Raw genomic sequence first — 230686 nt, 5'->3', positions numbered from 1 at the left:
TTGATTGTGTTAACTTTTTGGCACTTTGTAAATAATGACCTGGTTGCGTTACCAGGTCCGGGAATTCAGGTACTGTATAATACTATTACCTCAATACCAATATGTATGGTTTAAGAAAATTAACAAATATTGCTTTAAGGGTTTGTGCAATGATATTGAGGAAAGTCATTAGTCCAGGGTATTTTGTGATAGTATAGTCAATAACTAATATCTTATCATGTCGTGGCTTTGCCGGGTATTAGTTGAGCGTCCTTACAAAACTAGAAGAGCACAGTACCTTAAACTACCACTATTTTGATCTGTTTCGCTGCTATTTTGATAGCATTCCTTTGCTCACTTCCTGGCCCGCTTTATAAACCGCTGCAATTTTCCGTGTATTCCTGATATCCTTTGAAGGGTCATCATCCAGTAGCAACAGGTCGGCTACTTTTCCCTTTTCGATGGTGCCGGTATGCCGGGCGATATTCAGCGCGCTGGCCGCGTTCTTGGTGGCAGCCATGATGGCTTGCAGGGGCGTTAACCCCGCCTGTACCATCAGTTCCATTTCAAGGTGCTCTGAAAACCCTTGTGCACGCACCGGTTGTGCGCCGGAATCGGTGCCAAGCGCCACCGGTATACCTGCGTCTGCCACTTTTTTCACATTTTTCATAGCCGTTTCAAAGGCGTGCACATTGCGTTGATACGATGGGGATCTTTTTATATTATCCTGGTACTTGTCGGACGTGATCATTTCATAAACGCCCGGCTCCAGGGAGGCTTTAAAAAATGGATCATTGATCCATTCCGGTTTACGGGCATAGATATACGCATATTCATCGAGTGAGAGGGTAGGTATATATATGATGCCACGGCGTTTCATCTGTTGTAACGTAGGTGCGTCTATTTCTTTGTCGCGTACGCTATGGGCCATGATGTCGAGCCCGTTATAAACCAAACTTTGGGCATCTGCGAGATAGTAGAGATGGGAGGCTACCCGGATATGATGCTGATGAGCACGTGCGATGATGGTTTTGTAAACGCTGCTATCCATTTTAGGAGCGCTACCGCCGAAATCATCCACCCACATTTTGATAACTGTAGGTTTAATGGACGCCAGGCTGTCAATTTCCATGGCCGCCTGTTCCGCTGTTGCAGGATGATAAATAAATGGCATCGCGGGTCCGCCTTTGGGCGCGGCAAAGCCATACCCTGCTGAGTAGAGGCGGGCGCCGGGTAGCAAGCCGCCGACGGAAGAATCGCGGAAGCCCGATTGAAAGAGCATGGAGTGATCAGACCCCATGACGAGTATGCTGGTAACACCATAGTCCATATATTTTTTCAGCTGGGTTAAGATGTTTTCACGGGTATATGGATCTTTTACTGTGTTACCAATCATTCCCACATGCACGTGACTGCTAATGATACCGGGCATAGCGGTTTTCCCGGTACAATTGACAACCCTGGCGCCGGGGGCCTCCAGGTGAGCGCCAACACCGGTAATAACCCCGCCCCTGATGAGAATATCTGTGTGCGCTATGGGCGCACCGCCATTTCCGTCTATCAATGTAAGATCTTTCAGCAACAGGGCATCTGGCGAATGGAGGCCAGAGATGGGGGCCAACAGTAAAAGAAATAAGAGTACGTTTTTCATAGTTTTAGTATTGCGTGAAAAACAGATCGCTATCAGCGGGTTACTTCGTAAAGGTACTAATTCCTCACTGCTACTCACCAGGTGGAGCCTTTGTTACTTTTAAGCAACGAATTTTGAATATCCGGATGTGGTGGTGTTTAATAATTGTTCGGTATCCTATTAGTATAATTAAATGAAAATAGTGCCAGATGGCAGGTGCGCTGAATAAGATAAGATTGCCCGTTTTGTTAGAAATGCCCACTGAATTAATATTGCATGGGATTTTTGTAGAGAGGTGATTTTACTGATGTTTCCGGGACATCGTCCTATATTATGGGAAATTTAATTTTTTATTTTTTCTTGATAAGACTTTTTGCCGTTTCAAAATTATTCGTTTACTTTACTAACGAATACATTTCTATCACGAACTGAAAAGTATTTACAACAAACAAGAATGCGTTGTTTCCACCACAACTGTATTTCCTTTGAACCCTATTAATTGCTTATTTTTCAATCCCATGAACGTTTAAAAACTAATAGGAGATACAAGCACCAGGGTTTGTACGTTTGCGTATAAAAACTGTTGCCCGTAGGCCCTCAAAACCCGTTTAGAAAACCCGTAGTTAAGCTGCAAAAGCTTGACTTACATGCTATGTATGTCGGAAAGAGAGCGTTTCCACAAAGCATTTAAGAAAAGAAACTGTGCGTCTGGTTTCCTGACCGGTGTAGCTATTGTTGCACCCGATCAGGCATACATACTGTTTTATATTTGAGAAGCGGAACCGGAAATCGTGCTGCCATAGCTATCGCTACCCTACAATTGTCACACCAGGGAGTAAAAGCTGCATACCTATTATGCTGTAGAAAGCTGTTGAGATAAACATGCTTGCTATAGGCATATAGATGCCTTTTCTTCATCTGGATTTCCCTTTCATATGAACGAATGACTGTCGCACCTGCAAGGAGTTTTTTGCTTCCCTGCAGTGTAGAAGAAATATTGTGTCAGCCAACGTAGAATATGAATACAACAAAGAGTAAAATGAATAAAACAATAACGGATAGATGAATGGAAAACAGCTGTGTAAAATAGATTGATTTAGCCCGGACCTGTAGACACCAGAAGCATTATAGCCCTCTGTCATTAAGAGAAAACACAGATTTTATGTAGCCATGATTTTGTTATCCTGACGTACCATTTTAATAATTCATTCGAAAACCTAAGATGAGATGATGTTATCTTCCCTCCAAAAAATCAGCGCCCTGATCGGCAATACCCCTGTTGTAGAGCTTAATATGCCCGGTGTTTCCCTGTTTACCAAACTGGAATACAGAAACTATTCAGGCAGCATTAAAGACAGGGCCGCTTTTAGTATTCTCTCCAACGCTATCCGCAGCGGAAGAATAAACAGTGATACACTCATTGTTGAATCGAGCTCTGGTAATTTTGCTATCGCACTGGCACGCATTTGTAAAGACATCGGACTACGTTTTATCCCGGTAATTGATCCCAATATTAACCGCGAGAATGAAGCGATGTTACGGTTGTTCACCGACAGGGTAGTAAAAGTAGAAAAAGAAGACAGCACCGGGGGATATCTCCTCACCCGGATTGAAACGGTGAAGGAATTGTGTGCCCAATATCCTAACAGTTTCTGGACGAACCAGTACGATAACCCCGACAATTTCAAAGGATACTATAATACCCTTGGAAAGGAGATCTGTGACAGGTTTGAGCACCTCGACTATATGTTTATTGCGGTGAGTTCCTGCGGTACTATCAGTGGTATCTCCCAGAAAGTAAAGGAGAAATTTCCGGACATCACCATCGTTGCAGTGGACATAGAAGGTTCTGTTATCTTCAATGTTCCTCCGCAGAAAAGATATGTTTCCGGTCTCGGCTCCAGTAAAGTGCCTTCTATATTGGAACACGCCATCATTGATGAAATCATGATTGTATCCCACGAAGAACTGGTAGCCGGTTGCCACGAGCTGGTGAGAGACCAGAATATCTTCGCGGGCGCCTCCTCAGGAGCGGTATACGCTGCCATTAAGAACTATTTTGCTTCACATGCCATCCAGGGTACACCGGTGACGCTTTTCTGTTGCGCCGACCGGGGAGATTCCTATATCAACAATGTATACGACAAGAAATGGGTGAATAACATGATGGAAAAGCTATCTACCATAAAAGCATAATAAACATGTACTATTTAAGTAAATCCGATCTGTTGCACCTGGGGATTAACTGGGAAGAAGTGATCGAAAAGATCAAAGAAACCGTTTATACCCTGAAAGATGGCGATTTCGCCCAGCCCATCAAACCCTATCTGAGATACCGGGACGTCACTAACCGTATCATTGCCATGCCGGCATTTGTAGGAGGTAAAGTATCTTTTTCCGGCATAAAATGGATTGCCAGTTTCCCTGATAATATCAGGAAAAATATTCCACGCGCCAATTCTGTTACGATATTGAATGACGCCGATACTGGCGTACCAGCCTGCATTATCAATACCAGCCATGTCAGCGCTGTGCGCACCGCCGCGGTAACCGGCCTGGTAGTAAAGGAATATCTTCAGCGCAACCGCCAGGAGAAATTAACCGTAGGCATTATCGGCTTCGGACCTATTGGCCAGCAACACCTCGACATGATCAGCACCCTGCTGGGTAGCCGGTTAGACCAGGTGAATATCTACGACCTGAAGCAACCCGATAGATCGCTCATCCCCGCTGCTTTGCAGGAAAAGGTAAATATCGTGGATACCTGGGAAGAAGCATTTGAGCACGCCGATATACTGATGACCTGTACGGTATCCAAAAAGCCATACATCAATAAAGTTCCTAAAAAAGGTTCCCTGCAATTGAATATTTCCCTGAGAGATTATGTGCCGGAATTTATCAACTATGCAAACCATATTGTCGTGGACGACTGGGAAGAGGTATGCAGGGAAAATACAGATATCGAAGTAATGCATAAAACAAAGGGACTGACAAAGTCAGGCACACTGTCACTGGTAGACGTTATCTGCGGAGATAAGTTGCAAAACGCCGTGGAAGAAGTGGTCATGTTTAATCCAATGGGAATGGCCGTATTCGATATTGCTACTGCTGCCTACTTTTATGAGAAGGCAAAAGCAGCCGGCGTCGGTACGGTGCTCGCCGATTAAAATCAACGCCAGAACTTAGTTCTTTTTGTTAAAGAATCTGGATGCTTACCGGAAGATGCTTTTTGTCGCCGATAGCCACCGGTATGGGTGGAACTTACCTGGCTGCCGAAACAATATTATCTCGGGTAACATCTATGAAACACATGTGTTTCCGCCAGGGGAATGCTGGTACTTATGTCGTGATAAGCACAGCGGTACTTTGGAGGAAACACTTTTATGCCCAACATATTGTTCAAATGAAACTTAGCAGCCATGAGTGGTAATAAATTTTACTTAAAGCCTAACGTTGTAATAGAACCTTTATTTGACAGGTGGTATGCCTGGAGTCACCTGATATCGCCTGCCACCGCCGCCATGAATGTGGTAGGCAGACATCTTGATATCATGGATTCCTTTATCGTGGAACCGGCTATTCATGCGGAAGCAGTGCTGAACCCAAAAATGAAAGGCGGCCCTTTCATGGATATACCCGTTCACCGCGTTGAAGAAGTAAAGGAACTGTACGATAGAACCGTGAAGCAACAAGACAGGGCATTGAAGTTTTCCAAAGCGGTGAAAGAGCTGGACCGCATGCTGGAAGCGGAAGGGAAGGGAATGGGTATGGAAACGCTGTACGAAAAAGTTCCTCCCATTCTCAAAGGATATGTTGAGCTGTTTTACGACCGGAATAATCACGCAGATTTCCGCTTTTTTGAAGCGTTGTTATATAAAAGCCACTTCTATAATAAGTCTTCCCAAAGCATTGCTTTATGGGTAACAGAGAATGATCATCGTCCTTTTTGTTTGAGTACGCCAAGATTGGATGAACCGGGCGTGCTGCACCTCGACATTCCATTTGATCATACCGGTATTGATGAACTGGCAAAAATGAAACGCAATCCGCAGGACTTGGAGTATATCAAAACTTTATTGGGTATTTCCCCTGCCCAGGAAGCGCTCTTCCATACCTTTTTTACCACTACGCCGCCACCGGTTTACAAGAAATATACGGGCGACAAAATCCGCATGCGCTACTTCGGACACGCCTGCATTCTCGTGGAAACCAAAGATGTGAGCATCCTGGTAGACCCGCTGATCAGCTACTATGGCTATGATAGCGATATAGAACATTTTTCTGATGCAGATCTTCCGGATGTGATTGACTACGTGCTGATCACCCACAATCACCAGGATCATATCCTGTTTGAAACGTTGTTGCCACTCCGTCATAAGATTAAGCACCTGATTGTGCCCCGCACCAACAGCGGCCAGCTGGAGAACCCAGATCTGAGGCTGATGTTCAGCAATATCGGGTTCGACCAGGTAGAAGCTATCGAAGAGATGGAAACAGTTGAGTTTACCAATACCACGATTACCGGTTTGCCCTTTACCGGGGAACACAGCGATCTGAATATATTGTCGAAGGCCTGCTACCTGGTACAGATCAGCGGCTTTAAGCTGTTATTCCTGGCAGATTCCAGGATCAGTGAGCCTGCCCTCTACAAGCATATTCACAGCAGCATCGGCGATGTAGATGTGATGTTCCTGGGCATGGAATGCGATGGGGCGCCATTAACCTGGTTATACGGTCCGCTGATGACGAAAAAGATTACCCGGGAGCAAGACAGCAGCCGGAGGCTGGCAGGTTCCGATTGTATGAAAGGAATGTCGCTGGTGGAGATCTTTAACCCAGGAGAGGTATACGTATATGCAATGGGAATGGAGCCCTGGCTGGAATTTATCAGTAGTATTAAATACACTGATGCATCCAACCCAATCATCCAGTCCAATAAATTGGTCAAAAACTGCGAAGAGAAAGGAATGATTGCGGAGCGCCTGTTTGGAGAAAAGGAGTTACTGTATGAACGGAAATATGCTGCCACAGAATAAGCACTATTAGCCCCTGGCCACTATTAAAGTATAGAAGTAGAGAGATGGAGATCCCATCTCTCTACCCGGTAAACTATTGTTATTAGCGAACCAATAACTGCGAAAAAAATGAAAAATGAGCTGTCCCTGAAGACCCTATCTGAGCTGCTGATCCATCAAAAAGACCAACGTAATGTAGGTGTCAGCTTTATTGTAGCAGCCACCCGGACAATTTTTCTATCCTACCATCAATTGTATCAGGATGCTTTGTCGCTGCTCGGATACTTACAGCATAAAGGCCTGAAACCCGGCGATGAACTGGTGTTACAGATAGAAGATGGCCAGCGCTTTATCCAGTATTTCTGGGCATGCGTTTTAGGCGGGATTATACCGGTGCCGGTGTCTATTACGCACTATAGTGAAAACGCCAGGAAACTGTATAAAATAAGGGCATACCTGAAAAACCCTTATTTAATTACCACACCCGGGCATTACGAAAAGTTATGCAAGCAGGATTATAGCGATGGTGCTGCCGACAAAACTTTTTATGACCAGGTATTGTTCCTCGACGAAGATAAAGATGGCCTGCCAACTGGCATTATGGCCGATGTTACCCCGGATGATATTGCCTTCCTCCAGTTTTCCTCTGGTTCTACCGGTAATCCCAAAGGTGTAGAAATCAGGCACCGCAACCTGATTGCAAATACTTTCCCGACTTTGGATGCCTATCAGTGCACCAAAGACGATATCTTTTTTAGCTGGATGCCGCTTACGCACGATCTTGGGTTGATAGGCTTCCATCTTAACCCACTGGCTGCAGGCGTGCAGCAGTATATTATGCCTACAGACCTGTTTATCAGGCATCCGTTGTTATGGTTGCAAAAAGCATCCGACTACCGTATTACCATTACCTGCTCACCCAACTTCGGGTATAAATATTATTTAAATCATTTTGAAGAAGAGAAGGGAACAAAGTTGGACCTGTCTTCCGTAAGGATCATTTTGAATGGCGCTGAACCTATTTCAGCTAGCCTGGCCAGGGTTTTCAACGACCGGATGGCGAAATATCACCTCGATCCAATGGCCATGCGCGCGGTGTATGGCCTCGCGGAAGCTACGCTGGAAGTCACTTTTCCCAGGGCGCATGTTCCCTTCAAAAGTGTGTTTGTAAAAAGAGCGTCGCTAACGATCGGTAAAAGTATTACCGGCAAATCGTTGCAGGAGAAACCAGGAGCAGATACCCTGGAAGTTGTAGCCGTAGGCACCCTGGTAGATGGCCTTGAGTTGCGGATTGTAAATGAAAAAGGGACCACGCTGAAGCCCGGGCATGCCGGTATTATCTGGGTGAAAGGCGAATGCGTGGCCAGCCGCTATTACAATAACGAAGCCGCCAGCAAAAATACCTTCAAAGATGGATGGCTCAATACCGGCGATACCGGTTTTGTACTGGATGACGTTTTGTATATCATGGGCCGTGTAAAGGACATCATTTTTGTAAACGGCGGAAACGTATACCCACATGATATTGAACATACCCTGGAAACCCTCGATGAAATAGACACCGGCAAAGTAGTGGCCTGTGGTATACCGGATGAGGTAAGCGGATCAGAATCTATTGTTGTTTTTGTGGTGCATAAAACATCGGCAGAAAAATTCCTGCCCATGATATCACTCGTGAAGAGAACCGTGGCAGCGAGGCTGGGACTGGAAGTGACGCAGGTGATCCCCGTGAGGAAGATCTTCAAAACAACCAGCGGAAAAGTAAGAAGACATTTATTTGTAGAAGAATATATCAAAGGTGCTTATAATGAAGCAATCGCGGAAGTGGCTGCTGCAGAACAGGCGGCTGCACCGGATGAAATAGCGGTAGCTCCTGCAGTACCAACGGCAACTATCACCAACGCACATACGTTATCGCTGGTAAAGGAATGGCTGGAAGCCTGGCTGAAACAGCATTTACATATTACGCCGGCGGAATTGCTGGCCCAAAGAACTTTTGCGGAATATGGACTCACCTCCATATTGTCGGTACAGCTGGCGGCCGACCTGGAAACTTTCCTGCAAACGCCGGTGGAGAATACGGTTGTATTCAACTATCCAACCGTACAAAGCCTGGCCACCTATTTTGCAGGAATGACACTGTCGCCACAGGAAAAGAACGGCATCCCATCTAAAGCAGATCCGGCGGGCGACCAGCTGGCAGTGATTGGCATCGGCTGTCGTTTTCCGGGTAGCGTGAACTCGCCGGAAGCCATGTGGGCTTTGTTAAAATCAGCACAGGATGCAGTGGGCGTAGTGCCGGGTAACAGGTGGAACATTACTGAATATTTCGATCCACAGGAAGATGCTCCCGGAAAGATGTATACCCGTTATGGTGGTTTCATTGAACAGGTGGACCAGTTTGATCCGTTGTTTTTCGGCATTTCTCCCCGGGAAGCCGCGGCGATGGACCCGCAGCAACGGCTGTTGCTGGAAGTTTGCTGGGAGGCACTGGAGCATGCCGGCATTGCGCCGTCTTCATTAAGAGGCACCGACAGCGGCATTTTTGTAGGCATGAGCACAGATGATTACCAGCAGGTAATCCGCGATAACAGCGATGTTACTTACTATGAAGATGTATTTACCGGCTTAGGTATAGAAAGAAGTATTGCTGCCGGCAGGATTGCTTACCTGCTGGATTTTCATGGCCCGGCGTTGCAACTGGATACCGCCTGTTCGTCTTCTTTGCTGAGTGTTTACCAGGCTGCCCAGAGCCTGTTGCGCAAAGAGTGTTCCCTGGCGCTGGCAGGTGGCGTAAACCTGATGCTATCACCTGATACGACCGTTAAGCTATGTCGTATGAAAGCATTGTCGCCCACCGGGCAGTGCAAAACTTTTGATGATAGCGCAGATGGATATGTGAGGGGAGAAGGGGCCGGCATAGTGGTTTTAAAGCGACTGGAGGATGCCCTGGCTGCTGGTGACAATATTCTTGCCGTTATAAAGGGAGGCGCGGTGAATCATGATGGACAAAGTAATGGGCTGACAGCCCCCAATGGTATTGCCCAGCAGCAGCTGATAGAGAAGGCATTGAAAAACGCCGCGGTGGAGGCAGATAGCATACAATACGTAGAAACACATGGAACAGGTACCCGTCTCGGCGATCCGGTAGAAGTACTGGCGCTGAATGCTGTTTATGGCCGCTTCCGAAAAAGGGAACAGCCATTGCTGCTGGGTGCACTGAAATCAAATATAGGACACCTGGAGGCGGCAGCGGGTATTGCCGGTTTTATTAAAACCGTACTAAGCCTGCAACACCGTCAAATCCCTGCCAGTCTCCATTTTAACACCCCTAACCGGTTTATCTCCTGGAAAGATATGCCGGTAAAGGTAGCAGATACCCTTACGCCCTGGCCATCCGCTACATCGCCCAGGAGAGCCGCTGTCAGCGCTTTTGGTCTGAGTGGCACCAACGTACACCTGGTACTGGAAGAAGCGCCGGCAGTAGCGGCGCCGGAAGAAAAGCAGCTACCTGCCTATCCTTTACTGTTGTCGGCCAAAACACCGGCAGCGTTGCAGGCAATGGTATCCCGCTATATTTCATTCCTGCCGGAAAGCGGGGCATCGATCGGTGCTATTGCCCGGAGTATGGCGTTGAGCCGGGATACATATGCCTGCCGGCTTGCCTGGCAGGCGACGTCCAAAGAGGATGCTGCCCGGCAGTTACAGGGGTATGTAGATGGCAGGGGGCAACATAGTATATGCGTTGGCGATAGTTTAGCCGCTCCCGGAAAAATTGCCTGGTTGTTTACCGGGCAGGGCGCCCAATACTGGAATATGGGCAGAGAGCTGTATGATACCAACGAGGTGTTCAGGCGGGTGCTCGATGATTGCGACGTTTTCCTGAAAAAAAGCTGGCCTTTTTCATTAACAGACCTGCTCTACAGAAAGCCTAAAGAAGAAGCCAATACCTTATTGCGTCAAACCGTTTTCACGCAACCAGCCTTATTTGCCATAGAATGTGCGCTGGCAGAAGTGTGGCGGTCGTGGGGCATTGTGCCCGATATCGTTATGGGGCATAGTGCCGGTGAATATGCCGCCGCTTATGCCGCAGGCGTATTCAGCTTGTATGATGGCCTGGCGCTGATCACCGCAAGAGCGGCGTTAATGAACGCCGTTAAAGAAGAGGGCAGCATGGCAGTGGTATTAGCGGACGCTGTTAAAGTAGCCGCCGCTATTCAGTCCTATGGCAACGACTTATCGATTGCTGCGATCAACGGACCAGAACTGACCGTCATCTCCGGAAAAAAAGAAGCGGTACAGGCGGTAACACAATCCCTGAAGCAAGCCGGTGTTGGCAGCCGGGAAATGCAGGTATCACATGCTTTCCATTCCTCCCTGATGGAACCGGTACTGAAACCATTCCATAAAATTGCCGCCGGCGTGCATTATCATCTGCCGGTTATTCCGCTGGTATCGAACGTAACCGGCGCTATCGCAGGAAAAGAGATCACGGACGCCGCTTACTGGGGTAAGCATATCCTGGCGCCGGTGCTGTTTTCTCAAGGCATTCAAACGATAAAAGCCGCGGGTGAATATACCTTGATGGAGCTGGGACCTCAGCCCAGTCTTTTATCCATGGCGCAACTAACCTTGCAATATGAAGAAGATCGTTTGTTGCCGGTGATGAGGGAAGGGCGGTCATCCTGGACCACCATGCTCAATGCTTTGATGGCATTGCATGTAAAAGGAGCAGCTGTTAACTGGCAGGCATTCCATGCCGCCGGCACATCTCCTAAAGCAGTTTTACCAGCCTATCCTTTCCAACGTCAGCGCTACTGGATAGAAAAAAATACCCGCCGGCAGCAAGAAAGTTTGCCGGTCGCGAAGGAAGTAAACATCCTGTCTACCCCTAATAACACGCACATGAGTCACAATAACCATTTACTCCCCAACAGTGCCGGGTATATCGCCGGTTACCTCGCAGAAAATCTCAGCAGGCTATTGAAAATGTCTTCTCCGGAAGAACTGAACATCCACACGCCCTTCCTGTCGCAGGGAGCGGATTCATTGATCATGGCCAGCCTGGTAAGAAAAATAGAGAATGAGTACGGGCTGAGTTTTTCTATGCGCCTGATCTTTGAAGAACTCACTTCTATTCAACTGATGGCGGAGTATATTGCCGAACATGCAACGGTGTTTGTCAACGCAGGTAACGCGCCTGTAGTGGCAGCCCCGGTACAGGAAACTACAACGGTAGCGGCCCCGTTGCCATCCCCATCTCCCTTACCAGCTATTGCACCACAGGCGCCGGCGCCGGGAGTTTATCATGTGATCCAGGATACTTTCCAGCTGATGCAGCAACAACTCAACGTTATTGCGCAGCAATTTCAATGGATGTCGCAGGGCATGCAGCCGGTGATCAGCCATAGCAATGGTCATGCTGCAAACGGGCATCCTGGTGCGCCGTCGCCCGCAGTAAACGCCGGCAGCACGGCGCAACCTGCAGCGCCGGCAAATACTACTGCTGCCCCTAAGAAAGGGGTCTCTATTTTCCCGAAAATAGAAACTAAACCAGGACAAAAATATTCGCCCGAGCAACAGGCCTACCTGGATACTTTTATTGAGAAATATACCACCAAAACCAAAACCTCCAAGGCGCTCACAGAGAAGTATCGCCCGGTACTGGCGGATAACCGCGTATCGGCGGGCTTCCGCTTTGCCACCAAAGAAATGGTGTATCCCATTGTAGCTGCGTCTTCCCAGGGATCGAAAATGACTGATGTGGATGGCAATGAATACGTAGACCTCACCATGGGTTTTGGGGTTAATTTATTAGGCCATCGCCCGGAAATAGTAACAGCGGCTATTCATAAACAATTGGAAAAAGGATATCAGCTCGGGCCTCAGACCTATCTTGCCGGAGAGGTGGCCACCCGTATTGCGGCGCTCACCGGTATGGAGAGAGTAAGCTTTCATAACTCCGGTACGGAAGCGGTGATGTCGGCCATGCGGCTGGCCCGTACCACCACCGGCAAAAAGAAGATTGCCATCTTCCTGGGTTCCTATCATGGTTATTTTGATGGTACACTGGCCATGGTAGAGGATATTGAACATGATCATAACGGTATTCCTATTGCGCCGGGTGTTATTCCCAACATGGTAGCCGATGTGCTGGTATTTGATTACCTCAATCCCAATGTAGTAGAACAAATCCGTGCACATGCACATGAGCTGGCTGCCGTACTGGTAGAACCTATCCAGAGCAGGCGACCAGGCTATCAGCCAAAAGCGCTATTACAGGCGTTGCGTGCCATGACAGCGCAGGAAAAGATCATCCTGATCTTCGATGAAATGATTACCGGTTTCCGTATTCATCCGGGCGGCGTACAGGCGCATTTTGGTATCCGCGCCGACATGGCTACCTATGGTAAAATTGCCGGCGGTGGCATGCCGATAGGCATCATTGCCGGTAAAGACTGGTGCATGCAGGCTTTTGACGGCGGGCTATGGAACTATAAAGACGATTCATACCCCAAAGCAGAAACTACTTTCCTGGCCGGTACCTTCTGTAAACATCCGCTGAGCATGGTGGCTTCACTGGCCGTCTTAGGTGAACTGGAAAGACAGGGACCCGCGTTGCAGGAAAAGCTGAATGCCCGTACCAGCCGCCTGATCAGTAATATCACCCGGCTGTTCGACGAAAACCAGGTGCCTATCAAAGTGAACAACTTTGGCTCCTTGTTTTATTTCTCTATTTCCGGTAACATGGACCTGTTCTTTTATCACCTGCTGGAAAAAGGAGTATACATATGGGAAGGCAAAACCTGTTTTCTCTCAGCCGCGCATACCGATGAAGATGTTGACTTTATTGAAAAATGTTTCAGAGACAGTATCACGGAATTACAACAGGCAGGATTTTTACCGAAGGTAACCCCGGTAAAAAAAAATGCAGCGCCTGTGGCAGATGCGCTCTTAAATGTTTTACCGACGGTGATTGAAAAACAGGACCGGCCTGCCCACATCCCGTTATCCTTTAGCCAGGAACGCTTATGGTTTATCGATCAGCTGGAAGGCAGCGTACAATACAACCTGCCGGCGATTGTAAGATTGAAGGGGAGACTCGATAAAAATGCGCTTGCTTACGCATTACAAAGCATTATAGACCGCCATGAAATATTAAGGACCAACATTGACCAGGAAGAAGGGCATGCCTATCAACGGGTAAAGGAAGTGGTGAACTGGCAAATGGTGGAAGTGGAAGATCCGTTGTACCAGCATAATGCAGCTGCGTTACAAACCTATATTGCGGGTTTGGTGAACACACCTTTTAACTTGTCTGACGATCATATGCTGAGGGCGCACCTGATCCGTATTGCAGACAACGAAAATGTGCTGGTACTTACCATACATCATATTGTTTTTGACGATTCCTCCGCACATATCTTTTTCCAGGAACTGATAGAAATATACAATGCTTACCTGGCCGGCCGCCAGCCTGCGCTGCCCGCATTGAAAATTCAATATGCGGACTACGCCATATGGCAGCGTCGCTTTTTACAGGGACCACTGGTAGCACAAAAATTAGCGTACTGGAAAAAGAAGCTCGACGGCGTCACTTTATTACAGCTGCCCACAGATTTTGAACGCCCGGTGGTTAAAAGTACCCGGGGCGCGGTGATTACTATGCACCTGGACAAGGAATTATCTGCACAGGTAAAGCAACTGGGCCGGCAACAAGGGGTAACGCTGTTTACCACCTTGCTCACCGCCTTAAAAGTATTGATGTACCGTTACAGCGGGCAGGAAGATATTTGTATCGGCTGCGCTACTGCCGGCAGGGCGCAAATAGAGCTGGAACCATTGCTGGGCTTCTTTGTAAACACGCTGGCGCTTCGCAGCAATCTCAGTGGGAGCCCTTCTTTTGCTGCTGCGTTGAAAGAAGTACAAAACACCTTGTTTGATGCCCACGATAACCAGGAAGTGCCTTTTGAAAAAGTAGTAAAAGAAATAATGGGAGAGCGGGATATCAGGAAGAATCCTTTATTCCAGGTAATGTTTACCCTGCAGAATATTCCGCTGATGTCGGAACTGCGCCTGGGAGAAGCTACTATCACACCTGAGCCGGTGATCCGCAGTACCAGCCTGTTTGATATCTTCTGGACCGTGGAAGAAAGGCCGGAAGGCATTGCCCTGGAAGTAGAGTATTGCATCGACTTATTCCAGGAAGCCACCATTGAGCGAATGATGCATCATTACATGGTGTTGCTGCAGGCGGCGGTGCAAAATCCGGCGACAACCATCGGGAAACTGAACATGCTGAGCGAAGGAGAAACCCGTCAGCTGCTGGTGACCTTCAACGACACCGCGGTGCCTTACCCGGTTAATAAAACGATCACGGCATTGTTTGAAGAGCAGGTGATACAATCGCCCGATGCTATTGCCTTATCATTTGGCGAGCAACAGCTCACTTACCGGGAGCTGGACGAGCAATCGAACCGGGTAGCTCATTACCTCCGTAAACAGGGCGTTAAAGAAGGCGTAATGGTACCGTTGTGTATGGATCGTTCCATTCACCTGATCGTGAGTATCCTCGCCATCCTGAAAGCCGGCGGTGCATACGTGCCCGTTGACCCGTCTTACCCCAAAGACCGTATTGCGTATATGCTGCAGGATACCGCCAGTAAGCTGGTGGTGACTACTACCGACCAGCAGGCGATGCTGGCCGTGGAAGCGGAACACGCTACATTGATCCTGGTAGATAATATCCTCGATATACTCGCCACTATGCCGGCGCATCCTCTGGCGGTGAAAACCGATCCGGATTCACTGGCCTATGTTATTTATACCTCCGGATCTACCGGCAGGCCCAAAGGCGCCATGGTCATTCACCGCAACGTAACCAGCCTGGCCCGTGGCGGTAACTTTGTGGAGCTGAGTGCGGCAGATACGCTGCTATCTACCGGATCGCCTTCCTTCGACGCCACTACGATTGAGTACTGGGGAATGTTGCTGAATGGTGGCCAGTTGGTATTATGCCCCGAGAAGAAGCTGCTCGACAACCAGTTGCTCAAACAGGAAATACGCTACCGGGGCGTGACTAAAATGTGGTTTACCGCCAGTTGGTTTAACCAGCTGGTAGATGATGATATCACTATTTTCGAAGGATTAACCGCTGTGATGGCAGGAGGGGAGAAATTATCAGAAGAACATATCCGTAAGTTCCGGGCCGCCTATCCTGCTACGCAGATTATTAACGGTTACGGCCCTACGGAAAATACCACTTTTTCCCTCACCTGGAATATTGCGGCAGTGGTGCCCGGCAAAAGTATTCCTATTGGCCGCCCATTGGGAAACCGTACGGCCTATGTGCTGGACAGCACCATGCAACTGCTCCCCGTAGGTACGCCCGGAGAGCTGTATGTGGGTGGCGATGGCGTATCCCGCGGATACCTGAACCAGCCGGAGCTAACAGCAGAAAAATTTGTTGCCGATCCGTTCACAGATCTCAGGGGCGCCAGGCTGTATCGCACCGGCGACCGTGCCCGCTGGCTGCCAGATGGAACGGTGGAATACCTGGGCCGTATGGACGACCAGATCAAAATGCGTGGCTACAGGATAGAACCCGGCGAAATAGAAAGAGCGCTCAACAACCTGGATGAAGTGGCCGCCAGCTGTGTGGTGGTAAAAGAACAAACAGGTGCTGAAAAGCGGCTGGTGAGCTACTATGTGCCCGACCAGCAGGCCGTATTGCAAACAGAACAGGAATTGTACCTGCAACAGGTAGCTACCTGGAAGGAACTGTATGAAACGGCTTATAGTAAGGCAGAGGAAGTAAAAGATTTGGATGAAGAATTTAATATCACCGGCTGGAACGACAGTTTTACCGGCGAAGCCCTGCCTGCACAAAATATGCGCAGCTGGCTGGAAGATATTACCAGCGTAGTATTGGCCACCAACCCGCGCAACGTATTGGAAATAGGATGTGGTACCGGCTTGATCTATTTTCAACTGGCCGGTCATATCGAAAAATATATTGGTACCGATTTCTCGCAGGTATCTACCCATCAACTACAGCAACATATCAACAAAGGACTGCGCCGCTACCCGGAAACAACCCTGAAGATATGCGCCGCACATGAAGTTACCCTGGAAGAAGGCACCACCATAGATACCGTCATTTTAAACTCCATTGTACAATACTTCCCCGGGGCGCAATACATGTCAGATGTATTGGCCAACGCCATTTCCCTGCTGAAAGGAAAAGGGCATATCGTGATCGGGGATGTGAGAGACCTCCGTTTACTCCCTTCTTTCAAACGCAGGCTGCAACTGGATAAGCTGCAAAGCAAAACCAGTCTCCGCGAATTTGAGTGGAACGTAGACCAGGAAGTATGGAAAGAAGAAGAACTGTGTTTTTCGCCTGCCTGGTTCTTTCAGCTGCAATCCCTGTATCCTGAAATTACCCACGTAGACATTCAATGGAAACAGGGCGACTACATCAATGAGCTCACGCTCTATCGCTACACAGTGGTGTTGCATATCGATATTGAAAAACCGGTACTGCAACCACAATGGCAGTCATGGGACGACGTGGCAGATAAGAACAGTATATTATCCCATTTGGCTGCCGGCCATCCCCGGATGGCGTTGCACCGCGTGCCTAACCCGAGGTTATGGAAAGAAAGGTTACTGGAACAGGCGCTTACTGATAGAAACATCAACCAGGTGGGAGACCTGGCAGATTATATCCTCACGTCGGACAACGATACTAAAGTAGTGAATGAAATACTGGCCGCTGCTAAAGCTGCTGGTTATCATAGCCGCTTCCTGCTGAATGAAGATCCGTTTAAAATAAACCTGCTGCTGGAACAAGCGCCGTTCAATGGCTTTGTAGAACCGGCTTACAGTAAAGCTACCGGCTATACAGAGGGTGTGAAGACGAACATTCCTTTGTTCCCCGATATCTGCGAAGTGCTGGAAAAAGATATCCGGACGCAGTTACAGCAACGTTTACCGGAATACATGGTGCCTTCCGCATTTGTAGCCTTGCAGTTGTTGCCGCTAACCAGCAATGGCAAAGTAGACCGCCGGTTCTTAACAGAATGGGAATTTATACAACGTAAGCGCCTGCTGAATTACCAGGCGCCGGTAACCGCTACAGAACAGCAACTGGCCGACATCTGGCAACGCCTGCTGGGCATGGAACGGGTAGGTACCCAGGATAATTTCTTTGAGCTGGGCGGGCATTCCCTGCTGGCTACCCGCGCCGTATCAGCTATCCGTAAAGAGATGGAAGCAGAGCTGACGGTAAAAGATTTCTTCCTGCACCCCACTGTTGCCTCACTGGCTGCTTACCTGCAACTGCAGCATAAGGGGCTGCTGTTGCCGGCACTTTTTGCAGCAGAAAGACCGGCACAGATCCCGCTATCATTCAGCCAGGAACGACTATGGTTTATTGATCAGCTGGAAGGCAGTGTTTCTTATCATATGCCAGTGGTATTAAGACTGAAAGGTCTGCTGGACAATGCCTCGCTTGGCTACGCCATCGGGCAGATCATACAGCGTCACGAATCCCTGCGGACCATCATTAAACAGGAGCAGGGCATGCCTTATCAGCAGATACTGGACAGAGACCAGTGGCAGCTGACGGAAGTCACTTTTACAGAAGATGCTACTGCATTACAGGCCTATATTACCAGCCTGGTATATAAACCATTTAATCTTGCCAGTGACTTCATGCTGCGGGCACATCTGCTGCAGGTGTCGGCAGAAGAGCATGTGCTGGTACTGGTGATGCATCATATTGCTTCCGATGGCTGGTCGGTATCGATACTGGTCAACGAACTCATTGCCCTGTACCGGGCGCACAGCACCGGCAGCGCTACGCATTTGCCTGTCCCGGATATACAATATGCAGACTACGCGATCTGGCAACGCCGGCACCTGGAAGGCGCCGCGTTAAAGAAACGCCTGGTATACTGGCAGGAGAAACTGTCGGGTGTGGAAGTACTGCATTTGCCCACCGACTATTCGCGTCCGCCGGTGCAGAGCACCCGCGGCGCTATCAGCCGGTTCCGGTTAGATAAAGAACTGCGCGACCAGTTGCAGGTGCTGTCGCAGCAGCAGGGCGCCACCTTGTTTATGACCTTGCTCACGGCATTCAAAGTATTGCTGTACCGCTATAGTGGCCAGGACGACATTTGTGTAGGCACTTCCATTGCCGGCAGAACGCAACAGGAAGCAGAAGGGCTGATAGGGTTCTTTGTAAATACCCTGGCCCTGCGCAGTGACCTGGGCGGTGATCCTACTTTTATTACGCTGCTGCAACAGGTAAAGGAAACCACCCTCGACGCGTACGACCACCAGGATGCACCTTTTGAAAAAATAGTGGAGCTGGTGGAGAAAGAGCGGGATATGAGCAGAACAGCTTTATTCCAGGTAATGTTTGAACTGTTTAATATGCCCGATGCTCCTGACCTGAAGTTAGGAGAGCTGCATATTACGCAGGAAGAAATTACACATACCGTTACTTTGTTTGATCTCAGCTGCTGCCTCCAGGAAGATGCCGATGGACTAAGCGGCTATATAGAGTATTGTGTGGACCTGTTTACGGAAGACAGTATTCAGCGCCTGGTGAAACACTATGAGCAGTTGCTGCAATTCATCGTGCAGCTACCGGCAGCGCATATCGGCTCTCTGCCTATGTTACGGCCCGAAGAAGAGCAGCAGTTGCTGGTTGACTTTAATAACACCGCTGTGGCGTTTCCACAGGACAAAACATTTATAGACCTGTTTGTATTCCAGGCTGCGATTACACCCGCAGCGCCGGCTATTATCGCAGGTGATACGGTGGTGAGTTATAAAGCGCTGGATGAGCGCTCCAACCAGCTGGCGCATTACCTGAGAGGAGCCGGTATCACCGAAAATTCACTGGTGCCGGTTTGCCTGGAACGCTCTGCAGATATGATCGTAGCTATACTGGGTATTCTCAAAGCCGGCGCAGCTTATGTACCGGTCGACCCGGAATACCCTCTGGCCAGGATCGCTTTTATAATGGAGGATTGCAATGCACATCTCGTTATAAGCACTCACTACGGAGCGGAAAAGTTAAAAGATATCGGAGGGCTGAATGTTTTCTTAATAGACGGAGATGCCGCTACGCTGGATATACAGCCGGAAACGCCGCTATTCACAGCACCAGCGCCTAACGACCTCGCCTATATTATTTATACCTCCGGATCTACCGGCAGGCCCAAAGGCGTAATGGTAGAACATGCCGGTATGCTGAATCATTTATTTGCCAAGGTGAATGATTTGAAAATGGATGCCGCTACTATCATGGCGTATACGGCGTCTTATACCTTTGATATATCTGTGTGGCAGATGTTTGCGCCTTTACTGAGCGGTGGGCGTACCGTGGTATACACGGAAGCACAGATCCATCGTCCGGCATCCTTGCTGCGCAGCATCGGTAGCGACGGTATTACGGTGCTGGAACTGGTGCCCTCTTACCTGGCTGCTGTACTGATGGAAGACGGCCAGGTGCCGCTGGAAAGCCTGCAGTATCTCCTGGTGACCGGTGAGCCGGTAAGCCAGGTGTTGTTATCGAAATGGTTCCAGCATCCACTTTACGGCGGCATTCCGGTGGTAAACGCTTACGGCCCTACAGAGGCATCTGATGATATTACCCATCATTTCATGTACGCTACGCCTGCACGTAATAATGTGCCATTAGGCAAGCCCATACAAAACCTCCGCATTTATATACTGGATACTGCCCGGCAGCTTTGCCCTGTGGGTGTTGCCGGCGAAATATGTGTTTCCGGCATAGGAGTATCCCGGGGATACCTGAATGACCCGGAGAAAACAGCTGCCAAATTCATTAAAGATCCTTTCCATGCCGATGGGGCCATACGCATGTATTGTACCGGCGACCTCGGACGCTGGTTGCCCGATGGCAGCATTGAAATGCTGGGCCGCATAGATGAACAGGTGAAGATCCGCGGGTATAGAATTGAACTGGGAGAAATTGAAAATGTATTGCAACAGTTCCCCGGTGTGAAGTCGGCTGTAGTGCTGGCTAAAGGAGAGGATATCGCTGGTGGTGGCAACAGGCGCCTGACAGGTTACATCGTAACCCGCGATGGTTACAGCCGTGATGCACTGATGACCTATCTGAAAGAAAGATTACCGGAATATATGGTGCCTGAGCAGTTGATCACCCTGGATCAGCTCCCGCTCACCGCCAACGGAAAAGTAGATAAAAAGGCGTTACCGGAGGCCGATAGCCAGACATCGTTTACCCAGTATGAAGCGCCGGGCAACGACATAGAACAGGCGTTGGAAGATATCTGCAAAAAATTACTGGAAACAGACCGGATCGGGATCAACGACAATCTTTTTGTACTCGGGATGCACTCCCTGCTGGTAATGCGTTTGTCGGCCGCCCTGCAGGAAAAATTCGGATTGCATATAGCTGTCAGGACATTCTTCAAACTCACCACCATCAAAGCGCTGGCCGCCTACATAAAGATCAGCCAGGCAGCGGTGCTGGAAACGTCGGAAGGATTACAGGAAATGAGGTTGTAAAACGGCTTTTTTCTCTCATCATTTAACTCATTAAACATATGCCAGGTTTTAATTTGTCGGAGGTAGTCCTGATATTGGAACAAGCGCAGGATCTGGGAATAAGCCTCTCCCTGGATGGCGAAGAGCTATTACTGAAAACAGACCAGCAAAAACAATTTGCGCCCTCTTTCCTGCAAACCCTGAAGGAAAATAAAGCACAGCTGGTGGCTTACTTTAAAGCGTCGGCAGATACCACCGCCGTTACGGCTGTTACGGAAAAGATCCGGGCAACGGAACGGCGTGCCGGTGCGCGCATACCGCTTTCGTTTAGCCAGGAACGTTTGTGGTTTATTGACGCCATGCAGGGCTCTGTGCAGTACCATGTACCCGCTATATTGCGATTGGAAGGCACGCTCAACATTGCCGCGCTGGAACATGCGCTGCGCAACATTATACAGCGCCATGAAATATTGCGGACGGTCATTAAGGCAGACCAGGACGGCACCTGGCAGGAAGTCGCTACCAGCGACAACTGGAAGCTGGAAAGAATAAATGGCGCAGCTGATGTGGACAATGCCGCCGCTTTGCAGGCACGTATCGCTACACTGATCAACAAGCCATTTGACCTGGCATGGGATTATATGTTGCGGGCCCAGCTCATCACACTCACCAAAAAGGAATACATATTGGTGCTGACAATGCACCATATCGCCTCGGATGGTTGGTCTTCCGCTATCCTGATCCAGGAGCTGACGGAAGGCTACCGTGCCTTTACAGAAAAGCGCGACCCGGTTTATACCCCGCTGGATATACAATATGCCGACTACGCCGTATGGCAGCGTAACTACCTGGTTGGCGACGTGATGGAACAGAAGATCGCTCACTGGAAGAGTAAGCTCACAGGCGTTACGGTGGCTGAAATTCCGGCCGACTTTGAACGTCCGGCTGCCAGCAGCAACAAAGGCGCATTTTTGGTATTCAACATCGATAACACATTAGCGGCCTCGCTGCGGCAGCTCGCACAACAGGAAGGAGCAACGCTGTATATGGTATTGCTGGCAGCGTTTAAAGTACTGCTGCATCGCTACGGCGGACAGGCTGACATCTGTGTAGGTGGCGCCGTAGCCGGAAGAATGCGTACAGAACTGGAGCCGCTCATCGGCTTTTTTGTTAATACCCTGGCATTGCGCACCGACCTGGGGGGGCATCCTTCTTTTTTATCCTTATTGCAACGCGTTAAAAATACTTTGCTGGATGCATACGAATATGAAGATGCGCCCTTCGAAAAAGTAGTGGAAGCAGTAGTGAAAGAACGGGATATGAATAGAAACCCGTTGTTTCAGTCCATATTTGTATTGCAGAATGTACCGGCCACACCGGTACTGCGTATAGGCGACGTAGTTATCACTGAAGAACCTGCGATCCGCAACGCCAGCCTCTTTGATCTTACCTGGATTGCAGAAGAGCGCCCGGAAGGAATCAGTATTTACCTGGAATATAGTACAGACCTGTATCTCGAAAGTACCATCCGGCAAATGTTTTCGCATTATGAAACCCTGCTCACCTCCATTGTTAAAAATCCTACGCAGGCTATAGGCGCCCTGGGAATGCTGAGCAGTAGCGAAAAGGAGCAGTTACTCGTTAACTTCAATGCTACGGACTTTCCTTATCCGGCAGATAAAACGATCACTACATTGTTCAATGAACAGGTGGCACTGACGCCGGATGCTGTGGCCCTCGTTTTTTGCGAAGCCCAACTCACTTACCGGCAGCTGCAGGAGCAGTCGGACAAACTGGCCTGGTACCTGCGAAGCAAAGGCGTAAAAGAGGAGACGATGGTGCCCATCTGCATGGAACGTTCCGTACAGCTGATAGTTGGCATATTGGCGATACTAAAAGCCGGCGGCGCTTATGTACCCATTGATCCGGCCTATCCCAGCGATCGTATCCGGTATATGCTGGAAGATACCCGGTCTGCCCTGATATTGACCAACAGCGCGCAATTGTCGATGCTGCGTAAAGAAGTACCCGATATGGAAATGTTGTGCGTAGATGAAATGATGGAACTGCTCGCAGCTACACCTATACCGGCATTGGTAACATCCGCCAATCCCGGATCGCTTGCCTACATTATTTATACTTCCGGCTCTACCGGCCAGCCCAAAGGAGCGATGGTCACCCATCGCAATGTTACCAGCCTGGCCAGGGGAGGCAACTTCCTGGAATTTACTGCGGCAGATGTGTTATTATCTACCGGTTCTCCTTCTTTCGATGCTACTACCATTGAGTACTGGGGCATGCTGCTAAATGGGGGACAGCTGGTATTATGCCCCGAGAAGCAATTGCTGGATAACCGGTTGCTTAAACAGGAGATCTGTCAGCGGGGCGTTACCAAGATGTGGTTTACCGCCAGTTGGTTTAACCAGCTGGTAGATGATGATATCGCCCTGTTTGAGGGATTGAATGCCCTGATGGTAGGAGGGGAGAAATTATCGGAAGAACATATCCAGCGATTCCTGGCAGCGTATCCTGCTACGGCTGTCATTAACGGTTACGGCCCTACGGAAAACACTACCTTCTCGCTCACCTGGAATATAAAGGCCCTCGCACCCGGTAAGAGCATTCCTATTGGCCGGCCGCTGGGCAACCGCACGGCTTACATCCTCAGCGCCGAAGGACAATTGTTGCCGGCAGGCGTGCCCGGAGAGCTATATGTGGGCGGCGACGGTGTATCCCGCGGTTACCTGAACCAGCCGGCATTGACTGCCCAAAAATTTGTACTCGATCCTTTCAGCGATATACCTGATGCCAGGCTATATCGTACCGGCGACCTGGCCCGCTGGCTGCCAGATGGCACGGTGGCCTATCTGGGCCGGATAGATGACCAGGTGAAAATACATGGTCATCGCATTGAACCCGGCGAAATAGAAAGCGTACTACTGCAACATCCCGGTATAAAACAGGCGGTGGTATTAATGCAGGTAAAAACCACCGGTGATAAATACCTGGTGGCATATACGGTACCACAGGGAGACGTCGATAAAGCGGCACTGACCGATTACCTGAAAAGCAGGCTGCCGGCATACATGATACCGGCGCAGCTGGTATCCCTGGAAAGAATTCCGCTCACGTCCAACGGTAAAGCCGACCGGAAAGCACTGCGGGCACTGGAAGAAGATGGCCTGGAAACGGCGTTGTATGTGGCTCCTGCCAATGAAACAGAGCAACAACTGTTAAGTATATGGGAAAGATTTTTACAGAGAAAGGAAATCAGTACCAACGCTAATTTCTTTGAACTGGGAGGTCATTCTTTATTGGCATCGCGGGTGGTGACAGCTATCCGCAGTGCCCTGCAGATAGAATTAAGTGTTACCCGTTTCTTCCAGTATCCTACCATCGCTACCATGGCGGCTTACCTGGTTGGTAAAGATAAAGAGAATGGACTACCTGCAATTACTGCCGGTAAACGACCCTCTCGGATACCGCTGGCCTTTAGCCAGGAGCGTTTATGGTTTATCGACCAGATGAATGGCACTGTGGCCTATCACGTACCATTGGCCATCCGGTTAAAAGGAACGCTGGACGCAGCCGGTTTATCTCATGCGCTGCACACCATAGTGAACAGGCATGAGGCGCTGCGTACGGTGATACGGCAGGAACATGGCGTGCCTTACCAGGAATTGCTGGCGCCAGATGAATGGGAGCTTAGGCTGATCCATGGCGAAAAGTACAGCACGCCGGAACAGCTGCAAGCCCACTTGATTGAACTGGTAAATGCACCTTTTGACCTGGCTAAAGATTATATGTTGCGGGCTTATTTGATCCGCCTGTCGGCAGAGGAACATATACTGCTGATCACCTTGCATCATATTTCTTCCGATGGCTGGTCCGTTACCCTGCTGGTAAACGACATGGCAGAATTATACAATGCTTATATCGAAAAACGGCCGGCTATACTTGATACGCTTAATCTTCAGTTTGCAGATTATGCCGTTTGGCAACGCAGTATTGCCGACAGTGAACGGCTGCGTAAGCAGTTGTCTTACTGGGAGCAGCAACTGCAAGGCGTGGAAGTATTGCAGCTTCCGGCCGATTTTTCCAGGCCGGCCATTCAAAGTACCAGCGGCGCCGTACAGCGGTTTACCCTGGATCACACTTTGTTGCAGCAGCTGCAGCAGTTTTCCCTGCAGCAGGATGTTACGCTCTTCATGACCTTACTGGCGGCATTTAAAGTATTGCTTTACCGTTACAGTGGCCAGGAAGATATTTGCGTGGGTACTTCTATTGCCGGCAGAACACAGGAAGAAGTAGCCGGCGTGATTGGCTTCTTTGTCAATACGCTGGCGCTGCGCAGCGACCTGAGTCAGCACCCTTCTTTCCTTACTTTGTTACAACAGGTAAAGCAAACCACCCTGGCCGCGTACGATCACCAGGAGGTGCCTTTTGAAAAAGTAGTAGAAGCCGTGAATACGGAGCGCGATTTGAGCAGAACGCCACTGTTCCAGGTGTTGTTTGAATTACAGAATACGCCGGCAGTGGACCAGCTGGAATTGGGCGCGTTGACGGTTACCCGGGAAGAAGTAAAGTACAATACCGCCCAATTTGACCTGGTGGTTTCTATGGAAGAAGGCCCCGAAGGACTTACCGGCTACGTGGAGTATGTGACCGATGTTTTCACGGAGGCTACCATTACACAGCTAATGACGCATTTTGCTCAGCTGCTTACAACCGTTATCACCCAGCCGGATATACGAATTAACACGTTGCCATTGCTAACCGATGCTGAGCGGTATCAGCAGCTGGTGACCTTTAATAATACAACTGTAGACTTTCCTCATAATAGCACATTCATTGACCAGCTCGGCCTGCAGGCGCAGCGTACGCCTGCGGCGCCCGCGCTGGTAATGGGTGATCAGGTACTTACTTATGCTTCCCTGGATGAGCGCTCCAATCAACTGGCGCATTACCTGCAGGAAGCGGGCATAGGCGATACCTCGCTGGTGCCTGTTTGCCTGGACCGTTCACCGGACATGGTCATCGCGATCCTGGCTATCATGAAAGCCGGGGGCGCTTATTTGCCTGTGGATCCCGGCTATCCGGAAGAGCGGATGGCGTATATGCTGAATGATAGTAAAGCCCAATTGGTTATCGGCAGCAGCGCCAGCAAACAAAAGCTGGAGCATGCCGGCCCGGTGCGCATTATTTCCCTGGACGAGGAACAGGCGGTCATCAGCGGGTATCCCGTTACCGCTTTAACTGCGTTGCCGGTACCATCGCAACTAGCCTATGTGATTTATACTTCCGGCTCTACCGGGCTGCCTAAAGGCGCTATGATAGAACATGCCGGTATGCTGAATCACCTGTACGCCAAAGTAAATGACCTTAAGATGGATGCCACTTCCGTTGTGGCTTTCACCGCTGCCTTTACTTTTGATATTTCCGTATGGCAGATGTTTGCCGCCTTGTTATGCGGTGGTCATACCGTGATTTATCCAACTGATACCATTTTACAACCCACGGCGCTTATGCAGGCCGTGGAAGCGGATAAGATAACGATCCTGGAGGTAGTCCCTTCCTATCTCTCCGCGATATTGGCTACCGTAAAAGGGATATCTCTCCCAAAACTACAATACCTGTTGGTAACCGGCGAAACAGTACCCCGGCAGCTGCTGGCAGAATGGTTCCAACATAAAGACTATCGCACTATCCCGGTAGTGAATGCCTATGGTCCTACGGAGGCGTCGGATGATATTACTCATCATTTTATGTATGAAACGCCGGAGCATAGCAATGTGCCGTTGGGTAAGCCCATACAAAACCTGCATATACATATACTGGACGCCTCCCAACAGCTATGCCCCATCGGCGTTGCCGGGGAGATCCGTGTGTCCGGTATCGGCGTAGGTCGTGGTTATCTTAACCGGCCGGAATTAACGGCGGAAAAATTTGTGAAAGACCCCTTTAGTGAAAACGATACCGTACGGATGTACCGCACCGGGGACCTGGGTAAATGGCTGCCCGACGGCATCATCGTACACCTGGGGAGAATTGATAACCAGGTGAAGATCCGTGGCTATCGCATAGAACCGGGTGAAATTGAAAGAGTGATAGAAAAAAGCGGGATGATCAAACAGGTGGTCGTGATCACGAAAGCAGATCAGCACCAGCAACTGCAACTGGTAGCTTATGTTGTAGGAGCGGAGAATTTTGATAAAGACGAACTGTTGGGATACCTGAAAACAAAACTCCCGGAATATATGGTGCCGGCGCAGTGGGTAGTATTGGCGGAAATGCCGCTTTCCGCCAATGGAAAGATCGACAGGAAGGCGTTGCCGGAATCAACGATTGCTACCGTATCGGCAGATTTATATGTAGCCCCCACCAATAAGCTGGAGGAAAAACTGGCGGGTATCTGCGCCAGGCTGCTGGAAATAGAACGGGTAAGTATATACGACAACCTTTTTGAAATTGGCATGCATTCCCTGTTGATTATGCGCCTCGCGGCCACGGTTCACGAGGAATTTGGTATGCAGGTATCGGTACGGACTTTCTTCCAGCTGACAACGATTGCAGCCCTGGCCAAGTATATCGACATCAATAAAATGGTGGCTGTTACCCCCACTGCTAAACAGAAAAAAATTATTCTATAACCCTATTTTTTAAACTATTCATGATGTTAGATTTTAATCTGAACGAAATAATCGATCTGTTAAAAGAGGCCAATGATAGCGGAATAAAAATATCCTGTGATAATGATAACTTATTGGTGGAAACGGATGAAGACAAAGAGATTGACGCCTATTTCCTCGATAGATTAAGGGATAATAAGCATTCACTGATAGCATATTTTAAGAAACATACCTCCGGCACACCGGACAAACATTTTTCAGGTAGCATACAGGAGGCCCGGGGCAATGACTACGGTCGGGTGCCGTTGTCATTCAGCCAGGACCGTTTATGGTTTATTCACCAGCTGGAAGGCAGCGTGCAATATCATATACCCGCTGCATTAAGACTGAAAGGCAAACTGGATATAGGCGCGCTGAACTTTGCCTTACGCACCGTGGTCAACCGCCATGAAGTATTGCGTACGGTTATACAGCTGGAAGACGGGCAGGCCTGGCAGCATGTGCTGGAAAAAGACAAATGGGAGCTGGATATCATTGACGGCACATCCGGGTTTGAAGATGCTGCCGCCCTGCAAACGTTTATCGATGAGCTGGTGCAAAGGCCATTTGACCTGTTCCAGGATCATATGCTGCGTGCTCACCTCGTAAGACTGGCGCCAGCTGAATACCTGCTGGTGCTGGTGATGCACCATATCGCCTCCGATGGCTGGTCTACCGCCATCCTGGTAAATGAGTTGAATGAGGCATACACCGCCGCCGCCACACATCGCGAGCCGGTATTGGACCAGCTGGATATTCAGTTTGCCGACTACGCTGTATGGCAACGTAAATACCTGGCGGGCAATATGCTGGATAAACAGCTTTCCTATTGGAAGAAACAGCTGGATGGTGCTTCTTTATTAAATCTCCCTACCGACTATGAACGCCCGGCGGTAAAGAGTACCCGGGGGGCATTGGTGTCTTTCCATATCAATCAGCCGTTGACAGAGCGCCTGCAGGAATTGTCACAAACACATGGCGCCACCCTCTACATGACGCTGCTGGCCGCTTTCAAGGTATTGCTGTACCGCTACAGCGGGCAGGAAGATATCAGCATTGGCGGCGTGGTAGCCGGCAGGATGAGAACAGAAATGGAACGCCTGATCGGCTTTTTTGTGAATACACTGGTGTTACGTACCGACCTGGGCGGTAACCCGGTCTTCACCACGTTGTTGCAACAGGTAAAAAATACCTTGCTGGATGCATACGAGCACCAGGAAGTACCTTTTGAAAAAGTGGTGGAAGCGGTAATGGGAGAGCGGGATATCAGCAAGAATCCTTTATTCCAGGTAGTTTTTGTATTGCAGAATGTGCCCCCTACCAAGGAGTTGAAGATGGGAGAAGTGGTGATGCAGGACGAGAAGATTATGCGCACCACCAGCCTGTTTGATCTGTCCTGGTCTATGGAGCAAGGCCCCGATGGTATCGACGTGGAAGTAGAATATTATGTAGATATTTTTAGTGAAGCTACCGTTCAGCGGATGGTACAGCATTTCCAGGCATTGTTGCAGTCGGCGGTAGATAACCCGGCGAAGCCTATCGGCACGCTGAATATGCTCAGTGAAGCCGAAGTGAATCAGTTACTGGTATCATTCAATGATACGGCTACACTATATCCTTCCTCAGAAAGCGTGGTGTCTATTTTTGAGGGACAGGTAGCCCGTTCACCGGAAGCGCCGGCAGTTACTTTCGGTAAGCGGCAGCTTACCTATAAAGAGCTGGACGAGCAGGCCAACCAGGTAGCCAACTACCTGGCGGAGCAGGGAGTTCAGCCCGGGAATACGGTGGCTTTGTTGTCGCGACGCGGCATAGAAATGATCGTGGCTATCTTAGGTATTCTTAAAAGTGGCAATGCCTATGCGCCTTTTCACACGGCTTACCCGGCAGATCGCCTGCATGGCATGATGGAAGACGCGGGCATCACTACGCTGCTATATACCAGCAAGGAGTTGTTTAACGCCTCCGGAATGGACCAGTTTACGCCAGGTCTTGACATCAGCGCCGCGCGTAAAAGCGCACTAACGCCGCCGGGTATACGAACCGGCAGCGATGCCTGCATTAACGTGATGTATACCTCGGGCACCACCGGGACCCCCAAAGGTATTGCCATCACCAATAAGAATATTATTAACCTGGCCTTCGACCGTGGCGCCACCGCAGTACTGCCCGGCGACCGGCTGCTCCAATGCTCTAATTACGCATTTGATGGTACTACGTTCGATATTTACAGCGCGCTGCTCAACGGCGCCTGCTTATGTATGGTGGATGACGACGCAGCCATCGATGTATTTGAATTATCAAGGATCATCGCAGCAGAGAAAATAACCATCGCGCTTTTCCCTACGGCCTTATTCCACAACTTTATCGATAATCAGATCTCCGGTCTGAAACCGATGCGGAAAATTTTGTTCGGTGGCGAAAAAGCCTCCCTGCCGCACCTGGAAAAAGCCCTGGCCGTGCTGGGACCAGGTAAGCTCGTAAATATGTACGGCCCCACCGAAATAACCGTGGCCGCTACCTGTTACGAAGTAAATGAGTTAAACGGAAAATTATCTGTTCCCATTGGGGCGCCTATGGCCAATACCAGCATCCGTATACTGGATGAAAATAAACAGCTGGTGCCGATAGGGGTAAGTGGGGAGCTCTATATTGGTGGCGATGGCGTTTCACTGGGTTATATCAACAGAACAGATTTAACGGCAGAGAAATATGTAATGCTGGAAAATGCCCCCGGCCGCTGGTATCGCACCGGCGATAAAGCCCGCTGGCTGCCGGATGGCACCATTGCCTACGCAGGAAGAATCGACGACCAGGTGAAGATCCGCGGTTACCGTATTGAACCCGGAGAAATTGAACGGGCACTAAACAACCTGCCGGAAGTAGGCGACAGTTGCGTAGTCGTAAAACAACAGGCTACCGGTGAAAAAAGACTGGTAAGCTATTATATCCCGGAACAGGAAGCCGTACAGCAGAAAGAATACGAGCTGTCACAGTCGCAGATCGCCAGCTGGAGAGCTTTATACGATACCGCTTACAGTAAAACAGACGAGATAGAAGACCTCGATGAAGAGTTCAATATTACCGGCTGGAACGACAGCTTCACCGGCGGGCCCATTCCTGCTGAAAACATGCAGCAATGGGTAGATGATGTTACCCGCCTGATCATAGCGCTGCAACCCAAAAGGGTGCTGGAAATAGGGTCTGGTACCGGGTTGATCTATTACCCGATTGCCGACCATATCGACCGTTATATCGGGACCGACTTTTCCCGCGTGTCGGTAGAACAGATCTTGCGCCGCATCAGCAAAGGCGAACGCCGTTACCCGGATACAGAAATGAAATTATGTGCGGCACATGAAATTATCCTGGAAGAGAAAGAAGAGATCGACCTGGTGATACTCAACTCCATTGTGCAATATTTTCCAGGGGCCGCTTACATGACCGATGTACTCGCAAAAGCCATTTCCCTGCTGAAAGGCAAGGGCCGCATTGTAGTGGGCGACGTTCGTGACCTGCGCTTGCTGCCTGCTTTCAAACGCCGCCTGCAACTGGATAAATTACATGATAAAACCAGTGTGCGCGAGTTGGAATGGAGTGTAGAGCAGGAGGTATTAAGGGAAGAAGAATTGTGTTTTTCTCCCGCCTATTTTTATCAGCTGCAAACACGCTTCCCGGAAATCACCCACGTGGAAATTGTATGGAAGCAAGGTGATTACATCAATGAGTTGAGCCTTTACCGTTATACCGTGATCATGCATGTGGGCATTGAAAAGCCGGTATTGCAGCCCGACTGGCAGCCCTGGGACAGCATTGCCGATAAAAGCAGCATCATTGATCAGTTAACAAACCGTATCCCGGTTATTGCCTTACAGGATGTGCCGGGACATCGTGTATGGAGAGAACGCATGCTGGATCATGCACTGAAAAACAACCTGTTCAGCAATGTAGGCGACTTATCGGCCTATATCAGCGCGCCGGATGAAGTAACGCATACCGTTAATGAAATATTGGCGGAGGCAACAGCTGCCGGTTATAATTACCGCTTCCTGCTGGATGAAGATCCCCTGAAAGTAAACCTGCTGATAGAACGGGATCGCTTTAATGGTTTCGTAGAACAATCCTACAGCAACAGCATCAGTTTTACCGACCTGGTGAAAACAAACATCCCACTGTTTACCGATATCTGCGAATCATTGCAGAAAGGCATCAAACAGCAACTGCTGGATCGCCTGCCGGAATACATGGTGCCGGCAGATTTTGTAGCCTTGCAACAGTTGCCGTTAACCGGTAATGGTAAGGTAGACCGTAAGTTCCTGGCGGCATGGGAAGACATACAACGTAAACGACTGATTAACTACGTAGCCCCCACTAATGAAACAGAACAACAGTTGGCCGATATCTGGCAACACCTGCTGGGAGTGGATCGTGTGGGTATACAGGATAACTTCTTTGAATTAGGTGGTCACTCATTACTTGCTACACGCGTGGTGTCCGCAGTTCGTAAAGAACTGGATGTGGAGTTGACGGTAAAAGACTTCTTCATCTATCCCACCATTGCGTTGCTGGCAGCCTACCTGCAGCAACAGGAAAAAGGTTCGTCTTTGCCGCCGTTAGTTGCCGGCCCGCGGCCTGCCAGTATCCCACTGTCTTTCAGCCAGGAGCGGTTGTGGTTCATTGATCAGCTGGAGGGCACCGTACCTTACCATATGCCGGTAATACTGCGCTTGCATGGTAACCTCGACATAGCCGGCCTGGAATATGCGCTCCGTAACGTGGTGAACGGGCATGAAGTATTACGCACCGTCATCACGCCAAAAGATGGCATGGCCTGGCAGCATGTCATGGATAAGGATCAATGGCAACTTAACCTCGTACCGCAAGCCCCGGAGCTGGCGGATGAAGCCACCCTAAAACAGTTATTAAGCACGCTGGCAGATATGCCATTTGACCTGTGCCGCGATCATATGCTGAGAGCGCATCTGCTGCCGTTATCGGCCAACGAGCATTTGCTCTTGCTCACCATTCATCATATTGCCTGCGATGGTTGGTCTATATCCATACTGGTAAAAGAACTGGTGGAACTGTACCGGGCTTACGCAGAAAAACGGGCGCCGATACTGGAGAAGCCGGAAATTCAATATGCTGATTACGCCCTGTGGCAGCGCAATAGTTTTAACGGAGCCATCCTGGAGGAAAAAATGACCTACTGGAACCGGCAACTGCGCAATGTATTGCCGTTAGACCTGCCCACAGATTACCCACGGCCAGCAGTGCAGCAGTTTAACGGCGCCATTAGCTGGTTCCATATCGACCAGGAATTAACCCAACAGCTGCAACTGTTGTCGAAGGAACAGGGTGTTACCCTGTTTATGACATTGTTAACTGCCTTCCAGGTGTTGCTGCAGCGCTATAGTGGCCAGGAAGATATTTGCGTAGGCTCCCCCGTGTCCGGCAGAACACAACAGGAAACGGAAGGACTGATCGGCTTCTTCCTGAATACGGTGACATTGAGAGCAGACCTCAGCGATAATCCTTCTTTCAGCGTTCTGCTGCAACAGGTGAAAAATACGACACTCGACGCATATGAACATCAGCAGGTGCCTTTTGAAAAGATAGTAGAGCAGTTGGTGAAAGATCGGGATATGAGCCGTAGTCCGCTGTTCCAGGCCATGTTTGTATTGCAGAATACACCACCCGTGCCGGAGCTGTTATTAGGCGATCTGCACCTGGCCTATGAAGAAGTACCGCATAAAACAACTTTGTGCGACATCACCCTTTCTTTGGAAGAGCAGCACGATGGTATCCGCGGGTACGCTGAATATTGCACCGACTTGTTTAGCGCCGACAGGATTAAACAAATGATGAAGCATTTCGAGCAGTTATTGCGTTCTATCGTCCATGCACCCGCCGCGCAGATCAATACCCTGCGCATCACCACCCCGGCAGAAGAAGAGCAGCTACAGGCCGCATTCAACAGCCAGGTAGCAGACTACCCGAGGAACCAAACGATTATCGACCTTTTCGACCGGCAGGTGCTGCTTACACCAGATGCAGTAGCGGTAGTGTTTGAATCTACACAACTCACCTATCAGGAACTGAATAGCCGGGCCAACCAGCTGGCGCATTATTTAAGGAAACTAGGCGTTCGGGAAGATACGCTGGTACCGGTATTCCTGGAGCGCAGCGAACAAATGATCATCGCCATGCTGGGGATACTGAAGGCTGGCGGCGCCTATGTTCCCATCGATCCGGAATATCCGCAGGAAAGGGTCCGGTTTATGCTAACGGATACAGGCGCGCAATACATTGTGACTAATAGTGAAAGCGCGCATTTACTCGGGGAGGAAGCATCCGTTGCTGTAGTATCGTTAGATACCGATCAGCATATCCTGGAAGAATTCCCGGAAGATAACCCCGAAAGCTTTATCCATCCGCATCACCTGGCATATGTGATCTATACTTCCGGTTCTACCGGACAGCCGAAAGGCGTGTTGCTGGAGCATTACAACGTAGTGCGGTTGTTTGAAACCGATACGCCGCTGTATGATTTCGACAGCAACGATGTGTGGACCATGTTCCATTCCATGTGTTTCGACTTTTCCGTATGGGAAATGTATGGCGCTTTATTCTATGGCGGCCGCCTGGTAATTGTATCAAAACAGGTGGCCAGGGATGCCGCCTTATTCGGGCAGCTGTTGCTGTCGGAAGGAGTAACAGTGCTCAACCAAACACCCGCTGCCTTCTATATATTGCAGGAATACCTGGTGGACAATGCGCCAACGGTGCCTGTCAGGTACGTGATATTTGGAGGAGAGGCATTGAACCCGGTGATGATAAAGCCATGGAAGGAATTATATCCGTCTTGCAAGATGGTGAACATGTATGGTATTACAGAAACCACCGTGCATGTAACTTACCAGGAGATAGGTACCGCACATTTGCAAAGCAGCAGCAGTATTATAGGTAAAGCGATTCCTACGTTGGGCCTATACATCCTCGACGCCAACATGCAGGTATCTCCGGTAGGTGTGCCGGGCGAATTGTATGTATCCGGCGCCGGTTTGGCGCGTGGATACCTGAACCGCGAAGCATTAACCAAAGAACGTTTCCTGCCAAACCCATTCAGCAATAACGCAGATTACAACCGCTTGTATAAAACCGGGGACCAGGCCCGCTGGCTGGCAGACGGTAATATTGAATACCTGGGTCGTATAGATCAGCAGGTGAAGATCCGCGGCTACCGTATAGAACTGGGAGAAATTGAAAACGTATTGTTGCAGAGCGGCCTGGTAAAACAGGTAGTGGTAGTGGCTGCAAATGATAGCACCGGAAGTAAAATACTGGCCGCCTATATTGTTTCGGAAACACGCTTCGACCGCGAACAGGTGATCGGCGTGCTGAAGCAACGGTTACCGGACTATATGATACCGGCCCTGTTTATTACGTTAGATAAGATGCCTTTAACATCCAACGGAAAAGTAGACCGTAAGGCATTACCGGATATACACGCCGGCGCGCCGGCTACCCATGAATATGTAGCCCCACGCAATGAAATGGAACAGTTACTGGCCGGTGTTTGGCAGGAATTGCTGCTGCTGCCACGGGTAGGCATATACGATAATTTCTTTGAACTGGGAGGGCACTCGTTGCTGTCGATGCGCATGGTAGCGGTACTGCGGAAAAAAATAGCCGTGGAACTCACCGTCAGGTCTATATTCCTGTACCCGGAAATTCATCAGCTGGCAGCCTTTTTAGCCGGACAAGCCACGCAAACATTCCTGCCTGCGGTGAAAGCTGGCAAAAGGCCCGCACGTATTCCGCTGTCCTTCAGCCAGGAACGCCTCTGGTTTATTGACCAGCTGGAAGGAAGTGTGCAGTACCATGTACCAGCAGTACTGCGGCTTCGCGGATCATTGGATATCGATGCGCTGTCAACCTCCCTGCGTAGTGTGGTCAACCGCCATGAAATATTACGAACTGTCATCCGCCAAAATGATGGCCGCGGCTACCAATACATACTGGATGAGAACAAGTGGACATTGAACATCACCGATCTGCCCGCCTATAAAGAAGATGCTGTTGCGTTGCAAGGCTTTATAAAATCCATCATCGATGTGCCGTTTGATTTATCTGTAGATCATATGCTGCGGGCCGACCTGGTAGTGCTTGGAGCCGATGAACATATCCTGGTCATCACCACGCACCACATTGCCTCTGATGCCTGGTCTACCGGCATCCTGGTGAAAGAGCTGGTGGCATTTTATATGGCCGCTGCTGCCGGAGCGGAAGTACTCCTGGATAAAATGGCGCTTCAGTACGCAGATTATGCCATCTGGCAAAGAACTTATATCACCGGCGACGTACTGGATAAACAACTGGCTTACTGGAAAGAAAACCTGGCAGGCATCACCCCGTTGAACCTGCCGCTGGACTATCCAAGACCACCGGTGAAAAGCACCAGGGGAGGAGCCATCAGCTTCCAGTTGCCCGCTGAGCTAACCACAGCGTTGCATCAGTTGAGCCGGCAGGAAGGCGTGAGCCTGTTTATGACCCTGTTCACCGCCTTTAATGTAATGCTGTACCGCTACAGCGGCCAGGAAGATATCTGTGTAGGTAGCCCGATAGCCGGTAGAACACAACAGGAAATAGAAGGACTCATCGGCTTCTTCATCAATATGCTGGCGCTGCGGGTAGATCTGCGGGACAATCCTTCTTTCCGTGCACTGCTGCAACAGGTAAAACAAACAACATTGCAGGCTTTCGAACACCAGGAGGTACCATTTGAAAAAATAGTAGACCAGGTGGTAGTGGACAACGACCGGAGCCATCGGCCTGTATTCCAGGTGGTATTCGGCTTGCAGAATAACATCAATCAACCGGATCTTCAATTTGGAGATATTGTTTTATCGGAGGAAACGGTAGAACATACGTCCGCCAAATTTGACCTGGTGTTTAGCATGGACGAAGATGAAGATGGACTGAATGGAACAGTGGTGTATTGCGCCGACCTGTTTAAAGAAGCTACGGTGGCACGTATGATCGGGCATTTTCAGCAACTGCTGTATGCAGTGGTAGCATCGCCGGCACAACACGTTGCTTTATTGCCCATGCTGACTGCTGCTGAGGAACAACAACTGTTGTCTGTAAAAGGTACTTACGAACAGGAGTATACGAAACAAATCACTTTTGTGGACCTGTTTGAAGCGCAGGCCAACCGCTCGCCGGACGCTACAGCAGTGGTATTTGAAGAGGATACGCTGACATATCGCGAGCTGAATGAACGTGCTAATTGCCTGGCGCATTATTTAAGAAGCAGACGCGTAAAGGCAGGCACCCTGGTACCGGTTTGTATGGAACGGTCGCTCCATATGATGGTCAGCATCCTGGGCATCCTGAAAGCGGGAGGCGCCTATGTACCTGTGGAACCGGATTTTCCGGAAGACCGTATCCGGTTTATGCTGGAAGATACCGATGCTTCCAATATCATTACGCTGGGTAAGTATGCCGACCGGCTACAGGCAGATCCTGCAGACATCATACTACTGGACGATGACTGGAACGATATTAAAGTCAACGGCAAGGAAAATCTCCCCGGACTCACCCGGGCCGATCACCCGGTATATGTGATTTATACCTCTGGTAGTACCGGTCAGCCGAAGGGTGTAGTGGTTACGCACCACAACCTGGCAGACTATATTGCCGGTCTCACCAATGCTTTGCCTATAAAGGGATGCGGCTCTTTTGGACTCATGTCCAGTATGGCCACTGACTTGGGCAATACCGTGATCTTTGGCGCATTGGCCAATGGGGGCGCGTTACACATCTTCTCCAAAGAAATGGTACAGGATACCACTATTTTATATAACTATCTCGACAGGCACCCGATTGATTGTATCAAAATAGTGCCTTCGCACTGGAAGGCTTTATGTTTACCAGACCGGTTACTGGTGCCCGAAAAGCTGTTGATCTTTGGGGGAGAAGCCCTGGAAGCAGCCGTAGCAGCTTCGATCTATGCAACGGGCACTGATTGTACCGTAGTAAACCACTATGGGCCTACAGAAACCACGATCGGTAAATTGCTGCATATCGTAGACAGGAATGTTACTTATAGTGAGAGCATTCCGGTGGGTAAGCCATTCTCCGCTACGCAGGTGTATGTGCTCAGCAATGAGCTGCAGTTATGCCCGGTAGGCGTTCCTGGAGCACTGTATATCGGTGGTGAAGGGGTGGCCCAGGGATACCTGAACAATGAAGCGCTGACCGCCACTAAATTTATAGCAGATCCTTTTGGCAATGGCAGGTTATACAGCACCGGTGATATGGTAAAATATCTTCCGGATGGTAATATCCTCTTCATGGGCCGTGTGGATGACCAGGTGAAAATACGTGGTTACCGTATAGAGCTGGGAGAAATAGAAAGAGCGCTGAACAATTGTGCTACCGTAAAACAGGCGGTGGTAATTGTTAAAAATGATCATCTTGGTAATAAACGGCTGGTAGCCTATGTGGTGGCAGAAGAGGATGTTGACAAAGAGGAAATACTGGAGCAGCTTACTGCGCAGCTGCCAGACTATATGGTGCCTTCGCTGCTGATGGTACTGGATTATTTCCCATTGCTGGCAAATGGTAAGATCGACAAAAAATCCTTGCCAGACCCGGATGTACAAACCCTGCAAACAGATAGTTATGTAGCTCCCCGTAATGAGCTGGAACGTACCCTGGCAGGTATATGGGAAGCAGTGCTGGGCGTAGAAAGAGTAGGGATCAACGATAACTTTTTTGCGCTGGGTGGCGACTCTATTATCACCATACAGGTAGTGAGCCGGGTAAGAAGGAGTGGTTATGAATTACAGGTAGGCGATTTATTCGACTACCAGACCATTGCCATGTTATACGCGGTGATGTCGGCCCGTAAGAATGCCGCTACATCGCTGTCGGCCGACCAGGAAATACAAAGCGGTAGCTGTGGCTTATTACCGGTGCAGCAATGGTATTTTGAAAAAGAAGGTACTACGCCTTCTCACTTCAATCAGAGCATGTTACTGACCATAGACAAGCGTATTCCTTCTTCTACCTTGTCTGCTGCTATTATGCAACTGGTGCAGTACCATGATAGCCTGCGTTTCAAATACACCTATGGTCCAGGCGGATGGGAACAGGCGTACAGTACTACCGAGGGTATGCTGAATGTGGTGAACCTGCAAACGGAATCGCCGGACGAGTTACCCGGAATGCTGGAGACTTATGGTAACAGTTATCAACGCAGTATTGATGTAACAAAAGGTAATTGTATCAGTGCCGTATTATTTTTAACACCTGCCGGTGATACCCATAACCGCTTGCTGCTGGCCATTCATCACCTGGTAGTAGATGGCGTATCATGGCGTATTTTACTCGAAGACCTGGAACGTTTAATAGATGGCCTGTATCGCAATGAACCGGTGTCGTTGGGTAACAAGAGCAGTTCTTACAGGCAATGGCACGAGGCACTGGTAAAATACGGGCAAACAGATCGCCTGTTGAAACAGGCAGACTATTGGTCTGGCATCGTGCAGCAATACCGGCCTTTACCGGTAGATAATACCTACGATGGGGTGCTGTGGATAAAAGATATGGCACATTACCAGGTGAAACTGGGCCCCTTCTTTACGCAAAAATTACTGCAGGAAGTACCGGCTGCCTATCGTACAGAAATAAACGATGTATTGCTGAATGCATTTGCCCTGGCCCTGAATGGGTGGGTAAGTGGTGATGTGGTGATAGGATTGGAAGGGCATGGCCGGGAAGATATCAATAGAGGAACTGATGTAGGCAATACCGTGGGTTGGTTTACCAGCCTGTACCCGGTACTGTTACCAGGTAATACTGTGGGAGACAGCGGCACATTATTGCGTCACCTGAAAGAACAGCTGCGCCAGATCCCTGACAAAGGAATTGGCTTCGGCGTACTGAAATATATCAATAAGCTGGCAGCGTTGCAGGGCAACGATCCATGGGATATCACCTTCAACTATCTCGGGCAGTTTGATACTGTGACCAGTGGAGGCAAATGGTTTGCCGTTACCGACGAACCTGCCGGCGCAGAAGTGGGCGATGACTACACGGTGCGTCGTAAAATTGCTGTAAACGGTATGGTTACCGGCGGCGAGTTGGTACTGGACTGGAGCTATAGCAGCAAACATTACAACGACAGTACCATTATAGCGTTGGCGCAAAAGTATATCGATGAACTGGAAACGATTATCCTGCATAGCGTAGGGCAGGCGGCCAAACAGCCGTTGCTGACGCCATCCGATTACGGACTCGGTGGGGTAGTGAGCAATACGGAGCTGGACCGGTTCCTGGATACGCCGATGCCGGGTGATACAACACGCCGCCAGGAAATTACTGCCATGTACAGGCTGAGCGGACTACAGGAAGGTATGCTGTTCCATGGTTTGTACGATAACACGGTAGATGCTTATACGGAGCAGTTTACCTACCTGTTGTATCAAACCGATATCAACGCTTTTGTACAAAGCTGGCAGCACCTGTTGCAGCAGCATACCATTCTGCGCAGCGCGTTTTATCATGATGCTTTCCATGTACCGGTACAATGCGTGTACCGTAATGTACAACTGCCGGTAACGCTACTGGACTATCGTCACCTGGATGCGGCCGCCCAGGAAGCAGCCTGGATGGCGCATGAAGCGGAAGTGCTGCAGCAAGGTATTGATTTTACGGCGCCGCCATTAATGAAGATGAGCCTCCTGCAGCTGACCGATGATACCTGGCGCATGGTATGGACCTATCATCACCTGTTGGTAGATGGCTGGTCAATGCCCGTATTGCTGGAAGAGCTGCTGCGTACCTACGAAGCCCTGGCATCCGGAAAGCAACCGGAGGCAACTGCCATTGACCATTACGAAGAATATATCCGTTACCTGGAGCGCAGGGACAAAGAGGAAGAAGGCGCCTACTGGCGTGGATACCTGGCCGGTATCAGTAACAGCACCCTGCTTCCGTTTATCAGCAGCGCAGACCGGACAAAAGCCCAGGGACGTTATAAGACGACGCCGGTGGTACTGGATGCGAACAAAACACGCCTCATTACCGCTTATGCGCAGCAACAACGGCTAACTGTCAATACCCTGATGCAGGGCGTGTGGGCGTACCTGTTATACCGGTATACCGGTAATCAGCAGGTGGCCTACGGCGCTATCGTATCTGGTCGCCCGGATGATATGCCGGGCATAGAAAGAAAGGTGGGAATGTATATCAATACCCTGCCGGTGCATATCGCCATAACGCCCGAACAGCCTGTTACCGACTGGTTGCGCGACATACAGGCGGCACAGGTACAAAGCCGTAAGTATCAATATACACCGTTACGTGACAGCCAACGCTACACCGGTATTAGCGGCGACCTGTTCGATACCCTAATGGTATATGAGAACTACCCGGTTGATGAAGCTACACTGGCCTACCCCTGGAAACTGCAGATAGAGCAGCTGCATGTGGAAGAACATACGAACTATCCACTGAGCATCACCATCGGAGTAGGACAGGAAATTACGATCCTGTTACAGCACAATACCGCCTTGTTGTCGCCTGCTTATATCACGCAGATCAGCGAACATTTCCTGCAGGTGCTGGAATATATCGTGCAGCATCCCGTAGCAAAGACCGGCGACCTCGTATTGCTCACGGAAGAAGAACGCAAACGTATAGCCGTTACATTTAATACCGCCGCGTTGCCGCAAACCACTACAGGGAAATCTGCCATAGACCTGTTTAAAGAGCGGGTGGCCATAGCCCCTCGCCAAACCGCCCTGGTATTTGATGCGCAGGCGCTCACCTACGGGGAACTGGATCAACGCTCCGATCAGCTGGCATTGTACCTCGTGAGCAAAGGCGTACAGAAAGAAACCCTGGTGCCTGTTTGCCTGGAACGTTCATTGGACATGGTAGTGGCCATATTAGCAGTACTCAAGGCGGGCGGAGGCTATCTTCCGATCGATCCTTCCTACCCGGCCGTACGCATCAGCTACCTGCTGGAAGACAGCCGGGCTACGATGATGATCAGCAGCCGGGAGGTAGCTGGCTCATTGGATATACCCGCTCATATTCATCTCATTAGAACAGACGACGACTGGCAGGCTATTGCCCAACAGCCTGGGATTAGCCTTGGCACCACTCCTGCGCCGGATGATCTGGCCTATGTGATCTACACTTCCGGCAGTACCGGTCATCCGAAGGGAGTAATGATCGAGCACAAAGGATTGGTGAACCTGGCGCTGAATATGGAAGCGGTGCTGCCGTTAACACCTGGCATACGGGTGCTGCAATTCTCCGCTTTCGGTTTCGATGCATCCTGTTTCGAAATCTTCAGCACTTTGCTCAGTGGCGGCTGCCTGGTGATTCCGCATAAGGAAGACCTGTTGTCGGCAGAAAAGTTTGGAGAAATGGTGCGGCAACACCAGGTGGAATTACTATTGCTGCCGCCTTCTTATCAACATACGATCCGGGAGGAACTGGGTACCATCAAAACAATTATTTCCGGCGGCGAGGCGCTGAACCGGGAAGATACCAGGTATTTCCAGTCAAAAGGCATCCGCGTATTTAACGCCTATGGCCCTACGGAAAACAGCGTTATCACCAGTATCACGGATAGCCCGTTGCAGGGCGATACCGCGGTGATTGGCAAGCCGCTGGCGAATGTACAGGTGTATATCCTGGATCAGCAAAACGAACTATGCCCGGTAGGCGTAGCGGGCGAAATTTGCGCTGGCGGCGCCGGGGTAGCGCGCGGTTATTTATATCGCCCAACCCTCACGGCAGAGAAATTTATACCGGATCATTTCAGCGAACAACCAGGCGCCCGCCTGTACCGCACCGGCGATCTCGGTCGCTGGCTGCCGGATGGCAGCATCGAGTACCTGGGACGAATAGATGACCAGGTGAAGATCCGTGGCTATCGCATTGAGCCGGGAGAAATTGAAAATGCCCTGCTGCAAACCGGCTTCGTTTCCCAGGCCGTAGTGCTGGTGAAAACCGATGATAACGGGCATAAACGTTTAGTCGCTTACGTGGTATCGCAAGATACTTTCGACAAAGATCAGATCCTGTCCTCGCTGAAAGATAAGCTGCCGCCATATATGGTGCCGGCTGTGCTGGTGCCGCTGGAGAAAATACCAGTCACCGCCAACGGAAAAGTAGATAAGTCAGCGCTGCCAGAGCCTTACACAGCTACTTCCAATACCCGCGCTATCTTAAATGGCGAAGTGGAACAAACACTGGCCGGCATATGGCAGGAATTGCTGGGTATTCCACACATCGACAGGAACGACAACTTCTTCGAACTGGGTGGCGATTCCATTATCACGATCCAGGTAGTAGGCCGGGCCAAACGGTTTGGATATGACCTGAAGCCTAAAGACCTGTTTGTTCACCAGACCATCGCCGGGCTGGCAGCATCGTTGGCCACCCGGAAAGAGAAGGTCATCGACAGCGAACAGGGTATACTCACCGGGAACAGCGGGTTGACGCCTATCCAGCAATGGTACCTGGAAGAAGAAACCATTGCGAAACATTTTATTCAACAGTTATTCATCGGCATTGATAAACAAATCGACGCTGGCATCTTAACCATGGCGGTACAACAGCTAATGCTCCGTCATGATAGCCTCCGGTTTACGTATACCCGTGATGGTGATAGCTGGCAACAGCATTATGGCCACTATGCCGGTAACCTGGAAGTAGTGGACCTGCGCGAGATTAACCCGGCAGATTATGCTGCTACGCTGGCTACTTACTGCGATCAGTACCAGGCAAGTTTGGAGCCGGAGGCAGGCATACTATTCCGTGCCGTACTGTTCTTAACACCTGCCTATGAAACGGCCAACCGCCTGCTCATTATCGTTCATCACCTGGCGGTAGACGGCGTGTCGTGGCAGATTATCCAGGACGACCTGGAACTGGTGCTGGATCAGTTGCACCAGGGTGTACCGGTAACGCCGGCGCATAAAACCAGCTCTTACCGGGAATGGCAACAGGCACTGATGGCCTATGGCCAACGTAACCGCCTGTTGCAACAGCGCGAGTACTGGCAGCATATCGTGCAACAATACCAGCCGCTAAAAATCGATAAATCCTACCACGGTAAACTGACCGGTAATGATATGGACACGCATACCATACACCTGGATGCTACTTTCACCCAACATTTACTACAGGAAGTTCCGAAAGCCTATCATACAGAAATTAATGACGTGCTGCTGGCTGCATTGTCGGCAGCGCTTTACTCCTGGAATGGCGCCGGCGTTGTGGTGGGCCTGGAAGGGCACGGTCGTGAAGACATTGCCGCGAATATCGATATCAGTAACACCGTAGGTTGGTTTACCAGTCTCTATCCCGTATGGTTGAATAACAACAGCAATACGGCACCAGGCGCTTTGTTAAAAGAAACCAAAGAGCAACTGAGACAGTTACCCGATAAGGGGATCGGTTATGGTGTATTAAAACATATCAATAACGAGGCAGCGCTGCAGGGCAAAGATCCGTGGGACATCACCTTTAACTACCTGGGGCAGGTAGATGCCGCCAGAAGAAGTAGTAAATGGTTCTGCACTGCGCCGGAAGCGGCGGGTACAGGAAGCACCACGGATGTCAATATTCGCCATAAGATAGCTGTAAACGGAGGAATAGAAAATGGTGAGCTGGTATTGTACTGGAGTTTCAGTATTCACCACTATAACGGCAGTACCATACAGGAGCTGGCAGAAGATTACCTGTCCCGGTTACAGCAGTTGATTACCCATGCGGTGTCCCAGGCAAGTCTGCAACCGGTGTTTACGCCGTCGGACTATGGTTTGGGAGATATCGTCACCAACGCAGAACTGGATCACTTCCTGGATGCGCCGCTTACCAGTGGAGGCACCCGGAGAGATGAGATCACCGGCTTGTACAGGCTGAGCAGCTTGCAGGAAGGTATGTTGTTCCACGGATTGTATAACGGCAATAACGGCGTTTATATCCAACAGCTCTGCTGTACACTGGATGCGCCGGATATCCCGGTATTAAAGGAAAGCTGGCAACATTTGCTGCAACATCATAGTGTATTGCGCAGCAGTTTCTTCGCCAATGTATTCCGGATTCCGGTACAGTGTGTGCACGAGCAGGTGGCCATACCATTCGACGAACTGGATTACCGGCAGATGAGCGCATCCGCCCAGGAAGCAGCATGGACGGCATACGAAGCCGCCGACCTGGTGAAAGGATTCGATTTCAATACGCCGCCGCTGATGCGCATTGCATTGATACGGTTAACCGATGAGCGCTACCGCATGGTATGGACATTCCATCATCTTTTGCTGGATGGCTGGTCCGGCTCTGTGGCCATCGAAGAATTGCTGCAAACATACGATGGGCTGATAGCAGGTAAAAAGCCTGCGGCAGCAGAAGAAGAGAAATTCGAAGATTATATCCGTTACCTGGAGCGCCGGGATGAGGAAGAGGAGATATTGTACTGGAAAGGATACCTCGCATCGGCAGGCAGTGGCACGCTGTTACCTTTTATCAGCGCTACCGCGGAACGTACCAAGGGCGAGGGTGTTTACGAAGTGCAGGAAATGCAGTTGACAGGAGCGGGAGCGAAGCAACTGTTATCCTATGCGCAACAACACCGTATCACCGTCAATACCGTGATACAGGCCGTATGGGCGTACCTGTTATACCGCTACACCAGCCAGCAGCAGGTTACCTATGGGGTAACGGTTTCCGGTCGTCCTGATGATTTGCCCGGCGTGGAAAAAAGAGTAGGTATGTACATCAATACCTTGCCTTTCCATACTACCATTGACCGGGAACAGGGCATTGGGGCCTGGTTGCAGCAAATCCAGCAGCAACAGGTGCTGAGTCGCGAACATCAATATACCTCGCTCAATGATATCCAGCGCTGGGTGGAAATACCGGGCGACTTGTTTGATAACTTCCTGGTATTTGAAAACTACCCGGTGAGCGATCTGCTAAACACCCACCAGTGGCAGCTGCAAATGGATAATATTGAGATGCGCGATCATGCTAACTATCCTTTGGGTATAGCGGCAGTAGTGGGCGAATCGGTAGCCGTTCGGTTTAAGTACAATACCGCCTTGCTGGACCGCGCCTATGTGACCGCACTGCGCGGACATTTCCAACAGGTGCTGGAATTTATGGTCGGCCATCCGGCAGCTAAAATAAGTGACATTATTTTGCTGAATAAAGAAGAGCAGGCGCATATAGCGGTCGACTTTAACGCCACACCAGTAACTTATAATACCACAGGTAAAGCGATCACCGACCTGTTCAAAGAAAGGGTAGCAGCGGCGCCGGAAAGCATTGCGCTGTTATTTGAAGAAAAGATGCTTACCTACCAGGAGCTGGACATCCGCGCCAATCAGCTGGCCCATTACCTGGTGAGCAGAGGCGTACAACAGGAAACGCTGGTACCTGTTTGCCTGGAGCGTTCCCCGGAAATGATCATAGCCATATTAGGTATCCTGAAAGCAGGAGGCGCCTATCTTCCTATTGATCCGTCCTACCCGGCGGCAAGGATCAGTTACCTGCTGGAAGACAGCCGGGCTACGATGCTGATCAGCAGTCATTCGCTGGTAGCGGAACTGGATATTCCTGACCACATTAATATTACGAGGATAGATGCAGAACGCGGCCTGATTGGCAAGCAGCCTACCCAGGCGCCGGCGCTCGCACCTGAACCGCATCACCTCGCCTACGTTATCTATACATCCGGCAGTACAGGCAACCCCAAGGGCGTAATGATTGAACACAAAAGTGTAGTAAACCTGGCATTGAGCCAGGCAGTATCCCTGAGATTAATACCTGGTATGAGAACATTGCAGTTTGCAGCTTTCGGCTTTGATGCATCCTGTTACGAAATTTTCAATACCCTGTTAAGTGGTGGTAGCCTGGTACTCCCCCGGAAAGAAGATCTGCTGGCCGCCGATAAGTTCGGCGACCTGGTACGGAGGCAGCAGGTAGACCTGGTGGTATTGCCTCCTTCTTACCAGCACACCATCCGCGAAGAGCTGGGCACTATCAAAACCATTGTGTCCGCCGGGGAACCACTGAACCGGGAAGATGCGAAATACTTCCAGTCAAAAGGTATCCGCCTGATTAACGCTTACGGCCCTACGGAGAATACCGTTTGTACCAGTCTCACTGACAACCCGCTTCACGGCGACACGATTGTGATCGGCAACCCTGTTGCCAATGTGCAGGTATACATCCTCGATCAGCACAGGGAACTATGCCCCGCAGGCGTAACCGGCGAAATCTGCGTAGGTGGTGAAGGCGTGGCCCGTGGCTACCTGTATCGCCGGGAGCTGACAGCAGAGAAATTCATCCCGGACCACTTCTCCGGAAAAGCAGAAGCCCGCCTGTACTGTACCGGCGACCTCGGGCGTTGGTTGCCCGATGGCAGTATCGAATTCCAGGGAAGAATAGACGACCAGGTGAAAATACGCGGTTACCGGATAGAGCTGGGCGAAATTGAAAACGCACTGGAACAGCTGGAAGGCGTCAGCCAGGCCGTAGTGGTGGCAAAAGGCACCACTGATAATAAGTCGCTGGTAGCCTACATCTTACCGGATGGCGTCTTCGACCGGCAGGCAATCAGCACGCAGCTGGAAGGGAAGCTCCCGGATTATATGGTGCCGTCGGTGTATGTAAAAATCGAGAAGATACCGGTAACGCCTAATGGTAAAGTAGACCGGAAAGCATTGCCCGATCCGGACGCAGGTACACTGTCAGCAAATGCCTACATAGCGCCCCGCAATGAAACAGAAGCGGTACTGGCGGAGATCTGGCAGCAATTGCTGGAAGTAGACCAGGTAGGTATTCACGACGACTTCTTCGCCCTCGGTGGCCATTCGTTATTGTCGATCCGCCTGATCGCCGCTATCCGTAGGAAACTGGGCAAAGAAATAGCGTTGAACAATGTATTCGATGCGCCTACGATCGCCGGACTCGCCGCCACGCTGGATGCACCGGATGCCGGAGAGGAAACAATTACTGCTACCGGCGAGAACCATCTCATACCGTTAAATAAAAGCAATAGCCGCACTACCGTATTTATTGTGCCTGGTCAGGATGGCCTGAGCGACGGCTACGATGAACTGGCCAAAGCGCTCACCGCTACGGCCATGGTATATGGCATACAGATGCCGGGCGTATTTGAAGGAGAGCGGCCGCTCTACACCGTTGCCGCCATCGCCGCACAAAACATCCGCTGGATAAAAGCACTGCAGCCGCATGGTCCGTACCGTTTCATGGCCCATTCCTTTGGTGGATATGTGCTGTATGAGATGATCCGGCAGCTGGAGGCCGCCGGGGAAACCGTTGCCTTCGCCGCCATACTGGATGCAGATGCTCACCCCGGACACATCGATGTGCTGAACGGCGGTACCCACAGCTACCAGGATATCTTCTTCGAATCGGTAGTGGAAGTACTGGAAGAAAATAATATCATCACTACCACGCCACCAGACTGGGTTACGGCGTTGAAACAACTGGTACAGCCATTGGAGGTGAAGGCAGTAGTACCATTTATTTCGAACTACCTGAAAGGGAAGATCAGTGAAGATAAGCTGGCACATGTTGATTTTATTATGCGGTTAACGGATATCAAGGTGAGTAACATAGAGGTGCTGAACAGCTACCAGGTAGCAGGACAAACCAACACGGCCCTGCACATTGTGAAAGCTGCCGGCGCCCAATGGAAGGAGCTGCCAGACAGCCTCGGATGGGATACCCATGCAAAGGTAGTAACGGTATTTACGGCCCCGGGAGATCACTTCTCTATGTTAAAACAGGAAAATGCTGCGGTCCTGGCGAAATACCTCAGCGAACAATTATCAGCATAGTAGGCGGAAGAAGCTGCTCCGCGCCCCTGGCGCGGGCAGCATTCCTTTTTGATATGTATTATTCAATTAATTTTTAGAATCCCGGATTGTATGAGATTAATAAGCTTGCTTCAGAAAAAATCGAAGTTGTTTTATATCCTCTTGTTATTGCTTGGCCTCATCAACAGCATATGGTCGATGGGGCTGCTGCTGCTGATCAATAACAGGATTGCAGGCACTTCACTGCCGTTTGTACAGGGATACGACTGGCAGATATATGTAGTACTGATCCTGGTGTCGTTTTTTACCGCCAGGGCCTTTCAATCCTACACGATCCGGCTCACCTACGAATTGGGGAATGACCTGGGATTATCTGTGTTTGAAAAACTTCGGTTTGCTGATTATGAAGAATATATTAAACTGGGAGAAGAAAAAGTACGTACAGCCACTGCTGACGTAACTACCCTGCAACGTTTTCCCAATGTTTTTATAGAAACGTTCAACGCCATAGTAATGGTAACGATAGGGCTGGGCTATTTGTTCTACACCAATTTCTTCGGCGCCTTACTGATCCTGGGCGTACTTTCTACGCTCGCCGTGGTGTACTACATCCGCAATCTGTCTATCAGCAGGGATCTGAATACCGTGCGTGATCTGGCAAACGTATACCAGCAAAATGTTAATGATTTTCTGCGGGGATTTAAAGATGTGAAAATGAGCATCACCCGGAGCGATAATATTTTTATCAGGTATATCTCCCAAAACCGCCACCGGGTAAAGGAACTCACCATAAAAACATTGATCAAATTTATGGGAAATGAGCTCATGGGGAACTACTTATGGTACCTGTTGATCGGCATTATCATCTTCCTGCTGCCCGTTATCCTGCATATGACAAACGTAGTGAACAACCAGTTTGTGGTAACGCTGTTGTACCTCATGGGACCGGTAGGTATTGTGGTGGCGCGCATCAGCGAATTTACACAGATGCAGATAGCGGTAGACCGGCTGGAGCAATTTCATGATAAGATCAATGCCTCCAAAGCCATCGCTATCGGGCATGGCGACCTGGCGGTCACCGGCGGGAAATTCGAGAGTATCCGTTTCAAAGACGTGACATTTGAGTACTACGACGAGAGAAGGGCCGAAACCTTCCGTTTAAAACCGCTCACCCTGGATATTAAAAAAGGAGAAAGCATTTTCATCACCGGTGGCAATGGCAGTGGGAAGAGCACTTTCGTGAACCTGTTGACAGGTTTGTATGTGCCACATACCGGCACCATCGCCTTAAACGGACGGGTGATCACCGAAAGTACCTATCCTGGCTATCGCAACCGCATTGCCGCCATCTTTACCGACAGCATTCTTTTTAATGAAAACTACGACGGCCTCGACCTGGCACCGGATAATGAACGGTTAATGTTCTGGCTCCGCAAGATGGAGCTGGAGAACATCGTCACATTTGATAACGAAAAGAAATCGATCAAAGCAGATCTGTCGAAAGGGCAACAGAAACGGTTGGCCCTCATCTATATCATGCTGGAGGACAAAGATGTGATTGTACTGGATGAGTGGGCTGCCGAGCAGGACCCGGTATTCAGGGCCTATTTCTACAAGAAAATTATCCCTGAGTTGAAGCAGATGGGTAAAACTGTTATCGTGGTAACGCACGACGACACCTATTTCCATTGCGGGGAGCGATTGATAAAATTCGACTACGGCAATATTGTCAGTGATACGTCCATCAATGCAGCCAACGATCTGCATTATGCTTTATAAGGAAACCTTGTCAAAAATGTATTTGAGATGTTACAGAAAATTAAGCTGATATGTATTCCATATGCGGGGGGAAACAGTTACTCTTTTCGCGACCTGAAACCCTTTTTGGACAGGCATATGGAGATGACTACCCTGGAATTACCCGGCCGCGGGAAACGGATAGCGGAACCATTGTTGGCAGATATGCAGTTAATGGCGGATGATCTTTATGAGCAGCTGCTGCCGCATATAAAATCTCCCTATATCATTTATAGTCATTCTATGGGAGCTGTGCTGGGTAACCTGCTGATACACCGGCTGAAGCAGGAATGGAAACAACTGCCCTTACACTTCTTCGTTACCGGCTGTGCGGCACCCATGTTCAACGACCAGCGCCGGCAGTTGCACCTTTTGCGGGATGTGCAGTTAATAGCGGAGCTAAAACGGATGGGTGGAATGCCCGACGCTTTACTGGCCGATCCGGACCTGATGGAATTTTTTCTGCCGGTGATCCGGGAAGATATGAAAGCACTGGAATGCTACCAGTACCAGCCATTGGGAAATTATAGCACAGGTATCACGGTTATCACCGGCGCGGCGGAAGAAATCACCGCCAGCCAGGTAACCGGATGGGCCCGGGAAACAGAAAAGGAGCTTCGTATACTCCGCTACCCGGGAAATCATTTCTTCATTCTCCATCAATTTCAAAAAATAGCGATGCTCATCCAGGATGTGGCGTTAACCCCGCAGCATAGCTGAAAACTCTTTCCCCATGTACACGATGATAAAAAATACGACGATGATATTCCGCCTCCAGGTATGCCTGGTAAAACAATGGACGCTGCTGGCTTTGCTGATCTTATCGGTGGCCGCGAACGCACAAACAGGTAAGGTAACCGGGCAGGTACGCGATGACGCACAACAACCGGTTGTTGCCGCCACGGTATTACTCAAAAAGGCAACCGATTCTTCCTTGGTGAAAGTAGCCTTGTCGGATACCACCGGCGCCTGGCTACTGGAGAATATTCCTTTCAGCCGCTATTTTATTACCATTACCTATATGGGATATAAGGAATGGAATGGACCGGTTTTCAATGTAGACCAGTCCCAGGTGCCACTGGAAAGCGCCCTCCTGCAATCTGGCGCCAACAACCTGAAAGGAGTGACGGTAGCTGCTAAAAAGCCTTTTATTGAGCAACAGCTGGACCGTACTATCGTAAATGTGGAATCATCTATTATGGCCGCAGGGGGCAGCGCAATGGAAGTCATGGAGAAACTGCCCGGGGTGTTGGTAGATAAAAACGGTAACATCTCCATAAAAGGTAAACAAGGGGTAAAGGTAATGATAGATGACCGGCCGGCTTATCTTTCCGGTGGTGAACTGACCGCCTTCCTGCGGAATATGCCCGCGTCACAACTGGACCAGATCGAGATCATGTCTAACCCGCCGGCCAAATATGATGCCGCGGGCAATGGGGTCATTAATATCAAAAGAAAGAAGCTGAAGACCGGCGGTTTCAATGGGAATATCACCCTCACAGCCTTGCAGGGAAGATACCCGGGAGCTACGCAGAATCTTAATTTTAATTATAGTAACAAGCATATTAATTTTTACGGCAACGCCGGTTATAGTTACCGGAAGAGTTTTGAAGATTACTATATTGTACGTAACTTCCGGAATGCGGATCAAAAGGAAATTACCAGTATTTATGACCAGCATACTTACACTAAAACGACCGCACAAAGTGTTACAGCAAAATTAGGATTAGACTATTATGTTAACGCTAAAACCACGGTAGGCATAGCAGCTGGCGGTTTTCATAATCCTTCAGACGCGATTAGCACTAATAATACGCTATTGAAAACGGGTGAAGGAATGACCACCACCAGGGTAGATGCACCAGCTACCACCAAAGGAAAATGGGACAATATGGAAGCAAATGTTAGCCTGAAACATGTATTTGGTACTGCGCATGAACTGCTGGTAAATGCTGATTATTTGTCGTACAATAGCACCAGCAAACAGCATTTTGATAATCATTATTATAAACCCGACAGTAGTGAGGCCGCGCCCAACAAACTATTCCTGGCAGACCTGCCGGCAAAAATCAATATCTACAGCCTGAAAGCAGATTATACCCATCCGTTTTCTGAAGATACCCGCCTGGAAGCCGGGGCGAAAACCTCATTTGTCAATACCGATAACAATGCACAGTATTACGACGGCGTGAATGGTAGCTGGGTAAAGAATGATACCCTGAGTAATCATTTTCTCTATAAAGAAAATATCAATGCCGCCTATCTGAATCTCCGCCATAAACGTAACCAGTGGGAATTTCAGGCAGGTCTGCGCGCAGAACAAACCTGGCTGAAAGGAGAACAAAAGAATAACGGGCAAACATTTTCCCGCAATTACCTGCAATTTTTCCCCACTGCTTTCCTGGCCTACGATGTAGATAAGCAGAGTAAAGTGACGCTGTCGTACGGACGCAGGATAGAAAGACCGGATTACCGCAGCATGAACCCCTTCCGTTTTTACCTGGATCAGTACACCTACGATGAGGGGAATCCTTACCTAAAGCCACAATACAGCCACAGTGTGGAGTTGAGCTACAGCATTTGGGAAGGCGCACTAACGACCACGCTGCTGTACAATAAAACCACCGATATTATCCAGGAAGTAATATTGCAGGATGCCACAAAGAATGAAACCTATCAGCGCCCTGAAAACCTGAATACCCGCAAAGTGCTGGGGGCTAATATCAATGCCCAGATCCCGTTAAATGATAATATGACCACCATTATCTACATGGACTATAACCATTATGATTATTCCGGTACTATCAATAACGGGCCTTTCCAGTTGAAGGCCGGTGTTTTCACTGCACAGCTGATGCAGCAGGTGAAGCTGCAAGATGGCTGGGGCTTCCAGTTTATGGGTACCTGGTCGTCCCGGAGCATTGATGGCACCTTCCTGCAACAGCCGATAGGTACGCTGCACGCAGGCATACAAAAGGATATCCTCGGCAAACAGGGCACTATCCGCCTGAGTGCCTCCGATATCTTCGCCTGGAGCCGGTACAACGCTACCAGCCGCTATCAGAACATTGATATTCATATCCGCGGACAATGGCAGTCACAGGTATTGAAGCTGGCGTTTACTTATCGCTTTAATAAAAATGATAAGAAAGATGCTGCGGACAAACGGGAAAGTGGTGCGACGGAAGAGCAGAAAAGGGTGAAGACAGAGAAGAAGTAACAATTTTGAAAATCCTAATATTTTTATCATGACCAAAGCATTGAAATGTTTAGTGACGGTTGTAGTGATATTGCTGAGCGCCTTTTCTTTTTTAAAAGCACAAACCGCCAAAACGGCTCCAGGTAAGGAAGATGTGATACTGATGCTCAATGGGGAAGAAAAGCATGGCAAGATCACTGAAATGCGTGCCAGCACCATTAAATTTATTCATACCGGGGAAACGCTGGTATATGAACTGAACAAGGCGGATATCAATAAAATTACCTTTGCGAGCGGAAGAGTAGAAGTGATCAGCGCACCATCTGCTAACACAGGCAAGGAGCCTGTTGACAATGGTAGGCCCATCGAACCCGGTCTGGTGGCTATTCTGCCGTTTAAATATATCGCGATGAATGAACCCTTGCAACAGGTGGTAGAAAAAGGGGAGAAATTGCAGAATGATACTTACCTGTACCTGAGCAAACGAAACGGATCGTATAAGTTCCAGGACCCTGCCACCACCAATGCGTTATTGTACAGAAAAGGTATCGACGCCAATACGATTAAGGGATATACCTACGATGAACTTTGCAGGATATTAGGGGCGGAATTTGTATTGCAGGGTACTTTATCCCGCAGCGTAAAGGAAAGCGTGAACTCGTCCAGCAGCAGTACCACGAAGTATGAAGACAATAAAAAGCAGCACGATAACTCCAACAACACCACCACTGAAAACCAGTATGAGAATGAAGTGACCCTGGGAATTTTTAATAAGCAAAATGAGAAGATATTTGCCAACAGGCGTACGGCTTTTTTAAATAATGAAGGATCGTATCATGATGCCCTGTTTTATATGCTGAAGAGAAGTCCCGTGTATAATAAGTAGCAGACTGGTTTGGTGGGAGAATTTGCTTAACTTGCCCGGTCCAATCCACCATTCATGACAAGTGAGGAAAAGATCGCCTTTAAAGCCAATCTGAAACAGGCAGGGCTGCATATTATATCAGATCGTATTGCCGTTACCAAAGCGGCTATGGATAGCGCCCAGGAGGCCGCCAATAGCGACAGTAAAAGTTCAGCCGGCGATAAATACGAAACCGGGAGAGCCATGGGGCATCTCGAGAAAGATATGTATGCCCGGCAGCTGGCGGAAACGATGAAAGAACTGGCCAGGTTACAGGAAGTAAAAGCCGACGTCATTTACACCACTGTTCAAACCGGCGCCTTTGTACAATGTGAAGAACAATCGTTTTTTATCGCAGCGGGATTAGGCAAGCAGCTGGTTGATGGTCGCCCCGTATTTTTTCTATCTCCTTATACCCCCCTGGCTAAGTTGTTACTACACAAGAATGCCGGAGATAATTTTCCATTCAATAAAGTGAGTACGGTGATCCTTGACGTATTCTGAGAATTATCCGATCTTAGCAAGATGCTTAGAGAATTTCAGATTGTTCCCGCTCAGCAGGCGTTGAATCAGCACCAGGTACACATAAAAGTGCTCGAGAGTGAAGAAGCTTTCATGGATATGGTTGGAACGGATGGCTACTTTTATGTGCATAAGGGCGACCTTCACCTGGCGGGCGACTTAATACTCGACACCGATAAACTGGATAAGATGCCCGACGGCCGGCCACCATTGGGATTCGTGGTAATCGGCCATCTCACCGTCGACGGCGGTATACTCAATGAAGAAGGCGACTATGGCCCATTCTTGTATGTGGCTGGCAACCTCACCTGCCGTAATCTCTTAATTGGCGGTTCACCTGTTCGTGTGGAGGGAAATGTGAAGGTTGATGAAATGATCATGTTGCACTATAACCATGGCTGGATGCGATGCGATGGTGTGATTACCGCGCCCATCATGATCGTGGAGGATTATTACCTCATGCCTTTCAGGAAGGAGATCAGCCAGTTTTATTATAACGACCGCGATCCGGAAAGCCCCGAAGCCAATCAATGCGGAGAATCTGAAGATGGTGATCCGGTCATTTCCGATAATCTACGGGTGCTGCTCAGTAACCCCATGACCACCGACTTAGAAGAAATTCGCCGCGACCTGGCTGCCGGGGAAAGCGTAGTGCAGCCACTGGAAAGGACCCTCGAGTATTGGCGCACCAAAGTACGCCGTAACTGGCGCGACCTGAAACGGGTGCCCATGGAAATGCGTACCAACAACCTTTGCCACGAGGCCATGGCCTATTATATCGGGGCGTTGCAGTATTTCCCGCCAGGGGCCATCACTGCCGAACTGGCTACCGCCGCAGCTACACGGGATGGGAAAGCGTTGCGTTACCTGCCGCCTGAACTGATCACACGGGAACTCTGCTATATTGCCGCGGAACACGGCGCTATTCTGAAATATGATATACCAGAACGGCTATACGAACACGCGCTGTTATGCACCGTCATCAAAAATAATGACTGGCAGATGGAACACGTACCCCTTGTTTTTATTACAGAAGATATGCTGGTACTGTATGTAAAGAGTGGTCGCGGCGCATGGCTGGACCGGTACTGTCAACAAGCTGGCGTATCAAAGCAGAAAGTACTGGAGCGGGTAATGGCCGATGATATCAAGTACCTGGAGAATATATTCAATTGGCATTTGTCGCCCGCTACGTATGCTTATGCGCAGCAGCGGTATGACAAGCCCGAATATGCGGAAATGTGGGAGGCACTTCATCAGCGGTTTGCCCGGAAAATTGGGCGGTTAAGTACGCCGCCGCTGTAGTACGGCTGGAATGTGTCGCGCTGAAGTACCACTATCACCACCCTTCTTCCAACACCTGCTTCGCTACCTGCAATGCCGCCGGGAAATCCTCCACTACATAGCGTTTCCCAATCCTGAAAAGCAACCGGCTTTTCTTGAACGACTCCCTTACTTCAGGTTGCAGTCCCGATATGATGAGGCGGATATGGGCTCTGTCGCAGGTACGCAGTACATCTTTGATCGTATGCAGGCCGGTGGCGTCAATCACCGGTACATTGCGCATACGTACAATAAGCACGCTGGGCTTTTTCTCGATCAGTTGTATTGAATCCTTGAACTTATAGGCGGCGCCAAAGAATAAGGGACCGTTGAGTTCAAATACTTCAACACCTTTCGGGATATTGAATTTGTTGACCGCCAGTGGATCGTCTGTTTTGTCGTTTTCCTTTAAAAGGATATTTACGTCGCTGATCTGGATCATCCGGCGCATGAAGAGGAATGTAGCCAGTACCATGCCTACTTCGATGGCAATAGTGAGATCAAACAATACAGTCAGGAAAAACGTAGTCAGTAATACGGCGGCATCGCTCCGGGAGCCACGGGCAATGTCGAAGAAAGTTTCGTATTCACTCATATTGTAAGCTACGATCACCAGTATCCCTGACAGGCAGCTCATGGGGATAAAAGTGGCCCATTGGCCTACCAGCAGCAGGATGACCAGCAGGGTAATGGCATGAATGATACCGGCAACCGGCGTGCGGCCGCCACTTTTTACATTGGTGGCAGTGCGGGCAATGGCTCCCGTTGCAGGGATGCCGCCAAAGAGGGCAGACGCTATATTGGCTCCTCCCTGGGCTACCAGTTCCATATTGCTCTTGTGGTGACCGCCTATCATGCCATCCGCCACTACGGCCGATAACAGCGATTCTATCCCGCCCAGCAACGCAATGGCGATGGCCGGTTGAATGGCATCCCGGATCGTATGCATATTCAGGGGCGGGAGAACGGGTAGGGGCAGTGAGGACGGAATATGTCCAAACCGGCTGCCAATGGTTTCAACAGGTAAGTGTAACAGTTGTACGGTGAAGGTAGTTAAAATGATGGCCACCAATGACCCGGGTACCGCCCGGGTAATACGGGGAAAGAATATGGATATGAGGATGGTAACAACAGCAATGCCTGCCGCATACCAGTTAATGGTTTGCATATGTTGGAAATACGATTCCCATTTACCAATAAAATCGGCTGGTACGGCGCCCATTTGCAGGCCCAGGAAGTCTTTTATCTGGGAAGAAAAGATGATAACGGCGATCCCGGTCGTAAACCCGACTATCAATGGATGAGGAATATATTTGATTACGCTTCCCAGGCGGGCAAACCCCATCAGCATCAGCAATACGCCCGCAATAAAGGTGGCGATGATCAGCCCGTTTACACCATTTGTTTGTACAATTCCATACACAATAACGATGAAGGCACCGGTAGGTCCTCCTATCTGCACGCGGCTACCGCCAAAGGCAGAAATAATAAAGCCGGCTATGATGGCCGTGTAAATTCCTTTTTCCGGGGAAACACCCGAAGCAATGGCAAAGGCGATGGCCAGCGGCAGGGCCACAATGCCCACAATTACGCCGGCAAGCAGATCTTTCAGCAATTGTGCCCAGGTATATGTTCTTAAGGTTTGAAATAATTTCGGCGTAAACATGAGGTGTCGGAGGTTATTGCTGACCGTGGATCCGCGTTTGATTATTTCCGGGAGCACACAGGGATAGGGGAATAGTAAAGGGAACCACTGGGCGTGAAATAGTTGTAATATTCATACTGCAAAGGTACCTTTGTTGTAAGTTCGTTACATTGCAATTTCTCAATTCAAAAATTGATAAAAGTCAATTTTTCTTTACTGGTTTATTTATGAGTTTAGAGGGCCTTTTCCCTATTGATAAATGGAACTTTAAATCACAGTCCATATTACATGATCTTCCGGCCGAAGAACACGATCAGCTATTTGCCCATGCAACAGAACAGCGCATCCATAAGAACGAGGTATTGTTCAGAGAGGGTACTTTCCCCAAAGATATTTTTTTCATCAAACAGGGTAAAGTAAAAAAGTACCGGACAGACAGGGAAGGAAAAGAACAGATCATTTACGTAGCGAATAATGGGGAGTTAATCGGGTATCACGCGGTACTGGCGGAAGAGCGGTATCCTGATGCCGCCGCGGCGTTGGAGAATAGCGTTGTTGTATTCATACCCAAAGAAGATTTCCTGCTCACCCTGGAGCATTCAACCACCTTGTCGCAAAAGTTGCTCAAAACGTTAAGCCATGAATTTACGGTGCTGACCACCAGCATTTCGGTGTTTGCGCAAAAGTCAGTGAGAGAGCGGCTGGCCATTGCATTGATCGTATTGCGGGAAAAATTCAAGGAAGGCACTATCGCCGGGAACCCGGTAGAGATAGGCATGTCACGGAGCGATTTGGCAGGTATAGTAGGTACCGGGATCGAAAATGTAGTCCGGGCTTTAACAGAATTTAAAAAACTCGGTATATTGGATACGCAGGGACGAAAAATATTTATCTATGACGTGAAAAAGCTAATCGATCTTTCCGGTTACATGAATGCGTCTTCCTGATAAGTTTACTTCCTTAGAATCTTCTCCATGGCCTTTCCCTTAGCTAATTCATCCACCAGCTTATCTAAATAGCGCACCTGTTGCATGAGTTTATCTTCGATATCTTCTACCCGGTAACCACAAATGACACCGGTGATTTTTGAAACATTCGGATTCATCTGCGGCGCCTGGGCGAAGAAGGTTTCGAAATCGCTTTTATCGTCAATTTTTTGTTGTAATGTCTGCTGGTTATAGCCTGTCAGCCAATATATAATTTCATCTACTTCCGCTTTGGTACGCCCTTTTCTTTCCACTTTTTGTATATATAACGGATATACACTGGCAAAGATCATTTTGTAAACGCGCTCGTTGTGATTCATGATAATTTTTTTTACAGCAGTGATAGGTTGAAATAAATGGGCCAAAACCCCGGCACTGTTCTTCCTGGCAAAAATAGGCAATTTTGTTTCGAATAGAAATCATGCAGCTATCATAGAAATTCAATATCTTAAATTAAAAGAATTAAAATGCTTCCCTTTTTAAGATCGCTGACTGTACTCGTTATTGCCTTATCGGGTTCCTTAGCCGGTGCGGCGCAGGAAAAAGGCAAATACGCAACACTATTTTATAATGGGAAGGATTGCAACCAGTTAATAATTGACCGCTTCCCTCAGTATGGCATTGCCGGCAGGGATGGTTGTGTCGTTCAGAGAGAAATAAGGCTGACCCTGAAAGATATCGATGGACAAAAAGCAGCGGGTATTGTACAAGATGTAGAAACTAATGAGCTGCTTCGGGGCGCTCGGATTAAGTTGAAAAGGAAGAATGGTAGCGATGAAACCATTGACACAGACGCCCAGGGGCGGTTTGAGGTAAATACATCTTCCGCGCTGAAGGAACTCCAGGTATATTATGTGGGGTATCGTACCTTAAAAGTCAAAGGCTCTCCGGGGCAATTGTTCTAAAAGTGCATTACGGGAGATTTTGGTAAACTTTCTCCACCGATGAACTATTTTTCGTGAAATTCGTTTGTGTAGGTTACACCCATTATCGTAGTATCAACGTGCCTCAAGATACCGGATACCCTTTTTCAAAATAACCAATAAAAATTTTGCCATGAATGAGAAAATGCAACCCACTGCACCGCTACAGGCATTTAATGACCCTCAGTGTGCCGTAACGAATACCATTACAGGTGATATTCTGCATGCCGCAACGCCATCGTCAGATAATTTGAGCGACGCCGAAAATGCGATTACAAAACTGACATTCCCTGTTATATGGGAAGTGCCACCCTTCAGGATTACAGAAGGGACCATATTTTTGGAAGTATTTGGTGTTATTAGCGGCGGTGGCCGCAACTGGAAAATAACAACAAATAATGTGGCTGGTAATAACGTTATCGCAGATATTGACATGGAGGGTAACCTGGTAACAGCATCCACTGACGAGCGGCGGCAACATGTGGTGCAAATGGTGCAGCTTGCATTGAAGCAGAGCTTACAAACCGGGAAAACAGTGGTTGTTAATGGGCCATGCAAGTAACCCTCTTTGATGTATATACGCAAATAAGGGGGACGCTAATGTCCCCCTTGTTGATGTTACACTTAGTTATTCAACTGCAATGACGCAGGCCCAAATTCTTCAAAGTGAATCGACCCGGTATCCACGCCGTTTTCTACCAGGAAACCGTAGTGCCTGGCGATAAAAGGCGCAGGGCCGCAGATATAATAATCCGCATCGGCTTGCAATACGTCTTCTCTGATTGCAGCAAGATCTACCCAGCCGGTATGCTGTGCAGGTACTTCCGGCTGATCGTAGAAAATATGATGATTCAGCTGGGAGTAAGTATCAGCTAACTCATTTAGCTGGTTTTTGAATGCATGCACCGCTTCGTTGCGGCATCCATGTACCCAGGTGATCGGTGTATTGGCGGGTGCGCCGGTAAGTGCTTCCAGCATGGCCATCAGTGGGGTCTGACCTACGCCGCCGCTGATGAATACTTTCGGACGGGAAGTGTTTTCATTCAAAGTAAAAGTGCCGGCAGGCGCTGATAATTCTACCCGATCTCCTTCCTGGATATGATCGTGCAAGCGGTTAGAGATCAGGCCATCCGGGTGAACGGCTCCAGCTTCTCTTTTCACGGAAATACGATAGTATTTACCGTTGGGCGCGCAGGAAATACTGTACTGACGGGGCTGCAGGAGGTTCAGCTCCGGCAGGAACAACCGGAGGCTGATATATTGCCCCGGCAGGAAGTCCGCTACCGCGCCACCATCGGCAGGGTAGAGGTAGAAGGAAGTGATTTCGGACGATTCTTTTACTTTCTGTTGTACGATAAAAGGTTTCCAGCCGGTCCATCCCGCATTTTTACTTACCTGTTTTGCGTAAAGACCTTGCTCATGACCTGTCATGATAGCGGCCAGTTGCTGATAGGCCGCTGCCCAGGCATCCATCAGCTCCGGCGTGGCGGCATCTCCCAGTACTTCGGAGATAGAAGCCAGTAAATGATTCCCAACAATAGCGTAGTGCTCCGGGCGGATATCCAGGCTGGTATGTTTATGCCCGATGCTGTTTACCACCGGCATCAGTACTGCCGGGTTTTCAATGTGCTCGGCATAGGCGAGTACGGCCATTGCCAGGGCTGTCTGTTGTTTCCCGTTCTGCTGGTTGCCCATGTTGAACACATGCTTTAGCTCCGGGTTGTGCGTAAACATGCGGTTATAAAAATGAGTGGTCAATAATACTCCATGCTCCCTGAGCACTGGCACCGTAGCGGTTACGAGCTGTTTCTGTTCCTGTGTCATCTTATATCACTTTTATTAATAAAAGACATTTTTGTCCTTTATTTTTATAAAAAAAACTATTTGTTCAGCGTAAACTTTCCCTTAATCAGGCCCAGGTTGAATTTCCCTATAGTGGTTGTATGCAGCATGTGCGTGAGCTGGTTTCTCACTTTCTTAAACTCTTCATGTAGGGGGCAGGGATTGCTCTCGGAACAATAGGTGAGCCCCAGTCCGCATCCTGTAAATATCTCATCGCCGTCAACCGCCGTCACCACATCCGCCAGCGGCCGATTTAAGGAAGCAGCATCAAAGTAAAAGCCGCCGTTAGGGCCTTTGGTAGACAGGATCACCCCATCCCGGCTGAGTTGCTGAAGTATCTTAGCCAGGAAAGGCTCAGGAGAATTAATATGCCCGGCAATTTCTTTAATACCCACCTTGTAGCCTTCATGGGACCGCTGCGCTACGTAGAAAACCGCGCGCATGGCATATTCGCATGTTTTTGAAAAGATGGCCATATAACTGCCTGAAGATTTAATGACGGCACAAAGATAAGACGGGAATGATAAAAGACAAAAATATCTTTTATTCGGATGAGAGTCGATCCTGAATGGCAATAAAAAGGGCACTCCGGATTTAACGGAGCACCCTTTTACCAGGTATGGTTTATTTGTTATTTCCAGTATTGATTTTGCACCATGGCAGGATTGGCATTTAATTCCGCCTGTGGAACCGGGAAGTAGTCGTGTTTCGCAGGCACGAAAAACTGGCGCCCTACTTTATCACTGTTGGTGAACTCCTGCTGGAGTAGCCCCCATCTTTTAAGATCGTAGAACCGTTGGCCTTCACGGGCAAATTCAAGCATGCGTTGGTGCCGTATTTCCGCCATCATCGCGTCTTTGGAAAGACCGTTGGCCAATGGACCAAGTTTAGCTCTTGTTCTTACAGCCTGTAACCACGGATAGGCTTCAGTAGTTTTGCTTTGCATCACCAGGGCCTCCGCCAGCAACAGTTCAATATCCGCATACCTTAATGCCCGCTCATTATTGCTGGAAGCATAATCGGCAGCACCGCTGCTGCCCGACAGTTCATTGGCCTGCAGGTAATTCTGGTATTTTTTGAACATCGACTTATAACCAAACTGCAATGTAAATGCGCTGAACGGTTTCCGGTAGAAGACCGCACCGGGATAGTCCCAGATCAGTGTGGCGTACATGCGGGGATCCAGTTCCAGCGCCACGGTTTTTTCTTTCTGGAATTCGTTGAAAAGTTTATCGGTAGGACTTACCTCAAACCAACCGGCTACCTCCGACGGCGCAAACTCCTGCGCGGTAGTTACACCCAGCGCTTCATTGGCGTTTTCACCCGCCCATGGGTTCGTACCACCCACATCGGCCAGCTGTATTTCAAATACAGACTCGCTGTTATTCTTTTTGGCAGCGGTGAAGTTATCGCCATAGTCGGTAGTGAGACTATAGTTGAAAGGAGCAGTGGTAAGCTGTTTGAGTGCTGTTTCTGCATTGGCCCAGCTTTTCATATACACATACGATTTTCCCAGGAAGCCCAGCGCAGATCCTTTGGTAGCCCGGCCTGCTTCCGATGGGTCGCGCGTAGGCGGAAGGTCGGCAGCCGCTTCGGTGAAGTCTTTTACAATTTGCGCCCAAACATCAGCTTCAGGAGATTTAGCAACGAAGTAATCCTCTTTCTTGGCGGGCACACGGGTACGTATCGGCACATCTCCAAAGTTGCTAACCAGGATGAAATAATTCAACCCGCGGATAAATTTAGCCTCAGCGATGTAAACCTTCTTTTTCTGATCCGTGAGCCCGGCTTTATCAATGTTCTCCATAATCTGGTTAGCACGGAAAATAGCCCGGTACGAGATGTTAAACACATTGGTAGCCGCGGAGTTATCCGGCGTATTGGTGAAAGTAGATAACTGGTAGAGATAACTTACATCATTACGGATGAAGAAATCATCACCACGCCCATTGGATAGTTCTACGCCACGTACGCCCCAGTAACCGCCGTCTACATTTTTGAATAGCCCATAGGTGGCTGCCATGGCGCTTTTAACATCATCTTCATTTTTCCAGAAAGTTTCTGTCGTGATCTGGTTCGGGTTAGTAAGTTGCAACGTATCGCGCGAACAACCGGCGAACGCCAGTGTAGCTGCGACCGAAATCAATATCTTTTTCATACGTTTCATCATTTTAAAAAATTACAGTGTCAGTTGTAAACCGATAGAAAGCACTCTCGCAAGAGGATAGGCCACATGGCCGTAATCAACACCGCGCTCAAGGATGCTGCCTGTCCTGCCGATATCCGGGTTAGACCCGCTGTATTTTGTGATGGTAAAGAGGTTGTCGGCACTCAGGTAAGCCCTCAAACTGGTAATTCTCATGCGTTGTACCAGGTTTTCAGGAATGGTATACCCGAGTTGTAATGTTTTCATCCGGAAATACGAACCATCTTCCAGGAAGCGGGAGGAGGTCTGATCATTGAAATTCGGGTCGTTGATCACCGCTCTTGGAATATTGGTATGCGTGTTCTGCGGCGTCCAGGCATTGAGGGTAGCGCGACTGTAGTTGAACTCAAGGTTCATCCCTTCCAGGTCCTGGCGCAACCCGTTATAGATCTTATTCCCGTGTGTTCCCTGCATGAAGATGTTGAGATCGAAATTATAAGCCTTCAGATTTACGCCTACGCCGTACTCAAAATTCGGGAAAGGACTGCCGCAGTTAACACGGTCGGAATTGCTGATAATCCCATCGCCATTGGCATCCAGGAATTTGATATCCCCTGGCGCCGCATTAGGCTGAATTAACTTGCCATCTTTATCTTTATAGGCATCTATTTCAGCTTGCGATTGGAAGATACCCAATGATTTGATGAGATAGAAGCCGGCAATTTCGCCACCGGCCTGCGTGAGGGTAGTGGAGGCGCCATGGTGGGTGGGCTGTCCGCCAAAAATTTGCTGCGAACCAGTACCCAGTGCTATCACTTTATTCTTAATGGCAGAAAAAGTACCTGTTACGCTATAAGTTAGCACGCCTACCGTATTAGTATGATTCAATCCCAGTTCAAAACCTTTATTCTGGATGGTGCCTGCATTGATAACCGGGTTAGTAGAAGAGCCGGTAGAGCCGGGAATCGGCACATTCAACAATACATCGGTCGTGTTTTTCCGGAAGTAATCGGCGGTAACATTCAATTTGCCATTCAGGAAACTGATGTCTGTTCCGATGTTCACAGTCTCCGTATTTTCCCATTTGATATTGGGAGATGCAAAGGCGGTTTGAATAGCGCCAAACCACTTTTGTTGATCCGCCCCGGTAACGTAGTTGATATTGGAGGAAATCGCCGCGCTGTATTGATAGTCGCCGATTTCCTGGTTGCCGAGTATACCATAGCTACCCCGTAACTTCAAGGCAGATATAATGCGGGGAGACACCGTCCAGAACTTTTCATTGGAGATATTCCAACCTGCTGCAATGGAAGGGAAGTTACCATACCTGTTGCCCGCTCCAAACCGGGAGGAACCATCGCGGCGGAAACTGGCAGTGAGCAGGTAGCGGTTATCATAAGAGTAGATGACGCGGCCCAGTACAGACAACAGGGTGCTCACCGTACTGTTGCCGGCTACGTTGGCCGTACCGGAAGCGGCATCCAGTTCTTTTAAGCCATCCGGAAGATTTGTTTTGCTGGCCAGCCAGTAGTTGTACGTTGTTTTCTGGTAAGAGTAACCTGCCAGGGCCTGTATGCTGTGTTTGCCGAAATCTTTGGTGAAATTGAGCGTGTTTTCAGCTAACACCAGGAGATTGCGGTCTTTCGACTGGCTTAAATCATTTGTTGGATGTGAAAAGAGGGAGCCTACATTGTATCGTCTCGCATAGTCGTCGGTGTTACCGAAGGAGCTGGTATAACCGAGATTGAATTTATATTTCAGAGAAGGAAGGATAGATACTTCTGCAAACGCATTGGCAAGGATAGACGTCACTTCGTAGCTGATATCTTCCAGGTGCAGCTGTGCAACGGGGTTTGCTACATTCACTACCGGACCGGTAGCGCCGGCATATCCTCCAACCGCTGTGCTGTCGTAAATCTGGAATACCGGGATCATTTTAGCCGCGGAGCCTACTGCATTTCCTCCCTGTCCGCCCCAGCCACCGGGCATGCGTATCCATTTTTCACGGGAAAGCAATACCGTTTCACCTACTTTCAGGATGCCTTTGGTGGTTTCTGATTTTACGCGGGCGCCGTACCGGCTGTATCCTGTTACATCTACAATGCCATCCTGTTTGTTGTAGTTGCCCGATACGCTGAAGCGCGATGTTTCGCTGCCGCCGCTCATGGTGAGCTGGTACTGTTGAATCATCGCTGTTCTGTAAATGGCGTCCTGCCAGTTGGTGCCTGCTCCTAGTTGCGATGGATTAGCTGCGATGGCCAGCCGCGGCAGGTTGGCCGCGTCATGCGCTGCGTTGCTGACGGTGGCCCATTCCGACGCATTTAACACGTCCCAGGGATGGTCAATTTTCTGCCGGCCGAAGTTGGTGCTAAACTGGATGACCGCCTTGCCGGGCTTGCCGGTTTTAGTGGTTACCAATACGACGCCGTTGGCCGCCCGCGATCCGTAGATAGCTGCAGCAGAGGCATCTTTCAATACGTCCATCGATTCGATATCGCCCGGTGCAATGTTGTTGATACCTGCTACCGGTACGCCGTCAACCAGGTAAAGTGGCGTGGCATTGCCTAATGTGCCCACGCCCCGTATCAGGATGCGGGTGCCGGCTCCCGGATCGCCGCCGGCCGATTCTACGGTTACTCCCGGTAGTTTACCTTGCAGCGCTCTGCCCACATTGCTGACGCCTTCCGTTTTAAGGTCGGCCGCTTTCAGTGAGGCGATAGACCCGGTGAGATCTTTTTTCTTAACGGTACCATAACCGATAACAACTACCTCGTTGAGCCCGGCAGTGCTGCGCTTAAGCCGGATGTTCAGCGTACTTTCGGCGCCCACTGTAATTTCCGTAGACTCAAATTCCATGGAAGATACCAGCAGTTTATCGCCGTCTTTTACGGTAAGTGAAAACTGTCCTTTGTCGTCCGTCACCGTGCCCCGCGTGGTGCCCTTAATCTGGATAGACGCCATAATAACGGGTTGGGTAGTCGCTTCTTCGATCACCTTACCGGTCACTTTCTTTTGTGCATGGGCTGCAAAGCTGGATAAGATAAGAACAACAAGGAACGCATGCCTGTACCAGGCAGGTGGTGAAATGCTCACCCCAGTGTAATTTTTCATACGGGAATTTTTAAAATGTCAGACTTTAGTTGATGCTTTTATTAAGTGTCTAATATACATTTAAAGATTAATAATCAGATGGACAATTAAATTTTTTAGATGGACTATATGCTGGTTTTTTATAAGTGAGGGCCAGTGGTTTAACGGCTGTCTATAAACGTAAAGAAGCCGCCTCAGTGGGTGAAACGACTTCTTTATGCTTGCTTCAAATCCTGTTTAGAATTCAGCTTTTATAGTATCGGTGGACCAGTTGGGATTTATTTTTACCTGCACCCCACCACTAGCCGGAATGCTGTCGAATATGTAGCCCGAAAGGAGCGTGGTTTTGTTGTTCTCCATCATCACACTGTAAATAGCCTTGCTCGATATTACCTTGCCGGTGGAATCAGTTACAGAAATCTCTACATCTGTGCTCTGGGTACCTGAAGGATTCATCATGTAAGTATTGAGCGTAAGACCGTCATGGCCAATCAGTGAGTCTGGTATGGAGTAGTAATAAGGAGAATAATGGTAATGCTGACTAGCGAGATTACTGCCGGTGTAAAAATCCAGAAACGGGCTTATTCCATAAACATCATCCAGGTAATGAGGCCATATCGATATTTTTCTTGCATTATAAGGTATCCTGCCTTTGAATTGATACATCAACCTTGATACAACTCTGTCAAGCGCCATATTTTCATCAACACTGCCGCTTACACTGACAATCGTTCTTTTGTAAAAGAGATCGGTGCCCGGATAAACGATATACACGCCCAGCGGGTCAGTTGCAATTTCTGCGCCTGTGGTATCTTTGATGCCGGTTACGGTTACCACATACCGGCCGGTAGGTAACGAATCCCTGAATTCGCCAAAAGTGGTATCACCGGTAATCTTGTTTTGCCGGCTTACAACCTGCCCGGTATTGGCATTAAAGGCTACATAGATAAGCTTTTTTACATTTTGGAGCACACTGGTATCTGCACTCCGGGCATTGCCAACAATAACCTGCGAAAAGCCGGACACTTTAAAATTAACTGCAAATTTTTCGGAGCTTCCCGGTTTAACAGGATTTGGGTCGGAGGCCGGTTTCTGGCAGGCAAATACGGCTAACAGTACTGCCAACAACGGCAAATAGTGCTTTTTCATAAAAACGTGGTTTAAACAATAAAGAAATATGGTTATTATCAGCTATAGCTTATCGGGTTTTCTTTTTTTTGAGAGAGTGTTATTATAGCTGTACCTAAATATATTTCTTATTTTTATTGGCTATATCATATCTATATATGAAAAATAACGGGCAGGTCTTTTGCCTCCGCCCATATCTCCCCCGCATTTGTTTTATCTGGATTATATTTGTACATATGTGTAAGTATTACACTTATAATTTATTTTGTAGCACTGTAGTTATCTTGTAGTTGCTTTTTTTCGGGGAAGTAGTCGTTTTGTAGCAGGCCTAAAGAGGGCATTCATCTATTCTTTCCTCAAATTTGCAACAGGTATACTGATCTTGTTGTATTATATTATTGCTAACAAAGAGGATGAATAGGATGGTAGTTAGGTGATTAGTGATTATTTTGCAGCTACCCGGAAAAAAAAATTGGATGTTACCCCGGCACATTATCGGAAACCGCTTTTAAAATGCTCACCATATGGGATTACCATTTATTGAAGTCATTGAATCGTTAACACCTGATCCGAATGCACTGATGTGGAAGTTTGCAGACGCAGACAAAGAAATTAAGAATGGCGCGATGTTAACCGTCAGGGAAAGTCAGCATGCACTCTTATTAAACGAAGGGCAGCTGGCAGATATATTCCCTGCTGGAAGACATGTGCTCACCACAGAGAATATCCCTGTACTTACCCGGCTCAGGGGCTGGAAGTATGGTTTTGAAAGTCCCTTTAAGGCAGACATCTACTTCTTCAACACCCACCAGTTTGTGAACCTGAAGTGGGGTACACCAGCGCCGGTATTAATGACCGACGCGGCTTTCGGACAGGTACGCATCCGCGCATTTGGTACCTACAACGTCCGCATTACAGACGTGGGACGGTTTTTTAAAGAATATGCAGGCACCTGGCCACGGCTCGGCATCACGGAACTGGAGTTGCAGCTCCGGGATTTCATTGCGCCTAAATTCGGCGAAGTCTTGTCACTGGCGAAGATCCCCGTAGTAGAAGCTGCCGCCAATGTGCCGGCATTGAATGAAAAGATCCAGCCATTAATTCAACCTTATTTCACTGACTTAGGCCTGGAGGTAACCCGCTTTACCATCACCAGCATTACCTTACCGGAAGAAGTGCTGAAGCAATACGATAAGGTAACCGGCATGAACATGGTAACGGACATGAATAAATTCAGCCAATACAGCATTGCCAACGCTATGGACCAGGAACGTTCCGAGGTAGGCGACGGCGCCCGGCAGGCAGTGGTATTAGGCATGATCAGTAATATGGTGAACCAGGGACAGATGCAACAGAAACCCGCACCGGCAGACGATATTACAGAGAGACTTAAAAAATTAAAGACCCTCTTTGAAGCGCAGTTGATCACAGAAGCTGAGTACGCGGCAAAGAAAGAAGAACTGTTGAAGTTACTCTAACCAAGGTAAACAGCATGGCAGAAGAGAAAGATAACAAGCTATTGTCTTACCTGGAACGGCTCAAACAACAGGCCGCTACCCAGCAGCATTATGGCGGGGACATTACCCCGGAAAAGGCGAAGATGGACATGCGCGATTGTCCCAAATGCGGCGCCGGGCGCGCCTTTGAAAAGGGCCTCACCGCCTGCGCCTACTGCGGTTTTGTATTCATGGAAGTAAAGCTGACAGACGGGATTAATATCAAAAAGGAAAATAATTCATAAAGTATGTTCGGCTTTTTTAATAAGAAATATGATAACCCCGCACTCCTCGAAGAAATGAAAACAAGACAGGAACGTTGGTTTGCGTTCCTCGACAAACTGGAAGCCAGGATGTTGGAACTCACAACGGCTGCCATCCCCGGACTAAAGGAGATCTTCGACCAGGACACAGATCCGTATAAACGCGCGCATAGCAATATGCTGCAGGGATTACTCGGGCAAATCAATCATATGCGCCAAAAGGCCAACGATATCCAGGAAGAACAGATTATAGACTTTGTGTATCAGGCAGAGGCGACGGTGCCCGCTGTTACCTCCACGGTGGGCCGCGATTATCACAATCGCATTATGAACTTCAGGATGGCTTGCCTTAACCGGCATTATATTTTTGATGAAAAACTGAACAAGTGCATGCAGCGCCTGCAACAGGCGGCCGGGGAACGCAACCTGGAAGCGGCTTACCAGGAACAATTGCGGGCATTTGAAAGCATCCGTGATAAATTCAGCTGCCAGCAATGCGGCGGCAATATCACCATCGAAAAAATGTTTTTTATCGATACCTATGTGACCTGTCCGTTTTGTCATTCCCAGAATACATTCAGTCCCTCTACAGGAGCACGCATGGTGCTGCACGATGCCCGCGCCCTGGCGGAACAACGTACGGCCCATCTGCGCCGGGCCTATGAGGAAAGTAACCCCCGGGATCCTGAGCGCGAAAAAGTATACCTGCGTGCCATGATCGATGAGTGGAGTAAGATCATACCGGATATGGCAGAAGAGAATGAAAAATTTTATGAACGTTTATTAAGAGAACAATCTTTTCATCATTTTAAATAAACACATGTATGTCTGACAATCCATTATTAGAACCCATTCACGGCATTACTTTAGAAGATTACAGCGCCGCCTGCGCAAAAATGGGCAGCGGTTTAAGTGAAGCTGATATAGCAAAAGCATTGGGCGTGGAAGTACCCGTTTGGCAGGAAGCCAACCTGCTGTGGCCCGAGCGTATGAAACAGGACGAGACCTTTCATATCGTGACGCTGTTTGGTCAGTATTTCGGTCAGGCAGACCAGCACCCTAAGTTCAGCAATTTAAAAGCGGCGGTTTCTGCAGAAGGCGGCGCCAATACAGACCGTATAAAATCAGATAAGAGTTTCTACGAAGAGCTGGAAGTAGCCCGCCAGGTAGCCTACGAATATGGCCTCGACGGCGCCCAATGGATCGCCGATAAATATGGGATCACCCTGGGTGATTTCCAGATCGCGGCATCCAACTGGAATGCACAGATCCACCAGGATATAGCGGCCGACTTTGAAGGCTACAACGAAAGACAGGCAGCCTACAAGGCAAAGTATCAGCAACTGTTTGCTGATGCCCAGGGCGGCAATGTAGCCGACGATATCGAGTTTTAAACAACAGGAATATTCATAAGAGAAATGCCCCGTAACGACTTGTTTACGGGGCATTTTTATAATGGTCAGGATATGGAGATACGAACTATAAATGCAGATCCCTGGCGCCTTTTACCTCGGTAGAGATTTCTCCCATCATCGTGCCTCCGCTGCAGTTCTGCCCCGTATATACTTTCACAAAATCAATGGCATTCAATGTTACCGGCGTACCGCTGGCATTCACAGCCCAGGCGATGTCAAACGTATTATAGCCTAACGTGGGATATTCGCTGGAATAGCTGTCGGAATATCCCCACGCAAAGGCAAGGTTAGTAACAATGCCACCGGTTTGTAAGGTATTCACCAGCTTGGTGCCGGTAAACGTGATGGAGTCCTGGCTAGGCGCCATAGCAGGGTAGTAGTTGTTGGCCGTATGATAGGTGTTGGCAACTACATAACCACTCGCTCCCTGGTTATCTTTCCATAATACACTGGTACCTGCCGCATGCGGATTGTAATAGGTAATACGGTAATTTTTAATGGTGCTGGCAATGGAATACTGGCTGCCGGCTAATTCATACCAGGTATCATCGGGTAAACCATTACCATTGGTATCCTGGCTCACCATCACTACGCCTGGCTCCGACCATTGATAAGTAGGCCCGAGGGGATTGCCATAAATACCCAGGTCGTTGCCCGTACCATTCACCACCGAATGGTCAAACCCGAATACAATATACCCGCCAAAGCCACCCAGCGACACCATGTTGGTGGTGCTGCCCACCAGGCCCTGTGCGGCCGTAGTAGTACCCAAGGTGGTTTCATTGATAAACTGCCCGGCCGCCGGCATATAGGTAAACACCCGGCTGATCAGCGGACTGCTGGTCAGCAATGCTGGCCGGATAGTGACATTGCTGACAATAGCGGCAGACCGGGTAGAAACAGGCTGAAGACTCTCTGTCAGCGCTTCTTTCTGACAAGCAGCCAGCATCAGCAGGCTGCCAAGACCTAAGGAGGTCAAATAGGATTTTCGCATAGTAATTATAATTGAAGGTGTAAAAAACTACTGATAAAATACAGGTAGGGTAGGGAAGTAGTAGCCCGGATAACGAAGACTTTGTTTTAAAGCGCCACTGGCTGCATCGTAAAATAACCACCTGTTGTCATTGCTGCTGCCCCATTCGTCGGTCAACGTCAGCACCACCAACTCCTTCGTCCGCTCATTCAACCGTACGGCCGAACCATAAAAATATTGGCCATCAGGAATGGTGATGAAGGGTGTTGCAAAAGCGCTGCTATTACCCGGCGTGTACTTATAAATGCGGGTACCGCTATATTCCAGTGTGCCCCCAATGCCAGGGCCCTCTTTACGCTCGGCAATGTATACTTCGTTGCCGGAGGTACTGGCTACGAGGCCGCCGGAATGCCAGGCCCATAAGGCCCAGGGATTGGTGACCTTAAAGGGTACATGCGTTTCCGTTATAGTCAGGCCCGCCGGATCGATACGCATCAGCGCCGAGTCGCCCGCTGCCCAGACAGCCCCGTCTTTTGTGCGCGCAAATCCCATCGTGGCTTTGGGAAACTTCTTAACGATGCTGTAATCGGTGGTCTTCAACACAACAACCCCGTCATCTGCTGTCAGCACAAAAACATAATCGCCTGCAACGATCATATCGCCTGCGTTGGAGTTGATACCGTCTATTTTAGCGCCCAGGGCAGGACCGGCGAGGTTGAGCCTATAAACGCCGTCTACCGTGCTTAAAAGCCCCCTGGCATTGTCAATACCAAGGAAAGCATGGCCTTCATCCTGCGGCAGGTGATCTATCCGGCCGGTTTCCTTCATGGTATAAGCATCGGCTACTACTAAGGGGCCACCTACCTTTGCCGTCATATATACCTTGCCGTTATAAATAGTAGCAAATTGCAGGGTAGCAGTAGATGATCCAAAATCTTTATCCGGATTTTCTGTTTTAAAAACATTGTACGCTACTTTATTGCTATCATAGCTGTAGTAAAATAAGTCGCCGGTAGTAGTGCCATACTGGCCTTCCTGCACTACCAGGAAACCATTTTCATATTTGCTCCATACCTTCACCTGGTAAATCGCGGAATCAGCTGTGGCGCTGTTGGTGGCGGTAAACACGATATGGTAATCGCCACGGGTCGCAGCAGTGAAAGTAAATACGGAATCATTTCCCACTACCTGTCCATTCACTTTCCAGCTGAAGGTAGCGCCCAATGGATGGGCTATTATAGGACGATAGGTAACGGTAGCGCCTAAACGCAAAGTATCCGAACCGCCGCTGTGGTCAACACCGGGAGAAGGAACGGTGTTATCATTTTTCTTACAGGAGGTGGCCAGCATAAAAAGGGCCGATACGAAAAGCATACTTCCCGGTAATCGCATGTTTGATATATTTAGGTTGATGATAATGCAGTAATAACGGTGTGCTGCAAATGCCCGATGATAAAGGGCTTGCAGCCTATCCAGGATATACGGGAAACGGGGTTCCTTTTTTATCGGACATCATCTACAGTTATTAAACACCCGTCTGCGGGGAAGATATCAAATGATCTTCCACGACAACACGGCAATCAGAAACTACAGCATACGCAGGACACACATCGTCAGATGTGGTTCATCGTTACCAATTTTGTTACAAAAAAAACCGAAAATATAAGTACGCTCTTCACCCGAAAACGTCCTATATCGTTGCAAGAGGCAGGTCTTCTGGCTTTCCTGCTTTTCCGGTCGCCTTCCCGTTCCGTATAGCCGGAACAGTGGCAAAGTGGAGTTGATTCCGAAAAAACATACCTGTATAAAACAGGTGCAGGATTACAGCTACGGGGATAGCTCCGGTTTCACACCGGATTCCCTTTTAATATGCCAGCATATGTGCTGGAATAACCAGTTGCGGCGGCAAATTAATGAAAGGAGATGGGATCACCAAAATATTGTGAGCTGTATGGTGATATCAGCGCAACGGGATTGACTCCCGCTGCGCGTTTTGGGAGATGATGTATTACCGGAGTATTTACACCGTGAGCGAGCCACGGAAACCCCTCGCGGCATAATAAGAGGAAGCGCCATTATGATAAAGGAAAACTTTATCGTAACGGCGGTCGCAAAACAGGGCGCCTCCGAGCGCTCTTACGTCGGCAGGCGTTTGTACCCAGCTGGATGTTTTGAGATCAAACTTACCCAGCTGTTGTAATTCCCGGTAGGCAGTTTCTGTAAGGAGCGTGATGCCCATTGCTGCTGCCATTTCTACCGCACTTTCTTTAGGCGGATGATCCTTCCGGGAAGCCAGGGCCTCGTAATCATAGCAGGCATTCCGCCGTCCCTTGGGACTTTCAGCGGAGCAGTCACAAAAAGTATAGGCGCCCGTTTTTTTATCAAATGCAATCACATCCGGTTCGCCTTCTGTTTGTTCCATTTCGTACAATGACCACATTTTTTCAGGGTGGGCCGTGAGCCGCTCCTGCACATCACTCCAGTTAAGGCCTTTATGACGCTGCCCGTTTTTTTCAAAACGGGATTGCAATGTTTTGAGCAGCGTATCCTGTTGCGCTGCCGTTAACTTTTTTTTATTGGTGGGTGTTTCTTTCATGTGAATCTTTATGCTTTAAGGTAGCGGTTATCTTTCCAGTCACTATTGAGCCGCCCGGATAGATAATGCGTGATAGAATATATTCAAGGGGTCCCACTTGGCTTTTACCTGCTGCAGCCGGGGATAGTTCTCTTTGTAATAGAACGTAGACCAGGGAACACCTGATTGATTCCATGCTGCGGTGGCAAGGTCGGTATCAGGATGGTTAATCATAGCTCCATCTGTTTGATCATTTGGTACCGGTACGCCACCCGATCCGGGGAAGAGGTCTTTGTAAAAGTTACGTACCCATTCCAGGCTGGGAGCGGCGCCTTCGGGGCTGATCCACCCGGTATTGCAAGCCACGTCGAGTATGCTGTCCCGTTGTACGGAAGCCGTAGCGCCAGGAGCAATGGTATTTACTTTGCCGCCATAGGTAGCCATTCCAAGCCCGCCGCCTATGGGAGCCGCCAGGGTGAGGTATTTATACGCGGTAGCAATTTGGCTATCTGTGAATGGACGCCGGAAAAAGGCGTCTTTTACTTTGGCCTGCGCCTTGTCGAAACCAGGCTGGAAAAGTTCGGGGAAAGGGTTGAGTGCAAATTGCAGCCACGGAGTTTCCTCAATTTGTTTCGTATAGGCGATACCGATAGGTTCTGCAATATCGGCCAGGTGTTCTTCAATCAGGCGCGTAGCCTGAGGTCCGGTGGCAAGACCTTTAATATCCAGTTTGCCAATGTTACGGTGATTGAGAAACAAAATACTGAACAGTTGACGGAATGGCGAATCCGGACCACTATGCTGTGCCGCCCAGGCGCCAAAGTTATTGGTCGGTTGCGAAAAGGCACTTTCATTAAAGAGTGTCCAGTCCCACGACACGCGAAACGTAGTAATAGTTGCCGGTGCTGCAGGTAAAGTGGTATTTGGGTCTGTACCCGTAGCATCGTGGCTCCGCAGCCAATAGCGGGTAACGATGCCGAAGTTGCCGCCGCCGGCGCCGGTATGCGCCCACCACAAATCATAGTTAGGATCAGATACTTCCCGGGTGGCGATGATGGGAATAGCTTGTCCCGATGCATCTACAGTTACTACCTCTACGGCGTAAAGATAGTCTGCCGCCAGCCCATGTTCCCTGCATAGAAACCCGAAGGCGCCACCCAACACATGTCCGCCCATACCAATACCGGGATGCTCACCCGCCGGAAGTACTACGCCCCAGCCCAGGAACAGCCGTCGATAGGTTTCGCCTACCGTGGCGCCAGCTTCTACCACAAAGGCTCCCATATCGGCATCGTAAGAAACGTTTGTCATCAGGGAGGTGTCGATCAGTACCTGCGCGGTGGGATCAGATACAAAGCCCTCCAGGCAATGGCCACCACTGCGTACCACCGGCCGCCGTTTGTTGCTCACGGCTTCCTGTACCGCTATCACCACTTCGGTGGTAGTGGTAGGCAGTACAATATATTCCGGCTTCCCGCTAAAGCGTTTATTAAATCTTTTTCCTGCGAGATCCGCATAACGTATATCCCTGGCGGTAATCTTTTCCATATGATACTAAATTTAAAATTTGTTCCCGGCTTATACAAATTCATGGCCGGTCAAATGTAGAGAAATTAAAAAGTAGCCGTGGGTAGGGGTTACGACATTTATCAGGCAATTTACGACAAGGCATGTAGGTTTTAATGGTGGAAAACAACCACCACGGCAATTATTTTTATCCGGAATGAAAGAAAAATTTGTGTAGTTAAATGGCTACGCGTATATTTGTAGTCAAATAGCTACATAATGAATTTAAGACGAGATGTATTCCAGGCCATAGCAGACCCCACCAGGAGGGCTATACTGCTATTGGTGGCCTCCCAGGCGATGACGGCAGGAGCAATCGCCTCAAATTTTGACACAGCAAGACCTACCGTTTCCAAACACCTGCAAATACTAACGGAGTGTGAACTGCTGGAACAAACGCAAAACGGCAGAGAAATTTACTATCATATAAATGCTAAGAAAATGAAAGCCATCGCAGATTTTATTGAGCCATTCCGCAAAATGTGGGACGACCGTTTTAATAAACTGGAATCGATCATGAAAAACTACAAACCCAAAAAATAATAATTTATGGAACAAAAAACGAAAGTCAACGCCGAAGACGGTAAGCAGGAACTGTTTATTACCAGGGAGTTTGATTTACCGTTGGAACTGTTGTTCACTGCCTACACGGAACCTGAAATTGTAGAACAATGGATGGGAACAAAAGTATTGCAACTGGAAAGCCGGAAATATGGCAGCTACCAGTTTGAGACCTCCGACCCTAAAGGGAATAAGTACCGCTTCAGCGGCGTCGCACATGAATTTATCCCGAACCAAAAGATCGTGCGCACTTTCGAAATGGAAGGAACGCCGTTTGGCCTGCAGCTGGAGTTCTATGAATTTGAGGCGGTTACCGATAGTACCAGTAAGCTCAGGATGCATGTCATCTATGAATCTGTTGAAAAGCGGGATGCTGTCATTAAACAAGGCATGGTACGGGGGATTGACCTGGCACACAACCGGATAGAAAAAATCTTGCAAAAACAATTATAGAAACACCATGACAAAGAGAAATAAAATCATTTACTGGATCGCCACCCTTTGGCTGGCCCTGGGCATGACCTCCACCGCGATTGTTCAATTATCCAACATGAAAACTGAAAATGATTTCATGGCCGGCCTTGGTTACCCTCCCTATTTTCAGAAGATCATCGGCTGCTGGAAGATCCTGGGCGTGATCGCTGTCCTGGCGCCTAAATTCCCTTTGCTGAAAGAGTGGGCATACGCCGGTTTCTTTTTCGCGATGTCAGGCGCCTTACTCTCACATATCGCTGTTGGCGGCGTGATGAAGGATATGTTTCCTTCGTTATTATTACTTATCTTGACAGCCATTTCCTGGTATTTCAGGCCGGCCGATAGAAGAATCCTTTCCTTTAATTAAAAACAGCATAACATGAATCATAAGATCGATGCATTTATAGGCAGGGCGGAAAAGTGGCAGGAGGAATTTGAAAAGCTAAGAAACATCATATTGGAATCTCAACTCACAGAAGGCCTGAAATGGGGCGTTCCCTGCTACTCATTCCACGATAAGAACATCATCTTAATGCATGGATTCAAAGATTACTGCGCAGTGCTATTCTTCAAAGGTGCATTGATCAACGATGTGCACGGTGTGCTGATCCAGCAAACGGATAATGTACAGGCCGCGCGACAGATGCGGTTTACCAGTATGAAAGACATTAATAAGAGGAAGAATATATTGGTGAATTATATTCATGAAGCTATTGAACTGGAACAATCCGGGGCAAAAGTGCAGTATAAAAAGGTCACTGAGTACCCGGTACCGGAAGAATTCCAGCAAAAGCTGGATACCCTGCCGGCATTGAGAACAGCCTTTGAAGACTTGACACCGGGCCGTCAGCGGGGATACCTGCTCTATTTTGCTGCCGCTAAACAATCAAAGACGCGGGCCTCCCGGGTTGAAAAATATATGAAACATATCCTCGCAGGAAAAGGGCTGGATGATGAGTGAGGAGATACCTCAGACAAAGTTTACTTTCATCCTGAAACAGGCAGCATATGATGCGAACACTGATCATGCACAAAGATTATGAAGGGATCCGGCAAGCGCTTGCTCAAAACCCGTCATTAGCCAATGAAGGCATCCCTTTCGATGAAAACAACACCACCAAAGCGCATCCGTTACACCGGGTTTGCGATGGCGTTTTCGTTCATGCTTTCTCAGACCAGGAAGGCGTTGAAATAGCCAGCATCTTTTTAGCGCATGGTGCCAACGTTAACGGTTACACGTTAGCAGCAGGGCAGGATACTCCCCTGGTAGCGGCTGCCAGCCTGCACGCCGAACAGGTGGGTATTTTGTATATAGAAAATGGCGCCGACATCCATCATGCCGGTTGCCATGGCGGAACGGCCCTGCACTGGGCTGCCTGGGTGGGCAGGGATCAATTGGTAGCAAAACTGATCCGGGAGCATGCCAATATTCATCAGCTGTGCACCGAATTCCGCAGTACGCCGTTATTCTGGGCAGTACATGGCCTGAAATACGGCGGCATAGCCAACCAATATCACCAGGCCGAATGCGTGAGGCTACTCCTCAACGCCGGCGCCGACAAAACAGTGCCTAACCTGAACGGCACTACGCCGTTTGAATTGCTAGATGAAACGGATGCGGAACTGATAAACTTATTAAAATAGCAAAGAGGAGTCTTCACGAAGATTCCTCTTTGCTTTACTGTCATTGGTGAAAATTTACGCTTTCTTTAAGTCGAACCGGTCGAGGTTCATCACCTTATTCCAGGCAGCTACAAAGTCTTTCACAAATTTAGCCTGCGCATCAGCACTGCCATATACTTCGGCAATGGCCCGCAGTTCTGCATTGGAGCCAAATACCAGGTCGGCCCGGGTAGCGGTCCATTTTGCTTCACCGGTAGCGCGACTGGTGCCTTCATAAATTTCGCGGTCGTCACCGGCTGCTTTCCAGGCAGTATTCATGTCCAGCAGGTTCACGAAGAAGTCGTTGGTCAGTTGACCCGGCCGCTTCGTAAATACGCCATGTGCGGAGCCATCGTAGTTGGTGTTTAATACGCGCATACCACCTGTCAATACCGTTAATTCCGGCACTGTCAGCGTCAATAGCTGCGCCTTGTCAACCAGCAATTCTTCTGTAGAAACAGGCAGTTTTGCTTTCCGGTAGTTGCGGAAACCATCGGCTAAAGGTTCCAGGTGACCAACGGATTCCACGTCGGTTTGGTCCTGGGAGGCGTCCATACGGCCAGGTGTAAATGGTACTGTAACGGACTGTCCCGCGTCTTTAGCGGCTTTTTCGATACCAGCCACGCCCGCCAGCACGATCAGGTCGGCCAGCGACACTTTTTTGCCATCTGATTGGGCGCTGTTAAACGCCTGCTGGATACCTTCCAGTTTGTCCAGCACCTTTTGCAGCTGTGGTGGATTGTTGACCTGCCAGTATTTCTGTGGGGCCAGCCGGATGCGGGCGCCATTAGCGCCACCCCGTTTGTCGGAACCGCGGAAAGTAGCAGCAGATGCCCACGCAGTAGACACGAGCTCCGATACGCTCAGCCCGGAAGCCAGTACTTTAGCTTTCAGTGCAGCGATATCATTGTCATTGACTAACGGATGATTGACAGCAGGAATAGGATCCTGCCAGATCAGTATTTCTGATGGCACATCTGCTCCCAGGTAACGGGCACGCGGACCCATATCGCGGTGGGTGAGCTTGAACCAGGCCCGTGCAAATGCATCGGCAAGTGCGTCGGGGTTTTCCAGGAAGCGCCGGGATATTTTTTCGTAAACAGGATCAAATCGTAAAGAGAGGTCGGTGGTCAGCATGGTAGGCAAGTGCTTTTTGCCGCTATCATATGCATCAGGGATGATGGCCGTTGCATTTTTGGCTACCCACTGGTGTGCGCCTGCGGGACTTTTAGTCAGTTCCCATTCAAAGCCGAACAGGTTTTCAAAGAAGTTATTGCTCCATTGCGTGGGCGTTTTAGTCCAGATCACTTCCAATCCACTGGTAATGGTATCGGCGCCCTTACCGCTGCCGTAGCTATTGCTCCAGCCCAGGCCCTGCATGGCCAGGTCGGCGCCTTCCGGTTCTTTACCCACATGGCTGGCAGGGGCGGCACCATGGGTTTTACCAAAGCTGTGTCCACCCGCTATCAGGGCTACCGTTTCCTCATCATTCATGGCCATGCGGCCAAAAGTATCGCGGATATCTTTAGCAGCAGCAATCGGATCAGGATTACCGTCCGGTCCTTCGGGATTTACGTAAATCAATCCCATCTGAACAGCCGCTAAGGGGTTTTCCAGGTTGCGGGAGTGGATATCGCCGCCGGCTTTTTCATCGGCCGACAATACGGCATGTGATGCTGCCACGCCCTGGGAACCATGGGCGTAACGGATATCGCCACCCAGCCAGGTGGTTTCGGAGCCCCAGTACACCGCTTCATCGGCCTCCCATACATCCTCACGTCCACCGGCAAAACCAAAAGTCTTAAAGCCCATCGACTCCAGTGCCACATTACCGGTGAGGATCAGTAAATCCGCCCAGGAAATGCTGCGGCCATATTTTTGTTTGATAGGCCATAGTAACCTGCGGGCTTTATCGAGACTCACATTATCTGGCCAGCTGTTGAGCGGCGCAAAACGTTGTTGTCCTGCTCCTGCACCACCACGGCCATCACCGATACGATAGGTACCTGCACTGTGCCAGGCCATACGGATAAATAAAGGTCCGTAATGCCCAAAGTCGGCCGGCCACCAATCCTGCGAGTCGGTCATCAACGCATGCAGGTCTTTTTTCACCGCTTCCAGGTCCAGGCTTTTAAAAGCTTCGGCATAGTTAAAATCTTTCTCCATGGGATCTGATAAGGACGCATGCTGGCGCAGGATACTCAACTTTAAGTGATTAGGCCACCAGTCGCGGTTCCTGGTGCCGCCGCCGCCAACGTTGTGCTTCATGCTGCCATTATGAAACGGGCATTTACTGATGTCGGTTAATTCTTTTTCCATTTTTAAAAAGTTTATGGTGAGGATGAGCACTTGCCTGTACCAGTTTATCGGTGCAGGTTTGGTAAAAGTAAACACATTGGTGGTATAAGTAAAATCAATTAGTTCTATATTTTTATAGTTAAAAACTATTGATGCTGCTGAGGGAGTAATTACCGATCTATCGTCACCGTCGGAGATATAGGGAAAACAGGAATGATTAGTGGGAGGAAATCCTATACGTCATTCCTCCCTATGATGGCTTATTGCAATATACTAAAGTTAACGTGTATTATCTGCTATTGGTCGGGGATTTACCAGTTGTGAATCGAATTACATTTTCTGCTTCACCAATCGGTTCTAAAAGGCGAAGCAGGCAACCCTTCCTGGTTACATAAATTCGGTTGTAAGGGATTATCTGACCAGGCATACCGTACATACAGCGGCGCGCTTACAGCATCGCTCCATACGGTTACCTGGTTCCCGCTGATGCTGGTTTGAGCCCATACAAATTTCTTATCGGCACCGGCAATCTCAAATGCCGATAAAGCATCTCCGTCCGTGGTAGTGAGCCCGCTGCCGGTTTGGGTAAAGCTGATCGTAATTTTATTCCCTTCAATAGTTGCCGCGTGATACAGCGGACCTGAGTAAATGACAGGCTCCCGGTAGGCTACACCCCTGGCGGCGAGGGCCAGTCTTCCGCCTACTGATTTTTTATCATCCGGATGAATGTCATTCCATTCTCCCAGGTCAATAGCTACCACCATGGCGGTGCGGGGTATGGACAAGGATTGTAGTTGCGCCTCCCGCAGCCTGGCCCAGTTGCTTTCAACAGGCAGGTAGTTGTAGTCCATGAAGCCGGGTAGTTGTACATACAGGAAGGGAAGGGAGTCCTTGCCCCACTTGCTGCGCCAGTCCCTGATCAACGCGGGTAGCAGTTTTTTGTATTGATCAGCACGATCAGTATTGGATTCCCCCTGGTACCAACAGATGCCTTTGATGGGATAACCAATGAGTGGTGCTACCATGGCGTTGTAAAGGGCTGTTGGCTGATTTTGGGAAAGTGGGGTATAATGAGGGGCTACAGGGGGATATACTGCGCCGGCTTTGTATTGCCAGTATCCTTTCAAATCGATGGTGTCTGTACCAGAGAAAATGCAATAAGGTTTATCGGGTACAAATCCTCCTTTACCGGCAGTATTGGTAACGCGTACCACGAAAAGGTTCCTGCCTGTTTTTAATAACCCGGCCGGCACCTGGTAGCGGCGTTGCGGATATTGATAGAACGTGCGGCCCGCCAATTTACCGTTGATATATAGTTCGTCTGCGTCCACAATGCGCCCGAGGAAAACCTGGGCAGGCTTTCCTTCCATGGAAGCCGGTAACGTTATCTCACGGCGATACCATACTACACCATTTAAATCTTTTGCCCCCTGGTCTTCCCAGTAGCCGGGAATGTTGATCTGGCGCCAGCCTTTGGGTAAATAAGTGGTGTCGTACCATCGTGGAAGCTGGGTAAGGCCGGCATCTGCGGGCAAGACAGTCATCACCGGAATATGCTGGCGACGGAATCCTGCGGTATCTTTATTTTGCCGGATAAGTGCTGCCTGTGCCGGGAAATCCTTAAAGCCATCTTCACTCATCCACGCCTCTATAGGCGTGCCTCCTATACTGGCGTTGATAATACCCACCGGAATATGATAGGTGTCGTGGATGCTTTTGGCAAAGAAATAGGCTACTGCGGAAAAGGGTCTTACCTGTTCTCCAACAGCCGGTTGCCAGGAACCACCTGGCAGATCAGCCTGCGGACCAGCCAGCTCGTTGACGGGCGGTACAAGAAATTGCCGGATATCCGGGTCATTGGCGGCCAGGATATCCCGGCGGTAAGTAACATCGTGAATGTTCATCTCGTGAACCATGTTCGACTGGCCACTACAAAACCATACATCGCCAAACAGGATATCCTGCAGCACAATTTTGTTGCTTCCGGAAATCGTCATACTATAAGGTCCGCCGGCGGGCGTGGGGGGTAAATATACCGCCCAGCGGCCATCTGCGCCGGTTGTCGTTTTATAGTCAGCATTCCTGAAATGTACCTTTACTTTTTCCGATGGGGCTGCCCAGCCCCATAGTTTTATCTTTTCGTCCCGCTGCAGGATCATGCTGTCACGTACCAGTCGCGGAAGTTTCACTTGCGCTGTTGCCATATAAACACTGCAACAGCAGAGCAAAATAATCATCAATTGCTTCATATAAGTAGATTTACAATGCATTAAAAACCGATGCTGTTGCCGCCATCCACCGGCAATACCACGCCCGTAATAAACCGGGCAGCATCACTACTGAGAAAAACAACCGCATCGCCTATGTCAGTGGGTTGCCCCATAGCACCCATCGGCGTACGGCCAAATACCCTGGCTTTTCTTTCAGGGTCGCTGTCCAGGGCCTTGGCGGTCATATCGGAGTAAATAAACCCCGGGGCGATCGCATTTACCCGTATCCCTTTGGGCGATAATTCTACCGCCATGGCCCGGGTCATACCCTCAATGGCCGTTTTGCTGGCAGAATAGGCGATCACTTTCGGAATACCATATTGGGCCGCCATAGAGCTGATGTTAACAATGCAACCAGCGCCCAGCGGCAACATGGACTTTACCACTTCGCGGCTCATGGTAAATACGGCAGTCACATTGGTGAGCATCACCTGTTGAAATGCTTCATCAGTAACTTCTGTAAAATCTTTTTTATGATTGATACCCGCGTTGTTTACCAGGATGTTGATGGGACCATGCTGCTCCACAATACTGTTTACCAGCGCGGGTATGGCAGCCAGGTGTGTAATATCCGCGGGGATAGCATGGCAGGCATCGCCTAACTGTTGCCGTGCAGCGTCCAGTCTCTCCGCATTTCTTCCCAGGATGATTACTTTCATGTCCTGTTGTATTAATTTTTCGGCGATCGCGAAACCTATACCCGAACCACCACCTGTTACAATGGCTAATTTTCTTTTTAGTGCTGTCATCTTTCTTCGGCTGTTAAAAATGTTGTTATCAGTTACCCGGTGCAAAGGGGAACTGTAGCTGTTGATAGTACTCCAATGTTTTGTCCGGCGGTGCATAGCCCGCTGGTAGCGGCATATGGCTGAAGGTCCGGAAATACAGCAGGCAGGCATTTCTCCACCAGGTGGCTTCCTGTTGCTGTATTTTCAACAGCATGGTCACCTGCTCAAATCGCTGCGGGTCTACAAAAGGGCGCAGGCTTTCCCAGGTATGTTGCATACCGGTCACCCGGTCCGCGCCGGTATAGTATTGGTAACACAGTTCCTCCCAAAGGTTCCTGCCGCTTTTCATGCGGAAATGCCAGGGCATATGATGAAACCATAGCAGGTATTTTTCGTCGCAGGTAGTTATGTCTTCCCACTGCCGGCGCACAGCCGGCTGGTATTGTGCCAAAGCATTACTGCCGGTGGCCGTACGGTCGAAGCCGATACCGGCGCTATCTGCTTTGTGGTAATAAACGGGGTTCCATTCGGGGCGTTGCTGGTTGTCGACCCAGGGTGCCGGCCCATAGTGGTGCCCCGTACCCATGATATGATGCAATCCTATGGGGTTGGAATATTGTACGATAATATCCCGGCTTTCCAGCATAAGGCGGGTCGCACTTTTTAGAAAAGTAAGATCATTGGAGAAGGTCATACGCAACCATTCCTCAGCTATCTGTTCACTGGAAAGGGTGTGATCCCATGTTAGTCGCCCCAGCGCATACCAGTTGGCCTGCGCAAAGGGATGGCCGCACCAGTCGATATCACTGCCAATATTGGCTACGCCGGCCATACCACTGAGCGTATGTTGATCAACACTACCATCAATAACTTTAGCCACGGTGCTGCCAGCGCCTTTACGGTAGGTATCGCTTTCCAGTGTTTCTTTGAACAGGGGCGCCAGGAAAACCAGGCTGGTTCCCTGTCCCAGGTATTCCTGCGTAAGCTGAAACTCCATCATCAACGGCGTTTTAGGCATGGCGCCAAACAGGGGATGAAAAGGTTCACGCGGCATGAAGTCGATAGCTCCGTTTTTTACCTGCAACAATACATTAGGCCTGAACTGCCCGTCGAGCGGAACGAAGTCGTCGTAAGCCTGTTTATGGCGATCTGCCGGGTTATCGTGACTATACACGAATGCGCGCCATATCACGATGCCTTTATAGGGAGCGATGGCATCTGCCAGCATATTGGCGCCATCGGCATGGGTGCGGTGATAGTCCTGTGGCCCTGGTTGTCCTTCGCTGTTGGCTTTTACGAGAAAACCTCCGAAGTCGGGAATATAGGAATAGATCTCTTTTATCTTTTCTTTCCACCATCCGCGTACGCTGTCATTCAGCGGATCGGCGGTGGCCAGTCCGCCAATTTCCATGGGGGCGCTGAACCTGGCGGTAAGGTATACCCGGATGCCGTAGGGACGGAATACATCTGCCAGGGCTTTCACTTTTTCCAGGTAGGCCGGCGTCAATACCGTGGCGTTGGCGTTAACGTTGGTGAGTACGGTTCCATTGATACCGATAGAGGCATTGGTCCGGGCATAGTCGATATAACGGGGATCAATATACGTAGGCAGCGTATGCCAGTTCCAGATCGAAAAACCGGCATAACCTCTTTCTACGGTGCGATTAAGGTTATCCCAGTGATCCAGCATGCGTAACTGGATTTTAGGCGCAGATACGATTGGCAGAACAGGAACAGGCTGGGCGGTTTGCAGCCCGCGCAGAAAATGAAATACACCATATAGCACGCCTATGGAGGTGTTGCCGCTGATGAGGATACAGCGCTTGCCTTGCAGTGTTTTGGGAACGATCACAAAACCCTCGTTGCCGGCAGCTTTCAGCAGACCGCCAATGTCCGCCTGTGCGAGGAGCGGGGATTGTTGCGGTGTACCGGCGACCACTGTGCCGTCCTGGTGGAGGGTAGTGGTGGCCGACAGCCGGGTTTGCAGCAGGTGGGAGAGGCCATTAAGCAATTCCTGCCTGGCAATGTTCAGGGTGGCATCGGACGGGTTGATCATGATGGCGCTGATGTGACGGCGATAGGTAGCTTGCAGCATTTTATCGGCTACCGGCGGATACCGCAGCCACAGGTCATACCCGTTTTCTCCTTTGGTAAGCAGAAAGCAGCAGAGACATAAGAACAATAACGTGGAATTTTTCATATCGACAACTACCTGTTTGATGGATTTAGTGTCATTTTTTAGTTGTTTTTCGCAATCGGTTGCGTTCATAATCCCGAAAAAGTTATTCCGGGTGCTTGTTTTTCAGGGAAGAGGCCCGTATTACGAGATCGGCTCTAAGAGTGATGGCATTGGTGGCATACAGGTCGCTGATACCTTTCAGGTGGTTAATCAGGTAGGTAGCGGCCGTGTGACCGATGCTGTCGCCGGGGTATTCGACTGTGGTAAGATTGGGTGCGATCACTTTGCTGATCGGATCATTGTTGAAGCCGGCGAAGGCAATGTCTTCCGGGATACGGATACCGGCAGCCTGCAGGGCCAGCATGCAATAGACCGCAGCGGTATCGTTGGCCGAAAAAACGGCATCCGGGCGTTTGTCGGGCGACAGTTCCAGGATATGCCTGGCTGCATCTTCGCCGGCCTGTTCAGAAAGAGGACCGGTGAGGTGCAGCTTCTCTGTAAAAGGCAGGTGATGGTCCTGCAGCGCTTTCCGGTACCCGTCGAGCCTTTCCTGGTACACATTTCTCAGCACATTGCCTCCCAGGTGCATGATTCGCTTACAACCCTGGTCTATCAGGTGTTTGGTAACCTGGTACGCCGCCTCGAAGTTGTTGATCCCCACCGAGGTGCTCTCGTTGTGCGGGTATACCCGGTCGAAGAAAATAACCGGAATTTTTCGTTTAAAGAACGGCTCCAGGTGATTGATATTCTGCGTGTTGTAAGATAATGAGATGAGTAGCCCATCCACCCGTTTGTTAAACATCGTGGCGACATTGCGCTTTTCTTTCTCTGCATCTTCAAGCGATTGCGCAATGATCAGGTTATAGCCATAACGGCTAGCGGCGTTTTCCATGCCTGCCAGGGCGGAAGACATGAAGTAGCTGTTGAGCCGCGGTACAATGACTCCCAGGGTATGCGTATGCCGGCTTCTCAGGTTGCTGGCAAAAGCATTGGACTGGTACCCCAACATTTGCGCGGCATCTGTGATCTTTTTCCGCGTGGTTTTGCTGATCATCGGGTTGTTTTTCAACCCCCGGCTTACCGTGGCTGCCGATATATTCAGGTATTTGGCTATGTCGTATATCGTGATTTCCCGCTCTTCTGACATGTTGATTCAACTTGTTCTTCAAAGGAAGTGAATTTTTTTGAATAAAAAATGCAATCGGTTACGTCAGTTTCAATTTTTCTTATATTCGTCTTCGAAGAAGACCAGGTAACCACCTTCGTCAGCCTCCGAATTTCACGTAAAAAGTTAAAACAACCTATTATGTTAATGCATGAAACCATGCGGTGGTTTGGGCCGCATGATCCGGTAAGTTTAAGCGATATCCGGCAGGCAGGTTGCGCGGGAGTAGTCACCGCCCTGCACCAGGTGCCGGTAGGAGAAGTCTGGTCCTTAGCCGCTATCAGCGAGCGGCAGTCCCTTATTGAACAGGCAGGCATGCGTTGGACGGTAGTAGAGAGTTTACCGGTAAGCGAAGATATAAAGCGGCGTAGCGGCCATTATCTCACCCATATTGCTAACTACCGCGAAAGCCTGCATCACCTGGCCGCCTGCGGAATTAAAGTCATTACCTATAACTTTATGCCCGTGCTGGATTGGGTAAGAACGGATATCAGTTACCCGCTCCCTGATGGTAGTAAAGCGCTTTATTATGAACGGGCGGCCTTTGTGGCATTCGATCTTTTTATGTTGAAAAGGCCAGGCGCTGCAAGCGATTATAGCTCCTCAGAAATAGTGCTGGCAGAAGCCTGGTGGCAAACCCATACCGATGAACAGAAAGATACCGTGTTCCGGAATGCGCTATTGGGTTTGCCGGGAAGTAGCGGTCGTTTTGAACCTGCCGAAATATTGGCCGCTTTAACCGCCTATCAACAGATTGATGCTGATCAATTGAGAGAAAACTTATTTTATTTCCTGGGAGAAGTGATCCCGGTGGCGGAAGCCCTGGGATTGAAGATGGCGATCCATCCGGATGATCCTCCCTACCCGGTACTGGGACTGCCCCGTATTGTAAGCACGGAAGCGGATTTACATCGTATCATACAGGCCGTACCCTCGCCGGCAAATGGCCTCTGCTATTGTACCGGTTCACTCGGTGTAAGGCCAGGCAACGACCTCACAGGAATCATTCAACGATTGGGCGCGCATATTCATTTCCTGCACCTGCGCAATACCCGTCGTGATGACGTAGGAAATTTTTTCGAAGCAGCACACCTGGATGGCGATGCAGACATGGTAAGCATTGTACGTGAATTATTACTGCTCATGAAACAGCGGAATATTTCGTTACCAGTACGGCCGGATCATGGCCACCAGATGATGGACGACCTGCATAAAACAACTTATCCCGGGTATTCTTGTATAGGAAGGTTGAAGGGACTGGCGGAGTTGCGGGGATTGCAGGCAGGGTTGGTGAGTGGGTTGTTGAGTAAATAATATCTTCCGTCAGAATTAACTAAAGGGGCCATATAGGGGCCATCGTAGTTGGCAATAAAGGGGCAATAAAGGGGCAATAAAGGGGCAATAAAGGGGCAATAAGATATCCTAAATACCCCTTGCCCCCGCCGGACGTAACCCATTTTTTTATATATTATCCGGTAGCAACCAACTGTGTATGACTATACGAAAGCATATCCGGAGATATATCCCGGTTCCATTGGCAAAGGCTATTGATGTGATCCCTGGCACCCGGCTGGTAGACATAAACGGCATCAACCTAAAAGACCTTTTCCGGGAGCCCTGTACTCCCGGATATAGTGATTAAAAGCAATACCCCGGATGAAAAGGACCCGGCATTCGACCTACCTGCTTCACATGATACCATAAGTCCTCTGGCCTAAAAAACAGGCCGTTTGCTAAACTCTTTTATGTCTTTCACTGTTTTAATAAGATAATCATTCTTCTTCTTCCGTTGTTAAGGAAACTGGTAAAACAATATCAGCAACGGTTAACCTACCATCAGGATGTGGCCGGAATATTTCATGCATTGGGTTAACTATGAGTTTGTGATTGTAGTATAGACGGTACATGGTTCTTTTTGTTCAATCTGATCACTTGCCGGCAACATCTGTTCGTTATTTGTCAGATCTACCATTTTTAGCAATTATCAACCAGTAATTCTCTAACATTAAACACCAGATGTATGTGGAAACAGCTCCCTACGTGTACAGGCTACATGATATTATCATGCCTGCTACTTAGCCTGTCTATTACAGTAAATGCACAACAAACAAAGATTATAGGTAAGGTTACCGGCGCTGGTAACGTGCCTGTACCAGGCGTTACAGTCCTTATCAAAGGCAACACCACCAGGGGTACTGCTACTGATCTCAATGGTAACTATACCCTACAGGCAGCTGCAGACGCCACCCTCACTTTTAGTGCTGTGGGTTATATCAAGCAGGAAGTACCAGTGGGTGGAAGAAGCATTATCAACATCACCCTGGTGGAAGACAACAGACAATTGGGTGAATTAGTGGTAACGGCATTGGGCGTAAAAAAAGAAAAGAAAAAGCTGGGGTACTCAGTAACAGAACTCAAAGGAGAGGAGCTGGCCGTTACCAATGAAATCAACCCCGTCAACGCACTACAAGGTAAAGTAGCCGGGGTGCAGATCGACCAGGGCGCCGGCGGATTGTTCGGTAGCACCAAAATCCTGATCCGGGGTAACTCTACATTGGGTAACAACAACCAGCCCATTTTCGTCATTGATGGTGTGATCATGGATAATAATACTTTCAGTGGTACCGGCCGCGATTTCGGAAACGATCTTAAGAACCTCAACATGGAGGATTTTGAGAGCGTGTCTGTCCTGAAAGGCTCCGCGGCCGCCGCACTTTACGGCTCCCGCGCTATCAATGGGGTAATACTGATTACCACCAAAAAAGGAAAGGCGCAGAAAGGTATAGGCGTTAACGTGACCCAGTCATACAATGTATTTAAACCTTATTCTGGCCCCGATTTTCAGAACGAATATGGAGGAGGTACTGTCGGCGCCTTCTTTACCGATAACCGCGACCAGAACTATAAACCGGAAGATGCCTGGAGAACCAAGATATTTCCGATAGACCCGGCCACCGGGAAGCCTTATATCGACCGGCAGGTAGGCCGTGAACTGGAAAACTGGGGACCCAAATTTACCGGTCAGGAGGTCACCAACTACGACGGAACCACTACCCGCTATGTAGCCCAGCCACATAATTTCCTGGATGCTTTCCAGACCGGACGGGGCTATGCCACCAATATAGCCATGGACGGTGGAAATGATAAATCCACCTTCCGCCTGTCTTACACCCGCGATCAAAGCGATGGCGTGGTACGTATGAACTCCATGATGAAAAATGCGTTTGACCTTCGTGTAACACATAATATCAATAAATGGATCACCGCAGACGTCAGTGCCAACTACACTGTTTTTAACGGTAAAAACCCTCCCCGCCTGGGTGGCCTGGATGCCTTTGCCTCTTATAACTTTGGTAAACTTTTTACCTGGATACTGCCACGTAACTATGATACAAAGTACTGGATGCAACGCGATAAATACGTGAGCGTATTCGGAGGCACCCCCAACCCGGGAGATCCGGCGGAACCCAATAAAGCGCCTGAATCACGCTTTTGGTTTAATTTATTTGAAAACCACTATATCCAGGATGAACAAAACTTAAGGGGACGCATCGCATTAACCGCTACCCTGAATCCCTGGGCTAAATTGCAGCTGGAAGGAAACGTCAATAACCTGTATATCCGCAATGAAAACAAGGAACTGGGGCAAGGACATGATTTCACCGGGGGCCTGTATGGACTGGGACATACCTCCAAGGAAAGTTATTTCCTGAAATGGATGCTGATGATCAACAAGAACCTTACTAAAGACCTGGAATTAAATGGTTATATCGGCGGAGAAACACAACGTTATAATACCACTTTTAACTATAGCGAAACCCGCGGAGGATTGAGCTATCCGGGAAATTATTTCATTGCCAACTCTGTACAGACACCCTTTACAGACGGAGGCGTGAAAAGCCGGAAAGCATTTAACTCGTTATATGCCAGCGCTGATCTTGCATTTAAAAACCAGTTATTCCTCCTCGCCACCTGGCGCGGTGACTGGTCTTCTGCATTAACTTATACAAATGGTACCGGTAATAATTTTTATAACTATCCGGCAGTCAGTTTATCCTGGCTATTTTCCGAAACCTTCAAGTTGCCGGACTGGATTAGCTATGGTAAGCTGAGGGCTAACATAGCTGCACTCGGAAAGGATACCGATCCTTTTGGTATCAACCCGGGTTTTGCGTTTAATGGTTATACCAATAGTAATACTACCGACTACCCGATTTCTACCTATACCCGGTATCCGGACCCACTTACCGGTAAGTTTATTGCGCTGGTACCCAACCTGAAGCCCGAAAGGAAGATTGCGAAGGAAGTAGGTGCGGAAATGCGTTTCCTGAAAAACCGCATCGGGTTTGATATCTCTCTGTACCAGGACAACACGAAAAACCAGATTATCAGTATCGGCACGCCGCCGGAATCAGGCCTGGAAGGAATTATCATCAATGCAGGAAATATCCAGAATAAGGGTATTGAACTGATGATAACCGGTACGCCTGTGCAGACCAAGGATTTTGAGTGGAATACCAGTTTCAACTACTCCCACAACCAAAATCTCATCGTAGACCTTTATGCCGGACGTAATGAATATGACCTGGGTGCTAATATAGGAGAAATAAGCACCTGGGCTATTGTAGGAAAATCATATGGTACACTGCGCACTACCATTCACTCCTCGCCCTACCAGGCTACAGATGCCAACGGTAATCCCATTGCGAGTCCCAATAACGGCAAGCCAATACTGGCCTGGCGCTCAGATGCACGGGCGGCTTTCCCTGCCCGTAGCAACACCTTACAGGATGTGGGCGACATCAATGCCAAATTCCGCGGTGGCTGGGAAAATACATTCCGGTATAAGAACTTCAGCCTGGGCGTACTGCTGGATGCTAAATTCGGAGGCGACTTCGTGCTGCTGACTTACCGCTATGGTACCCATACCGGCGTATTCCCGAATACCCTGGCAGGTCGCGACGCCAGCCACGGTGGAATTACCTGGACCAGCAAATACGACAACCAGACTTATGATGATGGTCTTATCCCTGACGGCGTCTTTGCCAAAGGACAAATGATAACGCAACCCAACGGCAGCCAGGTAGACGTAGGTGGAATGTCTTACCAGGAAGCTTATAACAAAGGATATGTAGAGCCTACACATGCCCCGCAATTCTATTATCGCTACGGCTCATCTTCCACAGGCGTGGCTGATTACTGGATTAAAAAGAATTCATGGATCTCCCTGCGACAGGTATCGCTGTCTTATCGTTTCTCTACTAAGGTATGCGAAAAGCTGCACCTGAATAACCTGAGCCTGGCAGTAGTAGGGCGTGATTTACTTTATCTGTATAACAGCCTGCCTTTTAACTACAACCCGGCATCTAACAACTCTAATAATACCGCATTTTCCGGTGAAGAGGGTTTCCAGCCAATGATACGGTCTATTGCAGGAACTATCAGAGTGGGCTTCTAAATAAAATATAAACTGATTAGCTATGAAAAAAATAAACATATATATAGCCGTTGCGGGAATACTTTTGTTAGGAGGGGTGCATTCCTGTACCAAGAACTTTGGGGATATCAATACCAATCCGGCAGTGGTAACTACCCCGGATGTTAAGTACCTGCTTAGCTACTCGGAAGATAGGATGATCACTTACCAGGGAACAGAATGGGTATGGGAAAGCATGGAGCAGCTGTTGCGATACACGCAGCATGTAACCGCCAGTCCATACGAAATCACCAACAATGTAAATACGCGATACAACATTTACTATTTGCAAATATTGCCCAACCTGTTTGAAATCCGGCGTCAGGCAGATCTCAAACCGGATAAAGACAGGTACCAGAAAATAAAGGCAGTGACCTATGTGCTGCAGGCATTGCATGGTATCAAAGTAACCGACGTCAATGGCTCCATTCCTTATACTGAAGCTATAGAAGGACGATACCAAACCAAGTATAACCCGGTATATGATAACCAGCAAACATTGTTCAATACCTGGTTGTCAGAGCTGGACAATGCGATCAAGGTACTATCTGATAATAGCCTGGCAAACCAGGCGGACTACGGGAATGCTGATATCTTCTACCAGAGTAACTGGACTAACTGGATAAAGCTGGCCAATACCCTAAAACTCCGTATAGCCGCGAGGTTAGAAAATGTAGACAATGCTAAAACCAAACAGGTATTTCAACAGGTAATGCAGGATGGCACCGGACCTATTGATGTAGTGGGGGCGCAGCCCCGGTATATGAATCCAACATATACCCCTTTTGGAACCGGTGGGGATATTGACTATCGCAGCCGCAGGTACGCAACCAATTCTATTATATCGTTCCTGAAGAAAAGCAGCGATCCGCGGTTACCCATCTATTTTGATAAAAATGATATCCCTGTTGGTTTCAAGGATTCCCTGACCAAATACGGTGTTACAGCGCCAGCCTTTATAGACCTGAACGATCCGTTGATCAATTTCCAGGGAGGCCCGGCCGACTGGACCACCGATCCGGTAAAAGCTACTTTTTTGAGTAACAGCCTCCCGGTAGGTCCTAACAAATATTTCCTGATTTCACCGTTGAACAGGAGATTCTTTTCGCCTAAGCTCAATGGCGCTACCGGTAATTTTGAAGATGTACCGGTAACCTGCGCAGAGTCTTGTTTACTCGTGGCAGAGTTTATCCAGAAAGGATATGCCGGCGGTGTAGATACAAAAGGTAATGCCAACGCCTGGTACATCAAAGGGATTACTGCCAGCATTGTTACGATGAATGAAATAGCCGGGAATGCCGGCTCTGCTACCGCCTTTACCGGTGATGGAAGTGCACTGATACAGGCTTATCTCAACAATAGCCTGGTAAAACTCAATGGCACCAACGACCTGGAAAGAATTTATATCCAGGCCTACCTGAACTATTTGCGTTCACCTAATGAAGCCTTTGTTTTTTGTCGCCGTACCGGCTACCCTAAACTGGGCTCCGCATATTATTCAAGGGAGGTGTCTAATGAAACTATCCCAAGGCGTTTCTGGTTATTAGATCCGGGAGAGGTAAACCGTACCAACTGGAACAACGCTATGACCGACCAGGGATTCACCCCCAACGCACAGGATATCAATACACTGAGCACCCAGCGGGTATGGTACGATAAACCGGCGCCAGCCTTCGGAGGCGGACAGTAAACAATTATATGCTATCTGTAAAAGAGCATCGGTACCCGTACCGGTGCTTTTGTTTTATGGATGATGGTTGCCTTCAGTGGCCTGTTTAATTTTGACCAATGTCGTCCTCCAATAAAACTGCAAATGTTTGAAAATAGTTTCCGTCGGAAAGTTATCAATGCGTAACTGAAGGATGGTTTGATCAGCCGCAGGCGTAAGCCGGAAATCGAGCAGGGAATAGTTTTCGGGAAGGTCGGGTAACCTGGATACGGAGCTGAAATGACTGTAACTCAGTCTTTTTTGCGCTTCATAGGCAACAATAACACCCTTGTTTTCAAACCTCACGTGATGAAACCCGCGAATAATAAAAGGGGTGTTTACCTCCCAGGTAGTTGTTATTTCCAGTTGCATATCGGGTTCTCCCATCCAGTTTTTCATAGCTGTGGTATCGGTCAAAACCCGCCATACATCAACAGGAGCGGCAGCAATGGTCACCTGGTCAGAAAATAAATGAATCATTTCAGAAGGGTTTAAAAGCCTGGTAATTTAGCTTTTAATCTGATTGAAAGGATAAAAAAAAGAATAAATATTACATTTTTTATAATATGGCACCAATCTTGATAAATTGGGGTTGTAAACAAACCTACAATTGTCATGAAAAACCAAATCTTAGGGGCTTTAGTGCTGATGGCTGTCACTGCATTTTCATTAACGTCCTGCAGCAAAAGCAGCGATAGTTCTTCCGGTAACAGTAAAATGAGCGTATACCTCACGGATGCACCTTCTCCTTACGATGCAGTATGGGTAGATATCCAGGATGTACAGGTAAATGTATCTACTGATGCTTCAGCTTCCACCGGTTGGCAATCTATCCACATCTTAAGACCAGGAGTGTATAACCTGCTGCAATTTAGAAATGGAGTCGATACCTTGCTGGCTTCACAGGACCTGCCGGCAGGAAAGATTAACCAAATCAGGCTGGTGCTGGGTTCCAACAACAGCGTGGTAATTGGTGGTATGTCGCATCCGCTGGAAACACCATCTGCTCAGCAATCCGGTCTTAAGCTGAATATCAATGCTACCCTGGTAGCAGGAGTGGAATATCGGTTGTGGCTCGACTTTGACGCCAATCGTTCCGTGGTAGTTACCGGCAGCAACAAGTACATCCTGAAACCTGTGATCCGCAGCTATACACAGGCGACCAGCGGTGCTATTAAAGGAATTGCATTACCATTGCTGCAAGTAAAAGGCGTATTTGCGATCCAGAATAATGACACCATCGCTGCTGCTATTCCGGATGCAATTACCGGCGCTTTCCTGTTGTCTGGCTTAAACGCGGGGGCTTATAATGTAGCTTTTAGCGGCAACACGATCGTAAAAGATACGACGCTGTTAGGCGTAAATGTAACCGTCGGACAGGTAGCCAATGTGGGTACCGTGCAGTTGCACTAAGTTTTAAGAAATGAATTCATGAACCGTGATCCTTGTAAACAGGGATCACGGTTTTTTTATTTACATCTGGTATCAATCTGCCCGCAAACTGTTAACCGGGTTAGACAGCGCTGCTCTGATAGCCTGGAAGCTAACGGTACTCAATGTAATAAACAAGGTGGCAAAGGCTGTTCCTGTAAAGATCCATACGGAAAGGTCTATACGATATTCATACCCTTTCAGCCAGTTATGCATAACGTAGCCTGCTATGGGCATCGCCACGCAGAAAGACACCAGTGGAAGCAAGAGAAATTCTCTCGATAATAGTCCCCACAAGCTCGCCACAGAAGCGCCCAAGACTTTCCGGATACCGATTTCTTTGGTGCGTTGTTCCGCCATAAAGGAGGCTAATCCGAAAATACCGAGGCAGCTGATGAATATTGCAAATACGGCAAAGAAAGCAGACAGTTTACTGATGCGGTCCTCTGCAGAAAATTTCCGGGCGTAATCATCATCGGCAAACGTGTAATTGAAAGGCGCCGCGGGACTGTATTTCCGGAAAATGCCGGCTATCTTGTCCAATGCGGCAGGTGTGCCCATGGTGGGATTGAGCCGGATGGTAATTTCACTCACATTGCCGTAGTTCATCATGAAAATAGTTGGTACCGGGGTGGCGAAAGGAGATTCCATCACCACATTTTTTATCACGCCAACAACATGGAAATTATCGTCATTGAATTTAATGGTAGTACCTATCGGGTCTTTCAACCCCATGAAGGCTACTGCGCTTTCGTTGAGTATCATACCGGTGGTATCAGTAGCGTATTCCCTGGAAAAGTCGCGCCCAGCGGCAAATTGCCAGTTGACCGTTTTCCCGAAGTCGTGGCTGACCCAGGAGACGGAAAAAGTAGGACTGATGGCAGGATCTTTCCCGGGCCACTTAAAGCCAATGAAATGGGCGAAAATGTCGGTAGATGGATTAGACGCGGCAGCCATATTTACCACCGCGCCGGAAGCGAGGAGGTCCTGGCGCAATGTGTTATACTTTCCGTAGAGCTCTGGTGTGACCATGCTGACATTAATCAGGCCATTGCGATCGAAGCCCAGGGGCCGGTTTTTAGCATGTTGTATTTGCAGGTAGATAATTGTAGTGCCGATGATCAACGCAACAGATACGGTAAACTGTACTACCACCAATACTTTGCGGGGAAGCGCGGCGGCCCGGCCGGCCTTGAAGGTACCTTTGAGCACCCGGAGCGTATTGAGGGAAGAAAGATAAAAGGCGGGGTAACTGCCAGCCAGTAAACCGGTGAGCAATGTTAAACCCACGATGCCGCCCCAAAAAGCCGGCGTTTGCCAGGGGATATGAATGGTTTTGTTGGCCAGGGTATTAAAGAAGGGAAGCGCCAGTTGTACCAGTAGTACAGCCAGCAGCAAGGACAGTGAAGCCACCAGCAGGGATTCTCCCAGGAACTGCCGGATCAGCTGATGCCTTCCGGAGCCGATGGCTTTTCGTACGCCTATTTCCCTGGCCCTTTTCTGGGAACGGGCAGTATTCAGGTTCATAAAGTTAATGCAGGCCAATATCAGCACAAAGATGCCGATGGCGCCAAAGATCCACACGTAACGGATATTGCCACCGGTATTTTTACCGTTGGTGAAGGTATCATACAGATGCCATTTACTCATAGGGTGCAATAGTACTTCCGGGTTGTCGTTCCTGTCGGGTTTTCCCTTCAGCGCATCTTTTACGGTAGCGGATACTTTGTTGAGATCTGCTTTATCGCCCAGCTGTGCCAGTATAAAAAAGGAGTTGTTATTCCATTGATCATAGGCTTCTTTCACCCAGCCATGGTCGGCAACGAGGTAGGCCCAGGAAATAAGGTAATGTACGTCCTGCAGATGACTGTTGGCAGGGAAGTCTTCAAACACGCCGGTTACCTTCAGGTTCTTTTTATTATCTACATTGATCATTTTATTGATCGGATCCGCGTCCCCGAAGAATGACCTGGCCAGGGTTTTACTGAGCATAATGCTATTGGTTTCCGTAAGCCCGTGTAAAGGACCTGCTATCATCGTTGGCGCCAATATGTCCGTCATCTCCGGCTCTGTAAACCATCCGTTCTGAGTCAATTTTTTATCGCCATAGGCAAGTATGCGGGAAACACTTGGCTTGTATAAGGCAATATGACTGAAATCTCCGCCATATTTCGACCGCAGCTCTTCTACCAGCGGGATAGGCATAGAGTAGGTGGTGGTAATGGTATGGTAGGCCGTGTTATCCCAGTTGTGTATGACCTGCGTAATGCGGTGATAGTTTTTGAGAGATTTATTCCAGGTAAGTTCATCCCGGATCCACAAACCAATTAACATGACTATCGCCATGCCTATGGCAAGGCCGAGAATATTGATGAAAGCAAAACCCTTATTCCTGGTCAGGTTTCGCCACGCTACCTGGAGATAATTGCTATACATAGGCTAAATAATTTGTTGATGACAGGAACGGACACGCAATAATGTGCCATTGTGTAACTGCGGCAAGTGAGAAAGTTATGTATATTTATTATTTATACTTTGTTCGTTTTCAGTACAGCCTCCGTTCGTTGATGAACAACGGTTACTCCAACAGGTTGGCCAGCTTTCGCAGCGATTGCCGGCTGCCTTCATCGTTGTCTTCCGGCCGGATACCACTACTTCCCGCCAGCCAGGTTGCTACATCAGCGGGATCAATAAATGCCTTGTAAACCGCTTCCCGCGGGGCTTTGATGATGCTGCTTGTTTCCGAAGTGTGGGTGGATAGTGACATAAGCGGTGTTTTTATGCTGGTTTTTTATATTCCCTGCGCAGCAATGAAAAAGCAACGGAATCTTCGAGTTGACCGTTTTTCATATAATGCTCTCTCAGTAATCCTTCTCTCGTAAATCCAAGTTTCTGCATTAATAACAGGGAAGGGGTATTTTCAGGTCCTACAAATGCCTCGATCCGGTTGAGTCCCATGTCTTCAAATCCGAATCTTATAATGGGGATCAGGGCTTCTGTCATCAGTCCCTTGGATTGCAGCGACAAATCCGTCAGCGCATATCCGATTTCGGCCCTGCGATGCTCCAGGTACCAGGTATGAAAGCCACATCTGCCGATGATCCGTTGTTCTGCTTTCAGGTACAATTGGAATACCAAAAACGACCTGTTGAAGCCGGTAAGGCCTCCCTCCACTTTCTTTTTCTCTGCCTGCAATTCCTCCTGGTTATGCAGACCCAGTTGCTCCATTGCTGCTGTATCTGATGAGTTTTGGAAGAGATACTGGTAAGTGGGAATGGTAAATTTCCGAAGCAGCAGCCTGGACGTTTCTATACTCCTTGCCTCCATTTTTTTAAAACAAAAGTACATGATTTGTCCCCATCTGGTAAAGTGGCTCGTCATGGTGTTAGTGTATTCACCATTTAAAATTTTTAAGAGATGAAACTATTGGAGACCTATCAACTCGGACCTTTTACGTTGCGCAACCGGGTAGTGATGGCGCCTATGACCCGCAACCGGCTTACCCCGGAGGGATTGGCCGGCGCATTGGCTGCTGAGTATTATCATCAGCGGGCCACTATGGGCTTACTGATTTCTGAAGCCATTGCTATTTCTGCAGATGCAATAGGCTACCCGATGATACCTGGCATTTATAATGAGGCACAGGTGGAGTCGTGGCGCGGGATCACAGACCGGGTACATGATGCAGGAGGGTTGATATTTGCGCAGCTCTGGCATTCGGGCCGGGCCGGGCATTCATCCGCCAAAGATGGCGGCGTGATGGTAGCGCCTTCAGCGATCGCCATCCGGGGGCAGCAGATATTTACAAAAAACGGCCTGAAAGATTTTGAAGTTCCCCGTGCGCTCACCACCGCAGAAGTAGGGGCTATTATCCGCGATTACCAGGATGCCGCTGAAAGAGCGATGGAAGCAGGATTTGACGGCATAGAACTCAATGCGGCGAATGGTTACCTGCCTAACCAGTTCCTGGCCGATGGCGTTAACATCCGTAACGATGAATATGGAGGAGGGGTTGAAAACCGCTGCCGTTTTATATTGGAAGCCATGAAGGCCATGGTGCAGGTGTGTGGCCCGGGACGGGTGGGGATTAAATTATCTCCTTCTACCGACCGGTATGATATCACGGAAAGCAATCCATTAGCCTTGTATGGCTACCTGGTAGGGGCTTTGAATCCATTGCCGCTGGCGTACCTGCACTTTATGCAGCCATTATCGGCCACAGATGCCGCTTATTGGCCCAAAGATGTAATCAGTGCGTTTGGAGGCTTAACGGTACATACAGTCATTGCAAACGGGGGATATAACCAGCTGCGTGCAGAGCAGGAAGTGGAAAGCGGCCGCGCCCAACTGGTTTCCTTTGGCGCATTGGCGCTTGCCAATCCTGATCTGCCGGCACGTTTTGCCGCCGGGGCGCCGCTTAATACGCCAGATGCCAGCACGTTTTATGGGGGTAACGAGCATGGCTATACGGACTATCCTTTCTGGAAAAAGTAAGATCAAAATCCTATTTTATCCCTATTTTTTTTCAGGGATAGCAGGTAGCGGGAAGTTCATGTCCGGCGTGTCGCTATCGAAAGTCTGAACCGACGCCAGTAATAATGGTTTCATGCCAATAGCCGCACAAAAAAAATCGATGCTGCCTTTAGCAGGTGGAATGAAATCGGCATGAAAGGTGCCGGTTGAATCCACCCTGGCTTGGGCGAGTAACTGTTGCTTACACTTTATAAGTACCATCATGCCCCGGAAATCTACCGGTGGATAGCCAGGCTGATTTTTCAAATGCCCGGTAATATACACGCGGATGCTAACTTCGCTGCCGGAAGCCAAAACAACGAGCAATAAGGGAAGTAATAGCAGCATTCGAAAATATCTTGCTGACATAGGCAGGGTTTTAGGCTACTGAAAAAGTAAGTAAATATTTATTTACCGGCGAAAAAACGAAGGACAGGGAAGGTTAACAAGATAAGTCTATTGTTTTATTTTAATTATAGATAATAAAAATATCTATCTTTAGTCCGTAAAATCCCGTACCTACATTTATATGTCACCGAGTAAATTACTGTTAGCTGCAACAGCGTGGCTGTTGACTCACACCGTTATATCTGCCCAAAACAATAGTTTGTATAGTTACCAGGATCTGTCGCATATCCACTATGAGCGGCAGAAAGACTCTTTGAAGAAAGCCTGGGTGTGTCCTGCTGTTTATAAAGAGAAAGAAACACAAAAGCAATACAAAGAGATCTGGAACGGGCGCACAGATTTTGTCGTGAATGCGATCGAGGAAGACGGCTACGTATATGAGCCGGAGTTATACGGCTATGTATCCGGTGTGGTGGACCAGTTGGTGAAATCGAATAGCCAGTTGATCCAGCAACCTTTATTGCTGATGATAGACCGTAGTTCCTCCGTGAATGCGTATGCTATAGGGAGCCGTACGTTGGCCGTGAATGTGGGCCTGCTGGCATTTATCAAAACCAGGGAGGAATTGGCCCTGGTGCTGGCACACGAGCTGGCGCATAACATCCTGCTACACCCGGAAAACGGCATGAAGAAACGTGCAGAGTGGCTTACGTCCGATGAGTATAAAAGATCGCTCGACGCCGTATTGGATTCCAAATACGAACGGCTTACCCGCCTGAAAAAGGTTTTCCAGGGTTATTCGTTCGACCGGAGCAAGCACCAGCGCTATCATGAGGGCGACGCCGATTCGCTGGCCATTGTATTGTTGAAGAATAGCCATATCCCAATAGATGCATCTTTCTTTATGCGCCTCGACAGCGCCGACCTGCAATACCGCCAACCGCTGAAACAGCAGCTGAAGGACTATTTTGCATCGTACCGACTCCAGCTGGAAGATGCCTGGATGGTAAAGCGTAGTAAAGGGTTATCGGCCAAAAACTACAACTTTGTAACGACCACTGGTTTGGAAGACTCCTTAAAAACGCATCCCGATTGTGAAGAACGATACAATAAGAACAAGTCTTACCAGGAGGCCGGCGCCCGGTTTACCCCGGTGCCAGCAAATATACAGGACAAGGCCATGAAAATGATGGTATGGAATATCTATTGCAACGGTAACCTTACCGCCTGTATGTACCGCATTTTATTGCAGAAAGATAAAGGCAACAAAGACCCCTGGTACGACTTTATGTTTAACAACGTGGTCTCAGGACTCTTCTTCGCCGACAAGAAACTCAGCCGGTTCAATGCGATCCGGGTAACGCCCAAAGAATATATCTCTAAAAACTACTACGAGCTGCAAACCATGTTTGAACAGATGCCGAGGGAGAAGCTGGAAGAGTATTACAAGAGCATGCAACTGGCGGCATTCTGGAGCGGCATGCCCGCACCTGAACAGGCGTTTAAATCTTTCATCGGTAACCTGATTACCGCGGGAGAAAACAGCGAGGAACAAAAGGCTGCCAAAGCATTTACCACGGCACATGCCAACAGCCTGTACTGCGAGTATGCGATGCCGTTCGCAAAAAAATAATTATTAACCTGCAATATCCCTAATACATTCCGTATGAAGCGTACACTCGTAGCATTGTTGCTGCTCCTCCTGGTGGCCGGAAGCAGCAAAGCCCAAACCAAAGTATTTAAAGAAGTGGGAGAGGGCATCTCTTCCCGTATGCGCACTATCTTCCAGGATGGCACCCTGGTAGGTTACCTCCTTTTTACAGAGCTGGAAAAAGCGGATAAGGACTCCTTCAACTACCGGATCACCATTATGGATGAAAATCTGAATGATATCGGGTTGGTGAATTTCCGGGAACTGAAACTGGACCTACGTTCTGTGGCATTTGAACAGGATGTGCTCTGCCTTTCTTATATGAAAAGCAACCTGTTGGGACATGAAATAAAAAAACGAAAAGAAATTAAAGCAGCCATCGCCAAAGGATACATGGCTATTTTTACCCAGTTTATTAACCTGAACGGAAAGATTCTCCGGTCTAATACCATCAAGGTGAATGTAGACCTGGACCATGAGTACCGGACAGGGCAACTTGTGATTGGCAACGGGGGACTGAAAGAACCCTTCCGTGTGCAGAATGTACCTGGTAAAGGCTTTGCCTGTTTTTACGGCGATAACCGCGGGAAGTATCTCCTGGTATACGATACTACCGGTCGCCAAACCTGGCAGAAAAGGGTAGGGATGGATGATGGCGATTATGATATGCTTATTTCCGGTCACGCAGCCTATTTTCTCGTTAAGAAAAAACACGAGATGGTAGAAGGGGGGTATATGGCCTTTGGCTTTAACCTGGACGACAGCACGTCTTTCAACAAATACTTCCTGAAAGATAAAAAAGGAAACCAGTTGAGCGTATTGTCTTTTATGAATGATCCTAACACCGGTAAACCCTTTATCGCAGGGAAAATTATCAATCCCCGGAGAGGCAAGGAGTATGGGTCGGCCAGGCTGATCAGCAAAGGTGCTTACCTGGGCGTATTTACCATTAACATTGATCACGATAAGCAAACCACCCAGCCGATATATAACTACTGGAAATCGAACGATACCGCACGTATCGCCAATTCCAAAGGCCGGCTGCTGGCCAATAAATCTTATATGCTGAATGGTCCTTCCTTCAAGGATTATTATGGGAACACCTATTTTACCGGTTCTGCCATTAAACGTGGCATTAACCCGGGTATGGTGATTGCGGAAGTGTTGACGGCGCCCACTATTTTTGTACCTACTTTCCTGTTGACCAATTTCGGCACCCGGAGAATGAGAGCCTATGATGCCCTGTTGCTCAAGCAATCGGCCGATGGCAAGCTGACCTTCGAAAACAGCATTCCTTCCGCGCACAGCCACTCCTATCCCGGGCGTTTCAACCTGTTGCTGACAGATAATAAGTCTTACTACACGGTGACCTCTCCCGAAACCAAATTAACACACCTGATCATTACCGAAAATAAAAACATCACCTTCTACTGTGTAGACCAGAAAAAAGTGACCCGTACCATTCCACGAGTGAAGGATAATATTTCTACCATGATATATCCCGCCAAAGAAGGACATATTATGGTGGCTGAGTATGATAAGAAAGAACGGGCTACTAAATATTCCATAGAGGCAATATAAGGAGCAGAAAGCTTAAAGCAGAAAGCACAAAGCTCTTGTAGCGAATGATCATCGCGGTTTTTAAATATCCGCTAAGACTATTCGCTACAAGAGCTTTGTGCTTTCTGCTTTAAGCTTTCCGCTTTTATTGCATATATCCAATTTAAACTGTATTTTGCTATAACGATTTTGCAAATAACAAATACCCATGAAAGCTTTACTTACGACCGCCTTATTAGCTGCTGGTTTGTATACCAGCCACACGGCTGCTGCGTCAGACGTTATCCGCCGCGACTCCCTTACCCGGGGAGGATATACCCTCATCTTTATCAATGAGGATCCCGCCTTTGTCAACACCGGCAAGGACGTACAGGAAAGGATGATCAACACCTTTTTCGATGTATATCCTAAGCTGGCTGCTGCCTACAACCCGGAAACATTGAGGAAAGTGGTTTTTAAGATAGACCCGCGTTATGATGGCGTAGCTGCTACGGCCAACGGGGTAGTGACCTACAACCCTGCCTGGATGTTGAAACAGCCTACCGACATTGATGTGGTGACCCATGAAGTGATGCACATTGTACAGAACTATGGCAACAGCCGCGGGCCCGGATGGTTAACAGAAGGTATTGCCGACTATGTACGGTATAAATTCGGTGTTGACAATGCCGGCGCGCATTGGGCTTTGCCGGCCTTTAACGAAAAACAACACTATAGCAACAGTTATCGTATTACCGCCCGTTTCCTGGCCTGGCTGGAGAAAAGCGTACAACCGGGAATAGTGAAAGTCCTGGATAAAAGTTTAAGGGAGCATACTTATACCGCGGGTATCTGGAAAGAACAAACCGGTAAATCGCTCGATGAATTATGGGCCGCCTATAGTGCGAATCCTGCCTTGTAAACAGGGCGGAGATCATTCATAAAAAGATTTCGTTGCTTGATAGGTAATTATATACATTTAGTCTTCGCTAATCATTTTATCGTGTATGAAGATTGCTTATGTAGGATACCTTGTGCAGGAGAAATATGCCACTGCACACGACGAAGACGCAACATTACTGGCTTTCCTGAAAGCGCGCGGACTGGATATTACCCCGGTAGTCTGGAATGATCCGCAGGTGAACTGGACAGCTTTTGACCTGGCCATTATCAAATCGCCCTGGGATTACCATGAAAAATTTGCCGGATTCAAACAATGGCTTCATGACCTGCAAACCGCCGGGGTAGCCCTGTTGAATCCTTATGATACCATCCGTTGGAACAGTGATAAACATTACCTGGACGAGATTGCGGCTGCGGGACTGCCGGTAATTCCTTCCCTGTTCCTGGAAAAAGGCACCGCACCTGCACTGGCAGGCTTCTTTGCGCAGCTGCAGGCAGATAAACTGATCCTGAAACCTTGTGTCAGCGCCGGCGCTAAAAACACCCTGGTATTACAGCTGGGCAGTATCGCGCAACAGGAAGCGCAGGTACATGAATGGCTCCGGGACGAGAGCTATATCATCCAGCCATTCATGGAAGAGATTAAAGAAGGAGAGTGGTCGTTCCTTTTCTTTAATGGGAAATATAGTCACAGCCTGCTGAAAGTGCCCAAAGCCGGCGATTTCCGCGTACAGCAATACCATGGCGGCAGCACACATGCTACTGCGGCTACAGCAGCACAGGTAACTGCTGCCGCTAAGTTTGTAACGCAGTTTGCGCCGCAAACACTCTATGCCAGGGTAGACGGCGTGATGTCGAAAGGGGAACTGGTACTGATGGAACTGGAGCTGATAGAGCCTTACCTGTTCCTCGAAACTCATCCCGATGGCCTGGAAAATTATTACCAGGCACTATTGCAAAGAATACAATTACTCAACTAAGCATTTTAACGGATAGATATGAAAACGGAAACCGCTATCCCGGCGTCGAAGCAACTGCATGGACTGGATCATTTACGGGCATTGGCCATTTTAATGGTACTGTTGTATCACTACCGGATGTTTGGGCATCCTGCCTGGTTAGATGACGTGATACATTTTGGCTGGTCGGGAGTGGACTTGTTTTTTGTATTGAGCGGGTACCTGATTTCCTCGCAGCTGTTTGTCACCATGGCGCAAGGGAAGCCGGTTTCTTTCCCTGAATTTTTTATCAAACGATTTTTCAGGATCATTCCTCCGTACCTGCTGATACTAAGTATTTACTTCCTGGTGCCGGCATTCTGGGAGCGGGAAACCTTGTTGCCACTATGGCGGTACCTGACTTTTACCCAAAACTTTGGGCTGAACCTGAAGATATTTGGCACCTTCTCGCATGTCTGGTCGCTTTGTGTAGAAGAGCATTTTTATTTGCTGTTTCCGTTCACCTTGTTTTTATTGATCCGTACAAAAAGGGTGAAAGCAGGAGGGTGGTTGTTATTCGCCATGTTCATCGCTGGATTTGCGATCCGCCTGTTTTGCTGGTACCGGTTGATTGCGCCGCACGCCGGGCAGGATGATGCCTGGATGTATTGGTATATGAATATGTATTATCCCACCTATACCCGCCTGGATGGATTGCTCGCGGGCGTGGGTATTGCCGCTTTGTTTATCTTTCGTCCGGCTATACAGGCGCGTATTGGCCAACATGGAAATGCATGGCTGGTGGCAGGGTTGCTGGTGCTGACGGGCGCCTGGTTCCTATGCGATACGCAGAGTAGTTTTGGCGCGTCTATCTTCGGGTTCCCGGTAGTAGCGCTGGGCTACGGGTTGCTGGTGATGGCGGCGGTGAGTCCTTCGTGTATCCTGTACCGTGATAACCGGATTACGGCCCTGATAGCCAGGGTATCTTTTGTATTGTATCTTTCGCACAAAGGCGTAATACACCTGGTACAGCCGTTGCTGGCCAAAACCGGGATGGCGCGGGAGAGTACGTTGATGATGCTGTTATGTGTGGTGACGGCGATACTGGCGGCCTGGATGATACACCTGGCAGTAGAGCAGCCTATGTTGCGGCTCCGCAAAAAAGTGCTGGCAGACAGGAAGGTGCGCAGGCAGGCGGTGGTGGTTCCCCAGATGGAATGGCAGGATCAATAATCCAATGATCAGTCGGCGCAGCCGCGTAGGCGGGCTTCAATAATTTTTTTATCGGCCGCGGAAGCAGCCAATTGCAGAGCCTTTTCAAAATGTGCCCTGGCTTTAGCCGGTGACAATTCCTGGTACAATTCTCCCATTAATAACTGGTACAGGTGAAGATGATCCAGCGCCAGTTTTTCTGCCGCGGCAATGGCTTCTTCTTTTCCATTGGCTTTCGAAAGGGCATAGGTCCGGTTCAATGCCGCCATGGGAGAATACTCCAGTTGTAGCAGGTGATTATATAATTGCAGGATACATTCCCATTTTTCTTTCGTGTCGGCTTTGATGGTATGCCACCAGGCAATGCCGGCCTCCAGGTGGTACCTGGATAGTTTATCTCCTTCAGAAGCGATATTCAGAAAGTGTTCGCCCTGTTGGATCAGGGCCTGGTCCCAGCGGTTGGGATCCTGATCGGCGTACAATACAATTTCCCCGGTGTTATCGATGCGGGCATCAAACCTGGAGGCGTGAAAGCTCATCAGGGCCAGTAAGGCATTGGCTGAGGGCTGATTGGTGGCGGGATTATCCAACAGCAGCTTTGTGAGGCGCATTGCTTCAAAGCACAGTTCTTTTCGCAGGGTGTTATCGTGACTGCTGGAATAATAGCCTTCGTTGAAAAGGAGGTACAATGTTCTGAGCACTGTTTCCAGTCGCTTGTCTATTTCCGAAGGTGGCGGAAAGGTAAGGGCTACCTGTGCTGTTCTGAGTTTGTCTTTAGCCCGTTGCAGCCGTTTGGCAATGGTTTCCCGGTTGGTTAAAAAAGCATCTGCAATTTCGTTGACGCCAAATCCGCAGAGGATGCGCAGGGCAAGGCCTATCTGTGCTTCCGCCGTAATAGCCGGATGGCAGATGGCAAAGATCATCTGTAACTGGCTGTCGTGGATGTTTTGGGGCGACAGGTCTATTTCCGGTATATCCGTTCCCGTTACCTGGTGCTTAAGTTGTGGGGTAATTTTCTGTTGGAAGACAGCCTGATGCTTCAGGTAGTTTTTCGCTTTGTTTTTTGCCACAGTATATAACCATGCCACAGGGTGCTCTGGTAATCCTTTTAGTCCCCACAATTCAGAGGCTGATAAAAAAGTATCGCTGGCAATATCTTCTGCAGTTTCTATTTGTTCAAAGCCAAACAGCCTGCACAATACAGCAGTTATCTTGCTGTATTCCGTTCTGAACAGGTGTGGTATGAGCTCTCTTTCATCCATGACATAAGGGCTTCCTCAAAAATAAATCTTTCACGCAAGGCTGCAAAGAAGCAAAGACGCAAAGGATATTTCTTTGCGTCTTTGCTTCTTTGCAGCCTTGCGTGCGTATCTTACATGACGCTGATTTCCCTTACTTCCACATTACCTCCTGCAGTGAGGATAGGGCAGCCTTTGGCCAGTTCCAGCGCTTCTTCCAGTGAATTCGCTTTCACGATGGAATAGCCGGCCAGCGATTCTTTGATTTCAGTATATGGACCGTCGGTTACCATATTATCGGGGCGGAGTACTTTGCCGTTGAGGTCGAGGCGGTTGCCGCGGTCGGTCAGTTTGTTCTGGGCAGCAATGGTGCCTATCCAGTCCATCCAACGTTTGGTATTGGCCTGCATTTCTTCCGGCGATGTTTGAGGCCGGTTACTGAAGTCTGAGCGGTACACAAATAAGAAGTCTTTCATGATGCTAAGTTTTAATTGTTATTTGCCTAATAACAACTCAATGGACCTGGTATGGACAGGATAAACGCATTTTATTTAATAATAATTATAGCGTATTGAAATTAAGTTAGTTGTTTTTATAAATCTCTCCAAATTCCCGTGCAAAATCTGCAAAGCTGGTCGGACCGAAGGCAATTTTTTCCTGTTGACGGTAGTCATTGAGCAGGGAGCCGTCTCTCAGGGCCACACCGATTTCTACCACGTATACTTTGGCCATTTGTTCTGATAACCCGGATTCCATCAGGCCTGCCAGCAGGGCTTCGTCGGGGAAGTGTACCCAGGCGAGGTCGGGCTGTCCGGCTGCAGCGCCCAGCAGCGAGGCTATTTCCGCACCGGTCTTTTCGTCGCTGGCCACATAGCGGATTTCTTTACCACTGAAGTTGAGTGTATCCAATGCGGTGGCGGCTACTGTTGCAATATCTGCCGGATGTGATAGTACAACAGGCGTAGCTGCATCGAAGTTATTGCCAATGATCCGCTGGTGTTTGATCATGGGAATGCTGCCAAGGAAGTTGCTATAGAACATGCCGGGGCGAAGATGCAATACTTGTATGCCGGCCAGTGCATTGAGCTGTTGTTCTATATAGTAGTTAGCGCCTGCAGGGCCAGCGCCATCGGGCGTATGGGCGCCAATGCTGCTGAGGTTTACCACGTATTTAACGCCGGCCTGGGTGATAGCAGTGGCATAGCGGTCGCCGGCCGCTTTCATATAGGCGTGGATATCCGTTGCGGCGTAACCCGGGGGGATCATGAGATATACGGCATCGGCCTCTTCAAAGGCACGGCGTAAAAAGGTGGCGTCTTCTATAGCGCCAATAGCGGGAATAGCCTTTAATGCTTCAATAGCGGCTGCTCTTTCGGGGTTATGACTTACCACGGTTACCCGGTGTCCTTTAGCGATCAATTGTTCAGTCAATGGTTTGCTGATGTTGCCCAGCGAGCCTGTAATAGTGATGTTCATGATTATAAATTTTACTTGCACAAAAGTAAAAGAGTACTTACTTTTGTACAAGTACTTACCCTAAAGTATGTATAAAAATGGCACGTATAAAAGAACAATCCACGATCCAGGAAAATAAGCGATCCGCCTTTGAAGAATGCCCGGTTACCTATGTGATGGAGAAAATAGGTGGTTACTGGAAGCCTATTATTTTGTTCCAGTTACTATCGGGCAGCAAACGATATAGTGATGTAAGAAGAGCTATTCCTGCTATTACAGAAAAGGTACTGATACAGCAGTTGAAGCAGCTGGAAGCCGATGGGCTGGTACAGCGCAAAGCCATGCCGGTGGTGCCACCGCATGTAACCTACAGTTTAACCAAAACAGGCATGCGATTAAAACCGGTGCTGTATGCCATGGCGGTATGGGCGGTAGATGATAGTAAAGAACACGGCGCCGTGTTTCGCCGGAATTTGAAGAATTTCCCCGGGGCTAACGATAATGCCTAACTCTTCCACTCCTTTTTTACTTCCTTCACCCTTTTTTGTAGTTGTGTTGCCTTAATAGCAGTATCGTTACCAGCAGTACTGGTAATATTTACAAAAACTGTAATTATTGTAATATGACAATGGCTAAATACTGGCGCTTCCTGCCGCTGCTGGCGGTGGGGTTGACTGCTTATGCAAACAACACTCCGGAGGAAGATAAGGAAGTGAACAGGAAAAATGTGATACGCCTGGTGATGAAGCGTATCAGCAATGAGCACTATGCTCCCAAAGCGTTGGACGACCAGTTTTCCCGTATCATCTGGAAGAAGTACTTACAGGCACTGGATGCCAATAAAAATACCTTGCTGCAATCCGATGTAGATGCGTTGCGCAAATATGAAACATTGATAGATGATGAGCTGACAAATCCTTCCCTGGAATATTTCAATGCCATCTATTCCGTATCTATGCAACGTTTGAGGGAATTGCAGGAGGTATACCGTACCATCCTGGCGCAACCTATGAATTTTAAGGTGAGGGAAACCATACAGCCCGATCGCAGCAATGCCATTTATCCTGCCGATGAAGCCGCCCGCCGGGAAGTATGGCGTAAAAGCCTGAAGTACCAGGTATTGAAGAAAATGCTGGAGATACAACAAAAGGACAAAGATAAATCTGACGCGGTAGCCGAAAAAGAAGCGCGGAAATCCGTGCTGATGTCTACCGATGGACTGTTTAAAAGTCTCCTCAGCAACACCGCCTCAGACGATCGTTTCAGTGCTTATATGAATACGATTACCCTGGAAATGGATCCACATACCAACTATATGGCGCCGGTAGATGCCGGCTTACGGGAGTCGATGATGACGCACCGTTATTACGGGTTAGGGCTGGAGCTCATCTCTAAAGAGGGTGATGTGGTGATCAAGCGGGTGATGCCCGGAGGCACTGCAGCCCGGAGCGGATTGCTGCAAGCGGAAGACCATATCCTTAGCCTGAGCGATGGAACGGGCGCGATGATAGACATTACCGGGATGAGTATTGTAGACGTATCGAAGATGATCCGGGGAGAGAATAATTCTACGTTGAAATTGTTGGTCCGTAAAAGTACTGGTGTGGAGAAAGAGGTAACCGTAAAGCGGGGAGAGATCAAGGAAGATGGTAATGCCGCTAAAAGTGCCGTGATTATAGATGGCGCCAGGAAGATCGGTTACATCCAGTTGTCGGAGTTTTACCTGGATCAGACCCGGACCGATGGTGCGCGTTGTGCCATAGATGTAGCCGCCGAAGTAGAGAAATTAAAACAACAGCAGGTGAACGGCATCATCGTCGACCTGCGGGGTAATCCTGGTGGTTCGCTGGACCAGGTAGTAGCTATGACTGGTTTGTTTGTGAAAACAGGGCCGGTGGTACTGGAGAGAGATCGTACGCGGCTAGGGAGCTATCCTATCCAGAATGGCGACAAGCCATTGTATGAGGGGCCGTTGGCAGTGATGGTAGATGAAGGCAGTGCTTCTGCGTCTGAAATTTTTTCCGCTGCTATACAGGATTATCGCCGGGGCATTATTGTAGGAAGTCCTTCTTCTTACGGAAAGGGTACCATGCAGGCTACCTATCCAATGGGTAAGCTGGGCGACGCCGCCAAAGGAATCCCCGATATCAGCTATGGTAGCCTGGCATTAACTATCAGGAAATTTTACCGAATTAATGGGCATACTACTCAGCTGAATGGCGTAACGCCCGACGTTATTTTCCCCAGTCGCCGGGCTTATGCGAAGATAAAGGAGCGTGACAATGAAAGTGCGCTGGTAGCCGATACCATTGAAAAGGCCTACTATGTGCCTTATCCTGATGAAGTGGAGTTAAAGAAAGTGGCTGTTGCTGCGCAGGATCGCATTAACCGCGACAGCGCATTCAACGTGGTGAAACGCGATGTAGAGTGGCTGCGGGCGCATGATGCGCCGGTATACAGCCTGGAGAAAAATATGTTTAAGCAACAATTGAACGAAACCCAGTTTTATAACGACGCTATTGACAAGGCCGTGAAATTGCCTGCTGATAAACAACTGACTATAAAAGGCACCTCCATAAAAGATGCAACACCGGACAACCTGGCCAAATACCAGGAATGGATGAATAGCTACACGAAGGACAGGTACCTGGCCGGAACAGTAGACATCCTCACGGATATGATAGGGAAATAGCCCGAAAGCAGAAAATTTTCGGGATTTTAGCCTATTTTGCGTTGATAAATATACGGAGGGTGCCAAGGGGATATGTATCAACCAAATTCGATGGAGCCGGCTGCGTTTGAGGAGTTATTCCGCAGTCATTATTCTTTTTTATGCGCTACCGCTTACTATGTAGTAGGGGATGAAGACACCGCCAAGGATATTGTCCAGGACTTCTTCCTCTATTGCTGGGACAAGCGCTTTATGATCCAGATTACGCAAAATTTTAAAAGTTATGCCGCCCGCGCCGTACGTAATGCTTGCCTGAACTACCTGAAAAAAAAGGGTAAAGTCATTTTCAATGATCCATCCGGTTTTGTGGATGATGGAGTACCGCCTCCGGAAGATGATAAAGAACTCGAAGAAACACGAAATGCCGCCCTATGGGCGGCTATCGGCCGTTTACCCGTACAGCGCCAACGTATTTTTTTACTCAGCAACCGCGATGATCTTAAATATAAAGACATTGCCGACCAGCTGAATATATCTGTTAATACCGTTAAAACACAAATCAAACTAGCTTACCAATACCTGAGAAAGGAGTGCGAGTGGATGATCATTTATATCTCATTTTTATTTTTTTTAGATAAATATTGATTTCCCTTCACCCTTTTTTAAAACGCGGTTGCCTTTAATACAGATCGTTATGGATACACCAGGCAAGGACATAAATTGGGACAAACTACTGGATGCATTGGAAAATGCGGATACTGCCTCTCTGAATGAAGAGGAGCAGGCCATGTTACGGGCAGCCAGCGAGATGAAGAGCCGGGTGCAATCGGCAGAGAAGTTCCCGACAGAAGAAGGATGGCAACGGTTTGTAGCAGCACGCGACAACCGGCCAATGAAAGTAAGCTGGAGACGTAGAGTAGCCGTAGCAGCTGCCGTAGCGGCGCTGGTAGTTGGAACAGGACTATGGTGGCAACATCACCGCTCTACAGGCAAATCTTCCGGCCTTATGGCCAAAGCGGATCTGAAACCTTCCGTACGGCCACAGATCCATTTATCCAATGGAAAGGTAATGACCCTGGATAGTGCCGGTACCGCTGTACAAAATGTGAATGGCACAGCCATCAGGGCTAATAATAGCGAAGTGGTATATGAGGCAGGCAACAATGGAGCAGCCACGCCACAACAGGATACCCTGGTAGTACCCCGGGGAAATACCATCCGGGTAGTATTGAGCGATGGTACCAGAGTTTGTGTAAATGCCGAATCAGAATTAGTATATCCTTCCGGCTTCAATGGACTTAAGCGGGAAGTACAGGTAAAAGGGGAAGCGTTCTTTGAAGTGGCGGCTAATCCGCAACAACCTTTCATCGTACATGCAAAAGGGGTGGCCATCAATGTATTGGGTACCGCTTTCAATGTAAACACCTATACGGTGAGTATACAAACCACCCTTACATCAGGTAAGGTAAGTACCATAGCAGATGGACAAAATGTGGTGTTATCGCCTGGTCAACAGTCCAGCTATAACAGTCAAACGAAAACATTACAACAACAGATAGTAGATACCAGAATCTTTACAGCCTGGAAAGACGGCGATATTTATTTTGAAGAAACGAGTTTATCAACCATTTTGAACAGCCTTGGGCGTAGCTTCGATTACGAATTTAAGTTTGAAGATGCATCATTAGAAAAATTAAGTTTTACACTGGACATGCGTACGCCGGAAGATCTGCAGCAGGTGCTGGATCGTATCAGTCTCACCAACGGCGATGTTAAATTCCGGGTACAGGGCAGAACCATTTATGTAAGCCATTCCGGGCAAACAGGAAAATGAAAAAAATCGGGTAGAAACACTGCAACAGGCTACTGTCATGTGTAAGGCTACGCAGGGAGTTTAATCTTTAATATCAAACCAAAATGAAAAAAATGTCGGGCTTACCTTCATTCAGGAGGGTCATGCAGGGCTATGCCGTGCCATTACTGCTGCTATGCTTTTTATTGCTGGTTACCGGTATTGTACGGGCGCAGGGTAGTTATTCCGTGCTGGACAGCCGGGTCACGTATCATGCCAACGGATTGCCTTTGCCCACGGTGTTAAAGGAAATTCGTACCATCACGAAGTTGCGGTTTACCTATAACAATGACCTGGTGCGTAAAGGGCCGGCAGTAACCGTAGATCAGAAGAACGGTACCCTCCGGGAACTGCTGAAACGGGTGCTGGCCAACAGTGGTCTGGAGTTTATTGAGGACCTGGGAGGTGTGGTTATTTATGCCGAAAAGCCAGCATCAGCGAATGAGAAAATTTCTGAAAAAGATGTGGCATTTCGCGTGTTGGGGCAGGTATATACTGTAGATGGAGAACCGCTCGCGGGAGCTACCGTACAGGTCCTGGGTTCCCGGGATGGTACCACCACTGCCATTGACGGAGTATTCTCCCTGTGGATGAAGGAGCATCAGCAATTCCGTGTATCCATGCTGGGTATGAAAACAGTGGTACGTACGGTAACGAGAGCGGAGGCGGAGAAAGTATTTATGAAAATTAAGCTGGACACAGCGGCACAGGCGATCAGCGAGGTGGTAGTAAACGGGTATCAGAAAATCGATGCCCGTATGTCTACTGCCGCAGTGTTTACGCTGACCGCTGCGGAAGCATTACAACCCGGGCAAATGTCTATCGACAAAATGTTACAGGGTAAAGTGCCCGGCCTGATGATCATAAATAGTTCCGGTAGTGTAAACGCCCGTCCTACCATTCGTATGCGCGGTACTTCTACATTTGTAGGGAATGCAAGTCCGCTATGGGTAATCGATGATGTAGTGAGGCCTGACCCGGTTGATATTTCTGCGACCCAATTGAATAACGTTGTTTCGGATGCGCAGTCCGGTGACTTCTCCCTGTTGGGAGGCGCTATCAGCGGCCTGAATCCCTATGATATTGAAAAAATTACTTTCCTGAAAGATGCGGCGGCAACTGCTATTTATGGTGTGCGTGCAGCCAATGGGGTGATCGTGGTAACGACCAAAAGAGGAAAAGCGGGACCTATGCAGGTATCTTACAATACCAGCCTTTCCTTTCAGCAACGTCCTTCTTACAGTAATCTCAACCTGATGAATTCTCAACAGAGAGTACAGTTGTCGAGAGAGCTGTATGCTGATGGCCTGCTGCAGAATTCCAATAATGGCCTTTCGGAGAATATTTCTTATGAAGGTTTGATGCAGGCGCTCAACGCCAGGAGGATTACGGAGTCTCAGTTCAAAACAGCTGTGGGTAAGCTGCAAACCAATAATACTGATTGGTTCAAGGTGTTGTTTAGAAATGCTTTTAACATGACGCATGGGGTAAGCATGGGTGGAGGCGCAGGAAAAACGACCTACTATGGTTCCATTAGTTATAGTGACGGCAAAGGTGCAGCCCAGCTGGATGGAAATAAACGGTACACTGCCGACCTGGCCGTCCATGCTGATGCCACTAAAAGACTGACCGTGGACTTCAAATTAATGGGGAACTATAGTGAGTCAAAGGGATATTATCCTGGCGTAAATCCTTTGAACTATGCATTGCAGACTTCCAGGATATTGGATCCAAGTCTCACTTACCCGGTTAATGTATCCGGGATGGGTGTTTTACCCAAGCCTCCTCCAATCACGTTCAATATGCTGAATGAGCTGGCCCAAACGGAAAATAATAGCAGTATCAGGTCTCTCATTGTGGGTTTGGGACTGAGTTATAAAATTACGAAAGGCCTTGTATTCAGAAATACTTCCAGTGCTATTACAGATGCTGCGGAGTCTATGCAGGCGGCTTATGAAGGCAGCAAATCTGTGTCGGACAGGCGTGGATGGGACCTGGCTTATATGCCAAATGACAAACAGGTAGCTGGCTCAGCATTGCCGTACGGAGGTCTCGCCGTTATCGCCAATCAAAATGTATTGACGCTGAATACCCGTAATATGTTGGAATATAACACCGGCCTGTTTAAAGACCGGGATCAGTTTATTGCTTCAGCGGGGGTTGAAATTAATTCCAGCCAGATAAAAGGATTATCCATCACACAACCGGGATATTTTCCTGACCGCGGTATGAGTTTTTATCCCAGTCCTGGCAGCCAGTTTGCCCTTGGCAGAACAACGCTCACCAGGGCGCTTACCAACACGTTGTCTATGTTTGGTACTGCCACTTACAGTTTGAATAGCCGTTATGTATTTAGTGCTACTGTGCGTACCGATGGTTCCAACAGGTTTGGCCAGTATTCTAATGCTAAATTTTTACCCAACTTCGGCCTGGCAGGAAAATGGAATGTCACCAATGAATCGTGGTTGCAAACCAGCCGTATTTTCAGTGGACTGGATTTGAGGGCCACTTTTGGTACACAGGGAAATGTAGTGACAGCTGTAGGTCCGGAGCTAATCGCTTCTTATTTGCCGGTAGCAAAGGACAATTATAATCAGGTTACAGGGATACCGTTATTAGGCATCAAGAGTTTGCCTTATCCCGATTTGCGTTGGGAGAAAACTTATCAGTGGAACTTTGGAGTCGACCTGTCTTTATTCGATCGTCGCCTGAGTGTGAATGCAGATTATTACATGAAGCGCAGTAAAGACCTGATCGTTAACAGGATATTGCCCTATGAATATGGAATGAGTGACATGTACAAAAACGCAGGCACACTTACCAACCAGGGGCTGGAACTCCATTTGGGGGTAGAGGTGCTGCGCGGGAAGAACGTCAATTTATCCCTGAGTTTTATTAATAGCAAGAATTTCAACCAGATCGGCGCCAACGATTTCCAGAACAATTATGCTGACTATTTAAATGGTAGAGCGTTTGTTCCCGGCAGGCCAATAAGTGGTTTCTATTCTTATATCTATACAGGGTTGAATGGTACGAACGGTGTTCCCACTTTCCGTAACCCGGATGGGAAAACACAGAAAGATGATCCCACTACTTTCCTGGTGTATTCCGGCCAGATGCAGCCAGTATTTAATGGGAGTTTTTCCATGTCATTCAGGTATAAAAGTTTCTCCACTACGGCGGATTTTTATTATGCGCTGGGCAGCCACAAACGTCTGAACCCATTGACTACACAGGTCCAGGCAATGGATGGCGTACCAACGCCTTTTACCAATGTGAGTAGAGAATTGATTAACCGCTGGCGTAAACCTGGCGATGAAAAAACAACCAACGTACCTGCTATTGTTGACATAACAACGAATACAACATTTGGGGATTTTCCTGATAACGTGTATTCTGCCTATAATCAATCTGATTTAAGAGTGGTGAACAACAGCTTTATGCGTTGCCGCAGTATAAGATTTGACTATACCCTGTCGCAGCAAGTGGTACGGAGAATAGGCGTAAAGGGTATCTCCACCGGGCTTTTTATTAATAACCTGTTTACGGTGGCCAGCAGTAAGTTACACGGACAAGATCCGGAAATTGACGGCGTTGGTACCACTGCATTGCCTATTACCAGGCAGTATGGATTCAATATGAATGTGAATTTTTAAAACGAGTGTATGAAAAAGATCATAGTCATCGCCATAGCAGGATTGAGCCTGATGTCCTGCAAGAAATTTCTGGAAGAACGTTCTCAGTCGGATGTTATTCCAAAAACTACCAAAGATTTTGGAGAGATCCTATATACTAACGGCTACCCGGATAACTATACGCTGATGCAGCCCTATCTGGTTATGATGGATGATGATATCCAGTGCTACAATGGCCAGCCGCTGGCAGATCAACAAGCAGTGATTACGGCGAATGCAGGTGCATTTCAGTGGCAACCGAATTTTATCGATGTATGTAACAGGACCGGGAGCAGTGATGCGAAAAACTTTAATTCATGGGGCACCTATTATCGCCTGATTTTAGGGGTAAATGTAGCCCTGCAGTACCTCGATAAGTCGGTTGGCAGCGACGCTGAAAAAGCTCAGTATAAAGGGGAGGCGTATGCTTTACGGGCATTTTATAATTTTATGCTGGTCAATTTATACGCGAAGCCATATAACGATTCTACCACTACGCCAGATAAGAGCGTCGGTATTCCGCTTAAATTGGACCCTAATTTGTCTGAAGTGCTACCGAAGCAAAATACGGTGAAAGAGGTATATACACAGATCACTACAGACCTTGATAGCGCCATTTATCTCCTGGGGCTGAATAAATCTGATCAGAAATTATTCCGTATTTCACACGTGGCTGCGCATTTATTGGCCAGCCGGGTGTATTTATACATGGAACAATGGGATAAAGCGATTGCTCATGCCGACTATGTTATTAGTTATCATCCACAGTTGATGGAGCTCAACGGATGGGGAGATCCCAATGCGGACGAAAAACCAATTGTAGGTATAGGCAATGTGGAAACCATCTGGTATTATGGATCCGTATTAGAACATACCATAACCGGTGTGCCCGGCGCTTATGATGTTTCAAACGACCTGGTAAGTAAGTTTGAACCGAATGACCTCCGGAATGGGATCTACTTTTATGTTACCCCGGATTGGCTGAAACAATATGTAACTGCTGACTTCTCACAGATGAAAAATACCGCCAGTGGAGTCCCTAACAGCCAGGGCCAGATGAACATGGGTAGTAGCTGGCGCAGTTCGGAGGCCTACCTGAACAGGGCAGAGGCGTACGTACAGCTTTATAAAACAAAGGGAGATGCCAATGGCGCGCAGGAAGCACTGAAAAGTTTAAATACGCTTCGCGCCAAACGATTCAGTGCAGGAAATTTCACCCCCTGGACGACACACCCGGCTGACCAGTTGTTGCAAATGTGCCGCGATGAGCGTAGAAGAGAGTTTTTTGCAGAGGGCACTCACCGATGGATGGATCTCCGGCGGTACGGCATGCCCGCTATTACCCACTATTATTCGCCGATCATTGGTGGAGGAAACCAGGTGTTTACACTGGCCAGGCGTGATCCACAGTATGTACTGCCCATTCCTAATGAAGTATTACTTCGGAATTTGTCTTTAATCCAAAATCCTCAACTGGTTAATTTAAGACAACCACAATAACAATCGCTGTTCATGCAAAAAAGAAATTTTATGCGCCATTCGTTAGTACGCAATATCATGCTGGTATTATTGCCATTATTGTGGTGGACAATATCCTCCTGTCAGAAAGAAAAAGTGATGGCAGATACTGTACCGGATTTTTATACACTGCCACAGGGTAATCAACCCTACGACGACTCCATTGTGGCATTCCATAAGCAATATGGTGCATATATCCTGTACAAATTTACGCCGCGGGATTTTGGATACGATTACACCCATTACCTTAGAGCCACCGCTACCCAGGCAAACCCCGCTTATGTGGCTAATACGCTTCGTTTTTTTAAGTCGCAATGTCTTGATTTCTACCCGGAAAGCTTTTTGCAGAAAACAATGCCGTTTAGAATCCTGCTCGCAGCTGCTATAGATACCATGTGGACCAATAGAACTACTTACGGCCGGTCGGTTCCTGGCGTCCTGGCGAGCAGCACGATGATGGCTGTCGGATGGGCCGACAGTACGCTGCAGCAACAATTACCCGGCCGGTTAAAAGAGTTAAGAGGGTATTTGCACAGGGCCTATGCTTTGCAGAATATGCGGTCAGGAGCACTCAAAATACCGGCAGACTTCCTGAAGTATTTACCGGAATCTTATTTTAGCCTTGGCTGGGATATGGGGGCACAAGGATTAGTAGAAACATTCAATGATATTGACGCGTTAGACAAAAGTGAGGCCACTGATTTTGCCGGCTTTGTAGGGATGATTACCACACATACAAAGGCTGAGCTGGATACTACTTTTTTGAGCCCTGCTTACGATACGAAAGGTTTGGTATTAGCGAAGTACAATGCTGTCATCAATTTTTATAAAGACCTGGGCGTTGACCTGCAGGCGATAGGTAACCATAATTAGTCTATACACAATACCTGGTCAACAGCGCTCCTGTATTTTCCCTCATCGTCAAAAACGTGAGTTGACTCATTGTCTGACTTAGCACTGCAGACAAGGGATAGTATTGCCCCAGCGTGGAAGGATCGGCCTGAAACCAGCTTTGTGTTGCCGGTCTGAAATAATTCCGGTTTTTGCTTCACCCTTTTTTGTTAATCCCTTGCCTTTACTTAAACCAAAAATCTGCACGATGAAAACTGCGCGTTTTTTTTCTATAATGATGCTGTGTGGCTTAGGAGCTACTGCAGCCGCTCCCGTGGTAAATACTACCCTCGATGTGAAGGTGAGTGTCCCACCGGCATTTAGTGGAATTATCAGTTTCAATTCGCTGAATGACAAACAACATTATCAAAGCGAAACGTTCTTTGTAAAAACAGATCAGCCAACAGCAGCGTTCTCCCGGAAATTACCCGCCAGTACCCAGATCATTTACCTGAATAGTTGCCCGCTGCTTGTTAATGCCGGCGACCAGGTTAAAGCTGAACTGTTGCCCAAGTATACTAACCTGGGAAAAGTGATGCCAGGCCGGTTTCGCCTGGCAGGCAATGGAAAGGATGCCAATAGGCAGGTATTACCTTACCTGATAGACAGCTTGTATGCCAGTGCTGCCGTAACCACTACGCAACAGGCAGATGAATTTATCAAAGATGCCTCAGCACAGGTAGCAAAGCTGATCAGCGCAGCTAAAGTGAGCAAGGCAGATAACCTGGCAGCGCTCAAGGCATTTGAACAATCTAAGCAGTTGTTGCTCCGCATCAACGTGGCAACTCCCATTAAAACGCCGTCTACTGCAAAAGAGTTGGGAGACTGGTGTTTAAACGGATTTGATTGTGCTGCACCGGCTTTTTCTGCTATTGGTGATGAAGGTATTGCCACGCAAGTTGAATATGTATGGATGCTTGCCCGTAAACTGCAAGACTCAACGCTCACAGACAACCAGCTGATCGTGGAAGGACTGTTGACATGGAAGGCAGACCGCATAAAGGAAAAATCAACCATCGGCTGGATGACGGTAGAGGGACGGCAAAACGCGTATACACCCGATCTGAAGGTCGTTTATGAAACAGCTAAAGCTACCCTGAAACCTGGCTCACTGGCCATGCATACGATAGATTCCTTATATAATTCGTATCTGCAAATGAAGCCGGGAACACCGGCTTATAATTTTGCGCTGAAAAATGATAACGGGGACCTTGTTCGCTTATCAGATTTCAAAGGCAAAATAGTGATTATAGATATATGGGCGATGTGGTGCCATGGCTGTGTTGCCGCTTTACCTACTTTCCGGAAACTGGCAGATAGTTATAAAGACAAAAAGGATATCGTATTCCTGACTATTGCCTGGGAAGAACCAAGTGCGCCCAATAAAGCGATATTGAAAAAGTTTTCCATAGATCACCACATTGAAGGGGAAAACAATTTGTTCCTGAGTAGCGACAGATCAGACCCCCAGGCGATGGAATTCATTAACCGCTATTGCCTGAATAGTATCACCCGCTGGGTAGCCATCGATGATAAGGGCAACATCCTGGATGGAAACATGGGATACCCTACTCCCGACAATGCCTTCGAACAAAAAGTGGCCAATTGCTATAAAGCCAGAAACTAACCAATCACCTTCCGCCATTCAAACCTAAACTGTCACACTTGTATTTTAAATTTTCCATATTACTGGTGGGTGTTTTTCAGCTGTTTCAACCAGCTGGCGCCGCGCAGTCCAATAAGGATACCACTTACAACCCGGCGGAGGCCTTTGCTCCGCTGAATTATCCACCTGGCAACGACATCCGCACTGCCGATGGCAAGCCAGGTGGCCATTACTGGCAGAATAAAGCAGACTACCGGTTGGCGGTTACTTTCGATACCGCCAGCCGGGCCATCCAGGGCACTGTAAACATTACTTACGCCAATAATAGCCCGGTGGCATTGGATTATGTGTGGCTGCAGGCTTCGCAGAACCGCTTCCGGAAGGATGCGCGTATGCCGATGATCACGAAGGCGGGCGTTGCGCGTTTCGACGTGGAAGAATATACGGATGGATGCCGTATCCATGCTATGCAGGTGGCCAACGATAAACAATCCCTGCGAAAAGCTATCTATGAGGAAGCAGGTAACTACATCAAAGTACAATTGCCCGCTCCTTTATTACCCGGTCATAGTGCCGTTATTGCCGTGGCGTATGACTTTGTATTGCCGGTAATCGGTTCCGATTATATGGGCATACTATCTACGCCTCATGGAAAAGTTTACCAGTTCTCCGGGATGTTTCCCCGTGTATGCGTATACGATGCCGTACAGGGCTGGAATGTAGCCGGAAGCGGTTACCTGGTGGAACCCGGCAACCTCGACGCCAGCATTACGGTGCCTGCAGGACTCATCGTGCAGGGCACCGGGCAGCTGATGAACCCCGAAGCGGTATTATCGCCCGGTGTTTTGGAACGGTACAAAAAGGCCTGGAAAAGCGATTCCGTGATACAGGTGAGAACAGAAACGGACCTACGTAATACCGTAGCTGGCAACAAACAACAGACCTGGCATTTTTATACACCCAATGCCGGAGATGGCATATGGGGTATTTCTGCCGCATTTCTGTGGGATGCCGTACGGGTCAACCTGCCCGATGGACGCACTACGCTGGCAATGGCCCTCTATCCGCCGGAAAGCCACCCCGACTGGCGGAAGATCACCGGGCAAATGAAAGATATCATCCGCCTGTATTCCCATAATTGGGTCCCTTATCCCTATTCAACGGCTGTTAATATAGCCGGTTCCATTACTGGTGTAGCCGGTCCCGCAGTATCTGTAATACATTATTCGAATTCCAGCTTCGGAAATACGGTCTGGACAAAAACCAACCATGAAATCGGCCATACCTGGTTTAATATGATGATTGCAGCCGACAGCAAACATGGCTGGATGTGCGAAGGGCTCAATACTTTCATTAACCTGGTCAATTGCGATTCGCTGAAAGGCGAACCTGCTTTTGACGTGAATACCGCCGTCGGCTGGTTGTCGACGCCCAAAGAGCTCACCACCCTGAATACACCTGCTTCCTCGGTAAAGCTGGAAGACATGGCCATGGTGATGTATGTGAAACCCGCAGTAGCCCTATGGGTGCTGAGAAACGAAGTGATCGGGAAACAAAGATTCGACAAAGCTTTCCAGTCTTTTGTGAAAGACTGGGCGTTTAAACATCCCACCCCCAACGACTTTTTCCGGGCTATCGAAAACGGCACCGGAACAGATCTGAGCTGGTTCTGGCGCAGTTGGTTTTTGACCGACTGGAAATCAAATCCGGCTATCCGGCAAGTGGAATATGTGAAGGGGGATCCGGCATTGGGTATCGATGTCACCATCGAAATTAAACGTAACATGCCTATGCCGTTAACCGTGGAAATACGCGAGTTCAATGGAACCGTGAACCGGCAGCATTTGCCGGTAGACATCTGGCAACAGAAAGGCACTTATACATTCCACTATGCATCGGTATCGCCGGTAACCACGGTGATCCTGGATCCGGCCAATGCCATTCCCGACCTGGACCGCAGCAATAACACCTGGAAAGGAACCGGTGTTAAAACGCCGGTAACCACCCGCGTAACGGCGGAGCAGGTGGTTAACCGCTACCTGTCGGCGATAGGAGGAAAGGCCGCTTTGCAGCAGCTGCAACAGGCTACTATCAACTATACCAGCAATGAAAATGCACAACTGGACTTTAAAAAGCAATGGCAGCCGGGTACTACGCAAACGACCCTTTCATTAAACATGATCCACATGCAGCTGGCTAATATCAGTACTTCCGATACCGGCGTACAGTTTACGCGGCTGGGTCAGGCAGTGCCATTGTCGGCCCCGCAACAGGCGCAGCTGAGTAGCAATGCCACCTTATTTCCGGAACTGCATTTTTTTGATCAAGGCTACCAAACCACCCTGGATGATAACCTGGTGAACGCAAATGGCATGAATGCTTATGTGGTGCATGTTGTGGCTCCGGGAGGCAGTCGCTGGGATTACTATTATGATGTTACAACCGGCTACAAGATAAAGGAATGCGCTCCTGTAAGTACCGTTGGTGGCTTGTTGTACGACCGGCTCGAATTTGCCGGCTACCAGCCCCAGCATGGCATACAATGGCCCGCCACTTTACTTTATAACGCTCCCGGAGAAGGAGAGAGCCTATTACAACTGAAAAAAGTTACGGTACAATAATATTTATCAATCATTCTAAAATATCTAAAACGATGCGTATGAATAAAGGTATGCTTTTGGGACTCGCCCTGTGCACGGCATTTACGGCCAACGCGCAGAAACGGCTGCAACTGGATGTAAAGATTAAAGGATTGCCCCAGGGTGATACCGTGTTTTTGTGGGGGCCATTAACTAATACTATTGATACTGGTTATGTGAAGAACGATCATTTCAGTATTAACGCGGATATGAGTGAGGGAGGATCCACCTATATTTTGCAGATAGGTACCAATGGTAAACAGGAACAGGGTACTTTCCTTTACCTGGAAGCCGGAAAAATAAATATCACCGGCAATGGACCTTTCTTCGAAAATGCTACCTATACCGGAAGTCCATTTGTGGCAGATTGGGTAGACATTAAGAAAAATGTGCTGTCGAAAGAAACTGGAGCAGCAGCGATAGAAGCCCTGCAGGCAAAGTTGGAAAACGCAGCAAAACTGGGAGATGAAGATGCGCAGGTACAGATCAAGGCGGAAATGAACAAATTGATGCAACCGATGTCTGAAGCAGCGCTGGATTGGGTGAAAAAACACCCTAATGCAGGTGCGTCGTCTTTCCTGATCAACGCCCAACTGTCGCAAACACTGAGTAAAGACGAGATAAAAGATCTGCTGGCTAGCCTGGGACCGGATGCGAAGAATACGTTCACTGTCAAAAGAATGATGACACAGCTTTTCGGTGGCAGTTCCATGGCAAATTTAATGAACAAACCGGCGCCGGCCATCACGGTGAATGACACTGACGGCAAGCCCGTATCGCTGGCTGATTTTAAAGGTAAATATGTGTTGCTGGATTTCTGGGCAAGTTGGTGCAAACCATGTCGCGAAGCAATTCCGGCATTGAGTGCTACCTACAATAAGTATAAAGATAAAGGATTCACTATCTTATCTATTTCCCTGGATGACAAAAAAGACAAGTGGATGCAGGCGATTGGAGAAGAAAAAATGCCATGGGCACAGGTGTCTGACTTGAAGGGAGGAGGAAGCCCTGTAGCTGCTAACTACGGTGTAGCCGCTATTCCTGCTGCTTTTCTGATTAGTCCGGAAGGTAACATTATAGAGATCGGTGCCATGGGCGAAAGATTAGAGAAGAAATTATCAGAAATACTGAAATAATCTTTTGTGGAACCCTTATGTACAAGGTTGTCTCTGGAAAGAGACAACCTGTTTTTTTGTGTCAACCTTGGGGTTTCATATCTTCCAGGGCGCCAAAGGCATGGTCAATTAATATTTTCCAGGTGCCGTCGGCCTGTTGCTGCATCACTTCCACTCCTTTGGAACTGATTTTTATCTCTTCTCCATTTTTAATACACCATTCCGATCTGCCTACGGCAATATTGCCTGTTTGCAGGCAATACACGGTATTAATCTCCATCGTCCCTTCGATGGCGAGGATAGACCGGATGGCTTCTTCAAATTTTTCCCTGCCGGATACCGGCTGATCGGGTGCCGGAACAATGATCCCGTTGAAATCGTACATGTTCAGTACGGTAGCCACGTTGCCGGTATTGAATGCGGCAGCCAGCGCTGCGTGGGCATCTTCTGCCCGTTTAGGTAAATTCATATGATGGGTGTTTTAAGCGTGAATAAACGATTTAACTGAAAACAGGCGCGAAGCTCTGTGTGGTCTGGATATCGGCAGCCAATGCCCCGATACGGTCATAAACGTTGTTGAACAGGAATGGTCCCATACTCACCCGTTTTACCCCTAATTCCTGTAACCGGGAAAAGTTGGGGAGACCAGGTACACACATTACATTTACCGGTAAGCGGGTATCGGCCACGGCAGCGGCAATATCGGCCGGGTCAGTAATACAGGGCAGGAAGATGCCATCGGCACCGGCAGCTTCGTATAGGGCCAGGCGTTGTTGCGTGGCTGCCTGCTTGCCGGCAACGTTCAGCAGGTAAGTATCGCAGCGGACGTTGATGAAAAGACGGGCCTGCTTTGCAGCCAGCTTGCGCCTGATAAATGCCAGGGTATCGGCAAAGACAACGGCATCTCCTAATACCCTGGTATCATTTTCGATCAGGGAATCCTCTATATTGATACCTGCCACACCAGCCTCCCAGAGCTGTAATACGCGGTCGCTAATGGCCTGTGGGGTGTTGCCGTATCCCATTTCCAGGTCAACCGACAGCGGAATTTTTACGGTAGACAGTATCCGCCGGATGACGAAGAAATAGTCGTCGAAGGGCATGCCTTCGCCATCGGCATAACCGAGACTGGTAGCTACCGCTGCACTGGAAGTGGCGATTGCCGGAAACTGTTGCTGCTCAAAAAGGGCGGCACTCCTGGCATCCCAGGCGTTGGGTAATAAGAACAGGTTACCAGTATGATGCAGTGCGTGAAAAGAAGAAAAGTTGGAAGACATATCATTGCTATTTTTATTAATAGCAAAATTAGGGCAGCGGGTAACCGTGGAATTGTATAAATCAGAACAGTTTAACTCAGTGTAGCTGCCAGCGTAATAGGAGAGCTTTCGGGGGCATAGCCGGAGGGCGTAGCGCCGGTAAAGGTTCTGAATTCCCTGATAAAATGCGACTGGTCAAAGTAGCCACAGTCATAGGCAATGGCTGTTAAGGAGCTGTCTTTTTTGGACAGGAGTTGTAAACTATTCTGGAAGCGGTGAATCTTGCTGTATAATTTGGGCGTTAACCCGGTGTATTGCAGAAACAATTTCTGCAGGTAGCGGGAGCTGATACCATAACGCAGGGCTACATTGCTGATGTTGTCGAAGAAGTCGTCTTTTCGCAATTCCTGCATGATATGATGAACGATCGTAACGTTGTTGGTTCTTTTGCCGGATAAGGAAAAGCGCCGGCACAGGTAAGCCTCCACAAGGGCAATTCGCTGCTGCCAGGACCCGCACTCCTGTAACTGTGCATGCAACGTACGAATGGCCGGCCCGCTGATATCTCCAAAATCATTTACCTGGTTATTGAATACACTGATGTTATCGTCCAGGAAATAAGCGGCTGCGTGTGGGAAAAAACGAATACCCAGCATGGTGTTCTTCCCGACAGACCTGATCGGTAAGGGCCGGGTAATTTGTCCCCACAGTTCAATAGAAGGAGTGGTGATATACTGCGCCCCCTCAGCTGTTTGCCAGGCGCCGCTTCCCAGGTTAAAGATAATTTCCAGGTTCCCGCTGGGAAATACGGTATCATCGAAGGTTGCCTCCGTATCTGATTCGTACAGGTAATAGCACTTTATATAAGGCATTAACCGCGTGTCAGGCTTGATTTCCTGGTATCTCATATTATGTAATTTAATCAAATTCAGTGAATAAATGGAACGGCTAAAGTTAACCCGAAGGGAGGAGGGGGAATTGTACAAAACGGAACGATTTAGCACCGCTTCTTTTGTAAAGAAAATAGGTGTTTTTTAACTGATACAAATAGTTTGAATTCGAACTATTACTTAACTTTAGTCAGCAGGTGATATACTATAAAAGGGCGTTGATAACAGCACTGGCGCCGGTGAATTAAAGAGACAGTTATGAAAACATTACTCGTTCCGGTAGATTTTAGCGACACCTCCGCGGCCACCATCCGCTTTGCCGCCGCATGGGCCCAAGATTATGAGTATAAACGCATTATTTTACTGAAAACATTTTACCAGAATGTATTCAGTGATATTGTCGTATCGGCAGAATATGGTGCGGTGAACCATGACTTTATGGAAGATCATCGCCAGGAGGCTATGACGCACCTGGAAGGTTTGTCGAACGAGATTACAGGCATTGTAAGCGATATGAAAGTGGACATCGTTACCAGTAAAGTCCCCATTTTAAGAGCGGTGATAGCGCTTATCCGGGAAGAAAGTCCTGAGATGGTGATGCTGGGCAGCGAGCATGGCGCAGATGACAGCCTTATTTCACGTAACATCATTGCTATAGCGAAAGCCAGCCCGGTGCGGGTCATGGTGGTGCCATCAGGATATCGTTACCAACCCGTAAAGAATGCCCTGGTACCCTGCGATTTTAATGCCCTGCACTCGCTGGATAAACTCAATAAACTGAAAGCGTCTCCGCATTTATGGGAGCGCACGCATTTTATGGTATTGAATGTGGATCCGGAAGAGCATTACCTGCATCCCGATGAACAATTCCGGGAAGATGAGCGTAACCTGCACGAATACCTGAAGGATTTTCATCACGAGCTGCATTACCGCAACGATAAAGATATCCTGGGAAGTATCATCAATTTTACCGCTGCTCACGAGGCCCAGCTGATTGTGGCGCTGCCGGGTAAACATAGTTTCCTGTATTATCTTACCCATAAAAGTATTTCCGAAGCGCTTTGCCGTTCTGCCAGGGTGCCGGTAGTGGTACTCAAGTAGCTGGAGATGGCTCCCTGGTTGGGAGCTTTTGCAGGGCTATAAATACCACTATCTCTCCAACAATTATCAACAGGTAATGGAGGGAGGAAACGGCAAAGTTCCCTGTTACCCAAAAGAATAAAAGCGCGGATAGCCCGCAAACGGTGGCCAGCAGCGAAAATCCCCATTTGATGATTTCCAGGAGCTGGTAGGCGCGGTGTACCGTTTTCGTGGACTCGCTAACGTTAGGACTAATCTTTTGCAGCAGGTAGATATTTTCGACGATATCGCATAGCCAGCAAAGCAGCTGCAACCAGGCCAGGATGCTAAAAAGAAGCGTGCCGGCAGGATTCATTTTTGACGCCACTTTCATACATACCAGGAAAATACTCCCATAGGCCGCTGGCATAAACAGGAAATCCACCCACAACTGACCTCTCAACGCCCGTAATGTTTGTTGCCGGTTGGCAGCAGGCATAGTATAAATGCCTTTGATCAGGTTTACCAGTTCCTTCTGGCAGGAGGGTAGTTGCAGGTCCGTGATGCTAAACTGGCGCGGCACCACATCCATGGTATAAAAATACCTGCTTTGCCGGCCCATGATAAAGGCCGTCAGGAGAAAGATGGCCATGCTGATGCAGAGCCAATACCAGGCATCAGTGAGCAATATTGACATTGGAAGGCGTTTTAACCGTGGTCAATTGTTGTTGTAAGTCCCGGCGTTGATTTTTATAATCATCCCAGCTGAAATTGGTCAGGAACTCGCAGGCCGCTTCAGCTCCCAGCGCAAACATGTCTATCTTGTCTTTGTCGGACAGGAAGAAGTTGAGCCAGTTGAACTGGTCGGACGATAAATCAACTTTGCCCACACCCAGCTGATATACTTTATTCTTCTGTAGAAAATCTTTGTCGTAGTAGTTACGGATGGTATTGAATATGCGGCCAAAATATCCCAATGCCGACCAGTTGAACGGGTTTTGGCTTTTGTCTTCCGGCTTGCTGTCGTCCAGGTCTATACCAAAGGTAGGGAGACGGGGAACGGCAATATCGTTGTTATAGAAAATGCTGAGGGGGAAATTGGAAAGGATACCGCCATCTACAAACCGCGCCGTTTCCGGTGGCTGGCTGATTTCAAAGGTATCTTTCCACGCCGCCATGATGTTGGGATCGGTGGCCGGAATATCTTTTATCATATAGGACTCGAAAAATACCGGGATAGACATGGAAGCCCGTATAAAGCCCGCCGGCTGCATGGTGTTGATATCGGTGCGGAATAAGTTACACATGGCCGGGAACTGTATTTTATTTTGTGTTACCAGCTCGGAGGTAATAAACGTCACATCACCGAACAGGTCTTTGTGCCGGGCATCATTTTCTACCCTCAACGTTAGCTTAGGGCAGGTGCCCGCTTTGTCTTTTAGTTGTTGTACCGTATCTACGCCATTTTCGTGTAGCCGTTGCTTAATCCAGTCGTAGAAGGTATCTCCGGGGTTTATACCGAAGCCGGAATTCTTTAACCGCTTTAATAAATTAGCTACATAGGAAACGCCTAAAGCGATGAGCAGGGTACAGCAGCCGGTGAGGAGGAAGCTAAGCCCAGCCCATACGGCCACGCCGGCGTAGTGGCTGCTAAGTCCTACCAACACCACATCTGCGGTGATGAAGAATGCGAGGGTGCCGAGCAGCCATAGCAGCGACCTTTTGGCTCTGGCCGCAAAATCATCTTTCGTAATAAACTTTTTAATCAGCCATCGTGCAGCGGGGTGGCCATCTACGAAGGAAAAGAAGTTCAGCTTACAAACGGCATCCAGCACTTTTTCAGACTTCGGATCCTGCTTGTTGTCAATTACGGTAACGAGCGCGGTATTGATGGCGCCGGCGCTGGTGCCGGCCAGGCGCAGGAAACGGATATTCATTTGTTCCAGCACATAGGTGTAGCCTATCAGCGCAATGCCCAGTACGCCGCCGCCCTTCTGTACGAGGTTGACATACTGATGTCCTGCGTCGTCGAGCACATCGGACACAATAAATGGCCGGCCGCCCTTGTCAGGATTGAAGGTAAGTTGCAGCGTATCCAGTGCTTTCGTTACCCTGGTATCGTTGGTAAAGTCAGATATGGCAATCGTTGCCTTGGCGGCAACCTGGCTATTGTTTCGGGGCATATAGATGGTTATAAGGGATGTATATCTCTAAAGTAATCATTTTTTTTATCTTTTTATGACCTTGTATGATCTGCTTTTTCCGATTATATTTATAGCGATTATTCTTCCACGTTATAAACCTGCACTTATGCACCGGTGTTTCCTGTTGTTGATCATGGTCATTCTTTTGCCAGCTGTTGTACCTGCACAAAGTATGGCATCCAGCGCCACGCATTTTATCCGCCTGTTAAGCCCGGAACAGCAATCCCAGGCCCTGTTCCCTTTTGATACCAGTGAGCGGTATCATTTCTCCTACATTCCCCGCGACGACCGTAAAGGTATTGCGGTGAAAGCCCTGAATACCGCGCAACGGGAAGCTTTGATGGCATTGCTGGGCACGGCACTAAGTGTGGCAACGGTAAAGAAGGTAAATGATATTATGCAGCTGGAGCTGATATTGAAGGACCTGGAACACAGAGCCGCCAATGATACCTACCGTGATCCGGGAAAATACTATGTGACTATTTTCGGTATTCCAGGCGCTAATACCACCTGGGGCTGGCGATTTGAAGGGCATCATGTGGCATTTAATTTTTCGGCAGATAAGAACGAACTGGTGGCCGCAACGCCGGCATTCCTTGGCTCCAATCCCGCTGTTGTGCCGGAAGGCGTCGACAAAGGCAAGGAGATACTACGGGAAGAAACGGTGCGTGGGTTTACTTTAATCCAGGCATTGACCACCGCAGAAAGAGAGAAAGCACTGATAGCCACTGCAGCGCCTGCTGAAATTATTACGGGGGCCAGCAGGCAAGCCATGATAGCACATCCGGCAGGTATTCACTATAGCGAAATGAGCGCTGCCAGTCGGCAGTTATTGCTGGCACTGATCAGCGTGTACGTGCACCGCTATACGAAATTGTTTGCCGACGATATGCTAAAAGAAATTCAGCAGGCGGGACTGGACCAGCTCAGCTTTGCCTGGGCGGGGAGTACGGAACGTATTCCCGGAAAGCCTTATTACTACCGGATTCAAGGACCCACCCTGATCATTGAATACGATAATACGCAGAATAATGCCAACCATGCGCATACGGTGGTACGGGATCTGAAGCGCGATTTTGGCGGGGATGTGTTGCTGGAGCATTATCGCGATGCGCATCGTTAGTTGTTACCATAGAAAAGGGGGCCCGCCACAGTGGCGGGCCCCCTTTTCTATGGTAGTGTATGATTAGCGGCTTCCTGCCTTGCTTTTAATGGCTTCCAGTTTGGCAGCCATTTCGGCCACCTTATCGGGGTGCTGTGCGGCTACATTCTGTTGTTCGTGCACATCTTTACCCAACTGGTACAGTTGTGGCGCCTGATCGTTGCCCAGTTCTATATTAACAGCCTTGTCGATTTTTGCGCCTTTGGACGGGGTGATGTATTTCCAGTCACCTTCAATGAGCGATAGGGTGCCGGCGTGTGTAACCAGCGATGGACGGCTGTTGTGCGACTTACCCAGCAGTTGTGCCAGCATGTCGAAACTATCGGGTGCTTCTTCTGCGTTGGTAAGGGTTTGTCCGGTTAAATGTGCCAGCGATGCAAACAGGTCGATCTGGCCAATCAGTGCCGCTGAGTTACCGCCGGCTTTTACGTCTGCGGGCCATTTTACGATGAAAGGCACCCGGGCGCCGGCTTCAAAGGCGCTGTATTTGCCTCCGCGCAAAGGTCCGCCGGGATGGTGATTGCCTACCAGTGCTGCTGCCTGGTCGAGGTAGCCATCGTTCAGTACGGGGCCGTTGTCGCTGGAAAAAATGATCATGGTATTGTTGGTGAGTCCCAGGCTGTCTACCGCTTTCACAAGTTGCCCTACGGTCCAGTCGAGTTGCAGGATGGCATCGCCGCGCAGGCCCATACCGCTTTTCCCCCTGAACTGGCTATGTGGATAGCGGGGTACATGGATATCGCCGCTGGCGAAATACAGGAAGAAGGGCTGTTGTTTATTGTCGGCGATAAAGTGAATAGCTTTTTCGGTAAGGGTACCGGCAATGTCGGCATCTTTCCAGCGGGCGCTGTTGCCACCGCTCATCCAGCCAATGCGGCTGATGCTGTCTACGATGGTTTGGTTATGTCCCTGGTGTGGATCGGGATGCATGCGCAGTTTTTCCGGGTTTTCCAGGCCGGTAGGATCATTCCCTATTTTATGCTGGTAGTTGACCGTGATGGGATCTTTCGGATCGAGGTTTACGACGTCGTGGTTCTCTACAAATACACAAGGCACCCGGTCCAGTGTGGCGGGCATAATGAAGGAGTAGGTAAATCCAACTTCCAGTGGTCCTGGCGATATATGCGTGTTCCAGTCGATGCCCGCTTTGGTGCCCAGTCCCAGGTGCCATTTGCCGATAGCGGCGGTATGATACCCGGCATCTTTCAGCATCCCGGGCAAGGTACGGTGATCAGCAGGAATAATCAGGGATGCATCTCCAGGGGCAATACCTGTATTACGCTGGCGCCAGGGATATTTGCCGGTCAGCAACCCAAAGCGCGAAGGCGTGCAGGTAGCCGAGGTAGCATACGCATTGGTAAAGCGAACGCCCTGTTTGGCGAGGCGGTCGATGTTAGGCGTTTTGATTTTTTTCATGCCGTAGCAGCTAACGTCTCCATAGCCCAGGTCATCAGCGTAAATGATAATGATGTTGGGCTTTTGTTGTGCGGCGACGGTCAGGCTTAATAGTCCGAAGAATAGACTAGTCGTTACTTTCCTGGCAAAAGAAGTACGTGTCATCGGGTGTTTTTTCATTATTTTTTTCACTGTTTACGGTGGGTATCCTCTCATCGGAAGAATATCATGATGCGGATAAAGATAGTTTTTCTGGTATTAATAAGTGAGAAATTCCGACAGGAACGCTGCCCGTGCCGCTACCGTATCTAAAGGCAGGCGTACCAGCGTGTAACCCAGCTGTTGGTACACCTTTGCCATCATCTCATAAGTAGCTGCTGCTTCTTCGAATGATTGCTTCCGTTCTGTATCGCCGGTATAGATGTGCTTCCAGGGCGGTGTAATGAATACCCGGTTGTTGTAACGATACCGGTGGGCCGCCTGGCACATGAAATCCGGCACGGGTAGTCCGCATAGCTCCAGGTAGCCAATGGTATCGGCGATGCCCCGGTCAAAAAATACGGGTTCAGTCTGTACCGACAATTGCTCAAAGTCCCGGATGGATTGGTCAAACATCAGCTGGGCAAAGGCCTGGCGGTCTTGCCAGGGGATCGCCGTGCCCCCGGTAGCTACCTGTTGCCTGATAATTTCCCGGCCGCTTTCTGAAACGGTCAGGTAGCCCTGTTCTTGTAAAGCTGCTATCACAGACGTTTTTCCCATACCGGGACCGCCCGTGAGCACGAAGAAATTGTCTTTTGTCATGATGAAAAGGGAAAAAAGTGTGGGAGAGAGGAGATAAGTAACTGCAATCTCGTGAAAAAAATCCGCAATGGGAAAAAGACCAGGAAAAAGTGCGCACTTTCGGAGTATCTTTGTCAAACCTATGTTGTATGCAGTAAAGCGTTTTGTTTATCAGGGCCTGGAAAATTGCTGGGATCACGTTGTCAAGTTAGGGGTGCATCCGGCATTGCCCTATATCGAGGCAAGGCGCACAATGCTGATAAACCTTTTGGCACTGCCTACTATACCCTTTACCTTCTTTTACTGTGTACTCAACGCTTTCCAGGGCCGCTACCTGTTGTCGGCGCTTAATTTCTTTAATACCGGTGCAGCGGTAGTGGTATTGTTACTGCATAAATACCGGAGATACCTGAGCGCCCGGCTGGTGTTACTCATCTTTAGCATTTTTGTATATACTTTTTCGGGAATATATTTTCACAATGGGGCAGAATATTTCCTGTTGAATATCCTGGTGGTAAGTATATTGGTATACGACAATAAATGGGTAGTTGGAATACTGAGCATTATTGTAACCACGGCATTTCTGCTGATCATCTTCATGCCGCAATCCTGGTACCTGGCCCCGCCCGTGCCTGCGGAAAGGGTATGGGGCAATGTCACCGTATCGTTGTTTTTTCTCGTCATCGCCCTTTATTTTTTTAAACACATACAAACAGATTACCAGCAGGAAATTGAGAAGCAGCGCCAGGTGCTGCAATCTATGAATAAAGACAAGGAAAAGCTCTTTTCCATTGTAGCGCATGATATCCGAAGCCCGCTGGCTACGCTGGAGAGCTTACTGGATATGTACCTGAAGGGGCAATACTCCCGGGAAGATATGGGCGAAGCCGCCGCCGTACTGCACGAAAAAGTAGCACAGCTGGGCGGCACGCTGGATAATATGCTGCGTTGGAGCACCCGGAGTATGAAGGGTATCCAGACCCGCCCGCAGGATTTCCTGCTGGCGCCTGTGCTGACAGAAGTACTCAATTTTTTTGAACTGATTATCCAGCAAAAGCAGATCACGGTAGAAGTACAGGTACCGGTTAATACCACCCTGTATGCCGATCGTGACCAGGTATCGGTGATCCTGCGCAACCTGTTCAGCAATGCCCTTAAATTCAGCTACCCAGGCGGAAAGGTGGCCATAACCGCTACCCAGGGGCAGGAACGTGTAATCATTGCCGTAACTGATTATGGAGTAGGAATGAATGTCCAGCAACTGAAGGCACTCTTTACTTCCCAGCCATTTCCTACCTACGGTACCGGGGGCGAAAGAGGCACCGGTCTTGGCCTGATGCTGTGCCGCGAGTTTGTAGAACACAACCGGGGAATCATTGATGTAGAAAGCGATCCTGAAAGTGGTACTACTTTTACGATACAACTCAGCAAAGGTGACATCGATATGAACGAGCCAGCCGTAGCCAACTAGCGCTTTACCCTTTATTTTTGTTTTATCTTTGGCCCCTAAACGAGGGCTTTATGAATATCCTGGTAATTGAAGATGAACAGCGGGTAGCAGAAATGATTAAGAAAGGGCTGGAAGAACAGGGTTTCCGGATATCATTGGCTTACGACGGCGAGATGGGAAAGAAACTGGCCCTGTCCAATGAATACGATCTCATTATTATGGACATTATCCTGCCGGGAATCAACGGGCTGGATCTCTGTAAACAAATCCGCAGCGTATTGCCCGATTGCCCTATTATCATGCTCACCGCCCTGGGCACTACCGACGATAAGGTAGAAGGGTTTGACGCCGGCGCCAATGACTACCTGGTGAAACCCTTCGATTTCCGGGAGCTGCATGCCCGCATTCGCGCATTAATTAAGCGCAGCCAGGCCGGCAGTCCTTATAGCCAGGGATTTACCCTCCGCTTTGCCGACCTGGAAATGAACCTGCAAACTAAAATTGTGAAGCGCGACCAGGTGGTGATTGACCTCACCCCCAAGGAATTCCGGTTGCTGGAGTATATGATGAAAAACCCGGAACGGGTATTGTCCCGCACCGAAATAGCAGAGAAAGTATGGGATACCTTCGATTCCGGTACCAATTTCATTGATGTATATATCAACTACCTGAGAAAGAAGATAGACAAAAATTTCCCCACAAAACTCATCCACACCCGGTCTGGCATGGGTTTCATATTTAAGGCAGAGTGAAAATAAAAACCCGGCTCATATTATTGTTCCTGGTGCTCTTTGGCGGGCTGCTGCTTGCCTTCGCGGTATTCATATATATATCCTCGGCGCGTACCCGCAAAGATGAATATTATGAACACCTGAAAAGGGAAGCCATCACCAAAGCCAATATGCTGCTGGATGCCAAAGTATCGCCCGGCGTATTACAGCTGATGTATAAGAATGCCGACAATGCGCTGTTTGGGGAAGAAGTGGCACTCTATGATACTGCGTTTCACCTGTTATACCACGATGCCGTGCAGATCGACAAGGTGAAAGAAACCAAAGCCATGATCAACGACATCCTGCAGCGGTCAGAAATCAGGTTTGAACAGGGCCCTCTGCAGGTAGTTGGATTGTTGTTTGAACATAACGGCACTCACTATGTAATTACCGCAGCCGCCATCGATAAGTATGGGTTGCAGCGCCTGCAACGGTTTAAATACAGCCTGATTTTTTCTTTCATCGGGATTATCGGTTTGACTATTATTGCTGGCTATTTTTTCGTGGGCAAAGCCCTGAAACCCGTGGCAGATATGGTAGATAAGGTGGAAGAGATCACCGCTACCAACCTCGATTTAAGGGTGCCGGTGCAAAATGAAAAAGATGAAATCGGGGAGCTGGCCACCACCTTTAACAAAATGTTAGACCGCCTCGAAAACTCTTTTGATGCACAGAAACAGTTTGTCAGCAATATCTCCCATGAGCTGCGTACCCCGCTGGCCACCATTGTAGGAGAGTTGCAGATTGCGCTCACGAAAGACAGATCGGCGCCCGAATATAAAGAGGTCATTCACCTGGCCCTGGCTGATGCCCGGCGCCTGGTAAAGCTTTCCAACGGTTTGCTCGACCTGGCCAAGGCCAACTACGATCAAACGGAAGTGAGCCGCCGGGAGCTGCGCATCGACGAACTGCTGATGGATGCCCGCAGCGCGGTTATCAAAACTGCCGAAGATTATAAGGTAGACATCCGCTTTGAACAGGAAATAGAAGATGATGATTTTATTTCTGTCAATGGAAATGAATACCTGCTGAAAGTGGCTTTTATTAACCTGATGGAAAATGCCTGTAAATTTTCAGCCGATCATCAATGTACCGTGTCTATCAGCTACCACGAAAATAAGCTGGCGCTCCGGTTTATGGACCGGGGGATCGGTATTGCCGGTACAGACATTCCCTACATCTTTACCGCCTTCTTTCGCGGCGCCAATATGGATTTCACCCGGGGCAACGGGATTGGTCTTTCGTTAACCCAAAAGATTATTGCCATGCACGAAGGCACCATCAGCGTATCGTCGCGTACCGGTGAGGGAAGCATATTTACCGTGGAAATACCTCACCTCTCACACTAATAAATTTCTAATAAAATTCTGTTCACCTTCTAATAGCCTTTTACATGGGGCGGTCTTACTTTTGCATCGCATTAAAACATCAAACTATGGACGCTGGTCCGGAACGTTACTTTATTTTTTCATCTCCTGCCTGATCACACAGCCCTGCTGTGCCATCAGCAGGTCAAATTGAGCGCTGTGTTATACTTATCCAATACCATCAACAAACACCCGCATTTTGTTCGCAGCTATGCTTTCCGGAAGAAATCCGGCCTCCCCGAAATCCGCCGCATTTTGCCCGGCGGCAATGAAGGCGCCACTACTACCCGGCTACAACAGGTAGCTGCTGCCGATCAGCCGGAATACCTGTCTATATTAGATAGCCAGCTGGAAGGACTCACCCCTGCACAGGCCCGGAAGCGTTTAACGCTCGTAGGACTGAATGAAGTGCAACATGAAAAAGCGCCTTCCTGGTATAAGCAGCTGCTGCAGGCCTTTGTAAATCCTTTTATCGCCATCCTGCTGGCCATTGCCGGCATCTCATTTATCACCGATGTATGGCTGGCTGCCCCTGGAGAAGGAGACTACAAAACGGTGATCATGGTAGGTATTATGGTGCTGGTAAGTTCACTCCTGCGCTTTTTCCAGGAGTACCGCAGTAATCGCGCAGCGGAACAGCTCAAGAGCATGGTGAAAACTACCGCCACTGTGTTACGCAAGCCACGGGAAAAAATAGAAACCGATATCCGGCAACTGGTGCCGGGGGACCTCATCTTTTTATCTGCCGGCGATATGATTCCTGCAGATTGCCGCATTGTACAGTCTAAAGACCTGTTCGTGAGCCAGGCCATGCTCACCGGCGAATCGCTGCCGGTAGAAAAGAGGGCTTTCCCCATACCAGATGCAGCTCATAAATCCGTACTGGAGCTGGATAACATCTGTTTTATGGGTACCAACGTGGTAAGTGGCGCCGCTACGGCGGTTATCGTGCACACCGGCAACCAAACCTACTTTGGCTCCCTGAGCAAAGCCATCACCGGCAAGCGGGCGGAAACCAGCTTCGATAAAGGCGTTAATAAGGTGACCTACTTATTGATCCGCTTTATGCTGGTAATGGTGCCGCTGATTTTTGTCATCAATGGCTTCGTCAAAGGTAACTGGTGGGAGGCACTGTTATTCGCCATTGCGGTAGCAGTGGGATTGACCCCTGAAATGCTGCCGATGATCGTTACCGCCAACCTGGCCAGGGGCGCCGTGAATATGAGCAAACGTAAAGTGATCATCAAACGGCTGAATGCCATCCAGAACATCGGCGCGATGGACGTACTCTGTACTGATAAAACCGGTACGCTCACCATGGATAAGATTGTGCTGGAAAGGCATCTCAACATTTTCGGAGATAACGACGAAGAAGTGCTGAAATGGGCCTATCTCAACAGCTACCACCAAACCGGGCTCAAAAACCTGCTGGACGTTGCTGTGCTGGAACACGTAGAACTACACGACTACCTGAAAGTAGAAGAACACTACCTGAAGGTAGATGAAATTCCTTTTGATTTCCACCGTCGTCGCATGTCTGTAATCTTGAAGCAACGCAATGGGAAGCAACTGCTCATCTGCAAGGGCGCTGTGGAAGAAATGCTGAACTTATGTACGCACGCCTTTGATCCGGGAGAAGACAAAGAGCTGCACATAGAATCAGATAAGGTGATCCCGATGGATGAAAAAGTACGGCAAAACATCCTGCGCATTTCTGGTAAACTCAATGAAGAAGGGTTGAGAGTATTGCTGGTGGCCATCCGCGAGTTCGACGACCGTGCGCTGACCTACACCGTAGAAGATGAAAAAAATATGATCCTCACCGGTTTTATCGGCTTCCTGGACCCGGCCAAACCCTCCGCTAAAGTGGCCATCGATGCCCTGCAACAGCTGGGTGTACGGGTAAAAGTATTAACCGGTGACAATGAAATCGTGACTAAAAAAATCTGCCGGGAAGTAGGCATTCCTTTCTCCGATATCTTACTGGGTAAAGACCTGGATAATATGACAGATGACGTGCTGCGGGAGAAGATAGACGAGGTGTCCATTCTCGCCAAACTCAGTCCTGTTCAAAAGTCAAGAGTGGTGAAGCTATTACAGGCAAAAGGGCATACGGTAGGATTTATGGGAGACGGCATTAATGATGCGGCTGCACTCCGGGATGCCGATGTGGGCATCAGCGTAGATACCGCCGTGGATATTGCCCGGGAAAGTGCGGATATTATTTTGCTGGAGAAAGACCTGATGGTATTGCGTAAAGGTGTAATCTATGGCAGAAGGACTTTCGGCAATATCATCAAATATATCAAGATGACAGCCAGCAGCAATTTCGGGAATATGTTCAGCATGATAGGCGCCAGCGCCCTGCTGCCTTTCCTGCCCATGCTGCCGGTACAGATCCTGGTGCAGAATCTCCTGTACGATATCTCCCAGATTTCTATTCCCTGGGATCATATGGACAAAGATTTTATAGAACAGCCCAAGAAGTGGAATGCAGGCGATATTTCCCGCTTTATGTTGTTCATAGGCCCGGTAAGCTCCATATTTGACTACCTGACTTTTGGCGTAATGTTTTATGTGTTCAAAGCAGCTACACCTGCCCATCAGGGCCTGTTTCAGAGCGGCTGGTTTGTAGAAGGTCTGTTGTCACAAACCTTGATTGTACACATGATTCGGACCCGCAAAATTCCGTTCATCCAAAGCTGGGCTACCGCACCGGTGGTGGCATTAACTACGGCCATCATGCTGATAGGTATTGCCATTCCTTTTACGCCCTTTGCTTCCGCAATCGGATTGCAGGCACTTCCACTGTCATATTTTCCCTGGCTGGTGGCCATTTTATTTGGTTACTGTCTGCTCACCCAGGCGATTAAAAATTGGTACATCAAACGATTTAATCAGTGGTTATGACCTCCACAAAAAAATGGCGCATTGCCATTCTTATACTGGTCCTGTTGTTGCTGGCGATCGACTGTTGGTTAAGCAGTCATCGCCGCCCGGGCTGACAAGACTATACTATACTATACTATACTATACTATACTATACTATACTATACTATACTATACTATACTATACTATACTATACTATACTATACTATACTATACTATACTATACTATACTATACTATACTATACTATACTATACTATACTATACTGCTGTACTAACACCACCCGCTAATTCAATAAATCATGAAAAAAAGATTGATTGCCGTTGGCATGCTGACGGCTGCTGCCTGCCATTCCGTAAAAGATGCAGATACTGCTGTTACAGCAATATCTAAAGGAGATACGATTACACTCCCCGCTGGTGCACCCTTACTTAATAGCTTACAAGTGAGCGCAGTAGAAAGTTTGCCTTATCGTCAACAGGTGAGTACTGCCGGTACGATAAAGGCCATTCCCACCCGCTATGCAGAAATTGCGCCGCCTTTTGGTGGAAGGGTCACCAGGTCATACCTGCAGCTGGGGATGAAAACCAGCCCGGAAACACCGCTGTTCGAAATCAGCTCACCGGAGTTTTTTGCGGCACAGAAAGTTTTTTTCCAGGAAAAGAGCCAGCTACAGCAGGCAGAGAGAGCCTGGAAACGCCAGCAAGACCTGGTGGCCCACGGGGTAGGTACCGAAAAGGACCTGGAAGAAGTCCGTACCGCCTATGAAGTAGAAAATAAAGAGTATGAAAATGCACTGATGGGTATCCGCCTTTTCAAAGCCAACCCGGATCAATTGTCGTTGGGACAACCACTGATTGTACGTTCCCCGGTAGTGGGAGAGGTGATAGATAATAAAGTAGTATTGGGCCAGTTTCTAAAGGATGATGCTGCCAGCATAGCTACCATTGCTGATTTATCTGAGGTATGGATTGCGGGCCAGGTAAAAGAAAAAGATATTCGTTTTATTCATCCCGGTGATGAATGTGATATCACCATTGTAGCCCTGCCAGGTACGGCACTAAAAGGAAAAGTATATCATGTAAATGCCGTAGTAGAGGAAGATACCCGCAGCGTGCCGGTACTGGTAGCCGTATCCAATCCTTCACACGCGCTCAAACCGGGTATGTATGCTACTGTCAACTTTATGGCGGCACCCACACCCGCGCTGCAAATTCCTACTACTGCGTTGTTACAAGGCAGTGAATCACCTTATGTATTTGCCGTTACCCCCGATGGTAAATATGTAAAACGTACAGTCGTTACCGGTAGTACCCAGGGCGATAGGCTGGTTATTACCAGCGGTCTCAAAGAAGGCGACCGGATTGTTACCCGGGGTGCTTCCTTTCTCCTGGATATAAAATAAAAAGCTGCTATCTATCAATGATTTTTTATGAAGAAATTAATATCTACCGCTATTACAAAGCGTTGGCTCTTTGCTGTGCTCTTTATACTCCTGGCGCTTTTTGGTTACTATTCCTGGAAACAGTTGTCTGTAGAGGCTTACCCGGATATTGCAGATGTTACCTCCCAGGTGGTCACCCAGGTACCTGGCCTGGCGGCAGAGGAAGTAGAACAACAGATTACCATCCCGGTAGAACGTGCGCTGAATGGCATGCCCGGCATGCATGTGATGCGCAGCAAAAGCACTTTCGGCTTGTCCATTATCACCATTGTATTTGAAGATGGGATGGAAGACTATTGGGCCCGCCAGCGTATCACCGAACGTCTCAACGACGTGGACCTGCCCTATGGGGCCAAACCCGGACTCGATCCGCTCACTTCGCCTATCGGGGAAATATACCGCTATATTATCGAAAGTAATCACCACGATCTGCAAGCCATAACCGATCTGCAAAACTGGACGATCATTCCCCGTATTAAGCAGGTACCCGGTGTGGCAGATGTGACTAACTTTGGCGGTATCACCGCACAATACCAGGTAGAAATAGACCCGCAAAAACTGGAGCAATACCACGTAGCACTGGCAGATGTACAGGCTGCCATCAGCAACAACAACGCTAACGCCGGCGGCAGTGTACTCAACATCGGGGAGCTGGGCTACGTAGTACGGGGCATTGGGCTCGTAAAAACATTGGAAAGCCTCGGCAATGTAGTAGTGAAGTCGGTCAATGGCGTACCGGTTTTCCTGAAAGACCTCGGGCGCCTGAAGCTGGGCAACCTGGAACGTAAAGGTATACTAGGGTATACCGACCGCCAGGTAAATTACAGCGAAGGCGATGAGGGAATTGTATTATTGCTGAAAGGCCAGAATCCCTCCGTAGTACTGGAAGGTATCCACGCGGCAGTGAAAGACCTCAACGAGCATATATTGCCGGATGGTGTACGGATCCGGCCTTACCTGGACCGAACCCAGTTGATCGACAGCACCCTGCAAACGGTATCGCATACACTGCTGGAAGGTATCGGGCTGGTGATGATTGTACTCATCATTTTCCTCGGTAACTGGCGTGGTGCACTCATTGTGGCCATTACTATCCCACTGGCATTACTGATAGCATTTATCCTGATGCATTTCACGAAAATCCCGGCCAACCTGTTATCATTGGGTGCGGTTGACTTCGGGATCATCGTAGATGGCGCCATCGTGATGATGGAAGCCATCCTGAAAAGGCGGGAAGATCATGCCAGGGGTTGGCTGGAAGAAAAGCCCATTGCAGGCATCGCGGCGGCAGTAGCCAAGCCCATCCTGTTTGCTACCATTATTATCATTACGGCCTATTTACCCCTGTTTTCCTTTGAAAGAGTAGAGCGCAAGCTGTTTACACCGATGGCGTTTACTGTAGGATATGCGCTGCTGGGTGCATTGGCCGTGGCCCTGCTGCTCATTCCCGGATTGGCTTTTGCTGTGTACCGAAAGCCCCGCAAGCTGTACCACAATAAATGGCTAGAACGGCTCACCGCTTCGTATAGCCGTTTCCTGCAAAAGATCATGGATAAGCCCAAACGCGTGTTTGTACCACTGGTATTGGTATTAACCGGTGCTATCATCTTGTCGGTAACAGTGGGAAAGGACTTCCTGCCACCGCTGGATGAGGGTTCTATCTGGTTACAGGTGCAACTGCCACCAGGTATTACATTACAGCGCTCCAAAGAAATGAGCGATACCCTGCGGCAGCGTACCCTGAAATATGGCGAAGTGACTTATGTGATGGTACAGGCAGGCCGCAATGACGACGGCACAGATCCCTGGACAGCTTCCCACTTTGAATGTTCTATTGGCCTGAAGCCCTACAGCGAGTGGAAACACGGCAGAACAAAGGCGCAGCTGATCAACGACCTGGCCACCGAATATGCGTCCATGCCAGGGTATACGGTAGGATTCAGTCAACCCATGATCGATGGAGTGATGGATAAAATTTCCGGCGCACACAGTGAACTGGTAGTAAAAATATATGGAGATGATTTCAAAGAAACCCGCCGCATTGCAGCAGAAGTGGCCACGACCTTGAAAAACATCAAAGGAGCGGCAGATGTGGCAATCGACCAGGAGCCGCCGTTACCGCAACTGCAAATTGCGATAGATCGCGATGCCATTGCCCGCTACGGTTTAAATGTAAGCGATGTGGCAGAGTTGATAGAAGTGGCTATCGGCGGAAAGGCTATCTCCCAGGTGTTTGCGGGCAACAAAGTATACGACGTGATTTGCCGGTATACCGATGAAAGCCGTAACACACCGGAGAAAATTGCGGGGCTGATGCTCACGTCTGCCACGGGTGCAAAAATACCATTATCGCAGGTCGCCAGCGTAAAAACAGCTACTGGTGAAAGTACGATTACCCGGGAGTTGAACAAACGGCACCTGACCGTAAAGCTGAACTTGCGGGGTAGCGACCTGACCACTTTCCTGCAGGAAGCACAGGGAAAAATTGCCAAACAGGTGTCGTACAACCATGAGCGGTATGCCATCAAATGGGGCGGACAATTTGAAAATCAACATCGCGCCTATGCCCGGCTAATGGTCGTAGCGCCGTTGGCGTTAGCCATCATGTTTATGCTGCTCTACGGTGCCTTTGGCCGCTTTCAGCAGGCGGGCCTGATCCTGGGCATTGTGCCGCTGGCGCTGTTTGGTGGTATGCTGGCGCTGAATGTACGGGGAATGACCCTCAATGTATCTTCTGCGGTAGGCTTTATCGCACTCTTTGGCGTAGCCATTCAGAACGGGGTGATATTGATTGCACAAATCAACGACCTGCGAAAACAAGGGTACGACCTGTTGCGCGCCGTGACAGAGGGCGCCCGGAATCGTTTCCGCCCGGTGTTGATGACTGCTTCTGTAGCTGCCCTGGGCCTGCTGCCGGCATCATTCGCTACCGGCATCGGTTCCGACGTGCAACGTCCACTGGCTACCGTAATCGTATACGGCCTGCTTGTAGCTACGGCCATTACACTCTTTGTACTGCCGGCGCTCTATTACCTCGTCGAACGCAAACGGAATTCTTCACTTGCTGAATAAATAATGATCGGTTTATGTTTAAAAAATATATGATATTGGCCTGGGCGCTGCTGTTACTGTCAACAGCGGCCCTGGCCCAACTGGATACCAGCTTTCATCAGATACCCGTGTCGCTGCCGCAGTATCTGGGGCAGGTAGGAAAACAACACCTGGGATATGCCGCAGAAAAATATAACATCAGTATTGCAGCGGCAGCAGTAGAAAGCGCCAAAGTATTTCCAGACCCACAACTGTCGCTGGAAGGATTCGATAACCAGCACCATAAACTGGGACTGTCTTACGGCTATAATGTAGGGCTGGGAACTACATTGGAACTGGGTGGAAAAAGGCATGCCCGTATTGGCCTGGCCCGTAGCAGCCTGGAACAGCAGCGTGCCTTATTGGAAGATTATTTCCGCAACCTGCGTGCCGATGCTGCCATTGCTTACTTCAATGCCCGGCAGCAGCAACAGCTGTTCCTGGTACAACAAAGCTCCTATGCCCTGATGCGGCAACTGGCTGCCGCCGATGCTATTCGTTTTCAGAAAGGGGTTATCACGGAAACGGATGCACGTCAATCCAAATTGGAAGCCGACAACCTGCTCAACAATGTTTACCAGCAGGTGGCCGACTGGAAAACAGCCCTGATACAGTTGAGTGCCAACACTGGCAGCCTGCATGCCGATACACTGTTGGCGCCGGCCACCGATAGCATTGCCCTGGAACGGCAGTTTGTATTGCCAGACCTGGTTACACAGGCGCAAAATTCCCGGGCGGACGCCATGGCCGCCAACGCCGCCAAAACAGTTGCAGAGAAGAGCCTCACACTGGTAAAAGCCAACCGGAAAATAGATCTCGGCGTAAACGTAGGACTGGGATACAATGCAGAAGCTACCAGCGAAATAGCCCCCACGCCCCGTTACATGGCTACCACTGCCGGCATTTCCATCCCCCTGAAGATTTCCAATCACTACCGGGGCGATTTAAAAGCCGCCCAGTATACGGTTAAACAGGCAGCCATTACCTGCAACCAGGTGCTGTTGCAAATACAGATGGAAGTAACGCAGGCCTGGTGTAACTACCGTGCTGCAAACGAGCAGGTAAAACAGTTTCAGCAAGGGCTGCTCAGTGAAGCACAAAAAATATTGGATGGTAAAATATACAGTTACCGGAGAGGAGAAACCTCCCTGTTGGAGGTACTGAATGCACAGCGTACCTGGAATGAATTACAACAGGCCTGGTGCCAGGCACAGTACAACTATGCGGCCGCTTTGGTGGAACTGGAAAGGGCAGCCGGCATCTGGGATATACAATAAGGTACAAAATAGGCGCCTGCAGCGGTATTGGATTCGCCATTGCCCATGCCCTGATAACAGACGGCTATACGGTAGTGGCCACTGCCCGCCGGGAAGAAAGGCTGCGCGAACTGCTACGGTAAGGTTTATCATGGCGCAGCCGGCACGTGTAAGAATTCCCAAATTGATGGTATTACCTAAAGATCACCAGCTTTAATGTGTACTGATTAAAACCGTCTCCTTCTTTACAGGACGCTACAGGATAGTTTTATGCAGCGCTTCGATTATATTGTTGGAAGGATGAATACCACGTTTTAATTACTGCATATGAAAAATTACCTTGCTCCATTCCTGTTGCTATTTGCTATTGATACTGCCGTATCCGCGCAATCGGGGCCTGTCAAGTTTACCAGACAGGTAGTATCGGCAGAAAGCTACGAATCGGTGGCCGTATTTGATGTCAACAATGACCATATCCCCGACCTCGTATCAGGTGCCTACTGGTACGAGGGCCCGACTTATTTTAAGCGGCACTACATTGGGCCGGTAAAGCAGTATGGCGAATACTGGGACGATTTTTCCACCATTCCGTTTGATGTCAACGGCGATGGCCATATGGATTACATTACCGGTGGATGGTTTGGGAAAACACTGGTGTGGAAGGAAAACCCGGGGAATGACCAGGAATGGAAAGAACATATCATTGCCCAGCCGGGCAATATTGAAACCACCCGTGCCTGGGATATTGATGGCGATGGGATACCGGAAATAATACCCAATACACCGAATGAGCCGCTGATCATTTACCGGCATATAAAAGGCAGTGATCAGTTTTCTGCGCATAAAATACTGGACCAGCCTTCGGGCCATGGATTAGGATGTGGCGATATTAATGGTGATGGAAGAAAAGACCTCGTGGTACCCGGTGGCTGGCTGGAAGCGCCGGCAGCGCCCTTTACCGGCCGCTGGACTTTCCACCCGGAATTTAACCTGGGTACCGCTAGTGTGCCTGTTATAGTAGCTGATGTAAACGGTGATGGGTTGGCCGACCTGGTGGTGGGACAGGGGCATGGATATGGGCTGGATTGGTATGAGCAGCAGAAAGATACTAAAGCGGCTAAACGTAGCTGGATCAAACATGCCATCGACCCCTACAACTCCCAATACCATACCATGGCCTGGGTAGATATAGATGGCGACGGTGCGCCGGAATTGGTAACGGGTAAGCGTTACCGCGCGCATAATGATCATGATCCCGGATCGGCTGATCCTTGTGGCATCTATTATTTTAAATGGAACGGCGGTTCTTTCACCAAGCAGGTGATTACTTACGGAGAGAAAGGGGCAGGGCTGTATTTTGATATATACGACCTTGCCGGCTCCGGCAAAAAAGATGTGATCGTAGCCGGCAAGGACGGATTATTTATTTTCAGATCTTTATAAACTCTACTCGCCTGTTATTGGCTTTTCCTACTTCGGTGCTGTTGTTGTCGACCGGTTGCGATTCACCTTTACCATTTGTTTCCATCCTGGCGGCATCGATGCTAAAGTTGCTGACCAGGGCTGTTTTTACCGCAGCAGCACGGCGTTTAGACAGGTCCATGTTGGTTTGGTCGCTGCCATCGGCATCGGTATGCCCTACAATATTTACCCGTACAGCGGGGTTTTCAGAAAGCACAGCAGCAATGTCTTTCAGCGCGCCGTACGACTCCGGCTGGATCGCATCGCTGTTGGAGGCGAACAGGATACCATGGGTCGTGAACTTCCCCTCTGTCATCAGTTTATTGCGGGTATCAGGCGCGCCTACCGCCAGGCGGATATTGCCCAGATAGAAGGTGCCGCCCTGCTTGTCGTAGTCCGGGGCGTAAGCCGCGAAGGTGAGGGCATTGAGCACGGCACCGGCGTCCAATGCACGGGGTAAATCCAGGATTTTGGTACTGTCGAGGTATACCCGTACCCGTTGTTTCTGACGCCAGATGGATACCCTCACCGCATTTTTCTTAGGCACGTTGAATACCGGCAGGGTAGACAGGGAATTGTTACCGATTAAGTTAGACGAATATTGCAACTGGCCATCACCAGACGATTTCGGGTACAACGACACCTTGAAAGAGGGAACATCGGTGACCAGGCTATAGGTGCCGTTCTGGAATTTATCGTCCGCGGTAGCTGCTTTCAGCAGCGAGATCGTAAATCCGCCGATGGCGGCAATACCGTTGCTGGCCATTACATCTGCCTGTAAAGTAAAATTATCCGGCAGGTTGCTGGTAATGTATTCGGGGAAGAAAATGCCATCCTGGGAGATGCTCAGCCATTTTCCCGGACGGTTGCTTACCGTTACGATCTCTGCGCCGGAATGGGTATTCCATTGGCCGGGAAATTCGCCGACAGGATCCTGGGCAAAGTTTTCCTCTACGATGATCTTCTCTCCCGGAACAAAATCAAAACGCGAGTATGCGGTGATTCCTGTCGTAGTATTCGTATTGGCTTCCCCGTTAGATACAGTAGTGCTGCTGCCGGTACCGGCAGACGTGGTAGTGGTGGCAGTGGGTTTATCCGCCGGGGCACTGTCCTTTTTCTTGCCTTCGGTGGCTTTGTCAATGGTCTGATCTATCTTATCATTGACTTTCTGTTGTACTTTGTTTTTCAGACGATCCAGGAACTGTGCATGTGTACTATGTCCCAGGCTACAAACAATTACTGCGATGACTAGCTTTTTCATGAGGTGCTTATTTCATATAAGATGATGCAAGATAAGCATGTTGCCTGTCGCAGTAAAATCATTTTTACGTTATTCCGACCGGTGGTTAGCCAGCCAGTTTTCTATAGCGGCGCCTATATTAGCCGTTAACACGGTTTCATTATCCTTACCGTCTTCAAACCAGTGATTGGCTCCTTCGTTGTCCTGGCGTCTTTGCAGGTGAATAGTTTTCTCCGGGATCCGGACAATAAACCCATTTTCGTTTTCCTGCCGCACAGATATTTCGTGGTTGTCTATTTCAACTTGAAAAGTACTCATAGCTATAAAGTTTATTTTACCGGTACAATCATTATGCCCTCTATATATTATATGCAGTATGGTTGAAGGTTTTTTTGTTTCTTCGCAGTCGAGTCCTCTTTATCCTATTTTAAGAATATCAAAAGGTGCGTATGATTATTAAAGAGTTACCTGTTGTCATTGAAACCCCGAAAGGGAGTAGTGAAAAATATGATTTTGACCCGGTCACACGTTTTTTTGTACTTAGCAAGATGTTGCCCGCCGGAATGGTATTCCCCTATGATGTAGGTTTTATCCACGGTAGCAGGGGGGAAGATGGAGACCCGCTGGATGTACTGGTGATTTCTGAATTCAAAAGTTTTCCCGGCTGCCTGATCAAATGCCGGCTACTGGGCGCTATTAAAGCTGAACAACGGGAAAAGGATGGCACCGCCAAGCGCAACGACCGCTACATCGCCGTGCCTGTGGTTTCCAAGGCATTTAAAGGAGTGGATGTGGTATCTACCCAAACCATCCGGGAAATAGAGGCCTTCTTTATGGCCTATCATGCACAGGATGGTAAACAGTTTAGCCCGTTAGGCTATATTGAAGCGGCGCCGGCATATGAACAGATAAAATTTGCGGATAAATAAAACCATTCCCTCAGCGGTAAAACCCCCTTCAGCGCGCGATATGGATGATGCTGCCAGTCCATATACTCCCCATTATATGTTTCGACACGATTATTGTTATCCTTCTAAGCGGGAAGCAGTACAAAAGCTGCTTCCCCGGTAAAAGGCCCTTGTAGTGCCAGGCCCGGACAGCCGCCATCAGCATAAACAGGCCGGGAGCAACAACAGGAGTTCTACCATTTATCAAGAGAAAAAAGAGTACTGTGCTGCGTTTTCTGTGCATTTTTTTACACAATTTTTGTGTTGGATTGTGGAATTTTAATGGCAGGCGGTCACAGGAAATCAACCAACGTATTTACTATTTATATTTTTTGCGCGATGATGAACGCCCCTCTTACGGCAACTTTAAGAGAAGAAACAGCAGCGTATGGATTTCTCTCTGGCGGAAGTGAAACAGGTGAACTGATCCGTTCTTTCAACTGGGATGCATCCGCCCTGGGGCCGGTTAATCAATGGCCGTCTTGTTTAAAGACCTGTATACGTATTTTGCTTACTTCCCCCCAACCCATGTTTTTATGGTGGGGACAGGAAGGTATCCATCTTTACAACGATGCCTGTAAAGCTTTACTGGGCGACAAGCATCCGGCTGCAATGGGGCAACCGGCAGCAATAGCCTGGGGCCGATTGTGGGAACAACTGCAGCCGCGGTTCAGCAGCCTGCTGAATGAAGAAGCCGTTGCTGCAGGTATACCACTACTCCAAATAGTACAACAGGAGGGGATATACTACTATTTCAGTGGTAGCCCTATCCCGGATGAAACCGGCCATATAGCAGGCGTACTGGCTATTGGCGCTGCTGCAAATAACAGTCACCCGCCACTCACTTATAGCAAAACAGATGTCAGTGGCTTTACCCGCAGCCTGCTACACCATTTCGATGATATTATTGCGCAAGCCGGCTTAACCCTGGTGGTTAATTTTGATCCTGTTACTCCAGACGTATATATTGACCGGGATATGTGGGAGAAAGTATTGTTTATCCTGCTCACTAACGCGCTCCGGTATACGTTGCAGGGCGGGGTAGCGGTAAGACTTTCCCAAAGCGACGGCACCCTGCAACTGACCGTATCCGACTCGGGTATTGGTATGAGTCACGCCATGCAAACCGCTATCGGGGAACGTTTCCTTCGCGGAGACGCGCCGAAAACAGGGCTTGCCCTGGTGGATGAACTGGTGAAGCGCGATGGTGGCACGTTTAATATGAGTAGCACCGTGGGAGAAGGCAGCGTTTTTCGTATTACCTTCCCCGTTGGAAAAGAGCACCTGCCCGCAGATAAAGTGGTCAATGGCGATGCCGCCGTCGTTTATAAATTATATCCTGGTTTCACACCGCATAGGGTATCCGATACCGGGGTAACACAGCAGGAGATGTCCCATTTGGCTGCCATCGTGGAATTTTCCGATGATGCTATTATAGGAAAAACGCTGGATGGGATCGTAACCAGCTGGAACCCGGCGGCAGAGCGGTTATTCGGATATACTGCTGAAGAAATGATTGGTACCTCTATCACCCGGATCATCCCACCAGATAAACTAATGGAAGAACCGGTCATCCTGCAGCAACTAAGGGCCGGTCAGCGCATCGACCATTTTGAAACCAAACGCATGACCAAGAGCGGCACCCTGCTCGACATTTCCCTGACCATCTCTCCCGTAAAAGATTTACAGGGAAATATTATAGGCGCCTCCAAGATAGCCCGGGATGTTACCCATCAACGGGAGCTGTTTTCTGCCCTGAAAGAAAGTGAATCCAAATATATGCAACTGGCTTTCAAGCTGGAGGCCATGGTAGAACAACGTACCAACGAACTGCTGGAAGCCAATTTCTATCTCCGGAAATCCAACCAGGAGCTGGAACAGTTTGCCTACATTACCAGCCACGACTTACAGGAACCCCTGCGTAAGATCCAGACTTTTGCTGGCATGTTGTACAACAACAGTAAAGATGTTTTACCGGAAACCTCCCGCATTTATATTGATAAGGTGATGCTCAGCGCCAAACGGATGTCGCAGCTGATCAGCGAATTGCTCGATTACTCAAGGCTCATCCACGTGAAAGATCCTTTCGTGGAAACAGACCTCAACGATATATTGGTAAAGGTGCTGAACGATTTTGAGGTGCTGATCGGCCAGCGTGACGTACAGATCAACATCGGCAACCTGCCCTGCTTAATGGCCAGCCCCCTGCAGATGAACCAGTTGTTTCATAACCTCCTGGGAAATGCCATCAAGTTTTCATCTTCCAGGCGGAAACCGGTGATCGAAATCTATGCAGAGCGTTTGGGCGTTGCCGATATTGCCGCTTTGCCTGAGCTGGACACGGGCAGGGAGTACAACGCCATTGTTGTAAAAGATAATGGTATCGGTTTTGACCAGATCTATTCCGATAAAATTTTCCAGATATTCCAACGCCTGAACGACCGGACTGCTTTCGAAGGTACCGGTATTGGCCTGGCATTATGCAGTAAAATAGCCATTAATCATAAGGGGATTATTTATGCTACCGGGATACCCGACCAGGGCGCCTGTTTCCGGGTGATCTTACCAGTGTAGTGATGTTGTAATATTGTTAATTGTGGGCATTTTAAGCAGGGAATGTGCGCGCAGGATTTTTCCGGGAGCATTTCCTGGTGTAATATTGCAATTGTTACAACAAAAAAAGAAAATCGTGTGTTTTTATAGGTGATATAACACAGATAGTAACTTATATTTTCCTGCCATTAAAACTACCCTGTGATGAGAGAGAAAATCAGTTGTTTATTAATTGATCCGGACCGCGACCGGCGCAACCAGTTTTACCTTGCCCTCGATCTCCTGATGATCAGCAAGGCGTGCATTGCCCAGGACAATACCAGCAAGGCATTGGATTACCTCAAAAAGCATGATTTTACCCCGAACTACATTTTCCTGGACAGTTTACATCCATCGGATGAAGGCGTGGCCTTTTTACGGGAACTCCGGAAAATAAAGCGACTGAAACAGGTCCCCCTGATCTGGTACGCGGCTTCCCTTGACAACGGGCAGCGGCAAGCCATCCGGGAAGCTGGTTTCGCGGCAGGAATCGTCCGGCAGGCCAATCTCCTCGACCTGAAAGCCAATCTCCAGGTGCTTTTCCAGAGCGAATTAACGGAAGTGGCTATCCCGGAAGAAGTATCTGCTACGTCGCGGTTCAGGCAGAAAATGCGGGAGGTATTCCAGCAAACGCAATCCCTGATGGAAGCGCCCGAACTGGTCCCGGTTTCCTGAGTACTTTACTCCGCCTGCAAGGCTTTTACTGGATTGGCCCTGGCTGCCCGGATTCCCTGGTAGCTGATAGTGCCTATGGCAATGACCATCATCAGTAGCCCGGCGCCACCGAACATCCACCATTGCAGCTCCACCCGGTAGTCGATGGAATGTAAAGCCGCGTGCATCGCAAAAATGGCCAATGGTATGGTCACCAGGAAGGCAATGCCCACAGGCTTCAGGAATTCTTTCGCCAGCATAAACCAGATCGTGCCGGCACTGGCGCCCATTACCTTGCGGATGCCTATTTCCTTGGTACGTCTTTCTGCCAGGAAAGCAGATAATCCAAATAATCCCAGGCAGGAAATCAGGATAGCGAGGCTGCCCGTCCAGTTGAACATAAACCCGGAAGAACGCAGGCCATTGAATTTCTGCTGGTAAGCTTCTTTAGTAAAATGAAATTCGAAAGGGAATCCGGGACTGGCTTTCTTCACGGCTGCTTCAATCTTGCTAAGCGCCTGTTGTGGATCGCTGGCTTTGTGGAGGCGGACAAAGGTATGTCCCATGCCGCCTTTGCCCAGGTAAATCACCATGGGTGGGGGCGAGCGGAAGGGATCGTTTGCCACGAAATCCTTTACTACGCCTATAATCGGGTTGCTGCCCAACAGGGTACCTACTACCGGTGGTTTGAGTCCCATTTTCTTTACAGCGGCTTCATTTACCATACATCCCAGTGAATCGCTGCCATAGTCAGCGCTGAAGTCGCGGCCGTCTGCCAGTTGAAGTCCGGCGGTTTTTACCCAGTCATATTGTACCCAGGTAACGGTAAACTCGAAATCCTGGTCCGGCGTTTTCCCCGGCCATTGTATGCCGTTGGTGCCGCCGCCAAATCTTAACAGGTCGTCGGTACCTGCGGATACGCTTTCTATTTCGGGAATGGCCAGCAGGTCGGTTTTCAGCAGCGCTTGTTTGCTGCCCATGTCGCCCCGGACGGGTATTTCCAGCAGGTTGTCCTGGTTATAACCTACCGGCCTGTTTTGGCCATGCTGCAATTGTTTGTAGATAACGATGGTAGTAATAATAAGAAAGGTGGAGATGATAAACTGGAAAGTGACCAGGCCTTTGCGAAAAAGGCCACTGCCTTTTTGTTGGGTAACGTTGCCTTTCAGCACTTTTACCGGCTGGAAACTACTCAGGAAAAAGGCGGGGTAGCTGCCTGCTACCAGGCCGGTCAATAGTAAGAGGGATAGCAGTCCTGCCCATATTTTCCACTGGAGAAAATTAAAGGCAATACTTCTGCCGGATATACGATTTAATCCCGGGATGGCCAGTTGGGCCAGCAGTATCGCCAGTACCATGGCCAGGAAGGTAATGATCAGCGCTTCTACGAGGAACTGTAATACCAGGCTGCGTTTGCCAGCGCCCAGGGCTTTGCGTACGCCTACTTCCCGCGCCCGCTGCTCAGAGCGGGCGGTAGAGAGGTTCATAAAGTTGATGCAGGCAATCAGTAAAATGAAGAAGCCAATGAGGCCCAGGAGCCAGATCAGCTCAATGCGGCCGCCACTGGGCTTCCCGTTTTTGAACCCGCTATGCAGGTACCGGTCGGTCAATGGAAAACCAAACAGTTCAGCGGTTTTCTCATCTGAGGCCTGCTGTATCACGGGCTTTACCTTTTGATTAAATACAGCCAGGCTGCTCCCGGGTTGCAGCATTACCCAGGTTTGAAGGCGGTTGTTGTCCCACCGGTCAATCCAGTCGGCATTGGATAAACTAAAGAGGCGGAAGGGGAGTAATATATCAAAATGCACGGTGCTGTTGGGGGGCACATCGCGGATCACGGCAGCCACCTTCAGGTCGTGCTGCCCGTTGTGATGCACTATTTTTCCCATGGGATTTTCCTGGCCAAACAACCTGCTGGCGGCACTCTCTGTGAGAACAATATTGTCAGGTTCCTGCAGGGCGGCCACGGGGTTACCGCTTATGGCGGGAAAGGTAAACATATCCAGGTAATGTGCATCAATGTATATGCTTTCCTGGTAGATGTTTTTGGAGCCGGTACCAATCAGTTCCTGGCCGCCGAAGCCACAGCGCGCGGTATATTTTATTTCCGGAAGTTGCGCCTGCAGCCGTGCTGCCAGCGGCCCGGGTGTTACGTCGCCTACAGAAATGCCATCGCCCCGTTGTACACGCTGCATCATCAGGTAAATATGGTCCCGGTTTTTATGGAAGGTATCAAAACTGTATTCATCATTGATCCATAAAAGGATGATAATCCCGGTAGCCAGACCAATACTCAGTCCGCCCACATTGACCAGGGTAGATAATTTGTTTTTCAGGAGGTTCCTCCATCCATGCCGGTAGTAATTTTTGAGCATATACAATAGGGTGAGATGGTTAAAAACTGATTTCTTCTACGCTGCAATCGCCGGATATCACATGCCGGTTGCTGCCCTGTGGCGAATCCATAGACACCGACAACGATAAGTTGCCTTTGCCTTTGTAGAGCTTATAACGTTCGGAGAGCATCAGGTTGCCCTGCCGGTCTTTTACGGTAATAACGTGTACGCCCGAACGGAGCGGGATGAAAAGGGTTTTTTGCTCCAGGCCGGCCTCCCCGCATTCGGGCGGCCGGGAAAAAGCAGGGAGCGTACCTTTCAGGGTATCGTTGATATAAAGGTAATAGGGACCGCCATTCTGCCGGCTGGTCCAGAAATAGCCCCTCAAAGTGCCTCCATCCGGTCTGCACCGGCTGAGAAGTAACAGCCCGAAGGAGGCGAGGAGGAGTGTAGCTATTTTTTTCATGTACAGTTATTTAGGAAGCAATGGAAACTATTCCAAAATAACGTCAGGGAAGGGAGGGTAAAACGGAAATGTGACGGAATGAGAAGATGCTGTGACGAAAGTAACAATATTGATGGGGGACTAAGTCCCCCATCAATTAAAAAACGATGGTTATGCGTTGTGGACGTGGGAAGGCCGCAGGCTCCAGGCAATGCCACCCGCAACCAGCACCAGCAGCAGGATAGAAGAGATGCCCGATATTTTTCTTCCCAGGAAGAAAGTCGCCGGTTCAAACTTAAACTGGATATCATGTTTGCCGGCAGGTATCTTCAATCCACGCAGGGCATAGTTCACCCGGATAACAGGGGTTTCCTTACCGTCGATATATGCCTTCCATCCGGCCGGATAGTAGATGTCGGAAAATACGCCGAGGCCTTCGGCGGAATTTTGTGCGGTATACTGCAGCTGGTTCAAGCCATATTTGGTGAGCACAATCCGGGCGCTGCTATCGGCCGCCGGTGTAAAAACGCCGGTAGTGGCTTTGAAGCGCTGATCGATGACAGCGGTATCTTTCGGGTTGAAATGATCCAGTGCCTTCATTTCGCTATTGGCATCGGGCGCCCATTGAATGGCTTTTACAAACCAGGCATTGCCCAGTGCTCCCGGATTTCGCTGTGCTACCGGCTGGCCTGATTGCGGATCGGCCACAATAAAGTACCGGGTATTGAGCATATTGAGCACCGCCATATTGTTTTTAGACAGCTGGTGCTCAATCAGGTCTTCATAGATCCAGAGTTTGGCCGGACTTTGTCCGCCGATAGATTTATGAAAATAGGAGGTGTTGGCATCGAGGAAGGGATTCGTGGTAGCGTTGAGTACCCGGTAATATGGGTCTTTATCCTGCAGGATTTGTTCGTCCGCTGAGGAAGGAGCTATGTAATTGGCCAGCTGGGCAGCCTCAGAAAAATTATCTTCACTCATATAGGTTTTATCGAGCTGGAACAGGTCGAACAACGTTACCGCGGCTACGATGATGACGGCATAGGTAGCTTTCAGTTTACCTTTCAGGAAATACCACAGGGCGGCAAATACGACCAGTATCAGTGCCATCGCCCGGAAACCATCAGCACGCAGGATAGCGCTACGGTCGCGCTTCAGGGCGCCCAGGAGCTGTGCGGCGGCAGCATCGCCTCCCAGCATGCGGGAGTATCGCGCCAGGAAGGAGGCGTCGCCGGGACCGCTGAAAGGGTAGAGCACACTGCCACCAATAGCGAGGATAATGACCAGGCCCCCGGTTACAAACAACGCCATCTTCAGGTGTTGTTGTAAAAATGCTTTGGCAGCATCGCCATATACCAGCTCCTGTAATGCCATGCAAGCCAGTATCACCATACTTACTTGCGGGATGGCCAGCGCCATAGTCGGGGTGCGGAACTTACTGTACAGGGGCAGGTGATAAAACAGGAAGTTGTTCAGCTCCGGGAAATTGGCTCCCCAGCTCAGCAAAATACCAATAATGGTAGTCGCCACCAGCCACCATTTATGCCAGCTGTTAACAATGAACAGCGAAAGCACAAACAGGAAACAGATAATGACGCCTATGTAAGCAGGACCGGAGGTAAAAGGCATCGCACCCCAGTAGAGTTGCCAGCTGGCGCTGTTCACCGCTTCCTCGGCCTTCGCTGCCGGCACGCCTATATCAGTTAACGCTTTATAGGTATTTGAAGAAGTAGACAGCTTTTCGCCGGTAGCACCGCCTACCAGGTGCGGCAGCAATAAAGTGAATGTTTCACCCTTGCCGTAACTCCACTGGAAAGCATAGTCGATGTCGAGTCCGCCGGATTTCTTGTTGTTTTTGTCTTTCTGGTCCAGTGTTAATTCCGACTGGCTGCCACGGATGGTATAATGGGTATACTCATTCATGATCAGCAGGTTGTCCATGGCAGGTAATACCGCCAGGATACCGGCTATAACCAATACGGCGCTGGCTTTGAAGTAGGCGGCTAGCTGCCGCTGCCGCCAGGCTTGTACTCCCGCCGCAACAGCCAGGCATATGGCCATGATCAGGGTATAGTAGGTAATTTGCGGGTGGTTATTATAGATCTGTACCGCCGCGGTCAGGGCAGTGAGTACGGCGCCCGCCACGTATTTTCCCCGGTAAGCCAGTATAATACCACCCAGTACCGGCGCCATATAAGCCATGCTCATTACTTTGGTAATGTGGCCGGCATCCATACTCACTACGGTAAAAGTGGCAAAGCCATAAGCGATGGCGCCTGTAATCCTTATCCAGTATTTTACCTCTATCACACAAAGGAATACATACATGCCCATCATTAATACAAAAAACATATCTACCGGGTTAGGCAGGCAAAGGGTAAATACCTGGTTGAGGTAAGCCACCTTATTGGTAGAAGGGCCGGTATAAATAACATAGGTAGGCATACCACCAAACATGCTGTTGGTCCATAAGGGCAAATCGCCGGTGGATTGGTAGTAATCCGCCGCCTCTTTTTGCATGCCTTTGTAGTGCATCATGTCCGACTGAAAGAGCTGTTTTCCCTCTAACACAGGGCTGCAAAATGCAAAAGCCAGGGCAACAAATATCATTAAAGCAGCCAGGTGGGCAGTTAAAGCTTTAAATAAGGTTGATTTCATATTTGCTTGATTGTGAAATTGTTTTATGGGCTTATTGAAGTGCTGCTTTATGCATATTCGTTCTTACGAGATTACTTGATCACCATGAGCCGGACATATTCCGTTTGCCCGTCGCCGTTATAGTGACCAACTCATTCCAACCGAAATACAGGCGTTTTTTATTTCAACAGCTCCAGGGTGTGTTGCACCTGGTTAATCCCTCCCTGCCAACCTTCGTGACCCGGGATCAGGTAAGCAGGATGAGGAAACTTGTCGCGCAGTTTTTGAAGGGTGGCAGGATACGCCTGCAGGTTACCATCTCCCGTAAATCCGATGTTGGTAGCATCCATACTTTTTACCAGGCATCCGCCATAAAGTACTTTCGCTTTGGGAAACCATACCACGATGTTATCTCTTGTATGGCCTTCGCCTGGATAATAAGTTTGCAGCTCCAGGCCCTTCACACGGAAGGTGGTATCTTTATCAAAAACATATTGGGCCTGTGGTTCCTGGTTTATCTTACAGAGTTCCTGCGTAAGTTGGGAGGTATAGGTTTTAACGCCCAGCTTTTTCAGGTAGTCGAGACCTGCGGTGCGGTCGGCATGAAAGTGTGAGGCGATACAAAGAATAATTTTTTTATGATGACGCTTCTCCAGCGTATCTACCAGCTGTTTGGTTTGTTCCTCGCTCCACGGCGTATCTATCAGCACAATGCCATCGGGTGTTACTACATACAAACCGTTGGCAGGGAGTATGGCATTTTTATATTTTCCGTAGGAGATGTGTACATAGAAATTACCGGTGAGGTGCTGCGTTTTTATCCGCAGGGTAGTATCCGCGGTAAAGGCCATGGCAGAAAAAGCGGTGAACAGGCACGCGATAAAAGATATGATTGTTTTCATGATATGATAAGCTAAGTATTAAAATTCAAAATTAGGGTATTGCCAGTGCCTGCAAAATTTAAATTTTACCGGAGGAAGGCTCGTTTTCGCACAAATACCCGGGCAATCCGCAGAAATATTTATATATTCAGCCGTTGTTGAAATCGGGAATGGGAGCACGGATACCAGAGAATTTATACCAGACATGGGAATGAAAATTATACCGGCAGGCGTTTTATGCGGCCTGCTGTTGCCTACTATGAAGTTGCAGGCACAACAGGACACGCTGCAACAGTTGCCGGAGGTAACGGTGCAATCCTATTACTCTAATGCCTCGTTGCAGCGTGTACCCACCGCCGTGAGTATACTGTCGCCAGCCGATTTGCAGTTGCAGCAGGGTACTTCGCTGTTGCCGGCCCTGAATACCGTGCCAGGGCTGCGTATGGAGGAAAGGTCGCCCGGCAGTTATCGTTTATCCATTCGCGGTAGTTTGTTGCGGTCTCCCTTTGGCATCCGTAACATTAAGATATATATAGATGATATTCCACTCACGGATGCGGGTGGCAACACCTACCTGAACCTGCTGGACCCGGATGCCATCCGCCGGGCGGAAGTACTGAAAGGGCCCGATGGCAGTATGTTTGGCGCCAATTCCGGCGGCGTGGTAAGGCTTGGGCTTGCACCGGAAACCAGTGACACCACCCGGCTGCAGCTCAACTTACAGGGAGGCAGCTATGGACTGTTCCATGGCAGCATTGGCTGGCAGCAGCAATGGAAAAATTACCAACTGCAGGTATTCCAGGGATTTCAGCGGGCAGATGGCTACCGGCAGAATACCGCGATGAAGAGATGGTATACGCAGGTGGCCCAGCGCTGGGAGTATAAACCAGGATATGCCCTGAAAATGCTGGCGTTTTATTCAGACCTGTCATACCTTACCCCCGGGGGACTTACCCTGGCGGAGAGCAAAGCCAATCCCAGGGCGGCGCGCCCGTCAACCGCGGCTATACCCGGCGCCATTGCGCAGCAGGCGGGTATTTACAACCGTACTTTCCAGGGAGGACTGGTACATGAAGCGCAGTTCCACCCCCGGCTGCAACATGTGGTATCGGTGTTTGGCGCCACTACCTATTTCCAGAATCCTTTTTTGACCAAGTATGAAGTGCGGGTAGAAAATACCATCGGCTTCCGCAGCTATCTGCAATGGATCAGCAACCCGGCGCATGCCACGGCCGTGCAGTGGAAATGGCTGAATGGCGTAGAGTGGCAGCATACCAGCACGGATGATATTAACTATGGCAACCGGGGCGGGCGCCGGGATACCGTGCAAACCGCTGATAAGCTATATACGGGGCAACATTTTTTCTTTTCCCGCTTCCAGGCTACTATGGGCGCATTGATCCTCGAGGCAGCGACCAGCCTGAACTATTATGGTTATCGCTATAACAGCGACGGGCACACGAGCGTGCATTTATCGCCACAACTGATGCCCCGTGTTTCCCTGTCGTATTTATTTACGCCGGGTATTACCGGGAGGGTCACCGTCAGCCGGGGATATTCACCACCGGCTACTGCTGAAATACGTGCATCCGACGACGTTATCAATAACAGCCTGCAACCCGAAACCGGCTGGAACTATGAAGCCGGTTTGCGTATGGCTACCCGTAATGGCCGCGCATCGATGGATGCCACCGGGTTTTATTACCGCATGCAAAATGCCATTGTGCTGCGCCGCCATGCCAACGGCAACGAATACTTTGTGAATGCCGGAGGGGTGCGCCAGAAGGGAATAGAATGGCAGGGCGCCTGGTGGGTGATGAAGCCACAGCGACAAGGGGTACTGCGTGGCATCAAATGGCAGGAAGGATATACCTTCAGCGATTTCCATTTTACCGACTATACCAGCGCCGGGAAAGATTATTCCGGCAACCGCCTCACCGGCGTACCACAACATGTGGTGGTCAGCAGTATATTATGGCTGCTGCCGGCTAACGTGAGCTTATATACGCAGCATACCTATACCAGCCGTATTCCGCTGGATGACGCCAACAGCACCTTTGCCGGAGATTTTCACCTGCTACAGGCCAACGTCAGCTGGAAGCTGCCACTGCATACCCGCTACAGTTTATTGTTACGGGCCGGCGCCGACAATCTCCTGGACGTAAAATACAGCCTGGGAAATGACCTGAACGCTGCGGGCGGACGCTATTACAACCCTGCTCCCGGCAGAAATTATTTTGGCGGCCTACGCCTGGTATTATAAGGAGCCGTGATAGATTGGGGAATGAAATGACCGTAGTGGGAACGGCTGTCCTCAGCAGTTGCTGTGTTGCCCCGATGCAGGGCAGCCGGATTTGTTGTATGGCGGGGACTGGCATTTCTCCGGTTACCTTTTAACAAAAGCGGCATAGAATTGTAATTAGTGGTGTAAGTATTTGCATCAAAGATGAATTCTACCAACGACAACCAGGATAAACCTGTTATCACCGCCGCTATTGATGGATTTTTCCTCGTATTCTATCGCATAGCCGTTTTTATAGCCCGTTTCTTCCGGGAGGCTTTCCGGCCCCCGGTGGAATGGTCGGAGTTTGTACGGCAATGTTACCAGGTAGGATATAAATCACTGGCGCTGGTAACGGTAACCGGATTCATTACCGGGGTGGTGTTTACCGAACAATCCCGTCCTACGCTGTCGGAATTTGGGGTCACTGCCTGGCTGCCCTCACTGGTGGCCATTGCGGTGGTAAGGGCGCTGGCGCCACTGATTGCCGCCCTGATATGCGCCGGAAAGGTAGGCTCCAGCATCGGCGCAGAGCTGGGCTCTATGAAAGTCACGGAACAAATAGACGCCATGGAGGTTTCCGCTATTAACCCGTTCCGCTACCTGATCGTGACCCGGGTAACCGCCATGACTATCTGTTTACCTATTCTCATGTTCTACAACGCTTTAATTGGCTGCATGGGTTCCTATTTCGATGTACATGCGCACGAGCAAACCAGTCTCGTTTCCTTTTTTGACAACGCCCTGGCACAAATCACCTTCCTCGACTATACCACCGCACTCACCAAGTCTATTGTATATGGATTTACCATTGGCATTGTGAGCTGTTACCAGGGCTGGAATGCCAGCCAGGGCACCATGGGAGTAGGCAAGGCGGCGAATGAGTCCGTGATTGTGTCCATGTTCCTTATTTTTATAGAAGAGGTGATCATTGTTCACATATTTAATTCTATCCGCTAACATATGGAAGATCAGGAACAGCATAGTGACAGCTCCGAAACGGTGATCCGCATCCGGGATTTATATAAATCGTTCGGCGACAAGCACGTACTGCAAGGCATTAACCTGGATTTACAAAAGGGAGAAAATGTAGTGGTACTGGGGCGTTCGGGCACAGGTAAATCTGTACTCATCAAGATAATTATCGGCTTGTTAAAACCGGATGCGGGCACGGTAAATGTATTGGGAGAGGAGGTAGAACAGCTGAAAGATGCCGCCCTGCGTGCCCTGCGCCTGAAAGTGGGCTTTTCATTCCAGAGCAGCGCACTGTATGATAGTATGACGGTAGGCGAAAACCTGGCCTTCCCCCTGAAGCGCAACAACCGGCAGATGAGTAAAGAACAGATCCGGAAAACGGTCGACATTGTGCTGGAAGCGATTGGACTGCCAGATTCCATTAACCAGCTGCCGTCAGAACTATCGGGCGGGCAAAAAAAACGGATCGGTATCGGGCGAACACTGATCCTGCGGCCGGAAATTATGTTGTATGATGAGCCCACCGCAGGGCTGGACCCTATCACCTGCATGGAATTGAATAAGTTGATCAATGCCGTAAAGGAACGGTTTAATACCAGCTCGATCATCATCACGCATGATCTTACCTGCGCCAAGGAGGTAGGTGACCGGGTAGCGGTGATGGATGAAGGCCGGTTTATCAGGGAAGGAACTTTTGAGGAGGTATTCAAGGAAAAGGACGGGCTGATAAAGAGTTTTTACGATTATAACTTTACACAATAAGCTATGGAAACAGGAAAAAAACGCGCAGTAATTGTAGGCATTTTTATAGTCCTGGGGCTGGTAGTAGCGGTAACGGCGGTGATGATGCTGGGTAAGCAGCAAAAATTATTCAGTAAATCGATCCAGGTAAGAGCCGTATTCAATGATGTGAACGGGCTCACCGTGGGCCGCAATATCCTGTATTCCGGCGTGAAGATCGGCACCGTGCGCAAGATCAGCTTTATCCGCGCCAATGAAATACTGGTAGTCATGAATATTGACCAGGACGCCCAACAGTTTCTGCATAAAAATGTAGATGCCAGGATCAGCTCCGATGGGTTAATGGGTAATAAGATTGTATTGCTGACCGGCGGCAGTCCGGATGCGCCTCACCTGGAGGATGGGGACCAGCTGCACGTATCTACCGGCCTGAGTACCGACGACATCATGGCCACGTTGCAGGTGAATAATAAAAGCCTGGTGGAAATTACCAGCAACCTGAAAGTGATCACCAAAGGGCTTGTAGATGGAAAAGGTACCCTCGGCAAATTGCTGGCAGAAGATACTGTGTATAATAATCTTAATGCCACGATGGCCGGACTGAATGTAGCCGTAGCCAACACCCGGCGGCTCACGGGGGCCTTGTCGGCCTATACTGCTAAGCTGCAAACCAAAGGTGTGTTATCAAATGATCTTATAACGGATACCGTGTTGTTCGGGCGACTTCGTGCAGCCGTTACCGAGATGAATACGGTGGCCGACAACGCGAATAAAACAGTACTAGAGCTACAGCAGGCCAGTGCCGGGTTGAGGGCCAACCTCGGAAATACGAACACCCCTGCCGGTTTGCTGTTGCAGGATACGATGGCAGCTGATGCGTTACGCGCTACTATTTTTAACCTGGAAGCCAGTACCGGGAAGCTGGATACCAATATGATCGCCTTGCGGCATAACTTCTTCCTCCGGGGCTTTTTCAGGAAGAAGGCCAAGGAGGAGAGCAAGGCACAGAAAGAAAAAGAAAAGCAGGAAAAGAAGGCGCAGTAAAACAGGCCCGTTACCGGGCCTGCCAATGTTTCATTTCTTCTTCAATAAAATGTTTTACCAGGTCGCTATACATTTTTTCAATGGCATCGGCATTGAGACCGGCGGCAATGGCCCATTCCCTTCGTTGCGCCAGCATAGCCTTAAATCGCTCCGGCGCCTGAACGGCGGCTTCGCTGGTTTTGAATTTGGCGGCGGCCTTCACATAATTGAAACGCCTGCCCAGCAACTGCACTACTTCCTCGTCTATGGTATCAATGGCCATGCGTATGTCGGCCATATTTTCGCAGGCGTCGGGTGTTTTCATCTTAATGTCCTTTTTCAGAGAATGCAACAATCGGTGTGAGATCTACTTTACGGAATTCCACTTCGGAACCCTCGGCCTGCAGGGCAATTTGTCCTTTACGGGCGGTTGCCTGGGTGCCGTAGTTGACCAGGTCGCCGTTTACCCATACTTTGACAGCATTTCCCACGCATTCAATGATCATGGTATTCCACTTGCCCAGCGGCTTCTCTGAATTATCGGTGAGGTTCATGATGCGGCGGCGTTTACCATCTACCGACCCCCATTCATTTTTAGGACCACGGCGTTTTTCCATGTCGGGTACGGTAATATCTTCTCCAATGCACCAGAAGTCGCCCGCGTCTTTATGCTGCATCTGCACTTCAATGGATTTTGGGAACATATCGTAGAGCACGCGGGGCTTGGAAACAAACACCAGTACGCCACAGTTGCCGGGTTTGGCCGGGAAACGGTATTGTACTTCCAGTCGATAGTTTTCATAGCTCTTGTCGGTGATGATATGTCCCTGCGGGCTGGCGAGGCTTACAAAAACGCCGTTGCGTAATATGAACGGGGTTTTAACGCTGCTATCTTTGTCCATGGCCGGTACATCTATGTGCCAGCCTTTAAGGTCTTTGAAATTAAACAGGCTACGCGTTTGTGCGTGTACGTTGGCAGCTCCGCAAAGTGTTGCTATGGCGACACAGGAGGATAAAAGGTATTTTTTCATAAAGGAATTTGTCCGGATAGTGATTGAATCGGGGGCAATATAATAACATTTCCGGCTCCTTGATGAATTCAGGGGGCTATTTCATCTTTGAACCCGATGGCGGCATGGGAGCCGTCGCAGAAGGGTTTATTGGCGGAGGCGCCGCAACGGCAGAGTGTCACCCGGTTACGTACTTCGTAAGGGTTGCCCTCCGCGTCTTTTACTTCAATGCCTCCCATCAGCCAGAGGGGGCCGCTGATATTTTTAACCGGATCTTCAATGATACCGATGGCAGGGGATAGCTTCGGTTCTACCGGCGTTTTTGTGGCCCGGTCCCAGGCCACGAGGCGGCCGGAGGGGCAGGCATGTACCTGTTGGAGGAACTGCTCCCTGGCTGCCGGATCATTGGTATCATTCACCGTACTCCACACCTGTCCGTTAGGATCGCAGAAACGGGCAAAAGCGCAGAGTTGCTGTACGTCCGTCAACAGCATGGCAGGACCTTCCAGCAATTCGGCGTCCTCCACATAATTAGCATGGCCGGCCGTTTCGGTTCCGTCGAAGCCAATTTTTTTATGGGTGCCGTCACAGAAGGGTTTGTGCTGAGAATGCCCACACCGGCAAAGCAGGAAGCGTTGGGTGTTAAGGGGGAATGATCTGCCGGTGATCCATTTTTCAGATTCACCCTCCTCATTGGTGCCGATAATTTCCATACGTAACGGCACTTCACCGCTTACTTCGTAAGGGCCGTTGGGAGTTACTTTTACCTGTATGCCTGGTGCTGGTTTCATGGTAATAGATATTAAGTACCTGTTAGGAACAACGGAAGCGGAAAAAAGTTTTGTAAAAGAGAAAGCAGTCTTCACTTAGTAAAGACTGCTTTCTTCTTTATGCCTTGTATATGGGCGTTACAGTACCAGTTCCACCACGGGAACTTCCACGTTGGGTTTTTTCTCAGGGAGACTGATCACGATATCCTCTCCGGAGGTGGTATACTTCAGCTCAGAGTTATCGTGCAGGAACTGGGCATACTTGATTTTGTTGTTATAGCCGGGCAGGGTAAGATGTCCGTTGTACTCCAGCAGGTGCACATACAATCTTTTGGTGGTGGGATTGTAGGTGAGCATGGTGTTTTCCGGTGTTTTAAACGATTCAGGCGCGTAGGTACAGCCGTAAATAGATTCGCTGTTGGCTTTCATCCAATCGCCAATATTTCCCAGTGCATTTTGGGCGCGGTAGTCGAATACACCGCGGGCGGTAGGACCTACGTTGAGGATCAGGTTACCGCCGCGGCTTACGGAGCCAATGAGGAGTTCCAGCAGCTGATGGGTGCTTTTCCAGGAATTTTCATCGCGGTAATAGCCCCAGGAGCCGGAAAAAGTTTGACAGGTTTCCCATGTTTTACCCCGGTATTGTGCCAGCTCATCTACCCGTACCTGTTCAGGGGTGAGGAAGTCGGCGCCATCTTCGTATTCATCCAGGTTGAGGCGATTATCTACGATGATATTGGGTTGCAGCTTCCGGATCATCTTCAGGAGATTCACGGCATCCCAGTCATTTTTATCTTTCCCGTTTTTGCCAGGATAGGAGAAGTCGAGCCAGAGGATATCTATTTTACCGTATTTGGTGAGCAGCTCTGTGAGCTGGTTGCGCATATACTGGCGGTATTTGTTCATGTCGCGGCCCTTGTTCATAGCAGCATAGGCGCTATCGGCGTTAACGCCGTTACCGGGGCGTAACGGATGTACGCCATCTACAGTAAAGTCGGGGTGATGCCAGTCGATCAGCGAGTAGTAGAAGCCCACTTTGATCCCTTCGGCGCGGAAGGCGTCTACGAATTCCTTCACCAGGTCGCGTTTGGCGGCGGTATTGGTGGCTTTGTAGTCGGTATACCTGGAATCAAACAGACAAAAGCCTTCGTGGTGTTTGGTGGTGAGTACGGCGTACTTCATACCAGCCGCCTTTGCCTGTTTGGCCCAGGATTTTGGATCGAACTGATTGGGGTTAAATAAGTCGAAATATTTCTGGTATTGTTCGTTGGTGAGTTGTTCGTTGTGCTTCACCCATTCGTGGCGGGCAGGGAGAGCGTACAAGCCCCAGTGAATGAACATACCGAAGCGGTCGTGCGTCCACCAGGCCATGCGTTGCTCTTTCTGTGCAGCCGTTTCATTACCGATTCTTTTTTTCTCCTGCGCCTGCAGCGTCATCGCCGGACTGCAAAGCAGTGCGGCGATGAGTAGTTGTTTACATCTTCTTTTTATCATAAGTATTAATTATTTGTCTCTGAATAACAGCACTTTGTTAACCCGGATGGTTTGCTCGGCTGGAGAGGTAAAAGTCCCTACCATACCTACTGTTACGGTAGTAGTGGCGGAGAGGTGGAACCCTGCGGAGGCATATTTATTATTGTTGTTTACGATTCTGGCAGATCCCAGTGCGGTGCCGATCTGTTGTACATCGGGCAGTGCATTGCCAGCGGCAACAGCGAGGTAAGTATTCTCAAGTGAGTTGTCGATGTTCTGGATATCTGCCTCAAAGCGGTAGTCGCCGGCGGGAAGGCTAAAGGTCTGGTAGATTTTACCATTGGTGATGGTGCCATTGTCCCAGATCCAGAGGGTAAATTTACCTGGCCCGCCAATTTCATCGTAGGTGCCGTTCCTGCCTGCTTCGCTGTTGTAACTCCAGTCTTTCAGCTGCCCGAAGCGGCCGCCAAACGGTTGATTCGGATCTTTGTCAAAAGGGGCCCCCGGGTTACGTATATACTTTAGCGTGATATCTTCTTTCACTGCTTTTTCTTCAAAGGAAGTATAGAACGTATCTACCGCGAGTGGGTCAGGTTTATACAGGGTGCGGTAGCGGAAGCTGCTCATGGAAAGATAATTGTTGAGCAGGGATATCTGGTCTTCCGGCATGGCTTTGATGATGGTGTCATGCGCTACCATATCAGCAGAGGTATATTGGATCTGCATGCCAATGATACCACCGGTGGTGTCGATGTTCATCCAGGATATTTTTGCATTGCCGTCTTTCATTTCCGCGCCGCTGAAAGCCCTGGTGAGTAGGGCGTCTTCATACATTTTACCGTATACGAACCCGTTGCCTTCTGTTCTTACGGAGGTGTTACCATCTTTATCAAAATTGTATACCTCGAAGGTGTAGGCTCTTTCTTCCAGCTTTTCAATGAATACCCGGATGGTATCCACACCGCTGGTACGTTTAATGGCAATGATCATGGAGTCCTGGCGGTTGTTCCAATAAATTTTGGACTGGCTGATTTTAGGATCGGAGATCAGCAACCAGGACAGCTGTACCCTGTTGCGGCCGGCGCGTACCAGTAACGAATCGGCTTTGCCGGTATATAAAATTTCCCCGTCTTTGATAAATTTTTTATAGTCGTCCTGTTTCCGGCAGGCGGTTAGCAGCAGCAGGGCGCCTATGATATAGCTAAGTATGCGCATAAGATTTTTTTTAGGTAGATGAACATCATTTGTCGTTGCCCCAGAACTTCATGAGCTGGATATTGGCGGCATATCCGCCATCGGTCCAGGTACGGAGAATCTTCACCCGGATATACCTCACGCTGGGCGCATCGAGGGGAACGGTCATCTGTTCTCCTGCTACAGCCGCATCTTTATCGTCCTGGGTGGTTTGCCCTACAGGCAGGCCGGAAGGCTTGATCACGGTATGTTCTACGAGTTTTGTCCAGCTATCCCAGCTACCATCGCTGGCGGGATTGGTGGAACCCCAGATTTCGAATTTGCGTAGGTTGTTCTGAAGATAAATCCACTCATTGGGGCGCTGCCATAAGCCAATGCGGCTCAATCGCGCTGTTACGCCCAAATCGAAAGTGATCCACATAGGCATGCCATCAAGTTTGTCGGCCGAGTGCCAGAGGGTCCCGTTCCATAAATTGGGAATCGGTAGTCCCCAGCCATAGTCCACATCTCCCGGCAATTTTACTTCCCTGAAATTGGCTTTATCCAGCAGTTTTTCATAGAAGGGGGTGATGTCTACCAGGAGGGTATCCGACAGGTTGCCCCAGTGGTCGCGTACACAGAAGCCGAACTTCCTGGTGGTAGCATCGTAGCCTCTCACAGAATAGTTGCCACTCGCCAGTTTGGTGTAGTGAACGTCGGCTGCGCCAAAAACACCAGAGGAGTCGTTGGCCAGCGTAACAATGGCCAGGTCGGCCTGGGTTTCATTTTTGAACGAGATATTTACACCGCCAAAATCCGGCTTTACCACGAGTGATTTGCGTACATCCAGCATGGGCGGCAGCAACGGCTTCACGGTAGCAGGCACTTCATTGGAAGAAAGCTCGTTGCGGCTTACCACGTATAAGGAAATTTTGTGAGTGGCTGTATCTCCAAATCCATCTACTACCAGGAAGTTATTGTAGTAGGAAGATCTGATCTCCCGTGGCTTTCCATCGCGGATCGTATATACGGCCTTTACGTACAGGATGTCTTTATCTTCCGGCAGGCTATACGTAATTTTTGCGCCCCCCGGCAAATTGGTAACAGTCACATTGCTGATTACCGCAGGTTTATCTCCCGAGGTATTTACCGGCGTGTGTAATTCTTTTGTACAGGACATGGCAAGCAGGGAGAGCGCTGCTATGTACCGTGAGAGGAATGTATATGGCTTCATTGTTATTGGCAGTTTAAGTAAATGAAAGAAGTTACCATCCGTAGTTCTGCACCAGTTTAGGATTGTTCAGCAGATCCCAGCTATCGAGCGGCCAGAGGTAATTACGGGCCTGGAAAGTTTGGCGGAAGAGGGTGCGTACGCGGTAGTAGAATACCGGGTCTGACTGATCCACATCCCATCCGGTAACGGCTTTGTTGAGTTCTTCCATACTTCTTTTCCAGCGGCGCAGGTCCCAGAAGCGGGCGCCTTCCATGGCCAGTTCAATGAGTCTTTCCTGTTGGATAATCTGCCTGAAACCTTCTTTTGTAGTGAACTTTGCAGGATTGCGGGAATAGTTGCTCCAGGCAGCCTGTACGCCCGGAATGCCAGCCCTGGCTCTTACCCGGTCAATATATTTAAATGCTTCCGGCTGAGGGCCGCCCACTTCATTGAGCGCTTCTGCATACAGCAGGTATACATCTGCCAGGCGTATTTCTGGCCAGGAGTACGATTCTATATACAGGCCTTGTCCTTCCTGGATTTCATCTTTCCAGTTGATCAGTTTCTTGGCGAAGTAACCGGTTACGTTATTGTCGTAGATATTTTTCCGGGTCTGTATCTGTCCCGCTTTACTTTCTATGTGGAACGTTTTCTTTTGCATCATCCACATGGCGCCATCGAAAGCCAGGTCGGCATAAAAGCGCGGTTCCCGGTTGAAGTGTGCGGCTGCAGTGGTATAGCCTTCCAGGATCAGTTCACCTTCTGCTTTGGTGGCGGTTCTCAGCTTATAGCGATTGTTGTAGTCCCAGGTAATATCTTCATTGATCGGTACACCTTTATCGCTGTAGAATTGCTCTGCAATTTTCATGGTAGGGGCAAAGGCGCCTACGGGTGATTCGTTGCCTATCCGGGCAGGATCGAGGCGGGGCAAGGCCTGGCGTTGGAGGTCGTAAGTAGTGGAGTTGGGGTTATTCCAGATAATTTCAGGGTTCCATTCTTCACAGGTACTGTTGCGTATCGACATTTGCCGGGTGAGGGTATCCGATAGCGTTACGCCCAGCTGGGCGAAAGTATAAAGCACCATACCGTTTCTTTCACAGGCGTCGATGGCTGCTTTACAGGCATCTGCAGCCTTCTTCCATTTGCCGGCATCATAGGCCGCATTGAAGAGCGGTGTTCCATCATAGTTTTTAAAGCCGTTGTAGTCGGGGTTGCCGTTGTACAGGGGACTGGCGGCAGCTACCAGCACCCTTGCCTTGATAGCCAGCGCTATCGGGCGGGTAATACGTCCCAGTTCAGAAGACCGGTCGGCGATGATTTCCGGTAAGCCGGCCGCAGCGGTATCCAGCAGGTTGCTGATGTAATTGAATACAGAGTCCACATGCACACGGGGCACCTTGGCCGCTTCGGCGGAAGTAGCAATGGGCAGGTTGTGGTCAATGATAGGAACGGGGCCATACATTCTTACCAGCAGCCAATGGTAGTAGGCTTTAAGGAATTTCACCTCCGCAATCCAACGGTCTTTTTCCGCCTGGCGCATGTCTACTACTTTACTGATGTTGTCGAGGAAGATGTTGCAGTCGCGCAACGCACGGAAGTTAACTGCCCATTGCGACATATAAATATTATTCGCGCTCAGGAAGCCTTGTGCAATCTGCCAGGGCGTTTCACTGGTGCTGTAGGGACGTACCATCCAGAACTCATCGCCGGCCGCCAATGCCGGATTGGAGCCAATATCGGAGGAGGCCGGCAGGTAAGAGTAACAGGTAAACAGGTATTTCAGCGCCTCTGCACGCATGGTAAAGGCGTTGTCGATGGTAGCCACGTTGTCGGGCACTACATCCAGGAATTTTTTACAGCCGGCCAACTGCAATAACAGGAGGCATAATAGCGTCCTCTTCATGTGCTGGCGGAAGAAGAGCGTATATAATTTAGTCAATGATTGTTTCATGTTTGCACAGTTAAAACGGTGAATTAAAGTCCTACGTTGATACCGAAGTTGACAACCCGCTGTACCGGGTATCCAAGGCCGTTACCACCCATTTCAGGATCCCATGTTTTGAATTTGCTGATCACAAACAGGTTAGACGCATTTACATAAATGCGGGCATTGGTCATACGGATCCTGTCCAGGAAATGTTTGGAGAACGTATATCCTGCTTCCACTGATTTCAACCGCAGGAAGTTGCCGCTGCGCATCCACCAGGTAGAACTTTGATTATTATTATTCACGAAATAGTCGCTCAGTCGTGGCCACATGGCGTACAGGTTCCTGTTTCCCTCGCTCCAGTGGTCATCTGCTATGGCCTGCAACAGCCCATGTTGCCCGCCACCGTTTAACACGAAAGGAGAAATAGAGTAAGAGTCAATCCAGAAGGAAGACCTGGCAGAACCCTGGAAGAAGAAGCTGAAGTCGACCTGCTTGTAACCGAAAGACCATCCGAAGCCGTAGGTAATTTCAGGCACGGTAGGTAAGCCGATAGGCACCATATCCGCATCGGTAATTTTGCCATCACCATTTACGTCATGGTATTTGATATCTCCACCCATTACCTGTTGTCCCCAGTTCTGGTAGGCGGAATTGGCTACTTCCTGGTCATCTACAAACAATCTTTCTGCGATGTAGCCGAAGTTTTGGGAGAGCGACTGGCCTACGTGGGAGCGGTATGCTTCCGGATATTTAGGCTCTTCATTCACGAGCAGTTTGCTCGAAGCATAGGTGAAGTTCCCCCTGAATTGTATGAAAGAATTATTCATAAACCCTTTCGTATAGCCGGCCGAGATATCCACACCTCTGCCGGAAGCTTCGCCTACGTTGGCCTGTGTATTGGCATTCAGCCCCATAGTATTGGGAAGGGTGCTCCGCGTCATCAGGATATTGGTGCGGTGTTCTTTGTATAGGTCTACCTGGAGGTTTAATGCCTGGAACATGTTGACTTCCAGTCCGAGGTTTGTTTTATAGGATTTTTCCCAGGTGATTTCCCTGTTTTCATAACGGTTCACAGAAACGCCGGGAGAATTAAAGGTCTTTTTTTCTCCGAACGTGGCGCCTTTGCTGGCGTCATTCATATTTACATCAGAGAGGTAAAAGAAGCGGTCATTTTCGTTACCGATCTGGTCATTTCCCACGATACCATAAGTGGCTCTCAGTTTCAGCACGTTGATGGTATTCGTTAAAGGTTTGAAGAATGCTTCATTGTGCATGTTCCAGGCTACGCCGGCAGAGGGGAAGAAACCGAAGCGGTGATTGCCGGCAAAACGTTCGGACCCGTTGTAGCCGAAGTTGAATTCCGCCAGGTAACGGGTGTCATAGTCGTAGGTAGCACGACCGGAAACGCCCTGGTTGCGGTGTGGCAGCGATGTTTGCAGGGTGCCTGCGTTGGCGGTGAGGTAGTTGCGCACCAGGCCAATCAGCATACCGGATACGTTATGTACTTTATTAAACTGCTGGTTATAGTTCAGCGCTGCTTCGAAATAGGAGGTAGTGTTGAGCGTTTTTTGGCCAGGAGAATAATTCAGGTATTCTGTTCCGTTGGTGTTCAGTGATGAAATCTGGGGTGTTTTATCAACATCATATTTCAATGCATAAAAATAAGGCGTATAGCTGCGGGTTACATCAAAATAAGAGTAACGCTCGGTATATGCCATGATTCTGCCCGTTAAACCGGGCAGCAGGAATTTGAAGTCCTGCTTCACTTCCGCCTGCACTAGCAGGGTGGAGGTGTTGTATTGCTGGTAACCCGATACAGAATTGGCGTAGGGGTTATTATACAGGTTGCTGCCATCGCCGGGCAGGCTACCGAATCCGGGTTTTACGGCATTACCAAACAGGGGATGTTTTAATTCCGGCGCAAAGCTGGAGGGGTATATGGCCGGAAACATCACGGGGTTAGCCCAGATGGTTTGGGAAAACAATCCACCGCCGCCGCCAATAGGACCGTTGTAGTCGTCGAACTGTCCGTAAGTACGTACAACGGCCTGTGTGGTAGGGGTGAGCCTGATATCGATGTTAGATCGGAGCGCGTAATTTTTCAGTTTGATGTTACTGTTGAAGTTATTGCGCTGATCTACGTTCAGTACACCATTGTCTACGTTGTAGGTGCCGGAAACATAGAACTGCGCTACCTTTCCACCACCTTTCAGGTTGAAGTTGGTGCGCTGGTTGTTGGTATAATCTTTAATCAGCAGCTTAATCCAGTTGTTGTTGGGATAGAGCAGCGGATCGTCGCCGGCGGCGGTGTGGTCAATTTTAGATTGGGAGTATTGTACGTCGCGCAAGGGGTTCCGGGTGAGTACGGCTTCATTGGCGAGGTTCATGTAGGTAATATTATCAGCAAATTTGAAGTTGCGGGTATTGGTAGATAGTGAATTTTCGAAGCGTACGTTGAGCGATGTTTTTGCTTCCACGCCGGATTTGGTGGTTACGAGCACCACGCCATTAGCGCCCCTGGCGCCGTACAGGGAGGAAGCGGTAGCATCTTTCAGGATAGAAAAACCGGCAATATCGTCGGGTTGCAGGCGGGCCAGGTCGGTGGTGCTGGACTCCATGCCATCTATGAGGATGAGGGGATCCACTTTACCGGTACCAAAGGTGGTGATACCACGGATAAAGAAGCTGGCATTATCTCTCCCCGGTTCACCGCTACGCTGGAACGAGATAACACCCGACAAGCGGCCGGCGAGCATAGTAGTAAGGTTACTGGTAGGGCCTTTCAGCTCTTTGGGATTGATGCTGGTAACGGCGCTGACCATGCTGGTTTTTTTCTGGGTACCATAGGCTACCACCACCACTTCTCCCACCTCGGATACTTTTTGTTGCATCACAATTTTCAGGAGCCTGTCATTTTTTACCTGTATGGTTTGCGGTTGCATCCCTACCATGGTGAACATGAGACTGTCGCCGATATTGGCTTCAATATTAAACACGCCTGTTTCATCGGTGAGGGCATTGGTACGGGAGGTTTTGTTGACCACCGTAACGCCTACCATGGGAGTGCCGTTGCTTTCCGTTACCTGTCCTTTAATTTTGATGCGTACATTGTCGGGTACGGAGGACTGGATAACGGGCTTCTGTTTAAGGATAATTGTTTTTTTGAGAATGGAATAGGTAAGTGGCTGATCTCTGAAAACTTCTTCCAGTGCCCGCTCCAGGGGCACATTTTCCTGTGAGTAGTTAACAGGTTTGGCATTGTTGACCATCTGGAGGTCAAATACAAAAACGTATCCTGTTTGTTTCCTGATCGATTTCAGTACTTCAACGAGGGGCGCTGCCTTGGCATGCAAGGTTACCTGTTGTACAGGCTCATTCGCGTGCGTTTGCAACACAGCAGACAAGAGTAGTAATAAGGTGAGTTTCATAAAGCGCAATAGTTTTTGGTTCGATAAATGGGACCGGTCGGGGCGGCGTTTTTTGTGGAATGTCTGCTTCATTTTTTTTCAGTGGAATTGTAAGTTTAGGTAAAACAGCCTCCAGCAGGTGAGCGCATAGCTACGCCAGGAGCGGTACTGGCCGCCATTGGTTTTTCACTGCCGGAATAGCTGTTGTTTGTGTGTTTGTTTGTCGTTTAGTTTGGTTGATACATACTTTTTACTATGGTAGTTTTAAGGTCTGACGGTAATTGTTTTATCGGCGATATCAAAATGAATGCTTCCTGTTAATTCCAGTTGACGCAGGATGTCTTTCAGGCTGTCTTGCCTGGAGAATGAGCCTGCAAAGGATTTTTCGGTGGTGGCGCCTTCGTACACAACGGTGAGATCGTACCAGCGGGCCAGTTCCCGCATAATGGTTTTGATGTTGTCGTTGAATTCGAAGCGGCCGGATTTCCAGGCAACAGCCATGTCGGTATCTACGCGGCTGATATTGATCCCTGTGTGTTCGCGGTTGATCAGTGCCTGTTGCCCGGGTTGCATTTTCCGGGTGATACTGCCGTTGATTACGTTAACGGCTCCTTCCAGTAACGTGGTGCAGATGTTTTCTTCTTCGTATGCCTTGATATTAAAGGCGGTGCCCAGTACCGCTACCTTCATGTTATTGGTTTTTACAATAAAGGGTTGGTTGGCCTGCTGGGCGATGTCAAAATATATTTCCCCGCGTATGGTTACTTCGCGGGTGCTATCCTTAAAGGCGGTGGGAAAACTAATAGATGAGGCGGCGTTGAGCCAGGCTTTGGTGCCATCGGGCAAAATCAGCTGATAGATGCCCCCTTTGTTGGTGTAAACCGTATTGATACTAGGTACTGCGGATGGAGAGCTGTTATAGGCCAGCACATTTCCCTTTTTACTAACGGAAACGCCTGACTGAACGTCGACGTCTGTTGCGGTGGTATGGTCCAGGTCAATTTCCTCGCCATTGCCCATTACCAGGCGGGCGTGTTCGTTTTTAGGCCTGGGTGCGTGCGCGTTGGCTATCGGCCTGTTGGTGGAGGTATGACTCCTGTTATATATCATATACCCGGCGGTAGCCGCCGCAGCGAGGGTACAGGCAGCTACGGTGAGCCGTTTCCATACCCGGAGGGTATGAACGCGTGCCGGTGCAGGCGCCGCATTTGTTTGCATGATTTCCTGCAACATATTGTTGGCGGTATCGTCCGGCATGGTTTGGTCGTTATCCGTTGCCTGGAGCAGCAGTTCGTCCAATAGCTGTTTAAGCTCTTCGTCGTGCGCTGACTGTGCCAGCAGCACCATCAGCTCATATTGTTCTTCCGGCGTGCATTGCTGTGCGTGATACCGCTCAAACAGGTATCTGAATCGGGATTCGGTCATGAATAACGATTTGATTTAGGTTGCTGTATAAGGGGACTATAAAACGAACCAGATGGGTTAGGGGTTTTAAAAAAAAACTTTTTAGTAAAACAACCACATAATAATGAGGAAAGTATTGAGGTCCATACGGGCCATGCAAAAGGCGCGGATGGAGCGCATGGCATTGGCCAGGTGTACTTTAATGGTTTCGGGAGAAAGTTGCAGCCGGTCAGCAATTTCATTTCTTTTCAGTCCCTCTTCCTTGCTGAGTTTATAGATCAGCTCCTGTTGCGGCGACAGCTGCGCGATGGCCCGCTGCAGGATTTGCTCATACTCTTTATGAATAATAGCGGCGTCTTTTATTTCGTTGACAGCCGTAGCCGAAAGTTCGGAGGCGGCCAGCTGTTGCCGGGCTACTAATTTCAAGGAAGTAAAAATATGATTCCGGGTAACGGTAAAGAGGTAAGCTTTGAAATGACTGATTTCATGTAACTCGCCACGTTTAAGCCACATTTTAAGGAAAATATCCTGTACCACATCCTCTGCCTGTGACGCAGATCCCAGCAAACGGAAAGCAATGGCGTATATACGGTGACGATAGTGATGGAATACACCGGCAAAGGCGTGGTCCTCACCCTGAGCAAGGCTCAACAATAGTTCCCTTTCATTATAGGTGTTCACTTTCATACGTGGTTACAAGTGCAGGCAAATTACTGTTTATATAGACAGGATATTTGCGTTAAATTCGCTGCTAATAATAGTATTTTCTCCTGTTGGCTCCTGGAAGCCTGTAATCCGCTATGCTGAAATGTTTTAATTTGCGCTTTCAAACATGCTGAACCTGGATTTATGGAAGTAGTTAATGAAGCCACCTACCAGGCTGCCGTAAAGGTAGCCGGCACTATAGAAGCACATTTCAGGAAACATCTTTCTGCCGCAAAAGCGGATGGAGAGGAAGACCTGGCCATTGTACCGGCCGCCCGCCAGGTAGAAAAAATTATCGACGTAGCTTTCTGGGCTAGTCTGCGTAAAGAAGAAGGAAATCCCATCCGTATATCATTGGCTTTTTTGCCGCCTTCGCAAGCCGGCAAGCCGCTGTTATTTGAGAAGCCGATATTGCTCACGCCCCAGCTGCTCACCAAGCTGGCGCCGGGCGTAGAGCGCGCCGGTATACATATAGGCGTATGGTTTGAAGGAGAGGAGTTATATGTATGGGGCACCACGATTAAGTTGCCTAACCTTTGTTTTGTATTGGATGTATCAGAACCGGGACTGCTGGTGGTGAAACACCGCCGCGCTGCGGGCTTGGGGAAATTCACCAACGTAGCCGTGCTCCGGGGCGACCAGGTAAAGGTGGTGAACGAAGACAGCGGCCTACTGCCCGACAGTCCCATGATATTAAAGTCGCTGCTGGGTGTTACCGCTTCCTGTTTTTGGAATAACGGGGTGAATGTATTGATACAGATTGCCGTATCGATGCGGGCACATAAGCGGGGAGGCATTTTGCTGGTAACGCCCTCCAACAGTGAGGCCTGGCGCGAGTCCATCATTCATCCGCTGCAGTATCCTATTTCGCCGGCCTTTTCGGGTGTGGCCGACCTGTTGCGGTACGACGGTAAAAGTGTTACAGAAATTTTCTGGCAGAACGCCTTACGCCGGGAAGTAGAAAATATCACCGGGCTTACCGCGGTAGATGGCGCCACTATTGTAAATGACCAGCAGGAGTTGCTGGCTTTTGGCGCCAAAATCACCCGCGCAAAAGATGCGAAGCCTATTGAGCAGGTATTGATGGTAGAACCGATAGAAGGCGGGGTGCCTACTTTGCTGCATCCGTCGGCCATTGGCGGTACCCGGCATTTGTCGGCTGCCCAGTTTGTGCACGACCAGCGCGATGCACATGCCCTGGTAGCCTCCCAGGACGGCTATTTCACCGTATTTTCCTGGTCGGAACACCAGCAGCTGGTACAGGGCCACCGCATAGACATATTATTGTTATAACAAATGAAGGAACGATATTTTATTATCAATAAACCCAGCAATATGGTGTCCCAGTTTATCAGCTCACACGAGGTGCGACTGCTGGGCGAGCTGGATTTCGATTTTCCCGCCGGCACCCATGCTATTGGCCGGCTGGACAGCGATTCAGAAGGACTCTTAATTTTAACCACCAATAAAAAAGTGACCCGGCTGCTGTTCCAGGACAAGCCGCATGAGCGCACCTACCTGGTAAAGGTAAAGGGCGTAATGACCGAGGCTACTTTGCAGCGGCTGAAAACCGGGGTAGCTATTCCCATTGGGCGCGACGCGATACATGTGTCTACTCCCTGCCGGATCGACATCGTAAACCGTCCTGACGGTTTGTTTGATCATCCCGGTGAGCTACCACATACGGTGCCTCATACCTGGCTATTGATCACACTCACAGAAGGAAAGTTCCACCAGGTGAGAAAAATGGTGGGTGCGGTGAAGCATCGCTGCCAGCGCCTGATCCGAGTATCGATAGAAGACCTGGAGCTGGGGGATTTACAGCCGGGAGAGGTAAAGGAGCTGCCGGAGGAAGAATTTTTCCGCCTGTTAAAAATTGATAATTACAGAGATAAATAACCGGAACAGGGTCAATTTGGCTACAGCATTAGTGAAGATCACATTAGGTTAACGGATCGATTCTTATTACGTTTGCCTTTGGAATCATGCTTTAACGAAGATTATTATGAAGAAATTTTTATGGCTTGCCGGCGCCTGGTGTATTGGGCTGCAGGTTACTTTTGCGCAGTCGCCGCGCTACCCGATCATTCCCTATCCGCAGCAGCTGGAGGCGAGGGCGGGCGAATTTGTGATTACGCCGGCTACCAGCCTGGTATTGCCGGCTAATCCATCTCCCTATATGATAGAAACTGCGCAGCTGGAATTGCTCCTCACCCAGGCATTGGGTAAACCATTGCCCACGGTGAAGAAAGCGGTGAAGGGCGCTATCGTGATGCGTCAGAACCCGGCGTTGGCAGGAGAGGAGGATTATACACTGGATATAAGTAGCCAGGAGCTGTTGATCACTGCCAAAGCACCGGCGGGATTTTTCCGCGCCACCCAAACCCTGCGGCAGCTGATGCCCGCGGAAATAGAAGATCCCAAAGCGCCAGACCTGAAACGTATTGCCATCCCGGCCATGTCGTTGAAAGACCACCCGGCCTATGGCTGGCGCGGCATGCACCTGGATGTGGCCCGTCATTTCTTCTCCATAGATTACCTGAAGAAATTCATCGACCTGCTGGCGTTATATAAGATGAATAAGCTGCATCTGCATCTGACCGACGACCAGGGCTGGCGGATTGAAATTAAAAAGTATCCTTTGCTCACCAGCCAGGGCGCCTGGAGGGAGTTTAATAACCAGGACTCCGTTTGCATGGAGAAGGCGGTGAACAATCCCGACATGGCCATCGATACTTCCCATATTATCCATAAAGATGGTAAAACCCTTTATGGTGGCTTTTATACGCAGGAGCAGATGAAAGACCTGATCCGCTATGCAGCGGCCCGTCATATTGAAATCATTCCTGAAATAGACATGCCCGGACATATGATGGCAGCCATCAGGTCTTATCCTTTCCTGGCCTGCAGCAGTGAAACCGGCTGGGGTAAAACCTTTTCCACGCCTATTTGTCCGTGTAAGGAATCAACCTTCAGCTTTGCCGAAGATATTTTCAGTGAAATAGCCGAGCTGTTTCCTTCCAAATATATTCACCTGGGCGCCGACGAGGTAGAAAAAACCAGCTGGGCTAACTCGCCCCTTTGCGCCGAAGTGATGAAGGCCAATAACCTGAAGACGGTAGAAGAGCTGCAAAGCTACTTCGTGAAGCGCATGGAAAAGTTCTTTCATTCCAAAGGCAAAACCCTCATTGGCTGGGATGAAATCCTGGAAGGAGGAATCAGTCCTACCGCCGTGCTGATGTACTGGCGCGCCTGGGTGCCCGATGCGCCTGTAAAAGCGGCCCGTCACGGCAACCAGGTGATCATGACGCCGGGCAACCCGCTGTACTTCGATGGTACGCCCGACCGCAACTCTATTTATAACGTATATCATTTTCAGCCGGTACCCAAAGGGTTAACCGCGCAGGAAGCAACGCATATCATGGGTGCACAGGCCAACATCTGGACCGAATACATCCCTTCAGAAAAACGGGCAGATTATATGTTTATGCCCCGCATGACCGCCCTGGCAGAGGTGTTGTGGACGCAACGCGCCGACTATGAAGGCTATCTGCAACGCCTAAACGAACAATATAAACGCCTGGATTTACTCGGTGTACATTACCGCCTGCCCGACCTGGACGGTTTTACGGAAGACAACGTGTTTGTAGATAAAGTGAACCTGCATGTCAACAAGCCACTAACGGACATGACTATCCGCTATACCACCAACGGCAGCATCCCGGATGAACATGCCACCGTATTACCGGATAACTATGTGATCAGTGAACCTCAGCAGATCCGCCTGGCGGCTTTCAGTCCTACCGGCAATCGTGGCGACATCTACACCCTGCGTTACCGCAAGGAACCCTATCGGCCGGCTACGGTGGTAAAAGATGCCCGGCCTGGATTAAAGCTCACCTACTATAATGGCACCTTTAAGAGTGCCGCCAAAATAAAGGAAACAGCCGATAGCTCACTGCGTGTAGCCAACGCCGTTATCCCGGAAGGAATGGGTAAAGGTGGTGGTCCGTTTGGTGCGCGTATCAACGGGTATATCAATGTACCCACCACTGGTATTTACAGCTTTTACCTCACGGTAGATGATGGTGGTATCTTGTATATCGACGACCAGGAAGTAGTGAACAACGACGGCTGGCATGCGCCTTTCCAGAAGAGCGGACAGGTAGCGCTGGAGAAAGGCTGGCATCCGTTTAAGATAGCCTTTGTAGAAGGCGGTGGCGGATACACGCTGAAGCTGGAGTATAGTGTGGATGGCGGTAAGCTGCAACCGGTGCCGGATAGCTGGTTCGGAGCGGGGAGATAAGTCACGCAAAGGAACAAAGGAGCAAAGACGCAAAGAAAAAAAGCAGCAAGTATCTTTGCTGCTTTTTTTCTTTGCGTCTTTGCGTGATTAGAGGCTGTGGTTATAGATCTCCAGCGCTTCCTGGTCATCGTACTCAAGGATCAACGCTTTCAGTTGCTGTAAAAGCTGTTGTTTGATCGCCGCGTACGATGGGTTGTTATACACGTTCTTCAACTGGTTCGGATCTTTTTTCAGGTCAAACAGTTCCCAGCTGTTAACGCCTTTATAGAAGCGGGCCAGCATATAATCTTTTGTGCGTAGCCCGAAGTGTGGCGACACATGATGCGGTTCCGGGTATTCGTAATAGTGATAGTACGCCGCTTTGCGCCAATCCTTTACGGGTTCACGTTTTAGCAGGGGCAAGAAAGAGCGTCCCTGTATTTCGGCCGGTGCTTTTACGCCGGCAATATCCAGGATGGTGGGGGCCCAGTCGGTGTTGGATACCAGGGCGTCGAGTTTGGTGCCGGGTTTTATCACTCCGGGATAGCGTATGGCGAAGGCGGTTTTCAGGGATTCATTGTAGATAAATCGTTTATCAAACCAGCCATGTTCGCCGAGGTAAAAGCCCTGGTCGGATGCATAGATAACGATGGTATTTTTGCTTAGGCCGGTGCTGTCGAGGTAATCCAGTATTTTACCAATGTTCCTGTCGAGCGATTTGGCGGTGGCATAATAGTCTTTCAGGTAGCGTTGAAATTTCCATTTCACCAGCTCTTTCCCGCTGAGCTTTTTCTCATCAAAATCTTTCGTGATCTTATTGCCATAGTAGTTGTTAAAAGCTTGTTGCTGCGCTTCATCCAGGCGGCGATATTCGCCCTGGCGGGCATAAAATTCTTTCAGTTCTTTTTCGCTGAAGGTCCGGCCGGGGTAGTTTTTCTGCAGCCATTGCTGCAGGCGGGGTTTATCCTGCTCATAATTTTGCAGGCCAAATGGCTGGTGTACTTTCAGGTCTTCCGCCAGGCGCATCGTTTTGTCGATGGTCATGTCCTGGTCTTTGGCGGCTTCGCGGGTATCGTAGGTGTCAAAGAAAGTGGATGGGAGAGGGAAGTTGATACCATCGTAGGCGCCGAGGTCTTGTATATCGGGCAGCCATTCGCGGTGCGTCGCTTTTTCACCGATCACCGCAAAGAAAGGCTTGGACGTATCCCGGCCCTGGAGCCAGTTGAAGAAGAAGTCGGAAATCAGGTTGGTGACGTAACCTTTGTAGCGAATGGTATCGTTGTTATTATTGATGAAGTCGGGGTTGTAATAATGTCCCTGGCTGGGGAGGATATTGAAATAATTAAACCCGATGGGGAGGCTGCCGAGGTGTAGTTTTCCTATCCAGGCAGTCTGATAGCCGTTTTGCTGTAACAGCACGGGAAATGTTTCCTGGTGTACATCGAAGGTCTTTTCATTCAGCGTATAGCCGTTCTTGTGACTATACTTGCCGGTAAGCAGAGTAGCCCTGCTGGGGCCGCAGATAGAGTTAGCCACGAGGTTGTTGGTGAGCAGGGCGCCGCCGTGTGCAATCCGGTCGATGTTGGGCGTTTGCACGAGGCGGTTGCCATACGCGCTGATGGCCTGGTAGGCGTGATCGTCGGAAAGAATAAAAATGATGTTGGGTTTTGACTGTGCTATCGCCATGCCAGGCAGCAGTAGCGCCAATGCCAGGAGAATCCTTTTCATATATCGTCTGTTTGGTCGTTGTTGATAGATCCTTTTTTCATTCATGTTGGTGGAGCATGAATGCCATCCCGTTGTTCGGGCGGGATGGGAGAGGATTGGAAAGTGGGCTAAAAGTAACATAGAAATCCAGTATTCGCAACTTTTGTGCGGATCTTTTTGTACAATCGTTGTTTACCGGCGGCAGATATTTCCTTATTTTTGGTACTGTATGCGTATTATCACCATTTTATTGTTGCTGTTAACCATGGGCGCCAGTGCGTTTGCTACCGATGCGGCGCTGGCCCGAACGCTGGAATCACTTACTTCCCGTCAAAAGACGATCCTTTATCAATATGGCACCTTGAATGCCTGGGCCTCGCCTGCGCAGGCTGACAGTTTCTGGCGGGTACACCAGCCGGAGCTGGGCAAGGTAACGAGGGAAGAAGCCGGTCTGCTGGCCACCGAGTTATTGAATAACACCGAGCTGGTATATGCCATCAAACATCCTTCGCGTTTGCAGGCGTTGAGAGGCGTATTTACCGCTTCCCGGCTGTTAATCGGGCTGGCGGCGCTGGTAGGGGCTTTTGCCGTTATACAGCTACTGGGACGGTATTTACCGGATGTATGGCAAACCTTGCTGCGGTATCTCTCTCCCTTATTCCGCTGGTTATTTTCCCCGAAGATGCTTACCTGGGAGCTATTGATCCTGGGAGTGGCGACCATATACGGAGGCCCGCTGCTGGGCAGCCTGGAGATCAGGACTGTTGTTATCCACACAGGACTGGTGTTGTTATGGACGCAACTAACGGCCATCTGTATACGAATCCCGTTTGTGAAGTATTATAGCAAAGTGATTAAAAATATTTTTGATGACGACCAGTATACGCCCCTCCAGGCTTTCCGCTATGTAGGCGTGCCGGCGCTGATCACCACGGCGGCGGTATGGTGGGTGATGCAGCGTTGTGCCGACAGCTGGTATGCTTATGAGCTGATAGTGCCGCTGATGATTACCGCATTTGCCTTGCCGCCGGTGCGGATAGTGGAGCGTTGGCTGAGCCGTGTACTGTTTCCTTTTGGCAACAGCCGGGGGTGGAGGGCCAAAGATCAGCGTATGGCCACGTATATCGTAGTATCCTTGGCGGTATGGGCAGGCATGTTATTGCTGCCGGTCGTATATAAGGAATCGCTGCTGGTGCTGACTATCTTCCTGGGATGTTCATTATTGGGCTTGTCCATCGAAGAGGTAACGAATTGTGGTATTCCCAACTATATATGGCTGCAGCTGGTGACGCTGGTATTCTTGTGCGCCGTAGTGCTGGCAGGTGCGCAGCTGGAGGCATTGTTGCTCATGTGGGCGGGCCTGGGAGGCCTGTTGCTGTATGTGCTGATCAAATACTGGGAACTGCCCGTGGTACTCGGCTGGAGCTGGAAGAATAAGAAGGCCTGGGGCGCGTTGGGTATGGCCCTGCTAATATGGGGAATCGCGTTGCTGATACGTTGGCGGCCGGAATGGTTTGCGATATTCCCGGCAAAAATTTAATGCAAAATTTGAGGTAAAAGCGTATTTTTGCGCACCTTTCTGCATCGTATTTAACTTATTTTAAGATACGCGTAGATCTGAATAACGTACTGACAAGGCTTCTCAGGGCCTCCAAGGCGTTTGCAGGGTCTGCGCTTTTTTATTTTTTTCCTGCTGAACTAGTACCAAACCCCTTAACACCAGATATACCCACAATGAAAGTACATTTTTTATGAGCGGTTATGAATCGCCGGAAAAATGTAATAAATTCATTAATTGTATTTTGTACGCTTAATAGATTTAAATCACGTTATGGTGAAAGCACTCGCACTCCTCACATTGCTGGGCTTAGGCAGCAGTGTGGCCGCGCAGCAAAAGGCGCCGGCCTACCCGTTAATTACGCACGACCCTTATTTCAGTATCTGGTCGGCCACCGATGAGCTGAATGGCAGCGCCACCCGGCATTGGACGGGTACTACCCAGGCGCTTACCGGCCTGGTAAAGGTAGATGGTGTTACCTACCGCATTCTCGGTAAAGATGAACCCAGCTATCAATCGCTCGTACCTACCAGCGATGAACGGCCTTACTCCGTAAAATACACTAAACAGGCGCCCACGGGCGACTGGATGCAGGTGGCCTACGACGACAAAGGCTGGAAAACCGCGGCAGCACCCTTTGGTGATGAGCCATCCAAAGGTGGCACGCCCTGGAAAAGTCACGACCTGTGGACCCGCAGAACCTTCGACGCAGGGAATGCGGCCAACGCAGACCTGTTCCTGAAAATCTCTCACGATGATAATATTACGGTATACCTCAACGGGGAACAGATATATAGCTTAAAAGGCTGGCTGAATAAATATGTATACATTCCTATTCCCGAAGCCGCCAAACAGAAGCTGAAAGCCAAAGGCAACGTGCTGGCCATTCATATCGAAAATACCGCCGGTGGCGCTTTCCTGGATGCCGGCATTGCCCGCCTTACACCGCCGCCTGCGGGTCAAAACATTGAAAAGGCCGTACAGACGGGAGTTAACATCAACGCCACGCAAACGATATATACCTTTACCTGCGGCAAAGCAGACGTAACGCTCACCTTCACCTCACCACTGCTGATGGATGACCTGCAACTGCTATCCCGGCCGGTATCGTATATCGTATATAAGGTGGCCACCAACGACAACGCCACCCACCAGGTACAGGTGTACTTCGGCGCCTCCTCAGACATCTGCGTAAACGTGCCCTCACAGCCCGTTGCCGCTTCTGCATATACCAACGGCAGCCTGTCGGTATTAAAAGCCGGCAGCAAAGAACAACCCATCCTGAAAAAGCAAGGCGACGACCTCCGCATCGACTGGGGCTACCTATACGTAGCTGCACCCAGCGCTGCCCGCCCGCAACAGTATATCAGCACCGCCGCCGATGCCGCTGCCGCCTTTGCCAACGGCCGCACAGCCAGCACTACACTCGACAAATCCCTGGTGCTTAATACCGCCGTTGACCTGGGCGCCGTAACCAGCACGCCTAAAGAACAACTGTTCCTGCTCGGCTACGACGACCTATACGCCCTACAATATTTTCATACCAACCTCAAAGCCTGGTGGAAAAACGATGCTACGCAAACCATCGACAAACAACTCAACGCCGCCTACACCGACTACACCACCATCCTGGAAAAGTGTAAGCAGTTCAACGAACAACTGCACAACGACGCCGTAAGAGCCGGTGGTGAAGCATATACCGCCCTCTGCGAACTGGCCTACCGCCAGTCCATCGCCGCACATAAGCTGGCTAAAAGCCCGCAGGGCGACATCCTTTTTCTCTCTAAAGAAAACTTTAGCAACGGTTGCATCAACACGGTAGATGTTACCTATCCGTCGGCGCCTTTATTTCTCTTATACAACCCCGACCTCCTGAAAGGCATGATGAACGGCATCTTCTATTTCTCCGAAAGCGGCAAATACACTAAACCCTACGCCGCCCACGACCTGGGCACCTATCCCTTAGCCAACGGACAGGTATACGGCGAAGGCATGCCAGTAGAAGAATCCGGCAACATGCTCGTACTAGCCGGCGCCATCGCCCGCGCAGAAGGCAATGCCAACTACGCCAAAAAACATTGGAGCACACTCACCACCTGGGCCGAATACCTGATGAAAGAAGGCTTCGATCCCGCTAACCAGCTGTGCACCGACGATTTCGCCGGTCACCTGGCCCGCAACACCAACCTCTCCCTCAAAGCTATTGCCGGCATCCGCTCCTACGCCATGCTGGCCCGCATGCTCGGCGACGCCACCACCGCCGACAAATACGAAAGCGCCGCCCGCGACATGGCCAACCACTGGATACAACTCGCCGACGATGGAGATCATTTCAGTCTCGCTTTCGAAAGCAAAAACACCTGGAGCCAGAAGTACAACATGGTATGGGACAAAGTGCTCAACTTCCACCTGTTCCCCGCCAGCGTTTACAAAAAAGAAACCGCCTTCTACCTCGCACACCAACAGCCCTACGGCCTTCCTCTCGACAGCCGTAAAACCTACACCAAATCAGACTGGATACTCTGGACCGCCGTGCTCACCGACAACGCCGACGACTTCCGTGCCCTCGTAGCACCCGTTTACAAATACGCCACGGAAACGACTACACGCGTACCACTGTGCGACTGGCACGAAACCACCGATGGTAAAATGGTCGGCTTCCAGGCAAGGAGCGTAGTAGGAGGGTACTTCATGAAAATGCTTCAAGCAAAATTTAATCCGGAGGGAGATAAATAATTCAAAATGAATTTGGAAGTAAAATAGAAATTGCTATCTTTGCACTCCGTTAAACAAAAACGGGGTGAATGATTCCCTAGCTCAGTTGGTAGAGCAATACACTTTTAATGTATGGGTCTTGGGTTCGAGTCCCAAGGGGATCACCTCATGGGACAAGTCTGAAATATCTGGACTTGTCCCATTTTTTTTTCTGCTGAAACCCTCTTCCAGATTGAATAATAACTTGGCGGCTGCATTTAATTTTGTGGTTCGATAACGCCCTTCAGAAAAAGTGAGTTTTTCCGGGAACATCGAACCAATAATCTTTCTTTTAGTTTCTATAGTGCCTGTTTCAAAAATTGTATCAAGATTACACAATGTCGATAGCCCCTTTTGAAGGATTGCCTCAATGTTTGACAGCTTATCAGGAAGTGAATGAAGTTTGGCCTCAAGAACGGTTATTTGTTTTTCGGCCTCAAGTTTACCTATCCGAAAATCCGATAAGTCTATTTCCTTGGAAAACAGTAATCGTCTCGCTTCGGAAATTTGATTATTCAGCACCTCTATTTCCTTTAAAATTCCATTACGGTCCTGATTTTCAGATTTATACTTATCCGACACTGCCTTTACTATTAAACGCTTATAAATATCACGCATAAGTGGACGAGGCACATAACTTTTAATTTCCTTTATAAAAAGGCTGTTCATTTCTTCAGCACGATGCCTAAAGCCACATGATGAGGAACAATGATAATAGTGATAGTGATATTTTCTACCCTTACTTGCGCTGGCAGTTAGTGTTTTACCACATTTAGGACATAATAAAAAGCCTCTTAATGGATAATTTTCGTCAACTGCAATTTGAGCGCGTTGCTTTCTCCTTCTTCCATCAAGAACGTCTTGTACATCATAAAAAAGCATTTCCGAGATCAATGGAGGGTGTTTTCCAATTACATACATAGGTTCCTCTCCTTTGTAGGCAGGGATATAAATTTTGCCACAATACATCGTATTACGAATCATTGCCCAGAAGTTGTTTTTGCTTGTATTAAGTCCTTTAATTAAGGCCATTTTGTATACTTGTTCCGTATTGAAATTTCCTTCGGCAATTGTTTGAAACACCCATCGTACTATTGATGCTTCTGGTTCATAAATTTCGATGTATTTTTCATACTTTGGCTTGCTTCCATGTCTACGAGAATCAGGTATCTCCTTACTTTTATTGATATATCCACGTGGTGCAATTCCCATCCATTTTCCACCTTTTTTTGCACTTCTCATGCAGTTAAAAACATTTAAGGCACGGCGATCATTTTCGACCTCCGGCTGACAGAGGTAGAAGGCTAACATCATCTTACTTTCAGGAATGTCCATGTCCAATGGCTGTGACACCGCCTGGGGTTCGATGCCCATTCGACGTAAGGAAGCAATCATAGCATAAGCATCTGCAGTGTTGCGGGAAAAACGATCCCATTTTGTGAATAAAATGAGATCAGACCTTCGATATAGTTTTCGTTGTTCAGATAACCAGTTTGACCACTCTGGGCGTTTAAAGGATTTTGCTGAATGGTCCTCATGGATAATTTTTCGTATAACTATATTGTTTCTCTGGCAGTAAGCAACTAAGCAGTCTTCCTGTTCTGATGGAGAATAACCATCTACCTGGTCATCCGTAGAGACACGGCAGTATAGATCCGCTAGTAATTCTCTTTTATTATTCATCATTCAATTTTTAGTGGTTATTAATTCTCACCATGTTTATGAGGAAAATCAGCCCATTTCAGAATTACTTGTTGGTATGTTTCACTTATCGCGAGGGCGAGAATCTTCTCTTTGGTGAGAGCTTTGATAATTTCACCTGCTTTAACCTCATTCCGGGAAATTCGCCCCCAATCAGTAAACAGGATAAAATCAATTGCTCCTGGAGTATCTTTGTAACTCTTAATATAGTTTTCCCAGAAAATCCCGATAGCATCACCAGTCACTATACTATTATCATACAAAATTCGCCTTATTGTAATATTGTGATTTACACAATATTCCTCTAGTTGGGCTTTCTGCAATTTGAATTGATAATCGCAACTGGCTCTTAGATATAAATCCGCTTTCTTCATCATTGAAATTTGTTACTAAATATGTCGATTACAGAAAGCAGAAGTTATTTTTCGGTTTTTCTTGCTTCCTGTAACTTGATTATGATCGCTTCCTTTTTATAGGCATCCTGGGATCATTGAAAATTTGTCCTATTGAAACATGATGTGAAACACAATATTTCAATAGTAGAGCTTTTTGCAATTTGAATTGATAATCGCTACTTGCTCTTACATATAGGTCAGCGCTTTTCATTATTAATATTTTGCGTTATAAATAAATCAATTACAAGAAGCATTAAAGAGAGTATTTCTTCTGCCTCTTGTGGTGTTATAATGATGCCTTCTTTTTTATAGGCATCTATAATTTCTGCCGGCGTCACCTTGTCCATATCTCACTTCCCAATTAGATAAGTATAGCATGGCCCCCTGACTATTGGAAACGTCAGTCAACCATTTACCTTTTTCATGGATAAATCATGAAAAGGCAATTAGCTAATTTATATGTTAAGGAAACTGTATATGTACACCGGGAATACAGGTGTATGATGCGGGATGGTGTTAATTGTTATTTGTTACGATTTAGAGTACAAGTCGGAGCTGGAAATTAACAATTGATGGTAAGTGTGATTGGATATTGTACTACCTGTTATTTTTCCCCAATAAATTGTAAGCGACGAAGTTGGAAATCACGCAGAGGATGGTAATAGCGAGAAAATTGTATGAAACTTGCGTAAAGGTACAATTTTTTAGGATAATAGAACGCTGAAATTCTACAAAATGAGTTACAGGGTTAAGATAGTCTGCTATGATTTGTCCGAATTGTGGCATTGTATCTCTGGGAAAGAAAAGTCCACAGGTTAATATTGACAGGAGCATAAGGAAAAAAGAAATTACTGTTGCTTCAATCGTTTTTTTACATAGTATGCTTATTACTAAACCTACACCAATAATGGCAAACAGATATATGAATAAAAAAGTGTATATTAATACTATGCTGCCCTGTATTTTGATACCATAGAAATACCTCATCAAAATCAATCCACATGAAAATACAAACACACATATAAGAAATATGGGTAGCTGTTTACTCAGAAGAATCGTTGTTTTGCTTACTGGAGTAACAAATAATTGATGAATTGTACCACTTTCCACTTCAGCTGTGATTGTGAGTGCGGCAAGATATACCCCCAACATAGTAACCAGAAAAGCCAATATTCCCGGAACAGTGAAATAAGTGTAATCCATCATAGGATTGTACCTCATAGTAATATACGTAGTGGGCAAGATGGTATTATTTTGATTCTCTATGTTGTTCATCTCTAGGATAGAATTGAGATACGCATCTGCTATTACCGCCTTTTGCATATTAATTGCGTCGAATGCAACAAAGGCGTTAATAGTATTAAACTCCCTTCTCAGGTGAATAATACCGTCAGCGTCCCCTTTATCTATTAGTTTCTTTGCAATTGTAAAGTTAGGTGCCTCGCCGACAATATTAAACAACCTACTTTGATGAATTTTGCTTAGAGTGCTTAAATTCTCATTTGCATCTTTACTGGAGCTTATTATCACTAGTCTAATATTCGAGATCTCATACCGTGCTGCAAACGGCAACACAAGAAGCTGTATTATCGGTAGAAGTATCGCTAAAACGAGTACAGCTACACTCTTCCTGATTAGAATTATTTCTTTGTTGAGAAGAAACCAAATTGGGTGGTCAAATAATTTCACAGCGATTTAATTTTCTTTATGCTAATAAGGTTGAGTAATGCAGACATTAACATCATTATAAAAATATACTTCCAAGCGGATTGGATACCGCCACCTCTCACCAGTATATCAAGAAGCCCCGAATAATACCACCTGGAAGGAACGATTGTACTCAGATATTGCAAAGGTAATGGCATGTTCTCCAATGGAAAGATGAACCCAGTAAAAAGAGCCGTCGGAATTATCATTGCCATAAGTGAGACAAGTTGTGCATCAAACTGGTTTTGCGTGAAGACGGAAATAAGTAACCCTACTGATAGACAGGTAATGATGTAAATTGAACTTAATATAATTAAAGGCAAAATATTTTCCGGAGAAAAAGGGAAGCCCCAAAGTATGATGCTTATTGCAAGAGTTGCAGTAATCTGGATAAATGAAATGAAAAAGTAAGGAAGTAATTTTGAAGAATAAATAATCAATTTAGGAACATTTGTTAGCTTCAAAGTTTCAATAGTGTGAAACTCCTTTTCCTTTACACTCTGAACAGAGCTAGTCATTACACAAATTAGCATTATTATTAGTGAAATGACGCCAGGTATATTGAGAAGACCAGCATTTAATGTAGGATTGTAAAGCATTTTCGACGTGTAATGTTCTTCGTTTTCGCTGCTGTTATAATATTCAGAAATTATTTTATTGAGATAGCTACTTGCTGTAGTAGCAAGATTGGGGTCCGTAGCATCGCAGATAATTTGGACTTTGTTTCCCGATGTAAAATCTGGGGGAATTACTACAACAGCTTTTACATCTGTTTGAAGAGATGCTTCTATTTGTGATGGACCTATGTTAATTACCCGGAATAATTTACTAGCGCCAATCTTTGCAGATAACCTTTGTGAGTGTAATGAGTTGTTTTCATCACAAATAGCAATTTTTAAGTCATGAAGATCGGATCTTAATACATATCCGAAAATAATCACCAATGAAATCGAGAGTACAAACAAGAGCAGGAAAGCCTTTGAATCTCTACGGATTAATTTAATCTCCTTTTTCAGGAGTACAAAGAACGAGAACATTTATTTATTATTTGTTATTTTTTACTATACGTCTAAATGCTTCAGTCAACGAATCGGCATTGTATTTAGACTTAATGCCAGAGGGGGTTCCAGCCTCTTTAATAATTCCACCATCCATTATTGAAATATAGTTACAATACTCCGCCTCAAATAGGTTATGAGTCGTAACAAGGAAAGTGATACCAGATTGTTTAGACAATGATGTTATCTGCTCCCAAAATATCCGTTTTGAGTTTTGGTCGGATTGGTTTGTTGGTTCATCCACAACTACGATTTTAGGGCGATGTATTATTGAACATGCAAATGCTATTTTTTGTTGTTGTCCGGCGGATAATTTGGCTGTTGATACATCGATAATGTCACTCAGTTGAAAGTCGGTAATTAGTTCCTCAATTCTAATGTTTCCATTCCTTCTACCTATGTAATGACATCCGGCATGCAGCATAAGATTTTGCCGAACAGTAAGCTGGTTGTATAGGTTGAATTGTTGTCCCATATATCCAATTTTACTTTTAAAATCAGTGCCGTTGTTTTTACCCAATTTTGCATTAATACCATCAATATATATGCTTCCTGATGTCGGTTGGACTAGACCAATTATCATTTTAATTACCGTAGTTTTACCAGCACCATTTGCTCCTAGTAGTCCGTATATTGACCCGGATGTGATATTAAAACTAATATTTCTTACCACGGTTTTACTACCGTATTCTTTCACTAAATCATCAACAATAATAATTTTATTCACTATGATTCACATTTATAGGTAAGCATAATTTTCTTTGTTTTTTAGTTTTTTTTGCTGTTATTCTCATGTTTTAAAATTTCCTTTTGTTCAAATGTGACATCTGAGTAATATATGTCATTAGCGAACATTTTAATTGTTTGTCAATAGCTAGTATTTTTTCTGAAAGTTCCTGTATTAGCATAAAATTTCGTTTGGGGTCCATGTTTGCTATGCTTAACTTATTCCTTAGTATTTTCAAATCACTTATAATACGGTGATTTTTTAGGTCTAAAAACCATTTCTCAGGATAACAAAAGAGCCGTGGTTTTTGAAGAAACCCAAACCTTACTAACGTCGTCAAACTCTTTCCTTTCCATCGGTTATGTAGCTGTCTAAGTACATTTGATGTAATATCCTCATCAGGAATCCCGGTGATGTCGGCATTTAATATATAAATGGGTACCCCCCCCCAGGTGTTGCAGATGTATATTTTTTCGACTGTTACTTCTTTTAAATCTCTCATTTTGTACTATTTTCAAATTTCTGAAAAAGCCACATGGACCGTCGATAAAAGTAAAATAACCGTGACAAGCCTTTTTATTTACTTTTATAACGTTAACAGAAAATCTTCAATACACGGGGTGGCTTTACTAACTACTATTCCTTCTTTTATAAAATCATATAAATATTCATTAAACTTCTCAACTCCACATTTAAGAACTATCCGGATCGTGTTCTCTTTCCATAAATAACAGGTTGAAATGCCAGGAAAACCTTTTACAATTCCAAATAGTTCTGGGATATTTTCCGACGATTCAATCGTGAATATGCGGTTGTCCGGGAGGGTGCTAAGTATTTCCTGTAATGTACCCGTGATTTGCATATTCCCTTTATTCAAAACAGCCATTCTGCTGAACCTTTCCACTTCTTCAAAGTCACTTCCGGCATAAACTATAGTTGTTCCAGATGCCCGTAGTTCAGACAGGTTGTTCCACAGCTCATCTCTTGAAGTTATATCAAGGCCCGTTGTCGCTTCATCAAGTAACAGTATAGGCGGATTGTGAAGGGTTGATAGATATAATGCTAGTTTTTGCTTGGTGCCGCCTGATAATTCTTGGGCTGGAATCGCAGAAAATTTTTTGAGTTGTTTATATAATTGACTATTCCGGTCTGGTAATATCTGTTTATCAACTTTCCGAAGGTCTGCTACCAGATGAATGTTTTCTTCTACTGTCAGATCGTTGTATAAGGCAGGTTTTTCTGGTAGATAGCCAATAAGTGGACGTAGTTGATGAAACTGGTTTTTGAGAGAATATCCCAGAATTGTGGCATCACCAGTGTCCGGTTTGTCTAAAGTTGAAAGTACTCTACAAAGTGTTGTTTTCCCTGATCCATCTGCCCCAACAATACCAAATATTTCTGATCTATTGATATGGAAATTGAGATTGCTAAGGGCCATAGAACGCTGGTGGGTTTTCCCCAAGTTGACTATATCAATGATGTTTGACATCTTAGTTATTTTTGTGTTATTGCGAATGCTTCACCATACATGCCTGACTTGATTTTTAGTTCAGGATTTAAAACTAAGATCCTGGCGGAGTAGACTAAATTTGTTCTTTCGTCCGGAGACTGAAGCCCCTTGGGTTGAAATTCAGCGCGAGTATTGATACTAATAATCTGACCGGGATGTGTTATTTGCCCACCAATTCCATCATCAATTTTTATAGTAACCTGTTGCCCTATCCGGCAGTTCGTATATTCCTTGTATGGAAAATAGACTCTAAGATACATCTTGCTATTGTCTGCTATGGTGTAAATTGGCGAACCGGACTTTATATGTTCGTATGCTCTGCTGAATCGCTTTGTTACAGTTCCCTTTATCGGATTAATTATTCGACATTTTTTAATTTGGAAGTTCAATTGCTCAATTTTTGCTATCAGCATTCCACTATCGGATGTGATGGCAAGGTTTTCTGATTGGTTTTTTACCAATTCTGATTTTAGTTTGGTTTGCAAAACATTTACTTCTTCTTTTGATTGCTCGATTTGTCTCTCAATGAGTGAATTTTCCGCTATAATGTCATCTAGGGACTTCGACGGAATTGCATCAGCATTCACTAAAGCAGTGTATCTCTTCTTTTCAATCTGGATTGAATGATGCCTTGATTCCAGGACTTCGGTATATTTTTTTCTAGCTACTATCTCAGCTGAAATGTTACTGATCTGTGGCTTGATGTTAATTTTTTTAGTTTGTAAAGAGCGGAGTTCTGATACAACTTGTTCTTTTAAATAGTGTAGGTCCGTTGTATCTATTTGTCCCAATGGGTAATTTGCCTCAATTTGATCGCCATCTTCTACTTGCAATTTTGTAATCTCACCAGTTCCTCCGGCAGATATTGTCGTCTCTTCCGACTCGAAAATACCGCTACCCATAAGGTTTGGATTCTTGCTACCTCCACATGAGAGTAACAGGGTGGAAAATATATAAGGTAGTATTAACAGTGTAGATTCTTTCCTATTATTCATAAATCAGTTGTGGGTTGAATTTATATTGCTTACTGGTGGTTGCTCAATTCTGTAGTGAGTGAAATAGAATATCTGTTACTTCAAGTTGAGTGTGCGGTAGAAAAAGTAAGAAATCAACTCCGGCTTGTTTTAAAGATATAGTCGTTTCTTCCAAAGTGCTTGAGCCATAACAGACCACTCTGCAATTTTTGAATACCTGAATAGATTTAAATCGCTTTAGAATGGGGATTGTATTTTTGAAATCTGCCCCAAAAGGAAGGAAAACTATATCTGGTTTCTCCATTAATGCCTGCAAGACAGCCGGATCAGAATAATCAAATACTTTGACCTCCGCTTGAGGGATTATACTATCTATTGTTTCTGTAACATATTTAGTGTATATCTTACCATTCTCTAACAATAGAATTTTTACCGGCCTTTCCGGTTTGAAAAGTTCGGCTACAACCGGTTTAAATTCTATTGGTGCAAGTGGGATGGTAATTTTGTACGTTGTGCCTCTTCCAATATCTGAAGTAGTCTCCAGTTCGATATTCAATACTTTACACAGGTGAATTGCATTCGCAACGAAAATATTTTTTGATCTAAATGCGGCTGATATTGATTCCTGCATAGTTTTGAAATCAGCAATTTCGTCGTTGATAATATCAACAGGTCTGCCAATGTCATTGACTGTTAGCTCAAGCTGCCACACATCATTCTCGACCTTTGAGTATATTTTTACCTGGGATGCTTCGTTTGCAGATAAAAGGGCAGTTATAATTAAGTTATTTACGATTCTCCCAAACTTTGCTTCATTGATAAGTATGATCGAATTTTGTCCACCAGTTTCAGATAGCAGGGAAATATTGTGCAGGGTAGCAAAGGATTGTGCCTGATTTATTATTGTATTTATAAATTGATCCGGGTCAATGTTGTGAACTGGGTATCGATGATGCTTTAGGGTTTGAGCGGTTTTTTGGTCCTGGAAGTTCGAGATTAGTGCGTTGACATAATAACTGATTCCTTTTGCTGGTGATAGAATGCTCTTAAAGTGGGTTTTATCTTCCAGTAGGCTACACTGGTGCAAGATTAGTGATAGATCAAATACCTTTCCTGTAATATCTTCCAACAGCACATCGGTAAATATAGCATTGGATTTTGATCGCTCGCGCTCTAAATTCAACTCTCTTTTTAATTCTTCAATTTCAAGTAGCCGATTTACATCATTTAATATCCTGTTCTTCCTCAGTCCTCTGTTTTTATTTACTAGCGAAAATATCTCTCTGGCTATTGGTATTCGCTTCCAAAATGAGATACTACTTTCTTTTCGATCATTTATAAGAACCTTTTTTATGGATTTCAGGTAGGTTTGTAATAAGCCGAGTTGTGAACTGATAAGTGTTCCATCTATTTGCCTGGGGTCCCTATTGGTTAGTTCCCGTTCCAGGTTTTTAAAAAAGATGATGTATTCGATAATGGTTTCTGTCTGAGATACCAAGTCAGCCTCCTGAAGGGTAGAAAGATGTTTGTAAAAACTGTTTTGCATTTATCAGGGTCACAGCTTTAAATACAGGTGGATACAGAGTAAAAGTTCGAGGAAAATGCTTTGGTGTTAAGGGATACAAAAGTAATAATTGGGTAGTTTGGTATCCAATGTTATAGCATATTAAGGCTTTTTTTTTGTTTTTCAAAAAAAATATTCTCTCCTGCCCATTTTATGGCAATGCCTAGAACCTAGGTATTGATGTATGTATGTACCTGTGCTATACGATATATGCATGCATACATCAGTTAACTACTATTTGTCGCGATAAGATTTTGGGGTGACAAAACTTCTCAGATTGATGCATGTACGTGCCTGTAGTATGTGATGTGCGTGCATGCGTGCATGTATCATATGGTGGCACTAGTGTCGGATACGATTCCGACTACTCTATATAATAGGATCTATTGTTGTTATACAGCTGTATGATTGGTGTATATGTGTTTTTTGAAGTTGCTTCACTTTTGATTAAAGAAAAATAGTTGATATGGAAACAAATTCGGCATTTAATCCTCCTACTATGGAGCAAGTAAGGTACTATTTTTTGAAATTGGACCTCGACATACAACATGCGGATGCATTTTACTGGTACCATTCTATCTCGAAATGGAAGTTGGGTTCCGGTAAAGAAATGCGTAACTGGAAGGTGGCGGCAGTCAATTGGATTGTTTCATTTCGGAAGGCCATTCCATTAAAAGAAATGCGACGCATTTGATGAGATAGGGTTGAATTGTGATTTTGCAGCTTTATAAACATCTTATGTATGGCACGTGATAGAGCCTTTAGTAAGGCGGAAATTCGTTTGTTTTCGATAGTAAACGGAACTGTCGGTCGAGGGGATTACTTCAAAGCATATTTATTGCAAGGAAGTTTTGAGCAAGTGGACCATAATCTGTTTAAGAAAGGTAATAAGGAACTAATACAATTGCAGAACGCTAATGGTATTTGGACGTATGAAAATAAAATGCTTCCAGAGGATCGAGGTTCCTTTACTCAGTTTGTTGCTAATCGAATTGACTTAAAGAAGGATATAAATACCAGATTTGATCCTGTACTTTATACACTTGCTGCAATTCTTGTGTGGAAATTTCACCGTGATTACCAGGGAGAGAAAAAGAGGATTTATTCCAAAGTCAAGAAAAAACTCAAACGCATCAATGAGAAAAGCGAACAAAAACAAGGAAGGAAGCGGTAGTCAGCAAGGTGCTTTTCGCAGTTTTTCAGCTGTACTATTTATTGTGCTTGATGGCTTATTTCGGTTTTGTAAGCGAATGAATGCTGTAGATACTGGATCGAATGAAGGACTTTCGACTGATGATGACTCTACCAAGTTGAATACTGAATCAATTTGTGTCGATATAGGTAGTTCCGAATTTGCAAAGAGTTATAAGTTTCGCGTATATGCAGACAGAAAGAATGAATTTACTGGGTGTGAAATTTTGCTAGAGTTTTCAAGATTGGTTCGCCAGGTCATGATAGATTTTCATGAACAAGGCATTCCGGTGACCTATTCAGATCTGTATGCCTCATTGTTTGAGGTTGTAAAAGAGAGAAGGAAAGTAGGTGGTCTTAAAAAGGCTTTTTCCTTTTTCTTGAGTTACTGAATTTTCGCTTTCGATCTTATTTCTAATTCTAATTGTTGGGTAATTGAACAGAGTTCAGTTAAGTCTGTCGGCTGTGACACGCCTCCAGCAAGATGTACAATTGTTACACAATTGCTCTTTCTTGCTTGCTCCAGGGTCGCAGCAAGAGGTTAATATTGCTCGGAACTCGCAATATTGTGTAATTGACTTGTAGGACTGATTCTAAAGGTTTATGATATGGGGGGTGAAAAAAATAAAGTAAAGTGGTGCAATGTTAGATTGTCGTTGTCAGAACATGAATCGTTAACAGCGAGAATGAGAGGGACAACGAGCAATAGCCTGAGTGAGTATGTGCGGAAAGTTCTATTTGGAGGTGTGGTAGTGACAAAGGTACGTGATCAAAGTATGGATGCATTTATGGAGGAACTTATTGCGCTGCGACTAGAATTAACGGCACAAGGTAATAATTTTAATCAGGTGGTCCGGAAGTTAAATGCCATTCCTCCATCGGCGGAATATCTTCATTGGTTGGTAATATCCGAGAAGCATCAACGTGATTTGCTTATAAAGATTGAACACATTCAGAAGAGAATAAGTGACTTTTCTAAATTATGGTTGCAAGAATAATGATTGGGGAGAATATAAGTGGGGCCATAGTGTATAATGAAAAGAAGGTTGCGGAGTCTCTTGCCAGTGGTTTATTAGCGCATAGCTATCCAGATGATTTTAGCAATTTGAATTTTACTCAAAAGTTACCCGCAGCCTCGTTAAAGCCGGTAATTTTGATGGCGTATTATTGGCAAACGATGTATTTGAGAAGCGGGGTATGCCTGAATGCTTATAGGGAAGTTGCCAAGGTCATTTACGCAAAGGCGCATTAACCAATTTTGGGAAAATTAAGAAGGAGGTTCAGCCATGAATAAGTTTAATGGTATATGGTTTCCTGTAGGAGGAATCGGGAGTTAGCTTGATACAGACGTAACCGGGTAATAGCCAACAGTTGTTTGTTATATTGAATTTTTCGACTTCCCTTATATGAATGGCTTGTATTTTGGCTATTAATGTTTTTTCCTTTAACGCTACTTTAACAATCTTCCGTCCTGGGGAGGATAGGAAAATATTCCTATCCTATGTTTTTCAATTGTACGTATCGGTTATTCTACCGGTTAATATTTAATAACGCAAAAATTAAAATGATGAAGTACAGATTATTTTTTTCAGCGATGCTGGCAGTGGTTGTTGCCGTGATTTCTACTACAGGTGCAATGGCACAGCAGCCATCAAAAGAACAACGCAAACAGATGGCAGATACCAGTAAAAAAACTGGATCCCGTCCCGCAGCACCGGTATTAAAACCAGCAAAGGTAGATACTGCGAAGAAGACAGGCAAAAAACATTGATTCTATCAATATTGTATTTACCAGGCAGAATAGGAAACGTTATTGCAAGCAGACAGCGGTGTACCGGCGTGTTCATTTGAATGTTGTAGAAACAGGAGCGTAATAAAACAGGAACATTTGCTGTTCCGGAAAACCGGAAGGTTGCGGCCGCTGTTTGTAGTTCCTGGAATGGGGAGAGCAATAACTTTACCAGGGTCCGTAGCGGTATATTATTGATGTTGGGCTATTACCTGTCATACCAACGAAGTTGCTGATGTCGCAAATGGTGAAATATTAGTAGAATGTTTACTACGGAAGCGCTTCAGTTATTGGTGCATTAATCAACGGAGGCGGCTCTTCAGCGGCCAGCCTCCTTGTTTAGATAGGCTATTGATGACATTTATAGGCAGCTATTAAATATTTTCTTTCAAAAAAATTAAAAATAACATTGGTTGCCATAGGAAGAATGCGCAATCTGTTGTTTTCTATCAGGAAGAAGAACAGCCTTCCGGTGAACGAAACGTAGTCTGTACAGTAGTATTTATTCAAAAAAAATTAGTATATGAAACAAGTAAGAATGCCCCTGAAAGGTATTGCCTTTACCCTGTTAGCCGCCACTTTGGTGACCTCCTGCAAAAAGAAAGACGATCCGGCTCCGCCACCGCCACCAGCCAGGAATGCAACTATGCAATTCGTGCATGCTTCTCCAAAGACCGGTGAATTGACCGCAGATATCAATGGCAAAAAGCACCAGGATAAACTGAAGTTCCTTGGACAGTCAAACGGGTACATTCCTGTGCCGGCTGACAAAGAAGCGGTATTGAAATTCTTACTGGACGGAAGTAAGTTAATAGTGGATGGGAAATATGCGTTGACAGACAAAGTGAGTTATTCGTTGTTCGTGTATGACACGCTGTTGAACAACAAAGTAAAGGCATTGTTGTTAACGGATGACCGCAGCAGCCCGGCAAAAGGGAAGTCCAACGTACGTTTCCTGCACCTGTCACCTGATGCTACCGCTGTTGATATTGATGTTTTTAAGAATAAAGACAGTCTGCGGTTGGTAAGTAATGCTACTTATGTTGGGGATAAGCCCGATATTAAATCACTATCTGTATTCAAATCTGTTGCTGCGGGTGATTATCATGTGAAAGTCAAAACCAAGGTTGGTGGAAAAGAAACGACGATACTCGATATTCCTATTGTTAAACTGGAGGATGGAAAAGTGGCAACATTGTACCTGAGTGGTCTGGCAAAGGGGACGGGAACCACCAAAGTTGCACTCCAGGTATCACAACATAAATAAATTTTTTGGGATGTAGAGAACGGAAAAGGCCACCTCTGAATACAGAGAGTGGCCTTTATGTGTGATAACCTATATGGTTATACGTTAAAAGAGCTCTTCCTTAAGAAGTTGATGTACAAATTGGACAGCAAAGTGCATGGGCGGCTACGCATGTGTGCCTGGAAGCAATGGAAGACAATCAAAGGGCAGTGCCGGCATCTCATAAAACTAGGCGACCTAAAGGTGACGGATAGCAGTGGAGTAACGCCAGTTCGGGATATAGCTGCATGTCACGCAGTCCGATATTGTGTAGCATACTCGCCAGCAAGTACTTTAGGAAGAAAGGTTACTTAGGATTCTATCATCACTAAGATATGAAAACAGAACATCGGAAGAAATTATTCTAACAAACCGCCGTATACCAGGCCGGTACGTACGGTGGTGTGAAAGGACAGTGAGGGAAATAATCCCTCACTGTCTACTCGATTTCCTGTTTATTTTCTCCGCCATTGGTAACCCAGGAAAAGGTTGAACTGCTGGTTGTATATTTTCCATTGATGCTGTATGCGTGGGTCTTCTATAACCGGTATAAATCCACGGGAATAGCCAGCGCCTATATTCCAGCCATTGTTGCATTCATAGCGCAGCTGTACCACGATGCCAGCATCAAATTTGTAGCGGAATCCTCCCGGAGCAGTAGCGGTGCCGAAAATGTTTCTTTCTGTTGTTATTTGTCCATCGGCGCCTTTTCGTTCTATACTGCTGTGCAGCAAGCTGCTAACGTAAGGGCCGGCAGATAACCGGAACCGGTGAAAGTAAGCAGTAGTTGAGATGGGGGCTATCATCAGATAAGTGCTCTTAAAACGGCTGTTGTATACCTGTTGGCTGTTGCTGTCCAGGAGATGCAACATCACCGGACTTTGCCCAACTGATAATTCGGATTGGATGCCAAAATACTTGCTTAGCCTGGAGTGCACCGTAATTCCTGCAAACATACCGGGCAGAGGTTTTACGTAGCTGCCGGACGACAATAAATGAAGGTCCCCACCATATAGTGAGCTGGAAGATACCCCTGCTTTTATGCCAAATGATACTTCCCGGTATCCGCTACTGTCTTGCTGGGCGCAAACAGGCGGAAGTAATGCAAGGAAAGCTATCATTATCAGAATATGTTTCATATCATTCGTTTATAAGTTAATATCCCAGATGCCGGCTGTTCTTTCCATTTCCACCAGCGCCGCGGCATATCCATTTAGTGCCTCGTAATAGCTCTGTTTCAGGCTGTTGTAGGTGCGCTGGGCATTCAGTACTTCCAGCAGATTGATCTCGCCGGACCGATAGCTGTATATCTTACCGTCGAGTGCTTTCTGCGCATCTTCCAGTATGCCGGTATGAAACTGGCTTACTTGTTTGCGGGCAGCGAGGTAATTATAATAGCTGGTGGCCACTTCGGTTTGTACCTGTAATGCCGCCTGCTGGTAACGGGCAGCTGCCTGGGCTGCGCTGTATTGGGCCGATAACAGCTCCGCCTTCGACCTGCCGGAAAACTTCAATGGTATGCTAATACCTGCGGAAATAACATTCGTGGAAGGGGCTGGTGCTATGGTGTTGGTAGCACCGGAGTTTTGCGCCATTCCCAGGCTTAGTCCAAGGTCCGGCATCCTGTTGGCCTGTGCCAGCTTCACCAGGTTGTTGGCCACTTCTTTATCTTTCACGGCAGCGAGGACATCGGCCCGGTTGCTGACAGCGGTGTTGATAAGGTCTTTTAAACTAAATTCCCTGTCAAATCCGGATTTGAACGTAGCAGGGTAGTAAAGCGTATCTGATGATTTTCCCATCAGCATCCCCAATTGTAATAAGGCGGCCTTAAAGCTGGCTTCATGCTTATACACTGTATTCAACATGTTGGCGGCTTCCAGTTTACTCTGGCGCGCATCTACTGCTTTTATTTCTCCCAGCTGAAATCGGATGCTATCTGCCCGGGCAAACAGCGACATGTTTTGATAAGATTCCGTGGTTACTTTGAGCAGGTTTTCCTGTAGTGTGGTTTGCAGGTAGGCCAGCGTGGCATCTGCCCTGAGCTGGCGATAGTAGTTTTCCAGCAACAGGTTTGTCAGTTCCAGCTGGCTTATTGCTACGCTGCTTCTGGCTTGTCGTTTATTGCCCAATTCCAGCAGCCAGTTGACAGAGGTACTAAATCCATACCCCATTTTCATTCTTTTCTGCCCGTTATCCACCCAGCCAAATGACAGCGTCGGGTCTGGGAAAACCTTTGCCGCAGCAACCCTTGCGGCAGCCAGGTTGACGTTGAACCGCTCTGTTACATACGCCAGGTTGTTATTTGTTATTTCCGCCAGGAAGCGGGTATAAGTCAACGAGTCAGTTACTTGTGCATTTCCCCGTACTGCCAGGAAAAGCAATAGCAGGATATTACCATATCTGATAGCCATCTGTTTATTTTTTTTCATCCTTTTGCTGATAGTCTGTAGCACCCCATTTGCTTTCAGACAGATAATACAATGCCGGCAAAACAAATAGCGTAATGACGGTAGCAGCCAGCAGGCCGTATACTACTACGGTAGCCAGTGGGCGCTGAACATCTGAGCCAATGCCGGTAGCCAATGAGGCTGGCAATAAGCCAAGAATGGCAACGGTGGCGGTCATCAATATGGGCCTGAACCTGTTGGCCGCACCGGCAATTACGGCTTCCAGTAAGGTAGCTCCCTGTATGCGCAGCTCATTGAAATTGGAGATCATGATCACTCCATTTTGAATAGCTACGCCAAACAATGCAATAAAGCCAACCGCAGAAGATACATTGAGGGTCATACCTCTTATATTGAGCGCCAACATGCCGCCAAAGAGTGCCAGCGGAACAATGCTGAGGATCAGCCCCGCCTGCCGGAATCGTCCGAATGCGCCGTATAACAGAAGGAACATAAACAGCAGCGTTACAGGCACCACCACCGCCAGTTTTGCGTAGGCGCGCTTTTGATTCTCGAATTGCCCTCCCCATACAATCCGGTATTTTCCGTGATCATAAGAGATGTCTTTTTCTATACTGTGCCTGGCCTGTTCCATAAAAGAAGACAGGTCCACGTTCCGGAGATTTAGTTTTACAGTCAGGTGCCTTTTGTTCATTTCCCTGGTAATGATGCCTTCCCCGGTAGTGGTGCTGATAGCAGCTACCTGCGACAAAGGAATCCTGGCCCCAGTGGGAGATGCCAGCATCAGATTGGCAATTTTTTCCGGCGTATTTCGGCTGTCTTCTTTATACCGGCAGGTGATATCATATACTTTATTGCCGGTAAAAAGCTGGGACACCGGTTTACCACCAATGGCTACTTCTACCAGCTCCGACACAGTGCTCACGTTCAGCCCGTATTGCGCCAAAGCCGCTCTGTCGATTTTAATTTGCAGTTGTGGCAGAGGGGGCTCCTGGTCGATAGAGAGATCTACCGCGCCTTTTATCTTTTTTAGGGACTGTAGCACCTGCTGCGCTATCCGCCGGGTTTCTGCAAAATCGTCGCCATATACTTTTACAACCAGCTCGCTATGGGCGCCTGATATCCGGTCCATCACGTTATCGATCATCGGCTGACTGAAGCCAACATTATAACCTGGCATTGCGGCATAGTCGGCCGCCAGTTCTTCAATAAGATCGGCTTTGGTTTTTCCTTTGGGCCACTCTTTATAAGGCCGGAGCCCTACAGAACATTCAAAATGGGAGGCCGACCAGGGGTCTGTTCCATCGTCATTTCTGCCGGCATGCACCATCATATAGGTGATCTCTTTGTGTTTCAGGGTTACCATACGTAAAGAGTCACTCATTTCTTTCGACTTCTGGAGTGATATGCCCGTGGGGAGTTGTATCTGTAGCCATATAGAGCCTTCATCTAAAGAGGGGAGAAAGTCTTTGCCTACGGTCGCGGAAAGTATAGCAGCGCTTATCAGCACTATGCCTAATGGCCACAAAACCCTTTTAGGCTTTTGCATGATCTTTCTGGTACGGGCCAGGTAGGCTACGGATAATTTTTCCAGCCATTTGTTGTGGTATAATTTGCGCGGCTTTCTGTATACGCTGTAAGCGAGACCTGGAATTAGCAACATTGCTACTATCAAGGCACCTGCCAGAGCGTAGCTCACCGTAAACGCCATTGGTGTAAACAGCTTACGTTCTACTCTTTCAAAAGCAAATAAAGGCAGGTAGGCGGTAATGATAATAATGGTAGCAAATAATACCGGCTTGCCAACAAGCGCCGCCCGTTGCGCTATGGAACGCTCGTCCAGCGGTGCCAGTTCATTTTCTTCCCGTTTTTTCAGGATCGTTTCCATCATCACAATGGCGCCATCCACGATAATTCCAAAATCAATGGCGCCCAGGGAAAGCAGGTTGGCCGGAATGTTGGTAAAATACATCAATATAAAGGCAATCAGCAATGCTAATGGTATTGTAATAGCAACGATCAATGCCCCCCGCCAACTGCCAAGAAATACGATGAGCACTATAATGACCAGCATCATGCCCTCTATCAAGGTGTGTGAAACCGTATTCAGCGTGGTGTTCACCAGGTCTGTACGATCCATATATGGCCGGATCCGTACTCCCTCAGGCAGCAGGTGGTTGTTGAGATCATCAATGGCATTGTGTACTCCCTGCAATACCAGCGTAGGGTTTTGCCCTTTTAGTAATTGTACTACGCCTTCGATGCTTTCATTGTAATCTACCTCCCGGTCTGTAAAGCCCAGGATGCTTTTCCGCTCCAGGTTGCCATATCTGAGTTCACCTACGTCTTTTAGCAGAATAGGAACGCCTTTGTTGGTTTTAATAACCAGGTCGCCAAGTGCTTCCAGTGTTTTCACCAATCCGATTCCGCGGATCACATAGCCCAGGTCGCCCTGGTTGAGTATACTTCCGCCGGCGTTGGCGTTATTGTTAGTGATGGCGGCCTGGACATCGCCGAGCGACAATTGATATTGTTCCAACCGTGCGGGGTCTAGTTCTACCTGGTATTGGGTGGTAATGCCTCCAAAATTGGTGACGTTGGTTACACCGGCTTCCTGTTTTAAACGGGGTATAATTACCCAATTTTGCAGGTCGGTCAATTCCCTCAGGTCATGGCCTTTACTTTCTATCACATACCGGTAGATTTCCCCGATAGGGGAAGTCAACGGGTCCAATCCCGGTTTGGCTCCATAGGGAAGTGTTAATGCGTTCAGTCTTTCATTGATACGTTGCCGGGCCCAGTAGTCTTCGTAACCATCCTGAAAAACAACGGTAACGATAGATAAGCCGAAGGTGCTTTTACTGCGCATGACGCTCATGCCGGGAAGCCCATTCAGTACCCGCTCTACCGGGACGGTAATCTGCTGTTCCATTTCCTCCGCTGCCAGTCCGGGCACCTGCGTAATAATCTGGGCGCTTACATCCGCAATATCCGGGTATGCTTCGATAGACAATTGTTTCCACGAATAATAGCCAAATAGTGCCAGCATTATAAAAAAGCCTATCAGTAACCATCTTTTCCGGATGGTTATATAAATCAGGTTCATCATGTTGTTTTCAATTAATAAATAATGGCTACCTGGCGTCCAATAGATAATAGGCGCCATCGCTAATGACGGTATCGTTTTCTGAAAGCCCCGACTTTACTACCACCTTGTTGCCGAGGACACCGTTTGTTTCTACCTGTTGGCGTACGTACCTGCCAGCAGCGACCTGCCGGAAAACGAAGGAGGTATTGCTTTGCTGCAGCAGTGATTTGGGGGAAATCAGGATGGTAGGTTGCGGCGTGTTTTCAAAATTAACATTCACATACATACCCGGTTTAAGTGCATGGTCGTCATTTTTGCACTCCATTAATACTTCCACGCTGCGGGAGCTTTCCTCGATCAATTCGTTGATATGAAAGATTGTTCCCCGTATAATTTTACCTGGCAGCGCGGCAATGGTGATCTGTGAATGGCTCAGCTGACGGATAGCGCCCATATCTTTTTCTTTGACATGGCCAGCTACCCATACCTTTGATAGTTCCGCTACTGAGGCCACACTGGCGCCGTCATTTTTTATCAATTGGCCTACTACTACTTTATTCTCTACTATTTCACCTGTAATAGGGGCGTAGATGATCAGGGGCTGTCCCAGGACCAGTTCATCGGGATTGGCCTTGTATAACCGGATACTCAACCGGGCGCTTTCAAATTCTTTTTTTTCTACATCATAATTCATTTGCGCCTCTTCCAGCTCCCGTTGAACGCCTACGCCATTGGCCACTAAATTACGCTGTCGTGCCAGTCTTTTCTCTGCCAGCAGCAGTTGTTCTTTCGCCTGAAAGAATGCTTTCTGCGCTGTAATAAAATCCTGCGAACTCATGGAAAAAAGGGGAGTAGCAGGCGTTACTTTCATGCCAAGTTTCAGGTAAGCTGAAAGGACCCTGCCCGAAAAAGTCGGCGCTACTTCTGCAAACTTATTGGGGATCACCTTTACCACGCCTGCTACAGACATCTGTTGACGTAACAGCTGTCTGCTGATGGTGTCAATATGGATTTTTTTTGCCAGTGCAGATTGTGAATTAATGATTACAGTGTCGCCGTGCAGCTCACAGCTGTTGACAGTTGTACGAGAAGGCTTTTGTGTACATGATGTCATGAGTAATGTACCATAAAAAAATGCCTGTATTTGTTTCATTGTGCCATTGTTAAGCGTTATAAGTTCATATATGCGGATTTTATTTATCCAGCCATAGTTGTAAATTAATGGTAGCATCTACTTTGCTGTTGCCTAAAAAAGCATATACATACTGCTTTTGAATGTTTATTATTATATTCATTTCCATTATTTTTTGTTTACTGATAGAAGAGTGGTGCTGCTGTTGTTTTAATTAGGTCTACGTTTAATAAAACCGGAAGTAGAACGACCTTCCTATTCTTTTGGGGAGAATGCAGGATCTTTAACATTTTATTTCGTAGCTATTCAGAAAAGGCTTATATAAATAAAAATAGGAGGCGCTATAAAGCGCCTCCGGGTTAATTATAGGTATGATGTGAGCTACAATCTGCGATTGGGGTTGACTTTAACCATATCTGTTATGAAAACAACAAAAAAATGAAACTTCCTACAGAAAAGAATAAAAAAACTAGAATCTGAGGGTATAGGATAAATAAAAAGTAAGATCAAATAAGCGGTTTCCTGATGATGTAGTATTATAGCTATTGTCTTCCAGGTTCCAAACATCCCGAATGTACTTGTTACGGGCCTGGTAGGCATTATAAAGGCCGGCAGATAACTTGTGCGTAAGCTGCTGACCGGTATGAAATGAGAAGCTGGTGTTAAAGTTCAGTCGATGGTAGGCCGGCAGTCGTCTGGACTTGTACCCGGTTCTGTCAAAGACAAAGGGATTTTTCTCGTCGGGTTCTTTATTGCCAGGATCCACAGGAGCGGGAGTATCAAAGTCATCATTGACTCCCGGAGGAAGGAACTCTGCATCGCCGGAACTGAAATACCATACGAGGCCGAGGTTCCAGTTTTTAAGCGGGCTATAGTTGATGGTGGCATTTAAATTATGCCGCCTGTCATAACAGAAAGGATATTTTTTCCCTTCGTTAATGTCTGGAAATTGTCTTTCGCTCCGGGTAAGCGCATACGAAAACTGAAACTGCCATTTATTGATTTGTTTCCTGGCCAGTACTTCCAGTCCGTAACTCCAGCCTTTCCCCGCGAGGATATCGGTTTCCCAGGTATCTTCATTATAGAAGATATTTCCCTTTTCTGCGAAGTTGGTGTTGTTGCTCATCTGCTTGTAGTAAGCATCTACAGAGAGGAACAACCCTTTTTTGTCATTGAAATTATATCCCAGGTTTACCATATGGCTTTCCACAGGGCGCAACAGTCCGGTACTAGGCACCCAAAACTCGCTGTTGATGCCTAAAAACGGTGTAGTTACCTGGTGAAGGTATTGTATCATGCGGGCATACGAAAAAGTAAACTGCTGGTCATGATTGATCCGCCATGCGGCAAATAGCCGGGGCTGAAGGGAACGATGGGTGTAGCTATGGAATTTGTAGGTGGCGTAGTTCAGGCCCGGTCGGATTAATATATTCGTTCCGATGCGCAATTCATTTTCAGCATAAAGGGCGAACTCGCCAAAGCGAAGCGGTTGCATGGGCCGATAATAACCCTCTTCTTCCAGAAATTCGGGAGAAATGGTGGTATTAAAAGGCCGGATCGTGATATGGGCATACCTGGCGCCAAACCGGAACCGGGAATTGGGTAATGCGTTGTATTCAAATTGGGTTTTTGCTTCCAGTTTGTCAATGGATGCATAATTGTTAAACGCCTTACTATCTTCAGCCTGCTGGGTAGAATCGTTGAACAGCGCGAATTTAATACCGGCAAGATTGGTATAGTTACTGACATTTACAGTGGTACTTACAAATGAGCGGACGCCGAGCAAATGGATCCAGTTGAGCGTTCCCAGCCGGTTTCCCCAAGCCTGCAGACGTTGATAATCCGAATTATGGATATTCAGGTGGTCTTTGCCGAGGTAGCCGGTAAGCATCAGCTTATTATTGGCATTGAGGAGATGGGTTAACTTAAAATGGATATCATAAAACCGCAGTTGGTACTTGTCATCCAGGATATTCAACAGTGGATTGGACCAACTATGGCGCATGGAGAACATCATGGCGGTTGATTGTTTGCGTAATGGACCTTCTACGGACATGGCGCCGGCGAGCAGTCCCGCATTGGCTTCCCCCGTCCATTTGTCCATGTTTCCATCCCGGGTATTAACTTCCGTGATAGAAGAAATGGCGCCATCGAAACGACTGGGGAAGTCATTTTTATATTGCCTGATTGATTTAACCAGCGTACTGTTGATGATTGAAATTTCACCCAGCAGGTGACTGGGATTGTACACCTGGTTGCCATCCAGCAGGAAAATACTCTGGTCCGGATCACCACCTCTAACCACCAGTTTTCCGGTAGTCTCCTGTGTTTCCACATTGCCCGGCAACAAGTATAAAGATCTCACGGGGTCTGTTTCTCCCATGAAATTGTTGTAGGCATCAGTTTGGTATTTATCCATCCGGGAGCCGCCATCGGGTTGAAGTGTATTGCCCGCGTCAATTTTTACCTCTGGTAGTTTAACTGGTGAGATGATGAGGTTTTTTTGAGTAGATGTCTCAAGCAAGATGGTGATTGTTTTAGGAGGGAGGCTGCTGTGTTTTACCTCCAGGTAGTGTTTGCCCCGAGACAACATCATGTTGTAATAGCCAAACCTGTTGGCCTGGCAGATCTGACCGGACGCCAGGTCTTGTATTGTGGCATAGGCCAATGGTTCCATACTGCCTTCTTCCATCGTGAATCCGTAGAGCGGATACTGCTCAGGTGTTTTTTTTGCAGGCAGAAGGATGATCTTGTTGTTTATTTCTTCTATTGTTACTTGCTGCCCGTTCAGTAATTTATGGAGTACGGTACCCAGCATGACATTTCCGTCAGCAATAGAATAGGTACTGTCTGTAGTGAGGTAGTTGGTGGAATATTCGATGATCGTGCCGCTATAGCTGCTTATTTTGGATAGTAAGAAAGGAATGCTGCCGGTGGCAGCATGGCATGTGAATATTTTCCTGGTAAGGGATTGTTGGGCATAGGAGTGTAATGCACTACAAAGCAGTACCACGGATATGAGAAAGCCTAAAGCTTGGCAACGATTGACACAGCAATGCCATAACGGCCGACGGCCGAAAATGTGAATGTATTTGCTATGTTTAAAATTCCTTACAATAAGTCGAATAAATGTTAGTATAAAATAAGGGTGTCTTGTTGTCGTCGGTAATGAAGCCCTGTTAATTTTGCTATTTCATCTACTGCCTGAGATAAAGATTCCTTTCCAAAGCTGGCGGTGATAGATATTTTACCTGCCCCTGGCGTCTGTGTGGTATCAACTTTGACAGGATGATTATAATAAATTGCAAGTGTTTGGAGTACCTCTTTTAACGGAATACTTCTGAAACTTAATTCTTCTTGTTGCCATTGCAGGGGAGAGCCGAAAAATATGTTTTTTTCAAATGTATCTCCTGTGTAGATAGCTTCTTCACAGGCTGTTAAGATGCACTTTTTTTGTGGATGGTTTTTATCTGCAAACAACACCTTGCCGGTAGCGACAGCTACTCTTTCCTGCTGGCGCCCGGCATTTACCAGGAAAGCGGTGCCGAGTACCGTGATCAGTCCCTTTCCGGTTTCGATGCGGAATGGCTGCTGTGTGATTGTTTTTACGTCAAAATATGCCTCGCCTGAGAGATATATCTTCCGCTCATGAGCTTTGAATATTTTGGGAATCCGGATAGTAGCTCCTTTTCTAAGCCATACCGTGGTGCCTTCGGATAATGTTATTTGCTGATTGGCAGCAGCTGTGATGACGGTAAGGGATTCCTGCCGGTTGTTGTACCACCACCATCCACTGAAAATGAAGCCTCCTATAATAGCCGCGGCTACCATTATTTTCTGGAACGTGTTTATCCGGAACACGGATTTAGCTGTGTCGGTCTCCTGCTCTGTGGCCAGCATAATTCGCTGATCTACTTTTGACCATGCGCGGCTAATGTCAAACTCTTTTTCCTCCAGCCATTGGTCTGCCATGCGCCAGGTGGCAGTCAATTGCGCAATTGACTCTTTGTTAGCAGGATCCGGCGATGTCCAGTCGTCGATTATTTTATCATCCGCCTCGGAGGACAAGCCCTGAAGCTTTTTGAGCAGTATTTCTTTTATATAGTCAGGTAATTGTTCCATTTGTTATCTTCCCCTATTTACTAAAACACAATTGTTGGTAAAATTCCTACACGCAGAATAAAATAATTCAAAGAAAATTTATGGCGTAGCTTTAACGAAAATTCTTAGGAATTTTAGCGCCTTCCAAAGTTGGTTATTCACTGTTTTAATGGATATACCCAGGTTGTCAGCGACCTCCTGGTTGCTGAAATTACCGATACGACTTAATAGAAAGACCTCTTTGCATTTAGTGGGAAGCTGCTCAATCCCTTTTTCTAACAATTCTTTATAATTTATGAGTTCTCCTTCACCTGTTTCTGCCTCTGCCGGTAACGCTGCTTCTATGTCCATGTTCGTGAGGCTGTACACAGGGCGGCATTGTCCACGGTAGAGGTGGTTAAGGCAATTATTGCGAACAGCGGTATAAAGGTAAAATTTTATACCTGCAACCATCAGGAGGTCTTTGCGGGTTTCCCATATTTTCACGAAAATATCCTGTACAATATCTTCGCACACCTCCTTTTCCTTTATGAAACTGAAGGCATATTTACAAAGTGGCTTATAATACTGTTCGAAAACTTGCTGAAAGTGTCTGTAAAGTTTCTCTGTGCTCACTGATGAAGTTTATAAATATAATACTTAGTAATCATATATTTGCGGCCGGAGATGTATAGCAGATTTTATTCGGAAATTCCTCCTGTAATCTATAAACGCACGACGATTGATTACCCCCTATCGCTTTAAATGAAAAAGTACACGGTGCGATCGTAAAGAGGGGCAGATATTACAGCGCAAACCACAGGTCTTCTCAGGTTTACTTTTCAGGAACTCTCTTCCTTAGACATAACACCGGTCAATTACATTTGACCCATTGAATAGCCGATATATTGGGGAAAAATATTTTCTGGTCGGCAGGAAAGTGGAGACTGCGATTTTTGCCCTTTTGCTGTTACTATGGCACTTGGGGGAAGTTCCTTCTAAATGAAAAGACCGGCAGAGCCGGTCTCCAACATGGTAAGGGAAAATTATCCCTTTGGGCTCTTTTTACTATTTCCGTTCAAAAGTTTTCTTCTCAGTGCCGGCTCCGGTGATGGTGAGTTTTTTCCATCCTTCCGGCAGCACGGAGTATATCTGTCTGATGCCATTGTCAGTAATGTCCAATCCGGCAAATCCCATCAGAACACTTTGTAATATTCCTCCCGCGCCGGTGGCAAAGTAGGGATTGGTACCTCCTTTTGTTTCTGCGATCACGCGAAAGGGCGGTAAGAGGTTAGGTTCATAGGATTCTTTGAACCAATGCGCTGCTTTACGGGAATCTCCAAGACGACTGTAGAGTAGTGCAAACACGGCCTGCGTCATGGCGGGTGTGCCTTCGTCAGGTACTCTTGTTTCGTAGTAGGCAAGGTCTTTCTTTATCTGCGCAGTATCCGTTATTGTTTTCAGCGGGTATGCCAGCAGGTTCACATCACCTTGTTTGATAGGTTCGCCCTTGTAGGTGGCGTGTTCTCTTGTTACGCCGTTGTCGAGGCTTAATAACGGTATGTTGGCGGCTACATGTTGCCAGTCGGGATCTGCGTTTGTATTAAGCAGTCGGGCTGCTTCGGTGGCAAACACAAGATTGGCTTTAGCCGCGGCATTGGTAAAGGCATTGTTGTCTACATTCTCCGCCCACTCATCCGCAGCCACTACGTTGTTGATGTTATAATGTCCCGGGCCATCGCGCTCCACGCGGCTGCTCCAGAAATCAGCGGTATGCTTTAATATAGGCCAGCCTTTTTCCCGCAGCCATGCCGTATCTTTTGTTACCAGGAAATAATTCCATGCAGCTATGGCCACATCGGCAGTGATATGATGTTCGAAGGGACCGCTCAGCGCCCATACCGGCGTTTCTTCCGCGCCGCTGCCGGCGCTTTCCCACGGATACATAGCTCCCTTAAAGCCTTTGGCAAAAGCATTGCGCTTTGCCTGTTCCAATCGCTGATAACGGTATTCTATCATAGATTTGGCCAGTTCAGGGTGTAGTACCAGCAATGCCGGGTACATCCACAGGTCGGTATCCCAGAATACGTGGCCGTTGTATCCCAGGCCGCTGAGTCCCATAGGGGAGGGCGATAGCGCGCTGTTCTCACGTATAAACGAATACAGGTGATATAACATACTATGTACATCCTGCTGCGCCTGTGCTGCCCCCTCTATGCGAATATCACTCTTCCATAGCTCTTCCCACGCCTTGTTGTGTAGTTTCAGCAGGCGTTCACGGCCTTCGAGCCTGGCATACAGGGTTAAACGTTCGGCCTGGTTCAGCGGATCGTCATCGTGTGCGGATGTGATGGAAGAACCTGCAATAGAGAAGCGGTAAGTTTCCCCAGCATGCAGTGTTTTACTGAACTTCATCAGGTGCATGCTGTTGTCCCACATTTCGTGAACTACCCTGGGTTCCTTACCATGAGGCTCACTGAAAAGGAAAGTATTGCTGGCACAAAGCTGCAGTTTTCCTGTAGGGCTTTTTGCTGATGAGCTCAGGAGGCTGATAAGGACATGGGGCCGGTCTATTTCATTATAATAGTTTTGTACATCTTTCAGCGCATCGGGCGCTTCCAGTACACTGCCTGCTGTAATCGTAATGGATTTCCCGGCAGTGATGCTCACATCCATCAGCACGGTGAAAGGAAGATGGCGCAGCGCATAATAGGTGTAGGTAATGGTAGCTTTATCACCGTAATCGAACGACGTGGAAAAACTGCCATGCTGCATATCAAGCTCCTGTCGCATATGCCGGACAGCAGCGCCCTCAATATTCTGGTTGTCTATGCTCATACGCATGTTCAGTAGGTTAAAGCTGCGCAGAAAATTACTTACCCGTCCCCGTCCATACAGATCATAGGCTCCTGCCAGCACAACATCTTTTACTTTAAAAGGTTCGGGTGAAGATACAAGGCCAATCATGCCGTTAGCTACTGTGACGCCGTAGTAACTCGCCGGATTGATGTTGTCGGTACGTATCTTCCAGGGATGCTGGGCATTTGCAAGTAATGTAACTCCCATCAGTACAACAATCAGGCTGAGTTTTTGGATGCTGTTCATAATTAATAACCATATTTAGCGTACACAATATATACTTATGTTACCGGTTGAGGGATAAGTTATGCGAAAATATAAAATTAAAAATAGAAAGGAACCCTGCTTACACTTATCCGAAAATGATGCCTCGTACAATGGTTTGAATCGCAATCTCTATCGGCCATCGTTCAAATATCGCTGAAGGCATGTATACCCCATACAACAACCTCGATGGTTGCACCCGGTGCGCATGAATGGAGGAGTTGGTAGACGCCGGCGGTAATAGGGTGCCTATAAAAAAACATCCATGCCTTAATATTATTTTAAGAAATTTCATTACCTTAACATCGCACTTTAATACCAGTTACCTAAAAAGTAGCAACCAAATCTTTTGCCAGATCCTGGGTTAATAAATTTCCCCTTCTGAGAACAAGTAGCTCGTGAAGCCCAACAGAGAGACATATGATACTTATAGTGACAATGATTTGCTATTGCTGCTCCGCAATAGCGACGAGCAGGCTTTTGCTGCACTATATGACCGGTATTGGGACAAGGTTTTTTATATGGCCATGCAAAGATTGAAGATAGCCAGTTGTGCAGAAGATGCTGTACAAGATGTTTTTGCAGACATTTGGAAACGTCGAGGCGAACTGGAAGTGAAAAATAGTTTTCCCGCTTATCTCGCCGTTGCAGTGAAATACCGGATAATCAATATCCAGGCTAAAATGAACCATGCTACACGCTACGGGCAGGAAATTATCCGAAACATCGACGTCTCATGCTCAAGCCAGGAAGAATGGCTTGACTTTAAAGAATTGCAACAACGCCTGGAAACTCATATTGCCTCCCTGCCTGAGAAAGCAAGAATAGCTTTTCAACTTAATCATAAAGGAGGGTTACGCCATAAAGAAATAGCCCGCGTAATGCAAGTGTCTGAAAAGGCCGTTGAACGAAGTATTGCCCGCGCCATTCAATCATTGATGAACTCTTTCAGGCATTTTACCAGCTTCTTTTGATATTTCCCCGCTTTCTGAAATTTTAAGTTGATTTTTAATAACTTACAAATAAAGGAACACTTTCATTAAAATATTACCCCAAAAAAAAGCAAAAAACAAGGGGGGATTTTTATTCCCTGATTGACTTCCTATTAACAGGGGCTTCCGGAAAACTTCCCTTCAGCGAGATGAGTGCTTTCAATAATCAAGAACACGACCATAACAGGAGATACAGTGAATTAGCCAGGAAGTGGTTAAAGGGAACGCTTACTCCAGAGGAAGAGCGGGAGTATAATGACTGGTATGACAGCGTATCAGACGATAAAGAGATTAAGATGGAGCCGGATTTTGCCGCTTCCAGACAACAGCTGAAAAGGCGGATCTTTGTGAAGATTTCCCGGATTGCCGACTTGCATCGTCCTGCCTTATCCATTCAAAAAAGGAAGAAATTATACTTTGCCGCGGCTTCTGTGGTGTTGCTTTTTATAGCTATTTCTTTTTACCGGTATAGTAGCAGTAAGGATTCCATGCAGGATCCTGAAACCCTGACAGAGAGTCCATATTTCAAAAATGACATTGCCCCCGGTGTAAACAAAGCTATTCTTACATTATCAAACGGGAGAAAGATAACGCTTGATGATTCAACAAGCGGTATGCTGGCTGACGAAGGCGGTGCCCGGATCGTCAAATCCGGCAAAGATGGTGTTACCTATGAAGAAGGAAAGGGGGCCGTCACTGTTGTGAATAATACGGTAACCACGCCCCGTGGATCCCAATACCGGCTCACTTTACCCGATGGTACGAAGGTATGGCTGAATGCATCGTCGTCGATAACTTTCCCTACGTTGTTCCAGACGAGAGAAAGAGCCGTAAAAGTATCGGGGGAGGCATACTTTGAAGTAGCTAAAAATGCTGCACAACCTTTTATTGTATCCGTTGGTAACATGCAGGTAAGTGTGTTGGGTACGCATTTCAACGTCAATGCCTATGCTGATGAAAATACAATCCGGACCACGCTGCTGGAGGGAAGCGTCAAAATAATAGAAACGTTCACCCAACATGGAAGAATAATTGTTCCCGGTGAGCAGTCAAGGTTGGATAAAATGGGAAATATAAGCGTAGAAAAAGTAAATACTGAAGAAATCATTGCCTGGAAAGATGGATTTTTCCGCTTTCATAGAACCGATATTGCCACATTGATGCGCCAGATAAGCCGCTGGTATAATGTTGATGTGCAATATGAAGGTGCGCCGGCAAAGGATCTGTTTACCGGCACTGTGCCAAGGACATTACCCCTTTCAGAGCTCCTGATGGTATTGCAACATGCAAATATCCGTTTCAAAATAGAGGGGAATAAATTAACTGTTTTATCCCTATAATTTTTTTATCAAAATCAAACAGACAGATGTATACATGACTTCATGGACGCCTTATGCAAATAAAAATCCCAGTGTTGACAGCACCGGGACGTTAAAAGGCGTAAACAAGATTTAATCAGACCTTCTTATTATCAGCCTTAATCTATCAAAGATATGCAATTTCTTATCACGAAATTTGTATTATTATTTTATTTAATACAAATATTGGTAAAACGATCCACGTTCCTTTTATTCATGAAACTCACAGCTCTCCTGCTTGTCATTGCCTGCCTGCAATCCAGGGCCTCAACCGGTCAGGTCATCACTATTAAAGTGAAGAATGCAAAATTAAGCGAGGTATTCTCCAGAATACAGCAACAATCCGGCTACTTTTTTTTCTATAATGAAACACATATTCAGAATGCCAGGCCGGTTACGGCAGACATTAATAATCAATCGTTGAAAACAGCGCTGGATATATGTTTTGCAGGTCAGCCCCTCACCTACAAAATCGTTAACAAAATGATCGTGGTCGGGGAGGCCCCGGCATTGCCCTTTTCCCCTACTATTCACAACGTCACCCCTCCAGCCAGGATTTCGGGTAAGGTCACAGATTCAGTCGGGCGTCCGGTTATTGGGGCTACCGTTTTTATAAAAGGGACCAAAACAGGTACTGTGACCAAAGACGACGGAACTTTCTTCCTGGAATCACCGGAACCCGCCGGCATACTTATTATTTCCTCCATAGGGTTTAAACAGCGGGAAATAGCCTTTTCAGGCAGTAATTATTTACAGGTCATACTGGCTGTTTCAGAAAATAAATTAGAAGACCTGGTGGTAGTGGCATATGGAAAGCAACGGAAAACAACCCTCACGGGATCAGTAGCGCAGATCAGCGGCGTCGAAATAGCAAAAGCGCCTGTTGCCAATGTTATCAATGGTTTACAGGGGCGCCTGCCGGGTTTAACGTTTCGCCAGGGCGGCGGTCAGCCCGGAGACGATGTAGCGAAGTTTAATATAAGGGGATTTGGATCTCCTCTGACAATTGTTGACGGCGTTCCATCCGACATCGCCCAGATTGATCCTAATGAAATTGAAAGCTTTACCATTTTGAAAGACGGCGCTGCCGCTATGTATGGCTTCAAAGGCGCAAATGGCGCAATACTTATTACTACCAGGAGAGGGAAAACAGGGGAGCCAGTGGTTGCGCTAAATGCTTACACAGGCATCCAGGGTATCACAAGATACCCCAGGTTAATGAATGCGGGGGAATTCACTGAACTCATGGATGAAGCGAGCGTAAATGCAGGGAATGCGCCAATTTACGGAGCGAAAGAGGTGCAGAAATGGAAAATGGGAGTTGACTCCGGTTACAAGAGCACAGACTGGTATAACGAAGTATTTAGAAAATGGGCCACTATGAACAATGTTAATCTCAATATACAGGGTGGCACGGAGAAGGTAAAGTACTTTGTTTCAGGCGGGATGTTAGACCAGCAGGGGTTACTTCGCTCAGGAGATGTGAAGTTCAGGCGTTATAATTTTCGGAGTAATATCAGTATGCAGATTAATAAAAGATTGACTGCAGAATTAAACCTGGGGGGCAGAAAGGAAAACAGGTTTTCCCCTAACGCCCCTATACCTGGCACCGATGCCATTAACATCGTCAATGTTATTCAGCGGTCTTATCCTATAACGCCGGTATATGCCAACAACGATCCCAATTACTTTGCGGTTACAAATGTTCAGGTAAATCCTGCTGCCATGGCCCAGGCCGCCTATTCTGGCTATAACAATAGCGTCTGGGATGTTTTTACTGGTATTGGCACTTTAACATATAGTATCCCGTATATTGAAGGATTGAATGCCAGACTTTCCTTCAACTATGAATCGAATAATAACAGGTATTCGACCTGGAGCAAACAGTATTTCCTGTACAGCTATGATCCCACAACAAAAAAGTATACCCCCACTTACACCGGAAATGCGCCTTCCACCTTAAAGCAGGGTTATTCACAGGGAGGGACCACTTCCAATGTACAACTTTCGCTTAATTACGATCATACCTTCAACGGCGCCCATCACTTTACAGGTTTGTTGCTGCTGGAGAGAAGAAAAACCAATTCTACCGGCATACAGGGATCGAAGCAGTTTACCGTTGATGCTATACCCAATCTGGACCTGGGCAACGCTGCCAATCAAACCACAGGGACTTACCAGCTCGGTCAAAGCGCGTACCAGGGCTATGTAGGTCGTATCAACTACGACTATAAGGCTAAATACCTGTTAGAGTTGGGAGGAAGATATGATTACTCTTACAAATTCTTAAATGGTGCTTTCTTCCCGGAAATTTCTGCCGGTTGGGTGATCAATAAAGAACCATTTTTTAACTTCGCCTTCCTGAGTAATTTGAAATTGCGTGCTTCCTGGGCGAAGGTGGCAGATGACGGTTCATTCGACGAATTTAAATATCTGAGTGGGTACAACTATCCCAGCGGTAACTATATTTTCTCGGGCAGTACAGTTGTTAATGGTCTGCAAGTAGGTACTCTTGCCAATCCACGCCTTTCATGGCAAACAGCTAATATCTTTAATGCAGCGCTTGACTTTGGATTATTTGACAATACTATTACCGGTACCTTTGAAGTATTCTACAGAAATGTGACAGGTATTCCGGCCTATCCTGCCGCCTCCTTTCCCAGCATTGCCGCGATACCCGTAGCCCAGCAGAATCTGAACAGCACCAATAACAGGGGATTTGAACTGGAGCTGGGATATTATAAACGGATAGGTGACTTTGTATTAAATGTAAGTCCCAATATATCATGGACCCGGGGCAGGAATGCATATATAGAACAACCTCCTTACGGGAGCGCAAGTGAGAACTATCTGAATAATACCGCTTACAGATGGCAAAATAGGTTAACTGGTTACCATGCCATCGGCCAGTTTCAGTCACAGGAAGAAATAAATCGTTCTCCTGTACAGGACAGCCGTGGTAATGCAACCTTACATCCCGGTGATATTAAATACGAAGATATAAATGGAGATGGTGTAATTGATAGCCGGGATCAAACAGTAATAGGCAGGGGCGACTACCCCGAACTTCAATATGGACTTGCCTTGAATGCAAGTTATAAGGGTATTGACGTCTCCCTGCTGTTTGCAGGCGCAGGCAATTTTAATGTGAATTACAGCGGCGTGCTGCAAAATCCCTTTTGGAATAACGCTAATTCCTATGCCTATTTTACTGATCGTTGGCATCGTGAAGATATATATAATCCGAACAGTCCCTGGGTACCTGGAAAATTCCCGGCTACCATCATAAGCGGCAATCCAAATAACAGGTTAACCTCCAGCTTCTGGCTGCAAAAAGGCACCTATCTGCGCCTGAAAACCGTACAGATTGGCTATGCCATTCCAAAGAAAATATTGGCAAAATCAGGTATAAAAAGTTTACGGTTCTTTGCTTCAGGTCAGAATGTATTTACTATCACCGGAGTAAAATATCTTGACCCCGAAGTTGGTGATGCTGAAGCGGCGTATTACCCTCAGCAGAGAACATTTGTATTTGGAATAAATGCAAAATTTTAGGTTTAAAATCCTTCATTTTATATTCAGTAAAGTCATGAAACGTACATATATATTATGCCTGATTTGGATGACCATACTTTTGGCCTGTAACAAAGACTTTGTGAGGCTTCAGCCTCAGGACCTGATAGCGGACAACCAGGCTTATGCTTCTTCTGCTGCTGTGCAGGCCCTTGTTGCGGCGCTCTATAACGATCTCTCCGGCGCCGGATACGAAGATTTTACCTACGGGCAGGGAAGCAACTATATGAGTGTTTGGACAGACGAAGCCGTTCAGTCTTATGCCTGGTCGGATCCGTCAATCATTGGCGTGATACCTAATGGACAATTTGGGAATTGGTGGCCGTATGATCTTATACGCCGGCAAAACGACTTTATTGCCAAAATCGTTAATGCCACAAATCTGGGAGCCGCTGACCGCAATCAATATTTGCAGGAAGTACGGTTCCTCCGCGCGCTCACGTATTTCGGATTGGTTAAACGCTATGGAGGCGTACCATTGGTTACCAAAGTACTGACCACCGCTGACAATCTGAAAATACCAAGAAGTACAGCGCAACAGATTTATGATTTTGTTGCCAGTGAGTTAGATGATATTATTGGCAGTAATGGATTACAGGCTGGCGGACCACTCAGAGTCACTAACGCTGCCGCCCTTGCGTTGAAATGCAGAGCAATGTTATATGCCGCCTCAGAAGCCAAATATGGGCATGTGCAGCTGAATGGTCTGGTAGGTATCCCCTCATCTATGGCAAACACATATTGGCAAAAAGCGTATGAAGCAGCCAGGGCTATTATTACATCTGACAAATTTAAGTTATTTCAGGGCAGCAGCGATCCGGCCAAAAATTTTCAATTATTGTTCAATGGCCGGGATGCTGCCACCAATCCGGAAGCCATTCTGGCTGAAGCCTATTCATTACCAAACAGAGGACATAGTTTCGACTACTATAATTCCCCTCAAAGCTTTAGGGTTGACTATGGCAACTCTGTGAATCCTGTGATTGAGCTGGTTGAAGAGTTCGAATATACAGATGGCACACCGGGTAAACTAAAAATAGTAGACGACAGAGGCAACCCGATCAGGTATAACAATCCGGCCGATCTGTTTAAAGGAAAGGATCCGCGTTTTTTCGCATCCATTCAGTATCCTGGTGCTGAGTGGCATGCCAATAAAGACCCTCAGGGTGGATATATTGAGTTAAGAAGAGGAATTGTGAACGGAACTGACACACTCATTAACGAGGATCTGACCAAAACTTATGGTACTGCTCCATATACAATTGCATTCACAGGGAAAGACGGACCTACTACAACAGCAGATCCAACAAAATCTGGTTTCTATCAGAAGAAATACCTGATAGAAGATGCGAACTTTACGCCAAATGATGGACAGTCACACCAGCCGTGGCTCGTATTCAGGTATGGTGAAGTGTTGCTGAATTTTGCGGAAGCGGCTGTGGAGCTGGGAAAACCAGGTGATGCTTTATCCGCTATTAACCAGATAAGAGCCAGGGCCGGAATAAAGTTACTATCAATGGTTGGCCTCAGTCAGGTGAGACATGAACGGCGGGTGGAGCTGGCTTTTGAGAACCATCGTTACTGGGATTTACGGAGATGGCATATTGCAGACCAGGTGTTAAATGCCACCACATTCCACGCACTCTTTCCCTGGTTAAACTGGAAAGCAAATACCAATCCGGCACAAATGCAATACACGTTCACCATTGCTCCCATACCTGTTAAACCCGGTCGTACTTTTCCACCACGGCTGTACTATGAGCAAATTGACGTCAGTGGAGCAAATAGCTACCTGGCGCAAAATCCAGGTTATTGAGTGTCTTAAAATTTAAAAATATGAACCAAAATAAAATCCTTTTTTACCTGATATTCCTTGCCGCATGTATACAGAGCGGTTGTAGTAATAAGCTGGATAACTATGAGCCTCCCCGGGCATCCCTGTCTGGCGCAATAATAGACAGCAGAACGAACGACACCGTTCCTATGGCGAGCAGTATAGGACAGGGAGGCATACTTAATTTGTTTCAGATGAACTACAGTTCAACAGCATCTGGTGCTATTGGAAGCAACTTTCTTACCAACGGAACATATAAAAATGCAAGTATTTTCTCCGGAACTTATAAGGTGGCGCCATCAGGACCATTCTATGCAGATACTATTATTGCGACTGTGAATGGAGATACGAAACTGGATCTCAAAGTACGCCCCTGGATTTATGTGACGTTGAAGACGGGTAATATAACCGACACCTCCGCAACTTTTACTTATAGTATCAAGAGCAATGACGCCGCTCAACAAATTGCTCAGGGGGGAGCATTTTTAAATACCGCTTCAGTTGTGGATGTTCAGGAATTCCGGGGGGTGAATAAGGGAGACACCCGGTACCGGAAAATACAGCCTGTAAATGGAGATACGACTATTACTGTAGTATTCACAGGGTTAGCTCCCAATACCACTTATTACATAAGGGCAGGCAGCAGCACTGCCACAAGCAGTATCAATCCGCAGAATTACTATAACTATTCTAAAATATATGCAATAAAAACGGCCGGCAAATAAACGAGCATTCATTTTGCCACAGTCTTAGCAATATTCAATAAACAAAAAAAAATATTTGATGAAACAATTATTTGCCTTTGGGGTATATGGGTGCATGCTACTGATTATCAGTATTCCTCTTCACGCGATCAACATTATACCTCAGCCAGCTGAAGTAAAAACCGGCACCGGCGTGTTCCAACTGACCAGCGCCACAGTCATAAACGCCGGCAACAATATTGTGGAAGCGCGTCAATTGCAACAGGCAATACAGGAAGCATCTGGCCTGAACATCCAATTGAAAACATCTTCGAAAAACAACTCTATTCGGCTGATTGTCGATGAAAAATTGAAAAAAGAACTCGGAGAGGAGGGCTACCTGTTGAAAGTAAATCCGGATAATATCTCTATCACTGCCCCTGCTTCAACTGGCATTTTTTACGGCATTCAATCCTTGCGCCAACTCATTCATGGTAATGGTAACACATATACGTTAAATGCGGTCAGTATCAAAGATAAGCCTCGCTTTTCGTGGAGAGCCTTCATGCTCGACGAAGGCAGATACTTCAAAGGCAGCACAGTCGTGAAGCGTCTGCTGGATGAAATGGCCTTGCTCAAGATGAACACTTTTCACTGGCACCTTACCGACGACCAGGGCTGGCGCATTGAGATACTCAAATATCCGCAGCTCACTGCCATCGGCAGCCACCGCGACTCTACGCAAATTGGCGGGGATGCTGACGGCAATACCTATGACAGTAAGCCTCATGGGGGCTTCTATACGCAGGCAGCCATCAAAGAAATCATCAATTACGCTGCTGAAAGACATATCACTGTTATCCCGGAAATAGAAATGCCAGGGCATAGCGCTGCAGCCATTGCTTCCTATCCCTGGCTCGGAACATCGCAAAAAAAAATCCGGGTACCATGCAAATTTGGCATACAATACGATGTATACAACGTAGCAGATCCAAAGGTAATTGCCTTTTTGCATGATGTTTTAGAGGAAGTGATCAACCTATTTCCTTCTAAAGTAATACACATAGGTGGGGATGAAGTGAAGTTTGACCAGTGGAAGGCAGATGCCGGCGTACAGGCTTACATGAAAGAACATCACATTGTGTCTCCTGGAGACCTCCAGATTGCGTTCACCAACGGGATATCCAACTTCCTGGCTGGCAAATACCGCAGGATGGCCGGATGGAATGAAATCATGAACAGCATGCTGGAGGATGTTGATGCCGGCAAGGTTTCCAACAGAGAAAAATTAGCGCCCGGCACTATTATACAGTTCTGGACAGGCGACCTTAAAATCATTGACCAGGCTGTTTCAAGAGGTTACGATGTGGTGAACTCCTTCAGTGAGTTTACCTACCTTGATTATTCCTACAAAGACATTTCCCTGGAAAAAGCCTATGGCTTTGATCCTATCCCCAAAGGGCTGGATCCAAAATATCATGCAAAAATACTCGGCACTGGCTGCCAGATGTGGGGCGAATGGATACCCGATGAAGCCAGTATGAATAAGCAGGTGTACCCAAGACTGGCCGCTTATGCGGAAGATGGCTGGACATTGGTTGCCAACAAAAATTTTGGCAATTTTTGCAAAGCACTGGAATATTTTTCTGCCAGATGGAACGTAAAATGGGACGTGAACTAATATGGCGATATCTGATCAGTCTCGTTCAGCTTCCGGGAAACAACGGCCCCAAAAATCAGATATTTCTTTTTTTAGCAACTTATTCAAATCACTAATGACGAAAGAATCCACTCAAATGAAAGGTACGCGCTTGTCCCATACTGTTGCGCCTGCAGAACGTATAGTTTCAATAGATGCGCTACGGGGTTTTGATATGTTTTGGATTGCGGGCGGCGGCCCTATGGTATATGAATTTTTCAAGCTTTTCGCCAACCCGCTTCCATCCTGGTTGGAAGAACAATTCGATCATGTTCCGTGGGAGGGTTTTGTTGCCTGGGACCTGATCATGCCGCTCTTTTTGTTTATCGTGGGGGCCGCCATGCCGTTTTCGATAGGGAAACGGCTGGCGCAGGGGGATGGTCGCCGCCGCATTTACCTGAAAGTCATTTATCGCGTGCTGCTATTGTGGGCGCTTGGCATGGTTGCCCAAGGCAATCTGCTTCATTTCCGCATGGACGACCTGCTGCTTTACAGCAACACCCTTCAGGCAATTGCGGCGGGCTACCTGATTTCCGCAATTGCATTGGTAGAGCTGCCGGTAAAAGGACAGGCTGTGCTGGCAGGCATTTTACTACTGATTTTTTGGGGGCTGATGCGTTTTGTACTGGTGCCGGGCCATGGAATTGGGGTGCTTTCGCCCGAGGGAAATCTGGCAATGTGGGTTGATCAGTCTCTGTTAGGCCGTTTTCGGGACGGTAATGATTACACCTGGATACTCAGCAGCATAGGATTCGGCGCTACGACGCTGATAGGCGTTCTGGCGGGCCATTTGCTACGCGCTCCGGGGCCTAAATTGCCCAAAGTGTTCTGGTTAATTATATCAGGTTTGGCCTGCCTGTTGGCAGGCTGGCTTTGGAGTTTTGAATTTCCAATCATCAAGCATATCTGGACCAGCTCGATGGTTTTGTGGGCGGGAGGCTGGAGCCTCTTGTTACTTGCATTATTTTATTGGGTGATAGACATTTTAGGCTTCCGGCGGTGGGCATTTGTCTTCATCATTATCGGCACAAATGCTATTGTAGCCTACATAGCGCCGGGTATCATCCCCTTTGGCGACATCAGTAATACCTTGTTCGCAGGTCTGGCAAAACATCTCGGGCAATTTGGTGGTTTTCTGCTGACCGCTGGCACTTTTGGCGTTCTCTGGCTCTTACTTTATTATATGTATCGCAATAAAACCTTCGTGCGGATATAACGTACTGCCCATGAAACCCTGGTCAGATAAGACGAATCGGTGCATGATTTTTCACCAAAAAAATGAATCTCTATGAGAATTTATGCATTGTTACTAGAGGTTATTTCATAAATACTATATAATTCTTCTCATCAGGATTAAAGCAAAAGCAAGATGAATAAGTGCTTGATAGCGTTCTATTTCTCTGTCATATCGTGCGATTACACGTTTGAAGGCATTGAGCCATGTAAAAAAAACGTTCTATCTTCCATCTGCGCTTGTATCTTCTAAGCTGACGACCATCCTGAGCTGCCATCTTAAAAAAAACGGGCGGGATTGTTGTAAACTGATTCTTTTTTACTTCAAAACGCTTTCATTTTTCAGATTTTTTCCGAAGAATAAAAAAAATCAGCTGTCGCATAGGAAGAATGTAGTCGATCGGTGTTTTATTAGTTTGGCAGATTCCTTTTATGACCTGGACCATATTTTTTAACGATCATACCTATTATGACCTGGACCATATTTTTAACGATCATACCTATGCTAAAAAGACATAAGCTATCGCTTTTGATGGTGCTTTTATTGCCTTTTATTACTTATGCTCAGGAAGGGATGCCTGTATTTGTCCGTCCTTGTGGTACAGAGATACTACAAAAGGAATGGCGAAAGAATTCTATTTTCCGGGGAAGGGAGCAAGCTGCCAACAAAGCTATCCTGCAAAGGCATTACATGGCCGCCCCTGGTCAACTGGCGCCTCCTCTGACTTTAGTTACATTACCTGTAGTTATACATATTGTGAATGAAGACCCAGACGCTTATTCTGATGCTGATGTCGCGGAATCAATAAAGATACTTAATGACGCATTCAGCGGGAAATTCTCTTATCCCGTAAGGACAAGCCGCGTATTCGATAAAAACAAACACTACCTTATCCCCCCTGCGGCGCTGGCCGCGGGGGATAACAACCTTTTATTATCTCACCTTAAACACATACATATATGTACCGTAAACTATTGTTGATTATACTTTTGAGTATTGGAGGGATGGGGTGTAACAAAGAAATGGTAAAGGAAACAGTGGCCCCGGATCCGAAAAATACTGCTAAACGCTCGCTCACAGAACGCTCGCTCACAGCAGGTGTGATAGGCTCCAGTGCTACCTATGATTCTATTCTCTGGAAAGTGGATACCGTAAAAAACGAAAATGCGTACAAGTTTGATCAGATGGCGGGCATCGACAGATACCAGGGGCAGCTCTATATACTCGGCGGAAACTGTGCTAGTTGGGATGGCGAGTATAATTTATGGGAGCTATGGAAAGGCGCTAATGTCAACAATGCCGTGAAGCAGTTGCAGCAGCCAAAACCTGCAGCTAACTTTCCTTACTATACTACGGAAGGAAACGACGACTGGTGTAACTATTGGCTGATGGGACTTTGGATAGATCCGTCTGATGGTAAATTCTACTCCATTGCCTACAGTGAATACAACTACATGAAAAAATGGGAAACCGAAGCAAAGGAACGGCGCATGGGGCTTGCTACGTCGGTTGACAATGGACAAACATGGACCTATCAGGGCGATATCATCACGCAGGACAAATCCATCCCACCGCCGCCGGGGCAAAAATATTACGGTGCGGGTGATCTTGATCTTTTCATTCCGGGCGATGGGTATGCGTATGTCTATTATAAAAAAGGCTTCTATTCAGATAGTTCGGGGCACAGAACGGAGCAGGATATTTGTGTGGCCAGGTGCCGGCTCAGTGATAAACTTGCACCGGGGTATTGGAAGAAATTCTACAACGGTAGCTGGGTGGAAGCCGGCATTGGTGGCCATGAAACCATCATTATACCGGACGTGAATATTGCCAATGTATGTTACAATAAATTCCTCAAAAAATATGTTTGCATTGGCAATGATACCGATGGTAAAACATTTATTTCTTTTGCCAATAGTATGCCAACACAGGATTGGAGCCCCAGGGATTTCGGTTTTCCGCAAATCTCCTGGTGGTACAACTGGTTTGTGAATGTAACCAACAATAACCAGCATGTCATGGGGCAGTCGTTCAAGCTCTATACAGCCGGGTTAAATCTGGTTACCAAGGCCCGGCACGGGTATGATTACCATATCGTGTTCGATATGAAAGAATATGACCGGACTGGTTGGGAAGTGATCGACTTTTCCTCTCAGGAGCCCTGGCCTTCAGCGCCGGAGGAAGGAGGTGCTGCTTATGTACTGGACAATAATCCATATACGTTTTGGTCTACCGCCGGGGTAAACGGGGAAGCGCCTTTTCCGCATCATATTACCATCGATACGAAATCGGCAAAATCGTTGCATGGTATTACATTTAAGAATCGCAAATTTGATATCGACTATTCCAGCGGCCAGCCCAAAGATATGCAGGTATTGGTGAGCGAGGATAACGTTAACTGGCAAACGGCGGCTACTTATACTAACATCGAAATACCGGAAGGCCCTGTGGATGAAAGCAAAACAAGGCTTTCATTTCCTGCAGCAGTGAATGCACGTTACCTGAAACTGGTGGTCACCGCTATTCACGGCACTAACAAGGTGTTGTACTTTTCTGAGATCGGTGCATTCTGATGATTTATCTTTAATAATTAACAAGATGAGAGTTACATTGATATCTTTTTTACTACTGGTCCTTAACAGCTCGTGTTTTGGCCAGCAGGATACTGTTGAGATAAACGTAACAGATTATGGCATCCATCCTGACAGCCGGGTCAATGTAGAACCGGAGATCAG

General features: G+C 48.0%; 149 protein-coding genes, 1 tRNA gene, 1 pseudogene and 1 riboswitch. Of the genes and pseudogenes, 85 read left to right on the top strand and 66 right to left on the bottom strand.

What is annotated here, in order from left to right:
• Nucleotides 1-310: 310 nt before the first annotated feature.
• Nucleotides 311-1630 (bottom strand): amidohydrolase family protein, encoded by a 1320-nt coding sequence (locus HGH91_RS06165; protein ID WP_168737543.1) that lies wholly within the window; start codon nucleotides 1628-1630, stop codon nucleotides 311-313.
• 1206 nt (nucleotides 1631-2836) lie between these two features.
• On the opposite strand from HGH91_RS06165, the gene sbnA reads away from it, so the two are divergent.
• From sbnA to HGH91_RS06105, 12 genes are all read left to right on the top strand, one after another.
• The gene (sbnA, locus tag HGH91_RS06160) at nucleotides 2837-3805 is read left to right on the top strand and encodes a 2,3-diaminopropionate biosynthesis protein SbnA (protein ID WP_211092209.1); all 969 of its coding nucleotides are present in this window, start codon (nucleotides 2837-2839) and stop codon (nucleotides 3803-3805) included.
• Between the two features lie 5 nt (nucleotides 3806-3810).
• Nucleotides 3811-4776 (top strand): 2,3-diaminopropionate biosynthesis protein SbnB, encoded by a 966-nt coding sequence (gene sbnB / locus HGH91_RS06155; protein WP_168737542.1) that lies wholly within the window; start codon nucleotides 3811-3813, stop codon nucleotides 4774-4776.
• Nucleotides 4777-5028: 252 nt separating this feature from the next.
• A complete protein-coding gene (locus tag HGH91_RS06150; protein ID WP_168737541.1) occupies nucleotides 5029-6645 on the top strand; it encodes an MBL fold metallo-hydrolase in 1617 nt (538 codons plus the stop codon).
• A gap of 108 nt (nucleotides 6646-6753) precedes the next feature.
• On the top strand, nucleotides 6754-21195 hold the full coding sequence (locus tag HGH91_RS06145) for a non-ribosomal peptide synthetase/type I polyketide synthase (RefSeq protein ID WP_168737540.1): 14442 nt from the start codon (nucleotides 6754-6756) through the stop codon (nucleotides 21193-21195).
• A gap of 38 nt (nucleotides 21196-21233) precedes the next feature.
• Nucleotides 21234-27824 carry a non-ribosomal peptide synthetase gene (locus HGH91_RS06140; protein ID WP_168737539.1) on the top strand — a complete coding sequence of 2197 codons (6591 nt, stop codon included), beginning with the start codon at nucleotides 21234-21236 and terminating at the stop codon, nucleotides 27822-27824.
• Nucleotides 27825-27847: 23 nt separating this feature from the next.
• Entirely contained in the window at nucleotides 27848-48742 is a 20895-nt protein-coding gene (locus HGH91_RS06135; protein ID WP_168737538.1) for a non-ribosomal peptide synthase/polyketide synthase, read from the top strand.
• A gap of 90 nt (nucleotides 48743-48832) precedes the next feature.
• Entirely contained in the window at nucleotides 48833-50500 is a 1668-nt protein-coding gene (locus HGH91_RS06130) for a cyclic peptide export ABC transporter (RefSeq protein WP_168737537.1), read from the top strand.
• 27 nt (nucleotides 50501-50527) lie between these two features.
• Nucleotides 50528-51238: a thioesterase II family protein gene (locus HGH91_RS06125; protein ID WP_168737536.1), complete on the top strand. Its 711-nt coding sequence runs from the start codon at nucleotides 50528-50530 to the stop codon at nucleotides 51236-51238.
• Between the two features lie 13 nt (nucleotides 51239-51251).
• Nucleotides 51252-53738, top strand: coding sequence for an outer membrane beta-barrel family protein (locus HGH91_RS06120; protein WP_168737535.1), 2487 nt, complete (start codon nucleotides 51252-51254; stop codon nucleotides 53736-53738).
• Between the two features lie 28 nt (nucleotides 53739-53766).
• Nucleotides 53767-54603, top strand: coding sequence for a hypothetical protein (locus HGH91_RS06115; RefSeq protein WP_168737534.1), 837 nt, complete (start codon nucleotides 53767-53769; stop codon nucleotides 54601-54603).
• A 54-nt stretch (nucleotides 54604-54657) separates the two neighbouring features.
• Nucleotides 54658-55125: a hypothetical protein gene (locus tag HGH91_RS06110; RefSeq protein WP_168737533.1), complete on the top strand. Its 468-nt coding sequence runs from the start codon at nucleotides 54658-54660 to the stop codon at nucleotides 55123-55125.
• A gap of 21 nt (nucleotides 55126-55146) precedes the next feature.
• A complete protein-coding gene (locus HGH91_RS06105) occupies nucleotides 55147-56448 on the top strand; it encodes a polymer-forming cytoskeletal protein (protein ID WP_168737532.1) in 1302 nt (433 codons plus the stop codon).
• Nucleotides 56449-56482: 34 nt separating this feature from the next.
• Here the strand turns inward: HGH91_RS06105 and HGH91_RS06100 are convergent, their stop codons facing one another.
• A complete protein-coding gene (locus HGH91_RS06100; RefSeq protein WP_168737531.1) occupies nucleotides 56483-58132 on the bottom strand; it encodes a SulP family inorganic anion transporter in 1650 nt (549 codons plus the stop codon).
• Nucleotides 58133-58338: 206 nt separating this feature from the next.
• On the opposite strand from HGH91_RS06100, the gene HGH91_RS06095 reads away from it, so the two are divergent.
• Nucleotides 58339-59058, top strand: a complete 720-nt coding sequence (locus HGH91_RS06095) for a Crp/Fnr family transcriptional regulator (protein ID WP_168737530.1) — start codon at nucleotides 58339-58341, stop codon at nucleotides 59056-59058.
• Nucleotides 59059-59063: 5 nt separating this feature from the next.
• Here the strand turns inward: HGH91_RS06095 and HGH91_RS06090 are convergent, their stop codons facing one another.
• Nucleotides 59064-59417 carry a DUF2200 domain-containing protein gene (locus HGH91_RS06090; protein ID WP_168737529.1) on the bottom strand — a complete coding sequence of 118 codons (354 nt, stop codon included), beginning with the start codon at nucleotides 59415-59417 and terminating at the stop codon, nucleotides 59064-59066.
• Between the two features lie 147 nt (nucleotides 59418-59564).
• On the opposite strand from HGH91_RS06090, the gene HGH91_RS06085 reads away from it, so the two are divergent.
• Together HGH91_RS06085 and HGH91_RS06080 are read left to right on the top strand one after the other, a co-directional pair.
• Nucleotides 59565-60002, top strand: coding sequence for a hypothetical protein (locus HGH91_RS06085; RefSeq protein WP_168737528.1), 438 nt, complete (start codon nucleotides 59565-59567; stop codon nucleotides 60000-60002).
• A gap of 151 nt (nucleotides 60003-60153) precedes the next feature.
• Nucleotides 60154-60582 carry a hypothetical protein gene (locus tag HGH91_RS06080; protein WP_168737527.1) on the top strand — a complete coding sequence of 143 codons (429 nt, stop codon included), beginning with the start codon at nucleotides 60154-60156 and terminating at the stop codon, nucleotides 60580-60582.
• Nucleotides 60583-60644: 62 nt separating this feature from the next.
• Here HGH91_RS06080 and hmpA read toward each other — a convergent pair whose 3' ends face one another.
• The 5 genes from hmpA to HGH91_RS06055 form a co-directional block, all read right to left on the bottom strand.
• On the bottom strand, nucleotides 60645-61844 hold the full coding sequence (gene hmpA, locus HGH91_RS06075) for an NO-inducible flavohemoprotein (RefSeq protein WP_168737526.1): 1200 nt from the start codon (nucleotides 61842-61844) through the stop codon (nucleotides 60645-60647).
• Nucleotides 61845-61900: 56 nt separating this feature from the next.
• Complete coding sequence (locus HGH91_RS06070) at nucleotides 61901-62338, bottom strand: RrF2 family transcriptional regulator (protein WP_168737525.1); 438 nt, start codon at nucleotides 62336-62338, stop codon at nucleotides 61901-61903.
• A gap of 155 nt (nucleotides 62339-62493) precedes the next feature.
• The gene (locus tag HGH91_RS06065; RefSeq protein WP_168737524.1) at nucleotides 62494-64020 is read right to left on the bottom strand and encodes a RagB/SusD family nutrient uptake outer membrane protein; all 1527 of its coding nucleotides are present in this window, start codon (nucleotides 64018-64020) and stop codon (nucleotides 62494-62496) included.
• A 21-nt stretch (nucleotides 64021-64041) separates the two neighbouring features.
• Nucleotides 64042-67119, bottom strand: coding sequence for a SusC/RagA family TonB-linked outer membrane protein (locus HGH91_RS06060; RefSeq protein ID WP_168737523.1), 3078 nt, complete (start codon nucleotides 67117-67119; stop codon nucleotides 64042-64044).
• Nucleotides 67120-67335: 216 nt separating this feature from the next.
• Complete coding sequence (locus HGH91_RS06055) at nucleotides 67336-68247, bottom strand: hypothetical protein (RefSeq protein ID WP_168737522.1); 912 nt, start codon at nucleotides 68245-68247, stop codon at nucleotides 67336-67338.
• A 503-nt stretch (nucleotides 68248-68750) separates the two neighbouring features.
• Between HGH91_RS06055 and HGH91_RS06050 the strand changes: the two genes are divergently transcribed.
• The 4 genes from HGH91_RS06050 to HGH91_RS06035 are packed head-to-tail and all read left to right on the top strand — an operon-like array spanning nucleotide 68751 to nucleotide 71379.
• A complete protein-coding gene (locus HGH91_RS06050; RefSeq protein ID WP_168737521.1) occupies nucleotides 68751-69704 on the top strand; it encodes an SPFH domain-containing protein in 954 nt (317 codons plus the stop codon).
• Nucleotides 69705-69718: 14 nt separating this feature from the next.
• On the top strand, nucleotides 69719-69967 hold the full coding sequence (locus HGH91_RS06045) for a hypothetical protein (RefSeq protein ID WP_168737520.1): 249 nt from the start codon (nucleotides 69719-69721) through the stop codon (nucleotides 69965-69967).
• 3 nt (nucleotides 69968-69970) lie between these two features.
• Nucleotides 69971-70801 (top strand): hypothetical protein, encoded by an 831-nt coding sequence (locus tag HGH91_RS06040; protein WP_168737519.1) that lies wholly within the window; start codon nucleotides 69971-69973, stop codon nucleotides 70799-70801.
• An 8-nt stretch (nucleotides 70802-70809) separates the two neighbouring features.
• On the top strand, nucleotides 70810-71379 hold the full coding sequence (locus HGH91_RS06035; protein WP_168737518.1) for a DUF6620 family protein: 570 nt from the start codon (nucleotides 70810-70812) through the stop codon (nucleotides 71377-71379).
• Between the two features lie 85 nt (nucleotides 71380-71464).
• Here HGH91_RS06035 and HGH91_RS06030 read toward each other — a convergent pair whose 3' ends face one another.
• The 4 genes from HGH91_RS06030 to HGH91_RS06015 all read right to left on the bottom strand — a co-directional run bounded on the left by HGH91_RS06030 (nucleotide 71465) and on the right by HGH91_RS06015 (nucleotide 76496).
• Nucleotides 71465-72394 (bottom strand): PKD domain-containing protein, encoded by a 930-nt coding sequence (locus HGH91_RS06030; RefSeq protein ID WP_168737517.1) that lies wholly within the window; start codon nucleotides 72392-72394, stop codon nucleotides 71465-71467.
• Between the two features lie 27 nt (nucleotides 72395-72421).
• Entirely contained in the window at nucleotides 72422-73765 is a 1344-nt protein-coding gene (locus HGH91_RS06025) for a DUF5074 domain-containing protein (protein ID WP_168737516.1), read from the bottom strand.
• A 296-nt stretch (nucleotides 73766-74061) separates the two neighbouring features.
• A riboswitch (cobalamin riboswitch) is annotated at nucleotides 74062-74286 on the bottom strand.
• Between the two features lie 107 nt (nucleotides 74287-74393).
• Nucleotides 74394-74969, bottom strand: a complete 576-nt coding sequence (locus tag HGH91_RS06020) for a DUF4256 domain-containing protein (RefSeq protein WP_168737515.1) — start codon at nucleotides 74967-74969, stop codon at nucleotides 74394-74396.
• Nucleotides 74970-75011: 42 nt separating this feature from the next.
• Nucleotides 75012-76496, bottom strand: a complete 1485-nt coding sequence (locus HGH91_RS06015) for an FAD-dependent oxidoreductase (RefSeq protein ID WP_168737514.1) — start codon at nucleotides 76494-76496, stop codon at nucleotides 75012-75014.
• Nucleotides 76497-76733: 237 nt separating this feature from the next.
• Here HGH91_RS06015 and HGH91_RS06010 point away from each other — a divergent pair, with 237 nt between their 5' ends.
• Genes HGH91_RS06010 through HGH91_RS05990 form a run of 5 tightly spaced genes read left to right on the top strand, consistent with a single transcriptional unit; the run spans nucleotide 76734 to nucleotide 79193 of the window.
• Complete coding sequence (locus HGH91_RS06010; RefSeq protein ID WP_168737513.1) at nucleotides 76734-77057, top strand: ArsR/SmtB family transcription factor; 324 nt, start codon at nucleotides 76734-76736, stop codon at nucleotides 77055-77057.
• A 6-nt stretch (nucleotides 77058-77063) separates the two neighbouring features.
• Entirely contained in the window at nucleotides 77064-77528 is a 465-nt protein-coding gene (locus tag HGH91_RS06005; RefSeq protein WP_168737512.1) for an SRPBCC domain-containing protein, read from the top strand.
• 7 nt (nucleotides 77529-77535) lie between these two features.
• Complete coding sequence (locus HGH91_RS06000; protein ID WP_168737511.1) at nucleotides 77536-77916, top strand: DoxX family protein; 381 nt, start codon at nucleotides 77536-77538, stop codon at nucleotides 77914-77916.
• A 12-nt stretch (nucleotides 77917-77928) separates the two neighbouring features.
• Entirely contained in the window at nucleotides 77929-78510 is a 582-nt protein-coding gene (locus HGH91_RS05995; protein ID WP_168737510.1) for a YdeI/OmpD-associated family protein, read from the top strand.
• A 47-nt stretch (nucleotides 78511-78557) separates the two neighbouring features.
• Entirely contained in the window at nucleotides 78558-79193 is a 636-nt protein-coding gene (locus HGH91_RS05990; protein WP_168737509.1) for an ankyrin repeat domain-containing protein, read from the top strand.
• A gap of 54 nt (nucleotides 79194-79247) precedes the next feature.
• Here HGH91_RS05990 and katG read toward each other — a convergent pair whose 3' ends face one another.
• The 5 genes from katG to HGH91_RS05965 form a co-directional block, all read right to left on the bottom strand.
• A complete protein-coding gene (gene katG / locus HGH91_RS05985) occupies nucleotides 79248-81530 on the bottom strand; it encodes a catalase/peroxidase HPI (protein WP_168737508.1) in 2283 nt (760 codons plus the stop codon).
• 323 nt (nucleotides 81531-81853) lie between these two features.
• Nucleotides 81854-83758, bottom strand: coding sequence for a sialate O-acetylesterase (locus HGH91_RS05980; protein WP_211092208.1), 1905 nt, complete (start codon nucleotides 83756-83758; stop codon nucleotides 81854-81856).
• Nucleotides 83759-83778: 20 nt separating this feature from the next.
• The gene (locus HGH91_RS05975; protein WP_168737506.1) at nucleotides 83779-84528 is read right to left on the bottom strand and encodes an SDR family NAD(P)-dependent oxidoreductase; all 750 of its coding nucleotides are present in this window, start codon (nucleotides 84526-84528) and stop codon (nucleotides 83779-83781) included.
• Nucleotides 84529-84556: 28 nt separating this feature from the next.
• Nucleotides 84557-86776, bottom strand: coding sequence for an alpha-glucuronidase family glycosyl hydrolase (locus HGH91_RS05970; RefSeq protein WP_247651658.1), 2220 nt, complete (start codon nucleotides 86774-86776; stop codon nucleotides 84557-84559).
• A 13-nt stretch (nucleotides 86777-86789) separates the two neighbouring features.
• Complete coding sequence (locus HGH91_RS05965) at nucleotides 86790-87833, bottom strand: LacI family DNA-binding transcriptional regulator (RefSeq protein ID WP_168737505.1); 1044 nt, start codon at nucleotides 87831-87833, stop codon at nucleotides 86790-86792.
• A gap of 159 nt (nucleotides 87834-87992) precedes the next feature.
• Between HGH91_RS05965 and uxuA the strand changes: the two genes are divergently transcribed.
• The 4 genes from uxuA to HGH91_RS05945 all read left to right on the top strand — a co-directional run bounded on the left by uxuA (nucleotide 87993) and on the right by HGH91_RS05945 (nucleotide 95017).
• Complete coding sequence (gene uxuA, locus HGH91_RS05960) at nucleotides 87993-89165, top strand: mannonate dehydratase (RefSeq protein WP_317166804.1); 1173 nt, start codon at nucleotides 87993-87995, stop codon at nucleotides 89163-89165.
• A gap of 178 nt (nucleotides 89166-89343) precedes the next feature.
• Entirely contained in the window at nucleotides 89344-89493 is a 150-nt protein-coding gene (locus HGH91_RS05955) for a hypothetical protein (RefSeq protein WP_168737504.1), read from the top strand.
• Nucleotides 89494-89871: 378 nt separating this feature from the next.
• A complete protein-coding gene (locus tag HGH91_RS05950; RefSeq protein ID WP_168737503.1) occupies nucleotides 89872-93309 on the top strand; it encodes a SusC/RagA family TonB-linked outer membrane protein in 3438 nt (1145 codons plus the stop codon).
• A gap of 22 nt (nucleotides 93310-93331) precedes the next feature.
• On the top strand, nucleotides 93332-95017 hold the full coding sequence (locus HGH91_RS05945; RefSeq protein ID WP_168737502.1) for a SusD/RagB family nutrient-binding outer membrane lipoprotein: 1686 nt from the start codon (nucleotides 93332-93334) through the stop codon (nucleotides 95015-95017).
• Between the two features lie 54 nt (nucleotides 95018-95071).
• Here HGH91_RS05945 and HGH91_RS05940 read toward each other — a convergent pair whose 3' ends face one another.
• Nucleotides 95072-95515 (bottom strand): SRPBCC domain-containing protein, encoded by a 444-nt coding sequence (locus HGH91_RS05940; protein WP_168737501.1) that lies wholly within the window; start codon nucleotides 95513-95515, stop codon nucleotides 95072-95074.
• Nucleotides 95516-95650: 135 nt separating this feature from the next.
• Between HGH91_RS05940 and HGH91_RS05935 the strand changes: the two genes are divergently transcribed.
• The gene (locus HGH91_RS05935) at nucleotides 95651-96448 is read left to right on the top strand and encodes a DUF4382 domain-containing protein (protein ID WP_168737500.1); all 798 of its coding nucleotides are present in this window, start codon (nucleotides 95651-95653) and stop codon (nucleotides 96446-96448) included.
• Between the two features lie 72 nt (nucleotides 96449-96520).
• Here the strand turns inward: HGH91_RS05935 and HGH91_RS05930 are convergent, their stop codons facing one another.
• The 3 genes from HGH91_RS05930 to HGH91_RS05920 all read right to left on the bottom strand — a co-directional run bounded on the left by HGH91_RS05930 (nucleotide 96521) and on the right by HGH91_RS05920 (nucleotide 99793).
• Nucleotides 96521-98902 (bottom strand): ABC transporter permease, encoded by a 2382-nt coding sequence (locus HGH91_RS05930; protein ID WP_168737499.1) that lies wholly within the window; start codon nucleotides 98900-98902, stop codon nucleotides 96521-96523.
• A gap of 142 nt (nucleotides 98903-99044) precedes the next feature.
• Complete coding sequence (locus HGH91_RS05925) at nucleotides 99045-99233, bottom strand: hypothetical protein (RefSeq protein ID WP_168737498.1); 189 nt, start codon at nucleotides 99231-99233, stop codon at nucleotides 99045-99047.
• An 11-nt stretch (nucleotides 99234-99244) separates the two neighbouring features.
• The gene (locus HGH91_RS05920; RefSeq protein WP_168737497.1) at nucleotides 99245-99793 is read right to left on the bottom strand and encodes a GNAT family N-acetyltransferase; all 549 of its coding nucleotides are present in this window, start codon (nucleotides 99791-99793) and stop codon (nucleotides 99245-99247) included.
• A 90-nt stretch (nucleotides 99794-99883) separates the two neighbouring features.
• Between HGH91_RS05920 and HGH91_RS05915 the strand changes: the two genes are divergently transcribed.
• On the top strand, nucleotides 99884-100960 hold the full coding sequence (locus HGH91_RS05915; RefSeq protein WP_168737496.1) for an alkene reductase: 1077 nt from the start codon (nucleotides 99884-99886) through the stop codon (nucleotides 100958-100960).
• Nucleotides 100961-100981: 21 nt separating this feature from the next.
• Here the strand turns inward: HGH91_RS05915 and HGH91_RS05910 are convergent, their stop codons facing one another.
• Nucleotides 100982-101347 carry a hypothetical protein gene (locus tag HGH91_RS05910; protein WP_168737495.1) on the bottom strand — a complete coding sequence of 122 codons (366 nt, stop codon included), beginning with the start codon at nucleotides 101345-101347 and terminating at the stop codon, nucleotides 100982-100984.
• A 160-nt stretch (nucleotides 101348-101507) separates the two neighbouring features.
• Between HGH91_RS05910 and HGH91_RS05905 the strand changes: the two genes are divergently transcribed.
• The 5 genes from HGH91_RS05905 to HGH91_RS05885 all read left to right on the top strand — a co-directional run bounded on the left by HGH91_RS05905 (nucleotide 101508) and on the right by HGH91_RS05885 (nucleotide 107590).
• Nucleotides 101508-102959 (top strand): M48 family metalloprotease, encoded by a 1452-nt coding sequence (locus HGH91_RS05905; protein WP_168737494.1) that lies wholly within the window; start codon nucleotides 101508-101510, stop codon nucleotides 102957-102959.
• Between the two features lie 33 nt (nucleotides 102960-102992).
• Nucleotides 102993-104558, top strand: a complete 1566-nt coding sequence (locus HGH91_RS05900; RefSeq protein WP_168737493.1) for a DUF6770 family protein — start codon at nucleotides 102993-102995, stop codon at nucleotides 104556-104558.
• Nucleotides 104559-104745: 187 nt separating this feature from the next.
• Nucleotides 104746-105438: a basic secretory protein-like protein gene (locus HGH91_RS05895; RefSeq protein WP_168737492.1), complete on the top strand. Its 693-nt coding sequence runs from the start codon at nucleotides 104746-104748 to the stop codon at nucleotides 105436-105438.
• A gap of 85 nt (nucleotides 105439-105523) precedes the next feature.
• A complete protein-coding gene (locus tag HGH91_RS05890) occupies nucleotides 105524-106399 on the top strand; it encodes a RimK family alpha-L-glutamate ligase (RefSeq protein ID WP_168737491.1) in 876 nt (291 codons plus the stop codon).
• Between the two features lie 18 nt (nucleotides 106400-106417).
• On the top strand, nucleotides 106418-107590 hold the full coding sequence (locus tag HGH91_RS05885; protein WP_168737490.1) for an acyltransferase family protein: 1173 nt from the start codon (nucleotides 106418-106420) through the stop codon (nucleotides 107588-107590).
• An 8-nt stretch (nucleotides 107591-107598) separates the two neighbouring features.
• On the opposite strand, the gene HGH91_RS05880 is transcribed toward HGH91_RS05885, so the two are convergent.
• From HGH91_RS05880 to HGH91_RS05870, 3 genes are all read right to left on the bottom strand, one after another.
• Nucleotides 107599-108831 carry an RNA polymerase sigma factor gene (locus tag HGH91_RS05880; RefSeq protein ID WP_168737489.1) on the bottom strand — a complete coding sequence of 411 codons (1233 nt, stop codon included), beginning with the start codon at nucleotides 108829-108831 and terminating at the stop codon, nucleotides 107599-107601.
• Nucleotides 108832-108941: 110 nt separating this feature from the next.
• On the bottom strand, nucleotides 108942-109283 hold the full coding sequence (locus HGH91_RS05875; protein WP_168737488.1) for a YciI family protein: 342 nt from the start codon (nucleotides 109281-109283) through the stop codon (nucleotides 108942-108944).
• A gap of 106 nt (nucleotides 109284-109389) precedes the next feature.
• Nucleotides 109390-110283, bottom strand: coding sequence for an SDR family oxidoreductase (locus HGH91_RS05870; protein ID WP_168737487.1), 894 nt, complete (start codon nucleotides 110281-110283; stop codon nucleotides 109390-109392).
• A 77-nt stretch (nucleotides 110284-110360) separates the two neighbouring features.
• On the opposite strand from HGH91_RS05870, the gene HGH91_RS05865 reads away from it, so the two are divergent.
• From HGH91_RS05865 to HGH91_RS05820, 10 genes are all read left to right on the top strand, one after another.
• Nucleotides 110361-110771, top strand: coding sequence for a winged helix-turn-helix transcriptional regulator (locus tag HGH91_RS05865; protein WP_145670699.1), 411 nt, complete (start codon nucleotides 110361-110363; stop codon nucleotides 110769-110771).
• A gap of 113 nt (nucleotides 110772-110884) precedes the next feature.
• On the top strand, nucleotides 110885-112954 hold the full coding sequence (locus tag HGH91_RS05860; protein WP_168737486.1) for a carboxy terminal-processing peptidase: 2070 nt from the start codon (nucleotides 110885-110887) through the stop codon (nucleotides 112952-112954).
• Between the two features lie 90 nt (nucleotides 112955-113044).
• Nucleotides 113045-113578 (top strand): RNA polymerase sigma-70 factor, encoded by a 534-nt coding sequence (locus HGH91_RS05855; RefSeq protein ID WP_168737485.1) that lies wholly within the window; start codon nucleotides 113045-113047, stop codon nucleotides 113576-113578.
• 49 nt (nucleotides 113579-113627) lie between these two features.
• The gene (locus tag HGH91_RS05850) at nucleotides 113628-114767 is read left to right on the top strand and encodes a FecR family protein (protein WP_168737484.1); all 1140 of its coding nucleotides are present in this window, start codon (nucleotides 113628-113630) and stop codon (nucleotides 114765-114767) included.
• Between the two features lie 92 nt (nucleotides 114768-114859).
• Nucleotides 114860-118441, top strand: coding sequence for a SusC/RagA family TonB-linked outer membrane protein (locus tag HGH91_RS05845; RefSeq protein ID WP_168737483.1), 3582 nt, complete (start codon nucleotides 114860-114862; stop codon nucleotides 118439-118441).
• 9 nt (nucleotides 118442-118450) lie between these two features.
• Nucleotides 118451-119959: a RagB/SusD family nutrient uptake outer membrane protein gene (locus HGH91_RS05840; protein WP_168737482.1), complete on the top strand. Its 1509-nt coding sequence runs from the start codon at nucleotides 118451-118453 to the stop codon at nucleotides 119957-119959.
• Nucleotides 119960-119989: 30 nt separating this feature from the next.
• A complete protein-coding gene (locus tag HGH91_RS05835) occupies nucleotides 119990-120850 on the top strand; it encodes a hypothetical protein (RefSeq protein ID WP_168737481.1) in 861 nt (286 codons plus the stop codon).
• A 226-nt stretch (nucleotides 120851-121076) separates the two neighbouring features.
• Nucleotides 121077-122495, top strand: coding sequence for a TlpA family protein disulfide reductase (locus tag HGH91_RS05830; RefSeq protein WP_168737480.1), 1419 nt, complete (start codon nucleotides 121077-121079; stop codon nucleotides 122493-122495).
• A 38-nt stretch (nucleotides 122496-122533) separates the two neighbouring features.
• Nucleotides 122534-125095, top strand: coding sequence for a M1 family metallopeptidase (locus tag HGH91_RS05825; RefSeq protein WP_168737479.1), 2562 nt, complete (start codon nucleotides 122534-122536; stop codon nucleotides 125093-125095).
• Between the two features lie 38 nt (nucleotides 125096-125133).
• Nucleotides 125134-126249: a TlpA disulfide reductase family protein gene (locus HGH91_RS05820; RefSeq protein WP_168737478.1), complete on the top strand. Its 1116-nt coding sequence runs from the start codon at nucleotides 125134-125136 to the stop codon at nucleotides 126247-126249.
• Between the two features lie 61 nt (nucleotides 126250-126310).
• On the opposite strand, the gene HGH91_RS05815 is transcribed toward HGH91_RS05820, so the two are convergent.
• The 3 genes from HGH91_RS05815 to HGH91_RS05805 form a co-directional block, all read right to left on the bottom strand.
• Nucleotides 126311-126697 (bottom strand): YybH family protein, encoded by a 387-nt coding sequence (locus HGH91_RS05815; RefSeq protein ID WP_168737477.1) that lies wholly within the window; start codon nucleotides 126695-126697, stop codon nucleotides 126311-126313.
• A 31-nt stretch (nucleotides 126698-126728) separates the two neighbouring features.
• A complete protein-coding gene (locus tag HGH91_RS05810; RefSeq protein WP_168737476.1) occupies nucleotides 126729-127505 on the bottom strand; it encodes an isocitrate lyase/phosphoenolpyruvate mutase family protein in 777 nt (258 codons plus the stop codon).
• 71 nt (nucleotides 127506-127576) lie between these two features.
• Nucleotides 127577-128392 carry a helix-turn-helix transcriptional regulator gene (locus tag HGH91_RS05805; protein WP_168737475.1) on the bottom strand — a complete coding sequence of 272 codons (816 nt, stop codon included), beginning with the start codon at nucleotides 128390-128392 and terminating at the stop codon, nucleotides 127577-127579.
• Between the two features lie 240 nt (nucleotides 128393-128632).
• On the opposite strand from HGH91_RS05805, the gene HGH91_RS05800 reads away from it, so the two are divergent.
• On the top strand, nucleotides 128633-129475 hold the full coding sequence (locus tag HGH91_RS05800; protein ID WP_168737474.1) for a universal stress protein: 843 nt from the start codon (nucleotides 128633-128635) through the stop codon (nucleotides 129473-129475).
• On the opposite strand, the gene HGH91_RS05795 is transcribed toward HGH91_RS05800, so the two are convergent.
• The gene (locus HGH91_RS05795) at nucleotides 129468-130130 is read right to left on the bottom strand and encodes a hypothetical protein (protein WP_168737473.1); all 663 of its coding nucleotides are present in this window, start codon (nucleotides 130128-130130) and stop codon (nucleotides 129468-129470) included. The genes HGH91_RS05800 and HGH91_RS05795 overlap by 8 nt on opposite strands.
• Nucleotides 130111-131616: a patatin-like phospholipase family protein gene (locus tag HGH91_RS05790; protein WP_168737472.1), complete on the bottom strand. Its 1506-nt coding sequence runs from the start codon at nucleotides 131614-131616 to the stop codon at nucleotides 130111-130113. The genes HGH91_RS05795 and HGH91_RS05790 overlap by 20 nt, the downstream gene beginning before the upstream one ends.
• A gap of 127 nt (nucleotides 131617-131743) precedes the next feature.
• On the opposite strand from HGH91_RS05790, the gene HGH91_RS05785 reads away from it, so the two are divergent.
• Nucleotides 131744-132760, top strand: coding sequence for a DUF3500 domain-containing protein (locus HGH91_RS05785; RefSeq protein ID WP_168737471.1), 1017 nt, complete (start codon nucleotides 131744-131746; stop codon nucleotides 132758-132760).
• Nucleotides 132761-132823: 63 nt separating this feature from the next.
• On the opposite strand, the gene HGH91_RS05780 is transcribed toward HGH91_RS05785, so the two are convergent.
• Both HGH91_RS05780 and HGH91_RS05775 read right to left on the bottom strand, forming a co-directional pair.
• Nucleotides 132824-134359, bottom strand: coding sequence for a sulfatase family protein (locus HGH91_RS05780; protein WP_211092207.1), 1536 nt, complete (start codon nucleotides 134357-134359; stop codon nucleotides 132824-132826).
• A gap of 93 nt (nucleotides 134360-134452) precedes the next feature.
• Nucleotides 134453-134995 carry an AAA family ATPase gene (locus HGH91_RS05775; protein ID WP_168737469.1) on the bottom strand — a complete coding sequence of 181 codons (543 nt, stop codon included), beginning with the start codon at nucleotides 134993-134995 and terminating at the stop codon, nucleotides 134453-134455.
• A 67-nt stretch (nucleotides 134996-135062) separates the two neighbouring features.
• Here HGH91_RS05775 and HGH91_RS05770 point away from each other — a divergent pair, with 67 nt between their 5' ends.
• The 9 genes from HGH91_RS05770 to HGH91_RS05730 all read left to right on the top strand — a co-directional run bounded on the left by HGH91_RS05770 (nucleotide 135063) and on the right by HGH91_RS05730 (nucleotide 148687).
• Entirely contained in the window at nucleotides 135063-136445 is a 1383-nt protein-coding gene (locus HGH91_RS05770) for a sensor histidine kinase (protein ID WP_247651657.1), read from the top strand.
• A gap of 50 nt (nucleotides 136446-136495) precedes the next feature.
• Nucleotides 136496-137176 (top strand): response regulator transcription factor, encoded by a 681-nt coding sequence (locus HGH91_RS05765; protein WP_168737468.1) that lies wholly within the window; start codon nucleotides 136496-136498, stop codon nucleotides 137174-137176.
• Nucleotides 137173-138546, top strand: a complete 1374-nt coding sequence (locus HGH91_RS31195) for an ATP-binding protein (RefSeq protein WP_168737467.1) — start codon at nucleotides 137173-137175, stop codon at nucleotides 138544-138546. Before HGH91_RS05765 ends, HGH91_RS31195 begins: the two co-directional genes overlap by 4 nt.
• Nucleotides 138547-138723: 177 nt before the next feature.
• Nucleotides 138724-141474, top strand: a complete 2751-nt coding sequence (gene mgtA / locus HGH91_RS05755; RefSeq protein WP_211092206.1) for a magnesium-translocating P-type ATPase — start codon at nucleotides 138724-138726, stop codon at nucleotides 141472-141474.
• A 281-nt stretch (nucleotides 141475-141755) separates the two neighbouring features.
• On the top strand, nucleotides 141756-142859 hold the full coding sequence (locus HGH91_RS05750) for an efflux RND transporter periplasmic adaptor subunit (RefSeq protein ID WP_168737466.1): 1104 nt from the start codon (nucleotides 141756-141758) through the stop codon (nucleotides 142857-142859).
• Nucleotides 142860-142886: 27 nt separating this feature from the next.
• The gene (locus tag HGH91_RS05745; RefSeq protein ID WP_168737465.1) at nucleotides 142887-145970 is read left to right on the top strand and encodes an efflux RND transporter permease subunit; all 3084 of its coding nucleotides are present in this window, start codon (nucleotides 142887-142889) and stop codon (nucleotides 145968-145970) included.
• 14 nt (nucleotides 145971-145984) lie between these two features.
• Complete coding sequence (locus HGH91_RS05740; RefSeq protein WP_168737464.1) at nucleotides 145985-147265, top strand: TolC family protein; 1281 nt, start codon at nucleotides 145985-145987, stop codon at nucleotides 147263-147265.
• Complete coding sequence (locus HGH91_RS31595) at nucleotides 147190-147387, top strand: SDR family NAD(P)-dependent oxidoreductase (RefSeq protein WP_211092205.1); 198 nt, start codon at nucleotides 147190-147192, stop codon at nucleotides 147385-147387. Before HGH91_RS05740 ends, HGH91_RS31595 begins: the two co-directional genes overlap by 76 nt.
• Before the next feature lie 184 nt (nucleotides 147388-147571).
• A complete protein-coding gene (locus HGH91_RS05730; protein ID WP_168737463.1) occupies nucleotides 147572-148687 on the top strand; it encodes an FG-GAP repeat domain-containing protein in 1116 nt (371 codons plus the stop codon).
• On the opposite strand, the gene HGH91_RS05725 is transcribed toward HGH91_RS05730, so the two are convergent.
• Together HGH91_RS05725 and HGH91_RS05720 are read right to left on the bottom strand one after the other, a co-directional pair.
• Complete coding sequence (locus tag HGH91_RS05725) at nucleotides 148674-149966, bottom strand: OmpA family protein (RefSeq protein ID WP_168737462.1); 1293 nt, start codon at nucleotides 149964-149966, stop codon at nucleotides 148674-148676. The two genes, HGH91_RS05730 and HGH91_RS05725, sit on opposite strands and share 14 nt — an antisense overlap.
• A 69-nt stretch (nucleotides 149967-150035) precedes the next feature.
• Complete coding sequence (locus HGH91_RS05720; protein WP_168737461.1) at nucleotides 150036-150263, bottom strand: hypothetical protein; 228 nt, start codon at nucleotides 150261-150263, stop codon at nucleotides 150036-150038.
• A 131-nt stretch (nucleotides 150264-150394) separates the two neighbouring features.
• Between HGH91_RS05720 and HGH91_RS05715 the strand changes: the two genes are divergently transcribed.
• The 3 genes from HGH91_RS05715 (at nucleotide 150395) to HGH91_RS05705 (ending at nucleotide 154159) form a co-directional block, all read left to right on the top strand.
• Entirely contained in the window at nucleotides 150395-150874 is a 480-nt protein-coding gene (locus tag HGH91_RS05715; protein ID WP_168737460.1) for an inorganic diphosphatase, read from the top strand.
• Nucleotides 150875-151231: 357 nt separating this feature from the next.
• Entirely contained in the window at nucleotides 151232-153466 is a 2235-nt protein-coding gene (locus HGH91_RS05710; RefSeq protein ID WP_168737459.1) for an ATP-binding protein, read from the top strand.
• Nucleotides 153467-153649: 183 nt separating this feature from the next.
• Complete coding sequence (locus tag HGH91_RS05705; RefSeq protein ID WP_168737458.1) at nucleotides 153650-154159, top strand: hypothetical protein; 510 nt, start codon at nucleotides 153650-153652, stop codon at nucleotides 154157-154159.
• 5 nt (nucleotides 154160-154164) lie between these two features.
• Here the strand turns inward: HGH91_RS05705 and HGH91_RS05700 are convergent, their stop codons facing one another.
• From HGH91_RS05700 to bla, 4 genes are all read right to left on the bottom strand, one after another.
• Nucleotides 154165-156513 carry an ABC transporter permease gene (locus tag HGH91_RS05700; RefSeq protein WP_168737457.1) on the bottom strand — a complete coding sequence of 783 codons (2349 nt, stop codon included), beginning with the start codon at nucleotides 156511-156513 and terminating at the stop codon, nucleotides 154165-154167.
• 19 nt (nucleotides 156514-156532) lie between these two features.
• On the bottom strand, nucleotides 156533-156940 hold the full coding sequence (locus HGH91_RS05695; protein ID WP_168737456.1) for a hypothetical protein: 408 nt from the start codon (nucleotides 156938-156940) through the stop codon (nucleotides 156533-156535).
• 150 nt (nucleotides 156941-157090) lie between these two features.
• On the bottom strand, nucleotides 157091-159577 hold the full coding sequence (locus HGH91_RS05690; RefSeq protein ID WP_168737455.1) for a YfhO family protein: 2487 nt from the start codon (nucleotides 159575-159577) through the stop codon (nucleotides 157091-157093).
• 158 nt (nucleotides 159578-159735) lie between these two features.
• Nucleotides 159736-160458: a BlaB/IND/MUS family subclass B1 metallo-beta-lactamase gene (gene bla / locus HGH91_RS05685; RefSeq protein WP_168737454.1), complete on the bottom strand. Its 723-nt coding sequence runs from the start codon at nucleotides 160456-160458 to the stop codon at nucleotides 159736-159738.
• Between the two features lie 190 nt (nucleotides 160459-160648).
• Here bla and HGH91_RS05680 point away from each other — a divergent pair, with 190 nt between their 5' ends.
• The 4 genes from HGH91_RS05680 (at nucleotide 160649) to HGH91_RS05665 (ending at nucleotide 165478) form a co-directional block, all read left to right on the top strand.
• Entirely contained in the window at nucleotides 160649-162700 is a 2052-nt protein-coding gene (locus HGH91_RS05680) for a TonB-dependent receptor (protein WP_247651656.1), read from the top strand.
• A gap of 183 nt (nucleotides 162701-162883) precedes the next feature.
• Nucleotides 162884-163678, top strand: a complete 795-nt coding sequence (locus tag HGH91_RS05675; RefSeq protein ID WP_168737453.1) for an MlaE family ABC transporter permease — start codon at nucleotides 162884-162886, stop codon at nucleotides 163676-163678.
• 3 nt (nucleotides 163679-163681) lie between these two features.
• Complete coding sequence (locus HGH91_RS05670) at nucleotides 163682-164455, top strand: ABC transporter ATP-binding protein (RefSeq protein ID WP_168737452.1); 774 nt, start codon at nucleotides 163682-163684, stop codon at nucleotides 164453-164455.
• Nucleotides 164456-164458: 3 nt separating this feature from the next.
• Nucleotides 164459-165478, top strand: coding sequence for an MlaD family protein (locus HGH91_RS05665; RefSeq protein ID WP_168737451.1), 1020 nt, complete (start codon nucleotides 164459-164461; stop codon nucleotides 165476-165478).
• 10 nt (nucleotides 165479-165488) lie between these two features.
• Here HGH91_RS05665 and HGH91_RS05660 read toward each other — a convergent pair whose 3' ends face one another.
• The 10 genes from HGH91_RS05660 to HGH91_RS05615 all read right to left on the bottom strand — a co-directional run bounded on the left by HGH91_RS05660 (nucleotide 165489) and on the right by HGH91_RS05615 (nucleotide 178524).
• Nucleotides 165489-165782: an isochorismate lyase gene (locus tag HGH91_RS05660; protein WP_168737450.1), complete on the bottom strand. Its 294-nt coding sequence runs from the start codon at nucleotides 165780-165782 to the stop codon at nucleotides 165489-165491.
• A 1-nt stretch (nucleotide 165783) separates the two neighbouring features.
• Nucleotides 165784-166488, bottom strand: a complete 705-nt coding sequence (locus HGH91_RS05655; RefSeq protein WP_168737449.1) for a DUF1080 domain-containing protein — start codon at nucleotides 166486-166488, stop codon at nucleotides 165784-165786.
• A 68-nt stretch (nucleotides 166489-166556) separates the two neighbouring features.
• Nucleotides 166557-167258 carry a CDGSH iron-sulfur domain-containing protein gene (locus HGH91_RS31190; RefSeq protein WP_247651655.1) on the bottom strand — a complete coding sequence of 234 codons (702 nt, stop codon included), beginning with the start codon at nucleotides 167256-167258 and terminating at the stop codon, nucleotides 166557-166559.
• 117 nt (nucleotides 167259-167375) lie between these two features.
• Nucleotides 167376-168731 carry an alpha-L-fucosidase gene (locus HGH91_RS05645; protein ID WP_168737448.1) on the bottom strand — a complete coding sequence of 452 codons (1356 nt, stop codon included), beginning with the start codon at nucleotides 168729-168731 and terminating at the stop codon, nucleotides 167376-167378.
• A gap of 9 nt (nucleotides 168732-168740) precedes the next feature.
• Nucleotides 168741-169925: a DUF4998 domain-containing protein gene (locus HGH91_RS05640; RefSeq protein ID WP_168737447.1), complete on the bottom strand. Its 1185-nt coding sequence runs from the start codon at nucleotides 169923-169925 to the stop codon at nucleotides 168741-168743.
• Between the two features lie 25 nt (nucleotides 169926-169950).
• The gene (locus HGH91_RS05635; protein WP_168737446.1) at nucleotides 169951-171117 is read right to left on the bottom strand and encodes a DUF5000 domain-containing lipoprotein; all 1167 of its coding nucleotides are present in this window, start codon (nucleotides 171115-171117) and stop codon (nucleotides 169951-169953) included.
• 31 nt (nucleotides 171118-171148) lie between these two features.
• A complete protein-coding gene (locus tag HGH91_RS05630) occupies nucleotides 171149-173047 on the bottom strand; it encodes a RagB/SusD family nutrient uptake outer membrane protein (protein WP_247651654.1) in 1899 nt (632 codons plus the stop codon).
• A gap of 23 nt (nucleotides 173048-173070) precedes the next feature.
• The gene (locus HGH91_RS05625; RefSeq protein ID WP_247651653.1) at nucleotides 173071-176454 is read right to left on the bottom strand and encodes a TonB-dependent receptor; all 3384 of its coding nucleotides are present in this window, start codon (nucleotides 176452-176454) and stop codon (nucleotides 173071-173073) included.
• Nucleotides 176455-176697: 243 nt separating this feature from the next.
• A complete protein-coding gene (locus tag HGH91_RS05620; RefSeq protein WP_168737444.1) occupies nucleotides 176698-177858 on the bottom strand; it encodes a FecR family protein in 1161 nt (386 codons plus the stop codon).
• 81 nt (nucleotides 177859-177939) lie between these two features.
• Nucleotides 177940-178524: an RNA polymerase sigma factor gene (locus tag HGH91_RS05615; protein WP_168737443.1), complete on the bottom strand. Its 585-nt coding sequence runs from the start codon at nucleotides 178522-178524 to the stop codon at nucleotides 177940-177942.
• Between the two features lie 162 nt (nucleotides 178525-178686).
• Here HGH91_RS05615 and HGH91_RS05610 point away from each other — a divergent pair, with 162 nt between their 5' ends.
• The 3 genes from HGH91_RS05610 to HGH91_RS05600 all read left to right on the top strand — a co-directional run bounded on the left by HGH91_RS05610 (nucleotide 178687) and on the right by HGH91_RS05600 (nucleotide 182848).
• On the top strand, nucleotides 178687-179835 hold the full coding sequence (locus tag HGH91_RS05610) for a putative sensor domain DACNV-containing protein (RefSeq protein WP_168737442.1): 1149 nt from the start codon (nucleotides 178687-178689) through the stop codon (nucleotides 179833-179835).
• Nucleotides 179836-179838: 3 nt separating this feature from the next.
• Nucleotides 179839-180441, top strand: coding sequence for a pseudouridine synthase (locus tag HGH91_RS05605; RefSeq protein WP_168737441.1), 603 nt, complete (start codon nucleotides 179839-179841; stop codon nucleotides 180439-180441).
• A 106-nt stretch (nucleotides 180442-180547) separates the two neighbouring features.
• Nucleotides 180548-182848: a family 20 glycosylhydrolase gene (locus HGH91_RS05600; RefSeq protein ID WP_168737440.1), complete on the top strand. Its 2301-nt coding sequence runs from the start codon at nucleotides 180548-180550 to the stop codon at nucleotides 182846-182848.
• An 87-nt stretch (nucleotides 182849-182935) separates the two neighbouring features.
• Here the strand turns inward: HGH91_RS05600 and HGH91_RS05595 are convergent, their stop codons facing one another.
• Nucleotides 182936-184555: a sulfatase gene (locus tag HGH91_RS05595; protein WP_168737439.1), complete on the bottom strand. Its 1620-nt coding sequence runs from the start codon at nucleotides 184553-184555 to the stop codon at nucleotides 182936-182938.
• 208 nt (nucleotides 184556-184763) lie between these two features.
• On the opposite strand from HGH91_RS05595, the gene HGH91_RS05590 reads away from it, so the two are divergent.
• The 3 genes from HGH91_RS05590 to HGH91_RS05580 all read left to right on the top strand — a co-directional run bounded on the left by HGH91_RS05590 (nucleotide 184764) and on the right by HGH91_RS05580 (nucleotide 188971).
• Nucleotides 184764-186074, top strand: a complete 1311-nt coding sequence (locus HGH91_RS05590; protein WP_168737438.1) for a hypothetical protein — start codon at nucleotides 184764-184766, stop codon at nucleotides 186072-186074.
• A gap of 291 nt (nucleotides 186075-186365) precedes the next feature.
• Nucleotides 186366-188828 carry a glutaminase family protein gene (locus tag HGH91_RS05585; protein ID WP_168737437.1) on the top strand — a complete coding sequence of 821 codons (2463 nt, stop codon included), beginning with the start codon at nucleotides 186366-186368 and terminating at the stop codon, nucleotides 188826-188828.
• A 70-nt stretch (nucleotides 188829-188898) separates the two neighbouring features.
• Nucleotides 188899-188971: transfer RNA gene (locus HGH91_RS05580), tRNA-Lys, on the top strand.
• Nucleotides 188972-189500: 529 nt separating this feature from the next.
• Here the strand turns inward: HGH91_RS05580 and HGH91_RS31590 are convergent.
• The 9 genes and pseudogenes from HGH91_RS31590 to HGH91_RS05535 all read right to left on the bottom strand — a co-directional run.
• Nucleotides 189501-190529 (bottom strand): annotated as a pseudogene (locus tag HGH91_RS31590) (recombinase family protein); the annotation flags it as partial.
• A 20-nt stretch (nucleotides 190530-190549) separates the two neighbouring features.
• Nucleotides 190550-190924: a recombinase family protein gene (locus HGH91_RS05570; RefSeq protein WP_168737436.1), complete on the bottom strand. Its 375-nt coding sequence runs from the start codon at nucleotides 190922-190924 to the stop codon at nucleotides 190550-190552.
• 215 nt (nucleotides 190925-191139) lie between these two features.
• The gene (locus HGH91_RS05565; protein ID WP_168737435.1) at nucleotides 191140-191289 is read right to left on the bottom strand and encodes a hypothetical protein; all 150 of its coding nucleotides are present in this window, start codon (nucleotides 191287-191289) and stop codon (nucleotides 191140-191142) included.
• A gap of 250 nt (nucleotides 191290-191539) precedes the next feature.
• Nucleotides 191540-192631 (bottom strand): ABC transporter permease, encoded by a 1092-nt coding sequence (locus HGH91_RS05560; RefSeq protein WP_168737434.1) that lies wholly within the window; start codon nucleotides 192629-192631, stop codon nucleotides 191540-191542.
• Nucleotides 192628-193686: an ABC transporter permease gene (locus HGH91_RS05555; RefSeq protein WP_168737433.1), complete on the bottom strand. Its 1059-nt coding sequence runs from the start codon at nucleotides 193684-193686 to the stop codon at nucleotides 192628-192630. The genes HGH91_RS05560 and HGH91_RS05555 overlap by 4 nt, the downstream gene beginning before the upstream one ends.
• A 7-nt stretch (nucleotides 193687-193693) precedes the next feature.
• A complete protein-coding gene (locus HGH91_RS05550) occupies nucleotides 193694-194434 on the bottom strand; it encodes an ABC transporter ATP-binding protein (protein ID WP_168737432.1) in 741 nt (246 codons plus the stop codon).
• Nucleotides 194435-195020: 586 nt separating this feature from the next.
• Nucleotides 195021-195923: an ABC transporter ATP-binding protein gene (locus HGH91_RS05545; RefSeq protein WP_168737431.1), complete on the bottom strand. Its 903-nt coding sequence runs from the start codon at nucleotides 195921-195923 to the stop codon at nucleotides 195021-195023.
• A gap of 5 nt (nucleotides 195924-195928) precedes the next feature.
• Nucleotides 195929-196846: an HlyD family secretion protein gene (locus HGH91_RS05540; protein WP_168737430.1), complete on the bottom strand. Its 918-nt coding sequence runs from the start codon at nucleotides 196844-196846 to the stop codon at nucleotides 195929-195931.
• 136 nt (nucleotides 196847-196982) lie between these two features.
• Nucleotides 196983-198464, bottom strand: coding sequence for a hypothetical protein (locus tag HGH91_RS05535; protein WP_168737429.1), 1482 nt, complete (start codon nucleotides 198462-198464; stop codon nucleotides 196983-196985).
• A gap of 517 nt (nucleotides 198465-198981) precedes the next feature.
• On the opposite strand from HGH91_RS05535, the gene HGH91_RS05530 reads away from it, so the two are divergent.
• The 7 genes from HGH91_RS05530 (at nucleotide 198982) to HGH91_RS05500 (ending at nucleotide 202729) form a co-directional block, all read left to right on the top strand.
• Complete coding sequence (locus HGH91_RS05530; RefSeq protein WP_168737428.1) at nucleotides 198982-199176, top strand: hypothetical protein; 195 nt, start codon at nucleotides 198982-198984, stop codon at nucleotides 199174-199176.
• Nucleotides 199177-199224: 48 nt separating this feature from the next.
• Nucleotides 199225-199656, top strand: a complete 432-nt coding sequence (locus HGH91_RS05525) for a hypothetical protein (protein ID WP_168737427.1) — start codon at nucleotides 199225-199227, stop codon at nucleotides 199654-199656.
• The gene (locus tag HGH91_RS05520) at nucleotides 199619-200065 is read left to right on the top strand and encodes a hypothetical protein (protein WP_168737426.1); all 447 of its coding nucleotides are present in this window, start codon (nucleotides 199619-199621) and stop codon (nucleotides 200063-200065) included. Before HGH91_RS05525 ends, HGH91_RS05520 begins: the two co-directional genes overlap by 38 nt.
• A gap of 216 nt (nucleotides 200066-200281) precedes the next feature.
• Nucleotides 200282-200671 carry a plasmid mobilization protein gene (locus tag HGH91_RS05515; protein WP_168737425.1) on the top strand — a complete coding sequence of 130 codons (390 nt, stop codon included), beginning with the start codon at nucleotides 200282-200284 and terminating at the stop codon, nucleotides 200669-200671.
• Nucleotides 200656-200925, top strand: a complete 270-nt coding sequence (locus HGH91_RS05510; protein ID WP_168737424.1) for a hypothetical protein — start codon at nucleotides 200656-200658, stop codon at nucleotides 200923-200925. Before HGH91_RS05515 ends, HGH91_RS05510 begins: the two co-directional genes overlap by 16 nt.
• 315 nt (nucleotides 200926-201240) lie before the next feature.
• Nucleotides 201241-201444 (top strand): hypothetical protein, encoded by a 204-nt coding sequence (locus HGH91_RS05505; RefSeq protein ID WP_168737423.1) that lies wholly within the window; start codon nucleotides 201241-201243, stop codon nucleotides 201442-201444.
• Nucleotides 201445-201985: 541 nt separating this feature from the next.
• Entirely contained in the window at nucleotides 201986-202729 is a 744-nt protein-coding gene (locus HGH91_RS05500; RefSeq protein ID WP_168737422.1) for a DUF4397 domain-containing protein, read from the top strand.
• Between the two features lie 473 nt (nucleotides 202730-203202).
• Here HGH91_RS05500 and HGH91_RS05495 read toward each other — a convergent pair whose 3' ends face one another.
• The 8 genes from HGH91_RS05495 to HGH91_RS05460 all read right to left on the bottom strand — a co-directional run bounded on the left by HGH91_RS05495 (nucleotide 203203) and on the right by HGH91_RS05460 (nucleotide 216560).
• Nucleotides 203203-203886: an outer membrane beta-barrel protein gene (locus HGH91_RS05495; protein WP_168737421.1), complete on the bottom strand. Its 684-nt coding sequence runs from the start codon at nucleotides 203884-203886 to the stop codon at nucleotides 203203-203205.
• A gap of 9 nt (nucleotides 203887-203895) precedes the next feature.
• Nucleotides 203896-205158 (bottom strand): TolC family protein, encoded by a 1263-nt coding sequence (locus HGH91_RS05490; RefSeq protein WP_168737420.1) that lies wholly within the window; start codon nucleotides 205156-205158, stop codon nucleotides 203896-203898.
• 4 nt (nucleotides 205159-205162) lie between these two features.
• Nucleotides 205163-208264 (bottom strand): efflux RND transporter permease subunit, encoded by a 3102-nt coding sequence (locus HGH91_RS05485; RefSeq protein ID WP_168737419.1) that lies wholly within the window; start codon nucleotides 208262-208264, stop codon nucleotides 205163-205165.
• Between the two features lie 25 nt (nucleotides 208265-208289).
• Complete coding sequence (locus HGH91_RS05480; RefSeq protein WP_168737418.1) at nucleotides 208290-209396, bottom strand: efflux RND transporter periplasmic adaptor subunit; 1107 nt, start codon at nucleotides 209394-209396, stop codon at nucleotides 208290-208292.
• Between the two features lie 448 nt (nucleotides 209397-209844).
• A complete protein-coding gene (locus tag HGH91_RS05475) occupies nucleotides 209845-212388 on the bottom strand; it encodes a TonB-dependent receptor plug domain-containing protein (protein WP_168737417.1) in 2544 nt (847 codons plus the stop codon).
• Nucleotides 212389-212507: 119 nt separating this feature from the next.
• Complete coding sequence (locus HGH91_RS05470; RefSeq protein WP_168737416.1) at nucleotides 212508-213497, bottom strand: FecR family protein; 990 nt, start codon at nucleotides 213495-213497, stop codon at nucleotides 212508-212510.
• A gap of 78 nt (nucleotides 213498-213575) precedes the next feature.
• Nucleotides 213576-214091 (bottom strand): RNA polymerase sigma-70 factor, encoded by a 516-nt coding sequence (locus tag HGH91_RS05465; RefSeq protein ID WP_168737415.1) that lies wholly within the window; start codon nucleotides 214089-214091, stop codon nucleotides 213576-213578.
• 432 nt (nucleotides 214092-214523) lie between these two features.
• Nucleotides 214524-216560, bottom strand: coding sequence for a glycoside hydrolase family 65 protein (locus HGH91_RS05460; protein WP_168737414.1), 2037 nt, complete (start codon nucleotides 216558-216560; stop codon nucleotides 214524-214526).
• Between the two features lie 416 nt (nucleotides 216561-216976).
• Here HGH91_RS05460 and HGH91_RS05455 point away from each other — a divergent pair, with 416 nt between their 5' ends.
• From HGH91_RS05455 to HGH91_RS05415, 9 genes are all read left to right on the top strand, one after another.
• Entirely contained in the window at nucleotides 216977-217552 is a 576-nt protein-coding gene (locus HGH91_RS05455; protein WP_168737413.1) for an RNA polymerase sigma factor, read from the top strand.
• Between the two features lie 167 nt (nucleotides 217553-217719).
• Nucleotides 217720-218910: a FecR family protein gene (locus tag HGH91_RS05450; protein ID WP_168737412.1), complete on the top strand. Its 1191-nt coding sequence runs from the start codon at nucleotides 217720-217722 to the stop codon at nucleotides 218908-218910.
• 234 nt (nucleotides 218911-219144) lie between these two features.
• A complete protein-coding gene (locus tag HGH91_RS05445) occupies nucleotides 219145-222483 on the top strand; it encodes a TonB-dependent receptor (RefSeq protein ID WP_168737411.1) in 3339 nt (1112 codons plus the stop codon).
• A gap of 67 nt (nucleotides 222484-222550) precedes the next feature.
• Nucleotides 222551-224317 carry a RagB/SusD family nutrient uptake outer membrane protein gene (locus tag HGH91_RS05440; RefSeq protein WP_211092204.1) on the top strand — a complete coding sequence of 589 codons (1767 nt, stop codon included), beginning with the start codon at nucleotides 222551-222553 and terminating at the stop codon, nucleotides 224315-224317.
• A 20-nt stretch (nucleotides 224318-224337) separates the two neighbouring features.
• Nucleotides 224338-225060 (top strand): DUF3823 domain-containing protein, encoded by a 723-nt coding sequence (locus tag HGH91_RS05435; protein ID WP_168737409.1) that lies wholly within the window; start codon nucleotides 224338-224340, stop codon nucleotides 225058-225060.
• 58 nt (nucleotides 225061-225118) lie between these two features.
• Complete coding sequence (locus HGH91_RS05430) at nucleotides 225119-226699, top strand: beta-N-acetylhexosaminidase (RefSeq protein WP_168737408.1); 1581 nt, start codon at nucleotides 225119-225121, stop codon at nucleotides 226697-226699.
• Between the two features lie 94 nt (nucleotides 226700-226793).
• Nucleotides 226794-227933 carry an acyltransferase family protein gene (locus HGH91_RS05425; RefSeq protein WP_168737407.1) on the top strand — a complete coding sequence of 380 codons (1140 nt, stop codon included), beginning with the start codon at nucleotides 226794-226796 and terminating at the stop codon, nucleotides 227931-227933.
• A gap of 486 nt (nucleotides 227934-228419) precedes the next feature.
• Entirely contained in the window at nucleotides 228420-228932 is a 513-nt protein-coding gene (locus HGH91_RS05420) for a hypothetical protein (RefSeq protein WP_168737406.1), read from the top strand.
• Nucleotides 228911-230524, top strand: a complete 1614-nt coding sequence (locus tag HGH91_RS05415; protein ID WP_168737405.1) for a discoidin domain-containing protein — start codon at nucleotides 228911-228913, stop codon at nucleotides 230522-230524. The genes HGH91_RS05420 and HGH91_RS05415 overlap by 22 nt, the downstream gene beginning before the upstream one ends.
• The last annotated feature ends 162 nt before the right edge of the window (nucleotides 230525-230686 follow it).

The organism is Chitinophaga eiseniae (assembly GCF_012641265.1).
GTDB classification, from domain to species: Bacteria; Bacteroidota; Bacteroidia; order Chitinophagales; family Chitinophagaceae; genus Chitinophaga; species Chitinophaga eiseniae_A.
This window is presented reverse-complemented; position numbering and strand designations above follow the sequence as displayed.

Coding starts and splice junctions, on each gene's coding strand:
- HGH91_RS05790 (WP_168737472.1), bottom strand. CDS start 131,616: ATGCCCCGAAACAATAGCCAGGTTGCCGCCAAGGCAACGATTGCCATA.
- sbnB (WP_168737542.1), top strand. CDS start 3,811: ATGTACTATTTAAGTAAATCCGATCTGTTGCACCTGGGGATTAACTGG.
- HGH91_RS05900 (WP_168737493.1), top strand. CDS start 102,993: ATGAAGCGTACACTCGTAGCATTGTTGCTGCTCCTCCTGGTGGCCGGA.
- HGH91_RS05785 (WP_168737471.1), top strand. CDS start 131,744: ATGCACCGGTGTTTCCTGTTGTTGATCATGGTCATTCTTTTGCCAGCT.
- HGH91_RS05675 (WP_168737453.1), top strand. CDS start 162,884: ATGAATTCTACCAACGACAACCAGGATAAACCTGTTATCACCGCCGCT.
- HGH91_RS05850 (WP_168737484.1), top strand. CDS start 113,628: ATGGATACACCAGGCAAGGACATAAATTGGGACAAACTACTGGATGCA.
- HGH91_RS06035 (WP_168737518.1), top strand. CDS start 70,810: ATGTCTGACAATCCATTATTAGAACCCATTCACGGCATTACTTTAGAA.
- HGH91_RS05680 (WP_247651656.1), top strand. CDS start 160,649: ATGAAAATTATACCGGCAGGCGTTTTATGCGGCCTGCTGTTGCCTACT.
- HGH91_RS06165 (WP_168737543.1), bottom strand. CDS start 1,630: ATGAAAAACGTACTCTTATTTCTTTTACTGTTGGCCCCCATCTCTGGC.
- HGH91_RS05645 (WP_168737448.1), bottom strand. CDS start 168,731: ATGATAAAAAGAAGATGTAAACAACTACTCATCGCCGCACTGCTTTGC.
- HGH91_RS06025 (WP_168737516.1), bottom strand. CDS start 73,765: ATGCGATTACCGGGAAGTATGCTTTTCGTATCGGCCCTTTTTATGCTG.
- HGH91_RS06145 (WP_168737540.1), top strand. CDS start 6,754: ATGAAAAATGAGCTGTCCCTGAAGACCCTATCTGAGCTGCTGATCCAT.
- HGH91_RS05615 (WP_168737443.1), bottom strand. CDS start 178,524: ATGAAAGTGAACACCTATAATGAAAGGGAACTATTGTTGAGCCTTGCT.
- HGH91_RS05415 (WP_168737405.1), top strand. CDS start 228,911: ATGTACCGTAAACTATTGTTGATTATACTTTTGAGTATTGGAGGGATG.
- HGH91_RS05795 (WP_168737473.1), bottom strand. CDS start 130,130: ATGTCAATATTGCTCACTGATGCCTGGTATTGGCTCTGCATCAGCATG.
- HGH91_RS06070 (WP_168737525.1), bottom strand. CDS start 62,338: ATGGCCATCTTTTCAAAAACATGCGAATATGCCATGCGCGCGGTTTTC.
- HGH91_RS06095 (WP_168737530.1), top strand. CDS start 58,339: ATGAGTTTAGAGGGCCTTTTCCCTATTGATAAATGGAACTTTAAATCA.
- HGH91_RS05975 (WP_168737506.1), bottom strand. CDS start 84,528: ATGACAGCACTAAAAAGAAAATTAGCCATTGTAACAGGTGGTGGTTCG.
- HGH91_RS06085 (WP_168737528.1), top strand. CDS start 59,565: ATGCTTCCCTTTTTAAGATCGCTGACTGTACTCGTTATTGCCTTATCG.
- HGH91_RS05435 (WP_168737409.1), top strand. CDS start 224,338: ATGAACCAAAATAAAATCCTTTTTTACCTGATATTCCTTGCCGCATGT.
- HGH91_RS05625 (WP_247651653.1), bottom strand. CDS start 176,454: ATGAAACTCACCTTATTACTACTCTTGTCTGCTGTGTTGCAAACGCAC.
- HGH91_RS05670 (WP_168737452.1), top strand. CDS start 163,682: ATGGAAGATCAGGAACAGCATAGTGACAGCTCCGAAACGGTGATCCGC.
- HGH91_RS06065 (WP_168737524.1), bottom strand. CDS start 64,020: ATGAAAAAGATATTGATTTCGGTCGCAGCTACACTGGCGTTCGCCGGT.
- HGH91_RS05725 (WP_168737462.1), bottom strand. CDS start 149,966: ATGAAAAAGCTAGTCATCGCAGTAATTGTTTGTAGCCTGGGACATAGT.
- HGH91_RS06090 (WP_168737529.1), bottom strand. CDS start 59,417: ATGAATCACAACGAGCGCGTTTACAAAATGATCTTTGCCAGTGTATAT.
- HGH91_RS05860 (WP_168737486.1), top strand. CDS start 110,885: ATGACAATGGCTAAATACTGGCGCTTCCTGCCGCTGCTGGCGGTGGGG.
- HGH91_RS05460 (WP_168737414.1), bottom strand. CDS start 216,560: ATGAACAGCATCCAAAAACTCAGCCTGATTGTTGTACTGATGGGAGTT.
- HGH91_RS05910 (WP_168737495.1), bottom strand. CDS start 101,347: ATGTCAGCAAGATATTTTCGAATGCTGCTATTACTTCCCTTATTGCTC.
- HGH91_RS05905 (WP_168737494.1), top strand. CDS start 101,508: ATGTCACCGAGTAAATTACTGTTAGCTGCAACAGCGTGGCTGTTGACT.
- HGH91_RS05820 (WP_168737478.1), top strand. CDS start 125,134: ATGAATAAAGGTATGCTTTTGGGACTCGCCCTGTGCACGGCATTTACG.
- HGH91_RS05600 (WP_168737440.1), top strand. CDS start 180,548: ATGAAGAAATTTTTATGGCTTGCCGGCGCCTGGTGTATTGGGCTGCAG.
- HGH91_RS05510 (WP_168737424.1), top strand. CDS start 200,656: ATGGTTGCAAGAATAATGATTGGGGAGAATATAAGTGGGGCCATAGTG.
- HGH91_RS05995 (WP_168737510.1), top strand. CDS start 77,929: ATGAATCATAAGATCGATGCATTTATAGGCAGGGCGGAAAAGTGGCAG.
- HGH91_RS05940 (WP_168737501.1), bottom strand. CDS start 95,515: ATGATTCATTTATTTTCTGACCAGGTGACCATTGCTGCCGCTCCTGTT.
- HGH91_RS06010 (WP_168737513.1), top strand. CDS start 76,734: ATGAATTTAAGACGAGATGTATTCCAGGCCATAGCAGACCCCACCAGG.
- HGH91_RS06135 (WP_168737538.1), top strand. CDS start 27,848: ATGTTAGATTTTAATCTGAACGAAATAATCGATCTGTTAAAAGAGGCC.
- HGH91_RS05620 (WP_168737444.1), bottom strand. CDS start 177,858: ATGACCGAATCCCGATTCAGATACCTGTTTGAGCGGTATCACGCACAG.
- HGH91_RS05525 (WP_168737427.1), top strand. CDS start 199,225: ATGGCACGTGATAGAGCCTTTAGTAAGGCGGAAATTCGTTTGTTTTCG.
- HGH91_RS05705 (WP_168737458.1), top strand. CDS start 153,650: ATGAGAGAGAAAATCAGTTGTTTATTAATTGATCCGGACCGCGACCGG.
- HGH91_RS05640 (WP_168737447.1), bottom strand. CDS start 169,925: ATGCGCATACTTAGCTATATCATAGGCGCCCTGCTGCTGCTAACCGCC.
- HGH91_RS05635 (WP_168737446.1), bottom strand. CDS start 171,117: ATGAAGCCATATACATTCCTCTCACGGTACATAGCAGCGCTCTCCCTG.
- HGH91_RS05920 (WP_168737497.1), bottom strand. CDS start 99,793: ATGGAGGCAAGGAGTATAGAAACGTCCAGGCTGCTGCTTCGGAAATTT.
- HGH91_RS05765 (WP_168737468.1), top strand. CDS start 136,496: ATGAATATCCTGGTAATTGAAGATGAACAGCGGGTAGCAGAAATGATT.
- HGH91_RS05420 (WP_168737406.1), top strand. CDS start 228,420: ATGACCTGGACCATATTTTTAACGATCATACCTATGCTAAAAAGACAT.
- HGH91_RS05775 (WP_168737469.1), bottom strand. CDS start 134,995: ATGACAAAAGACAATTTCTTCGTGCTCACGGGCGGTCCCGGTATGGGA.
- HGH91_RS06150 (WP_168737541.1), top strand. CDS start 5,029: ATGAGTGGTAATAAATTTTACTTAAAGCCTAACGTTGTAATAGAACCT.
- HGH91_RS06080 (WP_168737527.1), top strand. CDS start 60,154: ATGAATGAGAAAATGCAACCCACTGCACCGCTACAGGCATTTAATGAC.
- HGH91_RS06100 (WP_168737531.1), bottom strand. CDS start 58,132: ATGTTTACGCCGAAATTATTTCAAACCTTAAGAACATATACCTGGGCA.
- HGH91_RS05805 (WP_168737475.1), bottom strand. CDS start 128,392: ATGAGATACCAGGAAATCAAGCCTGACACGCGGTTAATGCCTTATATA.
- HGH91_RS05935 (WP_168737500.1), top strand. CDS start 95,651: ATGAAAAACCAAATCTTAGGGGCTTTAGTGCTGATGGCTGTCACTGCA.
- HGH91_RS05690 (WP_168737455.1), bottom strand. CDS start 159,577: ATGAAATCAACCTTATTTAAAGCTTTAACTGCCCACCTGGCTGCTTTA.
- HGH91_RS05720 (WP_168737461.1), bottom strand. CDS start 150,263: ATGAGTACTTTTCAAGTTGAAATAGACAACCACGAAATATCTGTGCGG.
- HGH91_RS05555 (WP_168737433.1), bottom strand. CDS start 193,686: ATGTTCTCGTTCTTTGTACTCCTGAAAAAGGAGATTAAATTAATCCGT.
- HGH91_RS05610 (WP_168737442.1), top strand. CDS start 178,687: ATGGAAGTAGTTAATGAAGCCACCTACCAGGCTGCCGTAAAGGTAGCC.
- HGH91_RS05845 (WP_168737483.1), top strand. CDS start 114,860: ATGTCGGGCTTACCTTCATTCAGGAGGGTCATGCAGGGCTATGCCGTG.
- HGH91_RS05470 (WP_168737416.1), bottom strand. CDS start 213,497: ATGGAACAATTACCTGACTATATAAAAGAAATACTGCTCAAAAAGCTT.
- HGH91_RS05595 (WP_168737439.1), bottom strand. CDS start 184,555: ATGAAAAGGATTCTCCTGGCATTGGCGCTACTGCTGCCTGGCATGGCG.
- HGH91_RS05485 (WP_168737419.1), bottom strand. CDS start 208,264: ATGATGAACCTGATTTATATAACCATCCGGAAAAGATGGTTACTGATA.
- HGH91_RS05480 (WP_168737418.1), bottom strand. CDS start 209,396: ATGAAACAAATACAGGCATTTTTTTATGGTACATTACTCATGACATCA.
- HGH91_RS06125 (WP_168737536.1), top strand. CDS start 50,528: ATGTTACAGAAAATTAAGCTGATATGTATTCCATATGCGGGGGGAAAC.
- HGH91_RS05925 (WP_168737498.1), bottom strand. CDS start 99,233: ATGTCACTATCCACCCACACTTCGGAAACAAGCAGCATCATCAAAGCC.
- HGH91_RS05980 (WP_211092208.1), bottom strand. CDS start 83,758: ATGAAGCAATTGATGATTATTTTGCTCTGCTGTTGCAGTGTTTATATG.
- HGH91_RS06005 (WP_168737512.1), top strand. CDS start 77,064: ATGGAACAAAAAACGAAAGTCAACGCCGAAGACGGTAAGCAGGAACTG.
- HGH91_RS05545 (WP_168737431.1), bottom strand. CDS start 195,923: ATGTCAAACATCATTGATATAGTCAACTTGGGGAAAACCCACCAGCGT.
- HGH91_RS05630 (WP_247651654.1), bottom strand. CDS start 173,047: ATGAAACAATCATTGACTAAATTATATACGCTCTTCTTCCGCCAGCAC.
- HGH91_RS06030 (WP_168737517.1), bottom strand. CDS start 72,394: ATGCGAAAATCCTATTTGACCTCCTTAGGTCTTGGCAGCCTGCTGATG.
- katG (WP_168737508.1), bottom strand. CDS start 81,530: ATGGAAAAAGAATTAACCGACATCAGTAAATGCCCGTTTCATAATGGC.
- HGH91_RS05930 (WP_168737499.1), bottom strand. CDS start 98,902: ATGTATAGCAATTATCTCCAGGTAGCGTGGCGAAACCTGACCAGGAAT.
- HGH91_RS05710 (WP_168737459.1), top strand. CDS start 151,232: ATGATGAACGCCCCTCTTACGGCAACTTTAAGAGAAGAAACAGCAGCG.
- HGH91_RS05955 (WP_168737504.1), top strand. CDS start 89,344: ATGACTATACGAAAGCATATCCGGAGATATATCCCGGTTCCATTGGCA.
- HGH91_RS05800 (WP_168737474.1), top strand. CDS start 128,633: ATGAAAACATTACTCGTTCCGGTAGATTTTAGCGACACCTCCGCGGCC.
- HGH91_RS05495 (WP_168737421.1), bottom strand. CDS start 203,886: ATGAAACATATTCTGATAATGATAGCTTTCCTTGCATTACTTCCGCCT.
- HGH91_RS05520 (WP_168737426.1), top strand. CDS start 199,619: ATGAGAAAAGCGAACAAAAACAAGGAAGGAAGCGGTAGTCAGCAAGGT.
- HGH91_RS05835 (WP_168737481.1), top strand. CDS start 119,990: ATGCGCCATTCGTTAGTACGCAATATCATGCTGGTATTATTGCCATTA.
- bla (WP_168737454.1), bottom strand. CDS start 160,458: ATGAAAACAATCATATCTTTTATCGCGTGCCTGTTCACCGCTTTTTCT.
- HGH91_RS05865 (WP_145670699.1), top strand. CDS start 110,361: ATGGCACGTATAAAAGAACAATCCACGATCCAGGAAAATAAGCGATCC.
- HGH91_RS05855 (WP_168737485.1), top strand. CDS start 113,045: ATGGAGCCGGCTGCGTTTGAGGAGTTATTCCGCAGTCATTATTCTTTT.
- HGH91_RS05880 (WP_168737489.1), bottom strand. CDS start 108,831: ATGGATGAAAGAGAGCTCATACCACACCTGTTCAGAACGGAATACAGC.
- HGH91_RS06040 (WP_168737519.1), top strand. CDS start 69,971: ATGTTCGGCTTTTTTAATAAGAAATATGATAACCCCGCACTCCTCGAA.
- HGH91_RS05870 (WP_168737487.1), bottom strand. CDS start 110,283: ATGAACATCACTATTACAGGCTCGCTGGGCAACATCAGCAAACCATTG.
- HGH91_RS05590 (WP_168737438.1), top strand. CDS start 184,764: ATGCGTATTATCACCATTTTATTGTTGCTGTTAACCATGGGCGCCAGT.
- HGH91_RS06055 (WP_168737522.1), bottom strand. CDS start 68,247: ATGAAAAAGCACTATTTGCCGTTGTTGGCAGTACTGTTAGCCGTATTT.
- HGH91_RS05515 (WP_168737425.1), top strand. CDS start 200,282: ATGGGGGGTGAAAAAAATAAAGTAAAGTGGTGCAATGTTAGATTGTCG.
- HGH91_RS05780 (WP_211092207.1), bottom strand. CDS start 134,359: ATGACACGTACTTCTTTTGCCAGGAAAGTAACGACTAGTCTATTCTTC.
- HGH91_RS05660 (WP_168737450.1), bottom strand. CDS start 165,782: ATGAAAACACCCGACGCCTGCGAAAATATGGCCGACATACGCATGGCC.
- HGH91_RS05505 (WP_168737423.1), top strand. CDS start 201,241: ATGAAGTACAGATTATTTTTTTCAGCGATGCTGGCAGTGGTTGTTGCC.
- HGH91_RS06120 (WP_168737535.1), top strand. CDS start 51,252: ATGTACACGATGATAAAAAATACGACGATGATATTCCGCCTCCAGGTA.
- HGH91_RS05890 (WP_168737491.1), top strand. CDS start 105,524: ATGAAGATTGCTTATGTAGGATACCTTGTGCAGGAGAAATATGCCACT.
- HGH91_RS05750 (WP_168737466.1), top strand. CDS start 141,756: ATGAAAAAAAGATTGATTGCCGTTGGCATGCTGACGGCTGCTGCCTGC.
- HGH91_RS05895 (WP_168737492.1), top strand. CDS start 104,746: ATGAAAGCTTTACTTACGACCGCCTTATTAGCTGCTGGTTTGTATACC.
- HGH91_RS06060 (WP_168737523.1), bottom strand. CDS start 67,119: ATGAAAAATTACACTGGGGTGAGCATTTCACCACCTGCCTGGTACAGG.
- HGH91_RS31190 (WP_247651655.1), bottom strand. CDS start 167,258: ATGAAACCAGCACCAGGCATACAGGTAAAAGTAACTCCCAACGGCCCT.
- HGH91_RS05540 (WP_168737430.1), bottom strand. CDS start 196,846: ATGGGTAGCGGTATTTTCGAGTCGGAAGAGACGACAATATCTGCCGGA.
- HGH91_RS05490 (WP_168737420.1), bottom strand. CDS start 205,158: ATGGCTATCAGATATGGTAATATCCTGCTATTGCTTTTCCTGGCAGTA.
- HGH91_RS05655 (WP_168737449.1), bottom strand. CDS start 166,488: ATGAAAAAATACCTTTTATCCTCCTGTGTCGCCATAGCAACACTTTGC.
- HGH91_RS05770 (WP_247651657.1), top strand. CDS start 135,063: ATGGGAAAAAGACCAGGAAAAAGTGCGCACTTTCGGAGTATCTTTGTC.
- HGH91_RS05945 (WP_168737502.1), top strand. CDS start 93,332: ATGAAAAAAATAAACATATATATAGCCGTTGCGGGAATACTTTTGTTA.
- HGH91_RS05950 (WP_168737503.1), top strand. CDS start 89,872: ATGTGGAAACAGCTCCCTACGTGTACAGGCTACATGATATTATCATGC.
- HGH91_RS05500 (WP_168737422.1), top strand. CDS start 201,986: ATGAAACAAGTAAGAATGCCCCTGAAAGGTATTGCCTTTACCCTGTTA.
- HGH91_RS05740 (WP_168737464.1), top strand. CDS start 145,985: ATGTTTAAAAAATATATGATATTGGCCTGGGCGCTGCTGTTACTGTCA.
- HGH91_RS05695 (WP_168737456.1), bottom strand. CDS start 156,940: ATGAAAAAAATAGCTACACTCCTCCTCGCCTCCTTCGGGCTGTTACTT.
- HGH91_RS05810 (WP_168737476.1), bottom strand. CDS start 127,505: ATGTCTTCCAACTTTTCTTCTTTTCACGCACTGCATCATACTGGTAAC.
- HGH91_RS05965 (WP_168737505.1), bottom strand. CDS start 87,833: ATGTCAGAAGAGCGGGAAATCACGATATACGACATAGCCAAATACCTG.
- HGH91_RS05830 (WP_168737480.1), top strand. CDS start 121,077: ATGAAAACTGCGCGTTTTTTTTCTATAATGATGCTGTGTGGCTTAGGA.
- HGH91_RS05535 (WP_168737429.1), bottom strand. CDS start 198,464: ATGCAAAACAGTTTTTACAAACATCTTTCTACCCTTCAGGAGGCTGAC.
- HGH91_RS05445 (WP_168737411.1), top strand. CDS start 219,145: ATGAAACTCACAGCTCTCCTGCTTGTCATTGCCTGCCTGCAATCCAGG.
- HGH91_RS05425 (WP_168737407.1), top strand. CDS start 226,794: ATGACGAAAGAATCCACTCAAATGAAAGGTACGCGCTTGTCCCATACT.
- HGH91_RS05915 (WP_168737496.1), top strand. CDS start 99,884: ATGAAACTATTGGAGACCTATCAACTCGGACCTTTTACGTTGCGCAAC.
- hmpA (WP_168737526.1), bottom strand. CDS start 61,844: ATGACACAGGAACAGAAACAGCTCGTAACCGCTACGGTGCCAGTGCTC.
- HGH91_RS06045 (WP_168737520.1), top strand. CDS start 69,719: ATGGCAGAAGAGAAAGATAACAAGCTATTGTCTTACCTGGAACGGCTC.
- HGH91_RS05665 (WP_168737451.1), top strand. CDS start 164,459: ATGGAAACAGGAAAAAAACGCGCAGTAATTGTAGGCATTTTTATAGTC.
- HGH91_RS06105 (WP_168737532.1), top strand. CDS start 55,147: ATGCTTAGAGAATTTCAGATTGTTCCCGCTCAGCAGGCGTTGAATCAG.
- sbnA (WP_211092209.1), top strand. CDS start 2,837: ATGATGTTATCTTCCCTCCAAAAAATCAGCGCCCTGATCGGCAATACC.
- HGH91_RS06140 (WP_168737539.1), top strand. CDS start 21,234: ATGCCAGGTTTTAATTTGTCGGAGGTAGTCCTGATATTGGAACAAGCG.
- HGH91_RS06015 (WP_168737514.1), bottom strand. CDS start 76,496: ATGGAAAAGATTACCGCCAGGGATATACGTTATGCGGATCTCGCAGGA.
- HGH91_RS06020 (WP_168737515.1), bottom strand. CDS start 74,969: ATGAAAGAAACACCCACCAATAAAAAAAAGTTAACGGCAGCGCAACAG.
- HGH91_RS05990 (WP_168737509.1), top strand. CDS start 78,558: ATGATGCGAACACTGATCATGCACAAAGATTATGAAGGGATCCGGCAA.
- HGH91_RS05970 (WP_247651658.1), bottom strand. CDS start 86,776: ATGAACGCAACCGATTGCGAAAAACAACTAAAAAATGACACTAAATCC.
- HGH91_RS05875 (WP_168737488.1), bottom strand. CDS start 109,283: ATGAAAGACTTCTTATTTGTGTACCGCTCAGACTTCAGTAACCGGCCT.
- HGH91_RS05430 (WP_168737408.1), top strand. CDS start 225,119: ATGAAACAATTATTTGCCTTTGGGGTATATGGGTGCATGCTACTGATT.
- HGH91_RS06130 (WP_168737537.1), top strand. CDS start 48,833: ATGAGATTAATAAGCTTGCTTCAGAAAAAATCGAAGTTGTTTTATATC.
- HGH91_RS05565 (WP_168737435.1), bottom strand. CDS start 191,289: ATGGACAAGGTGACGCCGGCAGAAATTATAGATGCCTATAAAAAAGAA.
- HGH91_RS05700 (WP_168737457.1), bottom strand. CDS start 156,513: ATGCTCAAAAATTACTACCGGCATGGATGGAGGAACCTCCTGAAAAAC.
- HGH91_RS06110 (WP_168737533.1), top strand. CDS start 54,658: ATGACAAGTGAGGAAAAGATCGCCTTTAAAGCCAATCTGAAACAGGCA.
- HGH91_RS05450 (WP_168737412.1), top strand. CDS start 217,720: ATGAGTGCTTTCAATAATCAAGAACACGACCATAACAGGAGATACAGT.
- HGH91_RS05745 (WP_168737465.1), top strand. CDS start 142,887: ATGAAGAAATTAATATCTACCGCTATTACAAAGCGTTGGCTCTTTGCT.
- HGH91_RS05570 (WP_168737436.1), bottom strand. CDS start 190,924: ATGATGAAGAAAGCGGATTTATATCTAAGAGCCAGTTGCGATTATCAA.
- HGH91_RS05585 (WP_168737437.1), top strand. CDS start 186,366: ATGGTGAAAGCACTCGCACTCCTCACATTGCTGGGCTTAGGCAGCAGT.
- HGH91_RS05885 (WP_168737490.1), top strand. CDS start 106,418: ATGAAAACGGAAACCGCTATCCCGGCGTCGAAGCAACTGCATGGACTG.
- uxuA (WP_317166804.1), top strand. CDS start 87,993: ATGTTAATGCATGAAACCATGCGGTGGTTTGGGCCGCATGATCCGGTA.
- HGH91_RS05730 (WP_168737463.1), top strand. CDS start 147,572: ATGAAAAATTACCTTGCTCCATTCCTGTTGCTATTTGCTATTGATACT.
- HGH91_RS05715 (WP_168737460.1), top strand. CDS start 150,395: ATGATTATTAAAGAGTTACCTGTTGTCATTGAAACCCCGAAAGGGAGT.
- HGH91_RS06050 (WP_168737521.1), top strand. CDS start 68,751: ATGGGATTACCATTTATTGAAGTCATTGAATCGTTAACACCTGATCCG.
- HGH91_RS05440 (WP_211092204.1), top strand. CDS start 222,551: ATGACCATACTTTTGGCCTGTAACAAAGACTTTGTGAGGCTTCAGCCT.
- HGH91_RS05840 (WP_168737482.1), top strand. CDS start 118,451: ATGAAAAAGATCATAGTCATCGCCATAGCAGGATTGAGCCTGATGTCC.
- HGH91_RS05605 (WP_168737441.1), top strand. CDS start 179,839: ATGAAGGAACGATATTTTATTATCAATAAACCCAGCAATATGGTGTCC.
- HGH91_RS06000 (WP_168737511.1), top strand. CDS start 77,536: ATGACAAAGAGAAATAAAATCATTTACTGGATCGCCACCCTTTGGCTG.
- HGH91_RS06115 (WP_168737534.1), top strand. CDS start 53,767: ATGACCAAAGCATTGAAATGTTTAGTGACGGTTGTAGTGATATTGCTG.
- HGH91_RS05530 (WP_168737428.1), top strand. CDS start 198,982: ATGGAGCAAGTAAGGTACTATTTTTTGAAATTGGACCTCGACATACAA.
- HGH91_RS05815 (WP_168737477.1), bottom strand. CDS start 126,697: ATGAATTTACCTAAACGGGCAGAAGATGCCCACGCAGCGCTGGCTGCC.